Source organism: Rufibacter hautae (assembly GCF_008271695.1).
GTDB lineage: Bacteria > Bacteroidota > Bacteroidia > Cytophagales > Hymenobacteraceae > Nibribacter > Nibribacter hautae.
The window spans coordinates 1,152,255-1,382,940 of record NZ_VKKY01000003.1 but is presented as its reverse complement, the minus strand read 5'-3'; the positions used below and the strand labels follow the sequence as shown (position 1 = coordinate 1,382,940).

Sequence of the window (230,686 nt, the reverse complement as noted above, 5' to 3'; positions counted from 1 at the left end):
GTTCAAACCCATCCGCCGAATGGTGCTGGCCATAGACTTACACGGTTTCTGCCCCGCCAACATGTCGGAGGTTTTGAAACTGGCCGGTTATTTTGGGGCGCAGTTGCAGTTGCTTTTCGTGTTACCCAAAGAAGAACCCACCGCCCGTCAGTTTGTGGAGGAAGAATTGGAAAGGATCAGCAGACGCCTGCCTTACCACCGGATTAGCCAGCACATCGAGGTGAATTCATCGGTAGAAGAAGGCATAAGTCAGTTCTGTTTTAACCACCGCGCCGATATGCTGGTGGTGGGCGCGCACGCCTCTAACATTTGGAAACACCTCTTGCAGCCAGGGCATCAGCAAACACCCTCTTATTACCCTAACCTACCTTTGCTGGTGGTACACCCTAAAAAGATCAGGTTCTAACCCTATAACACTTTATGAGCATTTAAAAACCTGAATCAAATCCAGAAGCTGCATCTAATCCATAGTAAAACAGAAAGCCGGGCATGTGTCCGGCTTTCTGTTTTACTATGGATTTCCAAAGTTTTTTCAACGCTGCTCCCATTAAAATCTGATTGTGCCTCAATTAGTGAACTAGTCAGGAAACCACAGCGGGGCTCCACTCCTGACTACTGCAGTTGGGGCAGGTTGTCTGCGGCTTCTGAGCTTGCTTTTCAACATAGCCACAGGTGGCGCAGGCAAAGGTATTGGGCTCTGTTTTCTGCTCTTGCCGCAGTTCCTGGTCTATCTCCGGAATTATGGAAAGACCAGGCCGTTCCTCGGGGTACTGCAAAATGGTGAAGGAGCCGTTGGCTTCCATGTAGGTGCGCTGCACCTTGCCCAGGTTGAAGATGTCTTCGTGCCGGAACTGGGCCAAAAGGCGTTCGCGGGTGATGCGGGTGCGCTCCATGACGCCTAGCTGCAGGGCGCCGTCCTTTACCAGAATGTCCATGTCATCCATGACCACCCGTTCAAAATTAGCATCCTGGGTACTGCGCCAGGCAATGAAACGCTCCACTCCTACCACCACTGCGGCAATAATCACAATGGGCAGAACGCCCCGGGAAGGGTCCATGAGCGCCACCCCATTGGCCGCGGCCAGGGAAACCAAGGCTGCCATCTCAGTACGGCTCAACATGGAAGACATCCGTTTGCCCATGGCGCGCATGGCAAACATGAGAATAAAGTAGATAATGGCAATCCTGATCACCACTTCCAGCAGGAAAATCCAGGGCACCTCGCCCAGCACAATTCGCACCCAATCGGTGATTTGTATATCTTCTGGTTTCATGATGTTTTACTTATTTGGCCGCCGAAATCCATTCTTCACAGGAGCAATTGGGGCAAGGTTGGCCCTGTGTTTGATTTGTTTGGGCCAGGGTGCCGCAGCGGGTACAGGCCTGGTACTTCTGGTCTACATCAAGAGAGTCCATCAACTCCTTGTCTTTGGCCGGGAAAATAGGCAGACCGGGCTTAGGGTCTTTCGCTTTCACCACACTAAACAGGCCACAGGCCTCCAGGTACAAGCGCTTCACCTGGCCTAAGTGATGGATATTATGGGTTCTTAGGGCCGCAAACACCTGGTCCTTTGACAAGCGGGACTGCTCCATGGAGCCAATTTCCAGCACTCCCTCCTTCAATACCACGCAAAGCTGACCTTGGGTAATCTTTTCTACTCGGCGATTTCGGAAAGCCCACAGGTTAATGCCCCGCTGGAAAAACAGGGCGCAAATAAAGATCACAATCCCGAGTAAAATTCCGCGGTCTGGCAGCTGCATGGGCGCCGAGGCTATCCCGCCCAGAGTGACCATCACCGCCAGTTCAGAAATGGTGAGCTGCGCGTTCATGCGTTTTCCCATCAAGCGCAGGACGATGAGCAAAGCAAGGTATATCACGATGGTCCGGATAAGGACCTCCAGCATGAATTCCCAAGGCGTATTCCCGATGAGGAGCCGTTGCCAGTCTGGGAAATAGATTTCTTCTTTTTTCATAACCTTTTAAATTACGAGGGGGCAACCGAAAAGAGTTACCCTGATTCTAAAGGGATTAATACGGATGCTGTTTCAAATAAGGAGTGTAACCTCCTACTTTTCAGCCCTTCCTCACCTACCTTCCTGCCCCTGTTTCAGGCCTCCCTTAGGCAAAACATGCCCAAAATGAGCTCAGCTGATCAGGCCTCATCTCACTTTCAAATGGTAGCGGTAAATACCATCCGGCGGAAATGAAAAAATTCAATTAGGGTTTATGGATTCTGGCCCGGCGCTGCATCTTACCTCCAAAGAGTAGAAAAGACCAACACAGGTATGTATTACATTTAGTTATTATCCTTTTATTTATACCCGCTTACTGACCCGCTGCATGTTTCTAAAGCTATTCTCCCGCGCTAAGCCTCCGCAAGACCTGGAACTCATACAGCAGTACCGGGAAAGTGGTGATGTGGAGTTGGTGGGGCAGTTGTTTGAGCGTTACACGGAGATGGTGTACCTGATTTGCCTCAAGTACCTGAAGAACGAGGACGAGAGCAAAGACGCCACCATGCACATCTTTGAGCAGCTGATTCTGGCGCTGCGCAAACATGAGATCGCCAACTTCAAAAGCTGGCTGCACGTGCTCACCAAGAACTACTGCCTCATGTACCTCCGGACCCAGAAAAAACGAGGCGCCGACCTGATTGACGAAAAAACGCTGCCTTTGGTAGAGAAAGCAGCCAGCGTGCACCTGGCAGACGACCAGGACCACGAGCCGGAACTGCAGTTGCTGTCCAAAGCCCTCACCACCCTGGGACCCGAGCAGCGGGCCTGCCTGGAACTCTTCTACCTGGAGAAAAAAAGCTACAAAGAAGTGGCCGAGCTGACCGGCCTGGAGATGGGCAAAGTGAAAAGCCACATCCAGAACGGCAAACGAAACCTTAAAATCTACATGGATAAAAACTATGAGCAGGAATAACCTTCCCGAAGACTGGGACGCCCAGGAACACCCCTCCTTGGAGGTGCTGCGGCAATACCAAGCCGGGGAACTATCCGCTCCCCAAAGCCACCAGTTGGAACGGCACCTGCTATCCTGCGAGATGTGTTCTGACCTGGTGGAAGGCATGTCCATTTCACAGCCTTACCGCGTGAAATCGGCGGTGCGGGAAACCCGTGGCCGCCTGAAAAACCTGTTGGCCCAGAAGAAACGCCAACGCAAGGTTTTCCAATGGCCCGCCTGGCAAACGGCGGCCGTGCTGTTAATACTGCTCTTCGCCATCGGGGAAGTGGTGTACCACCAGTACTTCGCCAATCACAACCATTTCAAAACCCAGTCGGCAGAGACAAAGACCAACTGGAGACTAACCGGCTACATAGAAGACCATGAGGGCAAGGCTGTGTCAGGAGCCACCATCCAAGTGGTGGGAACGGTGACCAAAACCAATACAGACGGTGCGGGCGAGTTTGTGCTGGATGTACAAACCGAGAGAGTTACTATCCTTGTTTCGCACCCAAACTTTACAGCCAAAGAAGTGGCCGTCAACTCCTCTAATCACCGGGTAGACGTTATCCTGAGAAAGGCCGAGTAAGCGTTTATCAATCACAAAATGGAAAACTACCTTTCTCATGCTTGGCAGCAACTTGCTTCCCGCTACACTTCAGATCAGGCCTTGATCACAGGGTTATGGAAAGAGCTGGAAAAAGCGTACGCGGGGAAGTCAAGACACTACCACAACCTTCTGCACATTGAGACCATGCTACGGTTCGCTGAGGAGCACCAATCGGCCCTCGGCTCCCCGCATCTGGTGAGGTTTGCCATCTTCTACCACGATGCCGTGTACCGTTCCACCCGGTCAGACAACGAGGAAAAAAGTGCCCAACTGGCTTTTGCCCGGCTTCAGGAACTAGGCCTTTCTCTGGCTGAGGCTGATATCGTGGTAGAGATGATCTTAGCCACCAAAACACATGAGTCCCACGGTAACCCTGATGTTGACTATTTGCTGGATTTTGACTTAGCTATTTTAGGTGCTTCCTGGGACGCTTACCTGCAGTACAGCCAACAAATCAGGAAAGAATACAGCCTCTACCCAGATTTCCTGTATAACAAGGGTCGCCAAAAAGTGCTTCGGCATTTCCTTGACAAAGATAGTATCTTTCAAACAGCTCCCTTTAAAGCGAATTTGGAAGGGCAAGCCCGCCATAACCTGGAGAAAGAGTTACAGTTGCTGAGTACTTAAGGTTAACCTTTGCACTAAATTATGGCAGGCGTTTTGGGCCTGCTTTTTCAGAATCAGGCTTAAAACCATCGTTTCTTTTCACTTTCTTCCTGAAAGAAAAATTCTTCTTCCATTTTACCGCCGAAGCCTCCTACATTTAAGCAGCGGTATTCACAGGCCGTTAAGATGCACTATGGCAGAAGAAACTACAAAAACCATCCGGTGGGGCATTATTGGCTGCGGCGATGTCACCGAGGTGAAAAGCGGACCGGGCTTCCAGAAAGTACCCAACTCCAAACTAGTAGCGGTAATGCGGCGCAACGGCGAGAAAGCCCAGGACTATGCCCGTAGACACGGAGTGCCCAAATGGTATGACGATGCCCAGGCCTTGATCCAGGACCCCGAGGTAGATGCCGTTTACATCGCTACGCCACCCGGTTCCCATAAAGAGTACACGCTGCAGGTTGCCGCAGCAGGCAAGCCCGTGTACGTGGAGAAACCCATGGCCATAAACTACGCGCAATGCCAAGAGATGGTAGCCGCCTGCCAGAAAGCCAACGTTCCTTTGTATGTGGCCTATTACCGCCGTAGGTTGCCCTCGTTTCTCAAGGTGAAAGAACTCGTGGAGGGCGGCGCCATCGGTGAGGTGAAGTTCGTCAACATCCGGCTCTTCCATCCGGTGCAGGATAACCTGGATCAGCACAACCTGCCTTGGCGCGTGCAGCCCGAGCTCTCCGGTGGTGGTCTTTTCTTTGACTTGGCGTCGCACCAGTTAGACTACCTGGACTACCTCCTTGGGCCTATCACCGCCGCCTCAGGGCAAACCGCGAACCAGGCCGGTCTCTACCCCGCCGAGGATATTGTGACCGGGCAATTTCGGTTCCAGAATGGGGTGCTGGGCACCGGCATCTGGTGCTTTACCGTGGCACCTGGTCAGTTCAAAGACGAGATCGAGCTCATCGGGAGCAAAGGCCGTATTACGTTTCCGTCCTTCGCTTTGGAGCCCATTCAACTGCAAACCGAGAAGGGAAAGGAGGAATTCTTTCTTCCGCCGCCGCCGCACGTGCAGCAACCCTTCATCCAGACCATTGTGGAAGAACTCAACGGCCAGGGACAATGCCCCAGCACCGGCGAGTCAGCGGCGCGTACCGCCTGGGTCATGGACCAGATCGTGGGCCGGTAATCCGTCATTGTTTTAGAAAAGCCTGTTTCTCCGGGTCTCTGTTTCGGGGCTTTTTTCATGAAAACCGCCCTAAACCAGAGACCCGGAATTTTTTAGCGTGCAAATAGGTTAGCCCGCTAAGTCACTGCCCTACTAATGCGCAAAGAACCTTGGGAGAAAGCTAATGATAACCTCTATTTTCAGTGACAGCAAGGCTTTCTTTTTTCCGAAAATGGAAACGACTGCCACTTTTCTTCCTTTAGCATTCTAAATCTTTAATTTTTAAGAATAAATGTTTCAGAATATTTCAATGTTTCACAATTATTGATATCTTGCGCAATCGATTGCACATTCTACCGATCAGAGATATGTTACATAGAATTTTAAAAATCAATCCGAGCGACAATGTGCTGGTAGCACTGACGGATTTAAGGAAAGGCGATGTCGTGGAATACGAGGGCGCGCAGATTGTCCTGGTAGACGATGTTCAGGCCAAACACAAGTTCGCTCAGCAGCCTCTGGCCGCCGGGCAGGAGATCCTGATGTACGGGTCTCTGGTAGGCAAGGCAGTGTATGATATTCCGGCGGGAGGTGTGCTCACCACCGCCAACGTGAAGCACCAAGTGAACGGCTTCACTGGCAAGACCAAAACCATTGGCTGGCAGGCACCTGATGTCTCCAAGTGGGCCAATCGAACCTTCATGGGCTACCACCGTCCGGACGGGCAGGTGGGCACCGGCAATTACTGGCTCGTGATTCCGCTGGTGTTCTGCGAGAACCGCAACGTGGACATCATCAAACAGGCGTTCCTGGATGAACTGGGCTTTGGGCAGCGCGATGTCTACAAATCCTACGTGCAGCAGATGGTGGAGATGTACCAGTCGGGCAACACGCAGGCCATTGAAACGCTTACCTTGCAGAAAACGGCTGCTCCGGCCCAGCGCCGTATCTTTGAAAACATAGACGGCATCAAGTTCCTCACCCACGAGGGCGGCTGTGGCGGCACGCGGCAAGACTCTGATATGCTCTGCGCCCTTTTGGCCGACTACATCCACCACCCCAACGTGGCGGGCGCCACTGTGCTTAGCCTGGGTTGCCAGAACGCGCAGGTGAGCATCCTGGAAAACAAGATCAATGCTCTGAACCCTAATTTCTCTAAACCGGTCATTGTGCTGGAGCAGCAGAAAGAAGGCACCGAGGAAGAAATGATGTCCAAAGCCATCCGGCAGACGTTCCTGGCCCTGATTGAAGCCGACAAACTGAAAAGACAACCGGCTCCGTTGAGTAAACTCTCCATCGGGTTGGAGTGCGGCGGCTCTGATGGTTTCTCTGGCATCTCCGCGAACCCGGCCATCGGCCATACCTCTGATATTCTGGTAGCCCTAGGCGGCAAAACGGTTCTTTCTGAGTTCCCTGAGTTATGCGGCGTGGAGCAGGAATTGATCAACCGCTGCGAGTCTAACGAAGCCGCCGAGCGGTTTGCCTCGTTGATGCGGGCTTATGCGGCCTCGGCCGAGGCGGTAGGTTCTGGTTTTGACATGAACCCCAGCCCGGGCAACATCCGCGACGGCTTGATCACCGATGCCATCAAGTCGGCGGGCGCGGCCAAGAAAGGCGGTACCTCCCCTATTGTGGACGTGCTGGACTATCCTGAGTACGCGACCAAACCTGGCCTGAACCTGCTCTGCACCCCGGGTAACGACGTGGAATGCACCACGGCGCTGGTGGGCGCGGGCACCAACATTGTGCTGTTCACCACGGGTCTGGGTACGCCCACCGGCAACCCCATTGCCCCGGTGATCAAAATCTCCTCCAACACCAAACTGGCCCAGCGCATGCCTGATATCATCGATATTGATACCGGCGCGGTGATCTCAGGGGAGAAAACCATTGAGCAGATGGGCGAGGACGTGCTGGATTTCATCATTGAGGTGGCCAGCGGAAGAATCGAGACCAAAGAGAAAATCCTGCAGCAAGACGACTTCATTCCATGGAAACGTGGGGTGTCTTTGTAAAATGACCTAAGGCTGGCGTAAACCAGCCCAGAAGGTAAACCAAAATAAGGCCCTGGCCCTCCGCTTCAGTTATATGCCATACATCTGAATAGAGGTACAGGGCCCTTTTATTTCCGATACATTTCCTCAGTCTATCTATTCAGTTCACTTATTCATAACACCTTACCGTATGAATGATGCATTAGCCCTGCCCGTAGGCACTACCCTGGACCGGTTTATCATGCGCAAGCAGGAAGACTTTCCGTTTGCCTCCGGTGAGTTGTCACAACTGCTCCGCGACATCGCGTTGGCCGCCAAAATCGTGAGCCGGGAAATCAGCCGCGCCGACCAGGACACGGTGGGCACCATCGGGACGCAGAACGTGCAGGGCGAGGACCAGCAGAAGTTGGATGTGATTGCCAACATCAGGTTCATCAGGGCGTTGCGCAATGGCGGCGAGGTGTGTACCATTGTTTCTGAGGAAGACGAGGACCTCATCCATACCGGCAACGCCAATGCCAAATACATTGTGGCCATGGACCCATTGGACGGATCTTCCAACATTGACGTGAACATTCCCGTGGGCACCATCTTTGGGATTTACCGGCGCCTCACCGATGGCGGCCAGGACGGCACCCTGGAGGATTGTCTGCAGAAAGGCACGCAGCAGGTGGCCGCGGGCTACATTCTGTACGGGGCCTCCACCATGCTGGTCTACACTACGGGCTGCGGCGTAAACGGCTTTACCTATGAACCCTCGCTGGGCGAGTTTTTCCTCTCGCACCCAGACATCAAAATTCCTGATAAAGGCCGCCAATACTCCTGCAACGAGGCCAATGTAAGCAACTTCCCGCTGGGTATTCAGAACTACCTGGCATTCTGCCGTGAGCAGAAATACTCTTCCCGCTACATCGGGTCGCTCGTGGCCGATTTCCACCGTAACCTGCTCAAAGGCGGCATCTACTTCTACCCCGCCTCGGACAAAAACAAGACCGGCAAACTGAGACTTTTGTACGAGTGCAACCCCTTGGCTTTCATTGCCGAGCAAGCCGGCGGCCAGGCCACCGACGGAATTGAACGCATCCTGGACAAAACGCCCGTAGCCCTCCATGAGCGCTGCCCCCTGGTGATTGGCTCTTCTGAGATGATTGAGAAGGTGCGCAAATACATGACCCTGTAAGGCTATTGAGAGGCACAAAGTAGAAAGGTGTTTTGGAGTTGTTTTGGATAAATCAGCTTCAAAACACCTTTCTTTTTCTAACCGGTTGGAGGAGTTTGTTCGTCTGAGGAAGTGAACCCACCCCTACCTCTCCAAGGAGGGGAATTTTTTCTACCAAAAGCAGGGAAGGATTCGTCTTTAAAGCAAATGCAATATAGAACTTAGCTCATGTTTTCAACTTGGAACCAAATGACTTGTAGTTTGTAACTGCAGTGAGGAGAAAGCCTTAGAAGGAGCGGTTCTGAATTTCAATCTAAGTCTATTTTCACCAAAACAAGCCCAAAACACCGGAACGCTGCGGCAGACAGCCTACAGGTTATTAGAATATTTCTTAGGCTGCAAGGCTGTTTTCCAGAACCTGACGCTTTGGATTTCCCCGTTAAACCAAGAGCGTTTGTCCATGCGGGTCCCGATGGAGACGTTGGCCGAAGCAGGAATAGGCAGGTACTCAATCTCGCCGGAGAGTTCCAGTTGACCGTTCACGTAGCCTTTGAGTTGTTTGTCTTTGTAGGTCAGGGTCATGGTGGCCCACTCGCCTACCGGGTGTGTTTTGGTGGAATCAATGAGGGTAAGAGCCGCTTTTTCGTGGCGCAGGAAAAAATCGGCATACCACTGATTGCGGCTGTTCAGCCGGAGTTCCAGCAAGATGCGTCGCTGCCCAGAATCCATATCCTCCAGATGCAGGAAACGCTGCTCCACATTGGCTGGCCACGCTGCGTTTGGTTTAAAGACCACTTCAATAGTAAATTCCTCTGCCCCTGCCAAAGGATTGTGGTCCACTAACAACCCATCATCTACCCCGTCAAAAGCCATCACCTGCTCTCCTTCCTTACCGATAATCGTTCTAGGGTTGCCCAGCACTGTGGTCGCATGGCCCCCGACCAAGGCAGTCGAACTCAAGGACCAATGCACCGGCTTCTGCACCGCGCAGGAGGAAACGATCCAAGCCGAAAGCAAACAGAACCAAATGACAGAGGAGGGTTTCATATGTCGGTGAAGTTTACGGAGGATTTGATTTAAGGCCCTTTTCAGAAAAACAAGTTTAAAACGGTAGCAGGGGTTTCTCTCGGGCTTACCTTAATTGGAGAATTACTTAAGCCTTCCCCTAAGGCAACTTCTTCACTGCTGCTTCACCACTCTATCGGCCAACTCCAGTTTTTGGGCTTTGAGGTCGGCTAAGACAATTTGGGCCATTTCGCGCGCGCCCAGTTCATTGAAGTGGGTGTCGTCCATTTTGCCTTGCGGATAGTTCGGGTGTTCTTCAGGCTGAAGGTGCACAAACAACAGTTTGGAGGCATCAGGACCCAGTTTCTGCAGCAGGTTCTGGCTTTTGCGGTCCAGGTCAATGAGGGCAACCTTCTGTTTCTGGGCCACCGCCCGGACAATGCCGGAGTATACGGCGTGCGTTTCCTCAATCTTTCCGGTAGCGCTGAACAGCCGGCGGGCGGCGGGCGTGATCAGGATGGGGGTGACGTTCTTTTGGCGGGCCTCAGAGACAAACCGCTCCAGGTTGGCTTTGTAGTCGGCCTCGGTGGTGTAGCTTTTCTTCGTGGACACCTCATCATTGTGCCCGAACTGGATGAACAGGTAGTCGCCGGCCTTCATGGAGGACGCCATTGGCTCCCAAAGCTTCTCTTCTATGAAAGTACGCGTGCTGCGGCCGTTTTTAGCATGATTGGAGACGGTGACGGTGCTGTCAAAGAAATACTTAAACGGCATGCCCCAACCCGTCTCGGGATAAGCCTTGGTCTCCTTCACCGACATGGTAGAATCCCCGATGAGGTAGACCGTGATGGGCTGTTTCTCAACCATCAGGAAAGAAGTAAGGCCCAGGCAGGCTAAGGTCAGCAAGAAAAAGAGAGACGTGGTTTTCATTTCTTTTATTGGTTTGGCTTCTTTGATTTAGCGGGTTCCTTTCTGCCCTCTGGTGAGCATGCATTTATTGGAAGTTGTACTTGGAATGGCCAGGCGAACAAGGCTGTTTACTCCATTGCTCCATAGCTGAGTCTGTCTCTGTCCATCCTTCTGCGTTTTGGTTAGCTTTTGCTAAAACCGAGCCGAAATCGTCCTTCCATCACCACTCCACCCGGGCCAGCATGGCCGAGGCTCTTTTGCAGAGTTGCAGCGCCAAACCCCAGGGATCACGCAGCATGACCAAATGTGAACCATCTTCCAAATGTTGGTCAGACACCAGCGTGGCGCCGGCTGCGCAGAGTCGGTCCTTGTCCTTAGTAGGATTTTCAGACACAAAGGCCAGGTGCACCAGAAGCGGATTCATGGTCCGGTATGGTGGCACTTCATGGGCAGGGTTCAGGTAGATTTCCACCATAATGCGGCCGCTGTCATCGGCAAAGAAAGTGGTATACGGGGCTTCTTTCTGCTGCCTCACCACCCGCATGCCCAAGTGCTGGGTGTACCAGTCGGTCATGGCCAAGGGATCTTCTACGTTAAGGGCAAAATGCTCTAGTTTCATATGGCTTCGGTTTTTAGGGGATCAGAATCTATTTTTAAGCGCTTCAGGTTTTAATCCTTTGCTAGATTGGCTTCTGGGTTGATAAGGTCTGAGCGCTTTTTCCGTCAGGAGAAACCATGAATAAGCTGGTTATACTCTAAAGCGCAATCGATTGCACATCGGTAGCTAAAAAAAGCACCTGCTGTGCCTCCGGTCCTGTTTCTCTTCTGACATAACAATATGGCTACGCTTTTAACCAAAAGCAAATTAATCTACCTGAATCTGTACCAGTTTTCTGGAAAAGCACCTTCTTCAGTCCAACTACCTTGAACTGCCTGGTCTTTTCATCTTATAGACTGAAGAGTTCAGCTGCTACTGTTTCCCTCTCTCCTAGATACATCATCTGAATTCCAAAGTGAGTTTAGGGGGTATTTTCTAGAAATCGCCCTAAAAACAACCTGGCCTTTTCTGTCCAACAAACGACTACGCACCTAATGGTTCATTCAAAAGGTCGATAGTTTATCTAGTGCAACCTTCAAACAATCAAGTTTACTATCATTTGATTTATATTTTAACTAGCTTTATTTCAATATTATACGCTTCTAACCTTCAGCTCTATGGAACAGAACTATATATCAGAGCCTCTGCAGGAGTACCATCCCCGCGGGTCTCGGTTGGCCAGATTGAAGCACCTTATCAGCGCCAGGTTCCCTCAGTTGAAGGAACCGGTGGTAGAGGAATTGCTGCTGAAGTTTAATTGGGTTGAACTAAACCGGGGCGAGGTTCTGTGCCACGAGGGTGAGGTGGGCGACTGCGTGTACCTGTTGGTATCGGGCAGGTTGAAGGCCTGGGTAGATTTCAATACCCGCGATGCCCGGGAGGTGGGTGAGATTGCCCAAGGTGAGAGCGTAGGCGAAATGGCGCTGATCACCGGCGAGGCCCGCACCGCTACCATTGTGGCCATGCGCACCTGCATGCTGGCCAAACTGCTCAAATCCGACTTCGATGAACTGGTCGCCCATCACCCCGAGGTGGCGGTTACCTTATCCAAACTGATCATTGACCGGCTCACCTTTACCATGCACCACACGCGGGTTCCGGCCAAACACACCAACCTTGTCCTGCTGCCCGCCACCGATAGCCCCGTCACCAAAGATTTCCTGGCGCAGTTGGTAGGCGCCCTGCACGAGCATTACCCCATAAAGCACATACACAAAGATCTGCTTCCCCTTCCCTTGCAGGACGGATCACTGGCCGAGGACGAGCGGTTTTTTGAAATCCATAACTGGATGGCCGAGCAGGAAGCAGACCAGGGCTATGTGATTTTTGAGGCCGATCCGGCAGACCAGGAATGGACGGGGCACTGCCTGCGCCAAGCCGATAAAATCCTGCTATTGGCAGAAGTCGCCCGCGGCACTACCCTTTCTGAGGTGGAGCAGTTCCTTTTCTCCAACGGAGACGTGCAATTGCAGCAAGCTACCGAGGTAGCCCTTCTGTACCCCAACGCTACGGAGAACCCCACCCAAACCCACGAGTTCCTGGCCCAGCGGCCGGTTTCCCGCCACTACAACATCCGGCTCCAAGACCAAAGGCACCTGAATCGTTTGGCCCGCATGCTCACCAACAAAGGCATAGGATTGGTGCTGGGCGGCGGCGGGGCCAAAGGGTTTGCCCACATCGGTATTTTCAAAGCCCTGGGGGAAGCAGATATTCCCATTGACATGGTCTGCGGCACCAGCATAGGCGCTATCATTGCCGCGGCTATTGCCCATGAATGGAACCCAGAGGAAATTTACCGGAAAGGAAGAAGCGCCTTTGTCATCGACAAACCCCTCAACGACTACACCCTGCCCGTACTCTCGCTCATCAAAGGCCATAAACTCCAAGACACGAACAAGAAATACTTCGGGGAGAAGAACATAGAGGACCTGTGGCTTAACTTTTTCTGTATCTCCAGTAACTACACCCTCTCAGAAATGGTGGTGCATGAACGAGGCCCCCTCTGGAAAGCCGTAACTGCCTCGGTTTCTATCCCAGGGGTACTGCCTCCGGTGGTGGATGGCAACAACCTGCTCATTGACGGGGCCTCCTTTAACAATTTTCCGGTAGATGTCATGAAAGCTAAGTACGGCGGGAAACTCATTGGTATCAACCTGCTGGAAGACAAAGAATACAAGCTGAATTACACCACTTTGCCGGGCGGCTGGCATCTATTCCTTTCCCGGTTCCTGCCCTTTCTCAAGCGCTACAAAAGCCCCAGCATTTCGGCCATCATGCTCAAATCCACCATTCTCTCCAGCATGGTGCACCAACGGAAACAAATCAATGACTTGGACCTTTTCCTGAATCCGCCGGTGGGTAAATTCAGCTTGCTGGACATGAAGAACTTCGACACCATTGCTGCCACCGGGTATGCTTACGCCAAAGAGTTCCTCCAAACCGTTGACCTGGAAAAGCTAAGAACCCGCAGAGAGGAAAGAGCCCACATGGGTTAGTCATATAACGCAACAGCTGATAACCTGAGGTTTCTCTTTCAAAAGTGCTCCGAGTTCGGCCAAAAAGGAAAGAATGTTCTCAAAACAGGTTAGCCTTATCAGGTATTTTTGAAAAAAGGGGCTTAAAACACACTAATCTAATTAGGCAGACTTAGGTTTGTACAATTTGCCTGAATATATAAAGGCACCCTAAATGCCCTATTAAGGTAATTAGTTTAGGGTTTACTTGAAAATTGCTCTTTATTTTAGTACATTGGTAAGAAATTTTATAATCCTTAACCTCTCTGTGGGGTTAATTTGACAACACGCAAAGAACCCCACCACCGTTTTTATTTCTCTAGGAAAACGGTTTTGAGCACAATTCAGGAAAAAACCATCAAAACGATCCATTGCGGGTGAAACCGAGGGTTTTTCAGTAGTCCGTTAACCAGTACCGCTGGGCAGCAATTCTGCCTCTCTTTCCGCTTCCAATCTTCCCCTTACGTCAGTACCCAGAGGCAAATTGCCTTTTCTTTTCTCTTGCCCTTTGCTACGACCTTCTCCCCCTGCAATCAGAAGGCGTTTTCAATTCTAAAGTGGTCCCCTTTACATCACCTTATTGAAGCACTTCATGATGGCAACCAATACTTTGAATTTTCAGGCCCAAAACAGAAATTTCTTCTTTTCTGCTACGGTCAGGCCCTTTCTTCTCTTTTGCACCTTCCTTTTCAGTTTCTTCTTTTTTTCACCTTTTACCAGTATTGCCCAAACCATTGATGCAGAAATTGTTCCCATGCTGGAATGCGTCAAGTGGATCCCGGCAGATAATAAATATGAAGCCGTTTTCGGCTACAATAATCCCAGTAAAACAAACATTAGCGTTCCGCCGGAAAACAGCACTTTGACTTGTAATGCCCGGGCAGTTGGCGAGGTACCTACCGTTTTCAAACCCGGGCGGGTGTTCAATGCCTTTTCGGTGAAGTTTGATTGTCCGGTACTCACCTGGACAGTGACCGGACCTAGCGGCAAGCCCAGGTCTGTCACGGCGAGTGGCAGTTCCACCGCCTGTTCTACTGGCGGCAACATCACGCCAGTGGTAAGTTCACCCGGGAAAGACACCACTAAAATAGGATCAGAACTCACTATCCTAATCAATTCTGGTCTTCAGAGAAGTAATAAGCTCTACCAAATAGAACAAATAAACGGGGAGAGATACGTGTTCATCAGTTGTTATGCTAAACCAGGAGTAACAGCGGCCCTATTGACCGATCTTAAAGGCCTTAATGTTATAAACCCAAAAGTAAGTGGCCTACATATCACCTGCTGGATTTCATTCAATAACCTCCTCCTTCTGAAAGGTTTAGCTAACCTGGATTTGGCCATGCCGGTGTTCACCCCCATTAATAACGTAGGTGCCACCACTACCCAGGGAGACAAGGGCCAACGCACCAATCTCCTCCGGACTGCTTTCGGCGTCCAGGGCCAAGGAATAAAAATCGGGGTATTGTCAGATAGTTATAACGCACGGCTGGGTAACGGCGCTGCGTTGGGGATTTTGCAGGGTGATCTACCCGGTCTTGCCAACCCTATGAACCAAACACCGGTTCAGGTGCTCAAAGACCTGCCCTCCCAATCAGATCTTGGCTCCGACGAAGGCAGAGCCATGCTGGAAACCATCCATGATGTGGCCCCTAAAGCCACGCTGGCCTTCCGGACGGGGTTTGATGGTCCTATAGACTTGGCCCAGGGCATCAGAGAACTGAAGGCAGTTGGCTGTAACATCATTGTAGACGATATCACTTACATAGATGATCCGTTCTTCCGGGACGGCATTGTGGCGCAGGCAGTAGATGAGGTGACTTCCCAAGGAGTCGCTTACTTCTCCGCAGCCGGTAACTTCGGGGAGCTGTCTTACCAGGGAACTTTCACCTCCTTGGACCCCGCCATTATCCCCAGAAAACACAACTTCGGCGGTGGCGATGTCCGGCAGCGTGTTTTCCTACCCGAAGGCACCTATACCCTGGGTATGCAGTGGATCAGTTCTCTGGGCCAGGACCTGGACTTCTACCTCACCGATGACAATGGTAACGTTATTGTAGGGCACAACCGCGCCAGTACGTTCCCCTTTGAAGGCATGGCCTTTGAAGTATCGGCCGGAGGCGCCACGGCAAATATTGTGGTAGAAAATGCCAGTACCACCCTGGACCCCAATGTGATTTTCAAGTACATCATCTTCAGGGGCAACGCCGCCTTAGGCGAATACCGGACCGGAACCTCCACCATTACGGGGCACGCGAATGCTGCCGGAGCCATGGCTGTGGGCGCGGTACTGTACACCAATACGCCAGGCTACAACAATGTGCCCTCCATCGCTTCTTTTTCCTCCCGTGGAGGTACTCCCCTCCTGGGTTCGGGTGGAACCATTAGAAGCAAACCAGATTTTGCCGCTCCCAATGGCGGCAATACCACCGTGCCCATAGGAACTCAGTACCCAGATGATGGGGATTCTTTCTACAACTTCTTCGGCACTTCTGCCGCCGCCCCGCATGCCGCCGCCGCCGCCGCCTTGGTCATGGAAGCGCACGTAAAGTTCCTGGGCACTTCGCTTACCCCGGCAGCCCTGAGAAACCTGCTGAGATCCACAGCCCTGGACATGGGATCAGCGGGACTTGATGTGGCCAGTGGGTATGGGTTTATCAGGCCAGACAACGCCATCTCTACCTTTGCCATTCCTACCCCAATCGCTGAAAGCATTTCAACCCCGGAAGGCGTTACGCCAGGAAGTAAACTGATTGTGAAGGGGCATTATTTCAAAGGCTCCAGCCAGGGAAGTATCTCCAAAATCAAGTTTGCCGGCGCGGAACTGCCCACCACCTTCATCAGTGAAACCGAGTTGCAGACAGTTATCCCAGCCTACACCGGGAACCCTTCTATTCAGGTCTGCAACTCGCCTACCATTACTAATGGACCCGACGGCGGTTGCTCCAAACCCTTGTACCTGTTCCCCAAACGGCTTATCACCATCAAAGCCAATAACCAGACCAAAGGCTACGGTGATGCCCTGCCTAGCTTTACCGCCACTTTCGCGGCCAATGATAGCCTCAGGGCCACGGACATCACCTATACAACGCTGGCTACTGACCTAAGCGATGTGGGAGCCTATGTTGTTACGCCCGCCCTTGCGTCTACCCATCCTTTTCTGACCAGGGCTGATAAGTACGAGGTGGTATATGAACCAGGCATCCTGCAAATTGAGAAAATCGCCTTGGAAATAGCTGCCCGTGATGTGGCCATTACCGAGGGCGCGCCGCTCACTGGGTTTGCCTACAACTTCAACTTCCCTACGCCAATAAAGAACACGAATGATCGGGTTGAACAAGTCCGGAATAGTCTCCTGCAGTCTCACCTGTCTCTTCAAACAAACAAGGTGGCCCTGGTGACGGAGGCTGAATTATTGAATCTGGAATCTATCAGGAACAGGAGTTTTCTGGTAAGCGAATTGGCAGAGACCAGTGCTGCCCGGGTGATCAATGCCACCAGGGTATTGAACGTGAGCAGCAGGTTGCTCAATGAGGTATACACCAGCGAGTTGAACGCCTCAAGGGTAATAAATGCTACCTACCTCATGAATGCCGCCCGCGTGCTGAACGCCGCCCGGGTGATCAATGCGGCAAGGGTCATCAATGCCGCCAGGGTGCTGAACACCAATACTGTGGGCCCAGCCAATAATGAGAAATCAGTTTTGATTCTGAACGAGGCAGACGAAGTGCTCACCAGGTTGTATTCCATCAACCTCATCACTGGCTACACGTTGGGTACGCACCGCTGGGCTCCGGCTTCGCTGCTCTCCCCTAACGTGAACGTCACGTACGGGGAACCCGCCAACTTCTTTGTGAACCCGATTGGCACCGGGGTTAGAGCCGTGAAACCTATTTTGGAATGCGTGCAAGTCTCCAAAACTCCGGGTTATTACATCGCCCATTTCTGGTATGAAAACCCGAACACCAGAACCGTGGGGTTACCGCTTAACAGTGAAAACAAACTCACGTATGCCGGGGCCCAGCCACCTTGCTTTGTGAACAACACCAAAATTCCTACGGTCTTCCTGCCGGGTAAGAACTATGCCTTCTCGGTAGAATTTGACGGCACCAAAGTCACCTGGGACCTAACCAGTATCCAGGGTACTAAAAAGACCTCCATTGCCTCTTACGCCAGTGCCACTTCTGGCAGGTGCAAAACCAACACTACTATTTTCGCTCCCTGCGCCAAAACCACGCTCCAGGGTGTGATCGCCAGCAGTCTGGAAGTGGCCCCTGCACAGGAAACCACCACCATTAAGGTATTCCCCAACCCAATTGGGAATGAAGTCTCCCTGGACTTGAGTGGCTTAGAGGAAACGGAGGTGACTGTCTCCATTGCAGATGTTTTGGGAAAAACGTGCCTGAAACGCCAGCGACTGCAAGTGGGCAAGACCGCTCCGGTCCTGAACACCAGCCGCCTGGCGTCTGGGGTGTATCTGCTCAAAATAGAATATGGAAATGAGGTGAAATCCTTCCGGTTGGTGAAACGGGAATAACCTTTTCATCTGGCCTGAAAGACCAAAGCCAGCCGCCTTCCTCGGTGGAACGCCCGCGGAAGGCGGCTAGCCCCTAGTAATTAGAAGCTCTAAAAAGCATGAGGTATGAAAACATCAACGTTGCTGCTGCTTTGTTTCTTTCTCTCCCATCTGCTGCTGGCCCAGACAACGTCGCAGGACAGCTTGCAGGCTCTCCTCAAAACCGCAAAGGATACCTCGCGGGTAAATGTCTTGTTGGAGTTGAGCAAAGCCTATAACGGGTCAGACCAACCTAAGGCCATTTCCTACGCCAAACAGGCGCTGGCAGACTCAAGGGTCCACCAATTTCCAAAAGGAGAAGCCTATGCCCTGAAGAGCCTGGGGCTGGCCTACGTGAGTGAGGGAAACTACCCCGAGGTGATCCGCTACTGGGAGCAGTCACTGGCTATCTTCAACAAACTGGGCGACAAAGTGGGTGCCAGTAACATGCTCAGCAACATCGGGGTCATTTACTCTATCCAGGGTTGGGAGGCTAAAGCCATTGAGTTTTACCTCAAGTCTTTGAAAAAGGCCGAAGAAAGCGGAGATAAACTCCGTATCGCCACTGCCCTCCTCAATATCGGGGCCGAGTATTACAACAACCCAACTACCCTGGACAAAGCGCTGGCCTATTATCTGCGGGCCCTTCCGCTCAGCAAGGAAATCGGGGACCAGACTACGCTGGGTACGCTTACGGTGAACATCGGGGAGATTTATTTTGCCCAGGGAGACCACAAAAAAGCCCTCGGTTATTATCAGGAGGCCCTTAAGATTTTGAATGCTGCCGGGGCGAAAGACAAAGTGGCCTACACCCTGAACAACATCGGCAAAGTGCATGCCGCCCGCGGAGACCTGCCCATGGCCTTGGAACAGCACCAGAAAGCCCGACAGATCGCTAACTCCGTGGCAGCCAAACTGGAGGAGGCTCAGGCCCTGAACTACATTGGCCAGATCAACCTTAAACTAAACCAGGCAAATCAGGCGTTGGCTACCTTTCAGCGGTCCAGGGAGATTGCCACTTCCCTGGGGGCCAACTATGAACTGAAAGATGCCTACGCCGGTCTTGCCCAGTCTTTCCAAAAGCTCTCAGATTACCAGCAAGCCTACCAGTACCAGTCGCTGCTGCTGGGCATTAAAGACACCTTGTACAACGCCGAAACAAAGGAGAAAATCAACAACTTGGAGGCCGCCTACCAGAACGAGAAAAAGCAGAGCCAGATTGACCTTCTCACCAAAGACAGCCAACTGAAGCAAGCCAGCCTGCAGCGGCAGCAGGTTTTCCGGAACGCGCTGCTGGCGGTGCTGGGCCTCATTATCATCATTGCGGTGGTGCTGTTCTTCAACATCCGGAACAAAGCCAAAGCCAACAAGCTGCTACAGCACAAAAACGAAGAGATCAACGCGCAGAAGGAGGAACTGGCTACCCAACGAGACCACCTGGAGAAAACCTACAACAACCTGGTGAACACCCAGGACCAACTGGTGCAATCAGAGAAAATGGCTTCTTTGGGTCAGCTTACCGCTGGCGTGGCGCATGAGATCAACAACCCTATCAACTTCGTCTCGGCGGGGATTGAGTCACTGCGCGCCAACTTCACCGACATCATGGAGGTGGCCAAAGGGTACTTCCAACTGAAACCCGGCGCCGACAATACTCAGCAACTGCAACAGCTGGAGAAACTAAAGCAGGAGCTGGAAGTGGATGAGCTCATTGACGAATCTGAGCAGCTGTTCTCCAGCGTAAAAAACGGCGCCACCCGCACAAAGGAAATCGTGAAAAGCCTGAAAAACTTCACCCGTCTGGACGAGGACAACCTCAAGAAAGCCAACCTGCACGAAGGCCTGGATTCTACCCTGGTGATTTTGAACAACCAATTGAAAAACCGGATCAAAATCGTGCGCAACTACGGCGACCTGCAGGAAGTCAACTGCTACCCCGGCCAGCTGAACCAAGTGTTCATGAACATCCTCAACAACGCTGCCCAGGCCATCCCGGACGAAGGCACCATTGCCATCAAGACCTACGCCGATGATGACTATGCCGTGATCAAGATCCGGGACACCGGCATGGGCATGTCTGAGGAGGTGAAAAAGCACATCTTTGAACCCTTCTTCACCACCAAAGACGTAGGCGAGGGCACAGGCTTGGGCCTTTCCATCTCTTACGGCATCATTGAGAAGCACAAAGGCAAAATAGAGGTAGAATCCCGCCCCGGCGAGGGGACCGAGTTCACCATCAGGATTCCCCTGCAGTTTACCCCCGCCTCCCAAGGTCTGAAGTTAGAGACAGTTTCATAAAGCAGCCACGTGTACAAACCGCCATTCATTCCCCCTCAAAACCATGGAAAACATGACCTTGGAACAAGTTGTTTCTATCCCTACCCAAGCCTCTGAGAAACCCGCCATTCTGTACATAGATGATGAGGAGGATAACCTGGTTGTTTTTAAATCAGCGTTCAGGAGGCATTACAACGTGCACACGGCTAAATCTGGGGAAGAAGGCCTGGAAATCTTGAAGTCACTGGACGCCAGCCTGGTGATCACAGACCAACGCATGCCCAAGATGACGGGCGTCCAGTTCCTGAAAAACTTACCCGAGGACAAGGACATGATTCGGATGATCCTGACGGGCTACAGCGACATGGAATCTATTGTGGAGGCCATCAACACGGGCCAGGTGTACCGCTACATTGTGAAGCCCTGGGAAAAAGAAGAGCTCAAAATCACCCTGGACAACGCCATTGAGGCCTTTCAGCTGCGCCGCACAAACAAGCATCTCATCCATGAGCTGCAGGAAGCGAATGAAGTGCTGGAGCAGAAAGTAGAGGAACGCACCGAGCAGGTAAACAGGCAAAAAGAAGAAATTGAGAAGCTGCTGCTCAACATCCTGCCGGTGGAAGTGGCCAATGAACTGAAAGAGAAAGGAGCCGCCACCCCACGCTTCTATGAAAGTGCCACCGTGCTTTTCACCGACTTTGTGGGGTTCACTTCCATTGCCGAGGGCTTGAGCCCGAACGAGCTGGTGTCTGAGCTGAACAACTGCTTTCTGGCCTTTGACTCCATTATTGAAAAGAACAACCTGGAGAAAATCAAAACCATTGGCGATGCCTACATGTGCGCCGGCGGACTTCCCGTCTCCAACGAGACCCACGCCGTGGACGCCATCTTAGCCGCCATTGAGATACAGGATCACATGGAACGATTGAACGAGGAAAGGAAAGCCCAGGGGTTGGTACCGTGGACTCTGCGCATCGGTATTCATACGGGTCCGTTGGTGGCGGGCGTGGTGGGCCGCAAGAAGTTCGCCTATGACATTTGGGGCGATACCGTGAACCTGGCCAGCCGCATAGAATCTTCTGGCGAGGGAGGCAAAATCAACATTTCAGAGACTACCTTTGAAGCCGTGAAAGAGTGGTTCAGTTGCCTTTACCGGGGCAAGGTGCCCGCCAAAAACAAAGGGGAAGTAGACATGTACTTTGTGCAGAGCCGGATAAACCGAAGAGGGTAAGAGCAGTTAAATCCCCCAGCATTCCCTAAATGACGTTTCTTCTTGAGGTCGTTTTACGGCCTTTTTCCTGAAAAAGGCCGTAAAACGCCTAATGCCTCCTGCAGCCCTAACCCTTGAAAACCCGTATGGTCCCTACCCCGTTTCCGCAGATCCAGCAGCACGTCATCCAGAAACTACAAGATGGCTTGGCTTCCCATCTCACCTACCACAGTGTTGCCCACACCCTGGACGTATTGGACCGGGCCGAGGCCATTGCCATAGCCGAGAAAGTAAAATCCCCCAGAGAGTTATTGCTTCTGAAGGTGGCCGTGCTCTACCACGATGCAGGTTTTATAGAGACCTACCAGAACCATGAGAAAAAGAGCTGCGAGATTGCGGGCCAGGAACTGCCCGCGTTTGGGTTTAACCCTCAGGAAATAGATACCATTTGCCACCTCATCATGGCTACCAAACTGCCCCAGAGCCCCCAGACCAAACTGGAGCAGGTGATCTGTGACGCAGACCTGGATTACCTGGGCCGTGACGACTATTCACCCATCGCCCACCGCCTGTACCAAGAACTGCTCGCCCTGGATATTCTGCAGACCGAGGAACAATGGATACAAATGCAGGTCAATTTCCTGGAGAAACACCGCTACTTTACGCGCCACTGCCACCAGAACCGGGAAGCCCACAAACAGGCCAATCTCCAGAACCTGAAAGTCAAAACAGGTCAACTTCAGAAGACTGGCGCGTAGATACCAGGCGGGCGTCCATCTGCCGGAGCCGGCGGCATAAGGTCTTCAGGATTCCTTTGAGCACTTCGGCGTTATTGAGCAAGATTTCATAAAAAGGCTCCTGCGCCAGTTTAAGCAGGATGGCATCTTCTATGATGGTGGCGCTGGCCGAGCGGGGCTCCGTGTCCAGGATAGAGAGTTCCCCTAGCAATTCATTTTCCTCCAACTCGGCAAAGGTGTGTTCATGGTCATGGATCTTGACCCGACCTTTGTAGATGATGTACATGCTGTCTCCAATCTCTCCCTTCCCAAACAACACGGTGCCCGGCGCTAAATGAATCTCTTCCAGCACTCCGGCCAATTCCACCAGCTCCGGCTCAGGGGTTTCGCTGAATATCTCCGAGGCCCGCAGCGTCAATACCTTTTCAATGAGCAACATAGGACAGATTACTTTAAGGCAGATAAAACATACTCTTTTGTCTCCTGGAAAAGGAGATCTTGGGGCAGCCGTTCCTCATCAACCAGAATCATGTGCGCTTCAGAAGCTCCCAGTTGGGGAAGCAGGTAGCAGGCCACAGACTTGGTCCAGGCGGAACAATGCATCTGGGTATTCTGGATAACGGAAGCCACCATGGCCGAGGCCGACATTTCGTGTTTGATTCGTACGCTCAGGTCATCCTCTTTGTCCGGAGACTCGCTGGTGAAATCCAGGATTCGGTCTAACTGCAGGAAATATGTCTTAGGGATGAGGTGCTCCAGAATCTCAATGGCATTGGCCATCCGGTTCTCGTCGTGGAGTTTCAGGAGGCTCATGACGCGGCCAATCTGCTGGCGGTCGTACCTGAGGGCTAAGCCTTTCAGCAGCAGGACCACATCCTGGTTTATCTCACGGGTAAGGGTGGTGGCCAGCAATTGCAGCTCTGGTTTGGTCCTGAGATCACGGCAAGCCGAGGTTTTCTGCAGGCAACTCGCCAGGTTCTTGTTGACCCAGGTCTCCAGGTTCTTCTGGCCTTCATTGCTCATTTCGGCCTGTTTTAGCCAAAGTGCCTCAATAATGTCGCCGGTAGGGCCCTCCTCCCGGGCCAGCAAATCCAGCAAGAAGTCAGTTGAGTTCTCGCCCTTCACCTTGCCGGCGGCCAGCACCACCGCCCGCACAAAAGCCGCCGGTGCCCGTGATTTAAGGACCTCTGATGTGAACACCGGGTCCCCGAAGTACACCAGGGATTTCTGCAGCGCATGCCAGGCCTGGCGAGTTTTGGCGGTTTCCACCACCGGTTCCAACAGACTGAATTCCTTTACCCTGCCCACGGTTTCGATGGTTTTTTTGTAAACCGGCTCAAAATCGGAGTTCAGCAAATTGCCCAGTACCTCCTGAAAACCGCTGGCGGGAGCCTCCCACAGGATGTCCAGTACCAACTGTTGGGCTTGGGCATTCTCTTTGTTGTTGACCATGGGCGCCAAGGCGGTTTGCACCACGTCCTTCGCGTCTGAGTTCTGCCGCTGCAATAGTCCCACCAAGGCCGCTTGGTACGCCTCGGCTTCCATCGACTGCAGGGCCGCCTGGTCTGGGGCGCTCACCTCGGGGATCAGGCTGTAATACGCTTTGAGTAGTTCCGGTTTCAGAGGGTCTGCCTTTTCAGTGGCCAACTGCTGCTGCACCAGGTCCAGCACGTTTTTACCATCCAGCCGGATAAGGCTGGCCAGGGCAAACCTGCGCACCTCATAGAAAGGGCTGTCAAACTGGTGCTCCAGCAGTTGCCTCAGCTTGCGGTACCCCGACCTTTCCAACAGTTCCAGGGCCAGAAGTACGTCTTTGGGGTTGTTGCTGGTGGCTTTGCTCAGGAGAAGTTCCTGCACGGGTCCGTCATGCAGAAAGAGCTCAGAGCCGGTAAACCACCCCTTCCGGATGGCCCGCACCAACGTGTGCAGGTATTCTTTCTTCACCAGGAAAACAGAGCTGACCCAGAACACCAGCAGCACAAAGAGCACCTGCGCAATAAAATGGATGCCCAAGTCTACTTTCAGTTCGTAGCAAAGCAGCAGGAAAGTCCCGCTACCCAGCAAGGCAAAGGGCAGCATGTAGCCTTTGGCCACCAAGTGTCCCTTGAGCCGCACGTGGGGTTCAAGGGGCTGAAAAAGAATAAAGAAGGCCGGTTCCTGCACCGCAGACTTCAACACCTCAGAGAGCAGCACCATCACCCCGAAAATGTACAGAATGGTATTCACGCTTTCACCGGGCAACAGAAGCAAACTGGTTAACACCAGCACCACCACCGGGGAAAGCAGCAAGGCGTTGGTAAGCCCCAGCCTACTGATCACCCTGCTGCTGAACAGAAGCTTAAAGAAAATAGCCATTATCCGCCCGATGGCGAAGAACACCCCAATGAAAATGGCTAGGTCCGGGCTTTTGGCAAACCGGGCCTTCACCTCGCCCAGCAAAGTGTAATCAATGAGCGCGAAGACCGTAAAGGCAATGAGGGAGAACAGCGCAATGGAAAAGATAAGCCGGTTATAGAAAAGCTTGGTGATAAAGGAAGACCGGAACGGGGCCTTTTCCTGGGCAGCCAACGCCGGGCTTTGTTGCGGCGCATGCACGGTGCGGTCTACCACCTTATGCTGGAATTTGCCTAAGAAATGGTAAGCGCCCAAAAAAGCTAGCACCGAGATCCACAGCAGGTTATTCACCCCGATAAAGGGCGTGAGCACCGGCACCAGGGCGTACCCCATCAGTTTGGCCGGAATATCACCTGAGCCCACCACGGCAAAAATGCGCTTGCTTTCCCGCACGTTGAAAATAATGGCCGCCATGCCCCAGAAGGCATAACTGACCAGCATGTACACCACCATGTTCCAGGCCGAGAGCAGAAACGGCAGCCACTTGAAGTCTATAAAAGAGATAGCCGCCCAAGTAAAAAGCAGCGAACCCGCCGAGAAGAGGATGATTTTCTCCAGAAGCTTGCGGGAGGTAAGATGATGCTCCAGTTTTGAGTAGCCCCAATTAGCCAACAGCAGCAGCAAAGCAGAAAGGATGTACACCTCAGGGATATGCTGCACCTTAAAGGAATGCAGGAACATGGTCAAGGTGCTGGTAAAAAGGAAGGCCGTGGCAATACCCAAAAAAAACTGCACCAAAAACAGTTGCCGCACTACCTTGTACTCAGAAGGCTTGATGTTGAGTAGTGCGTAAAACTTGTAATGCATAGACGGATTCTCCTCTGCTCATAATACACGACTCCTGGAAACATCAAAAGCAAAATCTATATCTGGCTGGGAGTTTTCCTCTTGACTCAGATAGCGGCGGGCATGGCATGCAAAGTCACCTATAAGCGTCTTCTAACCACCTACAAAGTACAAAATTAATTTGGCTTATTTATAAAGCAGGCTTTAAAGGAGGTATTTAAGGGCTTTTGTTCCCTAAAAATCCGTGCAACCTCCACCTTTGCCGGACATCATTCCTTACTTCTCCTTGGTGGTGAGCAATAGCAACCAATTTCCGGCAGATGGTTTCCTGATGGATTTGCCTTTGCTCAAGCTCATTTCCGGGTCAAAGGGAAAGGTCCTCTCCGAAAGAGGATCATACCAGATTCCCGATAATGTTTGGCTGGGCAGCTTCTGGGAAAATGAGATATCCGGGCCAGAAAGGGAGTAGAGCAGCAGCGTGGAACGGTCAGCGTTTTCCAGGCACCAGTTCTGCGCCGGATTCTTGAGCAAGGTGTCATGGGGCTTCAGCTGCATCAACTTATCTGCCAGGTGTTCCTGCACAAAAGTAGGAAAGGTCACGCGTCCATTGCCTCTCTTCTGGGGACTTCCCATCACCACTTGCGCCCCACCAGCCATCAACGCGGGAATAGGGCTGATGTCATTGGCAATAGCGATCACGGCTTTGTTTGGGAATTTATCGGTGTATTCCCGCACCTGGCGGTACATCAGTTCCTGGGTAGTGGGCAAGGGATAGTCGCTGGCCTGCAGAAAGGCTTCGCTCACCATTTCGCGGTAAGATTGGTTCGTTCCTCCTGGTGGGGCCCACAAAGAATCACTGTTAGAGAACAACCCCTCGGGGCGGTACTGCCAGTAGCGGGTATCAATGACTTCTACCTGTTTGGCCAGGGCAGGGTCAGAGAGAATGGCATCGGTGATGTCTTTGCTCGTGGTCAGGACCACCCGCACGTTGCGGTGGTGTTGGGTTTCCCATTCAGCGATGGTTTGCAAAAAGAAGCGCTGAAACGCCAAGGGCCCGGTGAACTGAAAGCCCAGGTTGAAAATGACGTTCTCCGCCGTTCCCAGTTCGTCCAGCACCTTGAAAATATGGGTGCGGTGAAGTTCCCGCAAAGACGGATTCTCCGGGTCATAGAACTCATTGCCCAGGTGCAGCCGCGCCCAGGGCTCCACCGGAAGCGGCTCCGGCACGTTTATTTTCTGGATAGCGTTGGTCGGCCGCCAGGGGTAATCCACCCAATGGGTGACGTACTCCAGCAGGTTGTGCGTGTTATACAGGCTGTAATATAGCACCAAACCCTGCTCGTCGCAGAGCCGGGCAAACTCCTTTAGCCTAGTAAAGTACCAGGGATTGAATTTGGTAAGGTCAAACTTGCTGAGTCCGTTCCAAGCTTTGCCTTTCCCGCTGCGGGCCCAGGGCATTTCATAAAAAGGCGCCCACACGTTCCCATCCGCTCGGGGACTGACCGAGTGGTCATCGCGCCGGCGGTCATACCACAGACCCGTCATGGCCTGGTAGAACCGGTTGTCCTGGCTAACCATGTTTTGGGCCAGTTTTGGCAAAATCTCGGTTAAACCAGGGCCATCTTTGCCCGGCACGAACCGCGTTAAACTTACCCCGGAGTTCAACTCTCCGCCCGGGAATGCCTGCCCGCGCCAGAACTGATCGCCCACGGTACCGCTCCAGAGGACTTTCCTGTCCATCACGAATCGCCCGTTGATGATTTGCAGCGGGTGCGTAGTTTTTTTATCTAATGCGGACTCTGCCCCGAGGTCTTGAAGCGTGAATTCTTTTACCTGGCTTGAAAGGGCTTGTTTATTAAAGGCAGTCACAGGCTTCTTGGCAGTTCCCTGCCTGCCCAGCCGTTTTTCAACCTGTAACCCGTACAGCGAATAGCCAGCAGAAACCATCCGATTGGAATAATCCCGCGGACCTTCAGCCTCTACTTTCCTGGCTTTGGCGTTCCAGATGACCGAATTGGCAGCGGTCCAGCCTCCGGCTTGGGCGCGCTCGAAATCATGGGTCAACCGCAGGTCTGCCCCTTCAATGGAAACATTCTCGTACAGCACCCCAGAGGCCCAACTTTCAAAAGAACCGCTGGCACCTAGCGCATTGGTGGCTTTGCAGTTCAAAAAGACGTTAGGACCGGCCGCGCAGAAACCAACCGCAAAATCAATGAGCCCGGCATCTGCGGTGCAGTTTTCCACCAGCACTTGCTGGCCTTCCACTAGAAAACTCATCCGGCGGTACCCTCCGATTTCAGACACCGGTTTCTCACTTCTGCACCAGAGGATACTTACCTGCCGGGCCCTCGGTCCTACCCTGATGGCCGAACTCACGAAATGCCGCGCCGTGACCTCCCGCACCCAGACATCCTGCGCATGGTCCACCTGAATACCGATCCAGGCGTGTTCTTCATCAGAGGGATTGGTCTTGTCATAGGCACTCTCCAGGGTGAACCCTTCCAACCCCACCGAGTGCACCAGGTTTTTGGAAGTAACTTTCTGAACCGTGCCTCCACCGTAATAGGGTTCCAGCGCGGTGGTGATAGGAGCGTTCAGGGTGATTTGCTTTTTGGCCGGGTCTAGCTGGGTAATGGTTTGGTCCCAGGTAAGGTCCCTTGAACCCACGGGCCAGCGCAGGCCCCGCACGGCCACGAACATCCCCTCGGCTTTGTTCATCCCCAGGTCGGCAATCCAAGGAGCAGTGCTGGGGCGATTAACCTGCACGTGGTCTCCCACTTGCAGGTCTGCTACGTTCTCCAGGGTTAACACACGTCCTCCAGTTGGCACTTCTCCTGTTACCTTAATGGCTTTTGAAACCACTGCGACCGTGTCTTCCTGCCCGATTTTGAGCAAGGTGCGCCTTCCGTTGCCCGTAGCTATCAGTACCGTTTTGGCCGGGTTTCCCCCTCCCCTAATCACGATGCCGGCTTTGGTTATCTGCAGTTGCCCGGCCACCTGGTACCGGCCTTCCTGCAAATACAAAGCTCCCCGGAATCCATTTTCCTGCATCGGCAACTTGCCCAAATAATCAAGGGCGCCTTGCAACAGTTTGGTGTCATCGCCGCCGCTGGGCTGCACCTGAAGCACCACCGGCACTATGGGCGGTGGGGCATTACTGGCCTGGTACCCGGCAAAGGAAAAATCAATCTTAACGGCCTCAACGTCCTTTTTCTGGAGTTTCTGGGCCTCGCATTTTGGGGCTAAAAACCAGAAAACAGCCATAAAACAAACCATCCGGCAGAGGTTCCCAGTCATGTTGATGTGGTTATGGGTGATTCATTTTAAGGCTGTTTTCCAGAAAAGGAGCCAAAATCAATTTCTTAAAATTAGAATCCTTCGCTTCTATTTAGGAGTCTGTTTGATGATTCTATTGGCGAGTTCCAGGTTCTGCCTTTTGATTTCGGCCAGGACGAGCTGGGCCATTTTCCGGGCGCCGAACTCGTTGAAGTGGGTGTTGTCTTTGATGCCCTCAGGGTAGTTGGGGTGCTCGCCGGGTTCCAGTTGGTTGAACAGGTCCTTGGCGTGATCCGGGCCCATCTTCTGCACCAGCTCCAGGCTTTTACGGTCCAGGTCAATCATAGGCACCTTCAGTTCTCTGGCGATTTCCCGCACGGCTTGGGAGTATTCTACGTGGGTTTCCTGGGCTTTGCCGGAGGCATCAAATACCATTCGGGTGACGGGGGTGATGAGGACCGGAGTGGCTTTTTTAGCCCGGGTCTCCGAGATGAATTTAATCAGGTTCTTGCGGTAATCGGGCACTGGCGTGTAGCGGGCGGCGTATTGGGGTTCTTTAGCCTCGTCATTGTGCCCGAATTGCATGAACACGTAATCTCCTTCTCTGAGGCTGTCGGCGATGGGCTGCCAACGTCCTTCGGACAGGAACGTTCTGGTGCTTTTTCCGCCTTTGGCTCTGTTCTGAACCACCACCGTGGAATCAAAAAAGTAGGCGAACGGCATTCCCCAGCCTTGCACCGGGTACTTGGTTGGCTCATAGTGCTGCACCGTGGAGTCCCCGATGAGGTACACCTTGATCTTGTTTTGGGGCTTGTTTATAGAAAACGAGGCTAAAACGAGCAGGCCTATCAGCAAAGCGCCTCTGAAAACAACTTTCATCATAGGGCAGATAAATTAGGTGGGTGTCTGGGAAAGGATAAAAAAGCGACAGGCAAAGAACAGCGCGCATTTCTGCGTGCTGCCCTTTGCCTGCCGCCAGTTCTTCTAGTAGTTAGGGTTCTGCTTCAAGTTGGGGTTCGCCACGATCTGCTCTGCCGGGATGGGGTAGATTCCGCGCCAGGTAGGTGTCTGGGTGGTTTTGAAGGTCCAGGTCTCGGTGAAATAGCTCCCGAACCGGATCATGTCTCTTCTGCGGTGACCTTCCCAGATAAACTCCCGGGCTCTTTCTTCCTCGATGTTTTTCAAGGTAAGAGTAGTGAGTGGAGTGGCATTGCTTCTGGTTCTCACCTGGTTCACCAGGGTAAGGGCTTCGCCCGAGTTGCCGGTTCTGAACAGCGCCTCGGCCTTGATCAACAGGATATCGGCGTAGCGGATGAGCACCAGGTCATTATCGGCGTTGAAGCCTGACCAGGTCACGCCTTCCGGCACGTATTTCAGAACCCGGAAGCCTTCGTTGTCCTGGGCACTCACGTAATCTACCACTGGTACAAGCACCAATTGTTCTCCTTTGCTGTCCACCAGTGGCTGGCCATTGGGATACGTTTGTGGTCCCTGCTGAATCAGGCTTCTCCGTTCATCTGCTGCTTCATACCGGTCCAGGGCTTCCTGGTAGGTACTGTACCCGTTGGCCGGGGAGAACGGAAGATTGTACCGTTGTTTGTCCAGGGCAGGCTGCGCGTACAACATAAACTGGTTGGCTCCGGCGTTTCTGGTGGGGTTTACCGAAAACGAGGAGATAATCTCTGTGGAATTGACCTCGTTCGTGGCTTTGAAATTGTCCACGGTCTGTGGCTCCAGCGAGTACGCTCCTGAGTTGATCACATTGTCCGCCATGGCGAGGGCTTCGGCCCATTTCGGGGTTCCTGTGTACACCTCGGCGTTCAGGTAAAGCGTCGCCAGGGCGGCATACACGGCTTCTTTGGTGAGCCGTGGGTAATAGGCCGCCGTCACTGTATTCACAGAGGGCAGGTCATTCAAAGCTTGTAGCATTTCCTTCTCCACAAACTGGAAGACCTCGGTGCGGGTATTATTCGTGGGCAGGTTATTGGGGTCTACCCGGGCCTGGGTGAAAATGGGAACGTTGCCCCAAAAATCCATGGCGTAGAAATAACCATACGCCCGCAAGGCCCGTGCCTCGGCAATTACCCCGGGGAAATTGGCTTTGTTAGGAGAACTTTCCAGACTTTCCAGCACCGCGTTGGCTGTCCCGATTTCCTGGAAAATGAATCCCCAGGCCCGACCAGTGGTGGCATTGTCTGGCTTTACCTGGTGCAGCATGATGTCTATGTTGTTCTGGTCAAACCAGCCTCCGCTAGCCCGGCCCGGCACAATGAACTCATCGGTCCCGAATTCAGCTATCCGGAACGGGTCTCCTATGTCCACCACGTACGACAACTGCTGGTAAATACCCACTACCGAAGACAAGGCCTCTTCCTCGGTCCGGTAATACGTATCCGGCGAAAGGCGGCCGAATTGTTCTTCCTCCAGATCGGTACAGCCAGTTACTAAAATGGCAGCACTCACCAATACTTTTATTTTTGTTATGAGACGTTTCATCTTCTTAGGTTAAAAAGTAATGCAACACGATTAGAAAGAAATGCTGGCGCCCAGACTCACCGTCTTCGCCCGTGGATAGGCCAGGTAGTCAATTCCCAGCGGAGCCACACCCGTACCGGACACCTCAGCGTTCACCTCAGGATCCAGCCCCGAATAGTTGGTGATGAGCAGCAGGTTCTGACCGGTGACAAAGATTCTGGCGTTGGACAAAGGCGTATTCTTCACGTTGAAGGTGTAGCCTAAGGTGATGTTATCCAGGCGGGCGAAGGACCCGTCTTCAATCCAGCGGGAGGAATACTGTTTGGGTTGCTCTCTTCCTACTCCGTCTCCCAGTGCCACCGCTAGAATGTTTCTGCCCGGCAGATTACTTTCATAGGCCAGGTTGTTGGCTGTGAGGTTGAAGACATCGTTTCCTACCGATCCTCTAAAGTTGAAGCCCAGGCTCCAGGCTTTGTACTGGAAGGAGTTGCTGAACCCGAAGGTGAAATCTGGCTGGGCCGTCCCGATGACCTGGTTGCCCGGCTCAAACTGCTCTACCCCGTTTTCTATGCCTATGAATTTGCGGCCCCAGAACGTGCCCAGCGGCTCGCCTGGTTTGATCAACTGCGCATAAATGCCCGACAGACCGGCGCCCTGCAAGGGGGCAATCTGGATGTTGTCTCCCTTGTACAGATCGTTGGAGAGGCTCAACACCTCGCTTTTGTTCCGGCTGAAGTTCACATCGGCTTCCCAGGTGAAATCGCCTTTGTCAATGATGTTGGCCCCCAGTTCCAGCTCAAAGCCTTTGTTTTCCACGCTGCCCACATTGGCCAATTGGGTAGTCACCACAGAAGGCGACGGAACAGCGATGCGGAGCAAAAGGTCACTGGTTTTCTTGCGGTAATAATCCAGGCTACCATGGACTCTGTTTTTAAAGAAACCGAAGTCCAGGCCCACATCTACCTGGGAGGTTTGCTCCCATTTCAGGTCTGGGTTGGCGTATTGCTGCGGCAACACGATGGTGATCCGTTGACCGCCCACCAGGTACCCTCTGTTACTGGCTCCCAAAGTGGTGAGGGAATTCAGGTTCCCGATCTCCTGGTTACCGGTGACGCCGTAGCTCACCCGCACTTTCAGGTCAGACAAAGGATTCTCGGGGTAGAATTTCTCCTGCGAGATCCGCCAGGCCACGGAACCGGAAGGGAACACCCCCCATTTGTTTCCGGAGCCGAACCGGCTGGAACCATCGCGCCGGATGGTACCGGTGAGCAGGAATCTCCCGCCAAAGTCATAGTTCACCCTGCCGTACATGGAGATAAGGGTGTTGCTTTCCTGGAAGCTGCTGATGCCCCCTACCGTACTGGCAGCCTGCAAACTGTACCATTTAAAGGAATCTGACAGGAACCCCGAAGCTGTGGTGCGCCCTCCCTCGCCTAAAAAGTATTGGTAAGAATACCCCGCGATGGCATCAACCGCATGTTGGCCGAAAGACTTGTTAAACCGAAGGACTGTCTCCAGCAATTTGCTGTAATCGGCGAGTTTCTGGGTGCTGGCAAAGCCCCCGAAACCCTCGCCCAGCGGATTCGACTTCTGGATGAAAGAGTTCCGATCGATTTCCTGCCGGGTGTAGCCCAAACTCACGTTGATGCTCAGCGGATCAATGATGGTATAGGTTGTTGACAGGTTCCCCAGCAACCGTTGGGCGGTTTTTTCATCGGTCACATCAGAGGAGAAAGAAACAGGGTTCACCCGGAACGGTCCTACGTGATAGTACTCTCCGTTAGGATCATACACGGGATAAGTTGGGTTGAAGACAAAGGCTTCATAGTTCATGCTGGTACCAGCCTCGCTGCCCACGGTATTGGAAACCGGCGCTGCGTTTGATCTTGTCTGGCCATAGTTCACCACCAGGTCAAACTTCAGTTTGTCTTCCAGGGCGGCATGGTTGATGTTGATGGAACCATTGTACCGGCTCAAATCGGAGCCCAGCATGATCCCTTCCTGTTTTCCGTAACCTAAAGAAACGCGGTACATGGTATTGCTCACGCCCCCCATCAAAGAAAGACTGTGGTCCTGGTTATAGGCGGTGCGGTAAATTTCATCCTGCCAGTTAGTGTTGGCGCCTTTGTCATCCAGGGTGAGTTCCAGGTCTCTTACCACGGCTCGGTACTGGTCGGCGGTTAAAACATCCAGGGTATTGGCAACTTTGGAAACCCCGGCCAGCACGTTGTAGGTGACCTGGGCCTTGCCGGCTTTTCCTCTCTTAGTAGTGATGACAATAACTCCATTAGCGCCCCTTGACCCGTAAATGGCCGTAGCGGAGGCGTCTTTCAACACGGTGATGGACTCAATATCATTAGGGTTCAGGGTCATGAGCGGGTTGGTAGGCTCCTGGTCAAAAACGTCGGTACCGTTGCCCCTGATGTTGGCCTGGTTTACGCCGCTGGAGGTAGAGATGGGCACTCCGTCAATCACGTACAGCGGATCATTGGAACCCGTCAAAGAGGTACCTCCCCTGATGCGTACTGTGTTGGAGGCACCGGGTTTCCCGCTGTTCTGGGAGATGTTCACCCCGGCCATTTTCCCCTGGATCAGCTGTTGCGGGCTTAATTGCGGCCCCACGTTGAATTCCTCTGAGGATACAGCGCTTACTGAACCTGTCAGGTCACTTTTTTTCTGGGTACCATACCCCACCACAACCACCTCATCCAAAGACTCGGCGTCCGGGACCAGGCTTACATCAATTGTGGTCCTATTATTAACGGCAACCTCCAAGGGTTTATACCCCATAAAGGAGAACACCAATGTACCGTTTCCATCGGGTAATTCAATGGCATAGGTCCCGTCTGAGGCAGAAGGTGCGGCAGAGGTGGTGCCTTTCAGCATCACGGTGACCCCAGGCATTCCCGTTCCTTTCTCATCGGATATTTTCCCGCGAACGGTGTGCAGAAACAATTTCTTTGGGTGAGAGAACAAGCTCTTGGTCCCTTTATAGGCAATTAAGTTTCCTTTTCCAGCGGCTTCCTTGCGCAAACCTGGTATTGCTTCGCCATCCTTTGCCCAACCCTGCTGCGGCATTAAACTTATCTGGCATAGAATAAGAATCAGCCAGCGGGTTTGGCAGGTTCTTTTAAATACATGCTGTAATGAATTTTTCATAAAACTGGGTTTACATGTAATGAAGAGATGAGTGAAAGACAATCCTAAGCTTTGATGGGCATTCTCACGTACCTGCCTAAATCTCCTTAAGAGGAACATCTTGCATTAACGCCTGAACTTTTACTACAAAGCCAAGAAGGCGGCTTTTAAGCGTGGTGATCAAATTATCGACGAGAGCTATGGAAGCTATAGCGGGTTATACAAAGGTGTTTGTATCTGCGGGTACTAACTGGCGGGAAGACTCTATACTATGAGTTTGCCAGGGATTAAAGTCGATTTGATGCTTTTACTAGGATTGTCTTCGGCCAACTTCTTCTCTACCCAGTCAGGAAAGAATTAATTCCTGCGCTCAACCTGAGACATGGCGGCTAACAAACGATTGGGAACTTACCCTATTAAGGGCTTCATGTTGTACAATCGATTGCATAGATAGTGATTTAATAAAATAAACACAAGCTTTTTCTTATTTTTTAAATCATCGTTTTTAAACAAGCGTTTATTTGTCATATATTCATTACATTAGACATTATGTTTACAGAAGGAGCATTAAAATGCCCACTTAGAATAGTATTCCTTGCGCTAATCTGAAGGGCAAAATCAAAGCTATCCCTATTTTTAGTGCAAACGTTTACACATCCTGGTTTAACATAATGAAATTTATACCTCAAGACCCCTATGCTTTTTAACAAGGAAGTATTACCCTCAAGAAAGAAGCAGAAAAACCGAATAGATACGGAAGGGAAAAGAAGTTTTGAGGCTTGTTTCCAAAAAACACCACTAAAAACAGGTCTGGCACTTTTCTATTCTTTCCTTGGACTCCATTAAAAAAACACTTTTTACCAGGTTAAGATGGGCGAACACTTACCTAGCCCGTTACTAACCTTCAACCATACAAAATGAACCTGTGCATGAAAAAACATCTCTTCGGCTTCCTGCTATTTTTTACGGCAAGTTCAGCCATGGCCCAAATGACCACTGGCCTGACCAGAATACGCGACACCTCCTTCTCCAACCCGGGTGCTTACCGGCAGGCCAAGAAATACCACCCCAATGCGAATCTTAAATTGGTAGAGGTATTTAAATTGCCCACAGTGCAGGAGAAACGGGATATCAAGTATTGCCGCGTTGGGAACCGAGACCTGGCCTTAGACGCTTTTTACCCGAAGAAGAAAACCAAGGCTCCCACTCCGGCCATTCTGCTCATTCACGGAGGCGGTTGGCGCAGCGGAAACCGCGAACAGCATATTCCCCTGGCCCAACGTCTGGCCGATCTTGGTTACGCCTGTTTTACCGTGGAGTATCGCCTGTCTACCGAAGCCCTCTACCCTGCTGCGGTGCATGATCTGAAATCGGCGGTGCGCTGGGTGCGGGCCAATGCGAAGCAATTCAACCTGGACACGGCCAAAATCACAGCCCTCGGTTTTTCGGCAGGCGGACAATTGGCGGCGCTTCTGGGGGCCACCAACAAGAACCCAATCTTTGAAGGGGAAAATTGCCTTTCCAAAGTATCCAGCCAGGTGCAGGCAGTGGTAGACATTGACGGAACGCTTTCCTTTGTGCACCCCGAGTCAGGAGAGGGAAATGACGCTAAAGGCATCTCGGCGGCTACGTACTGGTTTGGGTATCCTAAAAAGGAGAAGATCGCCCTGTGGGAGGAAGCCTCGCCCTTGAACCAAGTAGGCCCTACCGCACCGCCCTTCCTGTTCATCAACAGCTCAGTAGATCGCATGCACGCCGGCCGCGACGATTTCCGGAAGATCCTGGATCAACACCAAATCTACTCAGAGGTGCATACTTTCCCTGATTCCCCGCATACCTTCCCTCTCTTTGATCCTTGGTTTGAGCCCATGGTGAAGTACATTGACACTTTCCTGAAGAAAGTTTATGCACCGAAGAAGAAGGCGTAATCAAATCTTTTGAAAGTTGAAAAGCATTTAGGGCTGTTTTACAGAAAACAGCCCCTAAATGCTTTTCTTTGGTTTTAAGGCAGCCTCACGCATTACGTCCCCCTTTGAAGGGGGTAGGGGGATGATTGCTCGTGCTGATCATGGCATTCCCAAGTTCTGCAGAGGCAATCACTTGTAGTTGCCCTTAGGTGAGGAGCGCCATTGATGTCTGCCCTATGAAGCAAGGCAACTTGGTTCTACAATCGGCCTTTGTCATCCCCCTACCCCCTTCAAAGGGGGACGGAATGCGTGTAGACCATATCAAAAAGGACCAATAGCTATTCGCTCCTGATTAAAGGAGTTAAAAGCAAAAAAACGAATCGGGGCTGTTTTCTGGAAAACAGCCCCGATTCGTTTTTTAAGACTTTAGAACAATTTACAACCGATTTTTACTTCAGTGCCTTCATCCCTTGAAACACAAGGCGGGCTACTTCTTTGGCCCCTTCGGGTTGGAAGTGGGTGTTGTCTTTCTGCCCCTCGGGGTAGTTTTTGTATTGGCCGGCAGGTAGGTTCATGAAGTAATTGGCGGTCACAAACTCCTGCCCTTTCTGGGAAAAGGAATCAATGGAAAGCTGCTGCAGGTCAATTAGAGGCACGTTCAACTCTTTGGCCACGTCTTTCACCGCCTGCGGGTACTCGCCGTGCACGTTCCCGATTCTGCCGTCTTTCCAGGGATAGTTGCGGACCACGGGCGTGAGCAGAATGGGATACGCGCCTTTCTCACGCGTCTGGTTCACGTACAGGCGCAGAAATTCCTTGTAGCCCTGGATGTTCACGTAGCGCTCGGTCTTCTCCACCGCCGCATCATTGTGGCCGAACTGGATCATGACTACATCGTTTTTCTTCAGGTCTTTGTACACGGCGGCCCAGCGGCCTTCCTCAAAAAAGGTGCGCGTGCTGCGGCCGCCCCGGGCTTTGTCCAGCAGGATGACGCTGTCTCCCTTGATGAGGTGCTTTACTTTGGCCAAACTGTCCTTCGTGAGGAACGGCTTGAACATCTGGCCCCAACCCATCACCGGGTAGCGCTTGTTCAGGTAATCTTCGCCATCGTAGTCAGAATAATCGGCCACGGTGGAATCCCCGATGAGGTACACGCGCACGATGTTCTTCTTGAAAGGGGCAAACGACATGGCCGCCACGCAGCCCACCAGGAAAAGAAAGAGGGATAATCTTCTCAGCATGTAGGTTCTATTTTTAAGCTGTTTTTGCGAAAAGGGCAGGAAAAAAGGCACGCTTGCACATGCCCTTTTCATGATGAATTACTGCATGGAAACCGCCGCTTTTCCCAGGTCTTTGCCTTTGGAGATTTGGGTGGCGGCGCTGGTGAAGTCTTTGTTGTTCAGCTTCACGTTTTTGGTCAGGGGACCCAGGACTTTCACCGCCGGTTCATTTGTCTGGTTAAAGGTAAGCCCCTGCACGTTGATGTCTTTGCTGTTGTGGATGGTCAGGGCCGGACCTTTCTCGGTGACTACTTTCACGTTCTTCAGGGCGATGCCCGTTGCATCCACTGCCGAGATTCCTCTTCGGGCTTTCAGGTAAGCGTTCTCAAGGTTCACGTTCTGCAGGTTCATTTCGGGCAGACCTTGCAAGGCCACGGCTTCATCGGCCCCCGAGACGGTGATGTTGCGCATCCAGATGTTTTTGAACGACGGCGTTTTCTCGGTTACGGGCACTGGTTTCTCTACTCGGGCCTCGGTGCCGGCTTTCTGGTCTTCTTCCAGCACCGGCGAGTTGCCGCCGTAGAAAAGGTTAAAGCTGATAGCTTGCGTAGGAATATTGATCATGTCAATGTTAGAGATCCAGATGTTCTCTACCACGCCGCCCCGGCCGCGCGTGCTCTTGAAACGCAACCCGATGTCGGTGCCCATAAAGGTACAGTTAGACACGTGCACGTTTTTCACGCCGCCAGACATCTCACTGCCCACCACAAAACCGCCGTGGCCGTGGTACACCACGTTGTTTTTCACGATCACGTTCTCAGTAGGCACGCCTCTTCTGCGGCCGTCTTCGTCTTTCCCGGATTTCACACAGATGGCATCGTCGCCTACGTCAAAGGTGTTGTTGTAGACCAGCGCGTTTTTGCAGGACTCCAGGTCCAGGCCGTCGCCGTTCTGCGAGTACCAGGGGTTGCGCACGTTCAGGTTGCGCAGGATGATGTCCTGGCACATGAGCGGATGAAGGTTCCAGGCCGGAGAGTTCTGAAAGGTAGGTCCATCCAGAAGCACGGTTTTGCAGTTCACCAGACTCAGCAACACGGGGCGCAGGTAGTCTTTCACGGCCTCAAACTCTTCCTTCGTTTTAAAGTTGGGCACGTTAAAGTTGTCTTTGGCATCGGCTTTCTTAGACTTCTCGGTGGGGTACCAGGTCTTCCCGTCATCGCTCAGCACCCCGGTTTTGGTCAAGGTTTTCCACTGCGCATCAGTCATCTTGCTTTTCTTCACCGGACGCCAGGCATCACCGTTTCCGTCAAACGTACCCTCACCGGTGATGGCCACGTTCTCCAGGTTCATGCCCGAAATAGGCGACTGGCAGCGGTACGTATCCAGCCCCTCGAAGCTGGTTTTGATCAAGGGATAGTCATTGAAATCACGGCTGAAAATGACCATGGAACCAGCCTCAGCGTGCAGATCAATATTGCTTTTCAGCACGATGGGCCCGGTGAGCCACAAACCGCGCGGAATGATCACGTGTCCGCCTCCTTTGGCCGCCACGTCATTGATGGCCTGCTCAAAGGCCTGCGTGTTTTTGGTGATGCCGTCGCCCACCGCGCCGTACTTGGTGATGGGCACGCTGTAGTTGGGGAACTTGGTTTCTTTCACTTTGGGCATGTCAAACTCAATGCCCTCGTAAATAGTAGCGGCTACGCTGGCGCTGGAGAAATTACGCCCAGTGGTGGTTTCAGCGGGGGCTGCGGGGGCACTGGCCGCCGGGGCTGAGGATTGACGTTGACAGGAGAACTGAAACGCGCTCGCCAGTCCCAAAGCCAATAAAAACCTGCTCTTTGCTACATTCTTCATGATGGTATATTTACTCTTTAACTTCTGGTGATGGCTCCGCAGAGGAGCTTCCTGTATTTTGTTTTCTGCTTGCTTTAAGGAAAACAGCCCTAAAACAAAGGCTCTCTCCTACTTGGTCACTCTGAACCAGTCGTAATCGGCGTAGCCGGAGTCGTTGGTTTTGTCCTCGCGGAGGGCGAACAGGCCCACCTTGGCGCCAATCCATTTGCCCGGAACGGCGGTGAACGGTGTGCCGACGTTTTTGAAGGTCTGGCCGTCTTCTGAGTAGCTGAACTGGCATTTGGCGCCCTTGCTCACTTGCACCCGGAACTGCACTTCGTTTCCGGTCAGTTTTCCCAGAATCTGCTCCTTTTCAGGCGTGCCTTTGTCGGCTTTGAGCGCGGTGTTGTAGGTCAGGTACATTCCGTCTTTTTTGTTCACCACCGACACGTAGCCGTAATCCATGCCCATCACCACCAGGCCGGTGCGCTCGTTCTGCAGTTTGGGATTGGGCGTGAACTTGAGTTTGGTGGTTACGGTGAAGTTCTCGGCGGGAAATTTCTGGAGCAGCAGGTTGGGCACATCCCAGAGGTTTTTGCCGCCCTCGGGCATCTGGTCGGTGAAGAGGCGCAGGTTGCCTTTGTTCGAAGCGAACGCCCAGGTGGCCTTAGGGTTGGCGTGCCACTGCCATTGCAAGCCCAGCAAGTGGCTGTCAAACTCGTCCGACTCGGCGGGCGTCACGATGGGGTAGGTTTTGCCCACGTTCGGTTTCTTGTAGGTGAGCACCGGCTGGCCTTTGCCATCGCCGTCCGGGTCCTCGCCAATCACGGGCCAATCGTTCACCCACTTCATGGGCTGCAGGTGCACCACGCGGCCGTAGGCTTCCTTGTCCTGGAAATGGAAGAACCAGTCCTCGCCGGTCTTGGTGTCTACCCAGGCGCCCTGGTGCGGACCGTTGATGGGCGTCTTGCCCTGGTCCATCACTATTTTCTCCTCGTAGGGCCCATACACGTTCTTAGACCGGAGCACCAGTTGCCAGCCTGTAGCCACGCCGCCGGCCGGCGCCATGATGTAGTAGTAGCCGTTACGCTTGTAGAACTTAGGGCCTTCAACGGTGGGATGCGCATCGTGGCCGTCGAAGACCATCACGCCCTCGTCTAGCACTTTGGTACCCTCGGGGTTCATGCGGTTCACGGTGAGCATGCTCTTTACACCGGCCCGGCTTCCTGCCCAGCCGTGCACCAGGTAGGCGTTGCCGTCCTCGTCCCACAGCGGGCAGGAATCAATCAGGCCTTTGCCTTCCATCACCAGCACGGGAGCCTCCCAGCGGCCCGCCGGGTTCTTGGTTTTCACCATGTAAATCCCGAAATCAGGATCGCCCCAGTAGATGTAGAACTCGCCTTTGTGGTGCCGGATGGACGGGGCCCACACGCCGTTGCCGTGCTGCGGCTTGGCGAAGTGCTGGTACGGCGGCAAGCGGTCGATGGCGTACCCGATAATCTGCCAGTTCACCAAGTCCTTAGAATGCAGGATCTGCAGGCCGGGGATGGAGCTGAAGCTGGACGATGTCATGTAGTAGTCATCGCCCACGCGCACCACATCGGGATCGGAGTAGTCGGCGTCCAGGACCGGGTTCTGGAAGGTGCCGTCCCCTTTGTCCGAGACCCACACCTTGGAGACATAACCAGCCGGAGCCGCCATGCTGCCACCCGAGGCGCTGGTGTTGGAAACCGATAAGGAGGTACGCGTTTTCTCGCTTTGGCAAGCGCCCAAGAGGAGAAGGAAACCAAGGGCTAAAGTTTTGTTAGGGGACATCTGCTTACGTGTTAAGTACCGAAAGGTACAGCTTGATTAATCTCTTAGAAGCGCCACCCGCTTCGTTTCTTTTTCATTTCCTACCTGTACTGAGACAAAGTACATGCCGCTGGGCAGTTTGCTTCCGCTTTGGTCGGTGCCGCTCCAGATAAGGGAGTGGGCCCCCGAACCCACCGAGGCGTTGAGCAAAGTAGCCACGGTCTCGCCAGCGGCGTTGGTCACTTTCACCAGTGCCTGACCCTTTTGCTTCGCTGTGAAAGCTACTTTGGTAGACGCAGAAAATGGATTGGGGTGCAGTTGGGTAGAACCTGTCTTTTTGCCCTCTGGGGAACTGGTCAGGTTGCCCGTAGACACCAGGCTGTTCAGGTATTCTTCCAGGTTGGTGTAGCCATCGTTGTTGCCGTCGCCGTTGCGGTCCTCGGCGTTGTTGGGGTTCAGGCCTTTCTGGATTTCCCAGGCGTTGGGCATACCGTCTTTGTCGGTGTCCTCGGGAGCGGACAGAGAGGCTAACGTGGGCCAGCCGCCTACATCGTTCTGACTGTCAATGATACCGTTGGTGCTGCCGTTGGAACCCGAGGCGGTAAAGGTTTTATTACTAACCGTATTGATGATGCGGGTATCCACGGCATCGCGTTTCAGGGAGGCACCGGCTTTGTTCATGACCAGTTCGTAGGCTTCCTCGGCGGAATGCGTGGTCACGTTGTTCTGAATAGGATGCGGAGCGCTGCGTTTCATCGCGGCTTTGTCCGCGTCTGAAATGGTGCCATAGCTGCTGTGAAATTGGTTGAACACGCCGTAGGTCCAGTTGTCATTGGTGGCGCGGGTGCTGCCCTCCACAAAATTCCCGTCAATGTAGAACTTGCCCCAGATGTCATACACCTCGGTGCCTTCGTTCTTGTTTTTATCGATGGAGAAGATGCGCTCTTTCTTGGCCGTGGCGGGCCCTGGTTTGTAGTAGTTGTTGACTACGTTTACGTTCATGGCCTCGCCGCCGTACATGCTGTTGCTGGCCCAGTTGTAGTACACGTTGTTGCGCACATCCACCAGATCCGTGAGGGCGAAAGCTTTGCCGGCTTCCTCGCCCAGCCTTGGGTTGCGGCTGTCATGGTGCGCCATGAGATTATGGTGGAAAGAGGCATTCTTGCCGCCCCAGATGCCGCCGTAGCCGTGCGCCCCTTTGGCATGCGCCGAGTTGCGGAGGCTCTCGGAAATAATGCACCACTGCAGCGTGAAATTCTCATTGGCGTAGAACGACAAGCACTCGTCGGTGGACCAACTCATGGAGCAATGGTCTACGATGATGTTTTTGTGAAAACGGCCCCCAAACGCATCGCCTTCCTGCTGTGCCTCATCGCCCATCCTGAACCGAAGGTAGCGCACGATCACGTTATCAGCGTCCACGCTCACCGGGTAGTTCTTTATGGCGATGCCGTCACCGGGCGCGGTCTGGCCGGCAATGGTGAGGTTGGGGTTCCTGATGGTGAGGTTAGAGGCCAGTGCTATGGTCCCGGACACCCGGAACACCACTGTTCTGGCACCCGAGGCGTTGATGGCGGACCTTAAACTACCCGGCCCAGAGTCATTCAGGTTGGTGACCTCCAGCACGGCTCCGCCCCTGCCGCCCGTGGCGTAGCGGCCAAACCCTTCGGCCCCGGGGAACGCCAGTTGCTGCGCCTGCAGGTGGCTTCCAAGACATCCCAACAGGGCCAATGTGAGTAGCTTCTTTACCATCGTTTTACCTCTTTCTAGGGGAAGATGTGCGTTGTCGTTCTGTAAGTTGTTTCCGAGCTGATTTCTTCAAAACAGCCCAAAAACATTGATGCAATCGTTTGCACCTAAGGGCCCTTCAAATCAACTTCCTTTTCCCAGTCTCCGCGTGCAGGTTCTTCTTCACCTATTTATTTGCGGTGATCAGTTGCCCCGGAGTCCAGTCCCCGAAGATGTTTTTCAAAGTGTATTGCTGGGCTTCCTGCTCCGTCAGTTGTTTGGACCATTTCACGCGGTCCGTCTTGGCTGCGCCCGGACCGGTGGAGTTGTACTCCGCATAAAGCACCTGTTTCTCGGCCTCTGGTTTGCTCCAGTTGTGCCAACCCTCGGGTCTGATGTGTTTTCCTAAATACGTGTTGAGGAACACCGTCTTGGCGAAAGGTCTCCAGGGGCGGCCCAGGTAGTAGGACTTCTCCGGGGCATCGCCTGTGAGGCGGCAGTTCAAAAACACGAAACCGTAAGGCGCACCTTCCAGCGTGGAAGCGGCCGTCACAAAGTTTCCGCCTTTTTTGCTGAAAATCTCGCAGTTCTCAAACACGGCCGTAGACCACCCGAAGATGAAATCCGTGGTGCCCTCAATGTAGCAGTTCTTGTAGTACTGGCGGCTTTTCTCGCCGTGCGGGTAGAGCGTGTCCTGGAAACCCAGGAAGCGGCAGTTCTGGAACATGACCTTGTCACCGTCCACGCGCACGGCCACGGCTTGCCCAACCGGACCGGAGGAGTTCTCAAAGGTGATGTTCTCAGCGGTGAAATCATCGCCGTACACAAAGAAACTGGTAGAGCCGGTAGTACCCATCTCCTCCCCGAACCGGTTCTTCTTGGCCGCGTAATCGTCAAAAGTGAGGATGGTTTTCTTCACGTCCTCGCCAATCATGCGCACCGCGGTTTTGGTGCTAGGCAAAGTCAGTTTCTCTTTGTAGGTGCCGTTCTTGATGTAAATGGTGGTGACGTTCTTGCGGAAATCAGGCACGGCGTTGATGGCTTCCTGCACCGTCTTGAAGGTACCGCTGCCGTCTTTGGCCACCACAAAATCATACTTCTGCGCCTGCGCGAACAATGCGGTGCAGCACAGGAAAACAAGCAACAGAAAAGGTTTTCTCAGGTTCATGCGAATGCTTATTTAAGGGCCGAGGCTTTGCCCATTTCTTCAAACTCCAGCGAGGCCATGATGAACGGCGACACGGCTTTGGGGTCATTGTCGCGTTTCTGCTCATTGATGTAGTACTCGTAAGTTCCGTCGCGGTACGGGGTTCCGCCCAAGCCGGCCACCGCGCACACCTCGGTGATGCTGATGGTGCCGTCGGCGTTCTTTCTGATCAGGTTCTCCAGCAGGCCGTTGTAGCCCTGGCGGGCATCTTCCATGTATTTCTGGTCAATGTAGCCCTTCTTGGTGGCCTTCACCAGAAAGTAGGTAAACATGCTCGAAACCGAGGCCTCGCGGTAGTTTCCTTCCCGGCCGCCCTGATCTACCACTTGCCACCACAGGCCGGTTTTAGGGTCCTGGTACTGGGCAATGGCCTGCGCCATCTTTTTGGTCACGCGCAACACCTCGCCGCGTTGCGGATGGTTTTGCGGCAGATAATCCAAGGCGTCCACCAAAGCCATCGACAACCAACCCATGGCGCGGCCCCACACGTTCGGTGATAATCCGGTCACCGGATTGGCCCACTTCTGCTCGCGTTTCTCGTCCCAGGCATGATAGAACAGGCCTTTCTTCTCGTCCCAGGTGTGTTTGTCAATCAGGATGATCTGCTTGGCGACATCGTCATACAAAGCGGGCTCGTTGAACTCAGAGGCGTACTGGGCCAGGAAAGGCGTAGCCATATACAGCCCATCTAGCCACATTTGATGCGGATAGATTTTCTTGTGCCAGAAACCACCTTCCGAGGTTCTGGGGTGCGTGCGCATCTGGTCGCGCAGCTCGTCAATGGCGGTTCTGTATTTCTGCTGGCCGGTTTCCTTGTACAACGCGATCAGGAACTTGCCCGGGTTCACGCGGTCAATGTTGTAATCGGTTTTCTTGTAGGTTTTGATCTGGCCATTATCGGTAATCATGGTATCAGCGAAGGCCTTGATGTAGGTCAAGTACTTCTGGTCGCCGGTGCGTTTCCAGACCCGCTCCAGCGCGCTCGCGAAAAGCCCCTGCGTGTAGTCCCACTTCGGCTCCGGCCGGAAATCGATCATCCAACCCTGTGGACTCCGTTTCATCTCAGAATCGGCCATCCAGACAGAATAGGGTTTGCCGCTGGGCGAAGCAGCCGGTGTGGCGCTGGATGAGGCCGTCTCGCCGGAGCGGCAGGCCATTGTCAAAGCGGAAATTGCAATAAGGGCGTATTGGGCAAGTTTCATTGGTAACGCTGGCTAATTCTTAAAAGAGGTGTTTTGAGGCAGATTCTAGGAAAACGAGGCGAAAGCTCATTTCGTGGGGTTCCATTTGTCGTCACCGGCTAAGACTAGTTCGGGCTTGTATTTTTTGGCTTCTTTTCTGGAAAGTTGCTTAGACCAGGCTACCCGTTTCTCAGTAGCCGCTCCCGGTCCGGTAGACTTGTACTCAGCGTACAGGGCGGTTTTCTCGGCATCGGGTTTGTTCCAGTTATGCCAGCCCTCGGGCAGGATGTGCGTTCCTAACTCGGAGTTGAGGAACACCGTCTGCGCGTACGGTCGCCACGGTCGGCCCAGGTACACTTTGGTGGCCTCTGGAGCGGCAGTCGTGATCTTGCAATTGAGGAACACAAAGCCGTACGGCTGGTTCTGCGGCGTGGAGGCGGCGGTGATGTAGGAGTTCTTTTTGCAGTGGATGGTACAGTTCTCAAAAACCGCCGTGGCCGGCCCGAAGATAAAATCGGTGGTGCCTTCAATGTAGCAGTTCACGTAGTACTGGCGGCTGTTGTCTACCCCGGCGTACAGGGTGTCCTGGTCGCCCAGGATGCGGCAGTTCCTGAACACGCAGCGGTCTGCCTCTACGTGCAGCGCTACCGCCTGCCCTACCGGACCGGCATCGTTCTGGAAAGTCAGGTTTTCGGCCTGGAATTCGTTTCCCTGCACCAAAACGGTGTACGAGGTGAACGTGTTGATCTTGCCCTTGCCGGAGTAATCGTTCCAGACAATGATGGTTTTGTCGCGGTCCTCGCCGATGAAGGAGATGCGGGTTTTCCAGGAGGAGACCACCAGTTTCTCACGGTAGGTGCCGTTTTTGATATGGATCTCGATGCGGTCGTTGGGGAACGCCGGAATAGCGTCTAGCGCACCCTGGATGGTGGTGTGATCGCCGCTGCCGTCCTGGGCCACCACGATCCGCTTTTGTTGCGCTTTCGCGGAAAACACCGCCAAAACGCACATCAGAAAAATACCGAACCACTTTTTCATAACCGTACTATTTTACGAGGCTGTTTAAGTACACTTCCAGGTTGGTGTATTGCTTGTTCAAGGTGTGCGCCACGGCATCGGCGGCGTTGTTGCTGTCCAGTTTCTGGGTGCGTTCCCAGACATCGGGCATGCCGTCCTGGTCTTTGTCCTCCGGCGCGGCGACCGATTTCAGCTGCGGGAATCCACCCACATCTTTCTGCGAGTCGATGATGCCGGTGCCTTTCTTGCCGGCTGTAGACTTACCGCTGCGCACCTCGGCCACAATGCGGGTGTCCACGGCATCGCGTTTGAAGCTAGCACCGGCTTGGGCTAGCACGGCCTCGTAAGCGGCCTGCGCCGGTTGGGTAGAAATGTTCAGCACCTGAAACGCCGAAGCTGCTTTAGTGGAATCCGGGTGGTCGCACTGCACCCCGCCGGCCCAGTTGTCTTTGGTCACTTGGGGGAAGCCCTCTACGTGGTTGCCGTTCACGTAGAACTTGCCGTACGGCTGCGAGGGGTTCACAATGCGGTTCTTCCGGGATTCCTGTGTGGCCGGTCCCGATTTAAAGTAGTTGTTCACCAGGTTGTAGCGGCCTTTCTCGCCACCGTAGATGCTGTTGAAGCCCCAGTTGTAGATCACGTTGTTGGTGAAATCCACCAGTTCCTCCGGAGAGTTAGGTGTGGAGCTGGAACCGGAGAAACGCGGGTTGCGGCTGTTGTTACTGGCAATGAGGTTGTGGTGGAACGAAGCGCCCTCGCCGCCCCAGATACCGCCATAGCCATGGTCGCCTTTCTCGTGCACCGAGTGGTTCAAAGCCTCGGCGATGATGCACCACTGCAGGGTAAAATTCTTGTTGCGGTAGAAAGACGCGCACTCATCGGTAGCCCAGCTCATGGAGCAATGGTCAATCACGATGTTGCTGTTGCCCCGGTTCGCCCCAAACGCATCGGACTGCTGGCCTTTCTCGTCCCCCATCCGGAAGCGCAGATACCGCACAATCACGTTATCAGCTTTAATGCTCACCTGGTAGTTTTTCAGGGTGATGCCCTCACCCGGTGCTGATTGCCCAGCGATGGTCAGATCCCCGTTGTTGATGTCCAGCGGGGCCTGCAATTCAATGTTGCCCGACACGGCAAAAACAATGGTACGCGGACCTTTTTTGCGGATGGCCTCGCGCAAACTGCCCGGACCATCGTCATTCAGATTGGAAACAACCAGCACCTTCCCGCCGCGTCCGCCCGTGGTAAACTTACCAAATCCTTCGGCCCCGGGGAACGCCAGTACATGAGCAGTCTCGTCATTGCTTGAACCGGAAGCGGAGTGGCTTTCTACCTTCTGCGTGGGCACCGAAGCTACCTTCTCGGCACAACCCGATAATACAACCATCTGGAACGCCAACCCCAAGCAGGTACTCGTCAATATGTTGTTTCTGTAATTCATGTGATTTCTATAACTGATCTCCTGCCCTCGTCCCCTGTCCTGCGTTTTATATTTTTTTCATTCAGAACCTTAAGCCTTGTGGTATTGGCCTTCTTTTTAAAAAAAGGACCTAAAAACGCCTTGGTTCATGTATGCTCAAGAAGCTTTGTTTCCTGAAGGATGTTCTAACCTTTTGTCATCCTGAAAGGAGAGATAGATCCTGTAGCTTAACTCGGTCTATTTAGACACTTTCACTCTCACCGGATTGGCCAGTTCCTCGGCAGTTCTGGTGATGTATTGGCGGAATTGCTCCTCGGTTTTGATGCCGTTGGGCTCTAGTTCCCAGGCCGCCAGGAAGTAGTATTGAGCCTGTCCGTTGGATGGTTTCAGCTGTACCACGTGGCTCAGGGGATCATCTGAGAAGGTGATGAAGTCCTGCGGGTTGAACAGTACCGCAATACCGATGTTGTCTGGCGGAGAGTTCAGGGTCTGCTTGCCATAAGTGTACATAAAACCGTAACGCTTGCCGGCCTCGCCTTTGTCGCTGACCAGTTTGGCCGCTTTGTCTTTGATGAGGCCGGTGGCAATGTTCTGCGGTTGCCCGCCTTCCAGCCTGATCTGGTGGTGGGTCATTCTGGTGCCGCCGTGAATGCTCAACTGCGAATGCACATTCAGTTTGTGCCCCGCCACCTGCCAGCCGTAATAGTCTGTAAGGATGGAAGAATACACCGGACCATTTTGCGGGATTTTGCTGTAGGTGCTGTCAGTTTTCTCCACGCGCACGGCTTTGCCGTTGTCATACATGGCCAGCGTTCCTACGCCCAGCGCCTTGCCCACTTTGAGCACGTCCATGCCCCAGGGTTGTTGGTTGTGGTAAGAATCGTATCCGTCCAGGCCCGCTTTCTGCAACACCATTTCCGGGGTTTGCTTCCCGAACACGTCCACGGCGTTGCGCCAGTCCAGGTAAAAGCGGTAACCCACTTTGTCCGATTCCCAGCCTGGTCCCTCGTAACGGAGGTAGTAGGAATGGTCGGTCAGTTCACTGGGTACACGCAAAGAGTCTATGTTCTGGAAATCGCCGCCAATGTATTTCCGGTTTTCCCAGCGTCCGCCTACTTTCTTGGACAATTCGGCCTGGGTACGTTTGGTATAGGTGCGTTGGTTCGTTCCCTCCGGGTTGTAACTCACCGTCAGTTTCTTGGTTTCGCCGGCTCCCATCTTGTCCAATACCAAAGCAATTCCCTTGTTATGGGCATCCTTGCCGTTGTACTGGCTGGGGATTTCGGTGGAGCCATCTGTCACTATGAACGCATTCCTGTTAAAACCCACGCCTTTTGTAGGCAGGTCCTCTTCTTTGATCACCACCAGCACACTTTCCCGCTCCCGGTTCAAAGGATTAGAAACCTGTACCGTGAACGATTGCGGGAATTCAGAAGAAGCTACTTTTTGGCTAGAGGAGCAGGCTACGTTGAAAAGGAGCGCTACACCTAAAGCTCCGTTTTTCCAGGTAAGATACTTTTTGATCATAGTTTTATGGGTAAGCAGGGGAAAAGGAGACTAAAACAGGTACTTGGCGTACCCGGCAGAATAGTGGTTGAATGCAGGGCTGTTTTGAAGGCGTTTTTATGAAAAGTGATCGGAAGGGACCAGTTACCCCAGCCCTTCCGATCACTTTCGTTTTCATCTCCAACGTGGGTCTCCGGCCGAGGCTTTGCCCGGGAAGGCGGCGTCTTTGAAATGGAAGTCCCCGTTTTTAGGATCTTGCCACAAGTTCAGCGAGGTAGCGGAGTAGGCGGTTAACCCCGGGATGGCGAAATTATTGGTAGCCGCCAAAACGTAGTCAGACGTGCTGAAACTATTTACTGCTTCCACCAGCGTGCTGGTGCTGGCCCTCACGCCCTTCACCGATTGGTTTCCGGCTTTACCGATCCCCAAGATGGTGTTTCTGATTTTGATGCCGTTGGTGACCTCGTTGGATCCGGAAGTAGAGTAATCTACCAGGTACTGGTTGATGATGGGCGACTCATTTACCGTAACATTTTCAATCAGCACCGAGGTTGAATTGTTCCTGCTAACAATGACTTTCTCGGCTTTGGAAATAGTAGAGTTGCTGATCACGATATTCTGGATCTGGCTTGTGGCCACATCAACGTTCACCACCCCAAAACTTCCGATGCTGTCTATCACACTGTTGGTGATGGTAAAGTTAGTGATGGTGGTAGGCTGGGATTGCAACCTGAGCACACTCCTGAACATACTAGCCTTTACATTGTCAAACGTCACCGAGCCAATGGTAGAGGCTTTGTTGATGTTGAAAACGTACTTGGCCGTGGCATCACTTCCGGTCAGAATCACATCTTTAAAGGTGATGTGGTCAATGTTGCTGCCGGTTGCAATATTGAAGTTGCTGGTAAAGTAGATGGATGCCCAGCCAGGCACGGTCAGGTCTGAGCCACTGGTAATGGTAACAGATTTGTCCAAAACCACTTCAGAGGCAATGGTGTACGTTACGCCACGCTTCAGGATCACGGTGCTGCCGTTAGGAATCTGGGTGAGGGTATCCTGCAATACGCTTGGTCTATCCACGAAACCTCTCAGGTCTACCAGAACTCCCGCCAAAGGCTCTTTGGTCTGGAAAGTAGTCACCCCGTAACTCTTGGTTCCGGCGAAAATCTCTGCGGTGTAGGTGGCCCCGGAGGTAAGGTTGTCCACTATGTAGAAACCGGCGGCAAGATCGGCCTGAGACAAGGCAATCTCCTGCGCCGTTCCTCCCGCTGGGGTAACCACTATTCTGGTAATCCCGGGTCTGGCGGTGAACAGCAGGCGCACGGCGCGGTCTGTAACATCAGCGGAGTTAACCGGAACATTGGTAAATGCCTGCACTCCTCTGATGGAGAATCCGTTGCTCACCAACCACTTTGACTCCGGCGTATTTTCCTGGCCGTTGGTTTTTACCCGGGCAAAGAATTTCTGCTTGGCCGGGATCTGGTCATCCGTAAGCACAATGGAGGCGGTATCTGTCACTCCGGTAAAAATAACCGGAGTCGCAAACAAGGTGTCAGCGGCTACCTCCACGGTATAGGTGACGGTACCGGTGGCGTAAAGTGCCGGTTTCCAGGAAAGCCTCACCTGGGTTTCCGCGGTAGTGGAGCCAATAACCCCAGTGGGCATAAACATGCGGGAGAGGTCGTTTTGCTCCTCCTCATCATCGGGGTTACAGGCAGACAAACCACCCACCACTAACAGGAGCATTGCAGCAAACCAGAGGGACAACGTTGATCCAAACTTTTTCATGTGTGTTTCTTTTCTTAAGTTCTGTCAAGTAAGGCTACCTCTAGTATCCGTAGTCCTGGGTGAGTCTATAGTTTTGGCTTAGCACCCCGTTATAGATAGGTAGCAGCTCAGAATGGTTCTTTTTGAATTGGCTCGCAAAGCCTCTGGTGGGACCAGTGATATGTGCTTCGGTGATTGCCGCTCCCCAACTGATTCTGGTATAACCGTCAGGCGCAGTGGTGGTAGTGGAAGGTTCGTACATCACCTTGTTCACGTTGCCGCCAAACAGATTGTAATCCAGCATTTCCTGGCGGGCGGTGGCTCTTGGTCCCAACAGCGGGGTTGGCTTGTAGAAAACATACTGGGGCACGTTGGCATAACGCCCGGTACCGGTCATCATGGCCCGTAAGTCTGCTCTTACCTCATTGATTCTGGTTTCCAGCAGATCCCAGCGGATCAGGTCATACTTACGCACGCCCTCGCCACCGAACTCCAGGTAGCGCTCCTGCACCAGGGCTTTGAAGAAATCTTCTTTGGAAGACGGCGTCTCAGGCATTCTATCCTCATAGTCATCCAAGAAAGCTCTTTTTCTTACTTCCTCCAGGGCGGCCTTCGCTTCTGGGGTAGGTCCGTTCAGTTCGTTCTCTGCCTCGGCGAACATCAACAGCACATCGGCATAGCGGATGAGCGGCCAGTTGATGCCCAGGGTCTGGTTTGTACCGGCAATGCTGGTCCAGTATTTTCTGAACTTGCCTTCTCTCATCAAGAGCGGGGTGGTCAATAACTTATTGTCGTTATTGGCTTTGGTATCTACCTGGAAGTAAGCCAAGGTCACGTCTCTTCTTGAATCCCCGATAGAGTCGAACTCATAGAAATACGTGGGTACCGCTTCAGAAAGACCATTCGCTCTACCATAGGTACTGGCCTCGGCAATTCTTGGCCCGTTTCCAAATCCCAGTTTAGTATCTGTTCTGGCATTCCCGCCGAAGGCGCCTACCTGCCACACATGCTCATAGGTGGCGTCTGTAACGCCGTTGCCGTGCAGGCTTCTGAACACGTTCTCATAGCTTGGGTTCAAGGCGTGCTGTTTGCTTTGGATCACTTCCCAAGCCTCGGTTCTGGCAATCTGATAGAAGTCTTTGTAGTTGGCACGGCGCTCTACTATACCGCTTTCTCTTCTCAAGGCGTACCCGCCACGGGCCAAGGCTATTCTGGCTCTCAGACCTTTCACCGCACCTTTGGTCACCCTGGTAGTGGGTGCGCCAGATTCTGACCTCCACGGAACCAAGTCTGCGGCCATGGCTAAATCGGCCAGCAGTTTGTCATAGATTTCATCCTGGTTGGTCTTAGGCAGGAACAGGTCCGGGGTATCTGCCGATGGCTCAAATTGGGCCGGCACATCACCCCAGTTCCTGATCAACTCGTGGTAGAACTGGGCCCTTAGAGTAAGCGCCTCTCCGTAGAACCGGCGCATGGTAGCCTGCTCAGTGGCGGTGCCGCTGGTGTACAAGGCAGAAAGCGGAATGTATTTGATACAGATGTTGGCCCGCTCAATGCCTCTGTACAATTGCAGGAATGGGTTCTCCAAGTCTGTGAAACCCGGGCTTACCCCAAAGTGGGAAATACCGCCCCGGGCAATGGGGTCATGGTCTCCGCCCATTTTAAAATCATCAGAACCATTGGGGAAAAGCGTAGAGATACGGCTTCCGTAACCGTCATCGCCGGGTAATTGGTTGTAGACACCCGTGATGGCAGATTCTGTAAAGGCCAGACTGCTGAAGATGGCATCCTGGGAAAGCGTAGACGGATTCTGAACCTCCAGGTAGTTCTCACAAGAACTTACGGTCACCAAACTGCCTATGGCAAGTGGTATGATAAAACTTTTTAGGATATTTCTTTTCATTGCTGTTCTTCTCAAAAATTAGAAAGTAACATTGATACCACCCAGAATGTATCTGCTGCGCGGATAGGCGGCGTAGTCTACGCTAGGCGTAAGAGGCGAATTTCTTCTGGTGTTGGCCTCTGGGTCATAACCGGTGTATTTGGTGAAGGTGTACAGGTTATTCACAGTGCCGTAAACCCTTAACTTGGAGATAACCCGTGTTCTTTTCAGGATGGACTCCGGAATGCTGTAGCCCAGGGTCAGGTTGCTGATTCTAAGGAACGATCCGTCTTCAATGGCGAAAGAATGTGTGAAGTAGTTGCCTAAAGATGGTCTCCAGTATTTGGCGTTGGCGTTCAAGGCTCTTAGCTTCTCAGGATCAGAAACCATCTGCCCGTTTTCGTCATATAGTTTGAACCGATCATTCATGAGGGCCAGCATGTTGTTGTCACGGGTGGTGTACTGGGTGGTGAACTCCATTTTATTCGCGTTGTATACTTTGTTGCCATAGGAAAACACCATGAAAACACTCAGGTCAAACCCTTTGTAGGAGAACTGCTGGTTGAAACCACCGGTGAATTTTGGTTGGGCATTGCCAATAACCGTCCGGTCTGCGGTGGAGATGAGGGAGCTGTTGTTATCGGTGAGGTCTTTCAGCTTCAGGTCACCGGGCTGCGGCTGTCTGTTGCCCAGCGCCACGCTGGAACTGTTGGCTACTCCTTCTTTCAGCACATAGGTCCAGGTATTGGTAGTGGCGTTGAAAGTGGCGTTAAAATCATCCACGGTATAGTAGCCGTCGGTCACATAGCCATAGAACTGCCCTACCGGCTGGCCCACTTCTACCTTGAAGTCTTCCAGGGAATTCACCCAACCCGACTGCACCAAATAAGAACTCTTCGGCTGCCCCGATGGATCCAGACCCAGACTCACAATCTTGTTCCGGTTTAAGGCAATGTTGAAATTAGAATTCCATCTGAAATCGCCTTTGTCCACCACTACGGCACCCAACTGGAGTTCAATCCCTTTGTTCTCGGTTTCGCCAATGTTCTGGAGCTGCGTTCTGTAGCCGCTGGTTTGCGGAATAGTAGCTTCTAAAAGAAGGTCTCTGGTTCTATTCTGGTAAGCGTCAATGGAACCGGTCAATCTGTTATTGAAGAAAGCGAAATCAACGCCCGCGTTTTTGGACAGGGTGGTTTCCCATACCAGGTTCGGGTTGGCCAGCGTAGGCGCTACGTAACCCGGGGTGATAGACTCCGTGAAGGCGTACCCTTCTGTAGAGCTGGCGGTGTACATTGTTCTGTATAAATCCACCCCGATGCGGTTGTTGCCCACAGAACCCACGCTAAGGCGAACTTTCAGGTCACTCAACCATCCCTCAAAAGGTGCCATGAAGGCTTCATCGGCTACGCGCCACATGATAGACGCCGAGGGGAAAGTACCGTAGCGGTTGCCATCGGCAAACAGAGAGGAACCGTCCCGTCTCAGGTTGAAGTTGGCGAAATACCTGCCTTTGTAGTTATAGCCTGCTCTTCCAAAAAAGGACAATAAACGGGTGCCAGACTCAGAGGTAGTAGGGTTGTCTTGGATGAGGCCGGCAGGAGGCGTCGCCTTCTGGATACCTGCAAACGCCTGGTCGGGCGAGATGTCAGACGGTAACCATTTGGTGCGGGTGCCTCTGCTTTTGCTATCCCACTGTACTACCTCGTGGCCTAAGAGGAAATCAAGATTGTGGTCTTCCCCTACTTTGGTTTTATAGGTTAAGGTGTTGGTATTGGTGAAGGAAAAAGCCTCACCCGCCGTCATGTCTACCACAGGTTGGTCATTGTTCTGTCTGGCCACTGCCGTAACCGGACCGCTGAAGGCATTGGTTTTTCTTTCCAGGGCGTTCACCCCTACTACTGTTCTAAAAGTCAGGTTCTTGAGGATGTCATAGCTGAAATAACCGTTCACGATGATGTCATTGCGGTAGTCACGTCTTTCCTCGCTGTTGGCCAAAAGAACCGGACTGGTCAATTGGGTGCTGCTGGCGTATTCCACGTCAAACTCATCTACCTGGCTTTCAAAACCTGGGGCGATGAACGGTCTGTAGCGCACCGCGTTTCTTAACCGGTTATTGCTCTGCGAACCCGTGCTGGACGTACCCACGCCGTCTACTCGCTGGCGGCTGTAGCGGGTGGTCAACCCTACCTTGAACCGGTCTGTCACCTTGTGGTCAAACTTGAAAGATGCCAGGGTTCTCACATAACCAGAGTTGATCATGATGCCGTTTTCGTCGGCGTGATTCAGCGTAAAGTTGAAGGAAGTCTCTTTGGATCCTCCGGTGATGCCTAACACATGCGTCTGACTGAAGGCATCTCTCCCAAACACTTTGTCCTGCCAGTCGGTGGTGGGCATTGATTTATAGATATCCAGGTCTTCCCATCTGCCATAGCGGTCCCTGAAAGAGGTGCGGCTTTCATCATTGGTGTTGCTGAACAGGTTGTAAGACTCGTACTGGTACAGGGCATAGTCATACGGGTTCATCACCTCCAGCTTGTTCACGATGCGTCTTACCCCGGCATAGCCGTTGTACGTCACCTGTGTTTTCTGCTCCCTGCCCCCTTTGGTAGTGATGATCACCACGCCATTGGCACCCCTGGCTCCATAGATAGAAGTAGAAGCCGCGTCTTTCAACACGTCTACCGACTCAATTTCCTGGGGAGAGATGATAGACAAGGCATTTTCCATCTGGATTCCGTCTACAATATAAAGCGGGGAGTTATCCTGCGTCAGGGACCCGCCTCCGCGCACCCGCACCTGGATCTCAGCGCCGGGCTGGCCTTCCGTGGAAGTCACCTGAACCCCTGCCAATCTTCCGGCCAGCGCTTCTGCCGCAGTACTCACCGGAATATCCTGGATGTCTTTCGCCGTGATGGTGGCCACTGATCCGGTCAATTCCTTTCTGGGCACCGTGCCGTACCCTACCACTACCACTTCCTCAATCGCTTTTGAATCAGAGGCCAGGGCCACGTTGATAGAGGCCCGGCCATTGATAGGCACTTCCTGGGAGAGAAACCCGATGTAGGAAAACACCAGCGTGCCGGCGCCATTGGGCACGGCAAGGGAAAACTCCCCATTCACGTCTGTCGCGTTGGCGGTGGTAGTACCCTTCAGGAGCACCGTTACCCCGGGCAGGCCTTCTTTCTTCTCATCGGTCACTTTACCAGTGATGGTAACCGTCTGAGCAAAGGCACCGGCCGCGGCCGTAAAGAAAAAAATCAGCACCAGCAGATACCGGCTCTTCTTAAGTAATGCATGTTGCATGGGAGAGAAATTTGATTTTGATAAAATGACAGAAATACGAAGCGGATGAGTTACGGACCTGAATCTGCGCAACCGATTGCATATTTAACACTATTTAAAAACAAACCCAAAAAATATTGCCTATTTTTTAACAGTTTTCTAAATACACCCACTAAAACCGCTTTTGATTAACATATTTTTATTATGTTAGCAGAAGGTTACAACGGACTGAATTCTACAGCCCGAATATTTTTCTGGCCCAACATAGCCTAACAGATTGATAAATTCGTAATTTGCGCAAACGATTACACCTAGCACCCCTACTTTATGACTGTCCACCAATCCACCCGGCACGCCATCCACCCCAATGATTTCAAGGGATATGACACCGCCAAACTGCGTGAGCACTTCCTGATTGAGAATCTTTTCCAGGCAGATTCCATCCAACTGACTTATACCTTATATGACCGGTTGATTGTAGGCGGCGTGCACCCAGTGAGTGGCCCCGTGCGGCTGGACACCTTCCCTACCCTGCGGTCTGAGAACTTCCTGGACCGGCGCGAGATCGGGATCATCAACGTCTCTTCAGACAGCACCATCACGGTAGACGGCGAGGAGATCACCCTGAAGAACAAAGAGGCTTTATACATAGGCAAGGGCGTAAAGGAAGTCCTGTTCCACCCGGCCCCTAACGGCGCCGACACCCGCTTCTACTTCAATTCCGCGCCCGCCCACCACACCTATCCTACCAAGAAGGTGCAGTTGAGCGAGGCCGAGACCGTGGAACTGGGCTCCCTGGAGACCGCCAACGCCCGCACCATCCGGAAGGTGTTGATCAACTCCGTGGTGGAGACCTGCCAACTGCAGATGGGCATCACGGAGCTGAAAACCGGCAGCGTCTGGAACACCATGCCCGCCCACACCCATGACCGGAGAATGGAAGCCTATTTCTATTTTGAGGTACTAGAAGACCAGACCGTTTGCCACTTCCTGGGCGAGCCGCAGGAAACCCGCCATATCTGGATGCAGAACCAACAGGCGGTTCTCTCCCCACCTTGGTCCATCCACTCGGGGGCCGGAACGTCTAACTATACCTTTATTTGGGGCATGGCCGGCGAGAACCTGGATTACAACGACATGGACAAAGTAGCTACCACCGAACTAAAATAGCCGTTTATGACCCATTTATTTGATTTAACCGGCAAAGTAGCTTTGGTCACGGGTGCCACCCATGGGTTAGGAATGGCCATGGCGACGGCTTTGGGCAAAGCAGGCGCCACCCTGGTGGTGAACGGCAATACCCCGGAGAAGATGGAATGCGCCCTGGAGCAATACCGCCAACAGGGGTTGGACGTGAAAGGTTATTTATTCGATGTCACCAACGAGGAACTGGCCAAAGAGAACATCGCGCGTATTGAGCAGGAGGTTGGGCCTATTGCCATCTTGGTGAACAACGCCGGCATGATCCAGCGCACCCCTGCCCTGGAGATGGAGGTAGCCGATTTTAGGAAAGTGCTGGACGTGGACCTTACCGGCCCGTTCATCATGTCCAAAACAGTGGGCAAATACATGGTGGAGCGCCGGGCCGGCAAGATCATCAACATCTGCTCCATGATGAGCGAACTGGGCCGGGACACGGTTTCTGCCTACGCGGCAGCCAAAGGCGGCCTGAAGATGCTCACCAAGAACCTGGCCACCGAGTGGGCCCGGTACAACGTGCAGGTGAACGGCATCGGGCCGGGGTATTTTGCCACCGACCAAACCGCTCCCATCAGGGTAGACGGGCATCCGTTCAATGAGTTCATCATCCACCGTACTCCGGCCGGGCGCTGGGGTGACCCTGAGGATTTAGCGGGGGCCACTATTTTCCTGGCCAGCAAAGCCAGCGATTTTGTGAGCGGGCAGATTGTATATGTAGACGGCGGCATTCTGGCCACCATCGGAAAACCCAGCAACGAGCGGTAACGCTTAGCGAAAGAAGGAAAAGTGTTGTAGATTTTGACCTACCTACATGGCAACGAATAAAATGGCCAATAAACCAAAGGTGACCATTCACCACATTGCGGAGAAACTCAATATCACGGCCTCTACCGTGTCGCGGGCGTTGAACGACAACCCCCGCATCAGCGAGGTGACCAAAAAAGCGGTATTGAAGGCTGCCAAACAGCTGAACTATCAGCCCAACAACATTGCGGCGGCCCTTAGGAATGGGAAAAGCTACATCATCGGTATCATCGTGCCCACCGCCGACCGGGCGTTCTTCGCCTCGGTGGTGCGCGGCATTGAGGAGATCGCGAACAAACTGAACTACAAAGTGATCATCTCGCAGTCCTATGACAACTACGAGAAAGAAGTGCAGACCATTGACGCCCTGTTGAGCGCCCGCGTGGATGGCATCATTGCCTCTATTGGCAAGAACACCGAGAACTTTGACCATTTCAAGCGCACCCAGGAGAAAGGCATTCCGCTGGTACTGTTTGACCGCACCACCGATGCCCTGGAGGTAAGCCAGGTTATGATTGACGATTACCTGGGCGCCTACAAAGTAGTGGAGCACCTCATCCAGCAGGGTTGCCGCCGCATTGCGCATTTCACCAGCCCCAAGAAAGTGAGCATTTTCAAGGAGCGTCTGCGCGGCTACATGGATGCCCTCCGGGACTATGACGTGCCTTTCTATGAGGAACTGGTGATCAAGAGCAACCTGCAACTGGAAGACGGCCGCTCCGGCATGGAGGAACTGCTCCAGCTGAAGGAAATGCCCGACGCGGTTTTCTCGGCCTCAGACTACGGCGCCATGGGTGCCCTGCAGGTGCTCAAAGAAAGGAAGATCAAAGTACCGCAGCAAGTCGCCATCGCGGGGTTCGGGAATGAGCCGTTCACCTCTTTCTCAGACCCGGCGCTTACCACCGTGGACCAGTTCAGCTTGACCATGGGCCGCATCACCGCCGAGCTCTTCTTTGAACATTTCAAAACCGCACCAGACGAGAAGTTGGTCCCTCAGAAAACCGTTCTTAAACCAGAACTGATCATCCGGGGATCTTCCCTGAAAGCAGATTCTCTAAACGAAAAAGCTTCCGATTAGCTAGAGGCCACGGAAGTAGCGTTTTGGCCCTGTTTTCAAGAAAACAGGACCAAAACACCAAAGTCTATTGCTTGAGCGCAGAGGCTTAAGTTTAAAATACCATATAAAGGAAGATCCTTTCCCTTCCTGACGCACAAAGCAAAAGCGGAGAGGAATTAGTGTTTCCTCTCCTTAAATCCAAAAGCGCATGCAGCAACTCAACAGAACCACCGCCCAGATCACCCAAACAAGACCCACCAAAGTAATCCAGTTTGGCGAGGGAAACTTTCTGCGCGGTTTCGTGGATTGGATCATTGATATCCTGAACGAGAAAACAGATTTCAACGGGTCCGTAGAGATCATTCAGCCGCTGGACAAAGGCATTTACCAGTTACTCAACGGGCAGGATGGCTTGTACCATGTGGTGCTGGAGGGAATCCAGGAGGGCCAGACCGTGCAGGAAAACCGGCTGATCACCTGCGTGAGCAATGCGCTTAGCCCCTATGATACCTACGAGCAGTACCTGCAGCTGGGCGAGAACCCAGACCTGGAGTTCGTGATCTCCAACACTACTGAGGCCGGCATTTCCTTTGACCCCGCCGATGTCGGGTTTGACACGACGCCCAACTCCTTCCCGGGCAAACTCACCGCACTGCTGTACCGCCGCTTCACCCATTTTGCCGGCGCCAAAGACAAAGCCCTCACCATCATCCCCTGCGAACTGATTGAGAAAAATGGCGAGAACCTGCGCGAAACGGTGCTCCAGTTTGCCAAGCACTGGAATTTACCCACTGACTTCGCCGACTGGATTCAGAACAATACTATTTTCTGCAACACGCTGGTAGACCGCATTGTGCCGGGCTTCCCCAAAGACACCATCCAGGAAATCCAGCAGGAATTGGGCTTCGCCGATAACCTGGTGGTGAAAGCCGAGCCTTTCCACCTGTGGGTGATTGAAGCCCCGGAATCAGTGGCCAAGGCTTTCCCCACGGAGAGAGCCGGGCTGCAGGTGAAGTTTGTAGACGATCTCACGCCGTACAGAACCCGCAAAGTGCGCATCCTCAACGGCGCCCACACTGCCCTTGTTCCGGTGGCTTACCTGCAAGGTTTGCGCACCGTGCGCGAAGCCGTGGAAGACGAAAAAGCCGGTACGTTCATCAAAGAGGCCATTTTTGAGGAGATCATCCCCACGCTGGACCTTTCCGCTGAGGAGCTGAACCAGTTCGCCAATGACGTGATAGAGCGCTTCCAGAACCCGTTCATCCGCCATGAGCTGCAATCCATCGCCCTTAACTCCGTGTCTAAATACAAGGTGCGCGTACTGCCGTCGGTGCTGGAATACCACAAACGCAAAGGCCAGTTGCCGCAGCGTCTGCTGCACTCGCTGGCGGCCTTGATCCTGTTCTACAAAGGCGAGTACAACGGCGAACAGACCCCGGTGAACGATACGCCAGAGGTGCTGGAGTTTTTCCAGGAAGCCTGGCAGAAAGACACCGTGGAGGAAACAGTACAGGCTGTATTAGCCAACCACGACTTCTGGGGCACTGACTTAACCCAGGTAGCCGGACTGGAAGCCACCGTAGTTAAAGAATTGGCCTTTCTGCAAGAGCAGGAACCCGTGAAGGCGGTTTAAAGGCATGTTCTTGCCTTAGCTAAACTGCCGCCCCGAAACAGAGTGGCTGTTTTAAGCCTGTTTTCACTAAATTACCAGGAAAACGAATCGGCATTGCGCCCGGTTTGTCTTTAAATTGATTCAAAACACCTCAGTACATGTCCTTTTTAGACGATAACTTTCTCCTCCAGACCAAGACGGCCCAGACGTTGTACCATGAGCATGCCAAGAACATGCCCATCATTGACTACCATTGCCACCTGAATCCGGAGGACATTGCCAACGATAGATCCTTCCAGAACCTGACCCAGATCTGGCTGGAGGGCGACCACTACAAGTGGCGCGCCATGCGGACGAACGGCATACCCGAGCGTTTCTGCACCGGCAACGCAGATGATTACGAGAAGTTTGAGAAATGGGCCCAGACCGTGCCGTACACCATGCGGAATCCCTTGTACCACTGGACGCACATGGAGCTGAAGCGCCCCTTCGGGATTGAGAAGGTCCTGAACCCAGATTCAGCGAGGGAGATTTACAACGCGGCTACTGGCATGCTGCAAACCCCGGAGTTCAGCGTGCGCGGCATCCTGAAGAAGATGAACCTGGTCACCATCTGCACCACCGATGACCCTATTGACTCCCTGGAGCACCACCAGAAGATCGCTGCCGATGATTTCGGGATCAAGGTGTTGCCTACCTTCCGTCCGGACAAGGCCATGGCGATTGAGGACGCCGGCTACCTGACCTATCTGGGAAAACTGGAGGCCGCTTCCGGGGTTTCCATCACCAATTATCAGAGCCTGTTGGATGCCCTGCAACAGCGCCACGATTTCTTCCACGCGCAAGGCGGACGCTTGTCTGACCACGGCCTGGAAACCATCTACACCGAGGAATACACCGACCAGGAGATTGCCTCCATTTTTGAAAAAGCGCTTCAGAAACAGCAACTCACACAAGACGAGGTACTCAAATTCAAGTCTGCTATGCTGGTGGAACTGGCGTTGATGGACCACGCCAAAGGCTGGACGCAGCAGTTCCATCTGGGTGCGCTTCGCAACAACAACACCCGCATGATGCGCGAACTAGGCGCCGATACCGGGTTTGACTCCATCGGGGATTTTGACGTGGCCCGTCCGCTCTCACGCTTCATGGACAAACTGGATAACTCCAACCAACTGGCCAAAACCATCCTCTACAACCTGAACCCGAGCCAGAACGAGCTGTACGCCACCATGATAGGCAACTTCAATGACGGCAGCACGCCCGGCAAAATCCAGTACGGATCTGCCTGGTGGTTCCTGGATCAGAAACAAGGCATGGAGGCGCAGATGAACGCTTTGTCCAACATGGGCCTGTTGAGCCGTTTTGTGGGGATGTTGACTGATTCGCGCAGCTTCCTCTCCTACCCGCGCCACGAGTACTTCAGGAGAATCCTCTGCAACATGCTGGGCAACGACGTGGAGAACGGCGAACTGCCGGCCTCTGAGATGAAATGGTTGGGCCAGATGGTGGAGAACATTTGCTACAACAACGCCAAGAACTTTTTTAACTTCTAAAGTATGGGCACCGGAAAAGTCTTATCGTTTGGAGAACTGCTGCTGAGAATCTGCCCCGATGGCGATGGTCAGTGGCTACAGGAAAACAAGCTGCCGTTCTACGTGGGGGGCGCCGAGCTGAACGTAGCCACGGCGCTGGCTTTGTGGGGCGTCCCTTCGGCGTATCTTACGGCTTTGCCGGAGAACTTCGTGTCTGAACAGTTGCTGGGGTATTTGAAAAATCACCTGATAGACACAGATGCCATTGTCCTACAGGGCGACCGCATCGGGTTGTATTACCTGCCCAAAGGTACAGACCTCAAGAACGCCGGTGTCATCTATGACCGCGCAGGCTCGGCGTACGCCGATCTTACCCCCGGTACCATTGACTGGGACAAAGTTTTTGAGGGCGTAAGCTGGTTCCATTTCAGTGCCATCTGTCCGGCCATCAACCAGAACGTAGCCGATGTCTGCGCCGAGGCGCTGCAAGTCGCCCAGGAACGCAACATCTTCGTCTCGCTGGACCTGAACTACCGCGCCAAGCTCTGGAAATACGGCAAGGACCCTATAGAGGCCATGCCAACGTTGGCCAAAGCCTGTGACCTGATAATGGGCAACGTGTGGGCCGCCAATAAAATGCTGGGCATGCCGCTGCAGGAAGAACTGGTAGCCGAGGTAGAAAAGGAGAAACTGCTGCAACACGCCACGCTTACCTCTGAGGCCATTTTACAGGAATTCCCCAAGTGCAAGATCGTGGCCAATACCTTTAGGTTCGACCACGGGGCGCAGGGCATCCGCTATTTCACCACGCTGTACACCCAGGGCGAGCTGCACGTTTCGCAGGAGTATGTGGTAGACCAGATCCTGGACAAAGTGGGCAGCGGCGACTGTTTTATGGCCGGCTTGATTTACGGCTTCTTTCACCAAAACGACCCTAAAACGACTCTGGAATTCGCCACCGCGGCGGCCTTTAAGAAATTATTCATTCAAAGCGACGCTACCACCACCACGGTAGCCGAGATTGAGGAAACCATACAAGCGTATGCCAACTAAAGAAACCGCCCTCAAGGCCATTGTAGACCAAGGCCTGCTGCCCCTGTTCTTCTACGAGAGCCCCGAAATAAGCCTGGAGATCATCAGAACCCTGTACAAGGCCGGCGTCCGGACGCTGGAGTACACCAACCGAGGCCCCGCCGCCCTGGAAAACTTCACGTTTCTGAAAAACGAGCTGAAATCGTACGAAGACCTCCATTTGGGCATTGGCACCATCAAAACCGTGCAACAGGCCAATGATTTTCTGAAAGCCGGCGCCGATTACGTGGTAGCTCCTATTGTGGACCCGCAGGTAGGTAACCTGGTGCACGAGGCCGGTCTGCTCTGGATTCCGGGGTGCTTCACGCCCACGGAGATCCATGTGGCGCAGCAGGCGCAGGCGGCTTTGATCAAGATCTTCCCGGCCAACATTGTGGGTCCGGCGTTTGTGTCTTCTATTAAAGAACTGTTTCCGGGGCAGTTGTTCATCCCCACCGGGGGCGTGAACCTGGAGGAGGCAAGCTTCCGCACCTGGTTCAAGGCCGGGGTCTGTGCCGTGGGCATGGGCAGCAAACTCATCAGCAAAGACATTCTGGCCAACCGCCAGTTTGACCAATTACATGACCTCACGACACAAGCGTTGGAATTAGCACAGACATGTAGAAAATAGTTAAAGCGCCCTTATGACCCAGACTAAACAAACAAATGCCAGCCCTATCACCCTCCAAGAGAAAATAGGCAAATACCGGTGGACCATCTGCGGCCTGCTTTTCTTCGCCACCACGGTCAATTACCTTGACCGCCAGGTACTCAGTCTGCTGCAGCCTCTTTTGGCGGAGAAGTACGGCTGGTCTAACACCGATTACGCCAACATTGCGGCCGTTTTCCAGTTCACCTACGCCATTTCCATGCTCTTCGCCGGCCGCATCATTGACCGTTTGGGCACCAAGTGGGGGTACGCCTGGGCTTTGATCATCTGGTCGCTGGCCGCTATTCTGCACGCCTACGCTGAGCCGCTGGGCCGGTCGGTGAGTCCTTTGTTCACTACCCTGGGGTTCGGGGCCTTGCCGGTCTCGGTCATTGGGTTCATGGTGGCTCGCGCTTTCCTGGGTTTCGGGGAGTCTGGTAACTTTCCGGCGGCCATCAAAGCCACCGCCGAGTACTTCCCCAAAAAGGAGCGCTCGCTGGCCACGGGTATCTTCAACTCCGGCTCCAACGTGGGGGCCATCCTGGCGCCTATCACCGTACCCTGGATTGCCTCTCACCTGGGTTGGGAATACACCTTCTTCATCATCGGGGCCATTGGGTTCCTCTGGCTGTTTTTCTGGTTCGCTTTCTACGAAACCCCCGACAAGCAAAAAAGACTCTCGGCCGCCGAGCGCGACTACATCAGCAGCGACAGCGAGCCCGTTTTGGAACCGGATTCCCCGGCTTCGGCCGAGAAAGTATCGTGGTTTAAACTGCTGAGTTTCCGTCAGACCTGGGCCTTCGCCTTCGGCAAGTTCCTCACCGATGGCGTTTGGTGGTTCTTCCTTTTCTGGCTGCCGGCTTACCTCAAAGCACAGTATGGCCTGACGGGTACCCAAGTGATGCTCCCGCTATCCGTGCTGTACAGCATGACCATGGTGGGCAGTATTGGGGGCGGCTGGTTCCCCGTGTACTTCATCAACAAAGGCTATAACCCCTACGAGGGCCGCATGCGGGCCATGTTTGTCATCGCGCTTTTCCCCTTGGTCGTACTGGCAGCACAACCGCTGGGCGGTATCAGCTACTGGTTCCCGGTGCTGCTCATCGGGATCGGGGCCTCGGCGCACCAGGCCTGGTCAGCGAACATCTTCACCACCGTTTCTGATATGTTCCCTAAGAAATCCGTAGCCTCGGTGACCGGTATCGGCGGCATGGCCGGCGGGATTGGCGGGGTGGTCGTGACCAAAGTAGGCGGTTACCTTTTTGACCACTATGAAGCCCTGGGCCGCGTGGAAACCGGTTACACCATCATGTTCGCCTTCTGCGCCATGGCGTACCTCATTGCCTGGAGCGTGATGAAGTCGCTGGTGCCTAAAATGAAGCCGGTGGCCATCTAGGCAAACCTTACGCATACCAAAAGCAGGGCCATCCGGTCCTGCTTTTTTTCATATTGGGCATGCCATGTGAGTTGAACCTCTTCCAGTTTTTACGTCCTTTTCCAGAAAACACCCCCAAAACGTATTCCTATGCTGAAGCTTCCTTTCCTTGGGTTTACCCTCCTCCTGGCGTTGACCATCAGCGTCTGTTCGGCGCAGCAAAACGCCTCTTTGCGGCTTTGGTACGATAAACCGGCCGCCAACTGGAACGAGGCCTTGCCCCTGGGGAACGGGCGCCTGGGGGCCATGGTGTTCGGTAATCCGGCCCGGGAGCAACTGCAGCTGAACGAGGAAACCGTTTGGGCCGGCGAACCTGGAAACAACGTCAAAAACGATCTCTTCCCTGCCCTACCTGATATCCGGAAGCTGATCTTTGCCGGGCAACACCAGCAAGCCCAGACGCTGGCCCTACAGAAACTACCCAGGAACGCGCCTCCCGACAACAACTACGGCATGCCTTACCAACCCGTGGGCAACTTGTTCCTGCAGTTCCCCGGCCACGAGGCGGCCACCCACTACACCCGTGATCTGGATATCAGTCAGGCGGTGGCCACGGTGTCTTACAAGGTAGGCGACGTGACCTACAAGCGAGAGATGTTCACCTCTTTTCCAGACGACGTCATCCTTATTCGGCTCACCGCCAACAAGCCCCGCAGCCTCACCTTCACCGTATCCGCCGACAGCCCGCATAAAAGTTACGCCGTGCGCACCCAGGGCGACCAACTGCTGCTGAGCGGAGTATCCGGGGACAAGGACAACAAGAAAGGCAAAGTGCGGTTCCAGGCCCGGGTGCAGCCCAGGGTGACAGGCGGCAAGCTTTCGGCTACGGCCAACGTGCTCCAGATCGCCGGCGCCGATGAAGTGGTCCTTTATGTTTCCATGGGCACCAACTTCAAGAACTACCAGGACATCTCCGGTGACGAGTCGGCGAAAACAGCCGGTTTTTTGGAAAAGGCTCTCAAAAAGGATTACGGCAAGGCCCGCGAGGCGCACGTCCGCTTCTATCAGCAGTACTTTAACCGCGTTTCTCTGGACCTAGGCACCTCCGAGGCGATGCGCAAACCCACCAATGTGCGCTTGGCCGAGTTCGCCAAAGGCAACGATCCGCAGCTGGTGAGTTTGTATTTCCAGTTTGGGCGGTATTTGCTTATCTCCAGCTCGCAGCCGGGCACCCAGCCGGCCAACCTGCAGGGCATCTGGAACGACAAGGTTTCCCCACCCTGGGACAGCAAGTACACCGTGAACATCAACACCGAGATGAACTACTGGCCCGCCGAGGTCACCCAATTGCCGGAGATGCACGAGCCGCTGTTCACCATGCTCAAAGACCTGAGCCAAACCGGCAGGGAAAGTGCGGCCAAGATGTACGGAGCCCGCGGCTGGACCCTGCACCACAACACCGATCTCTGGCGCATTACCGGTCCGGTTGACGGAGCGTTCTATGGTCTGTGGCCCATGGGCGGCGCCTGGCTCACCCAACACCTGTGGCAGCATTACCTCTATACCGGGGACCGGAAGTTCCTGCAAGAATATTACCCTGTTTTGAAAGGAGCGGCCCAATTCTTTGTGGATGTGCTGCAGGAAGAACCCACCCACCAATGGCTGGTGGTGGCCCCGTCCATGTCGCCGGAGAATTCCCACCAGAGCGGGGTTTCCATTGCCGCCGGCACCACCATGGACAACCAATTGGTGTTTGATGTGTTCTCCAACATGATCCACGCCGCGACCGCCCTGAAAACCGACCAGGTCTTCGCTGATTCTTTGCGCACGCTGCGGGACCGGCTGGCGCCTATGCAGGTGGGGCAGCACGGCCAGTTGCAGGAATGGCTCCAGGACTGGGACAAACCCACCGACCAACACCGCCATGTGTCGCACCTGTACGGCCTGTTTCCCAGCAACCAGGTTTCCCCGTTCACCCACCCGGAGTTGTTCCAGGCGGCCCGCACTTCGTTGGTGTACCGCGGCGACAAATCCACGGGTTGGTCTATGGGCTGGAAAGTGAACCTGTGGGCCCGCCTGCTGGACGGAAACCGCGCCTACAAACTCATTGAAGACCAACTGACGCCCGCCGGCCAAGAGGAATCGGGCCAAAGCGGTGGCACCTACCCGAACCTGTTTGACGCCCACCCTCCTTTCCAGATAGACGGCAATTTTGGTTGTACCTCCGGCATCGCCGAGATGCTGCTGCAGAGCCATGACGGAGCCTTGCACCTGCTGCCGGCCCTCCCAGACAAATGGCAGATCGGCCAGGTGAAGGGATTGGTGGCCCGCGGTGGTTTTGTGGTAGACATGCGCTGGGAGAACGGCAAGGTAAAGGCGCTCACCATTCACTCCAAACTGGGCGGTAACTGCCGTATAAGGGTAGCCAATGGGCTAAGCCTGAAAGGCCAAGGCGGCCTGAAGAAAGCAAAAGGAGTAAACCCGAATGCTTTTTACGAGACAGCCGCAATCAAAAACCCATTAGTCTCACCTAAGGCAAATCTCAAGGAAGTAGAACTGCCCACCACTTTACTCTTTGACCTGAATACCGGCAAAGGGAAAACCTATGAGCTCATCGGGTTGTAGAAGGAACCAGTCGGAAGTAGCTGAATTTGCAGAAAGCCACTGCTTTGTTTTGGGGCTTATTTCAGAAAATCAGGCTTAGAACGGCTTCACCCTGATTGAGCAGAAATCAGCAATTCAGAAAATTATTTGATAAATAATCATCGATTCAACTTAAAAACTATACACGCTTTAACAAAATAGCCATTATCTTCTATATTTGTTAAAGACCACCTACGTCTGTTGGTGGAGTGATTTGAAATGAGCAATGGGGCAAGCCTTTTCGGTACCTCAACAACAACCCAATTATGGACGGTTCTTCTAACAGTGCCCTGCAGACCTATGACAAACACGTAGGACTCAAATTCCAGTTATACAACAGTTTGTTCACGGCACTTCCGTTTCACCGGGTAGAGAAAACGGGCGTGCTGCTTTCCATTTTCCTCTTGCACTGCGAGGAAGGCTTTGAGAAAGTGCTGAGCCCCGCCGAGATCATCGGGACGTTCTTCAGCCAGTACACGCCTTACCGCACTGAGCAGGAGCAGATGGATCTGTTGTTCCGGTTTGTGCAGTACGCTGAGCGCCAGGTGGTGCTGTTTGATGCCCTGGAAGATGCTTCTTTCCGGGAGACGCATGACATGACCGGCGCCGGTACCCTGAAACACCTGCAAGCCGAGGTGGAGCAGACCCAGGTGCACCAGCAACTGAAAGAAAAACTGCAGGATTTCTCGGTACGACTGGTGCTCACGGCCCACCCTACCCAGTTCTACCCCAGCGAGGTGTTGGGCATCATCAACGACCTGTCCAAAGCCCTGGATAGCGACAACACCGCCCAGGTGAACAGCTATCTCCGGCAGTTGGGGAAAACCCCGTTTTTCAAGAACGAGAAGCCATCGCCCTATGACGAGGCCGTCAGCCTGATCTGGTACCTGGAGAACGTCTTTTACCAATCGGCGGGGCAGATCATGACCTACCTGAAAAGCCAGTTCCCTGAGGCGGTTTCGGCCACCAATCCCTTGATCCGGCTGGGCTTCTGGCCGGGCGGCGACCGCGACGGCAACCCGTTTGTGACCGCCCAGATCACGCTCAAAGTAGCCGAGGCGCTGCGCGGGGCCATCATCAAATCCTACTACCGGGATGTGCGCAAACTAAAGCGCCGCCTCACCTTCAAGGGCGTGCTGAATGAGCTGATCGCGCTGGAAGAAAAGCTCTACAACAACCTGTTCCTGCCCGGCTACAAAGCCGATATCACCAAAGAGGACATCTTGGCGCCGCTGCAGAAAATCACCGATATCCTGATAAAAGACCACAACGGCCTGTTCCTGAACCTGGCCGAGAACCTGGTCCGGAAGGTGGAGCTATTTGGTCTGTACTTCGCTTCTTTGGATGTGCGGCAAGACAGCTCGGCGCACACCGAGGCCTTGGAAGCCATCGCTGCCCAGACAGAGGCGCTCCCTGATAATTATACCCAGCTTTCGGCGGAGGAAAAGATAAGCGCGCTACTCCATTCCGGTATTACGGTGGATTCTTCAATGCTGGAGAATGAGCTGCACCGCGATACCGTGGAATCTATGCAGGCCATCAAGGCCATCCAGCAGATCAACGGCGAGCAGGGCTGCCACCGTTACATCATCAGCCACAGCACCAGCGCCCTGGACATTATGGAAGTGTACGGCCTGTTTCTGCTGAGCGGCTGGAAACCCGAGGAACTGACCGTGGACATTGTGCCGCTGTTTGAGACCATTGATGACCTGAGAAACGCCCGCGAGGTTATGCAGGCCTTGTACACGTCTGCCGTGTACCGGCAGCACCTGCAGCGGCGCGGCAACATCCAGACCATCATGCTGGGCTTCTCAGACGGCACCAAAGACGGCGGCTACCTTATGGCCAACTGGAGCATTTACAAAGCCAAGGAAGAACTGAGTATGCTGGCCAAACAGTACGACCTGCAAGTGGTGTTCTTTGACGGCCGCGGCGGACCTCCGGCGCGGGGCGGTGGTAGAACCCACCAGTTCTACGCGTCCATGGGCTCCAACATCGCGAGCAAGGAAATCCAGTTGACCATCCAGGGGCAGACCATCAGCTCCAACTTCGGGACGATTGATGCGGCGCAGTACAACATGGAACAGCTCATGCACGCCGGCATCCGGAACACCTTGTTCACCGCCCGGGAAACTACCCTCACGGAGGAAGAGGAGCAGCTCTTGCAACAGATGGCCGACGAGAGTTACGAGGCCTACAACACGCTCAAGAACCTACCAAACTTCCTGGAGTACCTCAACTACGCCAGTCCGCTCCGGTATTACGCCGAGGCGAACATCGGGAGCCGTCCGGCCAAACGCAAACCGGGCAAACTGAACCTGAATGACCTGCGGGCCGTGCCGTACGTGGGTTCCTGGAGCCAACTGAAACAGAACCTACCCGGCTACTATGGCGTGGGAGCCGCCATGGAAAAACTGGAAAACGATGGAAAATGGGCAGACATTGAGCAACTGTATGCCCGCTCGCTGTTCTTCCGGACCTTGGTGGGCAACTGCGAGATGGCCATGACCAAATGCTTTTTCCCGCTCACCGCTTTCCTGGCCGGGCACCCGCAGTACGGCGAGCTCTGGAAGATGATCCATGAGGAATTTGAGCGCACCAAACAGTACGTTTTGCGCCTCACCAACAACACCCAGCTCATGGAAGACAAACCCGTGAACAGACTTTCCATCCAGATGCGCCAGCGCATTGAGTTGCCCCTGCTCACCATTCAGCAGTTTGCCCTCACCAAGATCAGGGAAATGGAGGAGCAGGAAACCGAGGCTCTGAACAAAAGCAAGTTTGAGAAATTGGTCATGCGCTGCTCTTTCGGGATTATCAACGCCGAACGAAACTCCGCGTAAACTTCGCTAAGCTTATCAAAAGAGAACCCCGGCTATACCTTGTGTAGCCGGGGTTCTCTTTTCTGTTTTAGACCTGTTTTCTGGAAAATGCCTTTGAAACATGGATCTGCCTTGACTTCCGTAATCTTTCAACAATTTACCATTCTTGTTTATAGTTCTATTTTCTAAAAACAAGCCTTAAACGGGTTCTAGCGCCACTTTTGCACCAAGTGGTAGATGAGGCCAGCTGCCAGCTTGGCGGTACGGTTGTCAATGTCAAGCTTAGGATTCAACTCCACCACATCCACGGTGAGCAATTTGCCGCTGCCAGCAATTTCCTGCAGAAGGGGCAAAATGGCCTGGGGCGGTAAACCCAAGGCTGTGGGGGCACTCACGCCGGGCGCGTAGGCAGCCGCAAACACATCCAGGTCAATGCTGAGGTACACTTTGTCCACCCCAGAGAGAAACTGCTGGACTTTCTGTTTCACCATGTCGGTTAACCCAAACTGCAGGTCCTGGGCTTCCACAAACTGAACCCCCAGTTCAGCGGCGGTCTGGAAGAGTTTGCGGGTGTTCCCATACTCCTGAATACCCAGGCAGAGGTAATGGAATTCTTGCTTAGCCGCTTCCAGCGCGCGGGCGATCTGGAGAAACGGACTGCCGGAACTGGGCTGCGGGCTGTAGCTGCGAAGATCGAAATGGGCGTCCAGGTTGATAATGCCTAGCCGTTCCTGCGGCAGCAGGGATTGCTGGATTCCTTGGAAATGCCCAAAGGCCGTTTCATGTCCGCCCCCCAGGACAATGGTTCGGTAGCCCTGCTTTAGTAACATCGCCACTTTCCTGCCTAGTTGGGCCTGGGCTTCTTCCAGATGGGTTTCGGTGCAAATGACCTCGCCGGCTTCAAACAAGCGCAGGGTTTCAGGCAGATGATCGGCCATAGGAGACAGGGCCTGCCGGATGGCCGCGGGACCATCGGCGGCCCCTACCCTGCCTTGGTTTCGGCGCACGCCCTCCTCACAACTGAACCCCAGGAAAGCAACCTGGCCTTCGCCTTTCGGCACTTCGCCTGAAAGATCCAGCCATTGCATTACCTGGTGCCACCTGAGGCCAAGAGCACCGTCTTGCGGGTCTATTCTTCCCTTCCAGGCCGTTTTGTCTGATGGTTTGTACATCTCTTGGAGAGCTTTTCAATTCTGATTTATAATTCAGGAACCGGTCATGGCCTTAAGCAAAGCTTCCCTCGTTTCCATACCATGGCTGGTTTCAGTTTGCCTTGGTGATATAAGATTTCCCGGTAATCCCCCGTAGGAAAAGCGACGAAATCGCCCAGAAGCCCATGCTGTAAACGACCCCGATCCTCTAGGCGCAAGGCGCGGGCCGCCCGGAAGGTTATGCCTGCGAAGGTTTCGGCCAAGGTCAGTTTCTCAGCGGCACCTAGCAAGGCTGCCTGCAACAGCAGATCCCCCATGGGTGCCGAGCCTGGGTTCCAGTCGGTGGCAATGGCCACACAGAGACCTCCGTCCAGGAGCTGACGGGCGGGGGCATAGCCCATTCCCAAACCCAGGGAAGCTCCTGGAAGAACGGTGGCGACCACCCCGGCAGCTTTTAGTTGGGCAATTTCCTCAGGGCCGCTGGCTTCCAAGTGATCTGCGCTGGCGGCTTTTACCTGGGCCGCCACCTGGCTGCCTCCCTTACTGAACTGATCAGCATGCACCGTTACCTCAAATTCCATTTCCAGCGCGGCTTGCAGGTAAGTTAAAGCCTCGGCCTCTGAGAATGCCGTATCTTCAATGAAGATATCCACCCGGTGGGCTAGGTTTTTCTCTTTCACTTTTGGCAGCAATTCTTGTACAATGTGCTGTAAATAAGCCTGTGAATCTGAAAACTCCGGCGGGCGCATGTGGGCAGCCAAGCAGGTGGGCACCAAATCTAGAGCGAGCTGCTGGTCGGCTTCTTGTATGGCTTGCAGCATTTTTAGTTCTTCGGCTACCGTGAGGCCATAGCCGCTTTTCACCTCGCAGGTGGTCACGCCTTCAGTCAGGTGCCGCTTACCTCTGGTGATGATTCCTTGCACCAGTTCTTCCTGGGCAGCAGCCCTGGTTTTAGAAACCGTATCCAGAATACCGCCTCCGCTGCGGGCTATCTCCAAGTAGCTTTTACCCTCCACCCGTAAAGCATAGTCACGAGCCCGGGACCCCGCGAAACACAGGTGCGTGTGGGCATCAATGAAACCGGGAAACAGCACCATCGGCTCCTCTATTTCCTGCAACCTGTACTGCTGGGCTTCTGCTTCCTGGGCCAGTTCTGCATAGGAACCTACTTTCGCAATCTTCTCTCCTTTGATGAGCACGCCCGCGTGATCCAGGACATCCAACTGCGCATCGCGCAAAGGGCCATTCAAAGGCAAGCCTGCCATGGTGATGATTTGGCTGAAAGGCCCGATGAGTAGGTGTTCTTCTGGTTCTTCTGGCATTAAGCTCAAGGTTCAATAAGAAAAAGGTGCAGACAGCAAGTTAATGACGGTTGGCTTGTAAAAATGATTTTCAGGCTGTTTTTAGAAAAACCGGCTTAAAACTGATGGATAGTTTTACTGAATGCAATACAAGTTGTAGGGGCAATCCTTTGTGGTTGCCCTTGCGCATGCCACCGGAATACCGGTTGTTGGTGAGAACACGCAACAACGGCGGACGTGTTTTGGTAAGGCAGACAAAGAAAAGAGCTTGGCAGAAATGAGTGTGGACAGTTAGGGCAACCACAAGGGATTGCCCCTACTTTTCAGAATATCGAGAATAGTAATATCAGTTAATAAAAGCTTTTTAAAAGCTGCTACAACTCCAACCCAAACTGCTCGGCGTTTTCCTGGGCGGTTTCGTAGCCGGCATCGGCGTGGCGGAAGATGCCCAGGGCGGGATCGTTGTGCAGCACGCGGCGGAGGCAACGGTCGGCGCGGTCTGTGCCGTCTGCTAAGATAACCATGCCGGCGTGCTGGGAATAGCCCATGCCTACGCCGCCGCCGTGGTGGAAGGAAACCCAGGTGGCGCCGCCGCTGGCATTGGCCATGAGGTTGAGGAGCGGCCAGTCAGACACGGCATCGGAGCCGTCTTTCATGCCTTCGGTCTCGCGATACGGAGATGCCACCGAGCCGCAGTCCAGGTGGTCACGGCCAATCACGAGGGGCGCTTTTACTTTGCCTTCCCGCACCAGTTGGTTGAACAGGAGACCCGCTTTCTCCCGTTCGCCCATGCCTAGCCAGCAGATGCGGCTGGGAAGTCCCTGGAACGCCACTTTGACCTCGGCTTGCTGAAGCCAATTGATCATGTGCGTGTTCTCGGGGAAAAGTGCTTTCAGAGCCTCATCGGTTACTTTGATGTCCTCGGGATCACCGGAAAGGGCGGCCCAGCGGAACGGGCCTTTGCCCTCGCAGAACAGCGGCCTGATAAACTCGGGCACAAAGCCCGGTATTTCAAAGGCGCGGGGCTCGCCGCCTTGTTGGGCAAACTCGCGCAGGTTGTTGCCATAATCAAAGGTGATACTGCCGCGGCGTTTGAGTTCCAGCATGAAACCTACGTGGCGGCCCATGCTTTTGAGGGACTGCGCCCGGTACTGCTCGGGGTCTCTTTCCCGCAGGGCCAGGGCCTGGGGCAGGCACATGCCGTGGGGCACATAGCCGTTCAACGGATCGTGGGCCGAGGTCTGGTCGGTGAGGATATCCGGGGTAATTCCGTCCTGGATCAGTTGCTGCAGCACATCGCCGATGTCGCCTACCAGGCCAATGGAAACTGCTTCGCCTTTGTCTTTGGCGGCCAGGGCCAGGCGCACGGCTTCGCGGTAATCAAAGGTCATTTTGTCTATGTAGCGGGTCTCCAGGCGTTTTTTGATGCGCTCAGGGTCAATATCCACGCCCAGGAACGTAGCGCCTGCCATGGTGGCCGCTAGGGGTTGGGCTCCGCCCATGCCGCCCAGACCGCCGCTCACCACCAGTTTGTGCTGCAGGCTGCCGCCGTAGTGCTGGCGCCCGCAAGCCGCGAAGGTCTCGTAAGTTCCCTGCAGAATGCCCTGCGTCCCGATGTAAATCCAGGAACCGGCCGTCATCTGCCCGTACATCATGAGGCCCCGCTCCCGCAGTTGGTTGAAATGCTCCCAGGTAGCCCACTTGGGCACCAGGTTGCTGTTGGCGATGAGCACGCGCGGCGCCTCGGCGTGGCTTCTGATCTTGCCCACCGGTTTCCCGCTCTGGATCAGCAGACTCTCGTCTTCTTCCAGCGTCAGGAGCAACTCCACAATCTTGCGGGCATCCTGCGGGGTGCGGGCCGCCTGCCCAATGCCGCCGTACACCACCAACCGGGCCGGGTCCTCGGCCACCTCGGCAGACAGGTTGTTCAGGAACATCCGCAGGGCGGCCTCTGCCTGCCAGTTCTTCGCGTGCAGCGTGGGCCCTACCGCCGGAATGTACACCGGGTGGTTTGCGTAGGTCTGGATAAACTCTTCTACAGAAAGCTTGGGGGCGAGGGCTGTGCGGGACAGAGAAATGGTTTCCATAAGGACAGAGTGGTTTAGTGCTAAAAAGGAAGGCTTGGGCAATTAGAATCCATTAATATACTAAAAATTCTCAATTTGATTACAAAACCAGGTCGCAGATGAGGCTAAAATTTGTTTTTAGGCTACTTCCTGCAAAACAGGGTTAAAACAGGATACGTGAAACAGCACAAAACCGCGAAACGCTTTCCCGCACCCAGACAAAGGCATCCGCGTAAACTCAGGGAGAAAAGGTTACCTTTGTCCTGGAATTATGGAAGAACAGAAAAACAACCCCTTGCACGGTAAAACACTAGAGATGATTCTGGTGCTGCTGGTGGACCATTACGGATGGGAAGAACTGGGAGACCGCATCAGAATCAACAGCTTCACGCACAATCCCAGCATTAAGTCCAGCCTTGCCTTTTTGCGGAAAACGCCTTGGGCGCGCAAGAAAGTGGAAGACCTGTACCTGCGCACCTTTGCCTGAGCCGTTTCTTTTCAGGGCTTGCCGCCTAATTTGGGTGGCGTACATTTTTCCGCACACGTATAGTATTCAGAATCAGCACAGACATGTCAACAGATAACACCATTCGGCTCAACAAATTCATCAGCGACTCGGGCTTCTGCTCGCGCCGCGAGGCCGACAATTACATAGACGAAGGCCGCGTCACCATCAATGACCGCACCGCCAAAAAAGGCGCCACGGTAAAGCCCGGCGACAAAGTGGCCGTGGACGGCGAGGCCATCAAAACCCGCAAACCCAGCGACCGGCCCATTTACCTAGCCTTCAACAAGCCCACCGGCGTCACCACCACTACTGATACCAAGGACAAGAAGAACATCATTGACTTCATTGGCTACCCCAAGCGTATCTTCCCCATCGGAAGGCTAGACAACGCCTCAGAAGGGCTCATCTTTTTGACGAACGACGGGGACATCGTAAACAAGATCCTACGTGCCGACAACAACCACGAGAAGGAATATGTGGTGATGGTGGACAAGCCCGTGACCGATGATTTCATCCAGAAGATGAGCAACGGCGTGCGCCTGTTTGAGGGTGTTACAAAGAAATGCTTTGTGCAGCAGCAGGGCCACAAGGGGTTCAGAATCATTCTGACGCAGGGCTTGAACCGACAGATCCGGCGCATGTGCGAGGCCCTGGGCTACAAAGTGGAGCGGCTCAAGCGCACGCGCATCATGACCGTGAAACTAGACGATCTGCCTTCCGGTCACTGGCGCTACCTCACCCTGGAGGAAATCAAATCCATCAACCAGCTTGTTTCTGAGTCCTCCAAAACCGAGGATGCCTCTTCGTGGGGCAAGGAAGCGGCCCGCGCCGCCAGAAAAGCCGATGCGGCCGACCAGGCGGATGAAGACGAGGTGACCGAGGAATTCGGGGTAAAAGTGCACCGCGTGACCCGGCCCCAACGCACCACCCCGGAGTACGTGAACTCCAAATCCAAAGCCGCCAGAAAGCCCAAGGAAGACGATTCCGCCAACCGCCGTCCCGCACCCAAGGCTGCCCCTGCCCGAAAACCCAAAGCAGACCGCGACGACTTCTTTGACGATGATTTCGCTTCTGAGAAACCGGCCAAGGCACCTTCAGAGCGCCGGCCTAAAGCCTCCGGCGCCAAGAACCTGAAAACCAAATCAGAACACGCTTCTAAAAAGACCCCTCGGTCGCCCAAAGGTTCTCTGCCCGCCAGAAACCCCAAAGCCAAAGCGGCCAGAAAGCCCAAACCAGCCGGTGACCAGACGCCCAAAAGAACAGCCGGCACCCGCGGCAGAGGCAGACGGTAGAAGATTCTTTCAAATAAAGCCAGAAGCGTTTAGGGCCTGCTTCAAGAAAACGGGGCCTAAACGCTTCTGGCTTTTTGGGGCAATTGACCATACAGCACGCACTTGATTTTGGCCCTTGCCGGAAAAACGCTTTCTTTCGGGCAGAAACCTAACCCCTGTTCTGCCTGCCATGCCCCACACCGCCTACGAAGAAAAAGTACTCCAGGAGTTGCGCGAGTGGCAGCAGCAGATGCAACGGGACCCGACTTTGCTCAACCATCTGGCCCGGGGCATGCAGCAGAAACTCAACAGCTACATCCCTGAGAAGGTGCACCAGGCCATTACGGCGGCCATCAAGCAGATGATCAGGGCAGTGCTATTTGGCGCGCGGCACACCACCGGCAATGCCTTCGCGCACGCCACGCTGGAGCTGCAGGAAGGCGTGGTACGGGACCGGATTGATTTTTACAAGAAAACGGCCGCCGCCGAGGGAGGCATCACCGGCGCCGGCGGCATCTTGCTGGGCCTCGCCGATTTCCCGCTTTTAATGGGCATCAAGCTGAAGATGCTGTTTGACATTGCCGCCCTGTACGGCCACTCTGTGGAGGATTACCGCGAGCGGATTTACCTATTGCACATTTTCCAGCTGGCGTTCAGCGGACAGCAGCAGCGCCGCGAGGTGTACCTGCAGATGTTGGACTGGGAAACCCAGAAGCTGCACCTCCCCGAGGACATCCACCAGTTTGACTGGCGCACCTTCCAGCAGGAGTACCGCGATTACATTGACCTGGCCAAGATGGCTCAGCTAATTCCCATCATCGGGGCGCCGGTGGGCGCGGTAGTCAATTACAAGCTTCTCCAGAAACTGGGCACCACCGCCATGAACGCCTACCGCATGCGCTGGAAAGAGCAATCCACCCTGAACCTGCTCTCCCCGCCGGACCATCCTGCCCTTTGATTTTTCTCAGAAACCTGGGCCATTGCAGCTGCATTTGGGCCTTTGTTTCAGGGCCTATTTCTTAAAAACAGCCTAAAAACAAAGGTCTTCTCTTGCAGCAGGGCGTCTAAGATTAATCCTAGAAATACGCCGCCGCAACCTATAATTTATTAACACGTTGCTAAGAACAGCACGGCCTGCGCTGCGGGTTTGTACTGACTGTAATACTACTTGAGCCTTAACCCTACCGCTATGAAAAACCTATTCTCTTATAGTTTGGCCACCGCGGCCATCCTATTGTTTAACTCCTGCGCCACGAACCCCGTTACCGGAAAAAGAGACATCAACTTTGTGTCTGAGGAACAGGAAGTAGCCATGGGCATGCAAGCCGACCCCGGGATAGTTGCCCAGTTTGGGTTGGTGCAGAACCCCACCCTGCAAAAATTCATCCAGGAGAAAGGCCAGCAGATGGCCGCTATCTCGCACAGGCCCAACCTCAAATACGAGTTCAAGATCGTGGACTCTCCCATCCTGAACGCCTTTGCGGTGCCCGGCGGATATGTGTACTTCACCCGCGGCATCATGGCCCACTTCAACTCAGAGGCGCAGTTTGCCGGGGTGTTGGGGCATGAGATTGGCCACGTGACCGCCCGCCACTCGGCGCAGCAGCAAAGCAAATCCACCCTGGCGCAGGTCCTGCTCATTGGCGGAATGATTGCCTCCCCTACCTTGGCAAATTACGGAAACGAACTCATGCAGGGAGCCGGACTTTTATTCCTGAAATTCGGACGCGACGATGAGCGCCAGTCTGATGAACTGGGAGTGGAATACTCTACCAAGATAGGATATGATGCCAGCCACATGGCCGATTTCTTCCAAACTCTGCAACGGCAAACCGAGCAAAGTGGCCAGGGCCAGATTCCGGAGTGGCAATCTACGCACCCAGACCCGGCCAACCGTTATACCACCGTGCACCAACTCGCCGATCAGTGGAAGCAGAAAACAAGCGCTACCAACCTGAAGGAAGGCAGAGACAGTTACCTGAGAATGCTGGAGGGCCTGATCTACGGCGAAGACCCAAAACAAGGCTTCGTGGAGAATAGCATCTTCTATCACCCAGAACTGAAGTTCCAGTTCCCGATCCCAGCCGGCTGGAAACACCAGAACTCTCCGCAACAGGTACAGATGGCCCCAGCAGATGGGAAGGCGATGATGTTCCTGCGCCTGGCTCAGGGCACTTCCCTGGAGGCCGCGGCCCAGAAAATGCTCACCGACAACCAATTGCAAGCCTTGGAATCTAAACAGGTAACGGTAAACGGTTTACCTGCCCTGGCGGTAATTTCGCAACAGGCGCCACAACAACAGCAACAGCAGCAGCAAGCCCAGCAACAACAAACTCCTCCAATTCAAGCGCTGAGCTACTTTATCCAGTACGGCGGCAACATCTACAACATCACCGGGGTGACCGCAGCTACTGATTTCAATACCTACTTCCCGGCGTTTAGTGCCACGGCAACCAACTTCCGGCAACTCACCGATCAGGAGAAAATCAACCGCAAACCGGAAGTAGTGCGCATCAAAACCGTGCGTACCGCCGGAACCTTGTCACAGGTGCTGCAATCGTACAATGTGCCCAGCAAACGCTTCGATGAAATGGCCATTCTGAACGGCATGCAGTTAAGTGACCGTATTGCTGCCAATACCTTGATCAAAGTGATTGAGAAGTAAACAGCAAATGGTAATGTTTAAGAAAGGCCCTACACCAAAAATGTAGGGCCTTTTTCTTTGAATTGGTTTTAGCCACTTTTTCCAGAAAACAAGGCAAAAACTATCTAGTGATTTTGAGGCGTTTTTCAGAAAACAGGCTAAAAACCATTGGTAGCAGCAAAGTCAAATTCCTACTTCACAGAAGCCTCTTTCCACCTGAACAAAAGCAATCCTGCGGCAAAAACCACCAGCACACTGAGGAGCAGTTTCACCAAACCATTCTTAGCGGAGGGCATGTCTGACGTGCTGGTAAAACTGTGCCGGGGTTCCCGAGCGTAATCGGCGTGGGTGAAGCCAACCTGCTTGAACAGGAATGGATAGTAAAACTCGCGCAGGGTATCGTGGTAGTGGGTGGCACTTTGCAGGAATTGCAGGTAAGAAGGTAAGTCAGAACCGGCCATGGCGTTGAAAATGCCCTGCACGTTCACCGGCACCGACAGCACATTTAGGTTTTGCACCAGGTCATGCCGAGCCTGCAGACTGCTTTGGTACTCTTTCGCCAGATCTTCCACGGCTATGTCTCCCAGCAAATGAAAGGCATAGTACCATTTCCAGGCGAACCGGCCCTGGATCTCGGCCGTGTCGCGGTATTGTGGATAGCGCACGAAGAAGGCCTCCATGGTTTCGCGCTTAGGTTTGTCCCAACCGCCGTGCACCACCTCGCGCTGCTTGATGGTGAGGGCTAGCGCCTGTGGAACCGGTTGCCGGATGGACACATACACGTTCAGTAGCGCCGGGATGATGATGGTGAGCAATAACCACACGCCCAATAACGTCACCGCATTGAACGCCGAGTTTTTCTGCAAGGCCGCCACTAGAAACGCCATCCCGAACCAGAATACGCAATACAGTACCACCACGCCCAACCACAAGGCTATCCGTGCATCTGGCACGACCGCGCCCCAGACCATGGCCACAATGGAAAGCAACAACGCCATACCCAGCACCACCATCATCCGGAACGTGAGTTTCGCTCCCACAATCAGCGGAAGGCTGATGGGCTGCGACAGCAACAAAGGCAAAGTGCCCTGTTCTTTCTCAATGGACAGAATGTTAAAGCACAACCCAATGATGAGCAGCGGAAACAGGTACACCAGCACAAATGCCAGGTCAAAGTTCCCGGAGAGCACCTTCAACGGGTTGATGTTCTCTGAATCATACAGCTGGGATTGCAGGTTCAGGAGGCGCAGCTTAATGTAGTACGGGTTTACGTCGCGCTGGCCTAAGGAGAGGCTTGCCCAGGAATCTGGATGGTGGACGGCGAAGGTGGAGTGGTAGTAGCCGATGTCTCCGGCATCTGCCTCGGAGGGGTATTTGGTTTTCATCTCGGCCACATTGTGCTGGGTCAATACCTCCAGCCCTGCTATGTTTTCGCGCTGCCGCTCTACTTCGGTAGTGCCGTAGTAGATGCCGTACAATCCGGCCACCAAAGCGAGGGTGGAAAGAATGACCAGTCCTCTATATGCCCGGAAATTGAGCCATTCGTATTTGATCAGTATCCAGAAAGGTTTCATGTCTTACGCAATTTGAATTTTGTCAATCAGCCGAAGCCCCAGGGTGCACACCAGCGCTAACCACAAAAACAACGCCACCAGGGAAATCAAGTGACTACCTAAAGCCCATTGGACCGGCGGCGCCTCATACGTGAAAGGCGCCAGTTCTTTCCAGGTGTCTGCGCTGAGGCGGGTGGTTTTGTCTTTGTACTTGAGCCGGGTAGTCTGAATGTGGTTCAGGCTCTGGGCCAAGTGGTAGCGGTACTGCTCGGCCTCGTTCTGGAAATGGAGGTAGTGCGGAAAATCGGAGCCCGCCATGCCCATGGACAGGTTGCGCACCGCCAGGTACGGGTTCAGGAAACCGGCCCACTCCGAGACGCGGTTCTGCTTCTGGAAAATATCGGTGAGCTCTGCGAAATATTCCCGATAAACCTTGGTGCTCTGCTCTTCCCCCACGGCCATAATAATTCCGTCAAAATTCACCGGCAATTGGCTCAGCGAATCTGCCCCGTACTTCTGGAGCAATTCTTTTTTGAAAGCTTCAGCGCGGGCATCCTGCGAGTTATGGCCGTCAATGCCTTTGGCCACTTCCTCGTGCACATCAGCGTCCATCTGGGCTCTGGTGGGCGTGGTGTAAAGCGTGTTGCCCAGGTTGGCAGAGGCTTTGGGAATGATCACGCAGCAGAGAATCCAGATGCCCAGCAAGGTCACCAAAGCCGTGCTAGAGCGCTGGTGTACCCCCGAGACAACCACCGACAGTACCACGAAAATGAAGAAGTACACCAGGTAAAACCCGATGAACAGCAGCAGCCTGACCAGCACATCGGTGTGCCATTCAAAGCCACTCCGCCCGAACAGCAGCAGACTGGCAATAAGCAAGGCAGGTCCCACGACCAGGGCCACGGTTTTGCCGTACCCGGCAATCTTGGCCCAGGCAATCTCCCGCAGAGACACGCCCTGGCTCAGCAGAATCTTGAGCGTCCCGGTTTCCTTTTCCTGGGTGAAAGTGCTGAAACAAAGGAAAATGATGAGCAGCGGAAGGAGCATCTGCAGCACAAAGGCCACGGTCATTTCCCCGAACCGGATAAGCGAGGAGGATTGCTGCGCCTGACTGAAATTGGCGCTGTTCTGCCGGTGCGCCTCCATGAACACCGAGGCCCCGGTATAGGAATCCAGCCCGAAATCCAGGAAACTGATGCTGGACTTGGGCCGGAACGCATAAGAGCCGTAATGCGCCATGCGGTGCGGATGCCGGTCAGCGGAGTTCTGGAACTGGTGGTTCACGGTTTGCTGCGCCACGTCGCGTTCCTGCTGCTGGGTATGGTAGCTGTACAGGCCCACCACCGTGGCGGCCAGCAACAACAGCAAAACCAGCACGCTTAGCACCACAAAACGCCGGTCACGCAGGGTGCTGATGAATTCTTTTTGGGCAATGCTTTTGACCATCCTTACGCGTGCATATAGTTGAGGTACAGTTTTTCCAGCTCGTTGGCGTTTAGTTCGGTCGTGCCCAGCAAATCCACCAGTTCGCCCTCCCGCATAATGCCCACGCGAGTGCCCACTTCCTTCGCCCGAAAAATATCATGGGTAGCCATGAAAATGGCCGTACCGTTCGCGCTCAGTTGGAGCAACAGTTCCGAGAATTCATTGCTGGCCTTCGGGTCCAGTCCCGAGGTGGGTTCATCCAGCAGCAGTACTTTGGCGTGCTTTGCAACGGCTATAGCAATGCCCACCTTTTGCCGCATCCCCTTGGAGTAAGCACCCACTTTGCGCTTCGCCGCCTCGCCCGGTAAACCTGCCTGCACCAGATAGGTCATCAGTTCCTCCTGAGAATAGTCGAAGCTCGCCAGATTGCTGAACAAGGCTAGGTTCTCCAATCCCGTCAGGTTAGGGTACAGCATCACATTCTCCGGAATGTAGGCCAGGTATTCTTTCACCTTGATGGGGTTCGCGGCTACTTCCAGCCCGTTGATGTACGCCGCTCCTGACGTAGGTCTGATAAACCCCAAGAACAGGTTAATGGTAGTAGACTTTCCGGCGCCATTCTGACCCAAAAGGCAAAAAATCTCCCCGGGTTCTATCTGCAGGTCTAGACCTTTCAGGGCCAGTTTGTCCTGGTATTGTTTCTTCAGTTGTCTTGCTTCTAGGGCAAATTTCATATGGATGATTGTTAATTGTTAATTGTCAATTGCTAATTGTTTTTGTTTTAGAGTTGTTTTGGGAGAAATGGGCTGAAAACCTAAAAAGGAATTGTTCTCAGGATGACCATCTTTTTGTAGGGGCAATCCCTTGTGGTTGCCCTTTCACGGTTGCTAGGTTAGCAAGGGCAACCACAAGGGATTGCCCCTACATTTTCCTCAAACTTGCCTTCTGTTTTCGGCTTAAATTTTAAAAATCAGCCACAAAACACACTATACCTTAAATGGTATACCCCACCGTGGCAATGAAATTCCTAGGGGCACCGGGGCTGGCTCGGAAGTAATCGTAGCCTCCCACGAAGTAGCGTTTGTTCAGGACGTTGTTCAGGTTCAGACTTAGTTTAAATTTGTTCACGTGGTAGAACAGGGCCGCAGTGACCACGGTGTATTCAGGCCAGTAATCCCAAATGAGCTCGCCAGTATTCACGGCGTTCACCTGTACTTCCATGCGACGGCGGCTCACGTAATTTCCGCCTAGGGCTATGCCAACTCCATTCAGGACAGGACCGGTAAAGGTGTATTTCGCCCAAAGACCCGCCGAGTACTTAGGGGCGTTGGCGGCGACCATGCCGTTTTCGGCGGCTACATCGGCATCCAGAATCTCGGTGCGGTTGAAGGCGTAGTTGGCGTTCAGGTTGAAGTTGGGAAGTAGGTTGCCGGTTACTTCCAGCTCCATTCCGCGGGAGCGGGCTTTCCCGTTCTGCCGGTAGATGGGGTTGCCTTCCTCGGTCACCTGCCCCGTGTTGATGAGGGTATTTCGCTTTTCAATCTGGTAGAAAGAGACGGTGGCAAACAAGGCTTTCTGGAAGAACTCGCCTTTGAACCCTGTTTCCACCTGGTAGCTCTGCTCATTCTCAAAAGGCTCGCCACGGCCGTAGCGCTCAGGGAATTTAATGTACCGCGGATTGATGGGCCGGAAACCTTGGTTGTAACTGGCGAAGTAGTTCACGTTCTCCAACACCGAGTACGTGAGACCCGCGCGGGGCAGCAGCATGTTTTGCTGCACGGTTTCCTCGCCGTTGCCGTAGTCCCGTTCATCGCGGAACAGCTCATAGCGCAGCCCCAGCAGCAATCCCAATTTATCGGTTACTTCCACTTGGTCCTGCACATACAGGCCAGTGGTATGGAACACCGAGTTGAGGTAGTCGATGAAGAACTGCGGCGTGGGCCGCCGGATGTAATCGCTGGTGTTCTTGATCTCATAGACTGGGTTCCTCAGGTCAAAGGTCAATGGCACAGCCTTCCCATTCACCAATTGCTGCCGGGCCTCAAACATGGTGCTGTTCTTGTCGGTGGAGAACTTCACGTAATCGGCGCCCAGCACTACTTTGTGGCTGAGTGGGCCGGTGTTCCCGGCATAGGAGAAGTAGGCAGAGAGGTTATCGGTGTACTCTTTGGCCCGCCTTTCAAAGTACCGCAGGTTCATCACGGTGTTCAGGGGTGCATCGGCGAAGGTGTTCAGAGTGCGGTGCTCCTTGATGTCCTCGGCGTAGGCGAACTTCATGTACGCCACGTTGAACGAGAGCTGGTCGTTGATTTTCTGGTTTAGAGAGGCGTTGAGCGAAAGATCCGTTACCCGGAAGTGGTCATTGGGCTGGCTCAGGGTAAAGGAAAACGGAAGCGCGTACAAGTCACCGGCCTGAATGGGCAGCCCGCGGTCCAAATAGCCATTGAAGTTGCTGTACACCAGTTCAGCGTTGAAGGTGGTGTTCTCGGTGGGCCGGAACGTGATAGTGGGCGCTACAATGAAGGAGGCCCGGTCATTCACGTCCCGAAAGGTTTTGGTATTCTCGTAGCCCACGTTCAGGCGGTACAACAAGGTTTTGTCTACGGTTAAGGCACCGGTGAAATCCAGCGTAGAGCGCATCGTCTGGAAACTCCCTACCGAGAAACTCACGGCCTTACGGTCTTCCTCCAGCGGCTTCTTGGTCACCATGTTGATGGTTCCGCCGGGGTTGATGTCCCCGAACAGCGCCGCCCCCGGGCCTTTCAACACCTCCACCCACTCCAAGTTCACCGTCAGCGGCACCCGGAAAAAGCCGTTCCCGTAGCTGTAACCCGAGCGCAGGCCATTCACCAACCGGAAGCCGCTCTCGTAGCCGTTCCGGAAGCCGCGCACCGTGAGGTCGTCGTAGCTGGAATACTGGTTCACGCCCGCCACGTTCTTCACCACGTCGTTGAGGGTAAAGGCCTGCTGGTCCTCTATGAGCTCCTTGGTGACCGTGGAAATGGTCTGCGGCACGTCCATGACCAGGGTGGCGGTTTTGGTCCCGATAAAACTGTACTCGCTTTTGTAGGATGTTTCCTTCCGGCCCAGCACCTCCACTTCCTGCAGGGCTTGGGAATTTTGCTTTAAAGTAAAAGCCACCAATACCTCGGAGTTACCGGCAGCCAGGACAATGGTTCTTGCTTCGGTGGTGTACCCCACTCCCAAAGCCAGCAAGGTATAGGTGCCAAACGGTACATGGTGGAGGTGAAACGAGCCGTCGGCCGCGGTCACCGCCGACAAGGCATTATTTTCCTTGAGGGTAACGGTTAGGCCTTCCAATGCATCGCCTTTGGCGTTTTTGACGGTTCCGGTAACATGCCCCTCGGTTTGGGAATACGCTACCAGCTGATGCAGCATCAGAAGAAATAAAATGAGATGTCTTTTCATAAAACGAGGGATAAGCCCAGGTGAAAGCTATTGGTAAAAGCTTTCACCTGGTGGGGTTGAAGTCTGAGGATTTATTGGATGTGCCCGATGTTGAAAAGCCCGTCGCCGGCCTTTACCGGCGGATTGAAAATCTTGTAAAGAATGAAGCCGTCTACCGGGCAGAACACATCGGCGAGATGGTTCCCGAAAAGGTCGGTGGTATAGCCCAGCCGCATGCCCTTTTTCACGTAGTCGCCGCTGGTGAGATCGCTGTAGAAAAAGCCGGTGTGCTTGCTTTCCACGGTGGTGCGTTGGGCCACCATTATTGGGTTAGCCACGTTGTTGGGCTTTCCTTCCAGGATGGTCAGGTGGCGCATCAGGCTGTTCAGGGCGGCCAATACCTTCTGCACCGTTTCCTCTTCTACCCTACCCATGCGGCCGCATTCAATGTCCACGGCCGGGATGTTGCGCTTGGTGGCCTCCCGGGAACAGTAGATAGACGCCTCCGTCAGCGCCTGTTCATTCCCGAACTGCACAATGAAATCAAAGCCCAAGCTGACGGCCATCTGACGGGCTTTCTCCGAGACCTCGGGCATGTTGAAGTAGTTGTAATAGCCGGAGTACGGGCGCAAATCCCCGTTGGCATCGCCGTCGTGCACGTCAATAAAGTAATCGCAGCGCGCGATGATGTCATTGGAAATAAGCCAGGCGATTTGCTCGGTGCTGGTGCCCTCTTTTTTGCCCGGGAAAACGCGGTTCAGGTTCTTTCCATCCAAAGGGTTCACCCGCAGGCTGCGGTTCAGAAAAGCGGGCACATTAGCTAGGTGCATCAGAATGACGGTGCCGCTCATCTGCGCAGGGTCTAATTGTTTGCCTAGCTTTTGGGCGGCCATGATGGGCGCATACTCCAGGCCGTGCACCCCGGCCGTGATGCCCAGAACAGGTCCTTTCTTGGCTCCGTGGAAAACAGTCACCGGAATAACGGTGCTGTCTTGGGACGTGACGACGGGTAGCAGAAAGCTCAGTTTTGAGCCTGGTTTTATCTTTTCGCCCTGAAACTGGAAAGCTTTTACCTGGGCATGGGCGGATAGGTGTAACGCGAAAAAGAAGAATAGAAGTAAAGGTAAATTTCTCATAAGAAACGCAAATCGTAAACGGCAGACAATGCCCGGCTTTGGGTAGCCACGCGGGTCTGCTTTTCTAAAATTAAAAAGGAATGCAGGGGCATGACTTACCAGGACGGTAAGCGCCGGAAACTGCAAAACAGAAAAAAGGACACAAGCTGCCGGACAGGCTTTTCCTGGTTCAGAAAAGACCCACCAATTCCAACTCTGGGCGAGAAACGCTAAAAGGCAATCCCACGCAGATACGGTTGTTTATAGCACGAAAAAACAAGACGTACCAGTACTCACTACTTCGGCAGGAGCGAAAGCAGCCGTAAAAAGCCAAAAAAATGGGTGAAAACAGGCGAGTGCCTACGGTTAGGAGATGTGTTGGGGTGGTCCCCGAAGATCTATGTTGTTGGGATAGGTAAACTTCCAGGCAAAGGTAAAGCCTGAAATTCGGGTACTGATTGGGGGTGCTGTAAACGGAACCTCTAAAGGAGGAAAAGAGATTAGATCGGTGGGGCCGTATTCTTTGACCTTGCAGTGCTGGTGTACTTTGCCCACGGTATGCTCCCCATCGGGGATAGGCTCGTCATGCGCCTCGGTATGCTCGTGTTCGTGCAGCGCCAGCAAGGCCGACTCCGGCACCATGACCTGGCAGAAGAGCAGCAGCAAAAAAGCGGCGATATAAGGCTGTAGACGAAGCATTCAGGAGAGGAAAGGAAGTCTTCTTTTTTCAGGTGAACACCTAAGGGCATCTTCTGGTAAAGGGCATCCTGCGCAATATTAAAACAAATGCCCGCTAATCGCAACTTGATTGCAATAGAATTGCATGGTCAATCCTACATTTTCAATTTCGAAAGTTTTGGGTAATCATCAGGCGGCGGTCGCTGCCTTGCAGGACACCGATGCCTACCCTACCAAATCCTCCCCGCAGGATGTTGGCGCGGTGACCGGGTGAGTTCATCAATCCATTATGGGCAATATCCAGGGTGGGTGCCAGGGCCAGGTTTTCGCCCGCCAGCCGGAAGGGTACTTTCGCTTTTCTGATCCGGTCAAAAGGGCTCCAGCCTTCGGGGGTGTAGTGGGAGAAATAGCCGCGCCGGAACATGTCCTCGGAGTGAAGGCGGGCCACCCGGCGCAGGGAAGTATCGGCAGCCAGGGGCCGCAGGTTTTGTTTGGCGCGTTCCTCGTTCACCAGCTGCAGCATCTCGGTCTCTAAATCGGGGCGGGGTTTCATGTTGCTGACCTTATATGGCAACTCAATCATTTCCTCGGAGCCGGGCTTCACCGTGAGTTTGCTAATGGTGCGGTTAATGGCCTTGTCAAAGACCGGCGAGAGGGCCATCTCGGCTTTCTCTGAGACCGAGGAAATACGGGTAGCCAGGGCGCTTTCCTGCACTTCTTCCTGTATGTTCTGGGGCAACGGAAACGCTGTCATGAGCACCACCACAATGGCCGCGGTCACCAGTCCGCTCAGAAACCCGGGGATTAATCCCAGCACCTGGTTCGCTTTTGACCGGTGCACCGTGCCCGGAAACTGCGCCAACACCCAATCGCCTAAGGCTTGGATGAGGATACTGGCGAGTACCGCTACCACGAAAAAAGAGAGGGGCAACAGCCAGAGCTCGTTCCAGTTCACCAGTTTTTCCAGCCCCTCGGCCACGTAAGGGTACAAACTCAGGCCAATGAGCAGACTTCCCACCCACCTGATCAGGTCCAGCACGCCATAGGCAAACCCCCGGTACCAGCCGGTCCAGAGGCTGGAAAGCACAATGAAAAGGATAAGTAAATCTATGTAGTTCATAGGTGGGAATACATGGTAAGACAACGGTAGGCACTCCAGAGGGAACCTGATTCTTTTACCGCCCTCCCCTCTTTTCAGTTACCAAACTTAAACGGGTAAAAGAAGGGGTAAATACTGAATTTCTATCTAACAGGGTGGCTTTAACGTATAACTGAATTTAATCAGGAGGAATATGGATAAGACAGAAGTCATTCATGACGAAGATGATAATAGATTTTACATGAGGCTGGACGGCGAAGAAGCGGAACTTACCTACTCCATCACCGAGAACCAGGAAATGGATTTAGATTACACCTTCGTTCCGGAAGACCACCGCAACCAGGGCCTCGCCGACAAACTGGTCAAAGCGGCGTTGGAACACGTCATTGACCGAAACATGAAATTTGTGGCCTCCTGCCCCGTGGTGGAAGCGTACGTAAAACGCCATCCGGCTTTTAAGGAGTACATGTCTGAAGCCTAAACGATAAGGCTTCTCAAAAACAAAGGCCCGTTTAGGGGCTGTTTTCTCAAAAGCAGCCCCTAAACGGGCCTTTGTTTTCGATGCGGGTCACAAGCAAGGCCTAAATAAACCCCGATAGGAAAACTTGTAGTACCTTCGCGTTGTACTTTGCCTTCGCTTTCAGACATGAAAACCATCACCATCATAGGGACCGGACTCATTGGCGGTTCTGCTGCTTTAGACATCAGAAAAGCAGGTTTTGCCACCGAGTTGATTGGCGTAGAACAGAACCCAGCAAATGCCGCCCAAGCTGTAGAGATAGGCCTGGTAGACCGCGTGCTTTCTTTGCAGGAGGCTGCCGCCATATCAGACCTGATCCTTGTGGCTATTCCGGTAACGGCCATCCAGAAACTGCTGCCTTCCCTCCTGGACATTGTGCCGCCTCAAGCGGTGGTGATTGACTTGGGCTCTACCAAAAGCCTTTTGTGCGAAGCCGTGAAAGAACACCCTAACCGGGCTCAGTTTGTGGCCGCCCACCCTATTGCCGGTACCGAGAACTCGGGCCCCACCGCGGCGCTGGAAGGACTGTACCAGGGCAAAATGAATATCATTTGCGAAAAGGAACTCTCTTCTGCCCACGCCCTTTCCATGGCGGAGGAGTTGTTTTCTATCCTGGGCCTCAAAACCAGTTACATGCAGCCCGAGGAGCATGATAAGCACGTCGCTTACGTGTCGCACCTGTCGCACGTGAGTTCTTTCCTGTTGGGGTTAACGGTGCTGGACGTGGAGAAAGACGAGCGCAACATCTTCACGCTGGCCGGTTCTGGTTTCGCCTCTACCGTGCGTCTGGCCAAAAGCTCCCCCGATATGTGGGCGCCCATCTTTGAGCAAAACGCCCATTTCCTGAGCCACGCCTTGGCCGAGTACATCAAGCACCTGCAACAGTTTCACCAATGTCTCTTGAACGGTGACACAGACCAACTCTACCAGATGATGCAGCAGGCAAACCAGATCAGGCCGGTGCTGGACGGCATTGCGCAGGTATCGCCGGTAAAGTAAACGCGTTTAGGGGCTGTTTTCTAAAAAAGACGCTGGAAACCCGGTGGGCAAATAGCCCTGCTAATCCATCTAAATCCGAGGGAATCCTAACCCTGCTGCATTTCCAGTAAGAACCTGAATATCAAGGCGCTTAAGCAAGATTATTCCCGAAAAATGATTAACTTAGAATAAAGGAATTGCCCTTGCGGTGATCTCCTAAAATCACTCTTTTGCCCCTGAGAGCCGAAGCCCTCCCCATCCTCCGGCAGATAAACTAACCACAGAGTTAGCCGCAATTCAGTCAGCCACTCCCTTGAATATCCTTTCTTCAACAAGCACAGGGTATAGAAGTTTCTGAATAGGTGCTACAGGTAAGCCTTGCTTACCCTTCCGTCTTTTCTAAAAGAGTCTGCTATGAAACTAAGATTCAAAGTAGCATTCACTGGACTGTTGGTCGCTCTGTGGTTTATTTCCTCCTGTCAGGATGATGACAGTGATGCAGAACCCGAAGTGATCGTGGTAGCTAATGCCGGTCCTGATCAGATTATTGCATTGCCACAAAACAGTTTAGTTCTGGATGGTAGCCAATCAACTGCCATCAATGGGAATATTAAAAGTTATCATTGGTCCAAAGCCTCTGGTCCGGCCTCTTTCCACCTGAAGGATAGTTTAGCCGCCCAAACTTTAGTAGAGAACCTTACTGTGGGAAGTTACGAGTTCAAATTGAAGGTAACCGCTGAGAATGGCCTTACTGAAAGTGACATTGTGCTGGTGACAGTTGAGCAACATGGTACTGGTGACTGGGATTACTGGGCCTATATGGGCAACTTATCCCAGGAAGAATTCTTCCTAGGCTCCGGCAACTTGTTCGGGGGTACCAACTTCTTGATGGGCATTGAAGATCAGGTGTTCGCCGTCAGCAAAATGGGAAACATCTGGAAAATGACCGCGGCCCGCACCTGGCAAAACATTGGAAAATTCCCCGAGCTCCTGCAAAAGACTCCCCTGGTTTTCAGCATCGGTGACAAAGGATACTGCCTGGGGAATGGGCACTTGTGGCAGTACGATGGCCGACAAAACCAGTGGCAGCGACGAAAAGACGTGCCCGAACCGATCCTTGATGCCCAGATTGCTCTGGTGATTCAGGACAAAGTTTATCTGGTCAGTAGCACCGCGGGAAAAGTCATGCGCTATGATCCTGCCACAGACGCCTACTCTCCCCTGAATGATTACCCAGGCACCGGTGCCGCCACCGGTTTCGTAGTTAACAGGAAAGGATACTGCGTGGAAGAGGAAGGCACATGCTGGGAACTTGATCCGGCTACGGGTAATTGGCGGCAGCGGGCGAGTGTGCCGCATGCCCTTACCAGAATAAGTAGTTTCTCCCTGAACGAGTATGGGTATGTGATTTACGACCTTGGTAATGCCGCTTACAACCATAACGAACCCATGCAAGTAACGCGCTATGACCCTTTGGAGGATGTCTGGACGGAGTTTGAAGAAGATTTCCCCGGCTTTGGGGTAAATGAACTCAAAACCATTTCCCTGGAAAATCGGGCCATCATTGGGTTAGGTTATAACAACGGAGATGTGAACGCCACAGACCTGTGGCAATTTGATTAGAGAGAAGCCAAGGGCTAGCGTCAAGGCTTGTGCTTAAAAGAAATAGGCTTACCTGTCCAACCGGGTTATAGAAAAGAGAAAGGTGTTTTTGGCCTATTTTCAAAGAATCATGCCTAAAACAAAGGAACCCCGCCAAGCTAGGGCCGTACTGTGCAGGAAGGGATTCTACCACACCACCAACGGAAATACACATGGGCCTCACCGATTTTCTGCAAAAGATAAAGCACGAATGGGAAGTACTGCAGGGCGAGAACGCCAAGGATAAATTTTTCTACAACGAGAACACCTACCCAGACGAAGCTACCGCCCGGCAGGAGTTCGCGCGCACGAAGCAAAAGCTCTTTGATGTGAACCGATGGACTTCCTTGCCCGGCATCAACTCCACTTTTCAGCTTTATGACCAGCAGGGGCATCCGTCTGAGGCCACCAAAGTGCAGGTAGGTGATTACATGCAGATCATTCTGCCCGCAACGGCCATAGAAAACTGGGTAACGGTGGTGGAAGTGGTGGAGGAAGAAGACGCGGCCCAATTCATCGTGCGGCCCTGCCCCAAACCCGAAATCCAGAAAGATGCTTTGGATGGGGAGGAAGTAAAGCATTTCTTCACCGAAGAAGCGACCAGCACGTTCAGAGTGATTCGCGAGGGAACCAAGATCATGGGCATGGAGATTGGCCGCGACGAGAAACCCAACAACCAGGGAGACCAGGCAGGCGGCCGTGGCGTCCTCAACACGCTTATCTCAGCCGGCGGCTGGGCAGGGTTCCAGGACATGCAATGGGGTAAGATCACGCGCTATTACGTGCACCTGGAAGAGACAAGCGGAAGCAAGATCTAAAGAACCTTCTCAATTCTGGAGTGGCGCTGAATCCAGGGGCTTTTTAGGTTGGAACCTGCCCAACATGAGGTTCAGAAGGAAGCCGGCGTAGGTTACCTTTCGGCTAAGGTGGTACTCTCCGCCCAGGCTTATGCCCACCGTAGGATAAGGGCAAAGAATCATTTCACCCCGGCCACTCAGACCTGGCAGAAGGTACTTCTTGATGTCGTACTCATAGGTGGTACCTGTGATAATCCCCCACCCACTCCTTACCGCATTGACATTGGTTGGCATCTCATACAGGACCAAAGATGGCCCGGCGGTAAAGGAAAAAGCCAGGTCTTTTCTCAGGTAACGGACCTTTCCAAACGAAATGTTCAGCTCATTGATGTAGTGTTTTGGTTGGTCTTTCCCGAACCTGCCAGCTTTTGGGCCATAACCTGGCTCATAGTATTCAGTGCTGTACACCCGTACCGCCCACACCTGCTGCTTCTTGGATTCCCGCAAAAGAGAACCGCCCACTACCACAGTTGCTTCAGCGTCTATCGGGATCATTGCCCCCAACTGCCCAAAGTAACGGACTACCTTGGTTGTATCCTGTGCCCAGCCTAATGCACTAAACAAAACTAGGCAAAGAATACTTACCGCTGCTTTCATGCCCTAAGCCGTTGGATGGTACAAGTGAGAACTATTCTATCAGGTATTGAATATAGTGAAAATATATATTTTAGTCCACAGAAAATACAAACGGAACACCAGCAGAAATGGCTGGATGTATAACTGTAAATACAACCCGGCTCAAGGCATCTGCAAGACAAGCTAAAAAGTTACCTGCCCATTCTACAACCGCAGCACTTTGGTGACGCAGTCCGGTATCTCTCCGGGATAGTGGGTCACATACAGCAGGGTGGTATTGGAGTGCGCGCTATTACGTGCACCTGGAGGCACCGAAAACGCCGTGATCCAGTAGCAATGGGTTTTTCAAAAAATTAATGGCTTTAAGCGGGAAGTAGCACCTTTCCACGAACAGGAAGGGCTCAATTCATGTGAAGGTCAGAAAGGATTGGCCCTTGCTACTCCTTCTCTTTCCGGGAACGTAAAACTCCAAACATCAAGTTTACATCCATTCCTCCGTAAGGGACTTCCTTGTTGTAACTGTAGAAACCACCAAGACTAACTCCTACAAATCTACTGAAGGTAAAAAGGATGTCTCCCCGCACATCCCAGCCCCACAAAGAATAACTTTTCATGTCAAAGGTATAAGAGTCATAGCTTCCAAAAACATTATTTCCAATATATTGCTTCACATTATAGGGCTTTCTATACTCCACCATGGTGGGGCCTGTGGAAAGGGAAAAAGAAAAAGCCCTATTGGCTTGGAAGAATTTGCCTACCGATAAATTCATCTCCTCTACAAAATGCTGCGGTAACTCATAATGAATGGTAGTATTAGCAGGGCTAAAAGTATCATCATTGAAGTCAAAAGAATGTTTGCGAAATGAAAACAAAAGCTTTCCCTTGTACTCAAATACCAGAGATCTGCTCCTACTCTCACCATTTGCCAAACTATTCTCTGATGTCACCAGATCTACACCAATTGTCCCGTAGACACGGGTAAAAAAAGGTTTAGAAGATTCCTGAGCGGAAGCTACTTGGATAATAAGGAACAGAACTGAGAAGAGGAAAACAGTTTTCATACACTTTGTGGGCTAAGTGAATACTTCCTCTAACTGACAGGTAAGGCCTTGGCCAGGAGTATTTAAATATAATCAATTCTCTTTGTAAAACAAGCCAAAAACTTACATCATCCTACTGACGATCAAGCGATTATCAATACTATAAAACACTTAAAGTAGTAAAAGTATAACTCTGCTACTGATTCTCTTTTTGAAGGGTCCTAAATCAAGTTAGAACCACCTGCCCATTCTCCAGCCGCAGCACTTTGGTGACGCATTCTGGAATTTCTCCGGGGTAATGGGTCACATACAGCAGCGTGGTATTAGAATGCGCGCAGAGGGTGTTCAGAATCTGTTTGAAAGCCTCCTGTTGCCGATCATCCATGCCCTGGCAGGGTTCGTCTAAGATCAGCAGCGGTGGATTCTTGATCAAGGCACGGGCCAGCAGACACAAGCGTTGGGTACTCGCCGATACCTGCCGGAGCGTTTTAGGTGCATCCTCCGCAATTCCCAGCAAATCCAGCCACTGCAGGGCACGGGCGGCGTTCTCGGGTTGGCTGGCCTTGAGCATGCCCAGTGTATCATACACCCCAGATTCCACCACCTGCAGGCAGGTATTGTGGTACGGGAAAAACTGGAACAGCTCCGGCGACACAAACCCGATTTTCTTCTTGATGTCCCAAATGGTCTCGCCGGTGCCGCGCCTGCGGTCAAAAAGGGTGATGTCTTTGGAAAAGGCCTGCGGGTTATCGCCGTTCAGAAGGCTGAGCAGTGTGGTTTTGCCAGCACCGTTGTGGCCCAGCACCGCCCAGCGCTCGCCTTGTCTCACCTGCCAGTCCACGTTTTGGAGCACCATTTTGCTTCCGTACTGCACCGAAACGTTCTTCAGCTCCACAATGGTCTCAAACGCCATGGCTGGCTCCACGGATAACAACCCAACCAACGCAACATTGTCCAATTTCCTGGTCTCGGTGTCTGGCTGTAGGCTTTTCTCATACTGCTCCTTCGGCTGCGCCGATACGATTCTGCCTTTCTCCAGCACCGCCACATGGGTAATGCCTTCGGGAATTTCCTGGGCGGATGTGGCCATGACCACAGTGATGCCTGAGGCCATGATCTGGGCAAGCAGTCCGTCAAATTGGGTACGCGTTTGTACGTCCAGCCCGGTGAGGGGCATGTCCAGGAGCAGGAGTCTGGGGTTCCGGAGCAGGGCCTCCGCGAGAAGCAGGCGTTTGGTTTCGCCATTGGATAATTTGATCAATTCCTTCTGCCGCAATTCCTGCAACCCGAAGCTTTGGATGACTTTGGGAAGCGTCCAGGTGGGGGCGTCTTGGTGCGGGGCCTCCACGGCTGCCAGGTAATCTTCTACCGTAGGGGCATCCTGGGCCTCGGTGGCATGGTAGCGCTGCTGGTAGTAGAAATCACTGGTGTTGGAAGAGAAGTTACGGAACGAGTGTTTTTGCCCTACTTTGGCCAAAAGGTCCCTAAAAGAGAAAAAAGGATCTGGCGCGGAATGGGTTTCCAGGTAGGCCTCGTAAAAGCCATGCTCCACGTGCCCGCCCACCACCACCAGTTTTCCGGCGATAACCTGCAGCAAACTGCTCTTGCCAGAGCCGCTCTCCCCTACCAGCGCCCAATGCTCACCAGCGTTTACCTGAAAATGAAGGTCTTTGAAGATGAGGTGATTCAGGTGACGGACCGTCACGTTACGGAGGGCAAGGAAAGGCGAAGACATGGACTTTGGCAATTGTAATTCCTCTAAAATAAGCGGTTTACCCCGCCTAACCTAGCCTTTTCTGCGCTTCTTGTTTCAAGCTTGAATTCTGAAAATCGGGTCTAAAACAAGATCGGGCGAAAGCCATGCCCTGCGCACCTGCTTTCGCCCGATCTTACTTCTTAACGGTACCTAAACCGCTTGCGATTGGGTGTATACCTTTCCGAAGCGGTCGGTGACTTCAATCTTGATTTGCTTGGCGCCCGAAGAGGGTTTAGCCCAGAACAGGTGGTCAGTCATGGTTGGGTCGACGAATTTGTGCTTGGCCGGAAGATCTGGTCCGGCGTGCAGTTGCACTGAGAGCGGGTCCAGGCCCATCTCCTGTTTCATGTCGCCTTTGCGCACCCCGTCCTCAAACCAAGTCACTTTCCACTCCGGGTCCCAGTTCCAGACATTGACTACTACTTCCTCGGGGCGGTCCTTCACGGTGCCTTTGGGGTAGATCCTGAACTGGTGATCGCGGTCATGGCCCACCGATTTGTAGTACCATTTCATCTCGGAGCCGCTCACCTCGTACACGCCGTAGCCGCTAGGCGAACCATCAGTACAGATGGGGCCCGTCCACCAGGCGCCGCAAACGGCCCCGTGCGTGTGTTCAATGATGTCGCCCTCTATTACTTTCTCGCAGATGTGCGTGTGCCCCGACATGATGTGGGCTTTGTAAGGCTTCAGCAACCGGTACAGTTCCTTACGGTTAGACACTACGCCGCCCAGTGATTCGTCTTTGAGCTTCATGCGTCTTTTCTCTCCGCTGTTCACCGGAATGTGCACCGAGGCCACTACCATGCTGCCCGGCTTTACATAACTTAAATCCTGCTCCAGCCACTGCAACTGTTTTTCGGTGAGGTAGCCAATGTAGCGTTTGGCCGTGCCAATGAAGAAGACATCGTCCAACACCACGTAGTGCACTTCGCCGCGATTGAAGGAGTAGTATGTGGGCCCGAATAGTTTCTTAAACGTGTCGGCAGAGCCGTCGTCGGTGCGGGCGGTAAGGTCCATGTCGTGGTTGCCGATGACCTGGTAAAACGGGATGCCTGAGATCTCGATGGCTTTCTTGTAGTCGTCATACAACTCAAACTTGTCCCACACCAGATCGCCGCAGCCAATGCCGTGAAAGAGGGTATCCTTGCTGTAACCCGCCACCAGTTTCTTCAAGTCAGGAGCCGAGGTGTTCACCAGTTCCTCGGCGTCTTTCTTGTTGATCATCTGCGGATCGGCCCACACCACAAAGTTGTGCTTGGTGTCGTCCTGCGCCAGTTTCTGCAGTTCAAAATCGGCGGTGAAGCTGGATTTGCCTTTGGGTAGCGGTTTGAAGAACTGCGCCACTCCTTTCTCCTGCGGAATAGCGTAGCCGCGGGGAACGGAAATGTACACGAACTCGGCGGTGGCGTTGCTTTCCAAGGTGTACTTTCCGGCGTTATCCGTAGCCACTAGGTTGATGCCATCAGAAACCACCACCCCGGGGATTCCCTTGCCGCCGGACTGCACCTTGCCCTTGATGGCGATAAGCGACAAATTTACTTTCTGGTTGGCCGGTTTTTGGGAGGTTTGCGCTTGCAGGGCCCCCATGGGCAAGGTTAACCCAAGGCCCAAGGTGCCAATACTCTGGAGGAATTTTCTTCTAAACATGTGATTATTGAGGGAAATATTGAAGGAGTGATTGAGGGAATGCGTGATTGAGAGAATGAATCAAGAATGATCTTTGTGCCATTTTGTGGTACTCCTGCTTTTAAGGTGTTTTATCAATTTCAGCTCAAAAGCGGCAGTATGGATTGAGTTGAACGTTGATCCAATTTATCCACAAGGTCCTTTCAAGATGACAGGTAGAGGGGAAGCATTCTTCTATGAAATGACCTTTACCGAATTCGGAGCTTTCCTGAAAGCTACTCTTACTTGGTAGCCACCTTTTTTACTTTTTCCAGCAGAAGTTCGGGTTCGTTGGTGGTGATGAAATCCGCTTTGCGTTCTAAAAGCCAGTCCATCATTTCTGGGGAGTTGACGGTCCAGGAATTGACGGTAAGGCCGAGTTGGTGGGCTTCTTCTATCCAGTGGGGGTTCTTTTTCAAGACGCTTTGGTTGTAATCAAACCCGTACAGCTTGTCTTTGGCCAGTTCGGCGGGGGCTTTCTCGCCGTTGAGGTACGCTACCTTGGCAGAGGGTTCCAGTTCCTGTACTTTCCGGCAGATGGCATAGTCAAAGCTGATGTAGTCTACCCAGCCCTGCGCGTTGTGTTTCTGTACCGTTTCCACCACTTTGCGCGCCAAGGCCTGGCCCCGCTCCTTGCTGATGGCCGAGGGTTTGATCTCCAGGATCAGCTTGGTTTTGTTCTGGTTTAGTCCGGCTTGCAGATACGCCTCCAACGTGGGCAGATACTCTCCATTGGGTAGCTTCAGTTTGGCCAGTTCCGCGGCCGGTGTTTTCTCAATGTGGATGCCGTTCACATCATGGTCATGGTGCACAAACAACACCGAGTCTGATGACATGTGCACGTCAAACTCGCTGCCGGCGCAGCCTAACCGGATGGCGTGTTGCAGGGCACCAATGGAATTCTCCGTAACTCCGGTGTTCTTCCAGGCACCCCGGTGCGCAATAACTCGGTTGGTGATAAACTCGTCCTTCACAATCCGGAAGGTGTCCTGAATGGTGCTTTGCCCCTGTTCTACTGCCAAGACCACGTCTACCCATGGTTCAGAGATGGCTTTCTTGGCTTTCAAGGTATTGTCTTTCCCTAAGGTGAAGGTAGTAGCAGAGGTACCTACAAGCTTTACCTTTGCTTTACTCATCGTAGGGGGCAGAACTACCACTTGGCCCACTTGGGTTGCCCCGGGCTTAAAGGTAAAGTTAGAAAGCATCATTTGCGATTGAGCCATGGCGTTGGCGTGTACCCCTAACAAGAAACAAAAAAGCAGTTTCCAGGGTGTTACGGTTCTCATAGTCTGATTGGTTAAAAGAGGTCTCAAATACAGGGAAATAATCTAAGCTTACCATGCCCAGGGTGATAGAGGCACGGTAAGCTCAGATAGCCACCAGAGGTTAAGGTAGGCTTATTTCTCCCACCAAACCTTGGTATTGATGTCATCGCCGCCCATCATTTCTACGGCTTTTCTGTAGTTCTCGGCGTTGTTGGTTTGCACCGTAGTGGGGTATCTGAAGCGAACCGGCACTACTTTGTTGTTCATCATGGCATTGGTGGTAGGAAGTACCGGGAAGCCCGTGCGGCGGTATTCAAACCACTGCTGATAATCCACGAAGAACAAGGCCAGGTACTTTTGCAGCAGGATCTGCTCCAACGTGCCGTTGTACGCGGCGGCCGGATTGGTGAAATAGTCTGCGGGCATCACGGCTCCCCACTGTTCAATGGCGGCTTTCACACCTTTTTCATAAGCAGCTTGGGCATCACCGGTCACGATGCCTTTCTGGGCTAGTTCCGCTTTGATGAACTCCACCTCGGCATAGGGCATGATCACCGTAATCATAGGAGCCGTCACCAGGGCAACGTTGAAGGTGGAAGGAGCATAGTCAAACTGGGTATCGCTTCCTTCATAACCGCTTGGGATTCCCTTGTACCCCACCTGCGTTCTACCGTCTTTGGAGGTGGCTTGGGTGAAGAATTTAGCTCGGCGGGGATCATTCAAAGTGTTCAGGTGATCAATGAAGAAAGAAGAAGCCGCCCGACCCGTTCTGAAGTCAACGGCACGTCCCCAAGGAGAAATCAACGGCGGAACCCCTGAGATCTGCAGAATAGCCGCATCTGCATTTGACGTGAATACCGGAAACTGCGTAGGATTGTTGAGGATCTCCGTCATCTTAGCCACCGCATTCATTTCCGCTCTTTTGGAGACTCTAAGCAGTAACCGTAGCCGCAGCGAGTTGCAGAATTTCTTCCACTTAGCCACATTGTTATGGTACAGGATGTCATCGCCGTAGATCATGGTTTTGGCCGGATCAAACTTGCTGTTGGCGGCTTCAAGATCGGCTAAAATCTTGGTATAGATAGACTGCTGTGTATCAAAGGCCGGATACAGAATTCCTTCATCGCCGCGGCTGGCTTCTACCATGGGCACATCGCCAAAACTGTCGGTGAGCAGGGAGTAGACCCAGGCATTCAAGGTAAGCGCCACCGCCTCATAGTTGGGGTCATTGGCTTTCACGGCCGCGGCCTGCATTTCCTTGATGTTGGTTAACCAGCGGTAGTAGGTGTTCCAGGTAGAGCTACCGGAGTTCTCGGTAACATCATAGCGGTGGATGCCGCCCGAAGCACTGGGGAACGGAAGCGCCACTTGCATGAGGTCAAAGGTGAAGTCATCGGCCCGGTTGGCGTTGAAGCTGCTCATCTCATAGAGGATGGGGTTCAGCAAGGTACCCGGGCTGATTTGCTCAATGCGGTTAGGATCGGTGTTTACCTCTTCAAAATCATCAGTACAGGAGGTGTTGAGGGCACCTAGGGCAAGCAGGAATACAAAGGTCTTCTTTATAGATAACATGGTTCTTAGTTCTTTGGGAAAAACTGCTGATAGACTGGGATAGCCTACCGGCAGTTCTGAAAGGTTGAATTGAAAAACTAAACTGTGATTGGCTTAGAATTTAAGGGTCACGTTCATGCCCATAGTTCTGGTGGAAGGCATCTGGCCCATTTCAATACCCGGCATAATGTTGTTTCCGTTCAGGGCCGCCGTTTCTGGGTCAAAGATTGGGAAGTCGGTGAGCATGGCCAGATCACGGCCGTACAGCGCAATGCTGGCGCCGTTGAAGAATCTGGTTCTGGCCAACAGCGATTGAGGCAGGTTATACTCCAGACGGACTTCCCGCAGTTTCAGGTAGGAGGCGTCAAAAGAGTTGGACTCCACGTTGGCACGGCGGTAGTACCGGGTGTAGTAGTCGGCGGGGTTTACTTTTTTGGTGTTCTGGGTGTAAGTACCGTCACCATTCAGCACCACGCCATCGCCAATGATGAATCCTTCTTCGCGGCCCATTAAGGTGTGTTCCAGTTTGCCTTGCTCAGACATTTTGTGGTGGGTCTGGGAGTAGATAATACCGCCATAGGAAGCATCCAGCAGGAAACTGAACCGAAAATTCTTGTAAGAGACTTCGTTTAGGAAACCGCCTTTCCAATCGGCGTAAGCGTTCCCGATGTATTGTACTTCGTCTGGGTACGCGGGCAAACCGCTCTCATCGTACACAATCTGACCATCGGGGCTCCGCACAAACCCGAAGCCGTAGATGTCACCGGTAGTACCGCCTACTTTGGCGATGATGGAAGCCTGACCACCTACGCCCAATACCTGCTGGTCTTCAATGCCATCGGCCAGTCTCAGCACCTTGTTATCGTTTTTAGACCAGGTGACCGTTGATCTCCACTTGAAGTTGGCCAGGTCAATGGGTTTGGCGTTCAACACCAGTTCCAGACCTTGGTTCCGTACTTTACCCGCGTTCAACACAGCCCGGGTATAACCGGTGGTAGGATCCACCGGAATCTCTAGAATCTGGTTTTTAGTGAGGTTTCGGTACACCGTGGCATCTAAGCCGATACGGCCATTGAAGAGCATAAACTCCATCCCAGCCTCATAGCTGGTCGTGATCTCGGGTTTGAAGTTGATGTTGTGGAGCGTGGTGGGCACAGAGCCCGAGCCGGCGAAATCGCTTTGGCCGTAGTATTTTCTGGTTCTGTACGGATCGGTGTCACTTCCCACCTGGGCGGCAGATAATCTAAGCTTGGCAAAAGAAATCTCCGTAGGCAGTCTGAACAGGTCGGTTAGGATAAAGCTGGAACTGATAGACGGATAGAAGAAGGAGCTGTTCTGCACCGGCAAGGTGCTGGACCAGTCATTACGGGCGGTCAGGTCCACAAAGATTTTGTCTTCATAAGAGAAAGCGGCCAAGGCGTACAAGCTGTTCACTTCGCGGTTTCTGTGACGGGTGGTCATCATGGCGTTGCCTATCCCGTTAGAAAGTTTGTACACTCCCGGAATCACCAATCCATCCACTACGCCATCCGTGGCGCGGTACCGCTGGTTTCTCAGGTTACCACCCACCGAGGTTCTCACGTCAATCTTGCTTCCTAACTGCTCTTTGTAGGTCAGCAAGGCGTCTGTGTTGATCTCGTAATCAAAAATGTTCTGCTCTTTGAAGTAGCCATACGGGAAGTTGGCCGTGTTGAAAGGGCGGCGCATGGCCCGATCCTCGGCGGTTAAATCAATCCCTGAGCGCACCATGATGTCTAGCTTGGGCGAGAACTCATAGGTAGCCGCCAGGTTCCCCACCACCGAATAGTTGTTCAGGGAGTTGGTCATCTCATAGGCAATCACATACGGGTTGTCAATGAAAGAACTGAACGGGTGAATCTGTTGCACTTGCTCCTGCCCGGCTTTCCACCGAGGCTCGTACCAGGCCAGATCCACGTTAGGGTTCTGGAAAATCATGAAATAGGCAATGGACTGGTTACTGTAGCCGGTGCCCGGCAGGTTATCGCTCTTCTTGTTGGTGAAGTTGACTTTAGACGATAGCTTTAACCTTTTAGAGATGTTTTGGTTGATGCTCAAAGCCGCCGTTAAACGCTCAAAGCCGGTGTTAGGCATGATCCACTCGTTTTTAGAGTGCGTAAGGGAAGCCCTCACAGACCCGTTCTCTCCACCGCCCTCTAAGGCAACGTTGTTGGTGAGCGTGTACCCGGTTCTGAAAAAGCCTTTGATGTTGTCTTTATAAGGTCTCCAAAGCTGTCTTTCCGCCGACTGACCTTCGCGGGTTGGGTCATACTGGTAATAAGATTGACCATTGAACTTCGGTCCGAAAGCGCTACTGGTTCCCCCGGTGTTGGCTCCGTCGGCCGAAGCGCCATAGGAATAATAAGGCTCCCCGGCGGCATTGAAGGACTTACCGGTTCCCTGCCCATATTCATACTGGTAATCGGGCCATTTCAGGACATCATTAAAGCTGACGTTGGTATTCACCGTAACCCCAATGCCCTTGTCTTTGCGAGACCCAGATTTGGTGGTGATAATCAAGGCACCATTCGCGGCCCGGCTTCCGTAAAGGGCGGCGGCACTTGGGCCCTTCAAGACGGTGATGCTTTCAATGTCATTCGGGTTGATGTCGGCAATGCCGTTCCCGAAGTCCACGGGAATATCGTTCCCAGAACCGGCGCCGTAGGCGTTGTCCACCCCAGAACTAGTCATATCGCTGCTCATGGGCACCCCGTCCAACACAATCAGGGCATTGTTCCCGCCCGGGTTCAGGGAGTTATCGCCTCGTAAGCTAATTCTAGTGGAGTTTACTGGGCCCGAGCCCGGAGAAATCAAATTCAGACCGGCCACTTTCCCAGATAAAGCCTGCGCAAAGTTATTGGGCATGGCATCGGTCAAGGCTTCGCTCGTTACCGTCTGCGTAGCGTATCCCAGCGCTTTCTGCTCCCGCTTAATCCCCAAGGCCGTTACCACCACTTCACTCAGTTGCTGGCTGTCCTGCACCAGAGAGATGGAGACATTGGTTTCGTTCTGGGCGAAGGTTCTTTTAAGTGAGGTATACCCCACAAACGAGAACACCACTTCTGCGCCTTTCGGTACCTGGACGGTGAAAGAACCGTCGGTGCTGGTGGCGCCCAGGGCTGTTCCGTTGGAGGTGATCACCACCCCAGGCATGGTACCCAACTCTGCGGAAGTCACCGTACCTGAGATGCTCACCCGCTCGGTTTGCTGCGAAGCCGGGTTTTCGGTGTTTTTTGCCATAACGGGCATTAAACCCGTTTGCCCTGTAGGGTTGGTTTTTCTTTTAGGAGACGCCTGCACCAATGTAGTGGCAGGTGCCTGCTGCATGTTTTGAACTACTTGGGAAAGGAGCAGCGGCCGCGCTTCTGTCATGGGCGCCAGCGCCAGCAACGAAAAGCCTAAAAGCATCTTCTTAGGCAATTGACTCTTACTTGGAGGAAGTAAAGGGTTTCTCATGGTTTAGTTGACGGTAAATTGGATTCGGACTTGGAGCGGGTGAGAAGGTTGAAAAACCACCAGAAGTGATGGAGTCATTAGGTGTACTTTTGAGTCTGTTGAAGCATTCATCGGTCTACCCTGCGTGCTCTGGCACCTTTAGCATAGACCAATTTTTCGCTGTTCAAAAGTAGTTTGTCAGGTTCTGAGACGCGGCAAATGAGCCGTTACCTTATTGTAAACCTTTCGTTACCGCAATGTTTAGAGGGGAAATAAAGGCCTGTTTAGTAGCCACCTTCAGGAAAACAGGCTGAAAGCGATGGGCTGCTTGGAGAGGATGGTGGTTCTCAAATCTGGACTTTTCCTGCAGAGAAAAATGAGGACAGCATCTGATCGTCCCCCTTTGAAGGGGGTAGGGGGATGACAAAGCCGTTTGATTAACCGCCCAACCTTGGCAACAGAATTAGGGCAACCACAAGGGATTGCCCCTACATGAAAGGGAATGCCTAATCCACACGAGTAAATCATCCCCCTACCCCCTTCAAAGGGGGACGGAATGCGTGGGCAACTTGGATGGGAATTCGACAGTTGAAATTTGGCAGTGGTGACAAAGATGGCAAAGCTTTGTTGGCTTCTATTTAGCTCGTGATTTCTGTACCTTTTGTAAAAACCAAGCTAAAAAAGAAAGGCCCTTAATTGCAAAAAGCCCTGCTTCCTTTTCAGGCGCAGGGCTCTTAGACAACACACAACACTAATTAAACAAACTATAAACTACGCTAAAATGGCCTTTACACAAACATGTTCAGGAAGTCCTGCTTGCCGTTGAGGTACTCGTAGGCGAAGCCTTCTTCCAGCATCCGGAGTTTGATGTTCTCCACATCATGCGGGCGTTTCACTTCCACGCCAATAAACACCGGACCTTTCTCCTTGTTGTTTTTCTTGATGTACTGAAAGTGGATAATGTCATCCTCGGGGTGCAGCACCCGGTTCACGAAGGTGCGCAGGGCGCCGGGCTTTTGGTTGAAGGTCACCATAAAATAGTGTTTCAGCCCTTGGTGCTGCATGGCGCGCTCCTTGATGTCTTCCATGCGGGTGATGTCATTGTTGCTGCCGCTGATGACGCAGACCACGTGCTTGCCTTTGATTTCCTCCGAGAAAGATTTCAGGGCCGAGATGCTCAGCGTGCCCGCGGGTTCCAGCACCACGCCTTCCTCGTTGTACATCTTCAGGATGTCTTCGCAGATCTGGCCTTCCGGCACCAGCACTACCTCATCCAGCAACTCGCGGCAGATCTCAAAGGTGAGTTCGCCCGGACACATCACCGCGGCCCCGTCCACGAAGGAATCAATGGTTTCCAGCCGTTGGCGCTTTTTCTCCTTGATGGAATTGTACATGGAGGGCGCGCCCATGGGCTGCACGCCAATCAATTTGGTTTGCGGGCTCAATTGCTTAAACACACTGGAAACGCCCGAGGCCAATCCCCCACCCCCGATGGGCATGAACAGGTAATCAATCCCGAAGTCCGCCTCCTTGAAGATCTCCAGCCCCACGGTGGCCTGTCCTTCCACAATGGCCAGGTCATCGAACGGCGGAATAAAGGCACTGCCCCGCTCGTCGCAGAATTCTTTGGCAGCCTTGAAGGTATCGTCATACGTGGCACCGGTGAGCACCACTTCCACCATGTCCTTTCCGAAAAGGCGCACTTTGTTCACCTTCTGGGCCGGCGTTTGGGCGGGCATGAAGATGTATCCCTTGATGCCTAAAAGCTGACAGGCATAAGCAACTCCCTGCGCGTGGTTTCCCGCGCTGGAGCAGACGATTTCCTTTTCTCTTTCGGCGGACGTCAATGACGATATCTTGTTATAAGCCCCTCTAATTTTATAGGAACGTACAATCTGCAGGTCCTCGCGCTTGAGGTAAATATCGGCACCATAGGTCTGGGAAAGCCACAGGTTCTTCATCAAGGGCGTCTTGTAAATGACTCCCTTCAGGTTTTTGGCGGCTTTCTCTACGTTCCTTAAGGCAACAACGGTGTCGGGGGCGGTGGTCTCTTTCTGCATGATGTATGTACTCTAATGGAAGGGTTGAACATTTGCCGTTCCGGGGCTGCTTTGGTAAAAACAGCCCCGAAACGCCTTTCTTTCCTTCCTTCCCCTTAAAAGGGAAATGGTTGACTATCTACCTGAACGGAGTTTCCGCACGGTGGCACCGGTTTGCCACAGCTCTGACTCTCTTACTTCTTTCAATTCTGCTTCTAATTCCTGACGGTAACCCGGCGTTGAACCGCGCTGGATGGTACGGGCGGCTTCTTTGCCCGAGGCCACGCTGTCATACAGGTCATTCAAGACCGGAAGCGTTGCCTCTCTGAATTTGCCTTTCCAGTCCAAGGCACCGCGCTGGGCAGTTACGGAGCAGTTGCTGAACATCCAGTCCATGCCGTTCTCGCCTACCAGTGGCACCAGGCTTTGGGTCAGTTCTTCCACGGTCTCGTTGAAGGCTTCAGACGGCGAGTGCCCTCGCTGACGCAATACTTGATATTGAGCCTCGATGATACCGGCCAGGGCCCCCATCAACACGCCGCGCTCGCCGGTCAAATCTGAGTACACTTCCTTTTTGAAATCGGTCTCAAACAGGTAGCCGGAACCCACCCCAATGCCCATGGCGATGGCTTTCTCGTAGGCTTTGCCGGTGGCATCCTGGAACACCGCGAACGAAGAGTTCAATCCGCCGCCTTCCAGGAACAGACGGCGTAAGCTGGTACCGCTGCCTTTAGGAGCCACTAAGATCACGTCCACATCGGCGGGTGGGATAATGTTGGTCTGCTCCTTGAAGGTGATCCCGAAACCGTGCGAGAAGTAAAGCGTCTTGCCGGGCTTCAGTCTTTCCTTGATGGTAGGCCACACGGCAATCTGCCCCGCGTCTGACAACAGGTTACAGATGATGGTGCCGCGCTCCACCGCCTCTTCAATAGAGAACAGGGATTCGCCTGGTACCCAACCGTCTTGCTTCGCTTTCTCCCAGGAAGCAGAATCCTGCCGTTGCCCCACAATCACGTTGAAGCCGTTGTCGCGCATGTTCAGGGCCTGCCCTGGTCCTTGCACGCCGTAGCCAATCACAGCGATTACTTCGTTTTTCAGAGTTTCCTGGGCTTTTGCCAACGGATATTCTTCGCGGGTCACAACGGTTTCATCTACACCGCCGAAATTGATCTTTGCCATTTTGTTAGTTAATATGGGTTATGATTTGATTTACTTGTCTATTGTTTTGGCCCTTATTTGTAGAAAAGAGGGCTAAAACAGCTTTCATACTCTCCGGCGTCAGCAACTGCTGCTACCGGCTTTGGTTTACATGGTGAACACCTTGTCGCGGCTGTTCAGGAACTCGTTTTCAATGGCCTCCTGGCCCGGCTCGGCGCGTTCAAATTCCCGGAGTTTGCGGTTGAAGCCGTCACTGCCTTTGATGATGGCGATGCGAGCGCTGCGTACAAACTCAATCAAGCCGAAGGGCTGAAGCACTTTAATCAGGTTGTCGGTTTCTTCGCGGTGGCCGGTGGTTTCAAAGACGGTGTAATCCTTCCGGATCACTACCGCGCGGGCGCCGTTTTCGCGGAGCAGGCGTTCTACTTTGGCTTTCTCGGCTATGATGTCGGTGGGCACTTTGTAAAGGGCCATTTCCTGCCAGATCACGTCTTCGTTCGTGTTAAAGTACACCTTCAAGACCTCCACCTGCTTTTCAATCTGCCGGGCGATTTTGCTCACCACTTCCTCGGTTTCGTTGATCACGATGTTGAAGCGGTGGATGCCTTCAATTTCAGAAGGTGACACGTTCAGGCTGTCTATGTTGATCTTGCGGCGCGTGAAAATCATGGCGATGCGGTTCAGCAACCCCACATGGTTCTCGGTGTACACCGTAATATTGTATTCCTGCTTTTCTATGGGCGCTTGCTCACTCATTTTATTATCAGTTAGGCACCTTATTTCAATCTGATTTCGCTCACGCTGCAGCCCTGCGGCACCATGGGGAACACATTGTTCTCTTTGGTCACCATCACTTCCAACAAAAAGGAACCGGGGTGCGCCAGCATTTCTCTTAGAGCATCGGTGAGGTCAGCGCGTTCATTCACGCTTCTGCCCGAGATGCCATAGCCTTTGGCCACCTGCACGTAATCGGGGCTCTGGATGTCCACGAAGGAGTAGCGCCGCTCATGGAACAGCTCCTGCCACTGGCGCACCATGCCCAAGAACTGGTTGTTCAGGATCATGATTTTCACGTCCACGTCGCTCTGCATGATGGTGCCCAGTTCCTGAATAGTCATCTGGATACCGCCGTCGCCAATCACGGCCACCACGGTTCGGTCCGGTGCCCCGAACTTGGCGCCAATGGCCGCCGGTAAGGCAAAACCCATGGTTCCTAATCCGCCGCTGGTGATGTTGCTACGGGTGTGGTTCAGTTTGGCATAGCGGCAGGCCACCATCTGGTGCTGCCCCACGTCGCTCACAATAATGGCTTCGCCGTTGGTGAGTTCGTTCAGTTGCTGCATCACCTCGCCCATGGTCATCTCACCAGAGCTCGGGAACAGTTCTTCTCTTATTACTGCATCGATCTCTTTCTGCTCAAACTCCCGGAACTTGGCCAGCCACTCGGTGTGCTGCTTTTGCTCCACCAGTTGGGTCAGCAGCGGCAAGGTCTCTTTGCAGTCGCCCCACACCGGCACGGTGGTCTTCACGTTTTTGTCAATCTCCGCCGGGTCAATGTCCAAGTGGATGATTTTGGCCTGTTTGGCGTACTTGTCCAACCGACCCGTCACCCGGTCGTCGAAGCGCATGCCGATGGCAATCAACACATCGCACTCGTTCGTCATCACGTTGGGGCCATAGTTGCCGTGCATGCCCAGCATGCCCACGTTCTGCGGGTGGTCACTTGGCAAGGCGCCCGCGCCCATGATGGTCCAGGCCGCCGGAATGCCGGATTTCTCCAGAAAGGCTTTGAACTCCTGTTCCGCTGAACCCAAGATCACACCCTGGCCCCACAGCACAAAGGGCTTCTTAGCACTGTTGATTAGTTCGGCGGCTCTTTCAATATATTCTTTCCGCACAATGGGCTTCGGCCGGTAGCTGCGGATATGCACGCATCTTTCATAGCCCTGAAAAGCAAATTTCTGCAACTGGGCATTTTTGGTAATATCAATCAACACCGGGCCGGGCCGACCAGTGCTGGCAATGTGAAAGGCCTTGGCCAACACCGCCGGGATCTCGGTGGCATCCGTTACCTGGTAGTTCCACTTGGTCACCGGAGTAGTGATCCCAATCACGTCGGCTTCCTGAAACGCATCGGTGCCCAGCAGGTGCGCGAATACCTGGCCCGTGATGCACACCAGCGGCGTGCTGTCAATGAGGGCATCAGCCAGACCGGTAATGAGGTTCGTTGCGCCGGGACCGCTGGTGGCGAACACCACGCCTACTTTACCCGAGGCACGGGCGTAGCCCTGGCCCGCGTGGATGCCGCCTTGTTCGTGGCGCACCAGCACGTGCTTCATGTTCCCCGGGAAGTCGAACAGCGCATCGTAGATGGGCATGATGGCCCCACCAGGATAGCCGAAGATCGTGTCCACCCCTTCCACGGAAAGGGCGTGCAGCAGCGCCTGACTGCCGCTGATCATGGTGTCTGTTTCAGGCAAGGCTGGGGCTTGTTTCTCTTGCGTTAACATAGGCTTCTTCCTGTAAATCGGTGATACAACCGTGGCTGGCATCACTTACTGTTCTGATATATTTCAAAAGCACTCCCCCTTGCACATTTGGCTTAGGTCTTTGCCATTGGCTTCTTCTAAGGGCGAGTTCGGCATCGTCTAGCTGAACATCCATGGTATTGGCAGTAGCGTCCAGCACTATCCAATCGCCGTCTTCTACCAGGGCAATGGTTCCACCGTCATAGGCTTCAGGGCAGACGTGCCCGATGACGAATCCGTGCGTACCGCCCGAAAACCTGCCATCGGTGATGAGCGCTACTTTATCGCCTAAGCCAGCGCCCATGATGGCCGAGGTAGGTTTCAGCATTTCCGGCATGCCCGGTCCGCCTTTTGGTCCTACGTAGCGAATCACCACTACCTGGCCGGGCTGAATTTTGCCATGGGTGATGCCCTCGTTCAGTTCTTCTTCTGAGTTGAAGACGATGGCCGGTCCTTCAAACCGGAGGCCTTCTTTCCCCGAGATTTTCGCCACCGCACCTTTGCTGGCCAGGTTGCCATACAAAATCTGGATGTGGCCATCGGCTTTGATAGGGTTCGATAGCGGTCTTAGTAAATCCTGCTCCTCGCCCAGGGGCTTCACGTTGGCTAAGTTCTCGGCTAAGGTTTTGCCCGTAATGGTCATCAAATCACCTTTGAGCAAACCAGCTTCCAACAAGGTTTTCTGCACAGCAGGTACTCCGCCTAAAGCGGAAAGGTCTTCCATCAGGTATTTACCGCTGGGTTTTAAATCCGCCAGCACCGGCACGCGGTTGCTGACCTCCTGAAAGTCTTCCATAGTCAGTTTCACGCCGGCAGCATGGGCAATGGCAATCAGGTGCAAAACGGCGTTGGTAGAACCACCTAACACCGTAATCATGACCAGGGCATTCTCAAAGGCCTCCCGCACCAGAATGTCACGCGGTTTGATGTCTTTTTCTAATAATTGCAGGATAAACGCTCCCGTATCCAAGGCTTCCTGGTTTTTCTCGGCACTCACCGCCGTGGAGGACGAAGAGAAGGGAAGGCTCATGCCCAGGGTCTCAATGGCAGCCGCCATGGTGTTGGCGGTGTACATGCCTCCGCAAGCCCCCGGACCCGGACACGCGTTCCGGATAATACCGCGGTAATCTTCGTCAGAGATAGCGCCGTTCAGTTTTTTACCGTAGGCCTCAAAGCAAGACACAATGTTCAGTTTCTGGCCTTTGTATTCCCCTCCTTTGATGGTACCGCCGTACACCATCAGCGAGGGGCGGTTCAGGCGCGCCATGGCAATCAGGGCACCCGGCATGTTTTTGTCGCAGCCCACCACGGTAGCCACGGCATCATAGTAGTGGGCACCCGCCATGGCTTCAATAGAGTCAGCGATCAGCTCTCTGGAGACCAGGGAGAAGCGCATGCCGGCGTTGCCGTTGGTGATGCCGTCGCTCACGCCAATGGTGTTGAACCGAAGCCCCACCATGCCGTTGGCCTGCACGCCCATTTTCACGGCATCGGCTAACCCATTGAGGTGCATGTTACAGGTGTTCCCCTCAAAGCCCGTGGAGCAGATGCCCACAAACGGTTTGCGCAGATCGGCCTCCGGGATACCCGAGCCGATGAGCATGGCCTGGGAAGCCGGTAAGCTGTCGTCTTTGGTGTAGATGCTGCTGTATTTATTTAGAGCCATGGTTTGTAATGCGGTGTTTTTGAGGTGTTTTCACAAAAAAAGAGCCTTTCTACCGGGTGGTGAGAAAGGCTCCAAAAGATTGTAAGAGGCCGTTCCTACCCACCTGGCGGCAGAGGAATAATGACGAAAAGAAGAATGACCGACCGGTGTCGCATCTACTATCTGGTTTTGTTTTAGGCCCGTTTTCTGCAAAACAGGCCTAAAATGCGTTGCTTTTTAGATGATGGTGCTTAACCCTATTTCTATGTTTTTCAGGTGTCGGAAGCTCTCGCCGCCTTCCTGCACGTAATTGGCGATGAAGGCACCCACCTGCTCGGTGGTGAACGGATGGTCTTTTCTCAACTCAGGGGTTAGCACGTTTTTCTCCAGGGTATAATCTACCGCTTCCTTCACCAGATCGGCTTCTTCCTGCATCCCGAAATGCTCCAGCATCATGGCCACGGAAAGAATGGTAGCGATGGGGTTGGCGATGCCTTTGCCCTTGGCTTGCGGGAAAGAACCGTGGATGGGCTCAAACAACGCTGCCGTCTCGCCTACCGAAGCTGAAGGCAGCAAGCCCAAAGAACCGGCAATCACCGAAGCTTCATCAGAGATAATATCCCCGAACATGTTCTCGGTTAAGATCACGTCAAACTGTTTCGGGTTGAGGATCATCTGCATGGCGGCATTGTCCACGAACAGGTAATCTACTTCTACGGAGGGATATTCCGGGGCAATCTGCTGCACTACTTCGCGCCACAGACGGGAGGTTTCCAGCACGTTGGCTTTGTCTACCAGCGTTAGTTTGTTGCGGCGGGTAGTGGCCGATTGAAACGCCAGGTGCGTGATGCGCGCAATCTCTTCTTTGGAGTAGGTGCAATGGTCATAAGCACCGTTCTGGGTGCGGCCTTTTTCCCCGAAGTAGATCCCACCGGTCAACTCACGGTAAATAAGCATGTCAGCACCCTGGATACGGTCTGCCTTTAACGGCGAATGCTCCAGCAACACATCATACGCCGTAACGGGACGAATATTCGCGAACAAGCCCAAAGACTTTCTCAGGCGCAACAATCCTTGCTCCGGACGTACTTTGGCGGCTGGGTTGTTGTCATACTTAGGATCTCCAATGGCCCCTAAAAGAATAGCATCGGCTTCAAAGCAGGCTTGCAGCGTTGACTCGGGTAGCGGATCGCCGGTGGCATCAATGGCGCAGGCGCCCATTAATTGCACATCCAATTCAAACTGATGACCAAAACGCTCGCTAACTGCCTCTAATACTTTGATGGCCTCAGTACAAACCTCTGGTCCAATTCCATCGCCGGGTAAAACGGCTATTCTTCTCGTTAATACGCCCATGGTCTGCTTTTTTCGTAGTTTTCTATCGCTTCTTTCTGGTTCACTAAAAAATCAATGTCATCGTAGCCATTGATCATGCATTCTTTTTTGTAGGCGTCAATGGCAAACGGAATACGCTCTTCCCACACCGGCACTTCCAGTTCCTGGTTCACCAGGTTCACTACCAACTTGGTTTGCGGGTCTTCCTCTATCTGGGCAAACAAGCGTTCCAGCACTTCATCACTCACTTGCAAAGGCAACAAACCGTTGTTCAAGGCATTGCCTTTGAAAATATCGGCGAAAAAGCTGGAGATCACTACTTTGAACCCGGCATCATGGATGGCCCAGGCCGCGTGCTCTCTGCTTGACCCGCAACCAAAGTTCTTGCCGGCTACCAGAATCTGCCCTGCGTAACGGCCTTTGTTCAGCACGAAATCGGCCTTGGGCTGACCGGCGTTGTCAAAGCGCCAGTCGCGGAATAAATTTTCCCCGAAGCCTTCGCGCGAAGTAGCCTTTAAAAAGCGGGCCGGGATAATCTGATCAGTATCTATGTTCTCAATCGGGAGCGGAACCGCCGTTGATTGAAGTATCTCAAACTTTTCCATTAGTTCAGGTATTGGGTAATGTCCACAATCTTTCCTTCTACCGCGGTGATAGCGGCTACCAGCGGACTGGCCAGCAAGGTGCGGGAACCTGGTCCCTGACGGCCTTCAAAGTTGCGGTTAGAGGTAGACACGCAGTACGCACCGGCCGGAATCTTGTCTTCGTTCATGGCTAGGCAGGCGCTGCAGCCCGGCTCTCTCAATTCAAAACCGGCTTCCGCGAGCACTTTGTCAATGCCTTCTTCTATGGCTTGCTTCTCCACCAGTTTAGACCCCGGTACAATGATGGCCTCCACGTGTGGGGCTTTGTGCTTGCCCTGCACAAACTTGGCCACCTGGCGCAGATCCTCAATTCTGGAGTTGGTGCAGGACCCGATAAACACGTAGTCAATCTGCTTGCCCAGCAAAGACTCACCCGGCTGAAAACCCATGTAGTTCAAGGATTTGCTGTAACTGGCCTGCTCACTCGCGGGAACATCAGTTGGAATCACGGCATCAATCGCCATGCCCATGCCTGGGTTGGTCCCGAAGGTGATCATTGGCGCGATGTCCTGTGCATCAAAGAAGTATTCTTTATCAAAAGAAGCGCCTTCCTCGGTGTACAAGGTGGACCAATAAGCTACGGCCTGCTCCCAACGCTCACCCTGCGGCGCAAACGGACGGCCTTTCAAATAATCAAAAGTGGTTTGGTCTGGGGCAATCATGCCGCCGCGGGCACCCATTTCAATGCTCATGTTGCAGACGGTCATGCGGCCTTCCATGCTCAAGGCCTGAAACGCGCTGCCGGCGTACTCTACAAAATAGCCCGTGGCACCGCCGGTACCCAATTTGGAGATCACGTACAGGATAATGTCTTTGGCCGTTACGCCGTTTCTCACATCGCCCTCTACCGTAATGCGCATGCTCTTAGGTTTGCTCAGCAGCAAGCACTGAGAGGCCATTACCTGGGCAACCTGGCTCGTACCAATCCCGAAGGCAATGGCGCCGAACGCCCCGTGGGTAGAGGTATGGCTGTCGCCGCACACAATGGTCATGCCCGGTTGAGTTAAGCCTAACTCTGGCCCGATCACGTGCACAATGCCCTGGTTCTGGTGACCCAAGCCGTACAGTTCAATGTTGTGCTTCGCGCAATTCTCGGTTAGCTTATCAACCTGAAAGCGTGAAAGCGGTTCCTGAATAGGAAGATGTTGGTTTTTGGTGGGTACGTTATGGTCAGCGGTCGCCACCATCTGTTCTTTGCGGAACAATGGCAATCCACGCGCTTCAATTTCATCGAAGGCCTGCGGGCTGGTAACTTCATGTATCAGGTGTTTGTCAATGTAAAACACGTCTAATCCCGCCCCCGGAATGGACTTCACTACGTGGGCGCCCCATATCTTATCTAATAACGTCTGTGCCATAGTATTCTCTCTTTTGTCCTCTTGAAAAGATCTTGTTTGCGGGCTAGAAAAGCGCTTACTATCCGTTATTACCGCTCGCTCCCAAGTTCCTTTCAGGATGACAGGAAGGATGTTTAATTTGCAGAAACCAGGTTATCCTGCTCTACTAATTGGTGAAGGTCTTCGTCTACAACTTCTTTCTTCTTGTCTGCTACTTCTAAGAAGGAAGCGTAGGCTTTGTCTAAAGTGAATTTATCAAACGCATACCCTATTTTCTGTAACCGGTACGCCAAGGCGGCACGGCCAGAACGGGCAGTCAATACAATGGAAGAATCCTCGGCGCCTACTTCTTTGGGATCAATGATCTCGTAGGTTTCTCGGTGCTTGATTACGCCATCCTGATGGATGCCGCTGGAGTGCGCAAAGGCGTTGGCACCCACAATGGCTTTGTTCGGCTGTACCTGCATGCGCATCATGTGTGATACCAGGTGCGAGGTTTCCGTTAAAAGCTTGGTGTTGATGTTGGTGTCCAAGTTTAGGTACGGGTGTTGACGGAGAATCATGACGACTTCCTCCAGGGCCGTATTACCGGCGCGCTCCCCTACCCCGTTGATGGTACACTCAATCTGGCGGGCTCCGTTCACCACCCCAGAGATAGAATTGGCGGTAGCCAAACCCAAATCATTGTGGCAATGGGTGGAAAGGGTCACGTTCTGTACGCCGCGCACGTTTTCATACAGATATTTGATTTTCGCGCCGTATTCTTCGGGCAGGCAATAGCCGGTGGTATCGGGGATGTTCAATACCGTGGCCCCGGCTTTTATAGCGGCTTCGCAGACCATGGCTAAGAATTCATTGTCGGTGCGGCCGGCGTCTTCGGCGTAGAACTCCACGTCTTCCACAAAGCTTTTGGCGTATTTCACGGCCCACACAGCGCGCTCAATCACATCGGCTTGGGTGGTGCGCAGTTTAAACTTGATGTGGGATTCTGAAGTACCGATGCCCGTATGGATTCTGGGGTAACGCGCTGCCTTTAAAGCCTCAGCGGCTACTTTGATGTCGTTTTCCACGGCGCGGGAAAGTCCGCACACGGTGGCATCTTTGGTTTGTGCCGCAATAGCCCGAATGGCCTCAAAATCGCCGGGACTGGAAACCGCGAAGCCTGCCTCTATCACGTCAACGCCCAGAAGCTCTAGTTGCCGTGCAATGACTAACTTCTCATCCATGTTTAATTTGCAACCAGGCACTTGCTCGCCATCGCGCAACGTTGTATCAAATATTTGTATCTTCTGGGCTGACATTGTTATTTTGGCTTCTATTCGGATACAAAGAAGCGCGTACTAATACGGAAGCTAAAATCTTTTTTCAGCGCATTTACTATTTCTAACCATCCAATATTTAAACACAAACAACTGAAAATCAATATTTTAAATCATTTCTATTTACAATGCCTAGCCAAAATATTGATCCTATTTTTCAGTTAATAAAATCATTGACGCCTTCTGAAAAGCGCCACTTCAGGCTGTTTACCAACCGGAGCGGCTCCAGCGAGGACCTGAAGTTCTTGCAGTTGTTTGATGCCCTGGACCAGCAGGAAACCCTGAATGAGGAGAAAGTCTTGAAACAGGTACCCAGCATTAAGAAGGTACAGTTGGCTAACCTTAAGAACAACCTGTATAAACACCTCCTTTCCAGCCTCCGGGCGTTTCATGCACCGCAGAACCTGGACATTCAGTTGCACGAGCAGTTGGATTACGCCCGGGTACTCTATAATAAAGGGTTTTACCAGCAGAGCCTGAAAATGCTGGACAAAGTGAAAGTGACGGCGCTGGAGTATGAACTGCCCCATATTGCGCTCACCGCCATTGACTTTGAGAAGCTGATAGAGTCGCAGTACATCACGCGGAGCCTGAGTGGCCGGGCCGAGGATTTAACCCAGGAAGCCACCGCGGTGTCTACCCACATCTCACAGATGCACCAGCTCTCCAACGTGGCGCTGCGCTTGTATGGGCTGTACCTGAAGGTGGGCCTGGCCCGCAACCAGGAAGACTATGAATATATCACCGGTTTCTTCCACGAGAACCTTCCGGTGATTGAGATCAGGCGAGCGGGCTTCTACGAAAAACTGTATTACCACCAGTCGCACGTGTGGTATTACCTCATGATCCAGGATTTCAAGAACTGCTACCGGTATGCCCAGAAGTGGGTTGATTTGTTTGAGGAATACCCGCACATGAAAGAGCGGCGGTCGGTACTGTACATCAAGGGGATGCACAACCTGCTCAACGCACTGTACAACCTGCTGTATCACTCCAAGTTTATCAAAGTGCTGCAGCAACTGGAAGACTTTGCCGCCGATACCTCTCGCCGTTCCAACCCCAACATTGACACGCTGCTGTTCCTCTACATCTACACTAACAAGATGAACGGGTATTTTCTAGAGGGCAACTTCACCGAGGGGCTAAAGGTGATTCCGGGCGTACTGAAGAACCTGGAAGGGTTCCAGGCCCAACTGGATCCCCACCGCATGCTGGTGTTCTACTACAAGATTGCCAGCCTCTACTTTGGCTCCGGTGATTTCAAGAAGGCGATTGAGTACCTGAACAAGGTCATCCATCACCAGAACACCAGCTTGCGCGAAGACCTCCAGTGCTTCGCCCGCATTCTGAACCTGATTGCCCACTACGAGGCCGGCTACGATGACGATGCCCTGGATTACCAAATCCGGACGGTGTACCATTTCCTGGGCAAAATGGACAACCAGCAGCAAATGCAAGTAGAGATTTTCAAGTTCCTGCGCACCGTGGGCAACATTGCGCCTTACCAACTGAAGGACGCCTTCATTACCCTGAAGGAGAAACTCATTGCCATCTCTGAGAAGCCCTATGAGCGCCGGCCTTTCCTGTACCTAGACATCATCTCCTGGCTGGAGAGTAAGATTGAGAATATACCCGTGCAAGAAGTCATGCGCCGCAAAGCCGCCAGGTTAAAGTAGTCACCTGTTTCAATGCCGATTTTCTTAAATCAGCCTTCAAATAGATGGCTGCTACCAATTGTTACAGCTTTTTTATTCCTTTAAACCCTTTAACTTCCTGCCCTTAATGCGCTTGTGATAGGAGCTGCTCTTGGCTAAATCCTCCCCCTAAAACAACCACTTCCCTGAAATGATCAAAAAACTCTTGTCTTTTACCCTATTGCTTGCCTTTTTATCTTTCTTTAGCTGTGACTTTGATTCCATCTCAGAAGACTTGGGGAATGGGTATGAATTAGTGTGGATAGATACAAAGGATAATCAATCCATTTACAAAGAAGAAGAGCAAGTACCCGGGTACGTTTTTAGTGTAGGGTACAACACAGAATATATAATAGCAAAACAGTATCCGCAAAAGGGTGACTTCTATAGCGAACCAAACTTCTCTGTCACCAACTACTTCATTATTGACATTAAAGAGAACGCAAAAGGGTTAAAAAAAGGAGTGATTGGCCCGTTGTCAGAGGCAGAATTCAACAGGAAAATGGATGAATTTAAGATTAAGGACAGAATTAAATTCACTCTAGTTAAATAAATCCGAGTTGCTCAATATCGAGGTAAAGTATTTACAGTAATAGAGAGTGAGATGATCAACTTAGTCCACAAACTTCCAGAATTAGACCAGAAATTATTGGAACTACTGCATAGCCTTAATAAGGAAGATTGGAGCAAACAAACCGTGGCCAAACTCTGGACTGTAAAAGATGTGGTAGCGCAATCTTCCCTTTTAGGAAGTTTGCATGTATGCCTTGCCTCATACTCTCCAGAATACTACGGCAGAAAAAGGAAGTGTAGTGAAGATGGCAATCACGGGAGAAGTGAACGGGGAATGGCTGGTGAGGTACAACGGAAAGAACTGGGTGAGGACCGAATCCATGCCAGGCAGTACCCCTCTGACTGAGATTTCCATCGATGCATATGCCTCCTGGAAACTGTTCTCAAAAAGCTTGCGGCCAAAAGATTTACAAGACAAAATACAAATCACAGGAAACCAGAAATTAGGTGAAGCAGCGGTAGAAATGATTTTGTTTATGACTTAAACAAAGTAAGCAACAGCTGTAAAACAACTACCATTATACTTGCTATTTGTGACAGCAAAAATTGCATAATGTATTAATTCATCTTCTCCGCATCTTACTAACAATTAAGCAGATATAATTTTTAATGAACTATTTACCTAAAAGCATCCGCACTTTTATTGGCGCAAAAGATTACGAAATATCAAGAGCCTTCTATAGGTCGCTTGACTTTGAAGAGGTTATTATCAGCGATAAAATGTGCTTGTTTAGGGTAAATGAGCAAATAGGTTTTTACTTGCAAGACTATTATGTAGCTGATTGGATAGATAATTCAATGGTCTTTATGGAAGTAGATGACATTGAAAAATGCGAAGCAGAATTGATTGGCAAAAACTTACCTACTACCTACCAGGGTGTAAAACTGACGGAGATAAAACAATTTGACTGGGGCAGAGAATTATTCATGACCGACCCATCCGGAGTTTTGTGGCATTTCTGTGAATTCAGCAAATAAACGCAAATGCCTGATTCTACTGTAGCCTGAAGTACCAAACTTTATGGCAAAACCTCCTCTCCTGCATGGCATGACTAAGTTCATTTGGTTTTGGCAATTACCTGGTATAAGCTTAGGAAGGTTAAGCAGTAAATAGACATAAACCAAAATAGCTGCGGCTTAGAGAAAATCCTCTAAGCCGCAGCTATTTTGGTTATTAGATATCCTGAAAAAACTTTAACCGCTATTGCTTCTTCGCCTTTTTGGAGCGTTTTGCCTTTTTCAGGGCCATTTCGTTGTCGTCCAGTTCCTGGCCAAAATCAGGCATGCCGTCCTTGGTCCATCTCAGTACCCGGGCGCGGGTGTGGCGGTTAGGGTCGTACAAAGGTTCGCCGTTGATCTCTTTGTAGTCGCGGGCATGGTAAATCATGATATCTGTTTTTCCATCCTCGGCTTTTATAAAGCTGTTATGCCCCGGGCCGAAACGTTTCAGGCGTTCATTAGTGTAAAAAACCGGGTCGGGAAGTTTGTGCCAGGAAGCAGTATCCAGAAGGTCAGCATCCTCTGTGGCCCAGAGCAAACCTAAAGCGTAGTTCGCATCCGTGGCACTGGCGGAGAAAGTGACAAACACCTTTCCGTTGCGGATGATGACGGCCGGGGCTTCGTTCACGTTATGTCCTATCCTTTCCCAAGCCAATGTAGGTTGGGAGATAACCACCTGTTTGTCACCCAAGGTGGTGGGGCTGGTCATTTGGGCAATGTATAAGCCCGTATTTACTTCTTTCGTAGAAGCTCGGTCTACCCAAATCATGTAGCGCTGACCTTTGTGTTCAAAAATGGTAGCATCCAGGGTGAACTCATTGCGTCTGCTGACAATCTCCCCTTCCTCTTTCCATTCGCCTTTGGTAGGATCTTCAGACGGATTGGACAAAGCGTATTTGCGGATGGCCCACTTATCCTCGGCTCCGCCTGCGGCAAAATAGATGTACCATTTCCCGTCTATCTGGTGCAGTTCAGGTGCCCAGATGTGGTTCCCCATAGAACCTTTTTCGTGCTTGCGCCAAACCACAACTGGTTTCGCTTCTTTTATGCCATTGATGGTTTTGGAAATGCGTATCTCCAGGCGATCATATTCGGGCACCGTGGCCACAAAGTAATACGTGCCATCGGCCGTTCTCCAGACATGCGGGTCTGCCCGTTGTAAGGCTAAGGGGTTATTGAATTGGTTTTTCTTCAGCTTCTGCGCCTGGCTCGTTAAACTGCCTGCCAGCAGCGTCACCGCCAAGATCAATTTCATTAGTTTAATGGAGTTCATATGCTTCGTTTGCGTTGATAGTAGAGTAACAGATTTGTCTGACAAATCTTGTTTAAAGATAAGCGTACTTTTTACAATTATAAATACTTCACCTCTCCTTTCCCCTTCTTTCAATTGCGTTTTGACAAATTGCTAGCGCTTTTATGTAAAACTTTAAAGCCCCGGGTTAGCTCTTAAACGAAGTCTAACCGTTTATAAGAAGCCTTAGTTACTAAATGGAGGATGTATGGACAGAAACATGAAAGAGAAGATTCTTTCGGCCTACGAGGAATTGGCAGTAAGCTATAATCAGTTGATTGACCATAAACCCCACAACGCCTACTATGACCGGCCTAACACGTTGAGTTTAATTCCGGAGGCCAAAGGGAAAACCATTCTGGATGCCGCCTGCGGTCCGGGGAAATATGCGGAAGAACTAATCGCTTTGGGAGCTACCGTCACCGGATTTGACCTTAGTCCCCGGATGGTAGAACTGGCCAGGGAACGGAACAAGGATTCCGGTTCTTTTTTCGTCCATGACCTATCAGAACCCTTGGGAATGTTGGAAGACGCCTCCTTTGACATCGTCTTGTGTGCTTTGGCGCTCCATTACCTGGAAGACTGGACCATGACCATCCAGGAGTTTCACAGGGTTTTGAAACCAGAGGGTTACCTGGTGATTTCAATAGAACACCCTTTCTTTGATTTCAACTTTTTCCAGTCTACCCACTACTTCAAGGTGGAGCCGGTGAAATGCACCTGGAAAGGCTTCGGAAAACCCACTGAAGTGAACAGCTACAGACGGCCCCTGGGAGCTTGTATTTCTTCCTTAACCGACAACGGCTTTTACATTGACCAACTGTTGGAACCCAAACCAGTGCCTGAGTTCGAGAATCTGGACCCAAAGCATTACAAAGAGCTCAACGAATTCCCCGGGTTTATGTGCATCAGGGCAGTTCCCAGAAAGTGAAACTAGGGTGCAAGGATTATTGGACCTATAGCCTAGAGAACAGTTGGCTTGTTAAATGAACAAAGTCGTTGATTTAAACCTATTTTAGGGCCAAAATCAGGAAAACAAGCCGAAAACCCATGGAAAACACGCCCATCATCGTAGAACGCACCGTAAATGCTCCGGCAGAAACCGTCTGGCAAGCCCTCACCGACAGAGACCAGATGAAAGAATGGTACTTTGACCTCGCGGAGTTCAGACCCGAGGTTGGATTTGAGTTCCAGTTCTCCGGTGGCCCCGAAGATAGAAGCTATCTGCACCTTTGTCAGGTTACGGAAGTGGAGCAAGGCCGTAAAATTGCCTACAGCTGGCGCTACGATGGGTACCCCGGCAACACCCTGGTTACCTTTGCCTTGTTCCCTGACGAGGATAAAACCACCGTGAGACTCTCCCATAGCGGGCTGGAGACCTTTCCCACCAGTAATCCAGATTTTGCCAGAACCAACTTTGAGGCAGGCTGGAATGAAATCATCGGTACTTTACTTCCTGCTTACCTGGAGAAAAACATAGCAGCAGCTTCGTAGTCTTAAGGCCTCTTGGAATGGGCATCTTCTCATAAGTTTCAAGAAAAGAAGCCTAAAACTGGTATGCAGGCCAGGAGTATGACCTTTGTTTATACAAATAATTCATCGGCAGCCTTTTAATATCAGGTAAATGGAATCCTCCGCATTTACTCAGCCAGAAAATTTTGTATTTAACTTTTATCAAGCTGAATTAAATTAATTCCGAAAAGGCCCAATCCGGCCTAAAAAGCAATTCGTAGGTCTTGGCAACCAACCTCCTAACCTACGATAACATGAAAACAAATTACCACTTTCTTTCCTGGGCAACTTGCCTGCTTTCTTTCTCCACCATTTTCACGTCTTGTAATGAAGATATACTGGAGTCGAAAGACCAACTTAACGCATCTGCTGCCACCGAAGCTAAAATCCAGAGCGACCTGACTTTTTATGCCCTCACCACCAACAACCAACTGGTAAAATATAGCACCGATCAAAAGTTACGGGAGACCGGAGAAGTAAACATTACTGGCCTGAGAAGCGGTGAACGGATCTTAGCTATCGATTTCAGGCCGGCCACCGGGCAGCTTTACGGGGTTAGTAATCAGAGTTACCTGTATGTCATCAACCAGAACACCGGGGTTGCCACCCAGGTAGGCACGGCCCCCTTCTCGCCGGCCATCGATGGCACCCAGGTGGGGTTTGACTTTAACCCGACTGTAGACCGCATTAGGCTGGTCACCAACGAGACCCAGAACCTGCGCCTGAACCCTGAAACTGGTGCCGTTGTAGCCACTGATGGCATGCTTAACCCTGGCAGCCCTGAAGTAGTGGCGGTGGCTTACACCAACAGCATGGCTGGGGCTACCTCCACCACCCTGTATGACATTGATGTTGCCACTGACAAGTTATACATCCAAACGCCGCCCAATAACGGTACGCTGGTGGAGGTGGGTCGCCTGAATGTCCAAGCAGTGGGCGAAGGCGGCTTTGACATAGCCCCTGATAATTCCCTTGCCATTGCGGCCTTGTTTGGCCGGGGCGGCGGCGTTGAGAACCAGAAAGAAGAATCTAACGGGAATAAGTACCGCTTCTACAGCATTGACTTGGCTACCGGCAAGGCCATGAACCTGGGCAAAACCGACCGGATGATTATTGGGGTGGCCATTCCTACCAACCCGGTGGCCTATGGGGTTGACGCTGACAACAATCTGCTCATCTTCAACCCTTACGAGGCAGCCATGGTCATTTCTAAACCAATAACTGGCTTGCAGCCCAATGAAAGAGTACTAGGAATTGACATGCGCCCGGCCACGTCTCAACTGTATGCCTTAGGAAGCACCAACAGAATCTACACCGTTAACCTGGCCACAGGGGCGTTTGCTGCCGTGGGAGAACCGTTTACCCCTGCCCTTTCCGGCGACTTCTTCGGTTTCGATTTTAACCCAACCGTGGATAGAATACGGGTGGTGAGCAACACCGGCCAGAACCTGCGCCTGAACCCAAACACTGGGATGGTAGCCATGGAAGACAGTAAGTTAAACCCTGGCACTCCTATGGTAGATGCCAGTGCGTACACCAATAATTTCGTCGGGTCAACCTCTACCGCGTTGTACAACATTGACTTCGGGACAGATGCGCTTTACCTGCAAAGCCCGCCAAACGCTGGCACGCAACAATTGGTGGGGAGCTTAGGCGTACAAACAGGCCCTCACAACGGCTTTGACATTGGCGGGGTTAGCGGCACTGCCCTTGCCCTGCTCCAGACCGGAGGTCAGTCAGGTATTTACAGAATTGACTTGAGCAAAGGCACCACCACCAAACTTTCTACCGTCTCCAAGATGCCGCTGAGTTTTGCTCTTGGCTTAGGATTCTAAGAACAAACCAAAAAAAGAAAGCAGCAGGTCTAAGCACATGAAAGTGACTAGACCTGCTGCTTTCTTTTTCACACCTTTCGGAGTTTTAGGGCTGTTTTCCAGAAAAAGGCCGTTTTTCAGAACAGATGAACCTTTGAGCAGATGACTCCCTTACTGCCGGGGCGGCGGGCCCGGGTCAACGTTTTTAGTCAGGTACCGGGTAAGCAAACTGCCAATGGCCCCCGAGCCGGCGTACTTGGCCAAGCTGTCCAGTACCTCTACCTGCTCCTTGGTGAGCCACTTCCACTCTTCGGCGGCAATGAGGTGGAAACCCCGCACCCCAATACAGATGGCAATGACAATGCCTGCCATGATGATGTTCCCCTGAATGGCCCAGTGGATGATGGTTTTGGCCCCTTGTTCCCGCTGGTGCTCTCTTTTGCGCCGGTCGCTGGCAAACCACTCATCCTCTTCCTTGGCCTTCCTTAAGGCCGCCGGCGGTGGCGGCGACGCCCTGATGGCGGCAAGATCTAGGTTGGAAGTGGGACTAGGCTGATTGGGCTGCATGGGGGGCATTCACTAGCTTCTGATAATACTCCTTTATGAGGTCGTTGGGGATGATGACGTTGTTGCTGTGCTTTCCCTGGGTGTCCCAGACCTGTTTCCAGGGAGTTTGATCCTGGTGGGTCATCGCCGAAAGGTCCACCCCCGAGAACTGTCCGTACACTTCCCAGATTTTCTCCAGAAACGGCACTAGGTCGGGATCAGAGAGGCTCACCGGGGAAGACTCGGTAGCATTGCCCGCCGTTACCATCTGCCTGATGGCCTCGCCGCCGTAATCTTTGAAACTGTAGTAAATGGAAGGAACCACCGGACCGTATTTCCAAGCTTCTACCGGTTCGGTCAGCAGCGGTTGCCCCGATAGGCCCAGATACCACCCGTGGGCGATATACACCAGTTTCACCAGCTTCATATTGGTCACGGGTTCGCCGGTGTCAAAAGACTTCTTTAGAAAGAAGTTGGCCACTGCCAGAGCATTTTCCATGACTTTCAATTGTTTACCTCCTCTTAAAATAACGCCCAGCCTGAAACGAAGGTTGGGCAGTTACCACTACAAAAATATAAAGATAAAGCTGGGAAAACAAAAGTGGCTCAGACCTTTATCCTTTGAAAAGCAGCATAATAAGTACGCGCCCGTCTCCAGCAGACAGGGCAATTAGATTTCCATTTTTGGCCTAAAAGAAAAAGCCTGAGCAGGGAAATTGCGCAGGCTTTTTAGGGGTATTTTCGGTAAAACATCCTTGAAACAGAAAGCTCAAAGAATGGTCTGGGTATAGAGCTGGCACTTCCAGAGGTCCAGTTCGTCCATGACCAGTTTGGCCATATACTCCAGGGTGATTTTGTCATCAATGGTGAATTCGCGGGGTTCTTTGTCCAAGATGCACACCGCCCCCAGGTTATAGCCGTCATAGGTGGTGATAGGTACCGCCGCGTAGAACCGAAGGCCGAACTCACCGGCCACCAGTGGATTCTCCGCCAGGCAAGGTTCCTGAAGGGCATCCCTGAAAACGGTAGCCTCCTGCCGTAAGATGGACAACGAGCAAAGGCTGTCGCCTCTATCCACCTCGGTGGTGTTTTCCATGCCTACGTTGCCTTTGAACCACACCCGCTCCGCGTCCACGAAGGAAACCAAAGCGATGGGCACTTTGAAGATATGGGCCGCCAACGCCGCGATGTGCTTGAAAGGGCCGTCTGTTTCTGTGTCTAAAATTTGATAATCGTGCAGTTTCCTCAACCTCTCTGCTTCAATTTCCGGGATGATCTCTACCCCAAAAGTATTTTTCATGGCCATGTACACTAGTCTGTTCTTTTCCCTCTACTGCTGGGTGATTTCCGTCTTTACGTCCAATCCAAATCAAGGTTAAATGAAATATTAAAGAAAGTAACGGAAAAGTTATAAGTCTCTAACTTCCAACACTTAGCTTAATATTAAGGAAACATTGTATTAACACGCAAGGCACCCCCATAACCGTAACCGCCCCAAAATAAAGCAGATAGCAAACCGCAAGATAGGGTTTTAAAAGTCTCCGCAAGAAACATACCTAAACTGATGCAGGGAAGTCCTTTTCCCTCACAATCCGAGGCAGGGCTCCATTAACCCATACCCAAAAACCGTTTTCCTACTGTTTTTTTGAAAACAGGTCCAAAACAGCAAACTGGTAGAAGCGCATGTTGGAACAAAATGACCAGGTAATTAGGATTGGGGCACCTTCTCTCCTTGCAGCACGGCAGAGATCTTGGCAATATCCGTGGAGACTTTCTTGATGAATTCCAGCTGTTCCTTGAGCAGGAGTTCATCTGAGGAAAGCTCAGCTGGTTCAGGCACTTCGGGCTCCGGCAGGTGCACGGTGCTTTCACTGGCCTTTGAAGTAATATCCAAGGTTTGAAGGGCCTCGGAGAGGGAGAACTCGGCCCTGCGCAAGATTTTAAAGAAAGCCGTAGGATAAACTTCCGGCGCCCGGTTTCTTCTGGACGAGAAGATGGTGGCAATGTAGGAAGACAGAATATGGTTAAGCACCACAAACTGGAAGATTTCCTGCCGGTGCAATTGCTTGCTGCGGGGCTCATCGGTCATGCGCTGGAACGCCGCCGAGAGGTTCGCCGAGTTAACGTACACTTCCTTGCGGGCCAGTTTGTACTGCACCTCGGTAATCTCCTTGCCGGCTAGCCGTTGGGCCAGCACCTGCAGGTATCCCAGGTTGGCCTGCACCACGTTCTTGAGCAATCGGCCCACCTGCTTTGATTCCCAGTTAGGAAACACAAAATAGGTTGCGGCAAAGGCAATGGCGCAGCCCACCACGGTATCCACGATGCGCTCCTGCACAATGGTCATTCCCCCGCCGCCCAGAAAACTGAACAAGATGAGCATGAAAGGCGTCATGAGAATAACGCTCAGCATGTAGTTAATGCGTTGCACGCTGTAAAATCCGGTCATGAACACCAGCAGAAACGCAAACTGCAGCCTGGTATCCTGCACCAGGTACAAGACCAGCAGCCCCAGCGCCCCGCCCACCACAGTCCCGATGACGCGTTCCTTGTTCCGTTGTTTCGTGAGGCTGAAGGCGGGTTTAAGCAGGAATATCACGGTGAGCAGGACCCAATAGCTGTGCTGCCCGTACGGGAATAGCTTGGTGAGGGTATAGGCGAAGAGCGCCACCAGCGCCACCCTGAACGAGAACCTGAACACCGATGACTCAAAGGTGAGGTTGTTCAGAAACATTTTGGGGTCAATGGTCTGGTGCGAGACAAACAGGGAAAACTCAATCTCGCGGGACCTCTTCCGGAGTTCCTCTTTGTCCAGGTCAAAGTAAGACCTGATGACCGTCAGCCGTTGGGCAATGGACCTGATGTTCACGAAGATTTTCTTTAGCACCAGGTGGCTGGTTTTGTCCTCGCGCTCGGCCATGGCGTCAATGCCGGCCTTGAGTTCGTCTAGCCGGGAATTCAGGTCTTGGGTATTACGGTGCGGAAGGTTCGCCTGGATGGCAAACCCGATGTTGTCCAGTTCATCGGCCAGCAGTTCTATGAGGCGCGCAAACTCCGGCAGCAGCCCGGTGTGCCCGTATTTCTCCCTGATGGAGGCGTAATCATAATGGATGGCGGTGATCTGTTCGTACAGATCCACCATGTCTACGAACGTCATGAGCAGCGTCCGGCCCGTGTCCGTGGACTCCTTCATGAGCTGACGGCTCTTGAACATAAGCTCGCGTTGGGCATCCATTTTGTCACTCACCAGAATCTGCTGCGAGATCAACTGCCGGTAATCATCCTCCAGATCAGTCTGGGAATGGTAGAAAGCGGCTTTCAGCCGAAGGAATTTCGCTACTTCCCGCACGCACTCGCCCAGGGCCTGTTGGGTGGGTCGGTAGGGCATAAACCGGTTAGAGAGCAAACTCAGGAGCATGTACCAGACGCCGCCCACCATCACCAGGCCGCTGTACAGAAACACCTGCTCGGGGGTGAGCGGACGGTCCATGGTCATGACCAGGATAAGCAAACCGGCCAAGCCGATGAAGGAGGCCCGCATGCCGTACACCAGCAGCATGGAGCAAAGGAAGCTGAACACCAGAATGGCCAACCCCAGCGTAACCACGTGCATGCGGGCAAAACCAATGGCCAGCGCCATAAACGTGCAGAGCCCAATGCTCAGGAGCATGGCGTTGCGCTTGTGCCGCACCGGCCCCGGTGAATCTGCCAGGCTCACGCTGATGGCACCCAGCGAAATGGAAATTCCCGTCTCAAAATGACCCAATTGCGAGAATAGCAAGGAAGGCAACAGCGCCGCAATGGTGGTGCGGATGCCATCATAGAAGTTCTGGCTGTAGAAAAAATACTGGAGCTCCCTTACTTTCCTGTTCATTCTTTACTGGTACGTGGTGGTCTGGCTGCGTGATTACGAATCAAAAATTTGGAGTTACTACGTTCTGGGGAAGCCAAAAGCCTTCCGCTAAACCCAGGTAAGCGGCCCTTCAACGCTGCAGCCTTGTCTGTATTTGGGCTACTTTTACGGAAACAGCGTAAAAACGTGAGGCGTAACCAAAGCCTAAACGTAACAAATGCGGGGGAGGATGACGGACCTTTGGGAAAGATTTGACCCAACGCATTTACTGCCCGATTTTAAAAAGTAAGCCTAAAACCATTTTCTGCGTATTCTTCTTTTTATTCCCTTGCATCAGTCAACACATGTTCTTATAAAATAAGACTTACCCTCACCCACTCCTTTCCTCATTGAATTACCTTTACGGCATGCGTACCACTTCAGAATTTGATATTGTCATCATTGGCGCGGGGCCCATTGGACTGACCTGTGGCATTGAAGCCCAGAAAGCCGGACTTTCCTACGTGATCATTGACAAAGGCGCCCTGGTCAACTCGCTCTACAACTACCCGGTGACCATGACGTTTTTCTCTACCTCTGAAAAACTGGAGATTGGGGGCGTTCCTTTCATTTCTGATAACCCTAAACCACGCCGGAACGAGGCCCTGGAGTACTACCGTCGCGTCACGCTCAAGTTTAACCTGAACCTGCGCCTGTTTGAGGAAGTACTGTCGGTGCAGAAAACCGGGGAGCGGTTTGAGGTGCAGACCATCAAGGAAACCTACCGCGCCCGAAAGGTCATTATCTCCACCGGCTTCTATGACTTGCCTGCGCTCATGGAGGTGCCCGGCGAGGACCTGCCGCACGTGACGCATTACTACAAAGACCCTCATTACTACGCCCTGCAGAAAGTGGTGGTGGTGGGCGCGAGCAACTCCTCCGTAGATGCCGCCCTGGAAACCTACCGCAAAGGTGCCGAGGTGACCATGGTGGTACGGGGACCGGAGATCGGCCGCCGGGTAAAGTACTGGGTCCGCCCCGATGTGGAGAACCGCATCAAAGAAGGCAGCATCAAAGCCCACTTCAACTCCTGCATCACCGCCATCAGGCCCGGCGAGGTAGACCTCAACACCCCCGAGGGGCCTCTCACGCTGCAGAACGATTTTGTGCTGGCGCTCACCGGCTACAAACCCAACTTTGAGCTCCTCCGCAGGTTTGGCGTAGAACTTTCCCCCGACCAGAAACTTTACCCACAGCACAACACCCAGACCATGGAAACAACCCAACCCGGCCTGTACCTGGCAGGCGTGGTCTGCGGCGGCATGGACACGCACCTCTGGTTTATTGAAAACTCCCGTGACCACGCCGAAAAGATTGTGCAGCACATCCTTTCCCAAGACCAGTCTTCTTAACCCATTTCTGTTTAAGAGCTGATTTTTAGAAATCGGCTCTTAAACAGAAGAACAGGGTAAATCAAGAATCTCCATTCTGGGCCTGATTTTGGAAAAACAGGCCCAGAATAGATAATTGTTTGAAATCCTATCGGCTTAGGGTATCCCAGAGGTAACCAAAAGATAACACTATCACAACCTACTGACTATTAAGTATTTATTAATTAAACAACAACACTTTCCCGCCTTCCCTATTGAATAAAACAAATATCGGCTTGTATAAGCGGGTTTGCTATGCTTTACTTTGCACTACCGAATGAACGTTCAATAGACAACCAAGACCTTGGAGATAATTGCAGAGAAGAAGAAGGCTATTCTGGAGAGTACGCTGAAATTGATCAAGGAAAACGGCTTCCACGGCACACCCATGAGCATGGTGGCCAAACGGGCGGGGGTGGCCGCAGGCACCATCTACCATTATTTTGACAGCAAAGACACCCTCATCATGGAGCTGTTTGCCTACACCCAGGGCCAGGTGCAGGAAGCCGTGCACAAGGATCTCCGCGAGGGCATGGACCTGAAGGAGAACTTCTTTCTGCGCTGGATCAGCCGCTGCCAGTTTTACATCCAGCACCCAGATGTGCTGTTCTTTATTGAGCAGTTCGTCTCCTCGCCCTACTACCCACGTTGCTCCCCAGACCAGAATGAGCGCAGCCAGAACGATATCAAGGAATTCATCAACTTGGGTCGGCAGCACGGCATCCTGCGCGACGTGGACTTCAAACTCATGGCCATCATGATCCACAGCAGCATCATGACTGCCGCGCGCGTGCACATTGACGGCAAAGTGCAGTTGGGAGAAAAGGAGTTCCACCAATTGGCCCAAATGATCTGGGACAGCATTCGTAAACTGTAAATCACCCCTAATCAGCTTCTTATATATTTATCACCCTTACTTATGAAAAAAACAAATTATCTGGTGCCCCTGCTACTGAGTTGCCTTCTGGCACCCTTGACCTTGTGGGCACAGGTGACTCCAGATAGCACTGCCGGCCGGTTAACCCTGCAGCAATGCGTGGAGTACGCCCTGAAAAACCAGGCTCAGGTGCAACAGGCACAGATAGAGGAGGAAATCGGTGAGCGCCAGATCAGGGCGCAGTTATCGGGTTGGTTGCCGCAGGTATCGGCGAACTACGCGCTTACCCACAACATCAAGCGGCAGCAGAGCGTGTTCGGGGACCAGGTCATCACCATCGGGCAGAAATACACCTCTAACATCAATTTCCAGGCAAACCAGACGCTGTACAGCAATGACCTGCTGCTGGCCTCCAGGGCCGCGCGCTTCACCCGCTCGGCGTTGGACCTGAACACGCAGGCCACCAAGATCAACACGGTGGTAGACGTGAGCAAGGCCTTTTACAACATCTTGTTAAGCCAGGAACAACTGCGCATTCTTGAGGAGAACATCCTGCGCCAGGAGAAACAGTACCGCGATGCCCGCGCCCAATACGAGCAAGGCTTGGTAGACAAAACCGATTACCAGCGCGCCAGCATCACGCTTAACAGCATCAGGGCAGACCGCAAGAGAACCCAGGAGGCCATCAAGTCCAGCATCGCGGTGCTCCAGGAACTGATGGGTCTGCCGGTGGGCACTTCCCTTACCCTGGCCTACGATTACAACCAGATGCAGCAGAACATCCTGGTAGATACTACCCAGAACGTGACCTTCGCCAATAGGGTGGAGTTCCAGCAGGTGCAGACGCAGCGCCAGATCCAGGGTCTGAACACGCGTTATTTCCGATGGGGCTTCTTGCCTACGGCCTCGGCGTTTGTCAATTACAACCCTACGTTCTTCAGCTCCACTTTCTCAGACATCTACAGCCAGTCTTACCCAACTTCCGCGTTGGGACTACAGATAGGCATCCCTATCTTCCAAGGGGGCCGCAGGCTGCAGAACGTGCGCATCTCAGAACTGCAGGAAGAAAGCCTGAACGTGGAACTGCAGAATACCCAGCGCCGCATCAACACCGAGTACCAAACCGCGCTGGCCAACTACAAGAGCGATTACAATGATTGGCTGACCCTGCAAAGCAATGTGCAGCTCGCTGAGGATGTCTACAACGTGATCAAGCTCCAGTACAACGAGGGCATTAAAACCTACCTGGACCTGATTGTGGCCGAGACTGACCTCAGAACCGCCCAACTCAACTATTACAACGCCTTGTACAACGTGCTGTCCAGCAAGCTGGACGTGCAGCGCGCCCTGGGCACTATTGCAGTTAACTAAACACAGAGAAAAACCATCGTATCATGAAGATAAATCTATCCACCTTAACGGCGCTCACGTTGTCTGGCGCGCTATTGATTTCCTGTGGCAAAAAAGAAGCTGCCCCGGCAGGACCAATGATGGGCGGCCCCGTTCCCGTGAACACCATCACCGTCGCTGAAGAAAACGTGGTAGGCACAGACACATACCCGGGTACCGTGGTGCCGCTCAGCGAAGTGGAGTTGCGCCCGCAGGTGAGCGGTTATATTTCCCAGATATTTGTAAAAGACGGCCAGCGGGTAACCAAAGGCCAGCGGTTGTATGAGATTGACCGCACCAAATACCAGGCCGCTTACGGTCAGGCGCAGGCCAACGTGCGCAGTGCCCAGGCTAACCTCAACCGGGTGCAGAAAGACCTGGAGCGCTACGAGAACCTGGCCAAGCAGGACGCCATTGCCCGCCAGCGCGTAGACTACGCCCGCGCCGATGTGGAGACCGCCCGCTCACAGGTGGCGGTAGCCCGTGCCCAGGTAGCCAGCGCCGCCACAGATTTGGGTTATTCAGTTATCAACGCGCCTTTCAGCGGTACCATCGGGATTTCGCAGGTGCGCGTGGGTTCGCAGGTGAGCCCGGGCCAGACGCTCCTGAACACCATCTCCTCAGACGGCCCCACCGCCGTGGACTTCGTGATCAATGAGCAGGAACTTCCCCGTTTCAACCGCCTCAAGCAGGGCAACCAGCCAGACTCCCTTTTCACGCTTTCCTTGTCTGATGGTTCTAAATATCCGCACACCGGTAAACTCACGGCCATTGACCGCGCCATTGGGACCCAAACCGGTACCATTACCGTGCGGGTGAGTTTCCCTAACCCAGACCGCCTGCTGGTTTCGGGCATGACCGTGACCTTGAACGTCCTGAACCAGGACATAGGTAACCAAATCACCCTTCCGTTCAAAGCCGTGACCGAGCAATTGGGCGAGTACTACGTCTACAAAGTGCAGGGCGATTCTGTGCAGCAGCAGAACATTCTCCTAGGCACCCGCTTCCAGGACAAAATAGTAGCCCGCGAAGGCCTTAAAGCCGGTGATGTGATTGTGGTGGAAGGTATCCAGAAACTACGCCAGGGCGCCAAGATCCAGGTAGGTGCGCCGCAACCGGCGGCCGGTGCCCCAACCGGTGCCAGATAATTATTTTTTCAATAGTGCTTTTTCAGAACCAGTATGATATCTGATATATTTATAAGAAGGCCCATTACCGCCATCGTGATCTCCATTGTGATCGTGTTGGTGGGTACCCTGGCCATGATGAACCTGCCCGTCACCCAGTACCCAGACATCTCCCCTCCTACGGTATCGGTTTCGGCGAACTACACCGGTGCCGATGCGCAGACGGTAGAGCAGACGGTGGCCACCCCCATTGAAACCCAGATCAACGGTACCCCGGGCATGGCGTATCTGACCTCCACCAATACCAGTACCGGCCAGATGAACATGAGCGTGATCTTTGAGGTAGGCACCGACATTGACATCGCTACTCTGGATGTGCAGAACCGCGCTAGCGTGGCCGAGCCTAGCTTACCAGAAGAGGTGCGCCGTTTGGGCGTGACCGTTAGAAAGCGGAATCCCAGTATTTTGATGGTAGTGGGGATCTACTCGCCCAACAAAACCCACGACATCCAGTACCTGGACAACTATACCAACATCTACGTGAAAGATGCCTTGCTGCGCGTGAAAGGGGTGGGTGACGTGACTTCCATTGGGCAGGACTTCAGTATGCGTTTGTGGCTGCAACCCGATAAAATGGCACAGTACAACCTGAGCGCGAACCAGATTGTAACCTCCATTCAGGAACAGAACTTACAGGTAGCCGCTGGTACCGTAGGCGGCCGGCCGCAGTACAACACCCAGGCCTTCCAGTACCCTATCACGGTGAGTGGCCGTCTGGCAACCCAGGAGGAGTTCGGGAATGTAATCATCCGCACGAACCCAGAGGACGGCTCGCTGGTGTACCTGAAAGACGTGGCCCGCATTGAGTTCGGTCAGTTTGACTACGGCCGCCAGGCTACCATCAACAGCAACCCGTCTGGGATCATGTTGATTTACCAAGCGCCAGGTTCCAACGCGGTAGAAACCGCCAACGGAATTTACGCCGCCCTCACCGAAATGAAGAAGACCTTCCCCGCCGACGTAGACTACATTGTCTCGTTTGAATCGGTATCAGTGGTTGAGGTGTCTATCAACGAGGTGGTGCACACGCTGCTGGAGGCCTTGGTGCTCGTAATCATTGTGGTGTTCCTGTTCCTGCAAAGCTGGCGCGCCACGCTGGTACCTATCCTAGCCATTCCGGTTTCTATCATCGGGACGTTCATCTTCTTCATTCCGCTGGGCTTTACCATCAACACCTTGACTTTGTTCGGGTTCGTACTGGCCATTGGTATTGTGGTGGATGACGCCATTGTGGTGGTGGAGGCCGTGCAGCACTACATTGACCATGAGCGGCTCTCGCCGAGGGAGGCTACCCGCCGGGCCATGAAGGACATCACGGCGCCGGTAATCGCCATTGCCTTGATCTTGGCGGCGGTATTCATCCCGGTAGGCTTTATTCCGGGCATCGTGGGCCGTCTGTACCAGCAGTTCGCCATCACCATCGCAATCTCAGTATTGATCTCGGCATTTGTGGCCTTGACGCTGACCCCGGCGCTTTGCTCGCTCATGCTGAAGCCCATGAACGTGAACCGCGAGTCAAGAGGTCTGAACAAGTTCTTCTACAAGTTCAACAACTGGTTTGCCAGAACCACCGAGTCTTACTCAGGCGGGGTACGCCGAAGCATCAAAGCGGCTCCGTTGGCCTTGATTCTACTCGTTTGCTTGTATGTGGGCACCGTGGGCTTGTTTGCGAATAAACCAACCGGCTTTATCCCAACCGAGGACGAAGGACGTCTGTTCATCTCGGTGGAATTACCGGAAGGCGCCTCGGCAAACCGTACCCAGGCTATCCTGGAAAGAATGGCGGTGATCCTGCGCGATGTACCGGCTATAAAGAACTCCACCTCTATCTCGGGTCTGAATGCCATCAACTTCTCGTTTAAATCAAACAGTGGTACGTTCTTTATCCAGATGCACCCTTGGGAGAATAGGCAGGAGGAATCCATGCGTCTGCAGGGTGTAATGGCCGATTTGAACCAGCGTTTCAGCGCCATCAAGGAAGCGAACATCATTGTGGTGGCGCCGCCCGCTATTCCGGGTCTGGGTCAGTCGGGTGGTTTCAGTTTCATGCTGGAGCAGCGTACCGCCGGCGACATCAAGGAGATGGAGCGCGTGATGGGCCAGTTTCTGGGCGCCGCAAACCAACGTCCCGAGATTGCCATGGCCTACAGCTTCTTCAACACCCGCACCCCCGGTTACCACGTGGATGTGGACCGCGAGAAAGTGAAGAAACTGGGCATCAACCTCACCGATGTCTTCGCGACGATGTCTTCCTACATGGGGAGCCGCTACATCAACGACTTCACCCGCTACGGCCGGAACTACCGCGTGGTAGCCCAGGCAGACACCTCGTACCGCATGGACATTCAGAACATGAACCAGTTCTACGTGCTCAACCGCCAGGGAGAATCGGTGCCGCTGAGTGCCTTGATCACGACCAAAGTAGTGGAAAACCCTGCCGTGATCTCGCATTACAACTTGTTCCGATCCGTGGAGATCTCCGGTAGCGCCAAGCCCGGTTACAGTAGCGGCCAGGCCCTGGCAGCGCTGGAGGAAGTGGCGGCGCAAACCTTGCCGGCTGGTTACGGCTTTGACTTCTCCGGCCTCAGCCGCGAGGAATTAGCCGCCGGTAACAGTACCATCTACATCTTCGCGCTGTCCATCATTCTGGTGTTGCTCTTGCTGGCGGCCCTGTATGAAAGCTGGTCTGTACCGTTCTCTATTCTGTTCGCCATTCCGCTGGGCATGTTCGGGGCGATTCTGGCCCTTACCTTCCTGCCCAAACTGGACAACAACGTGTACGCCCAGATCGGGATGATCACGCTTATCGGGTTGGCCGCCAAAAACGCCATCCTGATTGTGGAGTTCGCCAAAGAGCGGGTAGACAAAGGCATGGAATTGGTAGAAGCCACCATTGAAGCGGTAAGGCTGCGTCTGCGTCCTATCATCATGACCTCGCTGGCCTTTATCCTGGGGGTACTGCCGCTGGTGCTGGCTTCTGGTGCGGGCGCCGTTTCGCGCCAAACCATTGGTTGGGTAGTGGTAGGCGGTATGTTGGCGGCTACGTTCCTGGCCATCTTCATTGTACCGGTGCTGTACGTGGTCATTACCCGTCTGGCTTACGGCAAGAAAGGCTTGGCCGCCCTGCAGGAAAGATACCGCGACGTTGACTTTGATCACAACTAGGTTATATAAACTCTATAAACCAAAAAGCCCCGGCTCCTGAGGCCGGGGCTTTTTACTAACACACGCATGCTGTTTATGAGCCAATTTTCCCAAAACGCCCCTAAAACCGCTTTTACCCTTTCTTCTGCCATTGGGGTGTACCAACTGGTGGGAGGTCTGCTAGGACTGGGGTTGTTCCTGAAGATGATACCGGCTTTGGAGAACCCATCGGCCACCACCTGGCTGGGCATTCTGCTGGCGGCCCTGCTCTACGGCTTTTCCATCTGGTGCGGCTTTTCGCTGCTGAAGAAGACCCGCTCCGCGTACACGCTGTCCATGGTAAACCAAATTCTGCAGGCGTTCAGCTTCGGGATGAGTGGCGTGGCTTACAATTACGTGGCGGGCCTCAAAGTCGGCGTGGGCATTGATTTCCTGGCCAGTTGGGTATTCAAGCTCCGGTTCTCGTTATCGTCTTTCAACTTCAGCTTCGGAACTCACGCGGGCATCTCCTTCGTGTCGGTGAATCTGCTGGCCTTGCTGCTGCTCTACCTGCTGGAACGTACCAAAGACGAGGCAAAAGGAACGCTTCGGTAAAAGTTTTTCAATTTCACGGGGCCACTAGGCAGGCAATCAGCTGATTTCACCCTCTATTTGCCTCCTGCTTTTCAGGCCTGGTTTTCTGTTTTACGCTTGTTTTCCCAAAAACAGGCACAAAGCAGAAAACCAGGCCTTTACTGTTTTAGGCTCGTTTTTAGAATTTCAGGGCAAATTCACAAAGAACTAACTATCAAATACTTAAAAATTTATTTATTGACCTATTTCTATTTTCATAATGAAAGGCTTTTCCACTTCCTTTATTTTAAAATATTCAAAGCAAACAAATCGTAAACTTACCATTTCCTTAATACTAACACTTGTTTGTTAATTTTTACTCAATACAAAGCTTGATTCTTTAGAAAATAGCCCATAAATTACTGATTCACCCGTACCCCAACGAACAAACAAAAGGAATGAATCAGGCCGATGAACTTAATAGAGGGTTATATACCCCCGAGCTAGAGCACGATGCTTGCGGTGTTGGATGTGTAGTCAATTTAGACGGCCATAAATCACACGCTACGGTAAAAGACGCCCTCACCATGCTCAAAAACATGGAACACCGCGGCGCCACCGGCAGCGACCCCGAGACCGGCGACGGAGCCGGTATCTTAGTGCAATTGCCCCACGAGTTCTTCAAGAAAGAACTGGCCGAGTTTGCCATCACCCTGCCTCCCGAGGGAAGCTACGGCGTGGGCATGGTCTTTTTCCCCATTGTGTACGAGGTGCGGGAGAAGTCCCGCAAGATCCTGAACAATTGCCTGCGCAAGCTGGGCCTCAGCCTCATTGGTTACCGCCTGGTGCCGGTCAACAGCCAGGTGCCCGGTCACGGCGCCAAAGCCGTGGAGCCTTACATTGAGCAGGTGTTTGTACAGCCGGTAGACCCCACCATCAAAGGCGAGGACCTGGAGCGCAAGCTGTTTGTGCTGCGCAACCTCATCTCCAACGAAACCCGCAAAAACGTACGCGGCGAGAACGGCACCTTCTACATCGCCAGTTTCTCTTCCCGCACCATCATCTACAAAGGCCAGCTTAAAACCGACCAACTGGAGCGCTACTACCATGACCTGCGCCACCCGGATTTTAGGTCGGCGATTGCGGTGGTGCACTCCCGTTTCTCTACCAACACGTTCCCCAACTGGCGCCTGGCCCAGCCGTTCCGCTTTATCGCGCACAACGGCGAAATCAACACCATCCGGGGGAATGTGAACAAGATGAAGTCCAAAGAGGCGCTCATGTCTTCTCCCCTTTTCACCGAGGAAGAGATGCAGTGGCTCTTGCCCGTGACCAACCCCGAAGACTCTGATTCCGCGAACTTGGATGCGCTAGTGGAACTGCTCACGCTGTCTGGGCGGCCCTTGCCGCACGTGATGATGATGCTGGTGCCTGAGGCCTGGCAGAACAATCCGCACATGGACACCTACAAAAAGGCGTTCTACAAATTCCACGCGTCTCTGATGGAGCCCTGGGACGGTCCGGCCGCCCTTTTCTTCACCGACGGCACCCAGATTGGCGCCACCCTAGACCGGAACGGCCTGCGCCCCGTGCGCTACTGCCTCACCAAACAAGGCCGCCTGATCATGGCCTCGGAGACCGGTGCCTTGCCGGTAGACCCCAAAGACGTGATCAAACGCGGCCGCCTGCAGCCCGGCAAAATGCTCTTAGCTGATATTTCCCAGAACCGCATCCTGGAGGACGAGGAGATCAAACAGCTGGTCTGCAATGACAAGCCGTATTTTGACTGGATTCAGAAAAACCGCATCAAACTGAGACTGCGCCCTGAGCCCGCAGTGCTCCTGGAGCCCTGCACGCCCGAGGAGTTGCGCCAGCGCCAGAAAGCGTACGGCTACACCCGCGAGGACCTGAAAATGGTGGTAGAGCCCATGGCTGCTACCGCGTATGAACCCGTGGGCAGTATGGGTTCTGATACGCCGTTGGCCGTTCTTTCGCACCAAAGCCAGCACGTATCCAACTACTTCAAGCAGTTCTTCGCGCAGGTGAGCAATCCGCCCATTGACTCTATAAGGGAGCGCTTGGTAATGTCTTTGTTCACGCGCGTGGGTGAGTCTTTGAACATCCTGGATGAGTCTGAGGCGCATACCCGCCAAATCCACATCTCGCAGCCCGTCATGGACCCCGTGGAGTTCCAGAAACTGGTGTTCCTGAAAGAGGAAGGCTTTGAGCACGAGACCTTGGACGCTACGTTCTCCACCCGCGAGACCGGCAACCTGCAACGGGAAATTGACCGCATCTGTGCCGAGGCCGAGGCTGCCGTGCGCGCGGGCAAGAAAATCCTGATCATCTCTAACCGCAACATCCAAGCGCAGCGGGCGGCTATTCCGTCTTTGCTGGCGGTAGGCGCGGTGCACCATCATCTAATTGAAAAACGCCTGCGCACCAAAGCAGGACTGGTGGTAGAAGCCGGCGATGCCTGGGAAACGCACCATTTCGCTACTATTATTGGTTACGGGGCCAGCGCGGTCTATCCGTTTTTGGTGTATGATACCATCAAGAGCCTGCACGACCAGCACAAGCTGGACAATGCGCATCCGTACACCCATTATTTCCACAACTTCATCTACGCGGTAGACAACGGCTTGCTGAAGATCCTGTCTAAGATGGGCATCAGCACGCTGCAGTCATACCAAAGCTCCCAGATCTTTGAGATCTTGGGCCTGAGCCAGGAGGTTATTGAGAAATGCTTCAAAGGCACTACCAACCGCCTGGAAGGCCTCAACTTTGAAGACCTGGAGCGCGAAACCCTGACTAAGCACCAATCGGCGTACCCAGACCATGAGAACCTGCTGGAATCAGGCGGGTACTACCAGTGGCGCCGCGATGGCGAGGAGCACTTGCTCACGCCTAAGGTGATTCACCTGCTGCAGAAATCCACTCGCCTGAACGACTACTTATTATATAAAGAATACTCCAAGTCCATCCGCGAGCACCAACAGGCTACGGCCATCACGCTGCGGAACCTGTTTGAGTTCCGGAAGCGGCAGTCGGTGCCTTTGGAGGAGGTGGAGCCGGTTTCCTGCATCCTCAAGCGTTTCGCTACGGGCGCCATGTCCTTCGGGTCCATTTCCTACGAGGCGCACAGCACGCTGGCCATTGCCATGAACCGCATCGGCGGCAAAAGCAACAGTGGTGAGGGCGGAGAGGACGAGGCCCGCTTCATCCGGAAGCCTAATGGTGATTCTGAAATTTCACGCGTAAAACAGGTGGCCTCCGGCCGATTTGGCGTGACCAGCCACTACCTAGCCAACGCCGACGAGATTCAGATCAAGATTGCCCAAGGCGCGAAACCCGGCGAGGGCGGTCAGTTGCCCGGCCACAAAGTAGACCACTGGATTGCTCGCGTACGCTGCTCCACCCCTGGCGTTGGTTTGATCTCGCCGCCGCCGCACCATGACATCTACTCTATTGAGGACCTCAAGCAGCTGATCTTCGACCTGAAAAACGCGAACCCCAGAGCGCGCATCAACGTGAAACTGGTGGCCGAGGCCGGCGTGGGCACCATCGCCTCGGGCGTAGCCAAAGCCAAAGCCGATGCCATCATGATTTCCGGCGCCGATGGCGGTACCGGGGCCAGTCCGCTGAGCTCCATCCGCCACACCGGTCTGCCTTGGGAGATTGGCCTGGCCGAGGCGCACCAAACCTTGATCAAAAATAACCTGCGCAGCCGCGTGACCCTGCAAACCGATGGCAAGATCCTGACCGGTTATGACCTGGCCGTGGCCACATTGCTGGGCGCCGAGGAATACGGGGTAGCCACCGCCGCGTTGATCACCGAAGGCTGTATCATGATGCGGAAGTGCCACCTGAATACCTGCCCGGTGGGCATCGCGACGCAGAACCCGGATTTGCGTGCCCTTTTCACCGGCGACCCTGACCACGTGGTGAACCTATTCACCTTCATGGCCATGGAGTTGCGGCAGATCATGGCTTCGCTGGGCTTTAGAACCATCAACGAAATGGTGGGCCAGTCGCAGGTACTCAAGATCAGAACCGACCTGAACCACTGGAAACTGAAGAACCTGGACCTTTCCCCTATCTTCCACCAGGAGTACGCACCCAGAAACGTGGGTACCTACAAGCAGATTGAGCAGGACCACGAGATCGGCAAAGTGCTGGACAAGAAACTCATCCGGGATCTAAAAAGAGGCAACACCGAGGTGGAGTACCGCATCAACAACGTGGACCGTGCAGTGGGCACCATGCTCTCCTATGAAATCTCCCGCAACTTCGGGAAACACGGCTTGCCGGAAGATTCCTTCAAAGGCACGTTCTATGGCTCGGCTGGGCAAAGCCTGGGTGCGTTCCTGGCGCCGGGCATCACCTTCAAGCTGTACGGCGAGGCCAATGATTACCTGGGCAAAGGCCTCTCGGGCGGAAAACTGATTCTGCAGCCCTTCAAAGAAAGCCAGTACCTGGCCCATGAGCACATCATCACCGGCAATGTGGCCCTGTATGGCGCTACCTCGGGCAAAGTGTACATCAACGGTTTGGCCGGCGAGCGCTTCTGCGTGCGGAACTCGGGTGCCGAAGCCGTAGTGGAAGGCATTGGTGACCACGGCTGTGAGTACATGACCGGCGGCAAGGTGCTGGTGCTGGGCGAGATAGGCAAGAACTTCGCGGCTGGCATGAGCGGCGGGGTGGCCTACATCTACGCCCCCGACCCTAACCATGTAGACCAACTGAACCTGGACATGGTGGGGCTGGAAGAACCAGACGCGGAGGATTTGCTCTGGATTGTGGAGAAACTGCAGGAGCACGTGGCCTACACCGGCAGCGTACTGGCGCAGGAATTCCTGGAGAACTGGGAAACCGAGCGGTTCCACTTCCGGAAAGTCATGCCGCACGACTTGAAAAAGGCTTTGCAATTACAAGATAAAGAAACAGAAAGGATATTGGCGTAATGGGAATAGCAGACGGATTCTTGAGATATAACCGGGAGGTGCCCGGTACCCGTGACCCCAAAGTGCGGGTGAACGACTCCAACGAAATTTACCTCCCCTTTCCAGAGGAGAAAACAAAACAGCAGGCCTCGCGCTGCATGGACTGCGGCATTCCTTTTTGCCACAACGGCTGCCCGCTGGGCAACCTGATCCCGGATTTCAACGATGCGGTATCGGAAAACGACTGGGAGCGGGCCGTGCGCGTGCTGTACAGCACGAACAACTTTCCGGAGTTCACCGGCCGCATCTGCCCCGCGCCCTGCGAGAGCAGTTGCGTGCTGGCCATCAACAAACCGGCCGTGGCCATTGAACACATTGAGAAAGCTATTGCCGAGAAGTCCTTTGAACTGGGTTTGGTGAAGCCGCAACCGCCTTTGCAGCGGACCGGTAAAAAAGTGGCAGTGGTAGGCTCAGGCCCGGCAGGATTGGCAGCGGCGGCCCAGCTGAACAAAGCCGGGCACAAGGTCACGGTATTTGAGAAAGACGAGAAAGCCGGCGGCTTGCTGCGCTACGGCATCCCCGATTTCAAACTGGAGAAATGGACCATTGACCGCCGGCTGGCCATTCTGGAAGCCGAGGGCATTAAGTTCAAGTATAACCGCAAGATTGGGCAGGACACTACCCTGAAGAAACTGTACCGCAAGTATGATGCGGTGCTGCTTTGTATTGGGTCTACCAAACCGCGCGCCATCTCTATCCCGGGCAATCACCTCAAAGGCATTCATTTCGCTATGGATTACTTGGGGCTGCAGAACCGCCGGGTAGACGGCACCCAGATTGCCCCGCAGAACGACATCAACGCCTACGGCAAGCACGTGCTGGTGATTGGAGGCGGCGATACCGGCTCAGATTGCGTGGGTACGGCCAACCGCCATTTCGCCAAATCCGTGACGCAGCTGCAGTACCGCTACATGCCCTCTTCCGAGCGTCACCCTACCAACCCGTGGCCCGAGGTCGCCACCACGTTCTCTTCTTCGTCCTCGCACGAGGAAGGCTGCGAACGGAGCTGGGGCTGGCTCAACAAGGAGTTCATCGCCGATGAAAACGGGCACGTGAAAGGCTTGCGCGTAGTGGAACTGGAATGGAAAAACCAATCTGAGTACACCGAGAAACCCAACAGCGAGCGCATTCTGCCCTGTGACCTGGCCTTGATCGCTATTGGGTACGAACGCCCGGAGCACGATGCCTTCACGGCCAACTTCAAATTTGAATTGGACCGCCGCGGCAACTTCAAACTGAACGATTGGCAAACGAACGTACCCGGCATCTTCTCGGCCGGAGACGCCTGCCGCGGACAATCGCTGGTGGTCTGGGCCATCTCAGACGGTCGCGAAGCCGCCCGCGCCATTGACGTCTACCTAATGGGTTCGTCAGAACTGCCTTCCAAAGAGCTTTCTAAGTACCAGTTGTTTTAGGAAGTCTCATGTAGCACGATAATAGATTTAAAGAGCCCCGTTCTTGCCTGTTTGGTGAGACGGGGCTTTTCTTTTTGGGGCTTGTTTTCTGAAAAGAGGACCTAAACGAGGTCCCTTAGTTTGCAGAGATTGTAGAGACCTGACACTGCCTTTCTTTTACTCATTCCAGGCATCACGATATCTGGTCATGTAGGGGCAATCCCTTGTGGTTGCCCTTTTTGATTAGGCAGAAATGCCACTGGCACAGACACTCGTAGGACCTCCGGACACTACGAGGTCTTTTGAGTGACCAGTACAGGTTAAGTTTTCAGGCTGTTTTTAGAAAAGCAGGCCAGAAACAGAGTCGCGCTTATCTTTCCCGTAGAAGGCTAAGAAACCAACCACCGAGCATGGACACCAGGACAAACTTCTACAACACCAACGGCATCCGACTTCATGTGGCGCAGGCAGGACCCAATGACGGAAAGGTGATTTTATTTCTGCACGGTTTTCCGGAGTTTTGGTACGGCTGGGAAAAGCAACTCCGCTTTTTCTCTGAACAAGGGTGGCTTGCGGTGGCGCCGGACCAGCGGGGCTATAACCTGAGCACCAAACCAGAGGGAGTAGAAGCCTACACTGTGGATGAATTAACCCAGGACATGGCAGAACTGATCCCGCAACTCACTGACCGAAAAGTAGTTCTGGTTGGCCATGACTGGGGTGGCGCCATCGCCTGGAACCTGGCGCTGCATCATTCTCACCTGCTTGAGAAACTGGTCATCCTGAACATGCCGCACCCGGTGGTGATGCACCACCACCTCACCCACAACCCCAAACAGATGCTCCGGAGCTGGTATGCGGGTTTCTTCCAGATTCCCTGGTTGCCCGAAACCTTGAACAGTTCCTTTGACTTTAAACTGCTGGAAAGCACCATGGCCAAATCGGCGCAGCCCAACACCTTCTCACAACAGGACCTGGAGAAATACAAAGAGGCCTGGCGGCAGCCGGGTGCCCTGGAAGCCATGATCAATTGGTACCGGGCCTACAAATACAACCAAATAGAACCCAGCCAAAAGGTAGAAGTCCCTACCCTGATGCTCTGGGGAAAGCAGGATCAGTTCCTGGGCACCGAGTTAGCCCTCCCCAGCATAGACCAGTGCCAAAACGGCCAGCTGATCTTTCTAAAAGAAGCCACCCACTGGTTCCACCATGAACAGCCCGACAGGGTGAACAAGCTCATCCTGGACTTTCTTTCGGTTTAGCCCTTGGTTTGGTAAAATCATGCCTAAAACAAAAAACCGCACCTCAAAGAAGTGCGGCTTTCTCATCATTCATTAAATCAAAAACTCTCTTTTAATTTCTTCCCCTGCGGCTGCTCTCACTTCTGCTGCCTGACGAAGATTCCTGGCGAGCAGGAGATTGCCGCTGCTGGGTTGGCGCAGAAACCTGGCTTCTAGGTTGCGGGGCAGGAGCAGAAACTTCGCGCGTGCGCTGCTGCTGGTACTGGCCCTGTGAACTTGATTCCTGCCGGGTGCGTGGTTCATATTGCCCTTGGCTTGACGGTGCCTCTGTTCTGCGGGGCGAGTAACCACCCTCTGAGCGTTGTCTGGATTCCTGAACGCCTGTGCGGGTTTTGGTCTCCACGGTGCCAACCTCCTCTGTGCGCTGCTGGTACTCTGGCCTTGCGGTACGGGTCTGGGGAGCTTCCTCACCAGAGACAGAAGAAGTTCTGCGGCTCGATTCCCGGGTACGTTCTCCATACTCGCCCGTGGTGCTGCGTTGCTCTGAGGTTTGCTCCAGGTCAGAACGGTTTTGGGTAGCAGTACCTCCGTCCATGGTGCGGCCCCGGGTAGAACCACTTTCTACGCCGGTGCGGCTGTTGCTGCTCCGGTCCGTCCGGCCAACGGTGCCTTGGTTATCAGAAAGGCGGGAACGGGTATTGTCGCGGCTGGCCAGGCGGGTAGGCGCTTCCTCGCGGCGAGAATTCACGTCAGGGCGATAAATCCGGACGGAGTTTTCAGCCACCGAGGTTCGGCCGGGCCGACTGTCACGGTCCACGCGGTAGACGTTCACCTTCCGGTTGGTGGCTCGCTCAATGTCCTGGTTTCTGGGTCCGTAGTTGTAGCGGCGGTTGTCCCGCTCATAGTAGTTGTTGATGATGGTGGTATTGTGGTAAATGTTTACCACCCGGGTTCTAGGCACGCAGTAGTCATAGATGCGCGGACTGGTGATGTACAAGACCGGCACAAACACCCACCGCACGGCAGGCACAATGTAGGTCACGCGCGGCCCCATGGGCGCCCATCCGTAGTAGCCGCCGCCGTTGCGCCAGTCTACCCAGGCCGGCCCCCACTCAGAACCCGGAATCCACAGCCATCCTTCAAAGTCATCGTAAATCCAGCGACCGTAGTGAAACGGTGCCCACCCCCAGTCATAGTCAGAGACCCAGGTGTTGCCGTACTCGGTCATGACCCAATGGCCCCGGGTAGCGTACGGCTGAAATCCGCGCTCCACGGTAGGCGACCACACATAGCCGTACTCGGGATCCCGAATCCAGCGGCCGTGCCGGTCTAGTTCATCATAGAACGTCTGGAAAGACACCTGGTCTCCCGGACGGGCCTGCGCTTCTTGCGGAGAAGCCCAAGCGAGGGTCAGAAGCAGCAGAGCTCCCCAGACCCACAAGTTGTTAAGAAAGGTTTTCATGTAACAGAGGTTTTAAACTAGGCAGCGGCTTCATGTTTTGAGGCACTAACCAGCTCACTAATTGGGTCATAGGAGAAAAATTCTCCTATTGCATTTAAACCAAACATCTTGCCAAAAACACACGTTTTTCTGGTCTAAATCAAATATATTTTCATACGTACAAGATGCCCCTTGAACCGGGCAAAATGCTTTGGAAGCCGTTTTTATTTTATGGGCTATTTCCTTCACTATCAGATATAATTATCTGTAGCCGATGCGGAAAATACGGAGGGCCGTAAATCCGCTATTGCCAGACTTTTCGTACCTTTGCAGCAAAGCAGAGACCTGTTTTCAGATGGTGATGCTTTACCTGTTCTACTAGCAGCGTATCGGCTTGAAATTTTACTTTTTTAACACTCCCGCTCGTCCGCATTCTCTCCTTTTCAGGGCGCATTACCTGCCACAGAACCTCAGGAAACTAAGGCTGGTCGCGAACCTTGCTTTGTCGGTGGCCTGCGGAATTTTGCTTTTGCCGCTGTTATTTCCTTTCCTGAACCAGACGGCGCACGTTACTTTCTTCCGGGGGCTTAATATTTCCCTAGTCCTGGCCTCGGCGGTGGCGTTGGGTTTAGAAGGTTTTCTAGACCAAGAGCCTAAGTATCCATTCTGGCTGGCGCAGGCATTGTGCCTGGCGTTTGGGTTTGCGTTTATTTCCTGCTGCCTGGGCATTACGTTCATTGCCCAATCTAACCCCAGAAACACCCTTACTATGTACTTACTGGGGTTGGTCACGGTGGCCTTCCTCTGGGACTTTGAATATTATGAAACCTTGGTGCTGGTCACCTTCACAGCGCTGGCTTTTACGTTGGTGCTGTATTTCTCCGGCCTCAACGCAGAGCAGGTGGTCTTGAACCAGTGCGTTTCCTTTCTGATTCTGCTTTGCTTTCTAGTGCTCTCCCGGGTGATGTACAGCTACCGGGCTACTCATTTCATCCAACTGCAGGAAATTGAGGAAAAGAACCGCCAGATCCAGAAGATAAGCCAAGCCAAATCTGAGATTCTGGGCGTGGTGGCGCACGACCTGAGAAGCCCGTTCAACAACATTGAGATGATCACCTCGCTGCTACAGAAAAAGAACCTCACCCCCGAGATGGAGCAGCAGTATCTGAACCTTATCTTAACCAGCTGCCAGAACTCGCGCACCACCATCAACGAGCTCCTGTTCATCGCCCGCGAGGAGCAGCAGGAAACCATCCCGCTGGAGAAACTGGATTTGGTTGCCTTGCTGCAGGACGTGCAGGCCGAGTGGGAAACCCAACTGCAAGGCTCTCGCAATCTGCTGCTCTCCCATCCGGCTACCCCGCTGTACGCCAACCTGAACAAAGAGCGCTTCCACCGGGTGTTGAATAACCTGGTGTCTAATGCCGTGAAGTTCACCCCGGCCCAGGGCAAAATCAGGATTCAGGTGCGCGAGGAAAAGAAAAAACTTTTGCTGGAGGTATCAGACAACGGCATAGGGATCCCAGACAAAATACGGCCGCTTTTGTTTGACCGTTTCTCCAAAGCCAGGAGACGCGGCCTGCAGGGAGAGAAGTCCACGGGGTTGGGCCTGAGCATTTGCCGGCAATTGGTGGAACAGCACGGCGGTTCCATAGACGTGGAAAGCCAGGAGCGCCAAGGAACCACCTTCCATATCACCTTACCCGCTGCGGTTTAAGGCCTTATTTTCTAAACCAGAGCAGAAACGCACCCAGCCTTTTAGCCTTATTTTTTGTAAAACAGCCTGAAAACGGTAATCCTAGACTTAAGCTTCGGAAGGATTCTTCATGAAGGAAGGATGGCGTTTACCATAGTCAGATTTCCTGTACCTACAATATTTCAGCCTAAAATTTGGATGCTAACTTTTTCGCTTTCACATTTGCATCCGTAAAGTCTATTACCCCTATCCAGGGTTTTGATTTATAAAGAAGAAGGGAGAGATCAGGCTCTGTGAACTTCTAGCAACCTACAAAGACAAGGTGCTAATTCCTGCCTAAAGCATTTAGGAAATATAAACCGTAAGAAAACCCATGATGCAGCACACCCTTTCTTCTATTGCCTCTTTTTTGAACGATCTGATCTCCGGATTGATTGGTCAAACCTTGCAGCCTGTTCCCGTTTCTGTGTCTAAGCAGAACCGCTGTTGTTGCTGAGGCGCACGCGTCGGTTGGGTTCTGAAGAAGCCTGCTCTGTTACATCTGAATTTCCAGTTTTGTACCTCGGTTCATGATGAGCCAAATTAGCAGCTCTTCCCTCCTCGCCGTCGGCTGGCACTTTGGTGCCCACTCCAACTTCCGTTTTTAACCTGATTTTGTAAAAACAGCCCTGAAAAGGTCTTTTACCTTCGCTTCTTGAACAATACTCCTCTACACCTATAGAGATTAGCTAAATACACACACCACAAGTAATACACGAACGAATATGTCAACTTCAGCATCCGTAAAGCCCATTGCCATCTACCACGAGCACCCAGACTGGTTCAAGCCTTTGTTTGAGGAACTGGACGCCCGCGGCCTTCCATATGTACGCCTGAACGCCGCCGAGCACACCTATGACCTGGCCGAAGACGAAACCCCATACAGCTTGTTCTTCAACCGCATGAGCCCTTCTGCCTACCTGCGGGGCAACGAGAACGGCATTTTCTATACGTTGGGCTTACTCGCCCACCTGGAGCGCACCGGCACCCCAACCGTGAACGGCCACAAAGCCTTCCAGTACGAGACAAACAAAGCTTTGCAGCTGTCTTTGTTGCAGTCTCTGGGTTTGCCGTATCCTAAAGCGCGCGTGATCAACCATGCTTCCCAGGCCGTGAAAGCCGCCGAAGGCTTGCGTTTCCCCATCGTGGTAAAAGCCAATATTGGTGGTAGCGGCGCGGGCATCATCAAGTATGACTCCGTGGAAGCTTTGGAACAATCCGTGGCCAACAACGAGATTGACTTAGGTATTGACCACACCGCTTTGGTGCAGGAGTTCATCCCGGCCCGCGGCGGCTACATCCATCGCGTGGAGACGTTGGGCGGCAAATACCTGTACGCCATCAAAGTGTACACCACCGGCGAAAGCTTCAACCTGTGCCCCGCTGATATCTGCCAGACTACCACTGGTGTAGAACTGGTACGCAACGCCTGCGCCCTGGACGCGCCTAAAAACGGCCTGAAAGTAGAAGGCTATACCCCAGAGCAGGAGGTGATTGACGCCATTGAGGCCATCATGCAGAACTCCGGCATTGACGTGGGCGGCATTGAGTACATCATTGATGACCGTGACGGACAGATCTATTACTATGACGTGAACGCGCTTTCTAACTTCGTGGCCGATGCCGTGAACGTGATTGGGTTCAACCCGCATAAGAAGTTGGTTGACTTCCTGGAGAAAAAGGCCCAACTAGTAACAGAGGAGGTATAAGCCATGCAGTTCGGATATTGGTTACCTGTTTTTGGCGGCTGGCTCCGCAACGTGCCCGATGAAGGAATGACCACCTCTTGGGACTACGTGAAGCAACTGGCGCAACGCAGCGAGGACTGGGGCTACAGCCTGGCCCTCATCGCCGAGCTGTATTTGAATGACATCAAAGGCCAGGAAGCCCCGGCTTTGGATGCCTGGTCTACGGCCGCTGCTTTGGCCGCTGTGACGGAGCAACTGGAGATCATGGTGGCGGTGCGCCCTACCTTCCATAACCCGGCGCTGCTGGCGAAAGCCGCCGCTAACATTGACCTGATTAGCAACGGACGCTTGTCTCTGAACGTGGTGTCCAGTTGGTGGAAAGACGAAGCCACCAAATACGGCATCCAGTTTGAGCAGCACGACGACCGCTACGCCCGCACCAAAGAGTGGCTGGACGTGGTGACGAACCTCTGGGAGAAAGACCATTTCACCTATGAAGGCAAGTACTACCAGGTCACCGACAACGTGCTGCAGCCCAAGCCCAAGAAGAAGCCGTTCATTTACGCCGGCGGTGAATCAGAAGCCGCTAAAACGCTTATCTCTAACCAGTGCGACGGCTACGTCATGCACGGCGACACGCCCGAGACCATCGGGAACCGCATCTCAGACATGCGCGAGCGCCGCGAGAAAGCCGGATTGCCGCCGATGAAATTTGGGGTAGCCGCTTACTCCATCGTGCGTGATACAGAGCAGGAAGTGAAGAAAGAACTGGAGCGCATTACTGATGTAAACGCTTCGGCAGCTGGGTACGGCAACTACCAGCAGTGGCTGGCGGGCACGCAACTGGAGCAGCAGGTTTCTTTGCAAGACTACTCCGTTTCAAACCGCGGCCTACGCACCGGACTTACCGGAACCCCGGCCCAAATCCAGGACCGCATTGGCGAGTACGAGAAAGTAGGCGTGGATTTTTTCCTGCTGCAGTGCAGCCCGCAATTGGAGGAAATGGAGAGTTTCTCTGAGTCAATCATCCAAGTGACGGCCTAAAAGTTTTCAATACCATTTTAGAATACCTGAAATCCCTGCTACTTTTTAGTGGCAGGGATTTTTCATGTGCTTGCCACATCACAGCTTTTCTTAAATGTTTGGAACAAGAGAAGACTGGTTTTAGATTGGATAAACTTTTCGGCCATCTGCCATTTATCTCAAGGCAGATTCTCCCCTTGAGGGGAGATAAAGAGGGGTGTTTACAAAGGAGGGTATGCATTTTGAGGCAATAAAAACCATTAAAGGTAGATGATTCTCTAACCACACAGATGGCAGTTGGGAACGCCATGATCAGCAGGTGTAAACACCCCTCTTCGCTCCCCTCAAGGGGAGAATCTATATTGATTGGGCGCAATTGGTGCAACTAAAGAGTAGTAGCTACCACTAAAAAATCTTTACATACTTGAGCCCACTTTAAACCAGCAACCTTTAAACGCAAAAAAGGCAAGCCAATGGCCTGCCTCTTTTGCACACTTAACTACTACTTAACTTCTATTCTGGCTTCTGGAACGGTTGCCGTTGTCTCCGCTTTTGTCAAAACGGTTGCCGTCTTTTCCCCGGCGGTTAGCGCGGTTGGCCTGCATCTGCTTGCGGTCTTCCTGGTATTTGGCGTATTGCTTTTTGGTCAGGATGTCTTTGAGTTCTTTATCCCAATCGGCGCGCAGGCTTTTCAGTTGCTGGTGCTGCTCTTTGCGCTGGGTGCGCTCGCCTTTCTGGGCATACTGGCCGCGGAAGCTTTCCAGTTGCTGGGCGTGTTTCAGGTTGAGGGCCTGCAGTTTCTTTTTCTGAGAATTGTTCAGGTCATACTTCTGGCTCAGCATCTCGGTGCGCTTGGTGGCATGCTGCTCCGGCGACAGTTTCTCTTTACGGGCCCCGTCACGGCGACCCTCGCGGTTGCCTCTGCCCTGCTCCGTTCTGTTCTCTGCTCTTTGGCCGCGTTGCGGATTATCCTGCGCCTGAGAAGTACCGGCTATCGCCAAACCTAACGCTAACATTACTACTACCTTTTTCATCTTCGTTTTAATTATGGGTTTAGAGTTTCTATTTTGTTCCGGGCTGCTTGCCCTTGTGCCTAGCTAGTTGCAAAGCAGGTGCCAGAAAAGGGCGAAATTGAGCTGATTTGGGCAAAACGGACAATTCCTGAAGTGAACCGGACAGAACCGGCAAGTCAAACGGCCCATTCTTTTTGGGGCTGTTTTCACCAATTCAAGCCCGAAACGTAAAACGCTTTCACCCCATTGGCAAAAGCGTTTTATCTATTGATTCAAGCACCGGTTATCCCTGGGGTGGTCTGCCCGGTGATCCGCCAGAAGGCGGGCCCTGAAAATCACGGTCTCGCTTCTGCTCTTGTGGCGCGGTGCCGGTGAAGTTGCGCAGGTTGTAGGTGAAGGTGAGCATGAAGAACCGCTGCAGTACGCTGGACTGCACATCTTCCACGTACTGCGGGGTGATGTTGCGTTGCACGCTCACGTTCTGGTTCAGGAGGTCATTCACGCTCAGACTCAGCTCGGCCGCCTGGCTTTTGAACAACTTCTTGCTGATGCTCATGTTCCAGAGCAAGTAGTTGGCATTGTACCCCTCAGACAAACCAGAATTGTACTGGTGGTTCAGCTCGGTCCGGTACACCAGCCCCGGCCCGAAGATCCAGTTGTATTTCAGGCTGGTGTTCTGGGTGAAGTAGTTGTTGTTGAGTTGGCCTTGGAGCGAGTTCTGCACAAAGTTGTAAGTACCGTTGGTGGAGATATTGAAATCTATCTTCGGGCTGATGTTACTGCTCAAGGAAAGTCCGCCGCCCACGTTGGGCGCACTGGCGATGTTCAGTTGGCCGTTGGTCAGGCCCGGCGTGCGGGTGTACCCCACCGAGCCGTTCACCCCCAAATTGGATTTCAAAAAACCCACTGGTTGGCCCAAGTGGAAAACCGAGCGCACGTTCATGTAGCCATCCAAATTCACCGGCGTGGTGAGTTGCTGCCCTTTCTCCAGAACCTGCCCGTTGGCCAGTGTGATGGGCTCAGTAGTAGCTCTCGTGATGCTGTTGCTCACGTAGTTTTGCACCAGATTCCCAAAAACACCCACAAAAAAGACCCGGTTGGTTTCGGGGTTGAAGTTGCGGAATCCGATCCGGAAGTTGTGCGCGTAGCTCTGCTGCAAGCCCGGGTTTCCCTGGTACAGCTGGAGCGGATTTGAGTTGTCAATGGCCTGGCTCAACTGATCTACCGAGGGGGCGTTGGTGCTGGTGGTGTAGTTGAGGTCAAGGTTTTTGCTCTGCGAGAACTTGTAAGTAAGGTCTGCCGAGGGCAAAAGGCTGGTAAACCGCCGGGTGTAGAAGTCCTCCGTAGGGTAATCCTGGTCGTTTTCCAGGGTGGCCAACTGGTAGCGGGCATTCACCCGAAGCCGCAGTTTGCCCTCATTGTACTGATACCCCGTCCCGAAACGCTGCGTGAAGTAAGAACTCTGGAAGGTATTGCTTAAAGCGGTATTCAACTGGCTATACGCGCCGGTGCCTTCCACCAGGTCATAGGCCTGTTTGTCTGCATCATTCCGTTGGTTGCCCAGATTGTAGATAAGCTGCATCTGCCCGCTTTTGCCCACCGGCTCGTTATAGGTCAGGTCACCTGCCCAGGAGAAACCCGTGCGGCGTTGGTTTGTGAACAGGTTCTGCGTTTGGTTCCCCTCCGTTCCGCGGTAGTAAATGGTATTGGCCGCCAGCCCATTGTCTCCGCTGCTGTTGGTATAGCTGGTATTGAGGCTAACCGATAAATTACGCCCTACCTTCCCAAATTTATGGCTGAACAGGAGGTTGTTGTTAAACGTCAGCGACTTGCTTTGCGCCTGGGTGGCGCTCTCTGAGGTGTTCAGGGCGCCGTTCACGTTAGAGGTGGCACTGGCGACTTGGTTATCAGTGGTATTTTCCTGCACCGTGAGGCTGGGAGTGATCAGGAGGCGGTTATTGGGGTTGAGGTTATAATCCAGCCGGAAGTTGAACTGGTGGTCTTTGGTGGCAGAAGAACTCAACCGGTTCTCTGAGTACACCTGCCCAGAATCTGAAGGCAGCGTATAGTTCTGCACCCGGAACTGGTTGTTGGTGATACCTCGGTCCGTAAACTTATAATTGCCGCTCACCTCCATCTTCTTGCCCCATAGGTCACTGTAGTTCAGGCCCAGGGTGTTGGTGGAGATGAGACCCGAGGTTGTGCCGCCGCCCATGGGAGGCCGCCTTCCGCGCATGCCGCCGCCCGGCGTCTCACCCACCGAGAAATCCAGCAGGTTGATGTTGTTCGTGAGGCCGGTGAAAGTGAGGCGCTGGTCTCCGCTGAAGGAGTTCACGGCCACGCCTACCATGTATTTGTTATCGGAGCCGTAGCCCGCCGAGGCTTTCCCGAACTGCCCCGTCCGTTTCTCTGGTTTGGTGATGATGTTGATGGTCTTGGCGGCGTTACCGTCATCCACGCCGCTGAACTCGGCCTGGTCGCTTTTCTTATCGAAGATCTGGATGTTGGCAATCACCTCGGCGGGCAGGCTGCGCAGGGCGGTACTGGGGTCATCGCTGAAGAAGCGCTTGCCGTCTACCAACACCTGTTTCACGTCCTGGCCCTGCGCCTGCAACGTGCCGTTGGTCACCGTAATGCCCGGCATTTTCTGCACCAAATCCTCGGCGCTGGCATCGGGGGCAGTTTTGAAAGCGGCGGCATTGAATTGCGTGGTATCACCTTTCTGCTCGCCCGGCGGAATCTTGCCTACCACTTTCACCTCGTTCAGCATCTGGGAGTTCAGCGCCAACGCCAGCGTCCCTAACTCTACGGAGGCCATCACCGGCACCGATTTTTGGAACGTCTGGTACCCCAGGAAAGTGATTTTAAGAGAGTAGTTGCCGGCGGGCACCTGCACCTTGAACGCCCCGCTAGCCTCGGTGCTGGCCACGGTCTGGACCGAATCTAACAAGCGGGTAAGAATCACGGTGGCGCCGGGCAGCGCCGATTTATCAGAGGCATCTACCACTTTGCCGCTCAGGGAAAAAGATTGGGCCCAGGCACCCGTGGCACCCGCCAATAAAATCATCAATAAAAGGAACCGTTTCATGCGTCAGAACATCTGTGATAGGCTATCCGCCCGATGAAACAAATGTCTTGAAACATGCCCCGCGCCACCACCTAAACCTGCGTGAAGCGGACAAATCCTACCTTGAAGCTGCTGCAGCTTTACTTATTATGCTTTGTAAATGGCCAGCCGTTTTATGTCAATTTTCAAGAAACCAGCCTGTAAACAGAGTACTAAGAAGGCTTTCAATTAAGAATGTTTGCCAAGTAGAGGTAGAATCTTGCATTCAGGAATAGCGGGTATATCGTCACCCTTTGAAGGGGGTAGGGGGATGACAAGGCCGTTTGAAGAAACGGTTACTTGTGCCACGGCGCAAATAGGTTGATTGTGTAAAGGGTAACCACAAGGGATTACCCCTACATTTCGGGAATGCTTGATTTGCACGAGAAATCATCCCCCTACCCCCTTCAAAGGGGGACGGAATGTGTGTAGCATTTTATATCAGTATGCCGCCACAAACGACTTCCTTTTAGCCATTTTAGCTTGCTGCTGCCGTAAGCCTTTGAGTTGAAACTTGAGTTCCTTCAGGTCCTCCATAAGCAAGATGGCCACCTTCTTATTCAGTTTCTGGAGTTCCGCTGAGTGCAGGCATTTCTGTTTCAGGGCAATCTCGTTCTCCAATTTTGCAATGCGTTTGTCTTCCATAACACGGGAAAGGTTGGTTTCAATTGAAGTAGAGTTGAGGCAAATGGTCTAGCTTTTGGGTTGAACTGATGTTGGTTTAGCGCCTGTTTTCAGGAAAACGACTTTAAATTGGCTGAAAGGAAAACACTGGGCGCAGGGTATCCTGATGACAGTTTCTGACCGTCATTCCCTTATGCCTGTTAAAAACAAATTCTTACTGGGCCAGCCAGTGGAGGAACAGCGGGCTCTTGGCTTTGCTCACAATGATCTCTTCCTGGAACGGGATGTTGAGCGTGACGGAGAGCTTGCGCCCGAAGTACTGGGAGGCTTCCTTGATGGCTTTGTAGTGGAGCAGGAACTGCCGGTTGGCCCGGAAAAACTGGTTGCCGCAGAGGGCTTCCATCTCTTCCATGTTCTGGTTGAGAGTATATTTCTTCTGGTCAAAGGTGAGCACGTGCGTGACCAGGTTTTGGGAGTACACCACCGCAATCTGGTCAAGGGGCAAGGGAATGATCTTGTCGCGCTGGAACACGAGAACGGACTGCGGCTTCTGCGCTGGCCGTTGGTCAAGAAGTTGTAGCAGGGCTTGGTAGTCGGGTTTCGCGGGGGCCAGGCTTTCCTGCAGCTTTTTGTATTTGAGCAGCGTTTTCTGGATCGTTTCTCGGCTGAACGGCTTCAGGATGTAGTCTATGCCGTTGGCTTTGAAAGCCTCCAGCGCGTACTCATTATAGGCGGTGCAAAATACCACCGGTTTGGTGATGTCCACGGCTTGGAACACCTCAAAACTCAGCCCATCGCCCAACTGGATATCCGAGAAAATCAAATCGGGCTGAGGGTTTTCTTTGAAGTAGGCGATGGCCGCTTTCACGGAGGCCAGCACCGCCAAGATTTTGGCGCCGGGCTCTACTTCCAGCAGCGTGTCTTCCAGGTCCTCGGCGGTGAGGGGTTCATCTTCAATTATGACAATGTTCATTGAAAAGCAGCTTTAATTCAACAGAGAAATACTGATCGGTTTCCTTAATGGCCACACCATGCCCGCAGATGACCTGGTAACGCTCCGCCAGGTTCTTCAACCCGATGCCGGAGGATGGCTCCAGCGACTGTTTGGGCTTTCTGTTGTTCCAAACCGAAATGGTGTCCTCGGGGCTGTAGGAAATCCTGATCCGCAAAGGTTCCTCTACGGTAAAGGCGTTGTGCTTGATGGCATTCTCCACCAGCAACTGCAGGGAGAAAATGGGCAGGCAACCGGTGGAGAGGATATGCTCCGGGATGTCGATGGTATAGGAAAAGGAATCCTTGAACCGCACTTTCTGCATCTCCAGGTAATCCACGCAGAGCTTGAGTTCTTCCTGCAGCGGAATGGTGGTCTCGTTCCCCGAGGAAATGGAAGCCCGGAGCAAAGCCGAGAGCCGCACCAGGTATTCCTCGGCCTCGGGCCGCTGTTTCTTGATGAGTGACTTAAGCGTATTGAGCGAATTGAACAGGAAATGCGGCTGCAGCTGGTGCTTCAGGTGCTGGTGCTGCGCGATGGCGTGATTCATTTTGAGTTCGCTGTTCTCCACCGCAATCTGGGCGCTCTTGCGCTGCAGAATCATCAAATCCATGAGCACCAGAATGATGGTGTTGTTGGTGAGCGCCACAATAAGCGGAAAAATCCGGAACCGGGCCCCGTCTGTGATGACGAAAATGAGGGCAATGCCCCCGTAGTACACCACTGCCGTCAGCAGATAACTGATGGCGTAGCGCACCACGCGTTTGGTTTTCTCCCGCCACTCTCGCTTGCTGATTTTTCCATACAGGTAGATATTGATAAACCACAGGAAAAGCATGAGCACCGAGATCTCCAGGAACGATAGAAAGATGTTCTCCTGCGGACGCGGAAAAGGAAGATCGCGTAGGCGCGGCCGGTGCGGACGGTCTCCGAAGAAAAACGGTCGGCCCGCATTGATCACGGGGAACAGACTGATGACTCCCCAAGCCACCGTGGTAATGGCGGCTACTTTCCACAAGCCTTTTTTATATGATTCCTGCTCCATGAAGCGTAAAGCTACTTAATGATTTTACATACGGATGCCCTTCTGCCATACCCATTTCACGACCCGTACAGAAAAATAAAAGAAGCGCCCAGTGAGATGGGCTCCTCAATGTGCAGTAGGTGAAGAACATTTCTAGGTCATTTTTAAAGAATCGGCTCCTAAACAGATTGGCTGTTCCGGGGCACACTGCTTTTCTCCCCTTTCTGGTTCAGGGTGCTTTCAGAAAACGGAAGCACGGTTTATTATTTTGCCCTGTAAAACTTCTGTCCTACATCGTTGTTCTTATCAGGTAGACAACCTGACTCAGGTGATAAACCGCAATAATCTGTCAGCGCCCGTTAACAAAAGCATAAAGAAAGGCAGTTCTTTTCACAAACTTGGCGTAAGAAGAAGCGGGAGACAACCAGAAAAGAGGCAAAGAGGACAATCTTGGAAGTGAAACGGCTAAATAGGACTTTGTAGCGTCCAGGCAATTAAATCAGTCGAATTACTCTTTGATTTCTTTCTGGAGAACTTTTAAGTTTTTCAGAAAGATTGGAACAGACTTTGCTATTCTTATTGTTGTATCTACAAGAATGAAAATTGAAAAGAATTGTAAAAATTAATTCCTATATTCATTCATGCGCCGTAAAATCTTCTTGATCCACCGGCGTTGAGAGTACAATGGTAGAAGGGAGAGAACAGGCTCTATGAACTTCTGGCAACGGGAAACCCACTTGCTCAACCCTGTCCAACTTTTATTTACAAACCCATGACAAGCAACACAGTTTCATCCATCGCTTCGTTACTGAAAGAATTGATTTCAAGATTAACCGGTCCTACCCTGCAGCCAGTACCCGTTCCAGTGCGTCAGCAGTCGCGCTAATTCAAGGTTCTGGAGTTTGCCGGCAAGGTGCCGCTGAAGCCCTTCCCAGACTTAATCAACACCAATGCATAAATAAAATCCCTGCCTCCTCTTGCGGCAGGGATTTTTTATTACCTCACCCTGGGAAGTTTTGGCGCAGCCTTGCCGTTCTCCCTGATAACCTGGCCTCTGTTTTAAGGCCTTTTCTTGGAAAACAGGTCTAAAACGGAAAGCTGTAGTTGCAGCACACTTCCAGCTGTTGAAGAGAATCTGCAGCCGTATTCTGGTTTAGCATGGATTTTGCGAAAACGTCCTTTAAACCTTGAACTCGCTTTATCTTGATCCGGTACGCCCGCAGTTCGGTTTTTTCTTCTTTATTTTAGAGACCAGATACCACTTATCTATAAAATGAAATTCAAATCTCTTCTTTTGGGTGCCCTGCTTGCCTCGGGCACTTCTTTTGCGCAGTCGCTTACCTTAGACAAAGAGGTGACCAAGCAACTCCACACCGTGAAACCAGAGGCCATCAAAGCCCACATCCAGTACCTGGCGGATGATAAACTGAAAGGGCGCCTGCCCGGCACTCCGGGCTACCAGATGGCCGTAGACTACGTGGTGCAGCAGTTCAAGAAGCTGGGCATCCAGCCGGGCGGCGAAAACGGCACTTACCTGCAGACCGTGAGACTTAGAAAAGCGTTCACAGGCAAGGACGCCACGTTGTCCTTCTCCACCGGCCAAGGCACCAAAGCGTTGATCCCTGGCGTTGAGTTCACCGTTTACCCCAATCCGCAGAACCCTGCGGTCACGTTGGAGGCCCCTTTGGCTTTCGCCGGGTACGGCATCACCGCCCCTGAGGTGGGTTATGATGACTACGCCAACCTGGACGTGAAAGGGAAAGTGGTGGTGATCCTCAGAGGCGCGCCTAAGAACTTCCACTCCACTATTGCGGCCGCCAGCGTGAACTTCTCCACCATTCTGCAGAATGCCGTAGACCACGGCGCCGTGGGCGTCATCATCGGGAACAACAACCCCAAAGCCAGAGTACCGGATCTGTCGCGCGGGGCTAATAGCGTGATGGGCGCGAATGGGAAAGTAGCCGCTTCGGGCAGCTTTGTCTCTGATCAGGTGAAGATGCTTTCTTACGTCAATGCCGCCTCGTTCCAGACTTTGTTGCAGGGTGCCGGCCTTGATACGGCTCAAGTGGTAGCCAACCTCCAGAAGGGAACGCCCAACTCGGCGGCGTTGCCGGCCAAGGTGCAGGCCAGGTTCACCTCTACCTACCAAGATTTCGATTCGTACAATGTGGCTGGGAAGATCACCGGCTCAGACCCAACCTTTCGCGAGGAGTATGTGGTGCACAGCGCTCACCTGGACCACATGGGCATCAGTACGCCCGTGAAAGGAGACTCTATCTACAACGGGGCCCATGACAATGCCTCTGGCGTGGCCAGCGTGCTGGAGATCGCCAAAGTGTATTCCCAATTGAAGCAGAAGCCTAAGCGCTCGCTTTTGTTTGTGTTGGTGACCGGTGAGGAAATGGGCCTGTTGGGCTCACAGTACTTCGCCAAATACCCTACCGTGCCCAAGCAGAAGATTGTAGCCGATATCAACACCGATATGCCCACTATCATTGCGCCGCTGCTGTCGGCGGTGGCGTTGGGCGCCGAGCATTCCTCGCTGAAACAACCCGTGGCCAACGCGGCAGGTTACCTGGGCATTGCCGTGGAAGCCGACCCGGAGCCGGACCAGAACCGTTTTGTGCGCAGCGATCAGTTCAGCTTTGTGGCGCAAGGCATCCCGGCACTGCACATCAAATACGGAAACAAAACCAAGGATGGGCAGAACAACCTGAACAAGCAGGTGGAGGTTTGGCGCGCCTCTTTCTACCACAAACCACAGGACGAGCTCAACGACTCCTTTGATTTTGAGGCCGGCAAGCGCTACGTGCAACTGAACTTCCTGATCAGCTACCAGGTGGCTCAGGCCACAGAACGCCCTACCTGGAACCCGAACGACTTCTTCGGGGTGCGTTACAAAAAGTAGAACCTCCTTATCAAAGGCTTTATCCCGATTCGGGGCTGTTTTCCAAAAATCAGCCCCGAATCGGGATTTTTCATTTCTGCCACATGGCTGCGTGCATATAAAAACAGGCGGACTTCGCTCCTTTTAGCTCATAGCTGTTCATATCCCTGGAACTTTGTTTCCTTCACTAAATTCAGGCTTTCGACAGCAGAGTCGTTTTGAGCATGATTTTATGAATAGCACCTAAAAACTGATGTTCAAGAAAAAATCTTCTAGACTGTTTTAGTTTGCAAGCATTCAAAAACCATTCATTAAGCTACAATTTATTGACAATCAGTAATTTATGACTTGCATTTTCATGTCGTTAAAAATTCAATAAATTTGGTTCTCAAAATTATGAACCAAAGAAACTAACTACTACCTTTGTGCTGTTCTTAAACAAATGAAAGGAACAATCGTGGCACAGCTAACAGAAGAACAAAGACAATTGATTGAGAAGATCGGGATTTTCCATGAGCAGCAGGGCTTCCCTCCTGCCACCGGGAGAATCATGGGTCTGCTGTTTGTCTCTGATAAGCCGGGCTTGAGTTTTGAGGAGATTCTTGAGACCCTGAACATCAGCAAGAGCGCCACCAGCAATGCGTTGAACATGCTGCTGCAGATGCGCGTGATTGAGTACACTACCTTCCCGGGCGACCGGAAACGCTATTTCAGCGTGCTGCTGGACAACTGGCACCAGGAGGTCATCAACAAAATGGAATCCATCCTGGGCTTCAGCAAACTGCTGAGACAGGCCAACGAAATGAGAGGCAACGTGAACCCCGAGATGAATGAGAAGGTGCTAGAACGCATTGAGTTCATGGAGTTCCTTTCAAAGGAAGTTCCGGCCTTAATGCAGAAGTGGCTCAAAGAAAGACAGAAATAATTTTTTTGCCTGTTTGGTTCTTTTTATTAAGAACTAACTAATAAGATACAAACCAATTACTATTAAAAACCGTGAATAAGAAGAGTTTCATACTAAGCCTGCTCCTAACCTTGGTGGCCAGCTTCAGTTATGCCCAAACCCAGCCACAAGGCACTGTTCTCACGCTGAAAGACGCCCTGAGTTTTGCTACCAGCAACAACATTGGGATCAAGCAAGCGCAATTAGATGAGCAAGGTGCCGAATACAAGATCAGCGAAACCAAAGGATCTGGTCTGCCGCAGGTGAATGGAACCGGTCAGGTTACCGTGTCGCCTTCTATTGCTACCCAGTTGCTGCCGGGTGAATTTTTCAACCAGCCTGGCACCTATATCCCGGTGAAGTTCGGTCAGAAATACAACGCCTCTGGCGGCCTGGAGCTGTCTCAGCTGATTTTCAGCAAGTCTTATTTTGTAGGCTTGGAGGCAGCGGCCACCACCCGTGACTTGTACCGTCTGCGCACGCAAATGAGCCAGGAAGATGTGATCTACAACGTAAGCTCGGCTTACCTGCAGGCGCTCCAGACAAAAGAGCAGTTCAGCACCATTGAGGCGAACTACAACCGGTTGGTGCAGCTGGAGAAAATCCTGCAGCTACAGTACAAAAATGATTTCGCCAAGAAGGTAGATGTAAACCGCATCACGGTAAACAAAACCAATCTGGAGAATCAGCGCCAGACCCTGGCCTCTGCCTACGAGCAGCAGAAAAATGCCTTGAAGTTCTTCATGGGCATGCCCATAGAGCAGCAATTTGAGATTTCAGACTCCACTACCCTGTCAGACGTGGTACTTCCGGTTGACAGCAATGTGAATGATGTTCTGGCCCGCCGGTCAGATTTCCAGGCACTCCAAACCCAGAAGAAGCTGTATGGCCTCAATGTTGAAAACATCAAAGGCCGTGCCTTCCCTTCTTTGGCTGGCTTTGGACAATACATTTACAACGCGCAACGCGGCGAGTTCAACTTCTTTGACACCAACCAACCCTGGTTCAACACCTTCATCCTTGGGGTGAGATTGAACGTCCCCATTTTTGATGGTTTCCAACGGAAAAACCAGATAAGACAGGCCCAGCTTGAGGTGCAGAAAACCGAGTTGAACATGCAGAACCTGGCGCTGAACACGCAGATGGGCTTAGACAATGCGGTGAAGCAAATCTCTACAAGCCAACTGGCCATTGAGAACCAGGAGCGGAACGTGAAGCTGGCGCAGGAGGTGTACAACACCACCAACAGCCTTTACAAAGAAGGGCTGTCGCCTTTGACAGATTTGCTGGAGGCTGAGGTAAGCTTACGCGATGCCCAGACCAACCTGAACAACGAAAGACTGAAATATAAAATCGCGCAACTGAACTATGTAAGAGCGCGCGGCGAGTTAAAGAACCTTATCCAATAACACCCATTCTGTATATCCACTAAAATGAAAAAACTGATTTATATCCTCGTTGTTGTAGTCTTGGTAGGCGCAGTAGCTTATACCCTCAACAAGAACAAAAAGGAAATGACGGAGAAGGCCGCTGTGGCCGAGATCAAGAGCGAAGCCATTCCGGTGACCCTAACAGGAGTGCAGTCTGCCAAGCTGGATAAGTCATTCACCGCGCAGGGGAATTTCAAGCCGGTGCAGAGCCTTACCCTGGTTTCTGAGATTTCGGGCCAGATTCAACGCGTGCTTAAGCGCAAAGGCGACAAGGTACGAGCCGGTGAGCTGCTGATTCAGGTAGAAGACAATACCATGAGCGCCAACCTGGCCACTGCCCAGGCCAACTACCAGAAGGCCCAGAAAGACCTGGAACGCATGAAAAACCTGGTAGCCGGTGATGCCGTGACCAAGCGCCAGTTAGAAGATGCCCAGATCAACGTGAACGCCACCCGCGCCCAGTTGGTAGCCGCCCGCCAGAACCAATCCAATACCCGCGTAACCTCTCCTATCAACGGCGAGATCAACGAGATGTACATTGAGGTAGGTTCTTACCTGAATGCCAATGCCGGCACCAAATTGTATGACATTGTGAACGTGGACCGCCTGAAGCTGAACGTGAAAGTATCTGAGGCTGAAGTATTGCTCATCAGCCGTGGCCAGAAGGTGAAAGTAACGGCCAACGCCGGTGGTGCCCAGGAGTATGACGGTACGGTAACGGCCATTGGTGCATCCGCAGACGCCAGCTTGAAATTTGACGTGGAGATTGAGGTGAAGAACACGGCCAACAACAACCTGCGGGCGGGAATGTACGGCACTGCCTTCTTCCCGGTAAACGCGCAGCGTGATGCCTTGCTGTTGCCGCGTGAAGCCATTGTGGGTAGCATCCAGGACCCAAGCGTGTACGTGGTAATCAACAACAAAGCCACCCTCAGAAAAGTGAAAGTGGGTACGGTGACCCAAGATCAGGTAGAAATCCTGGAGGGCGTACAGCCGGGTGAGCAAGTGGTACGCAGCGGACAGATCAACCTGCGCGAAGGCATCCAGGTGACTGCCCTTAAGTAATCAAATCGCTTTTCTTTTTACAGAAGAAGTTTAGAACATGAACATAACCAAATTATCTATCCAGCGGTCAACCTTAGTGGTGGTGGTCTTCACCATCCTGACCCTGCTAGGTGTTGTCTCTTATAAATCACTCAACTACGAGTTGCTGCCTAAGTTCAGCCCGCCCGTGTTGACGATCACCACCCTTTATCCCGGAGCCTCGCCTAACGAGGTGGAGAACTCCGTGACTAAAGAGATTGAAGACGCGCTTTCTGCCCTGGAGAACGTGAAGGAGATGAAAGGAACCTCTTTGGAGAGTTTCTCTATCATCACTATTCAGTTGAACCAAGGCACCAACGTGGACCTGAGCTTGCAGGATGCCCAGCGGAAGATCAACGCCATTCTGGCCCGTTTGCCCGAAGATGCAGATCCGCCTACCTTGAACAAGTTTGACTTCGATGACTTGCCTATCATCAAGATGGGGGCCACGGCCAACATGCCAGCCACCGAGTTCTTCGACCTGATAGACAACAAAATCAAGCCGGAATTGTCCCGCGTGCCGGGCATGGCCCAGATCAAAGTGTTGGGTGGTGCTGAGCGGGAGATCAAAGTGAACATCCAGGCAGACAAACTGGAGGCGTACGGGATCTCTATCCTGCAGGTGCAGCAGAAGATCAAGAACTCCAACCTGGACTTCCCTACCGGTAGAATCAAAAACGAGAACGGCCAGACCCAGCTCCGGTTGGCGGGTAAGTACCAAGACCTGAACCAACTGCGCAACCTGGTGATCAGAGATGACCAGAGCGGCGTGGTGCGTCTGTCAGACTTAGCTGAGGTACAGGATACCCAGAAAGACGTGGACGTGTTGAGCCGTATCAACTCCAAAGCATCGGTGGGGATCACTATTCAGAAGCAGTCAGATGCCAACGCCGTAGAGGTGAGTGACCAGACCAAAGCCGCTTTGGCTAACCTGGAGAAGATCTATGCCAAAGAAGGCCTGAAGTTCAACATCGCCTCAGACAGCTCAGACTTTACCCTGGAAGCCGCTGACTCCGTAATCCATGACTTGATCATTGCCGTTGTGTTGGTAGCCGTGGTGATGCTCTTGTTCCTGCACTCCCTGCGTAACGCGGTGATTGTGATGGTGTCCATCCCGGCCTCTTTGGTGGCCACGTTCATTGCCATGTTCCTGCTGGGTTACTCGTTGAACCTGATGTCATTGCTGGCGCTCTCGCTGGTGGTAGGTATCCTGGTGGATGATGCCATTGTGGTGATTGAGAACATTTACCGGCACATGGAAATGGGGAAAAACCCGGCGCAAGCGGCCTACGATGGTATCAAGGAAATCATGGCCACGGTTACCTCTATTACCCTGGTAATTGTGGTGGTATTCGTGCCGATTGCCTTGTCCACCGGTCTGGTATCTGACATCTTGCGCCAGTTTGCCGTGGTAGTGGCTATTGCGACCATGATCTCTCTGTTCGTGGCCTTCACCCTGATTCCGCTACTGGCCAGCCGCTTCTCTAAACTGGAGCACGTGTCTGACAAAAACATGTTTGGGCGGTTTATCCTGTGGTTTGAGCGTTTGCTGGACAGAATCATTGAAGGTTTCACCGGTGCGTTGCAGTGGGCATTCAACCACAAGTTCATCACGCTGGCCATGACCTTCGTGCTGCTGATTGCCTCGTTCATGCTGGTGCCGTTTGGGTACATCGGGTCTGAGTTTATCCCGGCCGGTGACCGCGGTGAGGTGAGCTTGCAGCTGGAGTTACCAAAGAACGCCACCGTAGAGCAAACCAACTTCGCCACCAAACAAGTGGAAGAGTACCTGCGCTCAATTCCTGAGGTGAAGCGGGTGTTTACCACCGTGGGTACCACGGCTTCTTCCCAGGCAGGGCAAACCTCTGCTTACCAAGCTGAGCTTTCCGTGGCTCTGGTGGATGTGAAAGAGCGGTCGTTCAGCACGCAGCAGTTCAGCCGCCAAGCCAAAGCGGATATTGAAAGCAGATTGCCTAACGTGGAGGTTTCACCGGTACCGGTAGGTCTGGTGGGAAACGCCCAGGCCCCTATCCAGGTGGTATTGTCTGGCTCTAACCTAGACACCCTGATCGCTTTCTCTAAACGCGTGACCAACGTGGTGGAAGGCGTGGAAGGAACCGTGGACGTGGAAGTGTCTGTGGAAGGCGGTAACCCCGAGATTGAAGTGATTGTGGACCGTGACAAGATGGCGAGCGTGGGCATGTCCCTGGAGAGTGTGGGTGCTGGGATGCAGATGGCCTTCTCCGGAAACACAGACGCCACCTTCCGCTCTGGTACCGAGGACTATGACATCAACATTCGTCTGGACGAGTTTGACCGCCGCAACGTAACCGACATCGCCAACCTTTCCTTCATCAACAACCAAGGCAAGGTCGTGCGTCTGGGTCAGTTCGCCGATGTGAAGCAGTCTACCGGTCCTTCTCAGTTGGAGCGTACAAACCGGGTGACGTCGTTGAACGTGAACTCACAGGTAATCGGGCGTCCGTCTGGTTCCGTGGGTGCCGATATCCAGGCCATTCTGGGCACGAATGACAATCCGGGCAAAATCAAAATCCCGAACGGGGTAACGGTGGACTACGCCGGTGATTTGAAAAACCAAAGCGAAGGTTTCGGTACGCTGGGGATTGCCTTGCTGGCTTCTATCATCTTCGTGTACCTGATCATGGTGGCCTTGTATGACTCGTACGTGTATCCGCTGGTGGTATTGTTCTCCATTCCGCTGGCCATCATTGGGGCCTTGTTGGCCCTGGCTCTGGCAGCCCAGTCACTGAGTATCTTCTCTATCCTGGGGATTATCATGATGATTGGTTTGGTAGCTAAGAACGCCATTATGGTGGTGGACTTCACGAACCAGATGAAGAAGGAAGGACACCACGTGAAAGACGCTTTGCTGGAAGCCGTGCGCATCCGTTTCCGCCCGATCTTGATGACGACCCTGGCGATGGTGATTGGTATGTTACCGATTGCGTTGGCGGGTGGCTCTGTCGCCGCCACCAAGAACGGTCTGGCCTGGGCTTTGATCGGGGGCTTGAGCTCTTCCATGTTCCTGACCCTGATTGTGGTGCCGATTATCTACTATGGCTTTGACCGTATCCTAGCCAAGTTCGGATGGGATAAGACCACCGAGATTGTCCTGATTGACAAAACCGCCGAAGAGCTGGAGCGCGAAACCGCTGAGCTGGAGTCGAAGAAAGAACACAAGGGCCAACACGCAGTGGCCTAAAACCCAACACCACCTGAATAATGAATGATAAGTAAAGGCGGGCGCATTTTGCGCCCGTTTTTATCACTTTCATGCAGGATACCTGAAACATAAGGATACAAACAAAAGGGTGTCGTACATTTGTCGCCCTGTTTGTTTCCGGTCTTCCAAAACCTCAGAGCAGTTTGCTCCGGTTTTTGAGAAAACAGGCCAAAAATCAGCGGCTTACTTCCAATCGTACTTAAAAGACTTCTATAGAACACGTTTACCCCATTTCTATGATATCCCTAGCAGTGCCATCCGTTACCCAGAAGGTGGTGAAAATCATCAATGACGTAAAGCGAATCAGGCCTTCGCGCCTCCGCACCTCCTCTGACCTCAGCAAAGAATTCGGTTTTGACACCGTGGATTTGGTCAGCGTCATCTGGGAACTGGAGAAAAGCTTTGAGATTGACATCCCCGATGAACTTCCGCTGAATACGCTGGGAGACCTCGTGGACTTTGTTTCCAGCCATTCCAAGAACCTCAACTAGGCACTAGCAAGGCGCACTAAAAGGAAAAGGCGTTTCCAGCCTGTTTTTCCAGAATCGGTCCAAAAACGTCATCCGTCCTGAGTGCTGCTTTTTAGAAAGAAAATACCGTTGCTGTTAAGGGCCTCGTTTCCAAAAAAGAGATCTAAAAGGGTAGCCAAGACATCAACCACAAGCTTTGTTTTGGTGATCACCAGCCTTAAGAATGGTTCACCTAAACCAAAAGCCTGCTTCTTGGACCACTTGGCTGCTCGGCGCAAGGAAGAAACAAAAAGCCTTTTGTCATGAGCTACCCAATGAATATTTCAAGAGATGTATCTAGCTGACGCATACTGCTGTAACCCACTTTTCTGGCTTCGTGGCGCTATCGTTTAGGAAACCAGATAATGGTTGACTTCATCAACTATTATTACCAACTTTGCCTCAGTTAAAAGGGTAAGAAATGAATGAGGCGTCACATCTTGGTTTGCTTATCGCCAGAACTGGCCTTGTGCTGGGCAAAGCGGTAGAGAAAGAATTTGAGACTGCGAACCTTGATCTCACTTACCAGCATTTCATCTTCCTGAATGTATTGTCTAAGGGCAACAAACTGATCCAGCAAGACCTGGCCGATATCGTGAAAATCGATAAATCGGCGGTACTGCGGGTGATTGCGGCCCTGGAGGAGAAAAAGCTGGTGGAGAGAACCGGGGATACCTGTGACAGAAGGAAAAAGACATTGCACCTCACGGCGCTGGGCAAAACCCTGCTAAAGCAGGCCCTGCAAATAGAACATAGGATCAATACCAAATTGCAGGATGGCTTGGCCAAAGAAGAAGTGGATACTTTTGTGAAAGTAGCGTTGCACTTTAGAAATAAAGTTTAAAAATTTTTATATATTTAGTTGATAAACTCAACTACTTACCAAATATATAGTTGACGCGGTCAACTACTCCACAGATACAAGAATCCACCTCCCCCATGTTGCTGTCAAAACGCCAATAATTGAGGAAACCTGCACGTGCGGCCATTTTAAGACTAGTAAATGTCAATTGATATGACAAAAAAATTAAGCGAGAAGCTGGCGAACCGGGAGAAGGGTGCTCCTGAGAAAGCCGGAGAGAAAGCCAGGGAGTCAGGCGCTTATCCATATTTCAGATCCATAGAGTCTGCCCAGGACACGGAGGTAATCATTGACGGGCAAAAGGTGCTGATGTTTGGGTCCAATGCGTACCTGGGCCTCACCAACCACCCCAAGATCAAAGAAGCCGCCAAAAAAGCCATTGATGACTACGGCACAGGCTGCGCCGGCTCCAGGTTCCTGAACGGCACCCTGGACATTCACCTGGAACTGGAGCGTAGGCTCGCTTCTTTTGTGGGCAAAGAGGCTGCTCTGGTGTTCAGCACCGGTTTTCAGGTAAACCTGGGCGTGGTTTCCAGCTTAACGGGCCGCAATGACTATATTCTCCTGGACGAGTTCAACCACGCTTCCATCATTGACGGTAGCCGCCTCTCCTTCTCCAAAGTGCTCAAGTACAAGCACAATGACATGGAAGACCTGGAGCGGAAAATCAGCCGGCTGCCTGCCGATGCCATTAAACTGATTGTGGTGGACGGCATCTTCAGCATGGAAGGGGACATTGTGAAGCTTCCGGAGTTGGTGTCCATCGCGCAGCGCTACGGCGGCAGCATTATGGTGGATGACGCGCACAGCCTGGGCGTGATTGGCGAAAGAGGCGCCGGCACGGCCTCCCACTTCGGCCTCACCGACCAGGTGGACCTCATCATGGGCACGTTCAGCAAATCACTGGCATCCTTGGGCGGGTTCATTGCGGCAGACCTGGAGACCATCCAGTACCTGAAACACCACGCCCGCTCGCTTATCTTCAGCGCCAGCATGTCGCCTGCTTCCGTGGCCAGCACCCTGGCCGCCTTGGACATCATTGAAACCGAACCTGAGTGGATGGAACGGCTTTGGGCCAACACCCGCTACATGACCAAACTCCTGCAGGAAGAAGGCTTTGAGCTGGGCCCCACTGAATCACCCATCATCCCCATCTACGTGCGGGACAACTACAAGACGTTTATGGTGACCAAAGCCCTACAGGACAAAGGCATCTTCGTGAACCCGGTGGTGGCCCCCGCCGTGCCAGCCGACTCTACCCTCATCCGCTTATCGGTGATGGCCACGCACACCTTTGCCCAAATAGAGGAAGCCGTGGGCAAACTCACGGAGGCCTTCAAGGAACTTGAGATCAACCTAAAGCAAGAAGTGTATGTGGCAAGTAGTGCCCGTTAACTCAAAGAGACTGCTCAAAGCCTTTATTGACTTTCCGCACCAGCTTTTTCAGGGCGATCCTAATTACGTACCAGAGTTGTTTTTGGGCCAGTGGGATTTGCTTACCCCCGGCAAGCACCCGTTCCATGAGCATTCCGCCGTGCAGCCTTTCCTAGCTTGCGAGGGGAAGAAAATTGTGGGCCGCATTGCCGCGGTGCTCAACCGCAACCATAACCAGACCAATAATGAAAAGGACGGCTTCTTCGGGTTCTTTGATTGTATAGACAACCAGGACGTAGCCAACCTGATGTTCTCAGAGGTGGCCAAGTGGCTCAAAACCCAGGGCGCCGAAACCATGATCGGGCCGGTGAACCCGTCCACAAACGAAACCTGCGGCATGCTGGTGGAAGGATTTGACTCGCCGCCGGTGGTGATGATGACCTACAACAAGCCTTACTACCTGCGGCTGCTGGAAAACGCGGGCCTGAACAAGAAAGTGGACCTCATTGCCTACCAGTTCACCCAAGGCTACAACGAGCGCCCTTTCCGGATGACGAAGGTGCTGGAGGAACGACTGGACCGGAAAGGCATCAAAATCAGGAAGATCAGCCTGAAGAACTTCAAAGAGGAGGTCGCTAAAATAAGAGAGGTGTACAACAAGGCCTGGGACCAGAACCTGGGGTTTGTGCCCATGACCCCACAGGAATTTGACCACATGGCCAAGGACATGAAAATGATCCTGGACCCCGATTTCTGCATGGTGGCCGAGCATGAAGGTGAGATCATAGGCTTCTCGCTCTCCGTGCCGGACATCAACCAGATCCTGATCAACGTGAAGAAAGGCCGGCTGCTGCCTACGGGTATTTTTAAGCTGCTTTTCAAAAAGAAGAAGATAAACGGCTTGCGCATCATTGCTTTGGGCGTGCTGGAAGGCTACCGCAAACTGGGCATCGAGGCCTGCTTCTACGGCCATGCCATGGAGCAGTTCAAGAAGAAAAACATGAAAATGGCCGAGGCCTCCTGGATTCTGGAGAACAACACCCTCATGAACCAAGGCCTCCTGAACATGGACGCTAAACCTTACAAGAAATACCGCATCTATCAAAAGGCGATATGAAGGAACGAGTACTGATAACGGGCGCCAGTGGCTTTGTGGGCTATCACCTGGTGGAGGCAGCGGTAAACGCCGGACTAGACGTCTTTGCGGCCGTGCGTCCTTCCAGCGAGATTGACCACCTGCAGGCCTTCCCTATCCAGTACACCCACCTTGATTTCACCAGCGTGCCAGCCCTGCAAAAGGAACTGGAGGAAAAGCAGTACACCTACATCATCCATGCGGCCGGTATCACCAAGGCGAAAGATGCGCAGGAATACAACACCGTCAACGCCGACTACACCCGGAACCTGGGGTTGGCCGCTTCGCAGGCCGCTATTCCGCTGAAGAAGTTTGTCTTCCTTAGCAGTCTGGCCGCTTTGGGGCCGGTTTCCTACAAAGAGGCCCAAATCATCACCGAGGAAACCACCGCCCAACCGGTCACGAACTACGGCCGCAGCAAACTGCTCGCCGAGAAGTACCTGGCCCAGCTAGAGAACCTGCCGCTGGTGGTGTTGCGGCCCACCGCCGTGTATGGCCCCCGGGAGAAAGACATCTTCATCCTATTCTCCACCATCAGCAAGGGGTTAGATCCTTATATTGGAAAAATGAGCCAGAAACTGAGCTTCGTGTACGTGAAGGATTTGGCCAAAGTGGTGCTGCAGGCCTTGACGTCAGAAGTCACCAAAGCCAGCTTCAACGTCTCGGATGGCAAGAGCTATGACCGGTACGCCCTGGCAGACCTCACCAAAAAAGTCCTCCGGAAGAAAGCCTTTCGGTTTCATCTTCCCTTGGGTTTGGTCAAAGTCATGGCTACGGTGTCTGAGAAGATGGCGGGAGGCAAAACCCCGGCCCTGAACCGGGAAAAGATAAGCGAGCTGGTGGCTGAGAACTGGAACTGCAGCATCCAGCGCCTGCAAAGAGACTTACATTATACCCCTGAGTATGACCTTGAAAAAGGGCTTTCGCAGACCATCAGATGGTATAAGGAGAATAAGTGGTTATAAAAACAGATTACATTAATTAGAACTATGGAGTATCAAGTGAAGAACGCCGATGGCCGGTTAGGCATTTTGATGCCAGGGTTAGGAGCTGTGGCTACTACCCTCATTGCCGGAGTTGAATCGATCAAGAAAGGGTTTTCGCAGCCGGTGGGTTCCCTCACCCAGATGGGCCGCATCCGGTTGGGCAAACGCACCGATGAGCGTTTCCCCCTTATCAAAGAATTTGTTCCGTTGACTGACCTGGAGAACATCGTGTTCGGGGGCTGGGACGTGTACGCCGACAACGTGTTCGAGGCGGCCACGACGGCCAAGGTGCTGGAGCCCATGCTGCTGCACGCAGTGCGGCCCGAGCTGGAGCGCATCGTGCCCATGAAGGCGGTCTTCGACAAGGCCTACGCCCGCAACCTGGACGGCAACCACGTGAAAGAAGGCGCCGACAAGATGGAGCTGGCCGAGGCGCTCATGGAGGACATCCGCCAGTTCAAAGAAACGAACGGCTGCGACCGCCTGGTGATGGTGTGGTGCGGCTCCACGGAGATCTACATCGAGGAGTCCGGGGTGCACCAGAGCATAGAGGCCTTCGAGGCAGGTCTGCGCAGCAACGACCCCAATATCGCCCCTTCCATGATTTACGCCTACGCGGCCATCAAGTCGGGCGTGCCCTTCGCCAACGGCGCGCCGAACCTGACCGTGGACATCCCCGCCATCGTGGAGCTGGCCAAAGAGCATGGCATCGCTATCTCCGGCAAGGATTTCAAGACCGGCCAGACCCTGATGAAGACCATCCTGGCCCCGGGTCTGCACGCCAGAGCTTTGGGTGTAAAAGGCTGGTTCTCTTCCAACATCCTGGGCAACCGCGACGGCTACGTACTGGATGCTCCTGAGAACTTCAAAACCAAAGAGGTTTCCAAACTGAGCGTACTGGACGAAATCTTCCGTCCGGAATCAAACCCCGAGCTGTACGGCGATATGTACCACAAGGTGCGCATCAACTACTACCCTCCTCACGGTGACAACAAAGAAAGCTGGGACAACATCGACATCTTCGGCTGGTTGGGGTACCAGATGCAGATCAAGATCAACTTCCTGTGCCGCGACTCTATTCTGGCTGCGCCGCTGGTTCTTGACCTTGCCCTGTTCACGGATCTGGCGCAACGCGCCGGCATGAGCGGCATCCAGGAATGGCTGAGTTTCTACTATAAATCCCCGCAGACCGCGGAAGGTTTGGCTCCGGAGCACGACATCTTCAAGCAGTTGATGAAACTGCAGAATACCCTGCGCCACATGATGGGCGAGGACCTGATCACCCACCTGGGCCTGGATTATTACCAGGATCTGGTAGAAGCACTCTAATTACCCAATGATTCAATTGCACAAACTCATTTCCACCAGCCTGGGGATAGGATACGTGGGCAAAGGTGGAGGTACCGTGGCCGCAGTGGTCACCTGCCTTTGCTGGTATTTCTGGTCCAGCGGTGGAGATGAGCTTGTTATCTGGCAAGCCAGCGTCACGTTCCTGATCACGGCGTTGGGCGTCTGGTCTGCCAATGAAGTGGAACCCTATTGGGGCAAAGACGACAAAAAAGTAGTCATAGACGAGGTAGCGGGCATGTGCATCAGCCTGCTGTTCTTGCCGGTGACGGCACCTTATGTGTTGGCGGCCCTGGTCCTGTTCCGGTTTTTCGATATTGTCAAACCCTTCTACATAAGAAGAACAGAGAAGTTAGCCGGAGGTTGGGGAGTGATGCTGGACGATGTGGTTTCCGGAATATACGCTAACGTGATCTTGCAAATTTGCTTGTACTTCGACCTTTTTTAAATGCTCACCTTTCTGAAGTCCCAAGCGGCTTCCCTTATTGCCTCGGGCACCGATTTTCTGGTGACCATCATCGCCGTTGAACTCCTGGGCCTCTGGTATGTAGGCGCTACTGTTCTGGGTACTATAACTGGCGGAATCACGCATTTCTCCATCAGTAGGACCTGGGTTTTCCATGCTACCCACAAACACTTACCAACCCAAGCCACCAAGTACTTTATTGTCTGGAACGGAAGCCTGATCCTGAATGCCTCGGGGGTGTTTGCCTTCACCCACTACCTGGGCCTGAACTACATCTTCTCCAAGGTCTTCGTCTCGCTGCTGGTAGGTTTTTCTTACAATTACATTCAACAAAAGAGATATGTATTCAAATAAAAAAGTATATGTCAGCACTTTACATATACTGGTTTGCTGCTTAGCCTTTCTAGCTATTGGAGTGAATTTCAACGCTGTTCAAGCCCAGAGTGCCACTAACATTGTAAAAGGAACCATCAAAGACGCCGTTACCAATGAGCCTTTGATTGGGGTATCTATATTTCTGCCCGGCACCACGCAGGGCACCAGCTCCGATGTGGAGGGAAACTTCTCCCTCAGGGTAAGCCAGGCAGCCACCAAGATCCAGTTCACCTACCTGGGCTACAAAACCAAGGTGGTGGAGCTCACCCCGGGGGAGAGCAAGGTTTTGGCCGTAAAGCTGGAAAGTGAGTCAAAAAGGCTGAAGGAAGTGGTGGTCAAAGGCCGCAGCCGCAACTACAGCAACAAGAACAACCCGGCGGTGGACCTCATCAGGCTGGTGGTGGACAACAAGAACAAGAACCGCATGGAGAGCTATGACTACGTGCAGTACCAGCAGTATGATAAGCTGCAACTGGCGTTGAGCAACTCCCCGGAGAAACTCAAAAGCAACATCTTGTTCAAGAAGTACGATTTCATCATGAAGAACATAGATACCTCCAAGCTGGAGGGCACCGCCGTTCTCCCGTTGTACCTGCAGGAGTCTATTTCGCAGCAGTTTTTCAGAAAAGACCCCGAAAAGAGGAAAACCATTGTGCAAGCCGAGAAGAAGGTGGACTTCGGGGAGTTCGTGGTCATCAACTCGTACGTGAAGCACATGTACCAGGACATTGACATCTACAAGAACAACATCACCATCCTCACAAACCAGTTCCTGAGCCCCATCGCCGATCTGGCGCCTACTTTCTACCGATTCTATGTGACTGATACCGTGGTAGTGGACGGCCAGAAGCTCACCGAGCTTTCCTTCAGCCCCAAGAACGAGACCGATTTCCTGTTCACCGGCAAACTGTACGTGACCATGGACGGCAACTACGCCGTGCAAAAGGTAGACATGGAGGTGGGCAAGAAAGTGAACATCAACTGGGTGCGCGACCTGCACATCAACCTGGACTTCAACCGGCTGGCCAACGGCCGCTACAACCTGAGTAAAAGTGTGTTCCGGTCTGAGTTTGCCGTGACGCAGAACAGCAAGGGCGGCGTCTACGGCGAGCGGACCGTTTCTTTCCGCGACTTCCGGGTAAACCAACCAAAGCCCGAGAGCTTCTACGAAGGCGAGGCCCTGACCAAAACCGAGGCCGCCGAGCGCCACGATGAAGAGTTCTGGGCCGCCAACCGCCATGACACCCTTTCCTTCTCAGAGCTAAACACCTACCAGAGCATTGACTCGCTGAGAAACACCCGGTCTTTCAAACGGACGCTAGACATTGCCACCATGTTCATTGCGGGCTACAAGCAGGCGGGACCGAACTTTGAGATCGGGCCGGTAAACACGTTCTACAGCTTCAACCCGGTAGAGGGTTTCAGGTTGCGGGCCGGAGGCAGAACCACCACCACCTTCAGCAAGAAGATGATGTTTGAGACCTACGCCGCCTACGGCTTCAAAGACGAGAAATGGAAATATTTCCTGGGGGGCACCTATTCGCTCACAGACCGCTCCATCTTTGAGTTTCCGGTGCGCGCTTTACGCGTGAATTACCAAAAAGACACCAAAATCCCGGGGCAGGACCTGCAGTTTGTGCAGGAAGACAATTTCCTGTTGTCGTTCAAGCGCGGTACCAATGACAAATGGCTCTACAACGAAACCTACAACGTGGACTACCTGCACGAGTTCAGAAACCACATGTCGTTCAGGGTGGGGTTCAAGAACTGGGAGCAGACCCCGGCCGGCAGCCTGGAGTACTACAAGGCCAATTACACCCCTCCTACCGAGGGTAATCCCGGCACGGAGAAAGAGATTGTAGACCACATCACCACGTCTGAAGTGCGGCTGGAACTGCGCTGGGCGCCCAATGAGAACTTCGCGCAGGGCAAACTCTACCGCTACCCTATCGTGAACCGCTTCCCTATTTTCACCTTGCGGGCCGCGGCCGGGGTAAAAGGCCTCTTCAACGGTGACTATGATTACCAGAGCCTCACCCTGAACATCGCCAAGCGGTTCTACCTATCGCAGTTCGGGTACTCAGACGTGATCACCGAGGGCGGCTACATCTTCGGGCAGGTGCCGTTCCCGTTGCTGGCCATTCACCGCGCGAACCAGACCTACTCTTACCAGATCCAGGCCTACAACCTCATGAACTTCCTGGAGTTTGTGAGCGATCAGTACGCCAGCCTTAACCTTGACCACTGTTTCAACGGCTTCATCTTCAACAAGCTGCCTTTGGTAAGAAAGACCAAGCTGCGCGAGTTTGCTACCTTGAAAGTGCTCTACGGCAAGGTTCGGGAGGAAAACAACCCGGCCAACCACCAAGACCTGCTGGCTTTCCCGGCCTATGCCACCGGCCTGCCCGTGACCTACACGCTGGACAAAAAACCATACGTGGAAGCTAGCGTGGGCGTGGGCAATCTGTTCAAGTTCTTCCGGGTAGACGTGGTGAAACGCCTCACGTACCTGGACAACCCCGGGGTATCTGAGGTAGGCATCAGAGGCCGTTTTAAGTTCGATTTCTAAGAAGCAAGGAGAAAGCATGGAGAGTACCCTGCCTAAAAGCACCACCAGAGACGCCCTGCAACAGGGTCTCTACAAGATTATCAATCCGTTCGTTAAATTTATCATCTCGCTGGGGTTCACCCCCAACACCGTTACCATCACCGGTTTTCTGCTGAACATGGGCGTGGCGGTGATCTTTATCCTGGGCGGCGAAAAGGGCAACCGCGGCGACCTGAGCTACGTGGGCTGGGCTGGTTTCCTGATTCTGTTCGCCGGTTTGTTTGACATGCTGGACGGCCAGGTGGCCCGCATCGGGAAGATGACCTCGCCGTACGGCGCCCTGTTTGACTCGGTGGTAGACCGTTACTCAGAACTGATCATGTTCCTGGGCATCTGCTACTACCTGGTGGCGCACCATTACTTCCTGAGTTCTTTGCTGGCCTTCGTGGCCATGATCGGCTCTATGATGGTGAGTTACACCCGGGCCCGGGCCGAGGGGCTGGGCGTGGAATGCAAAGGCGGCCTCATGCAACGGCCGGAGCGAGTGGTGTTGATCGGGCTCTCCAGCATCCTCTGCGGGGTGCTGGCCACCTGGATCGGTGGAAATTACCGGGTCATGTTCCCCGGCACCCAGGTGCAGGTGTTTGAGACCATGTCGGTGTTCACGTTTCCGCTGGCGGTGCTGGCGGTCATGACCAACATTACGGCGTTCAACAGATTACTGGACGCAAAAAAGGCACTGGAGGCGAAAGAGAACTTGTTGGGGAAATAGGTGTTCATAGGAAATGGAAAGATTCCTCTTTTACGTTTTGGCCGTATTGTTTTTAGTAGGCGGGAGCGTTTTACCGGCGTTTTCGCAGGAAACGCTTAAAACCAACCAGGGCCAGGAACTGCCTTCGCCCAAAGGCATTCCTAACCTGCTGTTCTATGTGCAGCGCGACCCTAACACCAACACCATTTTGTATGAGTTGAACCTGGACAGCAAAGGCGGGTTGAACGAGGAGGAACCGGTGAAGATCTACTGGATCAGGTACGCCGATGGCGGGAAAAAGCAGGACCTCAACTTTGTCCAGCGTAAATTCGCCTACGGACTGGATGTGCGTAAGATCAGCGCCGATAAATATGAATTGACGTTTGTCTCTTACGGCAAGCGCACGTTTTACCTGCAGAAGGGCCCCGATGGCAAGTTCCATGTGTACGCTTCCATCAACAAGAAACAGGCGGTCCTGGACCGGGTCTTCGTTCGCATTGAGGGCGGCTCGTTCTGGGTGCCCAATGTAGTGTATGCTGAGTTCAAAGGGCGGGACACCGCCACCGGAAAAGAAATTGTAGAACGGTTCAAACCATAATTTTCATTTTTATGAAAAAGAACTATGTCTCCAACGCCACTGAATCAACCCGCATGTTCAAAGCCGACTGGATGGAAGCCCTCTCCAAGGTGCATTTCACGGTACCGCTGTACATCTACGTGCCGGTCATAGGTTTCCTTATGTGGGATGCCTTGTACCGGCAGGGGCTTTCCTTGATTTCCTTTGCGGGGTACTACCTCCTGGGTGTGGTGATCTGGACCCTGGCCGAGTACCTGCTGCACCGGTTTGTATTCCACTTCGTACCCAAGGCGCCCTGGGCGTTGCGGCTGCACTTCATCTTCCACGGCGTGCACCATGACTACCCCAACGATGCCAAACGGCTGGTGATGCCGCCCTCGGCCAGTATTCCCATGGCAACCGTTTTGTACCTGTTCTTTTCCCTGTTTCTGAGCGGCGGTCCGCTGCACGCGTTCTTCGCTGCTTTTTTGACCGGCTACCTAGTGTATGACATCTCACACTATGCGCTGCACCATTTCAACTTTAAAAGTGAGTTCTGGAAAAAGCTCAAGAAACACCACATGCTGCACCATTACTCAGATGCCTCCCGCGGGTACGGCGTAAGTTCCGCCCTATGGGACAAGGTATTTGGCTCTGATTTCATTAAAAAATAACATGCGTACTACTTCCACGGTAGAAACCAAGAAAGACACTAGCGTACCCCTTAAAGCAACCCTCTGGATCACGGCCATTTCCCTGGCCTATCTGCTGCTCTCTTATGTACTGATTGGGTTCAAGACCGACCAATTGCTGTTGGTGGCCCTGTTCACCTCCTTGTACTACCTCTCCCCGGTTACCCGCAAATTTGCGGTGGGCTTCACCATTTTCATGGTCTTCTGGGTTTTGTATGACTATATGAAAGCCTTCCCCAACTACTGGTTTAACCAGGTGCACATCCAGGACCTGTACGAGGCCGAGAAAGCCTTTTTTGGGATAGGTTCCGAAGGAGTGCGGCTCACCCCCAACGAGTACTGGGCGCAGCACCACCACACTGTGCTAGATGTGCTCTCGGGCGTGTTCTACCTGTGCTGGGTGCCAGTACCCATGGGCTTTGCGGCCTTTCTTTTCTTCCGAGACCGCACTCAGTTCACGTACTTCTCGCTCACGTTTCTGCTGGTGAACCTGCTGGGTTTTGTAGCCTACTACCTTTACCCGGCCGCGCCGCCCTGGTACGTGCAGCTGCATGGGTTTGAGTTCATCGCCAAAACGCCGGGTAACATGGCCGGTCTGGCCCGCTTCGATGCGTTCTTCGGGATAGACCTTTTCCGGGGGATGTACGCCAAGGGATCAAACGTCTTTGCGGCCATGCCATCGCTGCATTCTGCTTACCCTTTGATTGTGGTGTTCTACGGCATCAAGACCCGCCTGAAAAGCGTCAACCTCATTTTCGCCACCATCATGGTGGGCATCTGGTTTGCGGCAGTTTACACCTCTCACCACTACATCCTGGATGTGCTCTTCGGGATTCTCTGTTCCTGCCTGGGTATTTTCCTCTTTCAGTTCCTGATGGCCAGAAAAGGACCTACTTACCGGGCCGTGCAGCGCTTCATCAGAGCCATTGAATAAGCCGTAAGCACTTCATCGTTTTAGAACTGATTTCCAGAAATCACCTTATAAACAGAGAGGCCTTCCCCAGTAGTTGGAGAAGGCCTCTCTGTTTTGAACCTGTTTTCCTGAAAATGTCTCTTAAACGGAAGGATTAGAAAAAGCAGGAAAGCAGCTTAAATTTCTGAGTAAGCGGCAGGGTGCAGCAGGTAAATATCCGCGCGGAGGAAATTGTTGGCGTACTGTGGGTCAGCGCTCATCTTCTTCCAGGCTGGGTCGGCCCCGAAGGCTTTCCAATGCTCCTCCCGCGAGGCGATGTTGTCGAACGAGGTCATGTACATGAGGTTAGGCATTTTGCTGCCGGCCTTTACCTGCCCGTAAAACACCGGGTTGAAGCCCAAACGGGTAAAGATCTCCATCTCGCCGTTGTTGAACATGGCCACTTTGTTCTCGTGCAGTTTCTCGGTGGCGGCTTCGTAGCTGCGCAGTTCATAGATGCGGTCTGCGGGCGTGCCGTTCAGTTTGGGCGCTGCGAAAAGGGGCATTCCAGTGAAGGCCTGCATCAAAACCACCTCCATGCGCTGGTACACGGGGTTGTTGAACGCGGCCTCCAGGTACTCCTGCCCGGCCGTGGCGAAAGCGTTGTCCTTCTTCAGTTTCTCCTCTACCTTGAACACCTGGTCCGCGGCTTTGAACGGAATAAAGACATACACCAGTTTCTCTGCTGCTGTTGCCGATGGATTGGCCTTATCAGCGACGGGTTTGAACACTCCCACCTTGGCGACTCCGGCCCGGTGCAGGGCGGGCAGATACGCGTCTTTCAGGAATTTATCCAGGCGGTCTTCCTGCTGCTGGTCTTTCAGGTGGTAAATCTTGAGTTGGTAAAACTCCTGTTTAGGTGCGGCGCTCGCTTTGAACGGTACTGCCAGGCTCACCAAGGCTATCAGCAGGAAAAGGAATCTATTCTTTGTAAGGGTATGCTTCATAAGGTATGTTTCTTGTATTGCGGTAAAAATCTTCGGTACCTGAGATTTCTGATGAGCCCGGTCATATAAAAACCTGTGAGGTTCTACAACCTCACAGGTTTAACCGCTTTACGCCTGTTTTTGAGAAAACGGACCTAAAATGGGAAATGCTTATTTCAGGATGGTCTCAATACGGGACAGCTCGTCTTCTGAGAACTGGGTGTTCTGCATGCATTTGAGTGAATCGGCGAGCTGGGCCGGGGTGCTGGCCCCAATCAATACTGAGGTGACCCGCGGGTCTTTCAAAAGCCAGGCCAGCGCCATCTGCGCCAGTGACTGACCACGTCCTTCGGCCAGTTCATTCAATTGCTTGATCTGGTTCAGACGCGCCTCAGTGATGTCGCCTTCCTGCAGGAAGCCGTGCGGTTTGGCGGCGCGGGAGTTCTCCGGAATGCCTTTGAGGTACTTATTGGTGAGCAAGCCCTGGGCCAGCGGCGAGAACGGGATGCAGCCCACGCCTTCCTGCTCCAGCAAATCCAGCAAACTATCCTCTACCCAACGCACAAACATGGAGTACTTAGGCTGATGGATAAGGCAGGGCGTGCCCAACTCCTTGAGAATTTGAATGGCGCGGGTAGCCTCAGGGGTCTCGTAGTTGGAGATGCCCACGTACAGCGCTTTGCCCTGCCGCACAATGGAATCCAGGGCGCCCATGGTTTCCTCCAGCGGGGTGTTAGGGTCTGGGCGGTGGCTGTAGAAAATGTCCACGTAGTCCAGCTTCATGCGTTTCAGGCTTTGGTCCAGGCTGGATATGAGGTATTTGCGCGAGCCCCACTCGCCGTACGGTCCCTCCCACATTTTGTAACCGGCCTTGGAAGAGATAATGAGTTCATCGCGGTAGCCCCTGAAATCCTCGTGCAGGATCTTCCCGAAGTTCTCCTCGGCAGAGCCGGGCGGCGGGCCGTAGTTGTTGGCCAGGTCAAAGTGGGTGACGCCGGCGTCAAAGGCATCGTGCAGGATCTGGCGGGAGTTCTGCAGCACATCCACGTGCCCGAAGTTGTGCCAGAGGCCCAGCGAAAGCGCTGGCAATTTAAGGCCGCTTTTGCCGCAGCGGCGGTACTCCATCGCCTGGTAGCGCTGGTCCGAAGGTGTATAAGACATGGTTGGTTTCGTTGTTAAGGGCTGTAAAATACAGTTTCTCCATGTATCTGCCAAGGCTGCGGCGCACCACTTCCGCCTAATTCCCTATCGGGTTACCTAAGCACCTTGTTTTACCCCTGTTTTCATGAAAACAACCTCAAAACAAATAAAGACGCTTTTTAAAAAAAGAGTTCTTCAGGAGAAAGCATTGGTATTATGCGCTGAAAGGCAGTTCTGGTATATTCTGAAAATAAGGAGGGCTCTCTCGGCCGCAGCGGCAGGAACCTCTTTGGGAAAGCTGCGTAACAATAAGATTATACCATTACTAGTGCGGGAAAGAATCTCGGTTTTTTCCTAAACGATAACAACTAACAATTCATAAGGTTTTAAACTTTCTAATGTTTAGTTTTACACCTAACTCAAATTGCGGATAACGAATAATACCTCAATTTTAGGCTTCTAACGACTTTTATGACCTCAGAACCAGAACTTGCTTCACCTGTCTTCCCAACCAACGCACATGATGACCTTCACCGGTTACTGGTAGAGAGCATCACGGATTATGCCATTTTCCTTCTTGACCCCACGGGGCGCGTAGCCACCTGGAATACCGGGGCCAAAGTATTGAAACAGTATGAGCCAGAAGAGATTATTGGGCAGCATTTCTCCATTTTCTATTCACAGGAGGCGAAGGACAGGGACTACCCGGGGTATGAGTTGAAGGAGGCTTTGCGCAAGGGCAAGTTTGAAGACGAGGGCTGGCGTTTCCGGAAAGACGGGATCGCCTTCTGGGCCAATATCATTATCACGCCCATCTACAACCAGGAAAAGGAATTAATAGGTTTTTCCAAAATAACCCGCGATTTAACCGAAAGGAAAAAAGCCGAGGATGATTTGTACCGGGTGTACGAAGAACTCAAAGACAGCGAGGAAAGGTACCGCCTGTTGGTGGAGGGCGTGGCAGATTACGCCATTTTCATGCTGAACCCCGCCGGGCACGTGGCCACCTGGAACCAGGGCGCGCAGAAAATAAAGGGTTACCAGGCCCAGGAAATCATTGGCAAGTATTTCGGGAAGTTCTACTCGCGGCAAGCCCTGGAAGAAGGTTTCCCGGCGTACGAACTGAAGATGGCGCGCGAGCACGGCCGGTTTGAGGACGAAGGCTGGCGCTACCGCAAAGACGGCTCGGCGTTCTGGGCCAACGTGATCATCACGGCCATTTTCAACAGCAAAAAAGAACTTCTGGGGTTCTCAAAAATCACCCGTGACCTCACCGAGAAAAAACAGCTGGAGCAGCAGCTCTTCCAGACGCACGCAGACCTGCTAGAGTCTGAGGAGAAGACCCGCCTCTTGATTGACAGCGTGCAGGACTACGCCATTCTCATGCTCAACACCGAAGGCATCATCATGAGTTGGAACACCGGGGCCGAGCGCATCAAAGGCTACAGACCAGACGAGATCATTGGCAAACATTTCTCTACGTTCTACACCCGCGAGGCCATTGAGAACGGCTTCCCTAAATTTGAATTGACGCAGGCCCTGCAGAACGGCCGGTTTGAGGACGAGGGCTGGCGCATCAGGAAAGACGGCACCGCTTTTTGGGCCAACGTGGTGCTCACGCCCATTTTCAACTCAGAGAAACGCTTGCTAGGCTACGCCAAAATCACCCGTGACTTGACCGAGCGCCGCCGCAACGAGGAGCTGATGCAGAAAAACAAAGACCTGGTGCGAATCAACAATGACCTGGACAACTTTGTGTACACCGCTTCCCATGACCTCAAATCCCCTATCGCCAACCTGGAGGGCTTGTTAGCCGCGCTGCAGGAAGACTTGGGCCCTGAGGTGGAGAACCACGGCCAGATTATCTCGCTCATGCAAGGGTCCATTGGTACCCTGAAGAAAGTGATTTCTGACTTAGCCGATGTCACCCGGTTGCAACCAGGCCAGCAGCAACCCGAAAGCGTGGAGATCAAGGGCTTGGTAGCCGAGGTGAAAGAAAACCTCCGTCAATTGATCAAGGCCACCAACGCCCAGATCACCGCCGATGACCTGGCCTTTGACCATCTGCATTACTCGCGCAAGAACCTCCGCAGCATTCTGCACAACCTGGTTTCCAACGCCATCAAATACGCAGACCCCAAAAAAACACCTCAGGTTACCATCAGAACCTTTCGCTCAGAAACCGGAGAGTACGTGCTATCGGTAGCAGACAATGGCTTGGGGATTCCGCCCAGCCAGTTCACCAAGATTTTTGGCATGTTCAAGCGGGTGCATGACCACGTAGAGGGCACCGGCGTAGGCTTGTACCTGGTCAAAAAGATCCTGGACAACTCTGGCGACCACATCACCGTGGAGAGCGAGGAAGGCCAAGGCTCCACATTTAAAGTCTTTTTCAAGCAATAGGCTTAGTCCAGGCTGCTTAGACGTTGATGTGGCGGCGCACGGATTACCAGTCCCAGTTTTCGCTTTAGAGGAAACTGGCAACCTGTTTTACCTTGGTTTGTTACAGAACTATTTCTGTTTCTTATGAAAGGAGTTCTGCCCGGCAACTAACATTCCTGGCAGAACTCTTTTTTTGCCCGTTTTTCACAAAACACCTTCAAAGTAGGTAAGCTTCTTGGTAAGTTTGGGTTTGGCATCATCCTTGGTCTGGCGCTGGTCTTTATGCCCTTGCACGTGCTCTTCGCGGGAAATCCAGGCCTTAAAATCATCTTTGCTGTTCCACTTAGAGACCAGCACGTACTCCACTGCCTGCGGATGCTCCCTCTTCCAGATCTCGAAGGAAATTAAACCAGTGGCACCGTGGCTTTCCTCTAAGTCATGCTGACATTTTTGGGCCAGGTATGCTTCGTGCTCTTTATCGGTCTCAAAACTGGCATTTACTATATAGGCACTCATAGAAATGGGGTAAGTAATTTAAGCAAAAACGCGAGGGTATCCGGGATTATTCTTTAACCTTGTGGCCTTAGTAGTATCCTTGTTGTTACCTGATTTCTTAGCTACTTCAATTTTCTACCAAACAGCTCCAGCGTACGGTCCCAGGCAAGTTTTGCGGCGGCTTCGTTATAGCGGGCCGGGGAGGTGTTGTTGTTGAAGGCGTGGTTGGCTCCTTCGTAGACGTACAGTTGGTATTTCACGTTGGCGGCTTTCAGGGCCTGCTCAAACGCCGGGATGCCCGCGTTCACCCGCTCGTCTAGTCCGCCGTAGTGCAACAGCATCTCCGCTTTGATTTTGGCTACATCGGCGGCCTCCGGTTGACGGCCATAGTAGGCGACGCCGGCATCCAAGTCTGGTGAGTGCACGGCCAACTGACCCACTAACGCTCCGCCCCAGCAGAAGCCTACCGCCCCGGTTTTGCCGTTGCCGTTTTTATGTTTTTGCAGGTACTCCAGGCCTTTCAGGAAATTGGTAAGGTTCTGCTGTGCATCTAGTTTGGCGAATAATCCACGGGCTTCGTCCTCGTTGGCGGGCGTTCCCCCGTGCACCGATAAAGCATCAGGCGCCAAGGCCAGGTAACCGGCCTGCGCCACCCGCATGGCCACATCCCGGATGTGCGGGTTCAAGCCCCGGTTTTCATGGATTACCATCACCGTGCCCAACTTCTTCTTGCCTTTGGGCTGCACCAGAAACCCCTTCATGGTCACCCCCTCAGCCCCGGGATAGGTAATGTCCTCGGTGTGGAGGTCTTTGTCGTCCACGGTAGCGGCTTGGGCATAGTTGTTCTCCAGCATGGGCAACAGCGATAAGGCCAGCGTGAGGCTGCCCGTCAGTTTGGCCAGTCTGGTGAGGAATTCTTTGCGGGAAAGCGGGGCGTGGGTGTACTCGTCAAACAGATTGATGATGCGCTGGTCCATAGATTCGTTTTGTTTGATGGAAGATAGAAGATAGGCTGCACATTTCCCATTTCTGCGTAAGGCTGGTTGGCTTTGTTTTAGGGGTAATTTTCAGAAAACGCTCCTAAAACAGCCTTTGCTGGTTTGTTGTCACGGCTTAGGTGAAGTGCCTACGTAATCAAAAAAAAGGCGGCTGCTCAAGTAGAGCAGCCGCCTTCCAGAAAACAAGAAAAGTATTATAAAGTAGTATTTGGGTCATTATCCAGGCCGGGACGGCGGGTGCGGTCACGGTCTAGGTCATCCTCATCCAGGGTAGAATCTGTAGTATACCCGGTGCGGTTGGTGGTGTCCGTCCGGAGGTCATCCGTCTCTACCTCAGTGGAGCGCACCGTGTCTCTGATGACTTCATCGTGCTCCTCCACCTCTTTTTCGAAGTAAACCTCTTCCACCACGCGGGCTTCTTTGTTAACGACAGGCACTTCAGCATGCTCCGTTAACTCAATTTCCCCTTCCCGAAAGTTGTCCAGGTCCCTTTCTGAAACTGGGCGGTCTACGGGCGTACGCTCCACCACTACCCGCTCCTGGCGTAGACGCACGTGCTCTTCTACAGGCCGTTCTACCATATGGCTGCTGATGTGCACGCCACCGGTTTCTACTTCCTCTTTTCCTACTTGCAGATTCTCTTCTATGATGGGAATCACCTTGTCATCATCTCGGGTGGTGTTGGTGGTAGTGTTTGGCGCAGTATACCCAGTATCAGTGGTGGTGCCCCGGTTGAAAAGGCGGTCTGAGAAGTGGTCGTGTTCATAAAAGCCATCCCGGTCAGAGGTAGTTCTGTCTTGACCCGTCAAGGCTGCGCCCGCACCCGCCACGGCTGCTACAGCGCCACCGAAAATAGATCTGATGGAGGACTCATGATCCCGGTCAAAGCGTCCTTTCTCATAAGTGGGCAGCGATCTGAGTTGGTCTGCTGTGACGTTAGGCAGAATTACGTTGTCACTGTCATCTTCTAATTGAGCAATACCAATAGGAACCAGCACGTCGCGGGTATCCAGGTCCAGGACGTTTCCTTCCAGGTCTACCACCATGTACCGCACTTTTCTGGCCTGGACGTCAAAGATGAGTTCATCTACTTCGCCAATGGTTTGGCCACTGCTGTCTTTGACGGTCCAGCCTTTGATGTTGGGTTGGTTGTCAGCGATCTCATAGTCACTGCCGCCTAATTCCTGCAGATTGTCCTGCTGGTTATACTTATTATCTCTTTCCATGATTAATTCTAGTTTATGGTGCTGCACTTAACACCGATGGTAATTACTTTCAAAGCAAATAAGCGCTGGTAAACCACGAAGGTTTACTCAGATCTGCGAGCCACAATCTGTACTCTCCGGTTTTGCTGTCTTCCTTCTGCCGTAGCGTTGGAGGCCACTGGGTTGGATTCTCCCACGGGGTGCAGAGATATGCTCCCCTTAGATATTTTTCCGTTGTCAACGAGCCAGTTTTGTACTGCTTTGGTGCGCTCCTCGGCAAGTTCTTTGTTGTAACTGGCGCTGCCTTGTGCATCTGTGTAGCCATAGATGCGTACCTGCCCACCGGTAAACCGTTTCCCCATGGAGGTGGCTATCTGCTGCAATTTCTGGCCGGCCTGGGGCTGAACCGCGGCTTTGTCACTTCCAAAAAGAATAGTTTCATCTACACTGTACACGGCATAATCTTCATTGCCACGCACGTCAATGTCCTCGTCAGTGATTTCATCATAGGCTACCTCAGGAGCATCCAGGTTGACGTTGTCCCAGGCGTCTGAGACAGCGGCGGCACCGGTAGCAGCGGCACCCGCCACTTCATCTCCGGCCTCAGAAACGGCCGAGGTGGTTTCACCAGTAGCGCTGTCTACCTCATCTCTGGTAGTATCGCACCCGCGAAGCAGGAAAAACAGCAAGGCAATCGCCACCAAAGCTATCAGAAGCCATAGCCACCAGGGCCTGCTGCTTTTGGGTTGTACATCTAAATCGGCCATAGTTTTATCAGTTTGTAGTAGTTAGATTGGAAGCCGCCAACCAAGGCGACCTGTGACGGTAAATTCATATTTGTCACATAAATCTTAAACGGTGACTTTCTAAGTATGTTCCGAAGCACCACCGTATAAACCGAAATACCTAGAACATTCAACACCAGACAAAGGGCTACCCACCTAATCCATAATCAACTGAAGGCCAAATAAAACTCTCCTAACCTTGGCGATTGTCACCTTTATGGGTTTGGGATTAGGAAAATCCAGAGGTAAAAAGAACAAATCACCCTGAACTTTCTAAAACCTTCAAATATGCAAAATCACCTCTTTCACACTGCAGGTACGAATAGGCATAAAAGTGAAATTGAAAAGATATATACTGCACAACGTTTCAACTGAGCCTTCCGCAAAGAAGAAAGCCCCATAAAGCATTTTGGGCCTGTTTCCTGAAAAACAGGCCCAAAATGCTTTATGGGGCTTTGACAATAAAAAGAAGCTATTATTTCTTTGGCTTGCCGCTCATGTAAAACGTCAGCTTGCCGCCCTTCACCAGGTCTGAATGGTTCAAAACAGGTTGGGTTAAGGTCTTGCCGTTCAGCTCCACTTTCTGCACGTAGACGTTTTTCTCGCTCTGGTTTTTGGCCTCAATCTGGAAAGTCTTGCCGTTTTCCAGTTGGATGGTGGCGTCCTTCACCGCCGGGCTACCCAGCGAGTATTGCTCAGAACCAGGGGCCACCGGATAGAACCCGAGGGAACTGAACAGGTACCAAGCACTCATCTGGCCGCAGTCATCGTTACCACCTAAACCATCTGGGGCGGCTTGGTACTGCTTTTTCAGGATCATGCGCACGCGTTCCTGGGTTTTCCAGGGTTGGTCTGTCCAATTGTACAGGTAGGCCACGTGGTGAGCGGGCTCGTTGCCGTGCACGTAGTTGCCGATGATGCCCTCGCGGGTGATGTCCTCGGTGTCTTTGAAAAACTCATCCGGCAGGTGCATGGTGAAGAGCGAATCCAGGTGCGGCACGAATTTGGCGTTGCCGCCCATGGTCTGGATCATCTCCGCCGGGGCCTGTGGCACGTAGAGACTGTAATTCCAGGCATTGCCTTCAATAAAGCCTTGGTTGTGGGTGCTCAGCACATCGAACTCCTTCTTGAACGTGCCGTTGCTCAGCTTGGGCCGCATGTACCCGATGCTTTTATCATATACATTTTTCCAGTTCTGGGCGCGTTTGCTGAACTCCTGGTAAATGTCTTGGCGGCCCAGCTTCTGCGCAATCTGCGCGATGCACCAGTCGTCATAGGCGTACTCCAGCGTCTTGGACACCGAGGAGCCGTTCTTGTCCTCGGGCACGTAGCCCAGTTGCATGTAGAAGTTCAGACCGTCATAATACCCCTGGCGGGCGGTGGCCACGCAGGCATCCAAGGCGCGGTTGGCATCGCCGGTGTAGGTGCCTTTCATAATCGCATCGGAGATCACCGACACGCTGTGGTACCCGATCATACACCAGTTCTCGTTGGCGTGGTGCGACCATACGGGCAGCATGTTATGCACGCTCTGGTCATAGTGCGCCAGCATAGACTCCACCATATCGGCGTTGCGTTTGGGCTGCACCACATTGAACCAAGGGTGCAAGGCGCGGTAGGTATCCCAGAGCGAGAAAGTGGAGTAGTTGGTGAAGTCCTTCGCCTGGTGGTTGTTCTGGTCCAGGCCGCGGTACTGGCCGTTCACGTCCATGTAGGTGGTGGGGCCCAGGAACGTGTGGTACAGCGCGGTGTAGAAGTTGATGTAATCATCTTTGGTGGGCAGGCTGGCGCGCACTTTGCCCAGTTCCTGGTTCCACTTCGCCTGGCTCTCGTCTTTTACGCGGTCAAAATCCCAGTGCGGGATCTCCGCGCGCATGTTCGCCAAAGCGCCCTCGGTGCTCACCGGCGAGAGCGCGAATTTCACCTTGATCTTCTCCCCTTCGGTGGTCTTGAAATCGAAATAGGCGCGGAGCTGCTTGCCGGCCATCTCGGGGAAGTTCTTGGTCTGGTCAAACTTGCGCCAGAAGCCGCGGTACACCTGCGCCTTGGAGTAGTCTTTGTTGCCGTATTGGGTAAAAGGCTTCGAAAACGACATGGCGAAATACACGGTGCGGGTGCGGGCCCACCCGTTCGTCTGGCGGTAGCCGGTGATTAAGGTATCGTTCTCAATGCGCAGGAAAGTCCACGCATTTTTGTCGTCGTAGTTGTAGATGCCGTGCATCAGGTCCAGGATAATGTGCGCCTCGTCTGATTTGGGGAACGTGTACTGGTGCATGCCCACACGGTTGGTGGCTGTGAGTTCCGCCCGGATGTTGTGGTCGTCCAGTTGCACGCTGTAGTAGGCAGGTTCTGCCCGTTCATTGTTATGCGAGAATTTTGAACGATAGCCACTTTCCGGCTTAGCCTCGGTGCCGGGGTTCAACTGCAGTTTGCCGGTGGTGGGCATTAGCAGGAAATCGCCGAGGTCTGAGTGGCCGGTGCCGCTGAAGTGGGTGTGGCTGAAGCCCACGATGGTGGGATCATCGTACTGGTAGCCCGCGCAGTATTTGTACACGTCTTTGTTGTAGCCCCCGTTCACCTCGTACGGAATGGTGTCGGTATCGGGCGAGAGTTGCACCATCCCGAAGGGCGCCGTGGCACCAGGGTACGTGTGGCCCATCTTGTGCGTCCCTATGATGGGGTTCACCCAGCGGACCAGATCATACTTCGGTTTTTGGGAGAAGCCGGGAAACTGACAAAGCAGGAAAGCGAAAAGCAGAAGTTTTCTCATTTAGGTGGAGGGAGCTTTGCTAAAGCGTTTTAGTAAAGGTTGATTCCTCAAAGATAAGAGAGTTTTGAGAAGGGCAAAGCGCCCCTCCTGTTTTTGCTTCTTTTCTGAAAAAGAAGCAAAAAACAACGCTCACCTTTACCTGAAAACCTCTGCTAAAGAGAATCCAATGGCCGAGGAGTATTCTACTCCTTTTCCCTTAGCTTTTCGCCCTCTCCTTTTTTAGTATGCAAGGTGGCATCCTGGTTTAAGCCCAACTCCTCCTGGATTTGGGACGAAGAACCTTCCGGAGGTTTCCCCACCATCATCCTGACGTAGCGAAGGCCATCCTGCACATCGGCCCAATGGTGGGCGGGTGGTTCAAACCCATAGGCCCGGTATTGATTAGGTGACACCTTCCCCTTCAGCCGCACAAACGTCTCGAAACGCTGCACCCAACGAAAGAAAGACGCCATAAACGCATCTTCCTGCACCATGTCCTCGGCCTGGTTCTCGCTGTACTTGCGGTCCTTGCCGTTGGTGCAGTAAGCCCATAAATCATCCGGCACTTCCACTCCGCCGTACCGGCACTGCCACACCAAAGGGGCGTAGGCATCGCGCATGTCCTTAAAAGGCTCTTGTTCTGGGTCGAAGTAGTATTTGTGGCGCAGAAGCTTGGGCCTCCCGGTCTCGTCCATTTCGTCGCCGCCTTCGTCGCCGTAACAGAAGAAACCCGCGGTTCTGCCTTCCAGGTGATTGAGACTCATGGTTTCCCATTCGGGGGCATGCTCCAGGGCCATGGCCTTCTCAGGGTTCTTGTGATCGATGGTTTTCTCATCGGGGTTGCCGCCGTTCATGCACACCAACCGGTCAAACATCAGTTTCAGGTTACTCGTGGGCGCATACCAGTTCACCGGCCCGATGATGGCCCACGCATCGGCCATATCCAGGCGGGAGTACATGTCCAGGTCCCACATGAGATCCGGTTCCTTTTTGCTGTCTTTCTCGTAGCAGTTGCAGGGCCAGACACACAAGGCCATGGACGTGGACACGCAGGCGTTGCAGCTTTGGATCCTGGCCCGGGCATACACGTTTCCCAAATCTTCGTAGTCAATTTCCCAGTCCTGCGGCAGCATTTCGGCCATTTGCAGCATGAGGGTGCGGGACTTGCTGTCTACCCCCGGGCAGTTATATTGCCGGCGGTCAGATCCCGAGATAATCAAGATCCGGAAGGGCCTTTTGTCTGGGGAAAGCGCCGCGTTTCTATCGTCTGGTTTCATAGGTGATGGGTTTGGATGCCTGGAAGATTAACCTTTGCCCTGCCCCTTTGTTTCAGGGATTGACAGGTACTACAGCTTGTGTTTTCTGATCAGTTTTTTATAAACGGCCACTAAATGCGGCTGGGAAAACCCCAGGTAATAGAGACTCCAGATCAGGTAAAAGATGCCCTGCATCCGGAACACGCCGTTGTCCACGTATTTGCGGGCGGAAGTCACCACTACGTGGGGCAGCACCTGGAACTTGCCCAGCTTCTTCAGCCGATGAATGATTTCCTGGTCTTCCATCACGGTCAAGTCTTCCCGAAAACCGCCACTTCTAGCAAATATGTCCCGGGCCACAAACAAACTCTGATCCCCGAACCGAAGACCATTGACGTTGAACCGGGTAAACCAGGCATTGGCTTTCAAGAACCAGTGCGGATGATCAAAAGCCAGCCGGAAGCACCCGCTTTTTGCTCCCTGCCGGTAAGCGCCCAGAATCAAGTCGATAAACTGGCGCGGTGGAATGCTGTCTGCATGCAGGAAATACAGGATTTCTCCTTTTGCCACGGTGGCCCCTATGTTCATCTGCGCGCCCCGGCCTTTGCGGGCACTGGTGATGACTACCGCCCCGTGCGCCTCCGCAAGGCGGACCGTGTCATCTGTGCTGCCGCCGTCTACCACCAGTATTTGCGGCTCGTGCTTACCTGCGGCGGCCCTGATCTGCTGAATGGTCTGCCCCACCTGGTCGGCCTCATTGTACGTGGGCACGATGACGCTAAGCATACGTTTTCAGTTGATGCGAGACAGCCCGCTTCAGGTCTTCTAACGAGGAACAGTGCTCCAGGGCCGGCTTGTCTAGGATGACTTCTAACGCATGATCCTTTTGCAAAAAAACCGCGGGCAAAGGAGTATCCAAGCCAAACTGACGGGTGAATTCATCTTTGTGCAGAAACACAGCTTTAACCGGCAGTTGCTGCACAAAGGTTTTCCACTCCTGCTTTTCAGAGAAATGGCCGTAAGTTAGGGCACACAATTGGCAGGCATAGGTGCTTGGTGACAGGAGTTTGTGGGCGAAGTCTGTGACGGTGCTGAAGAGATCGCTATCAGCGTTGTAGACGAATACCAAGTGGGGTTCCTTCATAGCCAAATTGGTTGGAGGTGAACCAGATCTTTTTCCTCGTCTATGTCATGCAAGGTAGGCAACACGTCATACCTCAGTTGGCTCTGCCGGCATTTGGCCAGGGTGGTTTCGCAAACCGAGGAAGTACTCCAGGCAATGGTTTCAAACAAATCACCATACAACGTTTTCATGCCTAAGAGATAATACCCCCCGTCAAACGCTGGCCCTACCACTACGTCTTTTTCTTCCAGCATTGTGAAGGCCGCGTTCACGATTTCGGCCGTGAGGCCGGGGCAATCGGTCCCGATGATCACCGCTTTTGAAAAGCCCTGCTCCAGAACCTCGGCGAAGGCGTTCTTCATGCGTTGCCCCAGATCGGCTCCGTGCTGCACCGCTTTGGCAAATCCATCGTCCCAAAGCCCGTTTTCCTCTACCTGCTCTGAATAGTACACCACCCGATGCGCATGTATTTCCTGGCACACTTCTTTGGTATGGCGCAACAGTTGTTGGTACACCTCCAAGGCCTTCTCGTTCCCCACCGTAGCGGCCAAACGGGTTTTCACCTTACCGGGTACCAGGTTTTTCACGAAGATGATGAGTGCGCAGCTTGCTTGCATGGCGTACCAGAAGGGAATTGTTTTAACCTCAGTTTTCTAAAAGTAAGCCGGAATCAAAAGGAGCTTTCATGAACCAATCGGTTGGAGTTACGCCACTGCCCCGCCGCAACTGCTCCCGGCCCCGGCGGTGCACCCGTAACAGTGTTGGCCTACCACAATGGCGCGCTGTTGAAGTTCCTCGCTCCTGAAAGCACTGATGTGTTGGCTTCCGCCGTTCACTTTCAATTCCAGCATCTGGTTGAAATCGCAGTCATAGAGATATCCGTCCCAACCTACAGAGATTGTGTTTCGGCACATGACGTTGGCCGCCGCCACCGGGTTGTAGGAGGCTACCAGTTTTTCCATGTAGCTTTCATAGTTGCCACTAGCCAGCAGATAGTCCAGGTACCGGCTGATGGGCAGGTTGGTAATGGCAAACAGGTGGTTGAATTCCAGGTTGAACCTTTCCTTCAAAGCCTGCTTGTATTCTCTTTCCAGCGCTTCCTGGGCAGGAGGCAGAAAAGCCCCCGCCGGGTTGTACACCAGGTTCAGGATCAGGCCGGTTCCTTCTTTGCCATACCCTACCTCGTTGAGCATCTGCAAGGCTTTCATGCTGTCTTCAAACACCCCGTTCCCGCGCTGACGGTCGGTGCGGTCCTGGGTGTAAAACGGCAGCGAGGACACCACTTCTACCCCGTGTTGCTTGTAAAAGAGCGGCAAGTCATGGTACTTTTTATTGGCTCTGATAATGGTCAGGTTGCAGCGCACCATTACGTGCCGGCCCAAGGCCGCGATCTCCGAGACAAACCACCGGAAATGAGGGTTCATCTCTGGGGCGCCGCCGGTCAGGTCCACGGTTTTCAGGTGGCGGTTTTCCTGCAGCACGTCCAGGCACTGTTGCATGGTTTCCTGGGTCATGATTTCCTTCCGGTCTGGGCCCGCGTCTACATGGCAATGCTTACAGGTCTGGTTGCACATCTTCCCGATGTTGATCTGCAGGATTTCCGCGGGCAAGGGCTTCAGGGGAAAAAGACCTGATTTTTCCAATTTGTCCTGAAAAGGCTCCAGCATGAAATCGGCCCGGGGCCCGTACTGAATGATTCCTATCTGCTCCTGGGCGATGGCCAATATACTTTGCTGCGCTTTAAGTGACTTCATGCTTACATGGAGATATCCTTTACCTTGTTCATCATCTGTACCCCATGCACCAAAGAGGCGCCTCCCCTAATGGCGCACGCCACGTGCACAGCTTCCATCATCTGTGGTCCGCTCCAGCCTTTCTCCACGGCATCGGTGCTGTAGGCGTCTATGCAATACGGGCATTGCACGGCATGGGCCACGGCCAGGGCAATCAAAGATTTTTCCCGGGCGGTCAACTCACTGTCTTTGAAGACTTCGCCGTAATAAGAAAAAAACTTGTCGGCCAGGCTTTTCTGGAAGTCCCCAACATTCGCAAATTGAGCCAGGTCTTTGGCGTGATAGTAGTGCTCGTTCATAAAACTGAGTTTAATTGGTTTGGCTCCCGGGGAGCGGGTTCAAGCTGTAAACCGCCTAAAAGTAGCATTGTTTCTACCGGGTAAACGGTTGGGCTGCAAAGAGGTAAATAGAACTTTCTCCTTTACGAAGGGAAGGGGTAATAGGATTTCTCCCCCGGAAAGCCCCCACTTCGTACTTACTCAGACTAAATCGTTCATCGCTCAGGACAAGGTTTCGTAACTTCTGCTATCCAAAGGGAAACCAACCGCTGTTGAGTTTGCCAATTTTCTTTTCACCATCTTCAACTAAACAAACGTCCTGTTTCTGATTTTACTTCTACATGTCTGCACCTCACTTAGAACGCCGATTGGGCCTGGCACAGGCCACGGCCATTAACATGATTGACATGGTGGGCATCGGGCCGTTCATCACCCTACCCATGGTTATTGGTATGATGAACGGACCTTACTTTCTGTATGCCTGGATTGCCGGGGCGGTGCTGTCCATTGTGGATGCCATGATCTGGAGCGAGTTGGGTGCGGCGTTCCCGCGGGCGGGCGGCAGCTACAACTTCCTGAAGGAAGCCTACGGCGAGAAAGGCGCAGGCCGGTTCATGAGTTTCCTGTTTGTGTGGCAGACCATGATTCAGGCGCCGCTGGTGATTGCCTCGGCGGCCATCGGGTTTGCGTCTTATTTCTCGTATTTGGTCCCGTTGACTGATATTACCTCTAAACTGGTGAGCGGCGGCGTGGTCATTCTCATTGTGGTGCTGCTGTACCGCAAGATTGAATCCATTGGCAAGATCAGCGTGCTGCTGTGGGTAGGCGTGCTGCTGACCATGGCCTGGATCATTGGCGGGGGATTGGCCCACGGAAACTTCCTGCAGCCTTTGCGCGAGATGAACGAGGGCCTCTCCGTGAACTATGGGTTTGTGGCCGCCATTGGGTTTGCGAGCGTGAAAACCGTGTACAGTTACCTGGGCTACTACAACATCTGCCATTTAGGGGCCGAAATCAAAAATCCCACTCAAAACATCCCGCGCAGCATGTTCTACTCTATTGCGGGCATTGCGGCCTTGTACCTGCTCATGAACATCAGTGTGGTGAGCGTGGTGCCGTGGCAAGAGGCCAAAGACAGCGAATTTGTGGTAAGCCTGTTCATCCAGCGCCTGGCCGGGGACACTGCCGCCGCCGTGGTTACGGTGCTTATTTTGTGGGTGGCCTTCGCCTCGGTTTTCTCCGCTACGCTAGGCTATACGCGCATTCCGTATGCGGCCGCGGCCGATGGTGCTTTCTTCAAGGTCTTCGCCAAGCTGCACCCCACCAAGCATTTCCCGCATTATTCTTTGCTGTTTTTGGGCGGCGTGGCCTTTGTGTTCAGCATGTTGTTCCGGCTGAGCGATGTCATCAGTGCCATTCTGGCCATGCGGATTCTGATTCAGTTCATCGGTCAGGGCGTGGGCTTGTTGCTGCTCCGGAAGAACCGTCCCAAAGAGGACTTCCCTTACAAGATGCCGCTGTTCCCGCTGCCGGTGATCATTGCCCTGGTCATGTGGGCGGGAATTCTGCTATCAACGGGGACTACCATGGTCATCTCGGGGCTGGTGGTGATCTCGCTGGGTACGGTGGTCTACTTCATTAAAGCAAAACTGAACCGGGAGTGGCCTTTCAGACCCAATGAACCGGTGCAGCCCCTGGACCGGCCTTCTTCTTAACCCCAATTTTGGTTGGCCAAATTGGCCCGAAGGGCGTACACAAGATTTTCTGATTTCACGCTTAAAACAGCACTGTTATGGTTTATAGAAGATTAGGAAACACCGGAGAACGGCTCTCGGCGATTGGTTTGGGGTGCATGGGCATGAGTCAGGCATACGGCACCCGTGACGATGACGAATCCATTGCCACCTTGCACCGGGCGCTGGAACTGGGCATCAACTTCTGGGACACCGCCGATGTCTACGGGCCGCACCACAACGAGAAGCTCATCTCCAAGGTGCTGGTGCCCAACCGCGACAAAATTTTCATCGCCACTAAATTTGGGTTCCGGAACCACGAGGACGGCAGCATGACCTTTGACGGCTCGCCGGCCTACATGCGCACCGCCGTGGAAGGCAGCCTGAAACGCCTGAAGGTAGACGTGATTGACCTGTACTATGCCCACCGCGTGGACCCCAACGTGCCCGTGGAGGAGATGGTAGGCGCCATGGCCGAGTTGGTGCAGGAAGGGAAAGTGCGGTACTTGGGCTTATCTGAAGCCTCGGCGGCCTCCATCCGTAAGGCGCACGCAGTGCACCCCATCACGGCCGTGCAGTCTGAGTACTCGCTCCTCACCCGCGATGCCGAGCAGGAGATCATTCCACTGTGCCAGGAACTGGACATCGCGTTTGTGCCATTCAGTCCGCTGGTGCGCGGTCTGGTGACCAATACCGTGGACGTGGGGAGCCTACCGGAGGGCGACATGCGCAAGTCCCTGCCCCGCTTCAAAAACCAAGACAACTGGGATAACAACCAGAAACTGGCCCAAGCCTTCGCGGAGTTTGCGGCAAGTAAGAACTGCACGCCGGCCCAGTTGGCGCTGGCCTGGGTTTTGTCGCAAAGCGAGGCCATCATTCCTATTCCGGGGACCAAGCGCAGAAAGTACCTGGAGGAAAATGCCGCCGCCGTTGACGTGCAACTCACCATCTCAGACATCAAAGGCCTGGAAGACCTCCTGAAACAATACCCCCATGTGGGCGAGCGCTACAACCCAGAGCAGTATAGATTGGTGAATAATTAATAGTTGGTGAGCCGAACCCACCCCTGCCCCTCCGAGGAGGGGAATACCAGATTATGTGGAATTTAAGTTTCTATGAAATTTTCAACGGGGCCGAAGAATCCCCTCCTCGGAGGGGCAGGGGTGGGTTCTGTTTAGAGCCTGTTTTAGCAGAAACAGGCCCTAAACAGAACCCACCCCTGCTAAATGATTACCAGCTTTTACGGCACCACCACTATTTTGCCGGTGGTATGGTGACTGGCTATCTGCTGCAGAGCTTCCGCGGCTTGGTCTAAGGAGTATCTCTCACTGACGCGTACTTTCAGGTGCCCTCCCTCGGCTAGTTCCCGCAAATGCTCTAGTTGGGTGGAGTTGGGTTCCACGAAGACATATTGGAAATCAATGCTCTTGTCTAAGTCTTCGCCTGTGTTCAGAATAGAGATCAGCTTGCCGCCCGGCTTTAGGGCGATGAGGCTTTGCTGCAAGGTCTCGCCACTGGCGGCGTCAAAGATGAGGTCCACGCCCTCGGGCACGATCTGCTTCACCGCCTCGCCTACGTGGGTGCCGTTATAATCCACGGTATGGTCGGCGCCTAGTTCCTGCATGAACGCGTGGTTTTTCTGGCTGGCTACGCCAATGACGGTAGCGCCTTTCCACTTGGCCAGTTGAATACCCAAGTTCCCGATTCCGCCGGAGGCGCCCAAGATCAGTACGGTTTGGCCGGCCTGCAATTGCCCCGCATCAAACATAACCTGATAAGCCGTTAGCCCTACCAACGGAATGCCGGCGGATTCTTCAAAGCTCAGGTTTTTAGGCCGATGGGCCAGGTAACTCTCTGGAATGACAATGTACTCGGCGAAGGTGCCGTGCTGTACTACGGGCCGGCGGGCGTACGCGTACACCTCGTCGCCCACGTTGAAGCGGCGGGCGCTGAAACCGCGGTCTTCCACCACCCCGGCCACATCCCACCCCGGGATGGCCGGAAAATGAACCGGAAGTTTGCTGCTTAACCAACCGGCCATTACTGCATTGTCTACTGGGTTCACAGCGGCCGCTTTCACGCGCACCAGCACCTCGCCTTCCTGCACTTGAGGGATTTCCAGTTCTCCTATTTTTATTTTATCGGGGCCGCCAAACGCTTCATAGAAGGCCGCTTTCATCTGTCTTGCCATGTACTTCAAGGTTAAATTTTACACGAAAACTAACTTTGTTTTACTCTCTAGAGGCCAACTGGTTTTGCCCAACGCAGAATCTGGTTCCGTTTTCCGGGCTATCGATCGAATTGTTTTGGGGCGGATTTTAGAAAAACGACCCTTAAATAAGCTGCGGTTTGGCAAAACCTGCCTTGTCAGTAGTGCGTTCAGTTTATTACCTTTACCCTACCAACAGAACCCCCAACTGCGCCCCGCCGAAGCTTCCATACTTCCCCCGGGGATAATCGTCAATGACTTATTTATGAGCACCCAGATAGAATCTTTAGAACCCAAGGCCCTGTGGCAGAATTTCGCGGCGTTGAACGCCGTACCCCGTCCGTCTAAGAAAGAAGAGCGCGTAATCAAGTTCATCCAGGACTTCGGGAACAGCCAGGGGTTTGACACCATCACCGATGAAGTGGGCAACGTCATCATCCGGAAACCCGCTTCGCCCGGCATGGAAGACCGCCAGACCGTGGTGCTGCAGAGCCACCTGGACATGGTGCACCAGAAAAACGCCGACACCGAGTTTGACTTCCACAGCCAGGGCATTGACATGTACGTGGACGGTGACTGGGTCAAAGCCAAAGGGACTACCCTGGGCGCCGATAACGGCATTGGGGTAGCTACGCTCATGGCTTTGCTTGTTTCCAGGGATATTGCGCATCCGCCGTTGGAGTGCCTTTTCACCATTGACGAGGAAACAGGCATGACCGGCGCCATGGGCCTGAAAGGCGGCCTGCTCACCGGCTCCATCCTGCTCAACCTGGACACCGAGGATGACCGCGAACTCACCATAGGCTGCGCCGGCGGCGTAGACGTGACCGCCACCGGCTCTTACAATGAGGAGCACATTCCGTTTGACTTCACGGCTTACCGCCTCAGTATTACCGGTCTCACCGGCGGCCACTCGGGCATGGACATCCACCTGGGCCGCGGCAACGCCAACAAGCTCATGAACCGCATCCTGTACCAGGCGGCGGCAAAATTCAACGCCCGGGTATACAGCATTGACGGCGGAAGCCTGCGCAACGCCATCCCGCGCGAGTCTTTCGCCGAGGTAGCCGTGCCAGAAGCCAAAGCCGAGGTTTTTGAGCAGTTTTTGCTAAAACAGGCCGAAATCCTGCAAGAGGAATACACCTTCACTGATCCAAACCTGCAGGTGCTGGCCGAGCCCATTGACTTGCCTTCGTACGCGATTTCCTACGATTTCCAGAACCAGTTGCTGCGCGCGCTCTACGCCTGCCCTAACGGCATTTACCGCATGAGCCCCACCATTGCCGGTTTGGTGCAGACCTCCAACAACCTAGCCCGCGTGCTGGTGAAAGACGGCTCCTATTCTATCCAGTGCCTCACCCGCTCGTCGGTAGACACGGAGAAGTCAGATTTGGCGCAGGCCATCCAGAGTACGTTTGAACTGGCGGGCGCCAGCGTATCCCAGAAAGGCTCCTACCCCGGCTGGACTCCCAACCCGGAGGCCACCATTGTGAAAACCATGACCCACCTGTACCAGGAACTGTTCCAGGAACAGCCCCACGTGAACGCCTGCCACGCCGGCTTGGAATGCGGGATCCTGGGCACCCATTACCCCCAGATGGAAATGATCTCCTTCGGCCCCAACATCACCGGCGCCCACTCTCCCGACGAGAAAGTCCAGATCAGCTCCGTCCAGAAATACTGGCGTTTCCTGCTGGAGACCCTGAAACAGATTCCGGTAAAGGCGTAAGTTCATTAATAAGATTGGCAGCGTTCTAGCTGATCTACAACGTAAAGTAGGGGCACCTCTTGTGGGTGCCCTTTCTGGTTGCCACCTTTTGTAAACGTTGGATTGGGTGAATTTGAAAGGCATGTTCTCGCCCTTTGGAAGGAAGAACTTCTTCAACTGTGGAAGCCAAGGAGAAAAAATTGCGCAATAGGCAAGCAGATGAAATGAACAGGTGAGGCCAGCGCCTCACGGCAGTTGCAAACTGCCGGTCATTGTGGGTCCAAGTCACAGACTTGAACCAGGCAAAGTTAACCCACCCCTACCCCTCCGAGGAGGGGAATAAAAACTTCTCAATAGCTCCCTCCTTGGCAAAGGTAATGCAGGGGCATTTCGCCGTTTCAAAAAGCAAAGCCTTTGGCTAAATGCACCAATTCCAGCCTTTCGGTTGAGCGCCTTGTCAGGTTCCGGTGCCGCAGGCATTGCGACCGCAGGGAGCAAAGGAAGCTGGCGCAGCGCGAGGCCGGAAGGCGGGGCCTCGCGGCCGTGAGCGCACGGAGCCCAGCTATGTAACAACACAGCTTATGCACCCACGAAAATACCAGCGCCACGCCAGCATAAACGGACTACGAATTCACAAAATCATAAGCAATAAAAAGCAGCTCAAACAGCTGCACCAGTAATCAGAATACAAGTTAATCCTAGCCCCGCTCACCACCCCATGTCAAACGCTGAACACCTCCCCCAATTTACCCCACAGGCAAAAGCCTCCCTCTCCCAACTGCAGCAGCAATTCAACGCCAGCATCCAGACCATTGACCACCTGAAAGCGCAGTTAGCGGAACGGGCAAAGATTACAGAAGTGGCGCGGGCGCGGGTGCAGAAAGAGATTCAGCCGTTGGTGCGGGAGATGGTAAAGCGGCGGGTAGCGCTGGTGCAGCTGCTGGACGAGGCCTACCACCAGGAAAGTTTTCCGCAGTTGGAAAAAGAAAAATTGGTCTCCTTTATCATCGAGCAAGCCTCTACGCTGGTGCACCAGTACGAGGCGCAGGAACTGGCCGAGTTGCTGCAGCGGTACACGGCGCCCGCGCCAAACCCGGAGAAGGACCACCATGCGACCAAATCAGAGACCCAGAACCTGCTCAAAAACGTGCTGGGGCTTGACGTAAACCTGGAGGACCTTTCTAACCTGGAGGCGTTCCAGACTCGGCTAGACCAGCAGATGCAAGAGGAGCAGGAAAGACGCGAAGCCCAGCGCAGCCATCGGCAGAAATCAAAGGCGCAGCAGGCCAAGGAAGCCAAGCTGAAGGCCCAATTGGAGAGCATCAGCAAAGCCAGCCGCCGCCTGTACACCACCCTGGCCAAACTCCTGCACCCAGACCGCGAGCGGGATGCCGCCGCCCGCGTCTGGAAAGAGGAGGCCATGAAAAAGGTGACCATCGCCTACCATCAAGACGATTTCTTTGAGTTGCTGCGCCTGCAGATGGAGTTTATGCACGAGCAGGAGCAGCTTTTGACCCAGGTTCCCGAAGACCAGCTCACCTACTACGTGCACCTGCTGCAGGAGCAGATCCAGGAGATGGAAGACGAGCACAGCAACTACTACATGGGGCCAGATGCCCAGCTGTACAAAGAGTTCGGCGGCACGCCCAAGCAGATGGAGGCCAAGTTCAGGAGCGCGAAAAAAGGGCTTCGGGAAGAAATCCAGCATCTGGATTACGCTCTGACGGATTTCAGTTCACCGGGCTCTCTGCGTGAGTTCCTGAAAGGACTTTAGGTCCGTTCTTCATAAATCAGGTTCTGCTGTTTTAAGGCCGTTTTCCGGAAAGCACCTTTAAAACAATTGCTGTTTGCTTGGGTGCAGGTACCTACATCAACCTTAGTATGGGAAGGCGCGTATATACTTACATACCTATATGTGACACTTTAAATACTGAGAACCATGCACGAAGCAGAATATAGAACCCGAGGTAACTGGAACGAGGTCAAAGGCAAAATGAAACAAGCCTACGGCGATCTTTCCGACGACGATCTCACTTATGACGAAGGTCAGGAAGATGAGTGGCTGGGCAAGCTCCAGCAGAAGATAGGGAAAGCCAAACATGAAGTGAAATCATGGATTGACTCTCTCTAAGCATTGCAGCAATGTTAAAGTCCCTTGCTCAGCCTGTTCGGTAGAGCGGGGATTTTGCGTTTATAGGCGTTTGTGCGCTCCGTTTCAAGCCCAATTTTCCAGAAATAGACCCCAAACGCCTGTTTCCTCAACCTCCGGAATCTGCCTGCTTGCCTACAAGTTTCAGGGGCAAATGCCTGTCTTTTTTCTGGGGTACGTGACGCATAGTTTCAGTTGGATTACAGTACCTTTACTGTCGTAAACTGTTCCAATGATTTTATATCAGAATGGTCTAATTGAATTAGACTATAATCCCGCCACCGATGTTCTCCATGTGACGCTGCCAGACGCGCACCACATTGGTATTTCTGAACTTAAGCGCTCCCTTGACACCATTGCCTCCTACATCCAGAGCTATGATGTGAAAAAGCTTCTGCTCAACAGCAGCAACACCCTGCTCCACGACATGGATGATACCGTTTACCGCGGGGTAGTGGCCCAGTTCTTCACCGATCTCAAGAAATCAAGGCTGCAACGGATTGCGCGGGTGGGCACGCAAACCCCGTCCCACGAGATACGGTCGGCTAATGTCACCGCTGCGTTACGGCAGGAACTGGCGGCCTCTTTCGTGCTGGAGACCTTCCCTTCTGAGCCCAACGCTTTGCAGTGGCTTCTGCAGCCTACCGCTAATTGATTTAATCCTCCTTCAGTCAGTTCATATCTTTTAAACATCAGAATTCCTTAGGCAAAAAAAAGACCTGCTCTTTTAAAGCAGGTCTGGTAAAATGGGGCGTAAAGCGCTACTGCACCTGGGCAATCTGCACGGTAGGGTGGTCTTTACCAAAGGCCTCAAAAGCTTTCTGCTGATTGGCACCTAAGACTATTACCAGGGCAGCGGCGTATTTTTTGTTGACGGCCGCCACATCAGCGCCTGGGGCAGCCACTTCCTTCAACCTGGCAACTTCCAGGTTCCTGATCCTTAAATAATGGTACTCATTCAATTGTAAGGCTTCTGCAATGGTGCGGGCAGTGGTGGTGGCGGAAGGCAGGGTTCCGGCAACAGTACTTCCCAAGAGAGTGAATGTTAAGAGTAGGGCGGCGTACAGCTTTTTCATATTCTATGATTTTTTATGATATTTTGTATATAATATCAAAGATGTCGTTTTAATTCACTGAGCGTTCCTGAATTAGTCAAATGCACCTTTATAGCGGATAAACACATTTATTTCGTCGTTAAACCATATAGGGTTTACAGCTTAAAATGAGCCGCTTGTCACACTATTCTGATTTATTTCCCTTTGTGGGGGCAAAACCTTATCTTTTGCGGCATTTCCAAAAAACAGGGTCAAAATGAAAGGTCAACGCAAAGCAGCTTTAGGGTTCATCTTTGTGACATTGCTCATTGATGTCATCGGGTTTGGGATTATCATTCCAGTGTTGCCCAAGCTGATCAGTGAACTGATCCACGGGAGCCTGAGCGAGGCCTCGCTTTACGGCGGGTGGCTCATGTTCGCGTACTCCATCACGCAGTTCCTATTCTCGCCGGTACTGGGGAACCTTTCAGACAGATTCGGCCGGCGGCCGGTGCTGCTGTTCTCGCTTTTCGGGTTTGGAATTGACTACATCCTTTTGGCGATGGCGCCTAACATAGGCTGGCTTTTCGTGGGCCGGATCATTGCCGGTATTACCGGGGCCAGCATGACCACCGCTACCGCTTACATCGCCGACATCAGTACTCCGGAGAAAAGGGCTCAGAACTTTGGGATGGTGGGCGCGGCCTTCGGGTTGGGCTTTATCATCGGCCCTGTGATTGGCGGGGTGTTGGGGCAGTTCGGGGCCAGGGTGCCCTTCTACGCCGCGGCCGCCATCACGCTGCTGAACTGGCTGTACGGCTACTTCATTCTGCCTGAGTCGCTGGCGCAGGAGCACCGCCGCCCGTTTGAGCTGAAGCGCGCCAACCCAGTAGGCTCTCTCCTGCAACTCAAACGCTACCCCATTATCGCCGGTTTAGTGGGTTCCCTCATTTTCGTGTACATCGCGGCGCACGCCACCCAGAGCACCTGGTCTTATTACACCATGGAGAAATTCAAGTGGAACGAGGCTTGGGTGGGGTATTCCCTGGGTTTTGTAGGCTTGATGGTGGCCATTGTGCAAGGCGGGCTCATCAGGTACATCAATCCGGCGCTGGGGCCTAAAAGATCGGTGTACTACGGGTTGGGTTTGTATGCCTTGGGGTTTCTGCTGCTGGCCTTTGCCACCCAGGAGTGGATGATGTTCGCCTTTCTGGTACCGTATTGTCTGGGCGGGATTGCGGGTCCGGCTCTTCAGGGGATTATCTCCACCCAGGTGCCGCCTAATGAGCAGGGCGAACTGCAAGGTGGCCTCACCGGTTTGGTAAGCGCCACCTCCATTGTGGGCCCGCCCCTCATGTCCAATCTTTTTGCTTACTTCACCAGCCGACAGGCCCCGGTGTACTTCCCCGGCGCACCTTTCCTGACCGGGGCTGTGTTGACTGTGATCAGCGTGTTTTTGGCCGTGCGGTCTCTGTCGCGCCATGACTTGCAGGTGGGTCCGGGCACTGGTCCTCAAGCCTTGGTTCCGGCCACTGAAGAGGCTCCGGCCATTGCTCCCGGCCTTAGAGAATAGTCAGCACATTTTCGGGCGGGCGGCCTACTACGGCTCGGTCACCGTTGACTACAATGGGGCGTTCTATGAGCACCGGGTTCTCTGCCAGCACCTGCAGCCACTCGTCTTGGGTGAGGTGCTGACCGGCATACACTTCTTTGTAAAGCTTTTCGCCCTTCCGGATGATGTCCTCGGGCCCGGCCTGTAGTTTGGCCAGAATTGCCCGGAGTTCCTCCACGGTAGGCGTCTCTGAGAGATAAGGAACCACCTTTACTTCCTGGCCGGTATTCTGGAGCAGTTCCAAGGCCTGGCGGCTTTTGCTGCAGCGATTGTTGTGGTAAATAGTGATCATGTGTCTTCAACGATGGATTTAAAGCAACGGCACTGGACTCTGCCCAGAAAATTTCTTATATTTCATAAGTAGTTCCTGGCGTTCCAAACCGTAAGCGTATGTTGGTCCTCAAAGATAGTTTGGTTGAGTTACATTATGACGTAACCACCGATATCCTCTCCATGGGTTGGCCCGATTTGACCGGCTTTGCCCTCTCAGAGGTAAACCACTCCCTCAAGAAAGTCATTGACACCCTCAAGCACTATGACATCAAGAAGCTGTTGATAGATGGCAGGCAGAACAAAGTGGAGGTCACGGAGAAAGAGCAAAAGCAGGTGGCCCACCAGTTCAGCCTGGACCTGAGGCATACCCGCGTAAAGAAAGTGGCCCGCCTGGCTTCCTCTGACTGGGACAAGGAAAGACGCTCCCACCAACTAAGCGAAGAACTGAGCCACGAATTAACCTACTCTGTGCAGTACCAGGAATTCACCGATGAGCGCACCGCCCTGGCCTGGCTCAGAGCCTGACCTTCTTTCTATCCACGCAGAAAGTTTGACCGCTTCTTATCGTTTTAAAGCCGGTTTAATAAAAACAGCCCCTAAACGGAAGTCAACTTCCTTTCCTTTTAATACCTGTCTACCAGGGAAGAACTTTCTATCCGGAAGGTAGACATCCTAGAACCTGCTTATTTTTCAGCCGCGCCCAAACAGCTGCCTAAAATGGTATCCTGTTTGGGCGCGGCTTTTTCCGGTTTTACCCCAGCTAAATCTGCTTACAGCCGGAAATCCAACTCCGCCGTAGGGGCAAATCCTGCCAGCGCCTGTCTAAAGGAGAAAATTCAGATTCCCTACAGGTTGGGTGTCAATCACCAAAGACTTAAAAACAATCTATTCTTATGAAAACGCTTGCAAAATCCCTTGCTTTCCTTGCCTTCACCCTGTTTACCTTTTCCTGTTCAGAGGACAACCCCGAGCAACCCCAGCCCCAGCCCCAGCCCGGCAAAGTACTAGACGAGTGGGGCCAGTCTATGCTGCAGATAGAACAGATTGCCACCGAAATGGAACTGCTTGCCCGCGGCACCTATGCGAACGGCAGCAACTTTCTGGCGTGTTCCCAGGTGCAGAACGAACTTGACCCCGATGGGCTGGAAACGACCTTCACCTTCTCCGGATCGACTTGCGTGGACGGGAAAACCCGAAGCGGCACGATTTCCATGTTCACTAGCAACAAAACCAATTTGGAGGGTGTCATCTTCCTGGACGATTTTAAGGTGAACGGCACTACGCTGGAAGGAGCCTTTGCCTTCCAGATGGTACAGGTGCCCGGCAAGGCGGCTGCCCTAAGGTTAGTGAGCAGCAACGCGCAGGTAATTCCCGCCACCGGCAAATCCTTCAGCTACTCGTTCAACCGGGTAACGCACCTGAAAGAAGGCGCCGGCACCATGGATGATTCCTCAGACGATGTGGTGGAACTCTACGATGCCGACTATAGCTGCCTCAAACAAGACGGTGCTTTTCAGGCCTCCCTGCTGTCTCCGGTGATTCTTAAGAAATCCTGCGCCGCGCCAGCCAACACCAGACCAGTTCAAGGCAAAGTATTGATCAAGATGACGACCGGCCAGCAAAGCACCCTTAACTTCGGGGACGGTACTTGCGCCTCCCAACCTTATGCCGAGTAAAAGCCTTTTTTTAGAGAATCAGCTGTTTTAATCCTTCTTTTTGAAAAGCCGAGGTAAAACAGACCTTTCTTGCAAATGCCGGAGTCAGTGGATTCCGGCATTTTGCTTTATAGGAGATCCAAACGCTCGGTGCCCATCCTGGTAATTCTCAAGATTCATTTTGAAAGGACTTTCTGTTGGAGACAAATGTCCTTTCCTGCCTTGCCAGAAGGCCGTACGTTTGTGGCATGGAAGAGCATTTCTATACAGAGTACCGCACCCGAATCACGTCTTTCCTGCAGACGAACGGAACCTTGCTGGCGCACTACCAGATCAAGGAAGTTCAACTGAAAGCGGAGGACATTCTTTTGAAGCAGGGCACCGCGCCCAAGGGCGTTTACATTTTAGCCTCGGGTTTGGTGAAAGTGACCAGAACCACGGCCGCCGGACAGGTGTTCACCCTGGGCGTTTTTGGTCCCGGCGAGGTAGAGGGTGATGTGGAGGCGCTCATGCACATGCCCCATTTCTGCACGGTGCAGGCGCTTACCGCTTGCCGGTTGTACCATCTCACCAGTGAGGTGTTCCTGGAGATGCTGGCCCAGGAACAGGAGTTCAACCTGCTCATGCACCGCTCCATGGCTTCCAAAATGCTCAACACCTCGTTGCAGAGCTCTATCCAGAACACCAACCGGCTGTACTTCACGCTGCTCATAGTGCTGCGCGAGCTTTCCCGCCTCAATGAACTGCAGATCTCCAAACCGCTGCTCACCGAGTTGCTGGGCACCTCCCAAAGAAACCTGAACCGTTTGCTGCGCCAACTGGAGGAAGAAAACCTCATCCAAGTAAAAGGCACCCTGGTCACCCATTTAGACCGCCTAAGAATAGAAAAGAGAATAGAAACCTATGACTTCGAAGTACAATAAGCAACCATTCCCGGTAGAGGGCTGGGCCCGCGAGGAGCAGTTCCGCTTCTTCAAAACCTTTACCCAACCTTTTTTCAACGTACACACCCAGGTAGACATCACGCCGCTGTACCACCTGTGCAAGGAACAGAACCTGTCGGTGTTTCTGGGCTACCTGTACGCTACCCTGGAGGCCGCCCGCGCCACCGAGAGTTTCCGGCTCCGGCTGCAGGACGATGCCGTGGTGCTTTACGAGGGGTTGGACTTGTCCACCACCGTCCTCCGGCATGACCACGCCATTTCATTCGTGAGTTTGCCCCACCAGCCTTCGCTATCCAAGTTCTGCACCCACTCGCGGGAACTCATCTCCGCGGCCCAAGCCGGAAAGCAGCTGTTCATTGGCCACCAGGGTCCCGATCTGCTGCACCTCACCACCCTGCCTTGGTTTAAATCCACGGGCATAGAACACGCCTACTCGGTGAATCCTCAGGAAGCCGGGGTCCCTAAAATTGCCTTCGGGCAGTTGGAGGTTCAACCAGGCAAGGTAACGCTGCCGCTGAGTGTTTCCCTGCACCACGCCTTGGCAGATGGGTACCACGTGCACCTGTTCCTCCAGCAGATGGAAAGCGTGATCAGTAGGTTAGTAGAAGAATTTGCCACTGGTGAGCCTAGGCAAAAGGAACCTGTTTCTAGGGTATTTTCAGAAAATTAGCCCTAAAACCAGCAAACCATGATCCTTTCAAGTCTGCATCCGTTACATCCCAAATCCATTCTTAAAACTTATTGACATGACGCAACGGGAAGTAACCGATCAAGACAACCTCACCTGGACCTGTGTTCAAACCTACGCGGGCCTCAGCGACCAAGCCGCCGAGAAAGCCACTGAGCTTTCTGAGTCTGAGGAAGGCACCGTGACCGTGGTTTGCACGCCCAGCGGACAGGCGCAAACGGTTAGAGTAGAATTACCCAAAGATTGGCTGGAGAGTGTTTCAGACGAAGAATTGGTGCAAAAGATTGAACAAGGCCGGTAGAGCATCCCTTTAACGGGCTGCAGCCCTCCACATACGTAAGCAGGATTGAAGTTGGTTTACCAAGTGAAACATCTTCAATCCTGCTTTTTTATTGGCGCTGGTCTGTTTTTATACGTATTTACTTGACTGTATTACTACGATACCTGTACAGCCATGCTGAGGTTGAAAAAGATGGGTACTTTCTGTCCTTCCCCTTAAACCTAAGACCAAGGAAGTGGTTACCTCTTAAATCGGCCTTGCGCTTTAAATAAAAATGAGCCACGAACCACAATTTGAAAACGCGGTAGTCCCAGACTCCCTTATTCCTTCCAATGACCAGGACAGGCTGAAGGCCTTGTACCGGTATGAGATTTTAGATACGCCCACCGAGGCATTTTTTGATAGAATCACTGATTTTGCCCGAAAGGTTTTTGAAGTATCCAGTGCCTTTATCTCGCTGGTAGACCTGGACCGGGTGTGGTACAAATCAAACCTGAGTGGCTTAACGGTTTCATCGGTGAAACGCGAAGACAGTCTCTGCTCCATCACTATCCTGGAAAACAAAGGTGTTACGGTTTTCTCAGACGCGCAGCAGGTTCCGCGGCTCCTTTCCAGCCCTTATGTGAAAGCCAAAGGCGGCATCCGGTTTTACGCCGGGGCACCGCTCACCACCCATGACGGATTGAACTTGGGCACCGTCTGCGTGGTAGATGATAAACCCAGAGCCATCACAGAAAAAGAGAAAGAGGTCTTGCAAGACTTAGCCAAACTGGTGGTAGAGCAGCTGGAATTGCGGGCAGCCTCTCTGCGGGCGGTAAGAAAGCATGATGAACTGCATGCCGCAACCGTCACCGAGATTCTGCAGCCCATGGAGCAACTGGCAGAAACGTTACAGGAAGCAGTTAAGGACCCGTTATTGCCCTCCACCAGCAAAGCCTTGCTGACCGAGGCCGCAGAGAGCAGCCAGAACATCCTGCATTATACCCAGGCCCTGCTACTGGAATCAACCCAGGCAGATGAGCCTTTCCTGCTGCACCCAGAACCCACCTCAATTGCTGAAATAGCCCGAAGTACGGTACAAGAGCTGGAGCCAGTGGCCGCCGAGAAGCAGCAAGACATCTATTTCATGGTAGCCACCGGCCGGGTGTTGCGCGTAGACCCTGCACTCATGCAACAGGCCTTCAGCAACCTTATCCGGTTTGGAATTTCTTACTCCCCTCCTGCTTCCTTTATTGCCCTTGATATTTTTGAGGCCGATAACCTCCTGCACATAGAATTCACCTATGACCGCATCCATTTATCGGACCAGGATCTGAAGAAGCTATTCCTGCGGTATGCCAAATTGAGCATTGTAACCACCGGCAACGAGGCACTTTCTGGAGAGGAACTGGCCCAAGCCAAGAAGATTATTGAACAGCACAAAGGAAACATCTTTGCCAAGTGCCTGGAGCATGGCAAATCCTGTAAAGTGGTTATTGAATTTCCTATTTCTTAGGTCCTAAATTTCGGCCTTAAGCTTTCTTCCTTTTTCGGCACTTTTCTTAAAATAGAGCTCAAAACAGGAAGGGAATCTAAGGCTGGAACCAAAATACACCGCAGTACTCCCTCTTCTGCACAAAACCCTGCGGGCATGAAGGAATAAATTTCTAGCTTTAAGGCAGCGACCTTACCGTTGCGAAGCACGTTTCATTCTTCCTTCAAACCCTATGAACAAACAACTTACGGCTTTCCTGCTTTTCTGGTGGGCGAGCATTGCATGGACCCAGGCCCAGCAAAACAAAGACCTGGTGCAGGTCACCGACCTGCTCAAAATCAAACAGGTGGGCGCGGTGGCGCTCTCACCCGATGGCAAGCAGGTGGCGTTTACCGTGACGTCCATTGAACCAGACCCCGAAAAGAAAAACGATTTCCGGTACAACACCCAGCTGCACCTGCAGCCCACCAACGGAAGCCAACCCGCTCGCCAATTGACCTATGGCAACAGCAATGCCACCCAACCCACCTGGAGCCCCGATGGCAAGCAACTGGCCTTTGTGCGCGTGGTAGAGAGCAAACCGCAGATTTTCCTGCTTTCTTTCGCCGGGGGCGAGCCCCTGCAGCTGACCAAGTTCAAGTACGGCGCCAGCCAACCGCGCTGGAGCCCCAACGGACAACAGTTGCTCTTCACCTCGGGCATCGCCCTGAACGAACTCCTCACCGATTCCACCCTGAACCCTTCGCGCGAGCTGCCCAAGTGGTCTTATGAGAAACCAGGCTTTTTCCAGAACGAGAACCTGCGCACCAACACCGCCAAACCAAACCCAGACGGCACCCTGGCCGAGATCAGGGGGTACCTGGACCAGAACGAGAAAGACCAGAAAGCCAAAGTCATCAACCAACTGCGCTTCCAGGAAGAATCCACCACGTCCTCCAACCTCAACCTCTCCCACATCTTTATCATAGACGCCAAACCCGGCGCCACGCCCAAAGACCTTACCCCGGGCTTCGTCTCCAGCAGCAACGCCAACTTTCTGCCCAACGGCAAACAGGTCATCTTTGACGCCGATGCCGATGAGACCGAGAACCCCACCCGCTCCCAGGAAAACTCCATCTACCAGGTCAACACAGACGGTACTGGCTTGAAAATGATTTTGGGCAAGAAAGGCATGTCTTACTCCGGCGCTACCGTTTCGCCCTCGGGTAAATGGATGGCTTTCCAGTACAGCGCCTCCAACCAGGTCAACATTCCGGCCTTGGGCGTCCTGCCGGTAGGAGGCAAAGCTACTGACCTCGTGACCATTGCCTATGACCGTAATAAAAGCAATCTTACCTGGGACGAGCAAGACAAATACGTTTACTTCACCTCCCCTTCCAACGGCGGCGTGCTTCTGAACCGCGCTGATGTGAAGAAAAGGAAGGTAGAACGGCTCACCGACATCACCAAGGGTGTGGGTTCCTTTGACATAAAGAAGGGCCAGATGGCGTACGTGATCACCGAGATCGCCAATCCCAATGAACTGTATGCGGCTTCCGCCGATGGTAAGAAAGCGCAACGCCTTACTTCTGTAAACCAGGAATGGGTAAGCCAAAAGAAACTGAGCAAACCTGAGAAATTCACCTTCACCAACGCCAAAGGCCAAACCGTGGAATACTGGGTGATGAAACCCACCAACTTTGTGGAAGGCCAGAAATACCCGCTATTGCTGGAGATTCACGGCGGCCCAACCGCCATGTGGGGACCCGGCGAGAACAGCATGTGGCATGAATACCAGTATTTCACATCCAGAGGTTACGGGGTGGTGTACGCTAACCCGCGCGGCTCCGGCGGCTACGGCGAGGAGTTCATGCGCGCCAACATTAAAGACTGGGGCGCCGGTCCGGCCAGCGATGTCCTCACTGCCTTGGATAAAACCGTGGCCCAAGGCTGGGCCGATACGTCGCGCTTAGCCATCACGGGTGGTTCTTACGGTGGCTACCTGGTTTCCTGGATTCTGGGCCATGACAAACGCTTCAAGGCGGCTTGTTCGCAACGCGGCGTGTACGACCTGAGCACGTTCTTCGGGGAAGGCAACGCCTGGCGTTTGGTGCCCAACTACTTTGGCGGCTTTCCTTGGGAAGAAGCCCATAAACCCCTTATCCAAAGCGAGTCACCGCTGACGTACGTCCAGAACATCACCACGCCGCTCATCATCTTCCACGGCGAGAATGACCTGCGCACTGGCGTGATCCAAAGTGAGATGCTCTACAAGAGCCTCAAAGTCCTGAACCGCCCCGTGGAGTACGTTCGCCACCCCGGTGCCACCCACGAAATCACCCGCGCCGGCAACAACCGCCAACGCATAGACCAGATGCTCCGCACCTACGAGTTCTTCGAGCGGTACCTGCAGGCCAACCAGCAGGCAAAGTAATTGTTTGGTAGCAAGTAGCAGGTATAGGATTTGCTGAAGAAACAAAGGCACGTATTCTGTCCCCCTTTGAAACGGGTAGGGGGATGACAGAGACTGATTGAAGAACCGATAACATCTGCTAAGAGCAAGGGCAACCACAAGGGAGTGCCCCTACACTTTTTCAGAAACTCCATGATCAGCACGGGTGGCCATCCCCCTACCCCCTTCAAAGGGGGACGGAATGCGTGAAAACAAAAAGGACACCCACAAGAGGTGCCCCAACATTTCAATAAGACTACTTCTGTTTAGAACCTGTTTTTCTTAAAACAGCCATAAAAAAGAATCCCGCCTTGGAAACCAGGGCGGGATTCTTGTTCTAAACAGTTAGCTAAAAGGATAACACCTTAGCCCGAAGAATGTTTTACCGCTGCACCAGAACGGGCTGAAGCGCCAGTTGCTTCAGATGCGAGATGTGCGACATGATGGCCGTTCTGGTCTTAGGGTATTCATGGTAGGTCACCCCGAACTCGGCGCAGGCTTCCTTGATGATCTTACTGATGGCCGGATAATGCACATGCGAAATCCGGGGGAACAGGTGGTGTTCAATCTGGAAGTTCAGGCCACCAGTGAGCCAGGATACAACCTTGTTCTTAGTCGCGAAGTTGGCGGTGGTTTTGAGTTGGTGCAGCGCCCACTCGTCCTCAATGCGGTTCGTAGACTCCGTAGGAATCGGGAAATGCGCGTGTTCCACGGTGTGGGCCAACTGGAACACAATGCTCAGCACCAGCCCCGTGAACATACCGTACACCAGAAACCCAACCAACCAAGGCAGGAAACCAACGGTGTAAATTGGCACCACCACAAACAAAATAAAGTGCATCACCTTGAATCCCCAGAAGGAGAAATGGTCTTTGGTGGTCATTTTCTTGATGGGAATATCGCCTACTTTTTGGGTGAAATACTTCACATAATCGGTGAAGAAAATCCAGTAGATGTAGAGCATGGCGTAGGCACCCCAGAAGTAGTAATGCTGGTACTTGTGCAGCTTCAAGTGCTCCTGGTTTTCGCAGAGGCGCAGGAAGGGCTTGGCATCTAGGTCATCATCCACGCCGTCAATGTTGGTATAGGTATGGTGGATGATGTTGTGCTTGGTGGTCCACATGTGGATGTTGGCACCCAACACGTTCAGGGTCAAACCCGCGAGCTCATTCACCCACTTCTTGCGGCTGAAACTGCCATGCCCGCCATCATGCATGATGTTAAACCCAATGGCCGCAGTAACCCCGCCAATGAGCACGCATTCCAGCAAAGCCAGCAAGATAGGTGGGGTGAAAAACACCAGGTGCACGTACAGAAGCACCAAACTGGAGAGCAGCACCGCCGCTTTTATGTACAATTTATAATTTCCGGTGGGGTGACTGCCTTCCTGCTCAAAGTAGGCGTTGGTCCGGCGTTTTAACTCAGCATAAAAGGAAGTGGAAGGGGCAATAAACTTGGGTGTAGCCATAAAGGACGATAAAGTTGAAAACAAGCTATAGGGCTATCTCAACGGAAATCGTCAATCAAATCCATAACATCTTTGAAAGGTAACGCTTTCTCTGTACGTATTAATTCAGATTCCTTGAAAACAGCGGTTTTATTTTCAAGTATATACGGCTTCGGTAAATACGTAGATGTGTGGCCGGGCAAAATAAAGCACCTTCTACTTATAATCCAACTACGGCTACTTAGCCAGTAACTTGTTGCTGGCCAGCCAATTCACGCATCTTTCAAACCACAGGTCTTTGGTGGTGGGATTGATCATCCCGAAACCGTGGCCGCCGCCTTGGTAAATATGCAGCTCGCCGAGAATCTTGTGCTTGAGCAGCGCCTGGTAAAAGACCACGCTGTTTTGCGCCGGCACCGCGCCATCGTCTGAGGCATGCACCAGGAAGGTAGGCGGAGTTTGGGCGGTCACCTGCTGCTCGTTGGAGTAGGCCTGCAACTTCTCTTTTGAGGCTTCTTTTCCCAAAAGTCGCTCAAACGAGCCTTGGTGCCAAAAGGCTGGGTCGCTGCTGATGACCGGGTAAACCAAGACCATGAAATCGGGCCGCAAGGATAAGTTCTCCGGGTTCTGGATTTGGGACTGGTTGAAGTGGGTGCCAACGGTGGAGGCCAGGTGCCCGCCCGCCGAGAAGCCCAGAATGCCCACGCGCTGGGGATTCACGTTCCATTCCTTCGCCCGTTTGCGCACCAGGTATAGCGCCCGCTGGGCATCCTGGAGCGGCGTGATCTCGGGCTGGGAAGTAATAGCGGGGTCTGGGAGGCGGTACTTCAGCACGAAGGCGGTCACCCCCTGCTCCGCGAACTTGCGGGCTACGTCTGCCCCCTCGTGTCCCGAGGCCAGTATCCAGTATCCTCCGCCGGGGCAGATCACCACCGCAGTGCCGTTCGCCTTTCCTTTGGCCGGCAGGTAAACGCTGAGAGTGGGCGTGCGCACCAGGGAAATCATCTCCACTTTATCCGGGTTCACCTCGCGTTTCTCCTGGTCTGGCCCGGGCACTTCATTGGGGATCTTGCCTTCGTATAGCGGTATTTCCATAGGTTTAGATTGGCTGCTGGCGGCCAAGGAAAAGCCCGCCAGCGCGAGCAGAAGAATCATTTTTTTCATGGACAGTACGTTTCTGACAAAAGGAAAGCTGTTTTGGAGCCGATTTTCTGAAAACGGCTCCAAAACAGCCGTTGGATACATCGTTATAAATTCATCTGATCAGCTTCCCCACTTCTCATCGGCGGTGGGGCCGTACATGCCGGGCACCGGAACATCCAGCAGCCGAAGGTACACGCTCAATTGCCCCCGATGGTGGATGATGTGGTTCATGGCCAGGTTCCGGATGACCACCTGCTTTGGTAAGGAGAAAATCACGTGCCCACTACTGCGCAGCGTCCAGATTTTAGCAATCTCCACCACGTTGGTGTCATTCAAAGCTTTCACTGCTTTCTGGTAGTTTTCCTCAAAATGAGCCATTAACTCCTGGTGCGTGGTACCAGCGAAAGGCTTATAGGTATCCGGATTAAAATCTATTTCCTCGGTCTTCAAGGCAGTGGCAATGAACATGCCGGGCAACTCGGCTAAGTGAGCCGCCAGCGTTTTCAGCGACATGCTTTTGGCGTGCGGCTTCCAGTCAAAGTGCTCCTCGGGCACCCGTTCCAGCATCTTCCTGGATTTGGCAGCCTCCTCTTCAAACTGCCGCAGTAGCTTTTGGTTTAACTCCATCGTTCGGTCGTGGTTAGGTGTGGAAGGTACCGGTAAGTTAGAAAAAAGAACGGGAGCCGAAAAAAATTCCGGCTCCCGTTTTCAGCTCGTTTTTAGGATTCTAGCGCACCTCGCCCATCCACTTCCGGATAACCCGGCTGAACAGAATCAGCACCACCCCAATACCCAAAGACCACAGCCCGATCTGGTTCAGGATCTGGGCATAATAGGGCAAGGAAAGCACCGGATTGTCCACCACATTCTGCGGCACGCTCATGAGCGCCCCAATCTTGCTGGCCAGGAACTCCCCTACCGCGCTCGCGAAAAACCAGATCCCCATCATCATGGCCACAATGCGGGCCGGCGACAGTTTGGTGATCATAGACAACCCGATGGGTGAGATACACATTTCGCCGCAGATGATGAAGAAATACCCGGCAATGAAGGTGAACAGCGGAATGAGGCCACTGCCCTGGCTGGTGACGCAGCCCAGGTAGAACACGTAAAAACCCAGCCCCACCAGCACAAACGACAACCCGAACTTGGTAGGCGTGTTGGGTTCAATGCCTCGGCGGTTAAGCGTGGGCCAGAGCCAGGCAAAGAAAAAGCTAAGCACCACCACCCAGCCCGGCGGCAGGAAGTTGTTCACCGCCAGTGCCGGCAGTTCTATGCCCATCACATGCATGTCCACGTTGCGCATGGCAAAGAGGTTCAGCGATCCGGCGTTCTGCTCATAGAAAGACCAGAACAAGGCCGAGAACACAATGAGCACCAATGCCGCAAACAACTTGTAGCGTGCCGCCGCCTCCATCTTGAACGCGATGAACAAAATGTACAGGATAGACAAGGCCCCCAACCCGAACATGATAAAGTCCATGATCTCATAGCGGTTGAACAGCGCCACAATCACCGGAATCACCGCCAGCGTTGCCACGTAAATCACCACTTCCTTGCTGATGCCCGCGAACACTGGCTTTTTCAGGTCCTCCGGATTTGGCGGCAAGCCATAGTTGCCAAGTGACTTCTTCCCGATGGCGAACACCACCAGCCCCAGAATCATGAACAGTCCCGCCAACCCGAAGCCGTAATGCCAGTTGATCTGCTGCCCCACGTAGCCGCACAGCAAACCACCCAAGGCCGCCCCAATGTTGATGCCCATGTAGAAAATGGAGAAGCCGCTGTCTTTGCGTGGGTCATTGTCTGAATAGAGCGTGCCCACCAAACTGGAGATATTGGGCTTGAAGAACCCGTTTCCGCAGATGATGAAGGCCATGCCGTAGAAGAAGCTCCAATCCTCGGGCAGCGCCAAAACCAAATGCCCGATGGACATGAGAATTCCGCCGTACATTACCGCCTTGCGCCCGCCCAGAAACCGGTCAGACATCATGCCGCCGAACATGGGCATGGTGTACACCAAAGCAGCGTAGGAGCCTAAAATGGCGTAGCCTTTTGGTTCATCAAACTTAAGTTCAGAGATCATGTAGGCCAGCAGCAGGGCCTTCATGCCATAGAAAGAGAAACGCTCCCACATCTCGGTGAAGAAGAGCATGTAGAGCTGCTTGGGGTGTCCCGTAGCCGTTGGCGCTTCCGGGATCCTCGGTTCAGTTAAATCCATATCAGGTGCTAAACGGAAAATAGTTTCAGTTATTGACCTGACAATTTAAGGGATATTAGCGGGATTTGATGCTGTTAGGAAAATTTCCGTTTAGCAGCAGTTCTTTCAAAAAGAGCCACAAAACAGACATTCTCCGGTCCTTACCTTACCATGAAGGAGGATAACCCATACATGAGCTCACAGCTAATCTCCTCCTCAAGAGTAAGCCTCAACTTCGTTTGAATTGTACCTAAGAGGTAATATCTCAAATCAGTTTACCACTTACTTAGCTACTGCAGCAAGAAGTAGTTTTTAACAAATTTGTATTCTCTTACTATTTTCCTTTGATACCCATTATTTAGTTTTATATTTAATTAAAATATTACAAATTATATTCAATACTCTACTTACCTTTTACTTTCCCTCTAAAGGTATTTATACTCCAATATCCCCTTCACAACTTACCCAATAGCCTTTTTACTCTTTGCATAGGCTCCTGTATAATACTGATCTATTCCTTAAAACTCTCTTATGCTCTAGTTTTTTCAAAAAGTCTATGGAATCAACTGTTACCCTTAGCGTTGAAATACCAAAGTCACCGCCCCTTGTTGCCCCTGTCTTGCAAAAAGACCGGATTCAAAGTATAGACGTTCTGCGGGGCATTGCGCTCCTGGGCATTCTGCTCATGAACATCCCTTACTTTGCCATGCCAGATTACTTCACCAAGTCTTTTGCCCAAGATCCAGCGAGCCCCAATTTCTGGACGCTAACCGTTGTTACCATTCTGTTTGAAGGTAAGATGAGGGCGTTGTTCTCCATTGTGTTTGGCGCAGGAATTCTGCTTTTCACTTCCCGCAAGGAAGAGAGCGGTCAGCCCTTTAAAGCACTCTTCTTTCAACGGATGGGCTGGCTGGTGATCTTCGGGCTCATGCACGCGCACCTTACCCTTTGGTTGGGCGACATCCTGTACTTTTACGGGCTAATTGGCATGCTCGCCTTTCTGTTTAGGAAAATGAAACCCAAATACATGGCCATGGGTGTACCCTTGGTAGCCATTTTCGGGTTTGTGGCGGGTACCTTGTTCTACCAGAATATACGAGAGAAACGGTTGGCCTACAAAGATGCCGTTACTGCCCAAACCCAACAGAAAGCCCTTTCGCCTACTCAAAAGAAAGCACTGGTAGAATGGCGGGCCATTGAGAAAGAACGCATCCCCAACAAAGCCGAGGTTGCCGAAAACACCCGGCTTATGAAATCCTCTTACTCTGATGTAGCAAAATATGTAAGGCCTAAGGCATGGGATGGGCAAACCAAGTACCTGTTGTTCAGCATAGGTGATGTCTTGGCTCTGATGCTGCTAGGAATGGCCCTGTTCAAATGGGGTTTTCTTACTGGTCAATGGTCTAAGCGCAATTATTGGTATGTCATGCTGGTTGGCTATGCGGTAGGACTGGCCTTGGTGATCTTCAATTACTATAAAATGGACTACTTGATTGGAGCCAACGTAGCCCCTTGGCTTGCCCGCATGGAAGTGACCCCTATCAACTGGATGGGACTAATTTACCCTGTACAGCGAATTCTATTGGTGATGGCACATGTGGCCGCTGTGATTCTTCTCCTGAAATCTGGGATAGCCCAGGGCGTTATGCGCCGACTGGCGGCTGTAGGACAAATGGCATTCACCAATTACATCATGCAAACTGTTTTCTGTACGCTCATCTTCTTCGGTTACGGCCTGAACTACTTTGCTGAGCTAGAGTATTACCAACTCTATTATGTAGTAGCGGGAATTTGGCTGGTGCAACTCATCATCAGCCCTATTTGGCTGAAACATTATCGATTTGGTCCGCTGGAATGGCTATGGCGAAGCCTCACCTATAGACAGCTTCAGCCTATGCGGAAAGAGGAAGAGCAGGAGTAAAAACAGTCAAGGCTCACAGGATTTTAAACCTGTGAGCCTTGACTGTTTTTAGTCTCTTTTCTATAAAACAGCTCCTAAACAGAATTAACTAGCACTTATGAATTTTTGACTAAAAAGACGTATGATGTTGTTGTAAGAATCGTCTGCGTCAGCCTCCTCGCGCAACACCTAACCAAAATCGTAAGCACAAAAGAACTCATAGTATGCGTAACTCCCACGAGTGTCTCTACTATCAGCACTTTCCTGAAGAATCTGTGGTATTGCGCGTTCACTTGCACCTTTACTTCTTCAAAATAGCCTAAAGCATGCTGCGAAGTTTCCCTCTCGATTTGCGAAAGGACTGGTTGGCGGCAACAACACCTTCTCCGCCTGCCTCTCTCCTAGCACCTGCTTAATCCCGGCCAGACCGTCCGAGATGTTCTCCATCTGCGCCAGCACCTGCCCTACCTGGTTGCCGCCTCCGAATCCTTTCAACTTGTTGTTCCGCACGAAGGCGGCTTTGATGTCTTCCCAGCGCTGGGCTTCTTCTGCGGTAGCTACGCCGATGAGCTGCTTGAACTTGAGCATATTCGCTTCGGCACCGGTAGTGAGCGTTTGCGATTCGGACTGGTAGTGCGACAGAATGAGTGTATGCAATTCCTGGTCGTTCATGATGGACATCACCTTCTCGGCGAGTTTGTTCATGTTCCGGTAAGAGCCCTGCAGTTTGAACGGCGGCTCAGTGCGGTACTCGTCGGCTTGGGCGGCGGACCGGATGTACTCCAGGTTCACCTTTAGAATTACGTCGCGGATGGATAGGAGCTTCTTTAGCACCGCCACGTATTCGCTGATTTCGGCGGCGGTGTGGTTGCCTTCAAGTTCCATGCCCTCATTGCTGCCGGTTTCAGCCAGCTTTACCAGTGCGTACACATCTTTCTGGCTCTTGGCACTCAGTTTCGCCAGCACCGCGTTGGAGGTAAGGGAGTTCTCCAGGTAACTCAGCTTGAACACGTCTTCGGTGTCGCCAATGATGTCACCCAGGTTGTAGATGTCGGCGCGGTTAGCCAACATGTCCGGGATGCGGAACTTGTCGCCGGTCTCGGTGTACGGGTTACCCGCCATGACCACGCACACTTTCTTGCCCCTGAAATCATAGGTACGGCTGCGGCCTTTGTACACGCCCTCAATCTTACGCTGGGCATCGCAGAGCGAGATGAACTTCTGCAGGAACTCAGGGTTACAGTGCTGGATATCGTCCAGGTAGATCATGACGTTGTCGCCCATCTCGAAGGACAGGTTCAACTTCTCCAGTTCCTCTCTGGCGGCGGCGTTGGGTGCCTCGGTGGGGTCCAGCGCCGTCACTTGGTGGCCAATAGCCGGACCGTTAATTTTCATAAAGATGATGCCCAAACGGTTGGCAATGTACTCCATGAGCGTGGTCTTGCCGTAACCCGGCGGCGACAACAACAGCAACATGCCCATCAAATCGGTACGCTTGGTTTCGCCCGCGGTGCCCATCTGCTTGGCCAGGTTCGCACCGATGAGCGGCAGATACACTTGGTCAATCAGCTTGTTCCGTACGAACGACGACATCACCCGCGGCTTGAATTCCTGTAAGCGCAACTCCTCCTCAAACGCAGCGGTCATCTGGTGCTTCAGCTCGTGGAAAGATTTAAACTGCTGCACCACCTGCGTTTCATAACTCTGCAGCTTCTGTTGGAACCCGTGGAAATGCAACGGGTATTGCTGCTCCTGCAACAGTGGATGGCTGCCCTGCATGCCCGCCAAGGTCTCGCGCAGGTTGGCGTGTACAATCTGCTTTGGCTTCAGTTCCTGTAACAAAAGCAGCACGGCCGCCTCGGGTACGTATTCAGTTTCTTGAGTCAAGTTAGCTTGCGACAGATACGCCTTCAACCAATGCTGCAACAGCTCTACCTGCGCTACTTTGTTTTCATCCAGCGCCTGCACCGATGCGTCAAACATTCCCCACGCCTTTTTCTCCGTGAGGTACTGGTGGAAACCTTGTACCAACTCAGCCGCCTGAGCGCTGGAGATAAACTGGTCGCCGCGGGTTAATTCATAGAACAGGTACTCGCCTGCCGCCACAGCATTTGCCTCTGGGAACAAGCTTGTCTCCTGCTGGAACGCCTGCAGTTCGCGCCGTAAATCGGCTTTGAGGTTGTCAAACTGGTGCGTGTCGGGGAAGACCTGCAGAATGGTGCCTACGCCTTTGAGTTGGTGATGGAACAGCTGTTTTTGGCCTTCTTTCGCGAAAACAGCCCAGAAACAGCGGGCAGCCGCGCGGTCAACGGCAGTATAGCGGAGCAAATCAGCGGTCTTGAACAGGTGCACCAACGAGCTTAGAATCAACGCCGCGTCATGGTCATGAACACCTTTGAGGTAGCCTTCATTGAAGCGCACGGCCATGAATCTCTGCACGTATTCTATTAGTTCGGGCTGCGGAAGTTGGTGCAGTTGGTCCAACGTCAGGAGTTGTAAGCTTCCCTCCTGCGCCTCCGCTGTGGCAGAGGTATTCCTGGCTACTTGCGCGGCCTGTAGAATCTGGAAGGCCAGGTATTCGGCGCGGTACACTTGGTTGTTTTCCGAGATGAGCGACTGCTCCCACACGGGGCGAAAACTCACAAAACGCTCATCGGTGATTTTCTCGAAGAAGCTGGTGCCCGTGAGGTGGTAGTACATCGCGTCGTCGCGGTGCACGATGCTGAGTTCCAAGGGCTGGGTGTTCACGGTGAAGTGGTGCGTGCCGAACTTGAGCACGTTCTGCCCGTCTACGAACAGTTCGCTCTTGTCTTTGAGTTGGCGCACGGCGTCTTCGCGCAGCGTTTTGAGACGGCTCTGGATGGCATCGGCTTTTACGGTGTCACCCATGGCCAAGAGTTCGTCCACGGTGGTGCGCACTTTCTCCATCATCAAATCGGAGGCGAAGTAACCGTTGATTTCGGCCACGGTGGCCAGCTTGCTCAGGCGGCTTTGTACGGCTTTCAAAATGCGGTCGGCGGCCTGTTGCAGGGTAGTGGCGCGTTTGTTTCTCGCCTCCTGCAGGGCTACTTTCTTGCTCTCAAACGCAGAGTATATCTCCTCGCGTTTATCGGCTATAATTTCTAAAAAAGCGTCAAACTCAGAGAAGCGGCCTTCCAGCTCCTCCAACTGCACCATGAGTTTCGTGAGGTACTCGTCGCACTTCTGGGGTGTGTCGCACACGTCCAGGAAGTTGATGACGCTCTGGCTGATGAGCTTGATTTGCGCATTGAACTCGGCCTGCCCCTCGACGCTCAACAGTTCCTGCCGCTTGCGTTTGAGGGTGGCTTTGGTTTTGTTGAACGAGGCGTAAATAGTGGAAATGGTGTCTACGATGCGGGTGGTCTGGGTGGCATCCTCAATCTTGAGGTTGCTTACAATCTCAATCAGCATCTCCAGTTCCGCGCTCACGCCTGAGATTTCTTTCTCAGTGGCATCGGCTTCCACCACTTTGCCAATCTGGTCTATGCTCGCTGTGATTTCCGCCACGCGCTGTTCATAGGGCACCAGCGCATCGGGCTTCAACAGTAAGTCTACGGTTTGGTTCGCCAGGTCCTGGTTGAAAGTCTGCAGTTGCGCCTCGTAGGTTTCAATGCGGGTAACATCCGCGTACCGCAGTTCCTTCAAAGAAATGACCTCGCCGCGCACCGACCGCAAATCGGCCAGCGACTTCACGAAGTCGTTGATGTGCCCGTTGCTGTGCGCTTTCAGTTGGGAAAGCAAGGCATCGGCGGAGCCGAGCACCTGTTCTACCTGCGCCTGCGTGCTTTTTCTGATGCTGATGACCTTCTCAAATTCCTCAACCGCGGCAGTGGCCGTCTGGCGGATGGCCGAAAGGGGTTGCGCCAGCTCAAACGTCTCCTTTTTGTTTAGCCAGTGGTAGCTGTCCAGTAAATCGGTGGTGCCCTTGATCAGGTCCAGGTACAGGTTGTCGTAAGAGTCCTCTTTGTTAACCAACGTGAGAATCTCGGTACACTCGGCCATGGCCCGTACAATTTCTTTGTTGCCTATTTTGTACAGGAAACTTTCTTTGGTGACCGGAATGGTGAAGTTGCTGCCAATGTACGGCGTCTGCCAGATCTGGAGGGCGTGGTGCTTTTTGGGTTCCTCATCGCCTCTAAAATAGCACAGCTCACCGTTCTCGTAGATGGCGTAGCCGTGGCAGATAATGGGGCTCTCAATCTTCTGGGTGATGAGGTTGTAGCTCAAGAGCAGGTACACGCCACTCTGCTTGTTGTAGAAGACGTACAGGAAATCTTCGCCGTTGGGCGAGGCGATGCGCTTCTCAAACAGCATCTCTTGCAGGCCGTTGTCAAAACTCTTGAACTCGCCGGTCTGCAGGTAGTAGCCGTAGGCGTAGATGATGCCCTGGTCTTCAGGCAGGAACACGCAGCAATCCTGAATGGCGTCTATGCGGCGCGCTTCCTTCAGTTTGGCGTTGTAGACAATGTAGCGGTAGTGGTTCTCGCGGTACGGCCTGATTTTGAGCAGAATCAAGTTGCCGATGAGGGCGTAGTACAGCTCCGAGTCGTCCAGCGTCTGGTCTTTGTCCTCCACCGGCTCAGAGTAAATACCCTGCCCGGTGTCGGTGTTGTCTTCTACCTTGATGGTCAAATCCCCGCCGATGGTCTCCACAAACACCTTGTCCTCAATGGAGATATGCGGGTGCTTGCCTTTGCGGTGCGCCTCGCGGGTGACCCGTTTCCAGGCGAAATCATGCTGGTTGGGGAAGGCGTACTCGTGGTCAGAGCGGTTGTCCAGGTAGGTGAGTTTGCCTCCCTGCAACGCCCACTTAAACGTCTTGATATCATTCACACCCTTGCCTATGCGGAACACCATGAACAGGTGCACGCCCTGCACGGCGAACTTCACAAACTGCGTGTTCTTGTAATATTTGTACAGCTTCTGGAACTCATCGGCAAAGGCAGCCTCGTTGATCAGTTCCAGTCCTTGTTGCTGAAAGGCATGGTTTTGGTAGGCGTAGACGCTGAACACATCGCTCAGCTCCACCTCGGTTTTCAGCCCCAAATGCACGTTGTACCCGAAAAGCATTTGGTCACCTACCGGCACCATGTCCCAGGGCACGCAGTTGTGCTCGGTGGTGACCCGCTCCGTGGTCAGCAGTTTCGTCTCAATCGCCCCGAAAACCTCTTTCCGCTCCAAGTTTAGTTGGTCCAGCAAGCCCCGCAGTTCGCCGCCGCTTTTGGTCAAACGGTTCCGAAGGATTTCATAGGTGCCGCCTTCCAGTTGCACAGATGGTGTAACTGTAGGGTTAGAGGTTACAGGTTCTTGGGCCATGATGGTTTGGGCAGAGACGGATTAAATTGGGAAAACCGAATAAGGACTATTTGGGCTTGTTTTTGGGAAATCAACTAGAATAAGATTTACTCTATTGCAATTTACTTTCAGGACTTTACTAATCACCTTGCTACTTTCAAGGACATGAGAAAGCCTTTTCGTCTTTCAATTAATTAATTGCAAAGTGAATAATTCTGGATCTTCGCTGGAGCACCGGATTGAAACGATGTCTCCTATTCCTAGATTAGTATCATTTTCTACTTCTTGCACATACTCCTGATTTCCCACCTTGTAATGGAAGACGACAAACTCAGCTTTTCTTCTTCCACTGCTTTTATAAAACGATTCCACCCTTCCTTCTACTACCACCCCATATTTCTGCAACTGGCTTTCCAGGTATTCTGAATTTGTCCAAGTAAGAATTAGGTAGGTTGGTATATAAAGCCCTAAAAGAATGAAAGCATTGGCAGTTTTTTCCCACTTGGAACCAGGCAGTACTTCTAACCACATTCCATGAAGCGCAGCAATACTGAAGAACACTAAAAAAAAGGCTATAAAAGGAATTACACTATCGTAATAATGTGAATGAAAGATCCTCAAATAAGAACCCAACAAAAGCGCGATGAAGGAAGCCCAAGTTCCTCTTGCTTTCCAATCTGTTTTCTTTCCTCGCTTTGTTGACCTTACTCTTTTGAAGTTCCTCATTTAATACTTCACTTTACTTCATTCTTCCCGTTCCTTAGTGCCGAAACTGGGCAAGTTGCTGCTTCAGTTCTTCTACTTTGTTTGCTTCTGATTGCTGTTCGCGCTTGAGTTTGATTTCTTTTTCGCGGGCCAGTTGCTTGTGGGCTTTGAATTCCTCGGTGAGTTCGTCGTACGCTTTGATTTTCTCCTCGGTCACGCGGTTGCTGTTCTTGTACATGGAGGCAAAAACGGCGGCTACAATCCCCAGGGCCGCAATGATGGCCAGGCTGAGCCACACGTACACCTGCTTGTCCATGTCCATGCCCAGCACCGAGAGGGAGGCCACGTCATGCGCTCCCTGCTGGATCTGCTTTTCCTTTTGGGCGTTCACTTCCTGCAGGGCCTGCACCTGGGCTTTCTGGTCGGCGAGCTCTTTCTGGGTTTTGGCCAGGGCCACGGCCGTTTCCTTGCCCGCGTTCTTAATGCTCTGCTGCCGCGCTCTGAGCGTATCCTGCACGTTTTTGAAGAAAGCATCTAAACTTGCCTGTTTCACCACCTTGTGCGGCTGGTTGTACTTTATCTCAGTAGAAGATCGGAATTTCAGAGAGCTGAACTGCTGCTGCAGATTATAGGTGCCGCGGTCTTTAGCGGGAGCCGGCGTTTGCGCCTGGCCCGAGGTTACTACCAAAACACCTAGGAACAGAGAAAGGGAAATAGCTTTCATACGGGGACTGTTAAACGTCAATAATTTTACCTGTGGAACTAAAATTACTGATTTCTAGCCAAGGGAGAAAGGGAAAGCCAAAGAGTTTGGGCAAACGTATTGGGCGGCAGCACAGTATATCCCGGGGTTTCAAAGACCTTTCCAACCTCATTTCCAGCCTGTTTTCTTTAAACTGCCTTGAAAACGGAAGCCCTTTGTAAGTCATCCTTTGGGACCTTCCCGGAGGCATACAAATGAACCTAAGCCTCTTACGGGTTCCCTCTCCTGTCAGCCAGGAGAGGGAAAGCCCGGAAAGGTTAGTTCAGGGTATAGACCGGCTTATCACCCAAGCCCAGGGCCGAAGCCGTGGAGGTCAGTTCTTTTAGAGTGTTGGTGGTAGCTTCGTCCAAGGCCTTTTGCTGCATCATTTTCAAAAGCAGGGCCGAAACGCTCAGGTTGCGCACATCATCGGTGTTCATGCCGAACTGGGTAATGAACCGCTGCAGGTTGGCCTTGAAGTCAATGTGGCCGTTGCCGTCTTTCTGGAAAAACGCATCTTTCACGGTACCCAGCACCTCACTGTTGGTCACCAGGCGGTCCACCTGCTTTCCTTTGGTGATAGACCCGATGATCTGGTCGAAGAACATGGTCTCCCCACCCACGATGTCGATCTTGGCGGCTTTCAAGGCCTCCGCAATCACCGAGGCCTGCGACGCGGCAATGTCTTTCTGGATGTCTATGTTGGCCAGTTCAATGGCTTTGTCTTTCTCCAAACGTAGTTTGAATTCTTCGTGCTCTTTGCCCACGCCGTCCAGTTTCTTCATGGCTTCGGCTTTGGCCTCAATGCCTTTGGCGTCTACGGTGAATTTCTCCTGGCTCACGCGGGCTTCGGCTAAGCCTTTCTGCTGCTCGGCCTCGGCGGTCACCTGGATCACGGCGGCATCTGCCAGGCCTTTCTCTTTGGCTACTTTGGCGGCTACCACGCCCAAGGTCTCGTTCGCCTGGGCCTGGGCTTCGGCTTTGGCCTGAATGGCTTTGGCCTCGGCCACGGATTGCATTTCCAGCACTGTGGCTTCGCTCTGGCCTTCTTTGGTGCGGGCCAAGGCTTTGGCTTCCATCACTTTGGCTTCGGCCAGACCCACCGCGGCGGCTTTGCTGGCTTCGGCTTCGGCCAGAAGTTTAATGGCCTGGGCTTTGTTGTCGGCGGTGGTTTTCTCGGCTTCGGCGTCAATGATGGCTTGCTTGGCCCGGAACTCAGCGGCTTGTCTTTCCATCTCGGCGGCCCCTACCAGGGTAATAGTGGCTTCGTCGTTCTGCTGCTGGGCCTTGGTCACGGCCACCTGCTTCAGACGCTCGGCCTCGGCCAGAGCCTTGGTATCCTTGATTTTCTCTTCTTCCTGCACCACGGCTTTCTCTACTGCGATGCGCTCTTTGATAATGCCCTGAATGTTCTTGCGCTCTTCTTCAATGGCCTTTTCTTTCTCAATCTCGGCCAGGGCCACAATGCGCTGCATCTCGTTCTGCTCCAGCAATTTCGCTTGCTCTACCCGCACGGTTTCCACGGCATCGGTGCGCTGCTTGCTGCGTTCGGCCACCAAAACCTGGCGGTCGCGGTTCTGCTCAGAGATCATGACTTCCTCATCGGTGGCGATGCGGGCCCGTTCAGAGACCATGCGTTGCTCCTGCGTTACTTTCTCAATCTCCGCCGACTCTCTCGCTTTGATGCTGGCTATCTCGCGGCGTTGTTTCTCCTGGTTCTCCGCCAGTTGTTTTTCCAGCTCCAGAATGGTTTCCTGCGCCTCTACGTTCTGCTTCTTGATGGTTTTCTCGCGCTCGCGTTCAATGAGGTTGGCCTGTACTTTCTGGCGGGCGGTCAGGTCAATGATCTTCTTGATCCCCTCGGCGTCCAGGATGTTGTTCTCGTTCAGGTTGCTGAGCGGGGTCTGCTCCAGGTAATCAATGGCGCAGTCGTCCAGGATATAGCCGTTCAGATCGGTGCCGATGGTCTGCAGAATCTGGCGTTTGAAGTCATCGCGGCTTTGGTACAATTCCACGAAATCAAAGTGCTTGCCCACGGTTTTGAGCGCCTCTGAGAATTTGGCATCGAAAAGGCTTTCCAGCGCGCCCGGATCGGAGGCCCGCTTACACCCGATGGACTGCGCCACCTGCACCACGTCTTCCTGGGTTTTGTTTACCCGCAGAAAGAAATTCACCTTGATGTCGGCGCGTAGGTTGTCTTTGCAGATCAGGCCCTCGGCGCCGGTGCGGGCAATCACGATGGTTTTGAGGGTGATGTCCATGACCTCCAACTTGTGGATGATGGGCACCACAAAGATGCCGGAGAAGGAGACTTTGGTATCGCCCATGCCGGTGCGTACCATGGCTTCGCCCTGGATGGCCTTGCGGTACATCTTGATGATGACCAGTAGCACCCCGAAGACAATAATCGCCAGCATGATGGTGGTTGCGAGAGTAAGGGATTGAAACATAGAATGTAGAATAAAAAGTTAAAGGGTTTGGTAAGGTTCTATTAAATAAAGATTGGTTTCTGGCAGGTAATCTATGACCACGGCGGTGTTACCTTTCTGAACAAGGCTTTCCTGCGAGGTTTTCACATTCAGGAGCACGGGCGAGCCGTTGGTTTTCACGGCGGCCTGGCCAATCTGGGCGTTGTTGGCGGGCAGCAAGACCGTACACACCTGCCCGATAAAGGCGGCGTTGGGTGCTTCCTCCGTCTCCATTGTCTGGAACAGTTTCACGAAAGGGTACGTCAGGAACTTGGCTATAAACAGGCAGAAGAACGCCAGCGGCAGCAGGAGCAGCAGGCCCACCCAACTGGAGGCAGTCCCCAGTGAGTAGTTCACCCCCACCGACACGGCCCAGTACGGCAGCGCGAAAAAGGACAGGAAAATCATGAGCGGCACCCGCCCCAGGTGGAAGAACGCGAGCACGGCATCCAAGCCAGCCAGCGAGGCATCAGCGTCAAGATTAGTGTCTACCTCCACGTCCAGGGAACTGATGTCCAGCACGCCCACCAGCACCGTCAGCCAGTAGAGCAGCACAAAAACGAGCAGCCCCGAGGCGAAGACGTTGGCGCTGGAAAAGGAGGCTTGAAGAAGTTCTTGCATAGGTGAGGACGCTTGTCTAAAAGTACAAATTCTGTGGGTATTGCGAAGAAGAAGTCCAGGTCCGAAATGAAATTTTTAAATTCCGAACCCAACTTCTTAGAAGAGGGAGCCCGATGGCAATAATTCAAGGCTTACCGTTTGCCAAACCAATTCCTTTACATCCTGCCAAGACGGGGTGATCTCTGCCAGGAAAGGCGCCGCGGCCTGGGCGAAATGGCCCACCTCTTCCACCCCATCTTTCACCAGCCAGAAACTCACGGCGGCGCAAAAGATAAATCCTAATTGTCCCATTTTAATAACGTACTGAGTCTAGCGTTCTGAATCCTGAATCTGAAAAGTGGCTGCGTTTAAGGCCTAATTCTGAAAAATAGGGCCGAAAACGAACAAGGGTGCTGAGGTTCCTTTGGTAAGGAGAGGCGGGCAGGAAGCTTTCTCTGCTTCAGGCCCGTTTTCTGAAAAACAGCCCTGAAACGGCTGTTTTCTAGGGTTGGGTAGTGGGCGCGTCTGGGGCGGAAGCCGTGGGCGTGAGGCTTAATTTTTCATTCAACGCATCTGCCTTTTGGGCAAACGTCTGGGGGGTGCAGGCATCCTGCGGTTCCTGGGAGGCGTTTTGCTGGCCCAGCGTCTGCGAGGCAGTTTCCTCTGGGTTTTGAACCTGCTGCTGATCCGCTGGTCCTTCCGCTGGCCGGTTTTCCAGCAGCGTGAGGGAGCCGGGCGCGTTGAGCTGGGCCATTTGCCGATTGATGGTTTTGGTGGCACTGCTCACCGTCACCCTTGATTGGAGCACGCGTAACTGCATTTCCCACTTCCGGAGGTTGGTTTTCAGCGCCTTGATCTTCTGCTCCAATTCTGCCCGGCTTTGGCCTGAGGCCTGGCTATCAGGGGCAACGCCACCGTTCTCTTCACTATTTGAAAAGGCTTCCAGGGCGCGCACGTTCTTCTCCAGTTCTAACCGCATGTCCCGGATGCCTTGCTCGGTTCTCTGGATGGGCTCCTTAAGTCCTTCCACCGAGGGGTGCGCTTCAGAAGTGCCTATTTTAAAGATGCGGTGCAAAATGGTCATATCAGCGGGATTGGTTTTTAGAGAATAAAAGGAGTTGCTCTCCGTACTCACTCAGCAGCAGGGCCAGCGAGTTGAGCGAGGCCTCCAGTTCGTGCAGGTCCAG

General features: G+C 52.9%; 174 protein-coding genes and 1 riboswitch (2 of these 175 only partly in view). Of the genes, 85 read left to right on the top strand and 89 right to left on the bottom strand.

Annotated features, from left to right (window positions below):
* Positions 1-406, top strand: the 3' end of a protein-coding gene (locus tag FOA19_RS22060) for a universal stress protein (RefSeq protein ID WP_149092999.1). It extends 455 nt beyond the left edge of the window; 406 of the gene's 861 nt are visible here — the last part of the coding sequence; its start codon lies off the left edge, out of view; the stop codon is at positions 404-406.
* Between the two features lie 175 nt (positions 407-581).
* Here the strand turns inward: FOA19_RS22060 and FOA19_RS22055 are convergent, their stop codons facing one another.
* Together FOA19_RS22055 and FOA19_RS22050 are read right to left on the bottom strand one after the other, a co-directional pair.
* Entirely contained in the window at positions 582-1,274 is a 693-nt protein-coding gene (locus FOA19_RS22055; protein ID WP_149092998.1) for a DUF421 domain-containing protein, read from the bottom strand.
* Between the two features lie 10 nt (positions 1,275-1,284).
* The gene (locus tag FOA19_RS22050; RefSeq protein WP_149092997.1) at positions 1,285-1,974 is read right to left on the bottom strand and encodes a DUF421 domain-containing protein; all 690 of its coding nucleotides are present in this window, start codon (positions 1,972-1,974) and stop codon (positions 1,285-1,287) included.
* A gap of 367 nt (positions 1,975-2,341) precedes the next feature.
* On the opposite strand from FOA19_RS22050, the gene FOA19_RS22045 reads away from it, so the two are divergent.
* The 6 genes from FOA19_RS22045 to fbp all read left to right on the top strand — a co-directional run bounded on the left by FOA19_RS22045 (position 2,342) and on the right by fbp (position 8,502).
* Positions 2,342-2,929, top strand: coding sequence for an RNA polymerase sigma factor (locus tag FOA19_RS22045; RefSeq protein ID WP_149092996.1), 588 nt, complete (start codon positions 2,342-2,344; stop codon positions 2,927-2,929).
* Complete coding sequence (locus FOA19_RS22040) at positions 2,916-3,539, top strand: carboxypeptidase-like regulatory domain-containing protein (protein WP_149092995.1); 624 nt, start codon at positions 2,916-2,918, stop codon at positions 3,537-3,539. Before FOA19_RS22045 ends, FOA19_RS22040 begins: the two co-directional genes overlap by 14 nt.
* Before the next feature lie 18 nt (positions 3,540-3,557).
* A complete protein-coding gene (locus tag FOA19_RS22035; protein ID WP_149092994.1) occupies positions 3,558-4,187 on the top strand; it encodes an HD domain-containing protein in 630 nt (209 codons plus the stop codon).
* Positions 4,188-4,359: 172 nt separating this feature from the next.
* Complete coding sequence (locus FOA19_RS22030) at positions 4,360-5,349, top strand: Gfo/Idh/MocA family protein (RefSeq protein WP_149092993.1); 990 nt, start codon at positions 4,360-4,362, stop codon at positions 5,347-5,349.
* Between the two features lie 347 nt (positions 5,350-5,696).
* Positions 5,697-7,343, top strand: a complete 1,647-nt coding sequence (locus FOA19_RS22025; RefSeq protein ID WP_149092992.1) for a UxaA family hydrolase — start codon at positions 5,697-5,699, stop codon at positions 7,341-7,343.
* A gap of 169 nt (positions 7,344-7,512) precedes the next feature.
* Positions 7,513-8,502 carry a class 1 fructose-bisphosphatase gene (gene fbp / locus FOA19_RS22020; RefSeq protein WP_149092991.1) on the top strand — a complete coding sequence of 330 codons (990 nt, stop codon included), beginning with the start codon at positions 7,513-7,515 and terminating at the stop codon, positions 8,500-8,502.
* Between the two features lie 348 nt (positions 8,503-8,850).
* On the opposite strand, the gene FOA19_RS22015 is transcribed toward fbp, so the two are convergent.
* The 3 genes from FOA19_RS22015 to FOA19_RS22005 all read right to left on the bottom strand — a co-directional run bounded on the left by FOA19_RS22015 (position 8,851) and on the right by FOA19_RS22005 (position 11,014).
* Positions 8,851-9,528, bottom strand: coding sequence for a LamG domain-containing protein (locus FOA19_RS22015; RefSeq protein WP_149092990.1), 678 nt, complete (start codon positions 9,526-9,528; stop codon positions 8,851-8,853).
* Between the two features lie 132 nt (positions 9,529-9,660).
* Positions 9,661-10,416: a rhamnogalacturonan acetylesterase gene (locus FOA19_RS22010; protein WP_149092989.1), complete on the bottom strand. Its 756-nt coding sequence runs from the start codon at positions 10,414-10,416 to the stop codon at positions 9,661-9,663.
* Positions 10,417-10,615: 199 nt separating this feature from the next.
* Positions 10,616-11,014: a VOC family protein gene (locus FOA19_RS22005; RefSeq protein WP_149092988.1), complete on the bottom strand. Its 399-nt coding sequence runs from the start codon at positions 11,012-11,014 to the stop codon at positions 10,616-10,618.
* A gap of 596 nt (positions 11,015-11,610) precedes the next feature.
* Between FOA19_RS22005 and FOA19_RS22000 the strand changes: the two genes are divergently transcribed.
* Complete coding sequence (locus FOA19_RS22000) at positions 11,611-13,488, top strand: patatin-like phospholipase family protein (protein WP_149092987.1); 1,878 nt, start codon at positions 11,611-11,613, stop codon at positions 13,486-13,488.
* Between the two features lie 828 nt (positions 13,489-14,316).
* Here FOA19_RS22000 and FOA19_RS23480 read toward each other — a convergent pair.
* Positions 14,317-14,622, bottom strand: coding sequence for a hypothetical protein (locus tag FOA19_RS23480; RefSeq protein WP_190300511.1), 306 nt, complete (start codon positions 14,620-14,622; stop codon positions 14,317-14,319).
* Between the two features lie 226 nt (positions 14,623-14,848).
* On the opposite strand from FOA19_RS23480, the gene FOA19_RS21995 reads away from it, so the two are divergent.
* The 4 genes from FOA19_RS21995 to FOA19_RS21980 all read left to right on the top strand — a co-directional run bounded on the left by FOA19_RS21995 (position 14,849) and on the right by FOA19_RS21980 (position 22,306).
* Positions 14,849-18,043, top strand: coding sequence for a S8 family serine peptidase (locus FOA19_RS21995; RefSeq protein WP_190300510.1), 3,195 nt, complete (start codon positions 14,849-14,851; stop codon positions 18,041-18,043).
* A 105-nt stretch (positions 18,044-18,148) separates the two neighbouring features.
* On the top strand, positions 18,149-20,359 hold the full coding sequence (locus FOA19_RS21990) for a tetratricopeptide repeat-containing sensor histidine kinase (RefSeq protein WP_149092985.1): 2,211 nt from the start codon (positions 18,149-18,151) through the stop codon (positions 20,357-20,359).
* 43 nt (positions 20,360-20,402) lie between these two features.
* Positions 20,403-21,569, top strand: a complete 1,167-nt coding sequence (locus FOA19_RS21985) for an adenylate/guanylate cyclase domain-containing protein (protein WP_223809016.1) — start codon at positions 20,403-20,405, stop codon at positions 21,567-21,569.
* Between the two features lie 113 nt (positions 21,570-21,682).
* The gene (locus FOA19_RS21980; RefSeq protein ID WP_223809015.1) at positions 21,683-22,306 is read left to right on the top strand and encodes an HD domain-containing protein; all 624 of its coding nucleotides are present in this window, start codon (positions 21,683-21,685) and stop codon (positions 22,304-22,306) included.
* Here the strand turns inward: FOA19_RS21980 and FOA19_RS21975 are convergent.
* The 6 genes from FOA19_RS21975 to FOA19_RS21950 form a co-directional block, all read right to left on the bottom strand.
* The gene (locus FOA19_RS21975) at positions 22,272-22,724 is read right to left on the bottom strand and encodes a Crp/Fnr family transcriptional regulator (protein WP_149092983.1); all 453 of its coding nucleotides are present in this window, start codon (positions 22,722-22,724) and stop codon (positions 22,272-22,274) included. The two genes, FOA19_RS21980 and FOA19_RS21975, sit on opposite strands and share 35 nt — an antisense overlap.
* Before the next feature lie 8 nt (positions 22,725-22,732).
* Positions 22,733-25,486 carry an NTP/NDP exchange transporter gene (locus FOA19_RS21970; RefSeq protein ID WP_149092982.1) on the bottom strand — a complete coding sequence of 918 codons (2,754 nt, stop codon included), beginning with the start codon at positions 25,484-25,486 and terminating at the stop codon, positions 22,733-22,735.
* Positions 25,487-25,741: 255 nt separating this feature from the next.
* Entirely contained in the window at positions 25,742-28,762 is a 3,021-nt protein-coding gene (locus tag FOA19_RS21965) for a DUF6298 domain-containing protein (RefSeq protein WP_149092981.1), read from the bottom strand.
* 87 nt (positions 28,763-28,849) lie between these two features.
* Positions 28,850-29,623, bottom strand: a complete 774-nt coding sequence (locus FOA19_RS21960; RefSeq protein ID WP_317132065.1) for a rhamnogalacturonan acetylesterase — start codon at positions 29,621-29,623, stop codon at positions 28,850-28,852.
* Positions 29,624-29,725: 102 nt separating this feature from the next.
* The gene (locus FOA19_RS21955) at positions 29,726-31,237 is read right to left on the bottom strand and encodes a RagB/SusD family nutrient uptake outer membrane protein (RefSeq protein ID WP_149092980.1); all 1,512 of its coding nucleotides are present in this window, start codon (positions 31,235-31,237) and stop codon (positions 29,726-29,728) included.
* Between the two features lie 30 nt (positions 31,238-31,267).
* Complete coding sequence (locus FOA19_RS21950; protein WP_223809014.1) at positions 31,268-34,375, bottom strand: SusC/RagA family TonB-linked outer membrane protein; 3,108 nt, start codon at positions 34,373-34,375, stop codon at positions 31,268-31,270.
* 908 nt (positions 34,376-35,283) lie between these two features.
* On the opposite strand from FOA19_RS21950, the gene FOA19_RS21945 reads away from it, so the two are divergent.
* Positions 35,284-36,282 carry an alpha/beta hydrolase gene (locus tag FOA19_RS21945; protein ID WP_223809013.1) on the top strand — a complete coding sequence of 333 codons (999 nt, stop codon included), beginning with the start codon at positions 35,284-35,286 and terminating at the stop codon, positions 36,280-36,282.
* A gap of 428 nt (positions 36,283-36,710) precedes the next feature.
* On the opposite strand, the gene FOA19_RS21940 is transcribed toward FOA19_RS21945, so the two are convergent.
* The 12 genes from FOA19_RS21940 to FOA19_RS21885 form a co-directional block, all read right to left on the bottom strand.
* Complete coding sequence (locus FOA19_RS21940; protein WP_149092978.1) at positions 36,711-37,502, bottom strand: rhamnogalacturonan acetylesterase; 792 nt, start codon at positions 37,500-37,502, stop codon at positions 36,711-36,713.
* Positions 37,503-37,580: 78 nt separating this feature from the next.
* Positions 37,581-39,338 carry a glycoside hydrolase family 28 protein gene (locus FOA19_RS21935; RefSeq protein ID WP_149092977.1) on the bottom strand — a complete coding sequence of 586 codons (1,758 nt, stop codon included), beginning with the start codon at positions 39,336-39,338 and terminating at the stop codon, positions 37,581-37,583.
* A gap of 108 nt (positions 39,339-39,446) precedes the next feature.
* Positions 39,447-41,018: a glycoside hydrolase family 43 protein gene (locus FOA19_RS21930; protein ID WP_223809025.1), complete on the bottom strand. Its 1,572-nt coding sequence runs from the start codon at positions 41,016-41,018 to the stop codon at positions 39,447-39,449.
* A 150-nt stretch (positions 41,019-41,168) separates the two neighbouring features.
* Complete coding sequence (locus FOA19_RS21925; protein ID WP_149092975.1) at positions 41,169-42,863, bottom strand: FlgD immunoglobulin-like domain containing protein; 1,695 nt, start codon at positions 42,861-42,863, stop codon at positions 41,169-41,171.
* A 163-nt stretch (positions 42,864-43,026) separates the two neighbouring features.
* On the bottom strand, positions 43,027-44,007 hold the full coding sequence (locus tag FOA19_RS21920) for a pectinesterase family protein (RefSeq protein WP_149092974.1): 981 nt from the start codon (positions 44,005-44,007) through the stop codon (positions 43,027-43,029).
* Between the two features lie 8 nt (positions 44,008-44,015).
* The gene (locus tag FOA19_RS21915) at positions 44,016-45,248 is read right to left on the bottom strand and encodes a glycoside hydrolase family 88/105 protein (RefSeq protein WP_149092973.1); all 1,233 of its coding nucleotides are present in this window, start codon (positions 45,246-45,248) and stop codon (positions 44,016-44,018) included.
* A 66-nt stretch (positions 45,249-45,314) separates the two neighbouring features.
* Positions 45,315-46,265, bottom strand: a complete 951-nt coding sequence (locus FOA19_RS21910; protein ID WP_149092972.1) for a pectinesterase family protein — start codon at positions 46,263-46,265, stop codon at positions 45,315-45,317.
* 7 nt (positions 46,266-46,272) lie between these two features.
* Positions 46,273-47,685: a pectate lyase family protein gene (locus FOA19_RS21905; protein WP_223809012.1), complete on the bottom strand. Its 1,413-nt coding sequence runs from the start codon at positions 47,683-47,685 to the stop codon at positions 46,273-46,275.
* A gap of 216 nt (positions 47,686-47,901) precedes the next feature.
* Positions 47,902-49,191 carry a DUF4861 domain-containing protein gene (locus tag FOA19_RS21900; protein WP_149092971.1) on the bottom strand — a complete coding sequence of 430 codons (1,290 nt, stop codon included), beginning with the start codon at positions 49,189-49,191 and terminating at the stop codon, positions 47,902-47,904.
* Between the two features lie 153 nt (positions 49,192-49,344).
* A complete protein-coding gene (locus FOA19_RS21895; RefSeq protein WP_149092970.1) occupies positions 49,345-50,958 on the bottom strand; it encodes a DUF5123 domain-containing protein in 1,614 nt (537 codons plus the stop codon).
* Between the two features lie 40 nt (positions 50,959-50,998).
* Positions 50,999-52,786, bottom strand: coding sequence for a RagB/SusD family nutrient uptake outer membrane protein (locus FOA19_RS21890; RefSeq protein WP_223809011.1), 1,788 nt, complete (start codon positions 52,784-52,786; stop codon positions 50,999-51,001).
* A 72-nt stretch (positions 52,787-52,858) separates the two neighbouring features.
* Positions 52,859-56,122: a SusC/RagA family TonB-linked outer membrane protein gene (locus FOA19_RS21885; RefSeq protein ID WP_149092968.1), complete on the bottom strand. Its 3,264-nt coding sequence runs from the start codon at positions 56,120-56,122 to the stop codon at positions 52,859-52,861.
* Positions 56,123-56,428: 306 nt separating this feature from the next.
* Between FOA19_RS21885 and kduI the strand changes: the two genes are divergently transcribed.
* From kduI to FOA19_RS21835, 10 genes are all read left to right on the top strand, one after another.
* Entirely contained in the window at positions 56,429-57,271 is an 843-nt protein-coding gene (gene kduI, locus FOA19_RS21880) for a 5-dehydro-4-deoxy-D-glucuronate isomerase (protein ID WP_149092967.1), read from the top strand.
* A gap of 6 nt (positions 57,272-57,277) precedes the next feature.
* Positions 57,278-58,066 carry a gluconate 5-dehydrogenase gene (locus FOA19_RS21875; RefSeq protein ID WP_149092966.1) on the top strand — a complete coding sequence of 263 codons (789 nt, stop codon included), beginning with the start codon at positions 57,278-57,280 and terminating at the stop codon, positions 58,064-58,066.
* Between the two features lie 61 nt (positions 58,067-58,127).
* Positions 58,128-59,183: a LacI family DNA-binding transcriptional regulator gene (locus FOA19_RS21870; RefSeq protein ID WP_149093154.1), complete on the top strand. Its 1,056-nt coding sequence runs from the start codon at positions 58,128-58,130 to the stop codon at positions 59,181-59,183.
* Positions 59,184-59,370: 187 nt separating this feature from the next.
* Positions 59,371-60,795 carry a tagaturonate reductase gene (locus tag FOA19_RS21865; RefSeq protein ID WP_149092965.1) on the top strand — a complete coding sequence of 475 codons (1,425 nt, stop codon included), beginning with the start codon at positions 59,371-59,373 and terminating at the stop codon, positions 60,793-60,795.
* 137 nt (positions 60,796-60,932) lie between these two features.
* Positions 60,933-62,330: a glucuronate isomerase gene (gene uxaC / locus FOA19_RS21860; protein WP_149092964.1), complete on the top strand. Its 1,398-nt coding sequence runs from the start codon at positions 60,933-60,935 to the stop codon at positions 62,328-62,330.
* Positions 62,331-62,333: 3 nt separating this feature from the next.
* Complete coding sequence (locus FOA19_RS21855) at positions 62,334-63,362, top strand: sugar kinase (protein ID WP_149092963.1); 1,029 nt, start codon at positions 62,334-62,336, stop codon at positions 63,360-63,362.
* Positions 63,352-64,011 carry a bifunctional 4-hydroxy-2-oxoglutarate aldolase/2-dehydro-3-deoxy-phosphogluconate aldolase gene (locus FOA19_RS21850; protein WP_149092962.1) on the top strand — a complete coding sequence of 220 codons (660 nt, stop codon included), beginning with the start codon at positions 63,352-63,354 and terminating at the stop codon, positions 64,009-64,011. Before FOA19_RS21855 ends, FOA19_RS21850 begins: the two co-directional genes overlap by 11 nt.
* Before the next feature lie 13 nt (positions 64,012-64,024).
* Complete coding sequence (locus FOA19_RS21845; RefSeq protein ID WP_149092961.1) at positions 64,025-65,425, top strand: MFS transporter; 1,401 nt, start codon at positions 64,025-64,027, stop codon at positions 65,423-65,425.
* A gap of 129 nt (positions 65,426-65,554) precedes the next feature.
* The gene (locus FOA19_RS21840; RefSeq protein ID WP_149092960.1) at positions 65,555-68,029 is read left to right on the top strand and encodes a glycoside hydrolase family 95 protein; all 2,475 of its coding nucleotides are present in this window, start codon (positions 65,555-65,557) and stop codon (positions 68,027-68,029) included.
* A gap of 284 nt (positions 68,030-68,313) precedes the next feature.
* Positions 68,314-70,890, top strand: a complete 2,577-nt coding sequence (locus FOA19_RS21835; RefSeq protein ID WP_149092959.1) for a phosphoenolpyruvate carboxylase — start codon at positions 68,314-68,316, stop codon at positions 70,888-70,890.
* A 188-nt stretch (positions 70,891-71,078) separates the two neighbouring features.
* On the opposite strand, the gene hutG is transcribed toward FOA19_RS21835, so the two are convergent.
* The 3 genes from hutG to hutU form a co-directional block, all read right to left on the bottom strand.
* Positions 71,079-72,041 (bottom strand): formimidoylglutamase, encoded by a 963-nt coding sequence (hutG, locus tag FOA19_RS21830; protein WP_149092958.1) that lies wholly within the window; start codon positions 72,039-72,041, stop codon positions 71,079-71,081.
* Between the two features lie 44 nt (positions 72,042-72,085).
* The gene (gene hutI, locus FOA19_RS21825) at positions 72,086-73,342 is read right to left on the bottom strand and encodes an imidazolonepropionase (protein ID WP_149092957.1); all 1,257 of its coding nucleotides are present in this window, start codon (positions 73,340-73,342) and stop codon (positions 72,086-72,088) included.
* 353 nt (positions 73,343-73,695) lie between these two features.
* Positions 73,696-75,408, bottom strand: a complete 1,713-nt coding sequence (gene hutU / locus FOA19_RS21820) for a urocanate hydratase (protein ID WP_149092956.1) — start codon at positions 75,406-75,408, stop codon at positions 73,696-73,698.
* A gap of 250 nt (positions 75,409-75,658) precedes the next feature.
* On the opposite strand from hutU, the gene FOA19_RS21815 reads away from it, so the two are divergent.
* The 4 genes from FOA19_RS21815 to FOA19_RS21800 all read left to right on the top strand — a co-directional run bounded on the left by FOA19_RS21815 (position 75,659) and on the right by FOA19_RS21800 (position 79,831).
* Positions 75,659-75,874, top strand: coding sequence for a VF530 family protein (locus FOA19_RS21815; protein ID WP_149092955.1), 216 nt, complete (start codon positions 75,659-75,661; stop codon positions 75,872-75,874).
* A gap of 83 nt (positions 75,875-75,957) precedes the next feature.
* Positions 75,958-77,187, top strand: coding sequence for a 23S rRNA pseudouridine(2604) synthase RluF (rluF, locus tag FOA19_RS21810; RefSeq protein ID WP_149092954.1), 1,230 nt, complete (start codon positions 75,958-75,960; stop codon positions 77,185-77,187).
* A 169-nt stretch (positions 77,188-77,356) separates the two neighbouring features.
* A complete protein-coding gene (locus FOA19_RS21805) occupies positions 77,357-78,124 on the top strand; it encodes an EcsC family protein (RefSeq protein ID WP_149092953.1) in 768 nt (255 codons plus the stop codon).
* A gap of 231 nt (positions 78,125-78,355) precedes the next feature.
* Positions 78,356-79,831 carry a M48 family metalloprotease gene (locus FOA19_RS21800; protein ID WP_149092952.1) on the top strand — a complete coding sequence of 492 codons (1,476 nt, stop codon included), beginning with the start codon at positions 78,356-78,358 and terminating at the stop codon, positions 79,829-79,831.
* Between the two features lie 170 nt (positions 79,832-80,001).
* On the opposite strand, the gene FOA19_RS21795 is transcribed toward FOA19_RS21800, so the two are convergent.
* The 7 genes from FOA19_RS21795 to FOA19_RS21765 all read right to left on the bottom strand — a co-directional run bounded on the left by FOA19_RS21795 (position 80,002) and on the right by FOA19_RS21765 (position 89,109).
* Entirely contained in the window at positions 80,002-81,384 is a 1,383-nt protein-coding gene (locus FOA19_RS21795) for an ABC transporter permease (RefSeq protein WP_149092951.1), read from the bottom strand.
* Positions 81,385-81,387: 3 nt separating this feature from the next.
* The gene (locus tag FOA19_RS21790; protein ID WP_149092950.1) at positions 81,388-82,809 is read right to left on the bottom strand and encodes an ABC transporter permease; all 1,422 of its coding nucleotides are present in this window, start codon (positions 82,807-82,809) and stop codon (positions 81,388-81,390) included.
* A 2-nt stretch (positions 82,810-82,811) separates the two neighbouring features.
* The gene (locus FOA19_RS21785) at positions 82,812-83,522 is read right to left on the bottom strand and encodes an ABC transporter ATP-binding protein (protein ID WP_149092949.1); all 711 of its coding nucleotides are present in this window, start codon (positions 83,520-83,522) and stop codon (positions 82,812-82,814) included.
* Positions 83,523-83,781: 259 nt separating this feature from the next.
* Positions 83,782-86,217 (bottom strand): TonB-dependent receptor, encoded by a 2,436-nt coding sequence (locus tag FOA19_RS21780; RefSeq protein WP_149092948.1) that lies wholly within the window; start codon positions 86,215-86,217, stop codon positions 83,782-83,784.
* 71 nt (positions 86,218-86,288) lie between these two features.
* Positions 86,289-87,332, bottom strand: a complete 1,044-nt coding sequence (locus FOA19_RS21775) for a succinylglutamate desuccinylase/aspartoacylase family protein (RefSeq protein ID WP_149092947.1) — start codon at positions 87,330-87,332, stop codon at positions 86,289-86,291.
* Positions 87,333-87,677: 345 nt separating this feature from the next.
* Positions 87,678-88,010, bottom strand: coding sequence for a hypothetical protein (locus tag FOA19_RS21770; protein ID WP_149092946.1), 333 nt, complete (start codon positions 88,008-88,010; stop codon positions 87,678-87,680).
* 142 nt (positions 88,011-88,152) lie between these two features.
* Complete coding sequence (locus FOA19_RS21765; RefSeq protein ID WP_149092945.1) at positions 88,153-89,109, bottom strand: CvpA family protein; 957 nt, start codon at positions 89,107-89,109, stop codon at positions 88,153-88,155.
* Between the two features lie 172 nt (positions 89,110-89,281).
* On the opposite strand from FOA19_RS21765, the gene FOA19_RS21760 reads away from it, so the two are divergent.
* The 4 genes from FOA19_RS21760 to FOA19_RS21745 all read left to right on the top strand — a co-directional run bounded on the left by FOA19_RS21760 (position 89,282) and on the right by FOA19_RS21745 (position 93,045).
* On the top strand, positions 89,282-89,569 hold the full coding sequence (locus FOA19_RS21760) for a GNAT family N-acetyltransferase (protein WP_149092944.1): 288 nt from the start codon (positions 89,282-89,284) through the stop codon (positions 89,567-89,569).
* A gap of 165 nt (positions 89,570-89,734) precedes the next feature.
* Positions 89,735-90,607, top strand: a complete 873-nt coding sequence (locus FOA19_RS21755) for a prephenate dehydrogenase (RefSeq protein ID WP_149092943.1) — start codon at positions 89,735-89,737, stop codon at positions 90,605-90,607.
* Between the two features lie 393 nt (positions 90,608-91,000).
* On the top strand, positions 91,001-92,209 hold the full coding sequence (locus tag FOA19_RS21750) for a PKD domain-containing protein (protein ID WP_149092942.1): 1,209 nt from the start codon (positions 91,001-91,003) through the stop codon (positions 92,207-92,209).
* Positions 92,210-92,400: 191 nt separating this feature from the next.
* A complete protein-coding gene (locus FOA19_RS21745; protein WP_149092941.1) occupies positions 92,401-93,045 on the top strand; it encodes a hypothetical protein in 645 nt (214 codons plus the stop codon).
* A gap of 9 nt (positions 93,046-93,054) precedes the next feature.
* Here the strand turns inward: FOA19_RS21745 and FOA19_RS21740 are convergent, their stop codons facing one another.
* From FOA19_RS21740 to FOA19_RS21665, 16 genes are all read right to left on the bottom strand, one after another.
* Complete coding sequence (locus FOA19_RS21740) at positions 93,055-93,681, bottom strand: hypothetical protein (protein WP_149092940.1); 627 nt, start codon at positions 93,679-93,681, stop codon at positions 93,055-93,057.
* A 416-nt stretch (positions 93,682-94,097) separates the two neighbouring features.
* Complete coding sequence (locus FOA19_RS21735; RefSeq protein WP_149092939.1) at positions 94,098-94,721, bottom strand: hypothetical protein; 624 nt, start codon at positions 94,719-94,721, stop codon at positions 94,098-94,100.
* Between the two features lie 205 nt (positions 94,722-94,926).
* The gene (locus FOA19_RS21730; RefSeq protein WP_149092938.1) at positions 94,927-96,435 is read right to left on the bottom strand and encodes an ATP-binding cassette domain-containing protein; all 1,509 of its coding nucleotides are present in this window, start codon (positions 96,433-96,435) and stop codon (positions 94,927-94,929) included.
* 171 nt (positions 96,436-96,606) lie between these two features.
* Complete coding sequence (locus tag FOA19_RS21725; protein ID WP_149092937.1) at positions 96,607-98,103, bottom strand: calcineurin-like phosphoesterase C-terminal domain-containing protein; 1,497 nt, start codon at positions 98,101-98,103, stop codon at positions 96,607-96,609.
* A 260-nt stretch (positions 98,104-98,363) separates the two neighbouring features.
* Positions 98,364-99,407 (bottom strand): glycerophosphodiester phosphodiesterase, encoded by a 1,044-nt coding sequence (locus FOA19_RS21720; RefSeq protein ID WP_223809010.1) that lies wholly within the window; start codon positions 99,405-99,407, stop codon positions 98,364-98,366.
* Between the two features lie 111 nt (positions 99,408-99,518).
* Positions 99,519-100,958, bottom strand: a complete 1,440-nt coding sequence (locus FOA19_RS21715) for a SusD/RagB family nutrient-binding outer membrane lipoprotein (protein WP_149092936.1) — start codon at positions 100,956-100,958, stop codon at positions 99,519-99,521.
* A 93-nt stretch (positions 100,959-101,051) separates the two neighbouring features.
* Positions 101,052-104,411, bottom strand: coding sequence for a SusC/RagA family TonB-linked outer membrane protein (locus FOA19_RS21710; protein ID WP_223809009.1), 3,360 nt, complete (start codon positions 104,409-104,411; stop codon positions 101,052-101,054).
* 767 nt (positions 104,412-105,178) lie between these two features.
* Positions 105,179-106,450, bottom strand: a complete 1,272-nt coding sequence (gene ilvA / locus FOA19_RS21705; RefSeq protein ID WP_149092935.1) for a threonine ammonia-lyase IlvA — start codon at positions 106,448-106,450, stop codon at positions 105,179-105,181.
* A gap of 114 nt (positions 106,451-106,564) precedes the next feature.
* Complete coding sequence (gene ilvC, locus FOA19_RS21700; protein ID WP_149092934.1) at positions 106,565-107,608, bottom strand: ketol-acid reductoisomerase; 1,044 nt, start codon at positions 107,606-107,608, stop codon at positions 106,565-106,567.
* Positions 107,609-107,734: 126 nt separating this feature from the next.
* Positions 107,735-108,343 (bottom strand): acetolactate synthase small subunit, encoded by a 609-nt coding sequence (ilvN, locus tag FOA19_RS21695; RefSeq protein WP_149092933.1) that lies wholly within the window; start codon positions 108,341-108,343, stop codon positions 107,735-107,737.
* Positions 108,344-108,363: 20 nt separating this feature from the next.
* Positions 108,364-110,097 (bottom strand): biosynthetic-type acetolactate synthase large subunit, encoded by a 1,734-nt coding sequence (gene ilvB / locus FOA19_RS21690; protein WP_149092932.1) that lies wholly within the window; start codon positions 110,095-110,097, stop codon positions 108,364-108,366.
* Positions 110,060-111,781 (bottom strand): dihydroxy-acid dehydratase, encoded by a 1,722-nt coding sequence (gene ilvD / locus FOA19_RS21685; RefSeq protein WP_149092931.1) that lies wholly within the window; start codon positions 111,779-111,781, stop codon positions 110,060-110,062. Before ilvD ends, ilvB begins: the two co-directional genes overlap by 38 nt.
* Positions 111,782-111,997: 216 nt before the next feature.
* Positions 111,998-113,116 (bottom strand): 3-isopropylmalate dehydrogenase, encoded by a 1,119-nt coding sequence (leuB, locus tag FOA19_RS21680; RefSeq protein ID WP_149092930.1) that lies wholly within the window; start codon positions 113,114-113,116, stop codon positions 111,998-112,000.
* On the bottom strand, positions 113,104-113,700 hold the full coding sequence (leuD, locus tag FOA19_RS21675) for a 3-isopropylmalate dehydratase small subunit (RefSeq protein ID WP_149092929.1): 597 nt from the start codon (positions 113,698-113,700) through the stop codon (positions 113,104-113,106). Before leuD ends, leuB begins: the two co-directional genes overlap by 13 nt.
* Positions 113,700-115,097 (bottom strand): 3-isopropylmalate dehydratase large subunit, encoded by a 1,398-nt coding sequence (gene leuC / locus FOA19_RS21670; RefSeq protein WP_149092928.1) that lies wholly within the window; start codon positions 115,095-115,097, stop codon positions 113,700-113,702. The genes leuD and leuC overlap by 1 nt, the downstream gene beginning before the upstream one ends.
* A gap of 113 nt (positions 115,098-115,210) precedes the next feature.
* Positions 115,211-116,377, bottom strand: a complete 1,167-nt coding sequence (locus tag FOA19_RS21665; protein WP_149092927.1) for a 2-isopropylmalate synthase — start codon at positions 116,375-116,377, stop codon at positions 115,211-115,213.
* A gap of 191 nt (positions 116,378-116,568) precedes the next feature.
* Here FOA19_RS21665 and FOA19_RS21660 point away from each other — a divergent pair, with 191 nt between their 5' ends.
* The 4 genes from FOA19_RS21660 to FOA19_RS21645 all read left to right on the top strand — a co-directional run bounded on the left by FOA19_RS21660 (position 116,569) and on the right by FOA19_RS21645 (position 119,640).
* Complete coding sequence (locus FOA19_RS21660; protein ID WP_223809008.1) at positions 116,569-118,071, top strand: hypothetical protein; 1,503 nt, start codon at positions 116,569-116,571, stop codon at positions 118,069-118,071.
* Between the two features lie 169 nt (positions 118,072-118,240).
* Positions 118,241-118,642 (top strand): DUF3997 domain-containing protein, encoded by a 402-nt coding sequence (locus tag FOA19_RS21655; RefSeq protein ID WP_149092925.1) that lies wholly within the window; start codon positions 118,241-118,243, stop codon positions 118,640-118,642.
* Positions 118,643-118,907: 265 nt separating this feature from the next.
* Positions 118,908-119,147, top strand: a complete 240-nt coding sequence (locus FOA19_RS21650; RefSeq protein WP_149092924.1) for a hypothetical protein — start codon at positions 118,908-118,910, stop codon at positions 119,145-119,147.
* 124 nt (positions 119,148-119,271) lie between these two features.
* A complete protein-coding gene (locus tag FOA19_RS21645; RefSeq protein ID WP_149092923.1) occupies positions 119,272-119,640 on the top strand; it encodes a VOC family protein in 369 nt (122 codons plus the stop codon).
* Between the two features lie 223 nt (positions 119,641-119,863).
* On the opposite strand, the gene FOA19_RS21640 is transcribed toward FOA19_RS21645, so the two are convergent.
* Entirely contained in the window at positions 119,864-120,916 is a 1,053-nt protein-coding gene (locus FOA19_RS21640) for a glycoside hydrolase family 43 protein (protein WP_149092922.1), read from the bottom strand.
* 256 nt (positions 120,917-121,172) lie between these two features.
* Here FOA19_RS21640 and FOA19_RS21635 point away from each other — a divergent pair, with 256 nt between their 5' ends.
* The 3 genes from FOA19_RS21635 to FOA19_RS21625 all read left to right on the top strand — a co-directional run bounded on the left by FOA19_RS21635 (position 121,173) and on the right by FOA19_RS21625 (position 124,299).
* Positions 121,173-121,883, top strand: coding sequence for a class I SAM-dependent methyltransferase (locus tag FOA19_RS21635; protein WP_190300508.1), 711 nt, complete (start codon positions 121,173-121,175; stop codon positions 121,881-121,883).
* A 119-nt stretch (positions 121,884-122,002) separates the two neighbouring features.
* Positions 122,003-122,446 (top strand): SRPBCC family protein, encoded by a 444-nt coding sequence (locus FOA19_RS21630; protein WP_149092920.1) that lies wholly within the window; start codon positions 122,003-122,005, stop codon positions 122,444-122,446.
* A gap of 272 nt (positions 122,447-122,718) precedes the next feature.
* Complete coding sequence (locus FOA19_RS21625; protein WP_149092919.1) at positions 122,719-124,299, top strand: DUF4394 domain-containing protein; 1,581 nt, start codon at positions 122,719-122,721, stop codon at positions 124,297-124,299.
* Between the two features lie 150 nt (positions 124,300-124,449).
* Here FOA19_RS21625 and FOA19_RS21620 read toward each other — a convergent pair whose 3' ends face one another.
* The 4 genes from FOA19_RS21620 to FOA19_RS21605 form a co-directional block, all read right to left on the bottom strand.
* A complete protein-coding gene (locus tag FOA19_RS21620; protein ID WP_149092918.1) occupies positions 124,450-124,845 on the bottom strand; it encodes a hypothetical protein in 396 nt (131 codons plus the stop codon).
* Complete coding sequence (locus tag FOA19_RS21615) at positions 124,826-125,323, bottom strand: Panacea domain-containing protein (RefSeq protein WP_149092917.1); 498 nt, start codon at positions 125,321-125,323, stop codon at positions 124,826-124,828. Before FOA19_RS21615 ends, FOA19_RS21620 begins: the two co-directional genes overlap by 20 nt.
* A 270-nt stretch (positions 125,324-125,593) precedes the next feature.
* Positions 125,594-126,124 carry a GAF domain-containing protein gene (locus tag FOA19_RS21610; RefSeq protein ID WP_149092916.1) on the bottom strand — a complete coding sequence of 177 codons (531 nt, stop codon included), beginning with the start codon at positions 126,122-126,124 and terminating at the stop codon, positions 125,594-125,596.
* A gap of 408 nt (positions 126,125-126,532) precedes the next feature.
* Positions 126,533-128,698: an FUSC family membrane protein gene (locus FOA19_RS21605; protein WP_149092915.1), complete on the bottom strand. Its 2,166-nt coding sequence runs from the start codon at positions 128,696-128,698 to the stop codon at positions 126,533-126,535.
* A 386-nt stretch (positions 128,699-129,084) separates the two neighbouring features.
* On the opposite strand from FOA19_RS21605, the gene FOA19_RS21600 reads away from it, so the two are divergent.
* The 9 genes from FOA19_RS21600 to FOA19_RS21560 all read left to right on the top strand — a co-directional run bounded on the left by FOA19_RS21600 (position 129,085) and on the right by FOA19_RS21560 (position 144,894).
* Positions 129,085-130,068: a YpdA family putative bacillithiol disulfide reductase gene (locus FOA19_RS21600; RefSeq protein WP_149092914.1), complete on the top strand. Its 984-nt coding sequence runs from the start codon at positions 129,085-129,087 to the stop codon at positions 130,066-130,068.
* Positions 130,069-130,390: 322 nt separating this feature from the next.
* On the top strand, positions 130,391-130,963 hold the full coding sequence (locus tag FOA19_RS21595; RefSeq protein WP_149092913.1) for a TetR/AcrR family transcriptional regulator: 573 nt from the start codon (positions 130,391-130,393) through the stop codon (positions 130,961-130,963).
* A gap of 42 nt (positions 130,964-131,005) precedes the next feature.
* A complete protein-coding gene (locus FOA19_RS21590; protein WP_149092912.1) occupies positions 131,006-132,334 on the top strand; it encodes a TolC family protein in 1,329 nt (442 codons plus the stop codon).
* Positions 132,335-132,357: 23 nt separating this feature from the next.
* Positions 132,358-133,500 (top strand): efflux RND transporter periplasmic adaptor subunit, encoded by a 1,143-nt coding sequence (locus FOA19_RS21585; RefSeq protein WP_149092911.1) that lies wholly within the window; start codon positions 132,358-132,360, stop codon positions 133,498-133,500.
* 33 nt (positions 133,501-133,533) lie between these two features.
* Complete coding sequence (locus tag FOA19_RS21580; protein ID WP_149092910.1) at positions 133,534-136,704, top strand: efflux RND transporter permease subunit; 3,171 nt, start codon at positions 133,534-133,536, stop codon at positions 136,702-136,704.
* Between the two features lie 75 nt (positions 136,705-136,779).
* Positions 136,780-137,277 (top strand): hypothetical protein, encoded by a 498-nt coding sequence (locus FOA19_RS21575; RefSeq protein ID WP_149092909.1) that lies wholly within the window; start codon positions 136,780-136,782, stop codon positions 137,275-137,277.
* A gap of 416 nt (positions 137,278-137,693) precedes the next feature.
* Positions 137,694-142,199 carry a glutamate synthase large subunit gene (gltB, locus tag FOA19_RS21570; RefSeq protein ID WP_149092908.1) on the top strand — a complete coding sequence of 1,502 codons (4,506 nt, stop codon included), beginning with the start codon at positions 137,694-137,696 and terminating at the stop codon, positions 142,197-142,199.
* Complete coding sequence (locus tag FOA19_RS21565; protein WP_149092907.1) at positions 142,199-143,653, top strand: glutamate synthase subunit beta; 1,455 nt, start codon at positions 142,199-142,201, stop codon at positions 143,651-143,653. Before gltB ends, FOA19_RS21565 begins: the two co-directional genes overlap by 1 nt.
* Positions 143,654-144,042: 389 nt before the next feature.
* A complete protein-coding gene (locus tag FOA19_RS21560; protein WP_149092906.1) occupies positions 144,043-144,894 on the top strand; it encodes an alpha/beta fold hydrolase in 852 nt (283 codons plus the stop codon).
* Between the two features lie 91 nt (positions 144,895-144,985).
* Here the strand turns inward: FOA19_RS21560 and FOA19_RS21555 are convergent, their stop codons facing one another.
* On the bottom strand, positions 144,986-146,335 hold the full coding sequence (locus FOA19_RS21555) for a DUF6600 domain-containing protein (protein ID WP_149092905.1): 1,350 nt from the start codon (positions 146,333-146,335) through the stop codon (positions 144,986-144,988).
* A 373-nt stretch (positions 146,336-146,708) separates the two neighbouring features.
* Here FOA19_RS21555 and FOA19_RS21550 point away from each other — a divergent pair, with 373 nt between their 5' ends.
* From FOA19_RS21550 to FOA19_RS23470, 3 genes are all read left to right on the top strand, one after another.
* Positions 146,709-148,031, top strand: coding sequence for a sensor histidine kinase (locus tag FOA19_RS21550; protein ID WP_149092904.1), 1,323 nt, complete (start codon positions 146,709-146,711; stop codon positions 148,029-148,031).
* 239 nt (positions 148,032-148,270) lie between these two features.
* A riboswitch (SAM riboswitch) is annotated at positions 148,271-148,371 on the top strand.
* Between the two features lie 403 nt (positions 148,372-148,774).
* Positions 148,775-149,758 carry an ATP-grasp domain-containing protein gene (locus FOA19_RS23475; protein WP_190300507.1) on the top strand — a complete coding sequence of 328 codons (984 nt, stop codon included), beginning with the start codon at positions 148,775-148,777 and terminating at the stop codon, positions 149,756-149,758.
* A gap of 3 nt (positions 149,759-149,761) precedes the next feature.
* Entirely contained in the window at positions 149,762-150,781 is a 1,020-nt protein-coding gene (locus FOA19_RS23470; protein WP_190300506.1) for an LLM class flavin-dependent oxidoreductase, read from the top strand.
* A gap of 485 nt (positions 150,782-151,266) precedes the next feature.
* Here the strand turns inward: FOA19_RS23470 and FOA19_RS21540 are convergent, their stop codons facing one another.
* From FOA19_RS21540 to FOA19_RS21520, 5 genes are all read right to left on the bottom strand, one after another.
* Positions 151,267-151,794 carry a DUF4890 domain-containing protein gene (locus tag FOA19_RS21540; RefSeq protein WP_149092903.1) on the bottom strand — a complete coding sequence of 176 codons (528 nt, stop codon included), beginning with the start codon at positions 151,792-151,794 and terminating at the stop codon, positions 151,267-151,269.
* 262 nt (positions 151,795-152,056) lie between these two features.
* Positions 152,057-154,861 carry a TonB-dependent receptor domain-containing protein gene (locus FOA19_RS21535; protein ID WP_149092902.1) on the bottom strand — a complete coding sequence of 935 codons (2,805 nt, stop codon included), beginning with the start codon at positions 154,859-154,861 and terminating at the stop codon, positions 152,057-152,059.
* Positions 154,862-155,320: 459 nt separating this feature from the next.
* Complete coding sequence (locus FOA19_RS21530) at positions 155,321-155,524, bottom strand: hypothetical protein (RefSeq protein WP_149092901.1); 204 nt, start codon at positions 155,522-155,524, stop codon at positions 155,321-155,323.
* Between the two features lie 193 nt (positions 155,525-155,717).
* Complete coding sequence (locus FOA19_RS21525) at positions 155,718-156,476, bottom strand: LytR/AlgR family response regulator transcription factor (RefSeq protein ID WP_149092900.1); 759 nt, start codon at positions 156,474-156,476, stop codon at positions 155,718-155,720.
* The gene (locus FOA19_RS21520; RefSeq protein WP_149092899.1) at positions 156,457-157,539 is read right to left on the bottom strand and encodes a sensor histidine kinase; all 1,083 of its coding nucleotides are present in this window, start codon (positions 157,537-157,539) and stop codon (positions 156,457-156,459) included. Before FOA19_RS21520 ends, FOA19_RS21525 begins: the two co-directional genes overlap by 20 nt.
* A gap of 1,252 nt (positions 157,540-158,791) precedes the next feature.
* Here FOA19_RS21520 and FOA19_RS21515 point away from each other — a divergent pair.
* The 18 genes from FOA19_RS21515 to FOA19_RS21430 all read left to right on the top strand — a co-directional run bounded on the left by FOA19_RS21515 (position 158,792) and on the right by FOA19_RS21430 (position 179,640).
* Positions 158,792-160,426 (top strand): M28 family peptidase, encoded by a 1,635-nt coding sequence (locus FOA19_RS21515; RefSeq protein WP_149092898.1) that lies wholly within the window; start codon positions 158,792-158,794, stop codon positions 160,424-160,426.
* A gap of 421 nt (positions 160,427-160,847) precedes the next feature.
* Positions 160,848-161,330, top strand: a complete 483-nt coding sequence (locus tag FOA19_RS21510; RefSeq protein WP_149092897.1) for a GbsR/MarR family transcriptional regulator — start codon at positions 160,848-160,850, stop codon at positions 161,328-161,330.
* 71 nt (positions 161,331-161,401) lie between these two features.
* Positions 161,402-162,757 (top strand): TolC family protein, encoded by a 1,356-nt coding sequence (locus tag FOA19_RS21505; RefSeq protein WP_149092896.1) that lies wholly within the window; start codon positions 161,402-161,404, stop codon positions 162,755-162,757.
* Between the two features lie 24 nt (positions 162,758-162,781).
* Positions 162,782-163,843 (top strand): efflux RND transporter periplasmic adaptor subunit, encoded by a 1,062-nt coding sequence (locus FOA19_RS21500; RefSeq protein WP_149092895.1) that lies wholly within the window; start codon positions 162,782-162,784, stop codon positions 163,841-163,843.
* Between the two features lie 37 nt (positions 163,844-163,880).
* On the top strand, positions 163,881-167,084 hold the full coding sequence (locus FOA19_RS21495; RefSeq protein WP_149092894.1) for an efflux RND transporter permease subunit: 3,204 nt from the start codon (positions 163,881-163,883) through the stop codon (positions 167,082-167,084).
* Positions 167,085-167,341: 257 nt separating this feature from the next.
* Positions 167,342-167,596: an acyl carrier protein gene (locus tag FOA19_RS21490; protein WP_149092893.1), complete on the top strand. Its 255-nt coding sequence runs from the start codon at positions 167,342-167,344 to the stop codon at positions 167,594-167,596.
* A 439-nt stretch (positions 167,597-168,035) separates the two neighbouring features.
* A complete protein-coding gene (locus FOA19_RS21485; protein ID WP_149092892.1) occupies positions 168,036-168,458 on the top strand; it encodes a MarR family winged helix-turn-helix transcriptional regulator in 423 nt (140 codons plus the stop codon).
* A 171-nt stretch (positions 168,459-168,629) separates the two neighbouring features.
* Positions 168,630-169,871, top strand: a complete 1,242-nt coding sequence (gene spt, locus FOA19_RS21480; RefSeq protein WP_149092891.1) for a serine palmitoyltransferase — start codon at positions 168,630-168,632, stop codon at positions 169,869-169,871.
* Positions 169,849-170,967: a GNAT family N-acetyltransferase gene (locus FOA19_RS21475; protein WP_149092890.1), complete on the top strand. Its 1,119-nt coding sequence runs from the start codon at positions 169,849-169,851 to the stop codon at positions 170,965-170,967. Before spt ends, FOA19_RS21475 begins: the two co-directional genes overlap by 23 nt.
* Positions 170,964-171,950, top strand: coding sequence for an NAD-dependent epimerase/dehydratase family protein (locus FOA19_RS21470; protein WP_149092889.1), 987 nt, complete (start codon positions 170,964-170,966; stop codon positions 171,948-171,950). Before FOA19_RS21475 ends, FOA19_RS21470 begins: the two co-directional genes overlap by 4 nt.
* A 24-nt stretch (positions 171,951-171,974) precedes the next feature.
* Positions 171,975-173,300, top strand: coding sequence for an inositol-3-phosphate synthase (locus tag FOA19_RS21465; protein ID WP_149092888.1), 1,326 nt, complete (start codon positions 171,975-171,977; stop codon positions 173,298-173,300).
* Positions 173,301-173,307: 7 nt separating this feature from the next.
* Entirely contained in the window at positions 173,308-173,766 is a 459-nt protein-coding gene (locus FOA19_RS21460) for a phosphatidylglycerophosphatase A family protein (protein ID WP_149092887.1), read from the top strand.
* Positions 173,767-174,138, top strand: a complete 372-nt coding sequence (locus tag FOA19_RS21455; protein ID WP_149092886.1) for a GtrA family protein — start codon at positions 173,767-173,769, stop codon at positions 174,136-174,138.
* 61 nt (positions 174,139-174,199) lie between these two features.
* The gene (locus FOA19_RS21450; protein WP_223809007.1) at positions 174,200-176,728 is read left to right on the top strand and encodes a DUF5686 and carboxypeptidase-like regulatory domain-containing protein; all 2,529 of its coding nucleotides are present in this window, start codon (positions 174,200-174,202) and stop codon (positions 176,726-176,728) included.
* Between the two features lie 16 nt (positions 176,729-176,744).
* On the top strand, positions 176,745-177,479 hold the full coding sequence (locus tag FOA19_RS21445; RefSeq protein ID WP_149092884.1) for a CDP-alcohol phosphatidyltransferase family protein: 735 nt from the start codon (positions 176,745-176,747) through the stop codon (positions 177,477-177,479).
* A 13-nt stretch (positions 177,480-177,492) separates the two neighbouring features.
* The gene (locus FOA19_RS21440; RefSeq protein WP_149092883.1) at positions 177,493-178,056 is read left to right on the top strand and encodes a DUF4833 domain-containing protein; all 564 of its coding nucleotides are present in this window, start codon (positions 177,493-177,495) and stop codon (positions 178,054-178,056) included.
* A gap of 11 nt (positions 178,057-178,067) precedes the next feature.
* Positions 178,068-178,688 (top strand): sterol desaturase family protein, encoded by a 621-nt coding sequence (locus FOA19_RS21435; protein ID WP_149092882.1) that lies wholly within the window; start codon positions 178,068-178,070, stop codon positions 178,686-178,688.
* A 1-nt stretch (position 178,689) separates the two neighbouring features.
* A complete protein-coding gene (locus FOA19_RS21430) occupies positions 178,690-179,640 on the top strand; it encodes a phosphatase PAP2 family protein (RefSeq protein ID WP_149092881.1) in 951 nt (316 codons plus the stop codon).
* 155 nt (positions 179,641-179,795) lie between these two features.
* Here FOA19_RS21430 and FOA19_RS21425 read toward each other — a convergent pair whose 3' ends face one another.
* A complete protein-coding gene (locus FOA19_RS21425) occupies positions 179,796-180,605 on the bottom strand; it encodes an NIPSNAP family protein (protein ID WP_149092880.1) in 810 nt (269 codons plus the stop codon).
* A gap of 150 nt (positions 180,606-180,755) precedes the next feature.
* On the bottom strand, positions 180,756-181,745 hold the full coding sequence (gene mgrA, locus FOA19_RS21420) for an L-glyceraldehyde 3-phosphate reductase (protein WP_149092879.1): 990 nt from the start codon (positions 181,743-181,745) through the stop codon (positions 180,756-180,758).
* 124 nt (positions 181,746-181,869) lie between these two features.
* On the opposite strand from mgrA, the gene FOA19_RS21415 reads away from it, so the two are divergent.
* Both FOA19_RS21415 and FOA19_RS21410 read left to right on the top strand, forming a co-directional pair.
* Entirely contained in the window at positions 181,870-182,082 is a 213-nt protein-coding gene (locus FOA19_RS21415; protein ID WP_149092878.1) for a hypothetical protein, read from the top strand.
* A gap of 113 nt (positions 182,083-182,195) precedes the next feature.
* Positions 182,196-184,127 (top strand): PAS domain-containing sensor histidine kinase, encoded by a 1,932-nt coding sequence (locus tag FOA19_RS21410; protein WP_149092877.1) that lies wholly within the window; start codon positions 182,196-182,198, stop codon positions 184,125-184,127.
* Between the two features lie 183 nt (positions 184,128-184,310).
* Here the strand turns inward: FOA19_RS21410 and FOA19_RS21405 are convergent, their stop codons facing one another.
* The 11 genes from FOA19_RS21405 to FOA19_RS21355 form a co-directional block, all read right to left on the bottom strand.
* Complete coding sequence (locus tag FOA19_RS21405) at positions 184,311-184,622, bottom strand: antibiotic biosynthesis monooxygenase family protein (protein ID WP_149092876.1); 312 nt, start codon at positions 184,620-184,622, stop codon at positions 184,311-184,313.
* A gap of 101 nt (positions 184,623-184,723) precedes the next feature.
* The gene (locus FOA19_RS21400) at positions 184,724-185,596 is read right to left on the bottom strand and encodes a dienelactone hydrolase family protein (protein WP_449421252.1); all 873 of its coding nucleotides are present in this window, start codon (positions 185,594-185,596) and stop codon (positions 184,724-184,726) included.
* A gap of 197 nt (positions 185,597-185,793) precedes the next feature.
* Positions 185,794-186,825, bottom strand: coding sequence for a DUF2382 domain-containing protein (locus FOA19_RS21395; RefSeq protein ID WP_149092874.1), 1,032 nt, complete (start codon positions 186,823-186,825; stop codon positions 185,794-185,796).
* An 83-nt stretch (positions 186,826-186,908) separates the two neighbouring features.
* On the bottom strand, positions 186,909-187,571 hold the full coding sequence (locus FOA19_RS21390; protein ID WP_149092873.1) for an OmpA family protein: 663 nt from the start codon (positions 187,569-187,571) through the stop codon (positions 186,909-186,911).
* 493 nt (positions 187,572-188,064) lie between these two features.
* Positions 188,065-190,359 carry a GH92 family glycosyl hydrolase gene (locus FOA19_RS21385; protein WP_149092872.1) on the bottom strand — a complete coding sequence of 765 codons (2,295 nt, stop codon included), beginning with the start codon at positions 190,357-190,359 and terminating at the stop codon, positions 188,065-188,067.
* 182 nt (positions 190,360-190,541) lie between these two features.
* Positions 190,542-191,615 (bottom strand): NAD(P)H-dependent oxidoreductase, encoded by a 1,074-nt coding sequence (locus tag FOA19_RS21380; protein ID WP_149092871.1) that lies wholly within the window; start codon positions 191,613-191,615, stop codon positions 190,542-190,544.
* 69 nt (positions 191,616-191,684) lie between these two features.
* Positions 191,685-192,380, bottom strand: a complete 696-nt coding sequence (locus FOA19_RS21375; RefSeq protein ID WP_149092870.1) for a TIGR04283 family arsenosugar biosynthesis glycosyltransferase — start codon at positions 192,378-192,380, stop codon at positions 191,685-191,687.
* The gene (locus FOA19_RS21370; RefSeq protein ID WP_149092869.1) at positions 192,373-192,738 is read right to left on the bottom strand and encodes a hypothetical protein; all 366 of its coding nucleotides are present in this window, start codon (positions 192,736-192,738) and stop codon (positions 192,373-192,375) included. The genes FOA19_RS21375 and FOA19_RS21370 overlap by 8 nt, the downstream gene beginning before the upstream one ends.
* Complete coding sequence (locus tag FOA19_RS21365) at positions 192,735-193,334, bottom strand: TIGR04282 family arsenosugar biosynthesis glycosyltransferase (RefSeq protein ID WP_149092868.1); 600 nt, start codon at positions 193,332-193,334, stop codon at positions 192,735-192,737. Before FOA19_RS21365 ends, FOA19_RS21370 begins: the two co-directional genes overlap by 4 nt.
* Before the next feature lie 87 nt (positions 193,335-193,421).
* The gene (arsS, locus tag FOA19_RS21360) at positions 193,422-194,471 is read right to left on the bottom strand and encodes an arsenosugar biosynthesis radical SAM (seleno)protein ArsS (RefSeq protein ID WP_149092867.1); all 1,050 of its coding nucleotides are present in this window, start codon (positions 194,469-194,471) and stop codon (positions 193,422-193,424) included.
* Between the two features lie 2 nt (positions 194,472-194,473).
* The gene (locus FOA19_RS21355) at positions 194,474-194,809 is read right to left on the bottom strand and encodes an arsenosugar biosynthesis-associated peroxidase-like protein (protein WP_149092866.1); all 336 of its coding nucleotides are present in this window, start codon (positions 194,807-194,809) and stop codon (positions 194,474-194,476) included.
* 320 nt (positions 194,810-195,129) lie between these two features.
* Between FOA19_RS21355 and FOA19_RS21350 the strand changes: the two genes are divergently transcribed.
* Together FOA19_RS21350 and FOA19_RS21345 are read left to right on the top strand one after the other, a co-directional pair.
* Positions 195,130-196,503 (top strand): APC family permease, encoded by a 1,374-nt coding sequence (locus tag FOA19_RS21350; RefSeq protein WP_149092865.1) that lies wholly within the window; start codon positions 195,130-195,132, stop codon positions 196,501-196,503.
* Positions 196,504-196,580: 77 nt separating this feature from the next.
* Entirely contained in the window at positions 196,581-197,564 is a 984-nt protein-coding gene (locus tag FOA19_RS21345; RefSeq protein WP_149092864.1) for an aldo/keto reductase, read from the top strand.
* 197 nt (positions 197,565-197,761) lie between these two features.
* Here FOA19_RS21345 and FOA19_RS21340 read toward each other — a convergent pair whose 3' ends face one another.
* Positions 197,762-198,712, bottom strand: a complete 951-nt coding sequence (locus FOA19_RS21340) for an NADP-dependent oxidoreductase (protein ID WP_149092863.1) — start codon at positions 198,710-198,712, stop codon at positions 197,762-197,764.
* Positions 198,713-198,995: 283 nt separating this feature from the next.
* On the opposite strand from FOA19_RS21340, the gene FOA19_RS21335 reads away from it, so the two are divergent.
* From FOA19_RS21335 to FOA19_RS21320, 4 genes are all read left to right on the top strand, one after another.
* The gene (locus FOA19_RS21335) at positions 198,996-200,459 is read left to right on the top strand and encodes an aminoacyl-histidine dipeptidase (protein ID WP_149092862.1); all 1,464 of its coding nucleotides are present in this window, start codon (positions 198,996-198,998) and stop codon (positions 200,457-200,459) included.
* Between the two features lie 697 nt (positions 200,460-201,156).
* Positions 201,157-202,212 carry a J domain-containing protein gene (locus tag FOA19_RS21330; protein WP_149092861.1) on the top strand — a complete coding sequence of 352 codons (1,056 nt, stop codon included), beginning with the start codon at positions 201,157-201,159 and terminating at the stop codon, positions 202,210-202,212.
* A gap of 165 nt (positions 202,213-202,377) precedes the next feature.
* Entirely contained in the window at positions 202,378-202,569 is a 192-nt protein-coding gene (locus tag FOA19_RS21325) for a CsbD family protein (RefSeq protein WP_149092860.1), read from the top strand.
* Positions 202,570-202,819: 250 nt separating this feature from the next.
* Complete coding sequence (locus FOA19_RS21320; RefSeq protein ID WP_149092859.1) at positions 202,820-203,242, top strand: hypothetical protein; 423 nt, start codon at positions 202,820-202,822, stop codon at positions 203,240-203,242.
* Positions 203,243-203,348: 106 nt separating this feature from the next.
* Here FOA19_RS21320 and FOA19_RS21315 read toward each other — a convergent pair whose 3' ends face one another.
* A complete protein-coding gene (locus FOA19_RS21315; RefSeq protein ID WP_149092858.1) occupies positions 203,349-203,663 on the bottom strand; it encodes a hypothetical protein in 315 nt (104 codons plus the stop codon).
* Between the two features lie 235 nt (positions 203,664-203,898).
* On the opposite strand from FOA19_RS21315, the gene FOA19_RS21310 reads away from it, so the two are divergent.
* Positions 203,899-205,194, top strand: a complete 1,296-nt coding sequence (locus FOA19_RS21310; protein ID WP_149092857.1) for a TCR/Tet family MFS transporter — start codon at positions 203,899-203,901, stop codon at positions 205,192-205,194.
* Here the strand turns inward: FOA19_RS21310 and arsC are convergent.
* Positions 205,184-205,525, bottom strand: coding sequence for an arsenate reductase (glutaredoxin) (gene arsC, locus FOA19_RS21305; RefSeq protein WP_149092856.1), 342 nt, complete (start codon positions 205,523-205,525; stop codon positions 205,184-205,186). The two genes, FOA19_RS21310 and arsC, sit on opposite strands and share 11 nt — an antisense overlap.
* A 98-nt stretch (positions 205,526-205,623) precedes the next feature.
* Between arsC and FOA19_RS21300 the strand changes: the two genes are divergently transcribed.
* The 7 genes from FOA19_RS21300 (at position 205,624) to FOA19_RS21270 (ending at position 212,960) form a co-directional block, all read left to right on the top strand.
* Positions 205,624-206,031, top strand: coding sequence for a hypothetical protein (locus FOA19_RS21300; RefSeq protein WP_149092855.1), 408 nt, complete (start codon positions 205,624-205,626; stop codon positions 206,029-206,031).
* A 368-nt stretch (positions 206,032-206,399) separates the two neighbouring features.
* Complete coding sequence (locus FOA19_RS21295; RefSeq protein ID WP_149092854.1) at positions 206,400-207,182, top strand: hypothetical protein; 783 nt, start codon at positions 206,400-206,402, stop codon at positions 207,180-207,182.
* 227 nt (positions 207,183-207,409) lie between these two features.
* Positions 207,410-208,084, top strand: a complete 675-nt coding sequence (locus FOA19_RS21290; RefSeq protein ID WP_149092853.1) for a Crp/Fnr family transcriptional regulator — start codon at positions 207,410-207,412, stop codon at positions 208,082-208,084.
* Positions 208,065-208,775 carry a CatA-like O-acetyltransferase gene (locus FOA19_RS21285; protein ID WP_149092852.1) on the top strand — a complete coding sequence of 237 codons (711 nt, stop codon included), beginning with the start codon at positions 208,065-208,067 and terminating at the stop codon, positions 208,773-208,775. The genes FOA19_RS21290 and FOA19_RS21285 overlap by 20 nt, the downstream gene beginning before the upstream one ends.
* Before the next feature lie 76 nt (positions 208,776-208,851).
* Entirely contained in the window at positions 208,852-209,094 is a 243-nt protein-coding gene (locus tag FOA19_RS21280) for a hypothetical protein (protein ID WP_149092851.1), read from the top strand.
* Positions 209,095-209,347: 253 nt separating this feature from the next.
* Entirely contained in the window at positions 209,348-210,568 is a 1,221-nt protein-coding gene (locus FOA19_RS21275) for a GAF domain-containing sensor histidine kinase (RefSeq protein ID WP_149092850.1), read from the top strand.
* 211 nt (positions 210,569-210,779) lie between these two features.
* Entirely contained in the window at positions 210,780-212,960 is a 2,181-nt protein-coding gene (locus tag FOA19_RS21270) for a S9 family peptidase (RefSeq protein ID WP_149092849.1), read from the top strand.
* A 400-nt stretch (positions 212,961-213,360) separates the two neighbouring features.
* Here the strand turns inward: FOA19_RS21270 and FOA19_RS21265 are convergent, their stop codons facing one another.
* From FOA19_RS21265 to FOA19_RS21250, 4 genes are all read right to left on the bottom strand, one after another.
* Positions 213,361-214,446, bottom strand: coding sequence for a fatty acid desaturase family protein (locus FOA19_RS21265; RefSeq protein WP_149092848.1), 1,086 nt, complete (start codon positions 214,444-214,446; stop codon positions 213,361-213,363).
* 216 nt (positions 214,447-214,662) lie between these two features.
* Positions 214,663-215,589: an alpha/beta hydrolase gene (locus FOA19_RS21260; RefSeq protein ID WP_149092847.1), complete on the bottom strand. Its 927-nt coding sequence runs from the start codon at positions 215,587-215,589 to the stop codon at positions 214,663-214,665.
* A 99-nt stretch (positions 215,590-215,688) separates the two neighbouring features.
* Positions 215,689-216,195 (bottom strand): DinB family protein, encoded by a 507-nt coding sequence (locus FOA19_RS21255; protein ID WP_149092846.1) that lies wholly within the window; start codon positions 216,193-216,195, stop codon positions 215,689-215,691.
* 100 nt (positions 216,196-216,295) lie between these two features.
* Positions 216,296-217,789 carry a peptide MFS transporter gene (locus FOA19_RS21250; protein WP_149092845.1) on the bottom strand — a complete coding sequence of 498 codons (1,494 nt, stop codon included), beginning with the start codon at positions 217,787-217,789 and terminating at the stop codon, positions 216,296-216,298.
* A 535-nt stretch (positions 217,790-218,324) separates the two neighbouring features.
* Between FOA19_RS21250 and FOA19_RS21245 the strand changes: the two genes are divergently transcribed.
* Positions 218,325-219,689, top strand: coding sequence for a DUF418 domain-containing protein (locus tag FOA19_RS21245; protein ID WP_149092844.1), 1,365 nt, complete (start codon positions 218,325-218,327; stop codon positions 219,687-219,689).
* Between the two features lie 288 nt (positions 219,690-219,977).
* On the opposite strand, the gene FOA19_RS21240 is transcribed toward FOA19_RS21245, so the two are convergent.
* The 8 genes from FOA19_RS21240 to FOA19_RS21205 form a co-directional block, all read right to left on the bottom strand.
* Positions 219,978-225,005 carry a DNA repair ATPase gene (locus tag FOA19_RS21240; RefSeq protein ID WP_149092843.1) on the bottom strand — a complete coding sequence of 1,676 codons (5,028 nt, stop codon included), beginning with the start codon at positions 225,003-225,005 and terminating at the stop codon, positions 219,978-219,980.
* A gap of 165 nt (positions 225,006-225,170) precedes the next feature.
* On the bottom strand, positions 225,171-225,710 hold the full coding sequence (locus tag FOA19_RS21235) for a hypothetical protein (RefSeq protein WP_149092842.1): 540 nt from the start codon (positions 225,708-225,710) through the stop codon (positions 225,171-225,173).
* 34 nt (positions 225,711-225,744) lie between these two features.
* The gene (locus tag FOA19_RS21230; protein ID WP_149092841.1) at positions 225,745-226,413 is read right to left on the bottom strand and encodes a hypothetical protein; all 669 of its coding nucleotides are present in this window, start codon (positions 226,411-226,413) and stop codon (positions 225,745-225,747) included.
* A 296-nt stretch (positions 226,414-226,709) separates the two neighbouring features.
* A complete protein-coding gene (locus FOA19_RS21225; RefSeq protein WP_149092840.1) occupies positions 226,710-228,881 on the bottom strand; it encodes a flotillin family protein in 2,172 nt (723 codons plus the stop codon).
* Positions 228,882-228,899: 18 nt separating this feature from the next.
* A complete protein-coding gene (locus tag FOA19_RS21220) occupies positions 228,900-229,520 on the bottom strand; it encodes an OB-fold-containig protein (protein ID WP_149092839.1) in 621 nt (206 codons plus the stop codon).
* A gap of 96 nt (positions 229,521-229,616) precedes the next feature.
* Positions 229,617-229,811, bottom strand: coding sequence for a hypothetical protein (locus FOA19_RS21215; protein WP_149092838.1), 195 nt, complete (start codon positions 229,809-229,811; stop codon positions 229,617-229,619).
* A gap of 190 nt (positions 229,812-230,001) precedes the next feature.
* Positions 230,002-230,583: a hypothetical protein gene (locus FOA19_RS21210; RefSeq protein WP_149092837.1), complete on the bottom strand. Its 582-nt coding sequence runs from the start codon at positions 230,581-230,583 to the stop codon at positions 230,002-230,004.
* Between the two features lies 1 nt (position 230,584).
* Positions 230,585-230,686, bottom strand: partial view of a type III secretion system chaperone family protein gene (locus FOA19_RS21205; protein ID WP_149092836.1) — the final stretch only. 306 nt of this gene lie beyond the right edge of the window; only the last 102 of its 408 coding nucleotides appear in the window; the start codon falls outside the window, past its right edge; it ends in the stop codon at positions 230,585-230,587.

Excerpts from the sequence above, each read along its gene's own strand:
- FOA19_RS21250 (WP_149092845.1), bottom strand. The coding sequence starts at position 217,789 with ATGGATTTAACTGAACCGAGGATCCCGGAAGCGCCAACGGCTACGGGA.
- arsS (WP_149092867.1), bottom strand. The coding sequence starts at position 194,471 with ATGAAGTCACTTAAAGCGCAGCAAAGTATATTGGCCATCGCCCAGGAG.
- leuC (WP_149092928.1), bottom strand. The coding sequence starts at position 115,097 with ATGGCACAGACGTTATTAGATAAGATATGGGGCGCCCACGTAGTGAAG.
- FOA19_RS21440 (WP_149092883.1), top strand. The coding sequence starts at position 177,493 with ATGGAAAGATTCCTCTTTTACGTTTTGGCCGTATTGTTTTTAGTAGGC.
- FOA19_RS21735 (WP_149092939.1), bottom strand. The coding sequence starts at position 94,721 with ATGAAAACTGTTTTCCTCTTCTCAGTTCTGTTCCTTATTATCCAAGTA.
- FOA19_RS21580 (WP_149092910.1), top strand. The coding sequence starts at position 133,534 with ATGATATCTGATATATTTATAAGAAGGCCCATTACCGCCATCGTGATC.
- FOA19_RS22050 (WP_149092997.1), bottom strand. The coding sequence starts at position 1,974 with ATGAAAAAAGAAGAAATCTATTTCCCAGACTGGCAACGGCTCCTCATC.
- FOA19_RS21500 (WP_149092895.1), top strand. The coding sequence starts at position 162,782 with ATGAAAAAACTGATTTATATCCTCGTTGTTGTAGTCTTGGTAGGCGCA.
- FOA19_RS21620 (WP_149092918.1), bottom strand. The coding sequence starts at position 124,845 with ATGCAGCCCAATCAGCCTAGTCCCACTTCCAACCTAGATCTTGCCGCC.
- FOA19_RS21990 (WP_149092985.1), top strand. The coding sequence starts at position 18,149 with ATGAAAACATCAACGTTGCTGCTGCTTTGTTTCTTTCTCTCCCATCTG.
- FOA19_RS21555 (WP_149092905.1), bottom strand. The coding sequence starts at position 146,335 with ATGAAAACCTTTCTTAACAACTTGTGGGTCTGGGGAGCTCTGCTGCTT.
- FOA19_RS21850 (WP_149092962.1), top strand. The coding sequence starts at position 63,352 with ATGCCAACTAAAGAAACCGCCCTCAAGGCCATTGTAGACCAAGGCCTG.
- FOA19_RS21535 (WP_149092902.1), bottom strand. The coding sequence starts at position 154,861 with ATGAAACGGTTCCTTTTATTGATGATTTTATTGGCGGGTGCCACGGGT.
- fbp (WP_149092991.1), top strand. The coding sequence starts at position 7,513 with ATGAATGATGCATTAGCCCTGCCCGTAGGCACTACCCTGGACCGGTTT.
- FOA19_RS21600 (WP_149092914.1), top strand. The coding sequence starts at position 129,085 with ATGCGTACCACTTCAGAATTTGATATTGTCATCATTGGCGCGGGGCCC.
- FOA19_RS21855 (WP_149092963.1), top strand. The coding sequence starts at position 62,334 with ATGGGCACCGGAAAAGTCTTATCGTTTGGAGAACTGCTGCTGAGAATC.
- FOA19_RS21210 (WP_149092837.1), bottom strand. The coding sequence starts at position 230,583 with ATGACCATTTTGCACCGCATCTTTAAAATAGGCACTTCTGAAGCGCAC.
- FOA19_RS23470 (WP_190300506.1), top strand. The coding sequence starts at position 149,762 with ATGCAGTTCGGATATTGGTTACCTGTTTTTGGCGGCTGGCTCCGCAAC.
- FOA19_RS22005 (WP_149092988.1), bottom strand. The coding sequence starts at position 11,014 with ATGAAACTAGAGCATTTTGCCCTTAACGTAGAAGATCCCTTGGCCATG.
- FOA19_RS22000 (WP_149092987.1), top strand. The coding sequence starts at position 11,611 with ATGGAACAGAACTATATATCAGAGCCTCTGCAGGAGTACCATCCCCGC.
- FOA19_RS21800 (WP_149092952.1), top strand. The coding sequence starts at position 78,356 with ATGAAAAACCTATTCTCTTATAGTTTGGCCACCGCGGCCATCCTATTG.
- FOA19_RS21720 (WP_223809010.1), bottom strand. The coding sequence starts at position 99,407 with ATGAGAACCGTAACACCCTGGAAACTGCTTTTTTGTTTCTTGTTAGGG.
- FOA19_RS21960 (WP_317132065.1), bottom strand. The coding sequence starts at position 29,623 with ATGATGAAAGTTGTTTTCAGAGGCGCTTTGCTGATAGGCCTGCTCGTT.
- ilvD (WP_149092931.1), bottom strand. The coding sequence starts at position 111,781 with ATGGCTCTAAATAAATACAGCAGCATCTACACCAAAGACGACAGCTTA.
- FOA19_RS21430 (WP_149092881.1), top strand. The coding sequence starts at position 178,690 with ATGCGTACTACTTCCACGGTAGAAACCAAGAAAGACACTAGCGTACCC.
- FOA19_RS21490 (WP_149092893.1), top strand. The coding sequence starts at position 167,342 with ATGATATCCCTAGCAGTGCCATCCGTTACCCAGAAGGTGGTGAAAATC.
- FOA19_RS21330 (WP_149092861.1), top strand. The coding sequence starts at position 201,157 with ATGTCAAACGCTGAACACCTCCCCCAATTTACCCCACAGGCAAAAGCC.
- FOA19_RS23475 (WP_190300507.1), top strand. The coding sequence starts at position 148,775 with ATGTCAACTTCAGCATCCGTAAAGCCCATTGCCATCTACCACGAGCAC.
- FOA19_RS21710 (WP_223809009.1), bottom strand. The coding sequence starts at position 104,411 with ATGAGAAACCCTTTACTTCCTCCAAGTAAGAGTCAATTGCCTAAGAAG.
- FOA19_RS21245 (WP_149092844.1), top strand. The coding sequence starts at position 218,325 with ATGGAATCAACTGTTACCCTTAGCGTTGAAATACCAAAGTCACCGCCC.
- FOA19_RS21280 (WP_149092851.1), top strand. The coding sequence starts at position 208,852 with ATGACGCAACGGGAAGTAACCGATCAAGACAACCTCACCTGGACCTGT.
- FOA19_RS22055 (WP_149092998.1), bottom strand. The coding sequence starts at position 1,274 with ATGAAACCAGAAGATATACAAATCACCGATTGGGTGCGAATTGTGCTG.
- FOA19_RS21920 (WP_149092974.1), bottom strand. The coding sequence starts at position 44,007 with ATGAACCTGAGAAAACCTTTTCTGTTGCTTGTTTTCCTGTGCTGCACC.
- FOA19_RS21495 (WP_149092894.1), top strand. The coding sequence starts at position 163,881 with ATGAACATAACCAAATTATCTATCCAGCGGTCAACCTTAGTGGTGGTG.
- FOA19_RS21750 (WP_149092942.1), top strand. The coding sequence starts at position 91,001 with ATGAAACTAAGATTCAAAGTAGCATTCACTGGACTGTTGGTCGCTCTG.
- FOA19_RS21910 (WP_149092972.1), bottom strand. The coding sequence starts at position 46,265 with ATGAAAAAGTGGTTCGGTATTTTTCTGATGTGCGTTTTGGCGGTGTTT.
- FOA19_RS21895 (WP_149092970.1), bottom strand. The coding sequence starts at position 50,958 with ATGAAAAAGTTTGGATCAACGTTGTCCCTCTGGTTTGCTGCAATGCTC.
- FOA19_RS21560 (WP_149092906.1), top strand. The coding sequence starts at position 144,043 with ATGGACACCAGGACAAACTTCTACAACACCAACGGCATCCGACTTCAT.
- FOA19_RS21300 (WP_149092855.1), top strand. The coding sequence starts at position 205,624 with ATGTTGGTCCTCAAAGATAGTTTGGTTGAGTTACATTATGACGTAACC.
- FOA19_RS21310 (WP_149092857.1), top strand. The coding sequence starts at position 203,899 with ATGAAAGGTCAACGCAAAGCAGCTTTAGGGTTCATCTTTGTGACATTG.
- FOA19_RS21340 (WP_149092863.1), bottom strand. The coding sequence starts at position 198,712 with ATGGCAAGACAGATGAAAGCGGCCTTCTATGAAGCGTTTGGCGGCCCC.
- FOA19_RS21875 (WP_149092966.1), top strand. The coding sequence starts at position 57,278 with ATGACCCATTTATTTGATTTAACCGGCAAAGTAGCTTTGGTCACGGGT.
- FOA19_RS21840 (WP_149092960.1), top strand. The coding sequence starts at position 65,555 with ATGCTGAAGCTTCCTTTCCTTGGGTTTACCCTCCTCCTGGCGTTGACC.
- FOA19_RS21745 (WP_149092941.1), top strand. The coding sequence starts at position 92,401 with ATGGGCCTCACCGATTTTCTGCAAAAGATAAAGCACGAATGGGAAGTA.
- FOA19_RS21730 (WP_149092938.1), bottom strand. The coding sequence starts at position 96,435 with ATGTCTTCGCCTTTCCTTGCCCTCCGTAACGTGACGGTCCGTCACCTG.
- FOA19_RS21945 (WP_223809013.1), top strand. The coding sequence starts at position 35,284 with ATGAAAAAACATCTCTTCGGCTTCCTGCTATTTTTTACGGCAAGTTCA.
- FOA19_RS21290 (WP_149092853.1), top strand. The coding sequence starts at position 207,410 with ATGGAAGAGCATTTCTATACAGAGTACCGCACCCGAATCACGTCTTTC.
- FOA19_RS21230 (WP_149092841.1), bottom strand. The coding sequence starts at position 226,413 with ATGAAAGCTATTTCCCTTTCTCTGTTCCTAGGTGTTTTGGTAGTAACC.
- FOA19_RS21740 (WP_149092940.1), bottom strand. The coding sequence starts at position 93,681 with ATGAAAGCAGCGGTAAGTATTCTTTGCCTAGTTTTGTTTAGTGCATTA.
- FOA19_RS21655 (WP_149092925.1), top strand. The coding sequence starts at position 118,241 with ATGATCAAAAAACTCTTGTCTTTTACCCTATTGCTTGCCTTTTTATCT.
- FOA19_RS21475 (WP_149092890.1), top strand. The coding sequence starts at position 169,849 with ATGTGGCAAGTAGTGCCCGTTAACTCAAAGAGACTGCTCAAAGCCTTT.
- FOA19_RS21215 (WP_149092838.1), bottom strand. The coding sequence starts at position 229,811 with ATGGGACAATTAGGATTTATCTTTTGCGCCGCCGTGAGTTTCTGGCTG.
- FOA19_RS21485 (WP_149092892.1), top strand. The coding sequence starts at position 168,036 with ATGAATGAGGCGTCACATCTTGGTTTGCTTATCGCCAGAACTGGCCTT.
- FOA19_RS21715 (WP_149092936.1), bottom strand. The coding sequence starts at position 100,958 with ATGTTATCTATAAAGAAGACCTTTGTATTCCTGCTTGCCCTAGGTGCC.
- FOA19_RS21380 (WP_149092871.1), bottom strand. The coding sequence starts at position 191,615 with ATGAAACCAGACGATAGAAACGCGGCGCTTTCCCCAGACAAAAGGCCC.
- FOA19_RS21760 (WP_149092944.1), top strand. The coding sequence starts at position 89,282 with ATGGATAAGACAGAAGTCATTCATGACGAAGATGATAATAGATTTTAC.
- FOA19_RS21265 (WP_149092848.1), bottom strand. The coding sequence starts at position 214,446 with ATGGCTACACCCAAGTTTATTGCCCCTTCCACTTCCTTTTATGCTGAG.
- FOA19_RS21525 (WP_149092900.1), bottom strand. The coding sequence starts at position 156,476 with ATGAACATTGTCATAATTGAAGATGAACCCCTCACCGCCGAGGACCTG.
- FOA19_RS21255 (WP_149092846.1), bottom strand. The coding sequence starts at position 216,195 with ATGGAGTTAAACCAAAAGCTACTGCGGCAGTTTGAAGAGGAGGCTGCC.
- arsC (WP_149092856.1), bottom strand. The coding sequence starts at position 205,525 with ATGATCACTATTTACCACAACAATCGCTGCAGCAAAAGCCGCCAGGCC.
- ilvB (WP_149092932.1), bottom strand. The coding sequence starts at position 110,097 with ATGTTAACGCAAGAGAAACAAGCCCCAGCCTTGCCTGAAACAGACACC.
- FOA19_RS21970 (WP_149092982.1), bottom strand. The coding sequence starts at position 25,486 with ATGCATTACAAGTTTTACGCACTACTCAACATCAAGCCTTCTGAGTAC.
- FOA19_RS21630 (WP_149092920.1), top strand. The coding sequence starts at position 122,003 with ATGGAAAACACGCCCATCATCGTAGAACGCACCGTAAATGCTCCGGCA.
- FOA19_RS21315 (WP_149092858.1), bottom strand. The coding sequence starts at position 203,663 with ATGAAAAAGCTGTACGCCGCCCTACTCTTAACATTCACTCTCTTGGGA.
- hutU (WP_149092956.1), bottom strand. The coding sequence starts at position 75,408 with ATGGAAACCATTTCTCTGTCCCGCACAGCCCTCGCCCCCAAGCTTTCT.
- FOA19_RS21615 (WP_149092917.1), bottom strand. The coding sequence starts at position 125,323 with ATGGAAAATGCTCTGGCAGTGGCCAACTTCTTTCTAAAGAAGTCTTTT.
- ilvA (WP_149092935.1), bottom strand. The coding sequence starts at position 106,450 with ATGCAGAAAGAGACCACCGCCCCCGACACCGTTGTTGCCTTAAGGAAC.
- FOA19_RS21415 (WP_149092878.1), top strand. The coding sequence starts at position 181,870 with ATGAAAACAACCTCAAAACAAATAAAGACGCTTTTTAAAAAAAGAGTT.
- FOA19_RS21455 (WP_149092886.1), top strand. The coding sequence starts at position 173,767 with ATGCTCACCTTTCTGAAGTCCCAAGCGGCTTCCCTTATTGCCTCGGGC.
- FOA19_RS21790 (WP_149092950.1), bottom strand. The coding sequence starts at position 82,809 with ATGGTCAAAAGCATTGCCCAAAAAGAATTCATCAGCACCCTGCGTGAC.
- FOA19_RS21635 (WP_190300508.1), top strand. The coding sequence starts at position 121,173 with ATGAAAGAGAAGATTCTTTCGGCCTACGAGGAATTGGCAGTAAGCTAT.
- FOA19_RS21285 (WP_149092852.1), top strand. The coding sequence starts at position 208,065 with ATGACTTCGAAGTACAATAAGCAACCATTCCCGGTAGAGGGCTGGGCC.
- FOA19_RS21445 (WP_149092884.1), top strand. The coding sequence starts at position 176,745 with ATGGAGAGTACCCTGCCTAAAAGCACCACCAGAGACGCCCTGCAACAG.
- FOA19_RS21950 (WP_223809014.1), bottom strand. The coding sequence starts at position 34,375 with ATGAAAAATTCATTACAGCATGTATTTAAAAGAACCTGCCAAACCCGC.
- FOA19_RS21870 (WP_149093154.1), top strand. The coding sequence starts at position 58,128 with ATGGCCAATAAACCAAAGGTGACCATTCACCACATTGCGGAGAAACTC.
- FOA19_RS22040 (WP_149092995.1), top strand. The coding sequence starts at position 2,916 with ATGAGCAGGAATAACCTTCCCGAAGACTGGGACGCCCAGGAACACCCC.
- FOA19_RS21955 (WP_149092980.1), bottom strand. The coding sequence starts at position 31,237 with ATGAAACGTCTCATAACAAAAATAAAAGTATTGGTGAGTGCTGCCATT.
- FOA19_RS21835 (WP_149092959.1), top strand. The coding sequence starts at position 68,314 with ATGGACGGTTCTTCTAACAGTGCCCTGCAGACCTATGACAAACACGTA.
- FOA19_RS21240 (WP_149092843.1), bottom strand. The coding sequence starts at position 225,005 with ATGGCCCAAGAACCTGTAACCTCTAACCCTACAGTTACACCATCTGTG.
- FOA19_RS21345 (WP_149092864.1), top strand. The coding sequence starts at position 196,581 with ATGGTTTATAGAAGATTAGGAAACACCGGAGAACGGCTCTCGGCGATT.
- hutG (WP_149092958.1), bottom strand. The coding sequence starts at position 72,041 with ATGTACAAACCATCAGACAAAACGGCCTGGAAGGGAAGAATAGACCCG.
- FOA19_RS21575 (WP_149092909.1), top strand. The coding sequence starts at position 136,780 with ATGAGCCAATTTTCCCAAAACGCCCCTAAAACCGCTTTTACCCTTTCT.
- FOA19_RS21645 (WP_149092923.1), top strand. The coding sequence starts at position 119,272 with ATGAACTATTTACCTAAAAGCATCCGCACTTTTATTGGCGCAAAAGAT.
- FOA19_RS21995 (WP_190300510.1), top strand. The coding sequence starts at position 14,849 with ATGCCGGTGTTCACCCCCATTAATAACGTAGGTGCCACCACTACCCAG.
- FOA19_RS21900 (WP_149092971.1), bottom strand. The coding sequence starts at position 49,191 with ATGATCAAAAAGTATCTTACCTGGAAAAACGGAGCTTTAGGTGTAGCG.
- FOA19_RS21610 (WP_149092916.1), bottom strand. The coding sequence starts at position 126,124 with ATGAAAAATACTTTTGGGGTAGAGATCATCCCGGAAATTGAAGCAGAG.
- FOA19_RS21885 (WP_149092968.1), bottom strand. The coding sequence starts at position 56,122 with ATGCAACATGCATTACTTAAGAAGAGCCGGTATCTGCTGGTGCTGATT.
- FOA19_RS21270 (WP_149092849.1), top strand. The coding sequence starts at position 210,780 with ATGAACAAACAACTTACGGCTTTCCTGCTTTTCTGGTGGGCGAGCATT.
- FOA19_RS21385 (WP_149092872.1), bottom strand. The coding sequence starts at position 190,359 with ATGAGAAAACTTCTGCTTTTCGCTTTCCTGCTTTGTCAGTTTCCCGGC.
- FOA19_RS21985 (WP_223809016.1), top strand. The coding sequence starts at position 20,403 with ATGGAAAACATGACCTTGGAACAAGTTGTTTCTATCCCTACCCAAGCC.
- FOA19_RS21510 (WP_149092897.1), top strand. The coding sequence starts at position 160,848 with ATGAAAGGAACAATCGTGGCACAGCTAACAGAAGAACAAAGACAATTG.
- ilvN (WP_149092933.1), bottom strand. The coding sequence starts at position 108,343 with ATGAGTGAGCAAGCGCCCATAGAAAAGCAGGAATACAATATTACGGTG.
- FOA19_RS21975 (WP_149092983.1), bottom strand. The coding sequence starts at position 22,724 with ATGTTGCTCATTGAAAAGGTATTGACGCTGCGGGCCTCGGAGATATTC.
- FOA19_RS21770 (WP_149092946.1), bottom strand. The coding sequence starts at position 88,010 with ATGCTTCGTCTACAGCCTTATATCGCCGCTTTTTTGCTGCTGCTCTTC.
- FOA19_RS21925 (WP_149092975.1), bottom strand. The coding sequence starts at position 42,863 with ATGGTAAAGAAGCTACTCACATTGGCCCTGTTGGGATGTCTTGGAAGC.
- FOA19_RS22035 (WP_149092994.1), top strand. The coding sequence starts at position 3,558 with ATGGAAAACTACCTTTCTCATGCTTGGCAGCAACTTGCTTCCCGCTAC.
- FOA19_RS21275 (WP_149092850.1), top strand. The coding sequence starts at position 209,348 with ATGAGCCACGAACCACAATTTGAAAACGCGGTAGTCCCAGACTCCCTT.
- FOA19_RS21375 (WP_149092870.1), bottom strand. The coding sequence starts at position 192,380 with ATGCTTAGCGTCATCGTGCCCACGTACAATGAGGCCGACCAGGTGGGG.
- uxaC (WP_149092964.1), top strand. The coding sequence starts at position 60,933 with ATGTCCTTTTTAGACGATAACTTTCTCCTCCAGACCAAGACGGCCCAG.
- FOA19_RS21365 (WP_149092868.1), bottom strand. The coding sequence starts at position 193,334 with ATGCAAGCAAGCTGCGCACTCATCATCTTCGTGAAAAACCTGGTACCC.
- FOA19_RS22045 (WP_149092996.1), top strand. The coding sequence starts at position 2,342 with ATGTTTCTAAAGCTATTCTCCCGCGCTAAGCCTCCGCAAGACCTGGAA.
- FOA19_RS21335 (WP_149092862.1), top strand. The coding sequence starts at position 198,996 with ATGAGCACCCAGATAGAATCTTTAGAACCCAAGGCCCTGTGGCAGAAT.
- FOA19_RS21350 (WP_149092865.1), top strand. The coding sequence starts at position 195,130 with ATGTCTGCACCTCACTTAGAACGCCGATTGGGCCTGGCACAGGCCACG.
- FOA19_RS21410 (WP_149092877.1), top strand. The coding sequence starts at position 182,196 with ATGACCTCAGAACCAGAACTTGCTTCACCTGTCTTCCCAACCAACGCA.
- leuD (WP_149092929.1), bottom strand. The coding sequence starts at position 113,700 with ATGGAAAAGTTTGAGATACTTCAATCAACGGCGGTTCCGCTCCCGATT.
- FOA19_RS21425 (WP_149092880.1), bottom strand. The coding sequence starts at position 180,605 with ATGAAGCATACCCTTACAAAGAATAGATTCCTTTTCCTGCTGATAGCC.
- kduI (WP_149092967.1), top strand. The coding sequence starts at position 56,429 with ATGACTGTCCACCAATCCACCCGGCACGCCATCCACCCCAATGATTTC.
- FOA19_RS21915 (WP_149092973.1), bottom strand. The coding sequence starts at position 45,248 with ATGAAACTTGCCCAATACGCCCTTATTGCAATTTCCGCTTTGACAATG.
- FOA19_RS21665 (WP_149092927.1), bottom strand. The coding sequence starts at position 116,377 with ATGTCAGCCCAGAAGATACAAATATTTGATACAACGTTGCGCGATGGC.
- FOA19_RS21435 (WP_149092882.1), top strand. The coding sequence starts at position 178,068 with ATGAAAAAGAACTATGTCTCCAACGCCACTGAATCAACCCGCATGTTC.
- FOA19_RS22030 (WP_149092993.1), top strand. The coding sequence starts at position 4,360 with ATGGCAGAAGAAACTACAAAAACCATCCGGTGGGGCATTATTGGCTGC.
- FOA19_RS21780 (WP_149092948.1), bottom strand. The coding sequence starts at position 86,217 with ATGAAAAGACATCTCATTTTATTTCTTCTGATGCTGCATCAGCTGGTA.
- FOA19_RS21785 (WP_149092949.1), bottom strand. The coding sequence starts at position 83,522 with ATGAAATTTGCCCTAGAAGCAAGACAACTGAAGAAACAATACCAGGAC.
- FOA19_RS21765 (WP_149092945.1), bottom strand. The coding sequence starts at position 89,109 with ATGAACTACATAGATTTACTTATCCTTTTCATTGTGCTTTCCAGCCTC.
- FOA19_RS21930 (WP_223809025.1), bottom strand. The coding sequence starts at position 41,018 with ATGGCGGCTCCGGCTGGTTATGTCTCCAAGGTGTGGGTCTCGGACAAA.
- leuB (WP_149092930.1), bottom strand. The coding sequence starts at position 113,116 with ATGGGCGTATTAACGAGAAGAATAGCCGTTTTACCCGGCGATGGAATT.
- FOA19_RS21220 (WP_149092839.1), bottom strand. The coding sequence starts at position 229,520 with ATGCAAGAACTTCTTCAAGCCTCCTTTTCCAGCGCCAACGTCTTCGCC.
- FOA19_RS21520 (WP_149092899.1), bottom strand. The coding sequence starts at position 157,539 with ATGGAGCAGGAATCATATAAAAAAGGCTTGTGGAAAGTAGCCGCCATT.
- rluF (WP_149092954.1), top strand. The coding sequence starts at position 75,958 with ATGTCAACAGATAACACCATTCGGCTCAACAAATTCATCAGCGACTCG.
- FOA19_RS21390 (WP_149092873.1), bottom strand. The coding sequence starts at position 187,571 with ATGGCCGATTTAGATGTACAACCCAAAAGCAGCAGGCCCTGGTGGCTA.
- gltB (WP_149092908.1), top strand. The coding sequence starts at position 137,694 with ATGAATCAGGCCGATGAACTTAATAGAGGGTTATATACCCCCGAGCTA.
- FOA19_RS21965 (WP_149092981.1), bottom strand. The coding sequence starts at position 28,762 with ATGACTGGGAACCTCTGCCGGATGGTTTGTTTTATGGCTGTTTTCTGG.
- FOA19_RS21935 (WP_149092977.1), bottom strand. The coding sequence starts at position 39,338 with ATGAAGAATGTAGCAAAGAGCAGGTTTTTATTGGCTTTGGGACTGGCG.
- FOA19_RS21775 (WP_149092947.1), bottom strand. The coding sequence starts at position 87,332 with ATGAGAAATTTACCTTTACTTCTATTCTTCTTTTTCGCGTTACACCTA.
- FOA19_RS21355 (WP_149092866.1), bottom strand. The coding sequence starts at position 194,809 with ATGAACGAGCACTACTATCACGCCAAAGACCTGGCTCAATTTGCGAAT.
- FOA19_RS21565 (WP_149092907.1), top strand. The coding sequence starts at position 142,199 with ATGGGAATAGCAGACGGATTCTTGAGATATAACCGGGAGGTGCCCGGT.
- FOA19_RS21395 (WP_149092874.1), bottom strand. The coding sequence starts at position 186,825 with ATGGAAAGAGATAATAAGTATAACCAGCAGGACAATCTGCAGGAATTA.
- FOA19_RS21605 (WP_149092915.1), bottom strand. The coding sequence starts at position 128,698 with ATGAACAGGAAAGTAAGGGAGCTCCAGTATTTTTTCTACAGCCAGAAC.
- FOA19_RS21320 (WP_149092859.1), top strand. The coding sequence starts at position 202,820 with ATGATTTTATATCAGAATGGTCTAATTGAATTAGACTATAATCCCGCC.
- FOA19_RS21515 (WP_149092898.1), top strand. The coding sequence starts at position 158,792 with ATGAAATTCAAATCTCTTCTTTTGGGTGCCCTGCTTGCCTCGGGCACT.
- FOA19_RS21370 (WP_149092869.1), bottom strand. The coding sequence starts at position 192,738 with ATGAAGGAACCCCACTTGGTATTCGTCTACAACGCTGATAGCGATCTC.
- FOA19_RS22010 (WP_149092989.1), bottom strand. The coding sequence starts at position 10,416 with ATGAAAACCACGTCTCTCTTTTTCTTGCTGACCTTAGCCTGCCTGGGC.
- FOA19_RS21585 (WP_149092911.1), top strand. The coding sequence starts at position 132,358 with ATGAAGATAAATCTATCCACCTTAACGGCGCTCACGTTGTCTGGCGCG.
- FOA19_RS21640 (WP_149092922.1), bottom strand. The coding sequence starts at position 120,916 with ATGAAATTGATCTTGGCGGTGACGCTGCTGGCAGGCAGTTTAACGAGC.
- FOA19_RS21650 (WP_149092924.1), top strand. The coding sequence starts at position 118,908 with ATGGCAATCACGGGAGAAGTGAACGGGGAATGGCTGGTGAGGTACAAC.
- FOA19_RS21940 (WP_149092978.1), bottom strand. The coding sequence starts at position 37,502 with ATGCTGAGAAGATTATCCCTCTTTCTTTTCCTGGTGGGCTGCGTGGCG.
- FOA19_RS21225 (WP_149092840.1), bottom strand. The coding sequence starts at position 228,881 with ATGTTTCAATCCCTTACTCTCGCAACCACCATCATGCTGGCGATTATT.
- FOA19_RS21470 (WP_149092889.1), top strand. The coding sequence starts at position 170,964 with ATGAAGGAACGAGTACTGATAACGGGCGCCAGTGGCTTTGTGGGCTAT.
- FOA19_RS21460 (WP_149092887.1), top strand. The coding sequence starts at position 173,308 with ATGATTCAATTGCACAAACTCATTTCCACCAGCCTGGGGATAGGATAC.
- FOA19_RS21725 (WP_149092937.1), bottom strand. The coding sequence starts at position 98,103 with ATGTTTAGAAGAAAATTCCTCCAGAGTATTGGCACCTTGGGCCTTGGG.
- FOA19_RS21815 (WP_149092955.1), top strand. The coding sequence starts at position 75,659 with ATGGAAGAACAGAAAAACAACCCCTTGCACGGTAAAACACTAGAGATG.
- FOA19_RS21905 (WP_223809012.1), bottom strand. The coding sequence starts at position 47,685 with ATGAATTACAGAAACAACATATTGACGAGTACCTGCTTGGGGTTGGCG.
- FOA19_RS21755 (WP_149092943.1), top strand. The coding sequence starts at position 89,735 with ATGAAAACCATCACCATCATAGGGACCGGACTCATTGGCGGTTCTGCT.
- FOA19_RS21845 (WP_149092961.1), top strand. The coding sequence starts at position 64,025 with ATGACCCAGACTAAACAAACAAATGCCAGCCCTATCACCCTCCAAGAG.
- FOA19_RS21405 (WP_149092876.1), bottom strand. The coding sequence starts at position 184,622 with ATGAGTGCCTATATAGTAAATGCCAGTTTTGAGACCGATAAAGAGCAC.
- FOA19_RS21260 (WP_149092847.1), bottom strand. The coding sequence starts at position 215,589 with ATGAAAAAAATGATTCTTCTGCTCGCGCTGGCGGGCTTTTCCTTGGCC.
- FOA19_RS21625 (WP_149092919.1), top strand. The coding sequence starts at position 122,719 with ATGAAAACAAATTACCACTTTCTTTCCTGGGCAACTTGCCTGCTTTCT.
- FOA19_RS21530 (WP_149092901.1), bottom strand. The coding sequence starts at position 155,524 with ATGGAAGACAAACGCATTGCAAAATTGGAGAACGAGATTGCCCTGAAA.
- mgrA (WP_149092879.1), bottom strand. The coding sequence starts at position 181,745 with ATGTCTTATACACCTTCGGACCAGCGCTACCAGGCGATGGAGTACCGC.
- ilvC (WP_149092934.1), bottom strand. The coding sequence starts at position 107,608 with ATGGCAAAGATCAATTTCGGCGGTGTAGATGAAACCGTTGTGACCCGC.
- FOA19_RS21795 (WP_149092951.1), bottom strand. The coding sequence starts at position 81,384 with ATGAAACCTTTCTGGATACTGATCAAATACGAATGGCTCAATTTCCGG.
- FOA19_RS21295 (WP_149092854.1), top strand. The coding sequence starts at position 206,400 with ATGAAAACGCTTGCAAAATCCCTTGCTTTCCTTGCCTTCACCCTGTTT.
- FOA19_RS21540 (WP_149092903.1), bottom strand. The coding sequence starts at position 151,794 with ATGAAAAAGGTAGTAGTAATGTTAGCGTTAGGTTTGGCGATAGCCGGT.
- FOA19_RS22015 (WP_149092990.1), bottom strand. The coding sequence starts at position 9,528 with ATGAAACCCTCCTCTGTCATTTGGTTCTGTTTGCTTTCGGCTTGGATC.
- FOA19_RS22025 (WP_149092992.1), top strand. The coding sequence starts at position 5,697 with ATGTTACATAGAATTTTAAAAATCAATCCGAGCGACAATGTGCTGGTA.
- FOA19_RS21235 (WP_149092842.1), bottom strand. The coding sequence starts at position 225,710 with ATGAGGAACTTCAAAAGAGTAAGGTCAACAAAGCGAGGAAAGAAAACA.
- FOA19_RS21865 (WP_149092965.1), top strand. The coding sequence starts at position 59,371 with ATGCAGCAACTCAACAGAACCACCGCCCAGATCACCCAAACAAGACCC.
- FOA19_RS21465 (WP_149092888.1), top strand. The coding sequence starts at position 171,975 with ATGGAGTATCAAGTGAAGAACGCCGATGGCCGGTTAGGCATTTTGATG.
- FOA19_RS21590 (WP_149092912.1), top strand. The coding sequence starts at position 131,006 with ATGAAAAAAACAAATTATCTGGTGCCCCTGCTACTGAGTTGCCTTCTG.
- FOA19_RS21805 (WP_149092953.1), top strand. The coding sequence starts at position 77,357 with ATGCCCCACACCGCCTACGAAGAAAAAGTACTCCAGGAGTTGCGCGAG.
- spt (WP_149092891.1), top strand. The coding sequence starts at position 168,630 with ATGACAAAAAAATTAAGCGAGAAGCTGGCGAACCGGGAGAAGGGTGCT.
- hutI (WP_149092957.1), bottom strand. The coding sequence starts at position 73,342 with ATGCCAGAAGAACCAGAAGAACACCTACTCATCGGGCCTTTCAGCCAA.
- FOA19_RS21325 (WP_149092860.1), top strand. The coding sequence starts at position 202,378 with ATGCACGAAGCAGAATATAGAACCCGAGGTAACTGGAACGAGGTCAAA.